The sequence below is a fragment of the Bacillus sp. ISL-45 genome (assembly GCF_018613195.1).
GTDB lineage: Bacteria > Bacillota > Bacilli > Bacillales > Cytobacillaceae > Mesobacillus.
This window is the reverse complement of sequence record NZ_JAGGQQ010000004.1, coordinates 149375-380060: the sequence shown is the minus strand read 5'-3', so window position 1 is coordinate 380060 and position 230686 is coordinate 149375. Positions and strand designations below refer to the sequence as shown.

Sequence of the window (230686 nt, the reverse complement as noted above, 5' to 3'; positions counted from 1 at the left end):
AAAGCCCGATAATATGGAACCTCATCCTTTTATCGATCACCAGTTTTTCAGCCTGAAACTTTTGATCGACTTCAAAAATAAGCATGGTCAATAAAAGTACAGCCGCAAAAGAGATCAGCGAAATTCCGAAGTGAAGTGCAAGGACAAAATCAGATTGTCCCCAAACCACAGCGGCTGCGCCGATCAATGCCTGAAGAACAAGGAAGAAAAAAGATAAAACTGCTAAAAACTTCGTTTCGCGAATGTGCCCAATAGCCTTCCATGTCCAAATGGACAAAATAAGCACCATAATGCCTACGCTGCCCGACACTAATCGGTGGGCAAGTTCAATTACCAATTCCGGGGTTATATCAGTAGGAACGAATTCCCCGTTACAAAGGGGCCAGGATTTGCCGCACCCCATACCTGATTCAGTTTTGGTAACCAAAGCTCCTCCGAGCAAAACAAAAAGCATCCCAATTGTGGTTAAAACAGCCAGCCACTTAAGGGAACGATTCATGATCATCACCTGCTTATTCATAGTTCGATAAGTTGTCAAATAATAAACTTGACATGTATAATAGAAGAAGCTTGTAGAAAAGAAAAAATTCTACCCCTATAATAACGAATTTTGACGAAAAAGGATAGAAAACAATACTTAAGATACTACACAATAATAGTCAATATTTCAATACTTACTATTATACATGGACAACAAACAGGTTTATCGGTAAAATGCACTTGGCAATAACGAGTTGCTATAAATTATGGGATTACATACCAGCAATTTTACAAACATGAAAATATTATCCAAGAATATGTATATTCGAATAAAAGAAGCTCTTTCAACAATCTATTAATATCAAGTTAAAATTCCTTGCAATAAAAATGAACTTTATGGATAATGGCGGTAAGACACAAATTAGTCAAATTTTGTTCAAAAAAAATTCACAAAAAAGTTGTGAAGTGTGATTTAATATACAACGTAGGCTTTATTTTTCTACACAAACATTTAACAGCCTTAACACGTTAAGAATAGTGAAAACTTTCCGGAATATAAAGTACAAATACTCTTCTTTTTTTTGTAAAAATTTCGTCTCTGGAATTTTGATGGAAAAGGGATGAAGGAGGATATGGATGTCTAATTCAAAAGCTTTAACAGAAGCTGTATTAGAGAACGGACAGCCTGCAGTCGTGGAGAAGACGATGATGAAAGACTTTCTTGCACTTATTAAAGTAGGAATTGTGAATTCCAATGCCATGACCACTTTTACTGGATTATGGCTCGCGCTTCATTTTAGCGGAGCACGGTTCCTGGACAATATTGATTTAATTCTTGCGACCTTGATCGGTTCTTCGCTGATCGTCGCTGGTTCATGCAGCCTGAATAACTACATCGACCGGGATATAGACCATTTAATGGAGCGGACGAAAGACAGGCCGACCGTCACAGGAAGAGTCCAGCCTGGAAAAGTTGCATTGATGAGCTTCCTTTTGATTGGGATTGGCACCGCGTTTTTGCTTACGACTACTGTCACGGCTGCTGTAATCGGTCTTTTCGGAGTTTTTAGTTATGTTGTTCTGTATACATTATGGTCAAAACGACAATATGTTTCCAATACAATTGTCGGCAGCATATCCGGAGCAGTTCCTCCGCTTATCGGCTGGGCTGCAGTGGATGCTAATCTGGATATAATGGCATGGATGCTTTTTGCCATTGTTTTTGTTTGGCAGCCGCCTCATTTTTACGCTCTTGCAATGAGAAGAGTAGAGGAATACCGTGCAGCTGGTATCCCGATGCTGCCTGTCGTAAAGGGTTTCAAAGCGACGAAAAAGTCGATCTATATGTGGATTGCAGCTTTGTTGCCGCTGCCTTTCTTCCTTCAGGAGCTTGGCCTATCATTCATGATTCTGGCAACAATCCTGAATATTGGATGGCTTGTTTTGGGAATCTACCTCGAAAAGCTTAAAGATGATATGAAATGGGCAAAACTGATGTTTGTATATTCTTTACAATACTTAACTGTCATGTTTGTCGCTATGGTAATTGTCACACTTATATAACCTTTGTTAGGAGATTCACTCTTTGTTTAGAGAGGATTTTTCCATATATTTTTTTACAACCAAATTTATAAGATTTTTTACGAAAGAGGGGTTTAATTAAGCTATGAAGATGCTTGCTAAATGGCGTCTGCTGTCACTGTTCACATTGATGGCATTAGTCTTGTCCGGCTGTGGTGAGCCATACCTGTCAACATTAAGACCTGCAGGTGAAGTTGCTCAATCCCAGTATGAACTTATGTTGTTGAGCACGGCGATTATGGTGGGAGTAATTGCTGTCGTCACAATCATTTTTATCTATGTCATTATGAAATTCCGCAGGAAGAATGACAAAGAAATTCCAAAGCAGGTCGAGGGAAGCCACAAGCTTGAGATCCTTTGGACTGTTATTCCGATCTTATTGCTTCTAATTCTTGCTGTTCCTACAGTTGCTGCAACATTTAAGTTGGCGGATGTTTCCCCAATGGAAAAGAAGAACGCTGAAGGAAAGACTGATGCGCTTGTAGTCAACGTGCGCGCGAATCTTTACTGGTGGGAATTTGAGTATCCAAATGAAGAGATCATCACCAGCCAGGATTTAGTAGTCCCTACTGATGAAAAGGTTTACTTTAATCTTAAGGCTTCTGATGTAAAGCACTCTTTCTGGATTCCATCTGTTGGTGGAAAGATGGATACGAATACAGACAACATCAACAAATTCTGGCTTGAGTTTGACAGTAAAGGAGCTGATGAAGCTGGCGGACTTTTCTTCGGAAAATGTGCTGAGCTTTGCGGACCTTCACACGCATTGATGGACTTCAAAGTAAAAGCTTTGCCACGCGCTGAATTCGATCAATGGGTAGCAGATATGCAAGGTGTTAAAGAACCTGTTAAGGCTGAAACTGCAACTGCACAGCAGGGACAGGAAATCTTCAACAACAGCTGTATTGGATGTCACGCCGTTACTCCGGCAAACACGGCTCCAGAAAAAGCTCGTGTTGGCCCTAACCTGACAAACTTCGGAGATCGTTCTCGTGTTGCTGGTGTCTTGGATATGTCAGAAGAAAATATCAAGAAATGGCTGGAAGACCCAGAAGCATACAAGCCAGCAAACAAAATGACTGGCAAGTATCCTGAGCTTTCTACAGAAGAACTTGATGCATTAACAGAATATCTGATGGGCTTGAAAGTCCAGAAATAAAAGGGGATTTGTTTGAAAGGGAGGTAAAACTGTGAGTACCTATGCTCAGAAAAAAGGATTCGGCGCAACTTTGTGGGACTACCTGACAACGGTTGACCATAAGAAAATCGCGATCCTTTATCTTATCGCTGGCGGATTTTTCTTCATCCTTGGCGGACTTGAAGCTCTATTCATCCGTATCCAGCTCGCTGTACCTAACAATGATTTTGTAAGCGCAGGTTTCTATAATGAAATCCTGACGATGCACGGAACAACCATGATTTTCCTTGCAGCGATGCCGCTAGTGTTCGCATTTATGAATGCTGTCATGCCACTCCAAATTGGTGCGCGTGACGTTGCGTTCCCATTCTTGAACTCTTTAGGATTTTGGTTATTCTTCTTTGGTGGAGTATTCCTTAACCTTTCATGGTTCCTTGGTGGAGCTCCTGATGCTGGTTGGACTTCTTACGCTTCACTTGCAATTGCGTCTGAAACACATGGTATCGACTTTTATGCTCTAGGATTGCAGATTTCAGGTGCGGGTACACTAATCGGGGGGATTAACTTCCTCGTAACAATCATTAACATGCGCGCCCCGGGAATGACTTATATGAGAATGCCGATGTTCACTTGGGCAACATTTGTAACATCAGCTCTTATCCTGTTTGCGTTCCCTCCACTGACTGTTGGTCTTTTCTTAATGATTTTTGACCGTATGTTTGGTTCTAATTTCTTTGATGTAACAAATGGTGGTAACACAATTATCTGGGAACACCTATTCTGGATCTTTGGTCACCCAGAAGTTTATATCTTAATTTTGCCGGCTTTCGGTATTTTCTCTGAGATTTTTGCTATTTTCTCTAGAAAGCGTCTATTCGGTTACTCATCCATGGTATTCGCAACTGTATTGATCGGTTTCCTTGGATTCATGGTATGGGCTCACCATATGTTCACAACTGGTCTTGGACCGATCGCAAACGCGATTTTCGCAGTAGCGACAATGGCAATCGCCGTTCCTACAGGTATCAAGATTTTTAACTGGATGTTCACGATGTGGGGTGGAAGCATCAAGTTCACAACTCCGATGCTTTGGGCAGTAGCCTTCATTCCTTCATTCGTTGCCGGTGGTGTAACTGGAGTCATGCTGGCATCAGCTGCAGCTGACTATCAGTACCATGACAGCTATTTCGTAGTAGCTCACTTCCATTACGTTATCGTTGGTGGTGTAGTATTCGCACTATTTGCAGGTGCACACCTTTACTGGCCAAAAATGTTCGGTACAATGCTGAATGAAACTCTAGGTAAGATCACGTTCTGGCTGTTCCTGTTTGGATTCCACCTGACGTTCTTCATCCAGCACTTCCTTGGATTGATGGGTATGCCACGCCGTATCTTCACTTTCCTGCCTGGACAGGGACTGGAAACTGGAAACTTGATCAGTTCAATTGGAGCCATCTTCATGGCTATTGCGACAATCGTTCTATTAATTAACGTAATCATGACACAAGTTAAAAATGAAAAAGTTGGGAATGACCCATGGGGTGACGGTCGCACACTAGAGTGGGCGATTGCATCTCCACCGCCATTCTACAACTTCAAGCAGCTTCCGCTTGTTCGCGGACTTGATGCTTACTGGCTTGAGAAAATGGAAGGCAAGAATGGCATGACGCCTGCAGAACCGCTCGGCGATATCCATATGCCAAACAACTCTTTCATTCCTTTCGTTATCTCACTTGGTCTTTTCATCGCAGCATTCGGTGCAATGTACCGTGCTGATACAAGCTGGGGACTAATAGTGCTGATCCTCGGCATGGCTGTAACACTAGGAGCCATGTTCGTGCGTTCAATTAAAGATGATCATGGATTCCATATTCATAAAGAAGACTTAATGGACGATGATAATGATAAGGGGGCAAAGGCATAATGCAAGCTGAAGAAAAATTCACTTATGAAACATGGCCTGCGGAGCCTGAAAAAGCAACCCTCGAAGCAAAGAACAAGTTTTTAGGCTTCTGGTTCTTCCTTGGTGGAGAGACAGTATTGTTTGCGACGCTGTTCGCAACTTATCTTGCCTTGAAGGATAAGGTTCCAAATGCTGACCATGCACTAGCCAAAGATATCTTTGAAATACCGCTGGCTTTTGCAGCGACAATGCTTCTATTAACAAGTTCTTTGACAAGTGTATATGCAATGTACCATATGAAGAACTTCAACTTTAAAAAGATGCAGCTGTGGCTTGGATTGACAGTAGCTCTGGGTGCGGCTTTCCTTGCACTTGAGATTTATGAGTTCAATCACTATGTACATGAATTCGGGCACACTTTCACTAGCAGTGCGTTTGGATCAGCTTTCTATACCTTAGTAGGATTCCATGGTGGTCACGTTGCATTCGGTCTTGCTTGGATCATTACCTTGATGGTCCGTAACTCCAAACGTGGTTTGAACCTTTACAACGCTCCTAAGTTTTATGTTGCCAGCCTTTACTGGCACTTCATCGACGTTGTATGGGTATTCATCTTCACGGTTGTATATCTAATGGGAATGGTGGGATAAACTGATGGCTAATCAACAACCAAGTTCAGGGAACCCAAGAGTAGACGTCGAATATCGTCGCAAAAAAAGCGCCGAAGAGATGAGATACCAAATCGTTTCCTTTGCATTGATGATTTTCTTGACACTTGTTGCCTTTGTTGCAGTTGGATATGAAGGATTCTCAGGCTGGTTTACAGTTCCATTCATCCTTCTGCTCGCTGTCATCCAGGTAATCTTCCAGCTCTACTATTTCATGCACATGAGCCATAAGGGACACGAAGCACCTGCTTTGTTCCTATATTCTGGTGTTGTTGTAGGAGCAGTAACAGTACTGGCTTTCACAACTATTATCTGGTGGTAATATGACTTAAAGAAAAAATCGGCTAAAAGCCGATTTTTTCTATGTATGGAAGTGTACTAACAATTAATGGAAGGGCCGTTTTATTGAAGTGACATACCTTTGGAAGTATAATGAAAGTAAAGTTCTTAAACAGGACGGGGTGAAAATACGATGCTTACACTAGATATATTTGGGTTCAGAGCACTATGGAGTCCGGTATATTTTCTGTTAATGGCAGCTATATTAGTTGCTTATTATCTGGTTGTCTTCAAGTACTATGACCGTTTCAAGGAAGGTGTACCTGCGACACGAAAACAGGCTGTTTACTTTACATCTGCTATCATCGTGCTATATATCATCAAAGGGTCGCCTGTCGATTTGATGGCACATATCACTTTTTACATGCACATGATCCAGATGGCAGTCCTATACCTTGTTGTTCCGCCTCTTTTGATTTTTGGCCTGCCTGACTGGCTTTGGAGATCGTTCTTGTCGCTGCCGGTAGTTGACCCGTTGTTCCGCTTTTTCACAAAGCCGCTTATTGCTTTGATTATGTTCAATGGAATTTTCTCTATTTACCATATCCCGCTGATTTTTGATATCGTAAAAACTGACATGTGGCTGCATGCAGGGTACACATCGGTGCTATTTATACTAGCGATGTTCATGTGGTGGCCGCTGATCAATAAATTGGAAGAATATCAGACATTATCGGGCGTTAAGAAAATGGGGTATATCTTTGCTGATGGTGTGCTAATCACACCAGCATGCGCTTTGATCATCTTTGCTGATACACCAATGTATGCAACTTTCTCAGACCCGAATGCATGGGGTGAGGCTTTGAAATTATGTGTACCGCCTACGATGCTCTCGACACTGGATCTTAGCGGTCCGGAAACCTTCAGTTCTATTTCGCTCCTGCATGACCAGCAGCTTGGCGGAGTAATCATGAAGGTTATTCAGGAAATTGTATATGGTATTTTCCTGGGTTATGCGTTCTTCCAATGGTTCCGTAATGAAGAAGATCACCAGGCTGAGCAGGATGCAATCAATCTTGCGAGCGCTCCACAGCCAGTAAAATAAATTGAGTTGTAAAAGCTTCCTTAAAGGGAGCTTTATTTTTTCTCATTTGTCTTTATTATCCCAGAGAAAATTTATCAGTTATATGCATTCAAATATTGAAAAAAAGTGACAGGTCACCTACAATTAACCTTATGGAGAAATAATGATTGAGAGGTAAACGTACATGTCTAACTTACCGATCCTGCCCACGATCAGCACAACATTTATTGTTTTAAGTGCGATTACTGTAGCAATTGGCTGGGCCCAAATAAAACAAAGAAAGATTGATCAGCATCGCAAGACCATGACGCTGGCTGGGATATTCGCGATCATATTCTTTGTCATTTATGCATCAAGGACAATCTTCATCGGAAATACTTCCTTTGGAGGACCTGATGATATCAAGATTTATTACACCGTGTTCCTAATTTTCCATATTACACTTGCTACAATTGGAGCGGTCCTTGGAATCATCTCACTTTACACAGGATATAAAAACAGATTAGAGCGTCATCGCAAACTTGGACCTGTTACAAGTGTTACCTGGTTCTTTACAGGTATCACGGGGGTTGCAGTATACCTGCTTCTTTATGTGTTCTATAAAGGCGGAGAAACAACATCAGTCATCAAGGCCATACTCGGAACATAGCAGACTCTAAAAACATTGCTTTTAGCAATGTTTTTTTATTTTAAGAAGGTATTCCCGCTTTAACAGGCGAATCTATTAGATTGTATAAGGGGGTTGTATTTGCTTGGATATTAAGGTTCTATCTGAAGAACATTATCTGGAGTCAATGAATTTATCAATGTATGCTTTTCAATATCAAGTACCGGAAAGTGATATTCCTAAACGTTTGGAAACCCTAAAGAAACATCACTTGCTTGGGATATTTGAAGGAGAAGAGCTTGCGTCCAAATTACATATTCTTTCTTTGAAAGTGAAGCTTGGTCATCTTGAATGGAAAATGGGGGGTATTGCGGGAGTTGCTACCTATCCAGAGCACAGGCGTAAAGGACATGTAAACGCACTTATGAAAAGGGCACTGATGGATATGAATCAAGACGGGAATATAGTTTCCTTTCTGCATCCTTTCCAGATTGATTTCTATAGAAGGTTTGGCTGGGAGATCATTTCTGACAAAAGAAAAATCACGATTGAAAAAATCGATCTAAAACCTGTAGAAAGACAGGAGGGAATAATTAAGCGGCATACAGAGAAAAGACACTCCAATGATATCGAGAGGGTGTATGATCGATATGCAGAAATGCACAGTGCGATGCTCGCAAGGGATTCGGAATGGTGGCGCACGAGCATATACGGCGAACAAACAGCTGCTGTTTATTATGACTCGAAAAAAGAAGCGGCAGGATATCTGATATACGAGATTAAAAATAATGTTATGAAGGTTGAGGAATACGTCTCTTTAACCCATGAAGCAAGAAAAGGCTTATGGAATTTCATTTGCCAGCATGATTCAATGGTAGAGCGAGCAGAGGTGCTGACATCAGTCCATGACCCATTCCCATTCTTTTTAAAGGAGCCTAAGCTCAAGACAGAAGTTTATCCATATTTCATGGGCAGGATTGTGAATGCTGAAAAAGCATTTTCTTCCTATCCTTTCATCACCAGCACGGATGGGAAGAATGTGTTCCTTCATCTCGATGATACTGATGCTCCATGGAATACAGGGACATATATAATAGGGCGGGAAGGGGTTAGGTTTCATCCTGTCAAAGAGGGAGGCACATGCGTAACAGCTCCTAAGCGCGGGATGCACATGAACATCAATACACTGACAGCCATGTTATTCGGTTATAAACGTCCTCTTGAATTATTTAAATTAGATCTTCTCAAGGGAGACATCAATGAAGTCGAGGAGCTGGAGCAGGCAATCCCAGCATTCAAGCCATTTTTCTATGATTTCTTTTAATTAGTAAGGCTCTTTTCTTGTTGCTATTGACTACAAAAAATAGGATTGAATGACCTATCTTTCTTCACAAAATTAAAGCCATATTATGAGAAAAGACTTTGCACACTTCATACCGACCTACAAAATAGCTTTTTATCACGTACAAATTATTTACGAAAACAGCCATTAGCAAACACAAAACCCGGGTGATTATTTCACCCGGGTTTCTTTTGGTTTAAATTTTGAATTTCAATTTAATGATTCCAGCTTCTTTGGCTGAATTGAACCCAATAAGGAGCAATGGTCCAATTACAAAGCCCATGAAGCCGAATAGCTTCAAGCCAAGATACATGGCAATCAGGGTGGATAATGGAGAAAGGCCAATATGGCTGCCCATCACTTTAGGTTCTACCGTTCGCCTGATGATCAACAAAATGACAGCCAGCACAGCCAGCTGGGTTCCAAGGGCGATATTGCCCGTGGCCAGGTGGAAGATTGACCATGGCGCCAATATAACGATTGAGCCAATTAGCGGGATGAAATCAATCAGCCAGATAATCGCCGACATGACAATTGCATATTCTGGCGTAATGAAAAGCAACCCGATGAGTGCAACGATAAAAATAATCACGCTCACTAGAAATTGTGCTTTCAAGAAACCAAATACAACGTAAGAAAGTCGTGAAGTCATGAAATGGACCTTATCTGCAGTTCTCTCTGTCAAATGGCTGTACACACTTTGCCTTAAAGACGGCAGCTCCAGCAAGAAAAGAAACAGCGCAATCAAATAGACCAGGAAGCTGATCAAGAAATTCGGAATGTAGGTCAGCAATGCCTTCAAATTATCTATATTGATAAATGCAATCATGTCGTTTTTGAGTTTATTGAGAAAGTCCTCAGCCCGGTTGCTGATTTCGGTTACCACTTCCCTTGGAAGGTCATTGGCAGCCTCAACAAAGCTATTTTCGGCCTTATACCAGGCATTTGTAATTTCATTTATATAAACTGGAGTATTATCTATCAGGTCAATTGCCTCGGTGACTGCCGTCGTAGTCAGGAAATAGCCTGAAACCATAATGAGCAATACGAACAGGAGGAAAATCGCCAAGACTGCCAGGCGCCGCCCTCTTTTGAATCTTTTCTGGAAGTAAACAACTGCAGGCTCGAGAAAAAGAGCGGTGATCAATGCAGCAATCAACGGGATGGATACCGGCAGGATAATGTAAAGAATGGCTGCAACTACGATGGTGATTAATGCAATAATGATCGTTCGTTTAGTGAAAATACCGGACAAGTGAAGCTCCTTTCTATACTCCTAAAGAGTATATACCTCTAAAAAGCAATGTATTAAGGGCACTTAAGCAAAAACCGCAAAAAATTCCTTAACAATTAAATTATAGTACGCATTTAATATAAGAAACAACAAAAATCAGCTTTTATCCATGTGTTTTTGTAAACTTTGTTGATTTTTAGCAAGTGAGCTCGCTTAGTTAAACGATAGAAAGGTATTCCATCTCTATCTCTCCCGATGTAAATCAAGTTCCGCAACCTTAACAGCGAGGGGTGAGGAAATGAAGGAGTCAATAAAAATCATGCCTCCGCAATATAGAGAGGTATGTCGTGCAGTCTGTGCGATTGTGCATGCCAATATAAATGAAAACCACTTTTTCCACCAGTCGAAGTTAAAAAACAGGATTTCCCGGATACGAAGAAATTCCTTTGCTGATAATGGAGTAATTGTTGAACTAGACGAGGGTAACGTGAAAATCAAAGTATACGTTGACACAGTGGTAGGGAATTACTCAATCCTTAATACTGCAAGGGAGCTTCAGAAGAATTTAGAAGAGGAGATTGTGCTGCTGATTTCTATCTTGCCGAAGAAAATTGATGTAATCATAACGGGACTTAAATAAATAAGTCTGTTAAAATCCTTAAGCCGATTTTAACGTGATAAAAGTCATTTTGTATGTAGGTACTTAGTTTGCAAGCTCTTTTCACATAATAAGCGTTAATCTTGTAAAGAAACTTAGGTATCCTATTTTGTAGTCAATAACAACAAAGTTTGAGAAAAGAGCCAATAAAAAAGACGCAATGATTGCGTCTTTTTTATGTTAAATTGCAAATTTTTCTACTTCTGTTTTCACATCGTTTAAAAGCTTTTCACACTGGCTGACAAGTGCTTTCGGGAATTGCTCACCTTCACCATATTCAACGCCATGCGGGTAGTAGTGTTTTCCCAGCAAAGGAGTCATCAACTGAATGATCGCTTTGTGTGCGCCGATATCACCTTCATGAGCATAGCCCTGTACACGCAAATAAAATGTTCCTTCTTTGACCACGATTTTTTTGTCATAGGTTACTCTTTCATAGTCCCATTGTCCTTCACGTACCAGACCGTGCTCTAACATAACCTCATCAAGACGGTTCAAATCCGCCTTCAGGTTCTCAATACCTGTATTTTCGAATTTCATCCTTTTCCCTCCTAAAAACACACTGCAGTAATATCGCCTAAAATAGATTATATCTCAAATTTAATAATAGTAAAAATATGCTTAAGTTGCAATGAATATAAAAGCGAAATTCTTTGCTCTCACCTTCTGCTTATCAAAGGAAGGATGGAGAAATAAGAATTATCTAACTGAGGGCATAATTAGCACCATACGGGCTACCCTAACAGTGAGCAGGCCAAGCTTTGATTCATAAGGAGGAAAAGAAAATGCGAAAAATCCGTGATATTATGACTAGCGATGTTGAAACCTGTACTTTGTTGGACAATGTATTCGAAGTGGCAGTCAAAATGAAGGAATGGAATGTTGGCTCCATTCCAATCGTAGACGAGGATAAACTTGTAGGCATGATTACCGACCGGGACATTGTCATTAGAGGGATAGCGGAAAAACATCCGCCGTCATCAAAGGTTGAAAGTGTCATGAGTGATCACCTCGTTACAGCAACGGCGGATATGTCCACTAAAGAAGCAACCCAACTGATGGCGGATCATCAAATAAGAAGGCTGCCTGTAGTTGAAGGCGAAAAACTAGTAGGAATCGTAGCGTTAGGAGACTTTGCTGTGAACGAACTGACAGATGAACAAGCCCAGCACGCCTTATCTGAAATCTCAGAGCCTGGAAACCATATGCAATAGACTAAGGCACTCATAATGGGTGCCTTTTACCATCATTTCTTCGGAAAGTGTCCACTCCTTTTCCGTATGGGGTTGTTTGATTTTACATCGGGCAAGCGATATGTTAAAAGTAGGTTAACCAGCGATATTGCAAGTAGTAGTGTCAATCGTGTTAAAGTTCAATAATTTTTCGAGTCCTATCGAACACTTCTATTAAAACGAACACTATAAATGATATAATAATTTCAAAAATCACTCATATAGTGATAGAGAGAGAGCATAGTGTCTTTTGACTCACATTAGTGTAGCTGGCAACAGTCAAAAAGGGGGGATCTACCTGAGAACTATTGCAAGGATATTAGTTTTTGCCGCAATTTTTTTACTTATTGGTTTATACATGGGATATAACAAGGAAGATAATGAGGAAATGGTTATCGAACAGAAGTCCACTCCTAAAGTAGATGAATCCCTCGAAAAGGACATCAGTGAACAAAGTATCAGCGAGGGTATTGATCAGCCCTCACAAGGTGTTGGTTCCTTGTTAGGGAAGGATATTGACTCTCTTAAGGCGACCTTAGGTGAACCATCAAGGGTTGACCTTTCAGCCTATGGCTTCCACTGGTGGATCTTTAACAATGACCCTGAAGAATATATCCAGGCTGGTGTCTTGAATGGCAAGGTCGTGACGGCTTACGGCATTGGTCCTTCTGTAAATGTGCAGCCATTTAAAATTGGCCAGCCGATTGAAGAAGTTTTCTCTATGAATGTCATTGAACCTGATGTAACATTTGAATATAATGGAAGCTCCTATAAGTTTGAGCTGTCCGAGCAGGATATGAACACACGTCCCATTATAAAAATGGGGGAGTATTTTGTTCAGCTCTATATTGATAAATTCACTAGTTCTGTTTCGAGCATCCGTTATATGGATAAGGAGACGCTCGTCAAACAGCGACCATATGAAATGGTCTACAGAGGAACGCTGATTGAACCGCCTGTATTATCGGAAGGGGATTGGATCAGGATTGAAGCCGGTCTCGAAAAACAAATCCTCGACATTACAAATGCGATCAGATTAAGGCATGAGCTTCAAACGCTTGAATGGGATGAAAAAACAGCAGAAGTTGCATATGCCCATAGCAAGGATATGGCCATTGAGGACTATTTTTCACATGAATCTGAAAAACACGGGGATTTATCGGAAAGGCTAAAAGCAGCAGAGATCTTGTATCAATTGGCTGGGGAAAACATTGCAGCTAACTATACAGATGGACCAGCGGTAGTTGAAGGCTGGCTGAATAGTGAAACCCACCGTGAGGCATTATTGAACGAAGAATTCACGCATCTTGGTGTAGGCGTGTATCAAAGGCATTATACCCAGAACTTCTTGAAAACGTGGGAAGAACCACAGTAATTGCTATTTTACATTCATTCTTTAACTGTAGCGAAGGAGCATGACCCATGAGGTCATGCTCCTTCGTTTTGCTTGATGGCCCTGTTGATTGAAAAGAAACCTTGTTTCCAGCTGCCGTAAAGATGTACCATATCCCCCTCATGGAATATAGGTGTAACAGCCCCTTTCCTCAATGGCGTCACTTTTTTTACGGTCAACTCCTTTATTCCTGTGTTGATTTTTAAAACTGTTATATGATTATACCGATGATAATAGAAACGTTCTTTATATGCAGTAACCTCGATGATTTTTCCGCTTACGATCGCTTCTTCAGGAATATTTTCAAGTTCGATCCATTCCTGGAAATTCGCCTGCATTTCTTTCTTCGTCAGCCAGAAAAAATAGGCCAGGACAATCGGAATTGCAATTGCTGTAACCATTATTGATCACCTTATTTATGCTGTTTTTCTACAACAAAAAAACTGCCTGATGAATGAGCGATTTTTTTGCCATCGGATCTGAAAACATCGGCTTCAAGGACGACGGTGCTTCTTCCTTTATGAATCAGCGTAGCTTTACAATGGAGATTGTCACCGATACCTGGCGCAAGGTAATGGATGTTAATTTGAGATGTGACAGCGGCGTAACCTTCTGGCAGCAGTTTGTTGGCAAGTGTGCCCATCGCTGTGTCGAGTATCGTGGCAGTAAAACCGCCATGGACTATGCCAAGGGTATTATCGAGCACATTTGTAATCGGAATATCAATTTCGCAAGTTTCATGATCGAGTCGCCTGTCCATATGCAGAAGGCCGTCGATATACGTACTGTTTTTTCCGCTAAGTTTATTTTTAACCCCGGCCAGTACCGTTCTGAGGGCTTCAAGTTCCTGCTCGCCCGATAACGAGATGCATTCGTCTAAAAGCTTTTGCAATTCTTTTTCCACTATATTATTACCTCTTTCTTTATGGCTCTGTTCCTTTAATATCGAATGAAAATCATTATTTTAAAAAAGCCATTTTCTAATCTGTTTTTTATTTTAACACTTAAAAAAAGTTTGATGAAGTTTTAAAGTTGTGGGCGACCATAAAATTGCCAGGAAAACACCGAATAACCAGAAGCTTTCTCTTAAAACAACAATTACTCATAAAGGTCCTTCACCAATACCGATGATTTTCATATGCTATTATAGGCATTTGTTACACTGTGAGGTGAAAGCTATGGCCAAAAAGAAACTGCATCCCTCTGTAGAAAAGTTCAAGGAATTTGTAAAAAAACACCCAGAGCTCGTGCAGGAGGTCAGAAAGGGAAATACAACCTGGCAGGAAATGTATGAAGATTGGTACCTGCTAGGTGATGATGATCCTAAATGGAACAAAAGCATGAATGAAAAGGATGAAAAAAGCGAAGAAAAGGAAAAGAAAACGGATTGGTTAGGGACGATAATGGGTGCTGTAAAAAATATGGATCCTGAGCAGGTGCAAGGGCAAATCCATAATATAAGCCAGGCGCTCGGTGCGATCCAGGGGGTGCTATCCCAGTTTCAGGGCAATAAAGGTGGACAACAGCCATCTAAAGGTTCGGGGCCTGCACATCCTTTTTCATTCAGAAAGGATTAGAATGGAGGCTAAAAATGCGTAAAGATGTCATGGAGCAATTACGATCGAATAAAGAATTGATCGAGTTTGTCCGATCCCAGCCACACTGGTACAGGAAGCTGAGCAGGGATCCAAGGGATATTTATTCTGCAGAGATCGCCGCGCTTCACCATTTTGAAAAAACGATCCCGCATAAGGTTCAAAAATTCTCCAACAATGTCCAGATGGCCTCAATGATGATGCATATGTTCTCGAGCATGAATTCCCCATCCTGACAAAGCTTTCTTCTGAATGAGGAAAGCTTTGATTATTTATGTAAGTGAATTAAGCTGGCATATGACGGCTTTCAGTCGCCCGGTCCGGAAAGTTTCGCTTTTCTGGCAGTTTCATGGTAAAATGAGGTTCGGAGGTGAGCCAGCATTGCTTGCTGTTACATCAGAAAGAGTATTATTGATGGAAGAAGCTGAACAGTTAGTCAGCATGATTTTACAATCTGATATTGCCGAGAATTATCGGGAATGTTTATATAATGTTAAAAACAATCCGGAGACACAGAAGAAGGTTCGTGAGTTTGTGGACATGAAGGAACGTTATGAAGAGGTTCAGCGTTTCGGAAAGTACCATCCTGACTATAAGGAAGTCATGGGCCAGATCAGGATTGTGAAAAGAGAGCTGGACATGGATGAGGTAATCGCCGAATTCAAGAGAGCGGAAAATGACCTGCAAAGCCTGCTTGATGAGGTTAGCGTGATCATCGGCAGATCCGTTTCGGAGAGCGTGAAAGTTCCTACCGGGAATCCATTTTTCGAAAGCTCTTGCGGAGGCGGCTGCGGCAGCGGAGGAAGCTGCGGGTGCTCTGCATAAATCGTTGCCAAAAGCATGGATTATCCATGCTTTTTTCTTTTAATTAGCTTTGTTTGACCGCAATAGATGGTTAAATAGGATTGATTATTGAAAAAACTGGTTTTTGTATGCTAGACTAGTACAAAGCAAACGTTTACCAAAGGGGAAAAGAATATGATAGGACAGAGGCAGGGAATCATCGTCTGGCTGTATTCATTAAAACAGGCCAAGATGCTCAGAAGATTTGGCAATGTTCATTTTGTCTCGAAAAAATTGAAATATGCAGTAATATATTGCAATCTGGATGAGGCAGAGTCGCTGATGGAAAAAATCAATTCATATTCGTTTGTTAAAAAGGTGGAACCTTCCTATAAACCATTCTTAAAGATGGAATTCGAAAACTCTTCCCCTGATAAAGCAAAAGAATATGATTATAAGATGGGAATATAGAACCGTACTTATATAGCAAAGGATTAGGAGTAAAAGGTGAGGGGGAACCCTCACCTTTTTATTTTTGTATCAGAAAGTATAGACTTTTACACTTTGATTAGTGTCTAGCTCCAGCGCCTAGCCCCTCGAGTCGCTTCAGTCCGCCCAATGAAGTCAAAGAACGACTTCACCGGTCGGCCTTCCAGCGCTTGTCGGGGCTGACCAAGGCGCTTGCGCTTTTTGTTCTTCTATTGCAGCGGCGGAATATAGTGGTTCAGCCGTAAAATGCCGATGAGGTGTTGATAGTACAATTCTTTTTCGGCGAACATCGTCGATGGCTTGGCATCAAATTCAATGATGGTTTTGCCAAGTTCAGCAGCCATTTCTGCAAACATGTCAAAGCGTTTGTTCTTAAGGACATGTGGGTTTGGAATGCCTTCCCTGCAGACATATAGTGCCTGGAATTTCCCAGGGGCGGTTGGCCTTAGCACAACGACAAGGGAGCTTACTTCTTTTTCGTTTATTTTTGTATGGATCGCCATCAAATGCATCAATCGATGCTGGTTTGCCCTGGCAGTTTCTATTAGTTCGTAAAGATCAGAATATCCTTCACCAAGCTCAATAAAACGCTGAATCAATCTGAATTACCCCTTCCAACTTATCATTCCATCATACTTTACCATTTGTGATCAGAAAATTGAAGCGTTTGTCAGACTTGATCCTTTTTAAAAAAATGAAAACTTTATCTTACGCTCATCCGTTGTTTTTGCTATTTTAATAGTAGTAGAGGAGTGGGGAGTAAACAATGAAAAAGATGTCTATCCTGATGACCTCAGGATTATTCATAGTTATTTGCGCAGCTGTTTTTTTGCAATGGAATGCTTTTTCAGAAGACAGCGGCAAACCAGCTGAACGAAAGGAAGAACCCTCTATCGTTGCTTCGGTGAAGGTGGAGTCGAACCAGCTTCTAGTAAAGCAGATTTTTTATGGTCTGGAGTCGAACCGGCAATACCAGGCAGTCATCCCGTCACAGGCTGTCGAGGTCAAATGTACCGATTCAGAAGAGAATCCTTGCGAGGATGGATCGTTGCCAAAAGGAGAAAAAATTCAGTTTGAGTACATTTTAAAAACTGGCCCCGGGCTTTCGCTTCTTTTAAATGAGTGGATGATTATACTGAAGGAAGCGGCGGTCAATAAGACGAGAATAGAGATAATAGACCAATATAACAGCAAAGGGACATGGGCTGCCGGGCTCCCCTTGAAGGGTTTTAAGAAAACGGAATTACTGAACTACTATGTGTTTGAAGGAGTAAATTCAACTCCTTCACTATATTGGCAGGAAAAGCCCCTTTTTAAACTAAATGAACAAAAGGGTATCGATTATTATATTAGTAAGAAGGACCAGATCATTTACGAATTCGACAGTCTTGGAACCTTTTCCGACAATCATTTATCTGTAGTCATCACAGAGGGTCAAAGGACTACCCATGGAACCGGTCTCCTGCTGGTTGGAAACAAGCTGACTAACAAGGAACTTGAGCGGCAATTGGCTATGGCCTTACTTGCATCCAAGTTTGGAACAGACAGGGGCACAGAAGGCTGGACTCTAGAGGCACTCACGTCACTGGTTACAAAACTGGAACCGGAAACTGCCAAAAGCAAAGCGATGGTCAGAGAGCTGGCGAATACTTTGACAGCGGAAGAAACCGCTGCTTTCATCACCTATTTTTCCAAAGAGAGACAACTTGATGTCAGATCGCTCGATGAGTACTTGTCATCAATCAAAGGGATGAACACCAAGTTCTTCTTGAAGAACAGCCAAAAAGGTCAAGCAGGATTTCCGATGTTTTTCACAGACACAAGAAGCATCATCGTGAATGGAAATGAAAAGGATGAACTGGAGGTAGTGATCAAAGGGGAGGAACACCTATTTCCATTAGTGCCGACTATGGCTGCTCTAGGGTATAAAGTAAAAACAGGAATTGATTTTACGGTAATGGAACTCTCATCAGACAGCAGCCAGTACTCCTTCAACCTAAAGAATAAAACATTCATTCTGGATGGCCAAAGCTTCGGGCTTCTTGAAAATCCATTCCAGTATCTGAATGGAGAATGGTACGTGGAAAAGCGCTGGCTTCATGCGATTTTTAAGGTGGAATTTTCGGAAACTGATGACCGGTTATTTCTTGAAACATAAATTTGTTTTTGTAGCCTTTTTTATGGCAAAAAAAAGCCCTGCAGTTTCTGCAGGGTCCTTCTATATCCTGTCAACAGGATAGAAGGCAAAGGGAGAGGAGAAACCGGAGGAAGAACTTATGGGGAAACGTAAGTCTTCTCCGCGGTTGGCAACAACATCCTCAAATTGATGTTGTTAATCATCATTATTTCCACAATAGGAAGGGATATACACTTATTTGGTTAATTTTTTATATGTGTGGTAGGATAAGGGAGTAATTTACATAAGCTCTTTTCGTAAACTTTGTTGCTTTTTCACCCATCTTCGCATATTCGTTTCTGAAGCATCATCGGAAAGAGCCTCAAAACGCTAAGAATGCGGATCTCTGTATGTGTTCAAAAGTAACGATCAAAGCGAAAATAGCGATAAGATAAAATGAAAATGCTTAAATGATTGAGGAGTAATAAAATATGAGAGTTGTATCAGGTGATTTGAAAGGCCGCGTTTTGAAAGCGGTACCCGGAACGTCCACAAGGCCTACTACTGATAAAGTGAAGGAATCGCTGTTCAATATGATTGGGCCTTATTTTACAGGAGGACTGGGCCTGGATTTATTCGCAGGAAGCGGCGGGCTTGGAATTGAAGCTCTAAGCAGAGGCCTGGATAAAGTTATTTTTGTCGACCGTGAAGGCAAGGCAATACATATCATCAATGAAAACCTTAGATCCTGCGGTTTGGAAGAAAAGGCAGAAGTATACCGAAATGATGCTGTCAGGGCTTTGAAGGCCATTCAAAAAAGAGACCTTATTTTCGATTTTATATTCTTGGATCCGCCATATAAAAAACAACAGCTGGTCAAGCTGTTGGAATTGATTGAGAAAGAAAGGCTTATTCAACATGATGGGTTGATCGTCTGTGAGCATGCTTCTGATATCACCTTGCCAGATAAGGTAGGGGCGCTTGTACAGTCAAGAAGCGAAAAATATGGAATAATCGGAATTACTCTTTATAAAGTTGATGCAGATGCTGAGGGGGAAATTTAAGTGGCAAGAGTGGCAGTATGTCCAGGCAGTTTCGATCCCATTACATTGGGGCATTTGGATATCATTACTAGAGCAGCAAAGGTATTCGATGAGCTGTATGTAGTTGTTTTGAATAATTCTTCAAAGAAACCTTTGTTTACTGTAGAGGAAAGAATCGAACTTATTGAACAGGTGACGAAGGGAATTGCAAATGTAAAAGTAGATTCATTCCAGGGCTTGCTAGTTGATTATGCAGAGAGCGTTAACGCCGATGCCATTATCAGGGGCTTGCGAGCTGTTTCGGATTTTGAGTATGAAATGCAAATCACATCTATGAATAGAGTGCTGAGTGATAAAATCGAGACTTTTTTCATTATGACAAACAATCAGTATTCGTTCTTGAGTTCTAGTATCGTTAAAGAGGTTGCGAAGTATGATGGAAAAATCTCCGAATTGGTTCCGCCTGAGGTCGAAGAGGCTTTGTTAAAAAAATTCAAGAATGAAGAGACGAAATAACGGGCAGAGATGCCCGTTATTTCTCTTTTAATATGCGGTTTCCAAGTAACCAAACATAAACGAGCAAACTGGCGATCGTAATCAGAGGGCCTGCCGTGGTGAGCATATTATGTGCATCTGCCAGGCGGCTGCCCTCCGAAGTAAGGTATTCCATAACCGGCAAAGCATTCGATGGCTGGCCATCTTCAAAGTAGCGCTCATAAACCGGCTTCCATAAAATGAAAGCATAGAATGCCGCAAAGAACCCATGAAGGATTCTTGCAAAAAAGAAAGGCTGAAATCGTATGTCTGTCTGGGCAAGAATACTGGCAACCTGAGCCTGGACACTAAACCCGCTGAATGCAAGAATGAAGCTAGTTATTACTGCCTGATGCATCAAAGTAGCTTCCTGGATCTGGCTGGTCATCTGGCTGCCGAGAGTGATTTCGAATAGGCCTGAAATGAATGGCAGGCTCAAGCTTTCTGTCATCCCAAGCATCACCAGCAATGTTTCAAGGAATTCAGCCAGGAATGCGGTGATGTGAAGATGGAATAATAGTTTATTAATAACCGAGAATAAGATAATGAATCCGCCAATCATCAACAACGTCTGAATCGAGGACATCACGGCGTCACCCAGCAGTTTTCCTATCGGGCGATTATCTTTTATCCTTGTCCTGTGCAAGGCGGCAAATGCATCCCTGATCGTAAGGTTTCGTTCCTTTTCCTTTGTGGCATTTTCTTCGCTCCTGCCGTAGAACCTCATTACCAACCCTACACTGATGTTTCCCAGGTAGTGGGCCAGTGCAAGAATAACACCAAGCTGGACATTATAAAAGAACCCAACTGATACTGCGCCAAAAATGAATAGCGGGTTAGATGAATTAGTAAAAGATACAAGTCTTTCTGCCTCGATTTTTGACAGCTGCCCTTCCTGACGCATTCTGGCCGTCAGCTTTGCACCGGCAGGAAAGCCGGAAGCCATGCCCATCGCCCAGACAAATCCGCCAACACCTGGTACCTTGAACAGAGGCCTCATCAGTGGTTCCAGCAAGACACCAATAAAACGAACGACACCAAATCCAATCAGCATTTCGGAAACAATGAAAAAAGGAAGGAGTGAGGGGAAGACAATTTCCCACCACATATTCAAGCCTCTAATCGATGCATCAAAGGATTGCTGGGGAAAAGAAATGAGTGAAGCAGCCAGTAAAGTGACGGAGGCTGCTAGGAAAAGTGTTTTCATTCTTGATTTTAGCACCTAAAATCCTCCTTCCTGCGGTCTTGCTGTGAAACTGTATTAATCAATGGTAAAATAGAGGAAACTCACCAGAGGGATCGTTTTCCATTAAAGATCCAAGTATATGTACTTACCGGACCGTATGCAAAAGGAGTTGAAACTTGTTGCTTCTTTTGATGCTGGCAGTGTTCGCGTTGACTTTTGCTTTTAGCATTCATATATGTATCGGGCTGTGTTTAAATGAGACCACTTCCTGGAGATCATTTAAAACTCATAATATATTTTGTTGTCTGAGTAAAATAGTTTGCGTAAAGAGCCAGAGAATACATAAATAATGATTAGTTGTCACTCTTGTCCTCATATAAATCAATATACTCGCTGAACTCCAAATTAGACCAAGTTTAGTCTGTATCGAAAAATTCATGGTTTTAAGGGAGGAAAAAGCTTTGGCAAGTCCAAAGATTGGTTTAGCTCTTGGATCCGGTGGGGCACGGGGATTTGCCCATCTGGGTGTCATAAAAGTATTAAGAGATGAAGGCATCCCAATCGATTTGATTGCCGGAAGCAGTATGGGGGCACTAGTGGCTTCATTTTACGGTGCTGGCCTTGACGTCGACCGGCTTTATAAACTATCGCGTGTGTTCAAACGGAAGTATTATCTCGATTTTACGGTCCCTAAGATGGGCTTTATCGCCGGCAAAAGGGTGAAGGAGCTCATCAGGATTTTTACCCATGGCAAAATGATCGAGGAGCTGGATATCCCGATTGGGATTGTTGCAACAGACCTGATGTCAGGGGAGAAGGTCGTCTTTAAAAAAGGACCTGTGGCGGAAGCTGTAAGGGCAAGCATCGCGATCCCGGGCATTTTTGTTCCGGAAAAGCTGGACGGAAGATTGTTCGTTGATGGCGGAGTTGTTGACCGGATCCCCGTTTCTGTCGCTAAGGAGATGGGAGCAGATATTGTGATCGCAGTGGATGTATCCAGCGTGAAGATGAACGAGGATGTTACCTCGATTTTCGATGTGATCATGCAGAGTATTGATATCATGCAAATGGAGCTGGTCGCAAATCGAGAGGTCGCTTCGGATGTAATGCTGAGGCCGCCAGTTGAAATGTTTAATTCAAAAGCATTTACTAATATTGAAGAAATCATCGCAATCGGTGAAGAAGAAGCTAAAAAGCATATCGATAAGATCAGAAAGTGCATTGAACAATGGAAGGAGCCACAAACAGAATGAGCAGAAAAAAGTCTTTAGGTCTGTCTATATTGGCAGCTATATTAATAATGGCTAGCGCTCTTTTTTACCTGCCTTACTATGTCACAAAACCGGGAATGGCAAAGGAGCTGGAGCCGATTATCGAGGTTGAAGACGGTTATGATGAGCAAGGAAGTTTCATGCTGACGACAGTCAGGATGGGAAGAGCGAATATATATGCCTATGTCATTGCCAAGCTGAGCAAATACCAGGAAATCTTTCCAGTAGAAGATATAAGGGCGGAGAATGAATCGGATGAAGAATATAATATTCGCCAGCTGCACATGATGGATAACTCGAAGACATCGGCAATAGAGGTCGCCTATAAAAAAGCGGGAAAACCAGTTGGCTACAACTATAAGGGAGTTTATGTTTTAAGGATAATGGATGGAATGCCTGCTGAAGGCAAGCTTATGCCTGGCGATCTGGTTTTCAAGGTTGATGGGAATGAGTTTGAATCATCTGATGAATTCATTGATTATGTAAGTTCCAAAAAGCCAGGAGATACGGTGGAGCTTTCATATAAACGGAATGGGAAAACAAATTCAGTGAAAATTCCACTAAAGGCACTGGATGATGGAAGCAATCGGCCGGTAGTAGGGATCCAGCTTGTGGATGACAAAGAAATTGACGTTGAGCCTGACGTAACAGTACAATCCGAGGAAATCGGCGGACCATCGGCTGGACTTATGTTTTCTTTGGAAATCTACAACCAATTGACCGAGGAAGATTTGACAAAAGGTTATGAAATAGCTGGTACAGGCACAATGAGTCCCGGCGGAACGGTAGGAAGAATCGGCGGAATTCAGCAGAAAGTCGTAGCTGCGGATAAGGCAGGTGCAGAAATCTTCTTTGCTCCGTTTGAAAAAGGTGCAAAGGGATCGAACTACGAAGAAGCACTTATAGCGGCTGAAGATATTGATACAAAAATGAAAATAGTTCCTGTGGATACTTTTGATGAAGCTGTATCGTATCTGGAAAATTTAAAAGAAAAATCAAGCTGAATCCAGCTTGATTTTTTTTATCTTAAAGATTTCCTGTAGATTCATTGACGGCTATTTTTCAACATGATTGGCGGCCGGCTGAATTCTTCCGCAAGCAGCTGTTCCTGGCCATGATCCTTCTGGCCAAGAGCATAAATCTTTGACGCTTTGATATCCAGTTCGATGTCAGGGTCAGAAAAAGCAGACAGCTTCGAAACGAGCGGCAGACTGAAATCCTTTTTTTTGGAATTCAGGTAGGAACGGCCTTTTTCCGTTGCACCTAATAACCTCAAATAATTCACTGTTTTTTGGCTCGTTTTCATGGTGTCTTTTCGTGTATTAGTTAAAATATGCAGGCATACTCTCTGCAGCCTTGTCCATGTATAACGCTTGGTTTTGATTGATTCCATGAATTGCTGAAAAGAGCCTGAGGAAGATGCAGCGGCAAGCAATCTATTCTCCAGTCCTTCTTCGACTTCATAGAACTCCCTTAATTCTGATGGATCGCTTTGGGTCAGTTTATATTTCAATAAAGGCCAGTAATTTTCCCATGAATGGAACCCGCCATATTGATCTCTGTAGTTTATTAGCTGAGCATATGTTGTTTCTGGTACGTATTGCTTGATCGTTTCAATCTCTCCTGCCGATCCAAATAACGCTTTACGTATACTTGTCGCGCTGGCTATTGTCGCTGATGCAAAATGCTCGTCATGGTACCCGGCATTCTTCCTGGTGATCGTTTCAGCTTTCATTGAGCTTTCTTGCCTGATGATTGCCTGTATGTAATGAAGTCCGAGAATGTTATTCGGCTTTGAAATATCGATGAAGCTTTCAGATGGAGCAAGCGAATGGAAGCTAAGAGCGATTGATTTAGGGTAACTATAGCCTTCCCCTGTATAAAATTTTATTTTTTCCTGGAATTCATCTTTGTTTTCCTCAAGAAAGGAAATCGTATTAGTGAATGATTCCAAATTACCGGATTCGCTGCCAAAACAAAGAGTGTCGCAGCCAGCACCAGAAAGAATCGAAACTGCCCCTTCTGCAAAAGTCTCCGCATGCTGTGTCGCAAAACGGTAAGGAAGCTCAAAGACGATGTCAACGCCTGCCTCGAGAGCCATCTTTGTCCTTGCCCATTTCGAGACAAGTGCAGGCTCCCCGCGCTGCAGGAAGTTCCCGCTCATCGCCGCAATCGACAGATCTGCATCAGTTTGTTCCTTCGCCTGTTGCAAGTGGAATAAGTGGCCATTATGGAAAGGATTATACTCTACAACAACTCCAACTGCTTTCATTCTTGCACTCCTTCATGTTAAGATGGATATTGCATTGTCTTGAAGTTTAATTTAAAGTATTTATGTAAATTATAGTGTAAAGAAAAAATATTGACAAATGATTACGCGAAGGTCTATAATTACCTTTGTTGCCTTGGGGTGATTCTATGAAATGGACAATAAGTCAGATACAAAAACATCGAAACAAGGACTTTCTGATTGACGAGTTTGTCCCAATGGACTCGATTAAGGAAACAGATCCGACAATCCGTAAGGTATCTCCCATCCATCTAACGGGAAGGGCAGATATCAGTGCCACAAGAGTGACATTCCATATCCGGGTTGATGGACATCTGATCCTGCCTTGTTCACGGACACTGGTTGATGTAAAATATCCAATTGATGTGGAAACAACTGAAACTTTCATGCTAAACAGCCACGACTATGAGGCTGAAGAGGAAGTTCATCAAGTAACAGGCGATGTCATTGATCTTGAACCCATCATCAGGGAAATCTTGCTAGTGGAAGTTCCCATGCAGGTATTCTGTGATGATAGCGCTGGTCAAGAAGGCGCACCCCAGTCAGGTAAGGATTGGGAAGTAATCGAGGAACAGGAGAAATCCGAAAAACTTGATCCCCGACTTGCCGGACTTGCAAAATTCTTTGAGGACTCTAAGGGTTCCTCTGACTAATCGATTAAAAAAGAGCGTGGAGGTCCAGAAAAGGACTGGCCTTCATAAACTTTCTTATTCCTTTTAAGGAGGTGGGAAGAATGGCTGTACCATTTAGAAGAACGTCTAAAACTGCGAAAAGAAAACGCCGTACTCATTTTAAATTACAAGTTCCGGGTATGGTAGCATGCCCTAACTGCGGTGAAATGAAACTTGCTCACCGTGTGTGCAAAGCTTGCGGAACATACAAAGGGAAAGAAGTTGTAAACGACTAATTTTCTCGTGAAAAAGCACAGAATGCAACTGCATCCCTGTGCTTTTTTTCATTTTAGCAGACTTGAAAAAGTCATCTGCCTTCAAGAAGTAGGACATTGGAGCACCACTTCTGCTTTAATCCGTATAAATGCTGCTGACAGTTTACCCCGATTACCGACATTTTAAGCTGCTTTAGATTCCTCTTATTGAGCCACTTTTTCTGACATGGCATATGAATTCATGTTCCAAACTCTCTTATTGAGACACTTTTTTTGATGTGGCATTTGAATTCGTGCTCCAATCCCTCTTATTGAGACATTTTTTCTGATGTGGCATATGAATTCATGTTCCAATCCCCCTTATTGAGCCACTTTTTTTGATGATGTGGCATTGGATTTCGTGCTCCAATCCCTCTTATTGAGCCACTTTTTTTGATGTGGCATTTGAATTCGTGCTCCAATCCCTCTTATTGAGACACTTTTTTTGATGTGGCATATGAATTCATGTTCCAATCCCTCTTACTGAGACACTTTTTTTGATGTGGCATTTGAATTCGTGCTCCAATCCCTCTTATTGAGACATTTTTTCTGATGTGGCATATGAATTCATGTTCCAATCCCCCTTATTGAGACACTTTTTTTGATGATGTGGCATTGGATTTCGTGCTCCAATCCCTCTTATTGAGCCACTTTTTTTGATGGGGCATATGAATTCATGTTCCAATCCCTCTTATTGAGCCACTTTTTTTGATGTGGCATTTGAATTCGTGCTCCAATCCCTCTTATTGAGACATTTTTTCTGATGTGGCATATGAATTCATGTTCCAATCCCCCTTATTGAGCCACTTTTGCCGATGGGGCATATGAATTCGTGTTCTAATAAATTTTTTTAATGCTTCAGACTACTTTTATTTTACTCAATTAACTGATGTTGAAATTTATCAACTAATCCTCATCGGAAAAATTTCTTCTCTATCCTTATCAGATTTAAATTTAATCACCTCCGAGACTCAAGCACTTTTTAAATGTACTTAATATTGATAAAATTTAGGGGACGAGAATCATAGGAGGAACACAATGAATCCATACATAATATCTAAAGAAAAAGATGGAGTACTGCTATTTACAATCAACAGGCCTGACAGGAGAAATGCCATTGATTATGATGTAATGGCCGGACTGGAAAAAGCAATCGAAATGGCTGCTGGAAACGATGTTAAAGTATTTGCTATTACGGGGGCAGGCGGCCAGGCATTTTGTTCCGGAGGCGATTTATCGGCCTTTCATCGTTTAAAAACAGAGTCGCAGGCGTATGGGATGCTTTCAAGGATGGCTAGTATTTTATACAAGCTCCTTGTCCTTCCAAAACCGACTATTGCCATTCTAAATGGTTCTGCTGTAGGAGGCGGTTGCGAAATTGCTTCAGCCTGCGACTTCCGGATTGGAAGAGAAGGGATGAAAGCGGGCTTTGTCCAGGGGAACCTCGCCATTACGACTGGCTGGGGAGGAGGCTCGGTCCTCTTGGAGAAACTTCCGCAGAATATCGCGATGAAAATGCTGCTTGATGCGAAAATATATACTGCAGAAGAACTCAAGGACATTGGATTCATCCACCATATTTATAAAGAACATCCGATAGATGCCTGTCTCTCATTTATGGAAGGCAGCTTGAAAAAAGAGACAACTGTTTTAGAAGCCTATAAAACTTTATTGAATAAAAAATGGGAGCACTTATCAATGAGAGAAAGGATGGAAGAGGAAGCTGCGAGATGTGCTGTACTGTGGGAGCATGAAGCCCATCATAATAAAGTGGACGAATTCATGATTAAAAAAAATAAAAATAATTAGCAGGGTATTAGGTGATATCAGTCTATCTTTCCTATTAGATGCATATGAATGAATAAAAAACAATAGGAGGGATTTATTGATGCCATTAACCCGTCAGGATGCCTGGTCACAGGATGAAGACTTATTGCTGGCTGAAGTAGTATTGCGCAATATCCGAGAAGGCGGCACCCAATTAAAAGCATTTGATGAAGTAGGAAAACAGCTTTCGAGGACTGCTGCAGCTTGCGGTTTCCGCTGGAATTCGTATGTGAGAAAGCAATATAAATCTGGTATTGAGCTGGCGAAAAAACAGCGAAAGGAAGCGAAAAAACAGGCGAAAACACAGGAGAGAGCAGAGGAGCCTGCGGCGCCAGTGAGCGAAGTGCCTACCAGTCCTACAGAACAAGAGGAAAAGCAATCCAGCCTTAGTATCGAAGCCGTAAAACAATACCTCGATGACCTCTATGAAAAAGCGGCAGCTGCAAACAGCCAGGATGTGCAAAAAGATCAAATCCGCGGGCTTGAAAAGCAAATCTATTACTTGTCTGCCGAAAACGAAAAATTGGAAACCCAACTGCGTTCTATGGAAGAAGACTATCGTGCCTTGATTGACATCATGGACCGAGCAAAAAAAAGAGTAGGCCCTAAAAGTGAGGACCAACAACAAAGAATAAACTTCCAGGTTGAGGGTAAAGGAAATCTGGAAAAAATAGAAAAATAGGCAATAAAAAGCGCCTGCCGATCATGGCAGGCGCTATTATTGTACGGTTATGGAAAAAAATATTTGCTCCTGCGCATATCGCAGTTGAACTGTAATTATTGAAGCTGTTCAGTTACACCAGCTGGATACCAGACAAGCGGATTCTCCCCACGGTCTCTCTCTACATCATAATGGACTGGCGTAAAGCCCATCTTTTCCCAGAAGTCCTGGGATTTTACCCGAGGGTTCGTTTTGATCGGCAGACCGAAACCCTTCGCGAATTCAACGAGTGCTTTGCCATAGCCCTTGCCCTGGTAATTTGGAAGCACCTCTAACTTCCAAAGCTCCAGGTAGTCCTGGGGTGGCTCAAAATAGCGGTCAAACTGCTTCTTGACCTGGTAAAGGCTCATACGGGCCACGAGCTTGTCGCCGAAGTAGATTCCGTAGAACGGAGAATCGCTATCATTTTCCACAATGTTTGCTTCCAAATCCTCAAGCATTGAAAGCTCCTGGTGGCCATACTCCTTGAACTTTTTGAATTCTTCTAAAGTCTTATAATTGATTTTCAGTTTTTCCACTTTATTCACCATAAAACAATCCCCCAATCAAGCCGCCAAAAAATTCATTGTATACTGCTCTCATTGAAAGCTTGCTCCTCCATAGCCGGATGATAAAATCTTTCAAGGCTGAGAAGAGATTTAAAGACATCATGCTTTCGAAATCGGCAATATATATATACCTGAAATTTGGTATATTTAAAGGCAGCTGAATATATTTGTTTTTTATAGCCTATTTTTATTATATTATAAAAACATGAAAAATTCTGCATTTGAAATTTAGAAAGCGGTTCCAATTTTTGCAGGAAATAAACAGAATATTGTAGAATTTTATAGAGTAAGCGAATTTTTTACGGGAAAGGGGAAAGAGCGTGCAAAAAATATTGATTGCAAACAGAGGAGAAATTGCGCTTCGCATTATCCGTACTTGCCGCGAACTGGGGGTCCAAACTGTGGCTGTCTATTCAGATGCGGATAAAGAGATGCCTTTTGTAAAAGAAGCTGACAGCGCTTACCGGATTGGTGAGCCGCCTGTTCAAAAATCATATCTCAATGCAGATGAAATCTTAAGAATCGCAAAGGAAGAAAATGTCGACGGAATCCACCCTGGTTATGGCTTTTTATCAGAAAACGCAGGATTTGCCCGTAAGGTAAAGGAAGCCGGCTTGACTTTTATCGGTCCAGCTCCGGATACGATTGAAAAAATGGGCGATAAAATCATTGCTAGATCGACGATGGAATCAGCCGGTGTACCAGTCGTGCCTGGAAGTGACCAAGGTTTGAAAACACTAGAGGATGCCATTAGGCTCGCAGATGAAATCGGCTACCCTGTCATGCTGAAGGCGAGCGGGGGCGGGGGCGGTATTGGCATGGTCCTCTGTGAAAATGAGCAAGCGCTCGCTAAGAATTATGATTCAACAAAGGGCAGGGCAAAGGCTTACTTTGGCTCCGATGAAGTATTCATTGAGAAATACATCAAAAATGCCCGGCATGTCGAGGTGCAAATTTTTGGCGATACCCATGGCAACCATGTACATATGTTTGAACGTGATTGCTCTGTACAGCGCCGCCACCAAAAGGTGATTGAGGAGGCACCGTCGCCATTCCTGAAGGATGAAGCAAGGCAAAAGATGTATGAAACGGCTGTTAAAGCTGCCAAGGCAGTGGATTATGTGAACGCAGGAACGGTGGAATTCATTGTCGACGAGGATGAGAACTTCTACTTCCTCGAAATGAACACCAGACTGCAGGTTGAACATCCAGTCACAGAAACCATTACAGGCCTGGATCTTGTTAAGTGGCAAATCCTTGTGGCACGCGGTGAAAAACTGCCGTTGCTCCAGGATGAAATCGTGAAGAAGGGATGGGCTATCGAATTCCGTTTGTATGCGGAAGATCCGGTAAGGTTCCTGCCTTCACCTGGTAAAATCAGCGATTTTTCATGGCTGGAGGCAGAAGGCGTCCGAGTTGATTCTGGATATGAGTCCGGTTCGACTGTAACCCCTTTTTATGACCCTATGGTTGCTAAGTGCATAGTAGGGGGCGATAGCCGCGAAGAAGCGATCCAGCTAGCTCAGGAATTTTTTGCGACCCTGAAACTGGAAGGAATTAAATCAAATGCTCCGTTGTTTGCGGAAATTTTGAGCGAAGAAGGCTTCAAATCAGGCAATTATACGACAGCCTATTTAACGGAAAGAAAAATGGCATCCAAATAAAGGAGGAAAAGAACATGAAGGAAATTACAGCAAATATGGCAGGGACAGTACTTAATGTAATGGTTGCAGCAGGAGATACGGTATCAGAAGGGCAGGAAGTCCTGATGCTTGAATCGATGAAGATGGAAATCCCAGTTGAAAGCCAGGGCGCTGGAAACGTTGCAGAAGTAAAAGTGAACATCGGGGACTTTGTGAACGAAGGCGATGTCCTGCTTGTACTAGAATAATAGATTTTAAGGAGGAGAAGGATGACTACCGCGAAAACTTTAACTGATTCATTACAGGAAAAAGTTCAACAAATCGAGGCTGGCGGACAACCTAAGTATCATGAAAAGCTGGCTGAACAAAATAAATTATTTGTGCGTGAGCGTTTGAATCTATTATTTGACGACGGTGTCTATGAGGAAGATGGCAAATTCGCTAATTTCCAGGCTGGTGACCTTCCGGCAGATGGTGTCGTAACGGCTATCGGCAAAATCGGCGGGCAAACAGTTTGTGTTATGGCGAACGATTCAACAATAAAAGCCGGCTCATGGGGCGCCAGGACTGTTGAGAAGATCATCAGAATCCAGGAAACAGCTGAAAAATTAAAGGTGCCTTTATTGTATCTGGTCGATTCGGCTGGCGCCCGAATTACCGATCAGCTTGATATGTTTCCGAACAGACGGGGAGCAGGAAAGATTTTTTATAATCAGGTGAAATTGTCTGGAGTAATCCCGCAAATCTGCCTTCTTTTCGGGCCTTCTGCAGCTGGCGGAGCATATATTCCTGCTTTCTGCGATATCGTGATCATGGTTGACCAGAATGCTTCGATGTATCTTGGATCACCAAGGATGGCGGAAAAGGTAATCGGCGAAAAGGTAACGCTTGAGGAAATGGGCGGCGCCCGGATGCATTGCTCTGTCAGTGGTGTAGGCGATATGCTCGTTTATAGCGAGGAAGAAGCCATTGAATCAGCGAAGCGCTATTTAAGTTATTTCCCTGCTAATTTCCAGTCGAAGACAGATTTGGTCGAAGGAGTGGCTCCCAAGGCTGGAAGAAGTCTTGAAGAGATTGTTCCAGTGAATCAGAACGCTCCATTTGATATGTATGAAGGCATTGATGCGCTGATCGACGAAGGAAGTTTCTTTGAAATCAAAAAGCTGTTCGCGCCTGAAATCATCACGGGGCTTGCCCGTATAGATGGAAGGGCAGTTGGAATCATTGCCAACCAGCCAAAGGTGAAGGGCGGAGTATTGTTCGTGGACTCTGCCGATAAGGCTGCTAAATTCATCACGCTCTGTGATGCCTTCCATATCCCATTGCTGTTCCTTGCTGACGTGCCAGGATTCATGATTGGTACGAAAGTGGAGAGAGCCGGCATTATCCGCCATGGTGCGAAGCTGATTGCTGCGATGAGTTCAGCTACTGTACCAAAAATATCTGTAGTTGTCCGTAAGGCATATGGAGCAGGCCTGTATGCGATGGCAGGACCAGCTTTTGAGCCAGATTGCTGCATCGCCCTGCCGACTGCCCAAATCGCGGTAATGGGTCCGGAAGCTGCTGTCAATGCAGTCTACTCCAATAAAATCAATCAAATTGAAGACCCTAAAGAAAAAATTGCATTTGTCCAGGAAAAACACCAGGAATATAAAGAAAGTATCGATATCTATAAGCTTGCTTCCGAATTGATCGTTGATGATATCGTCGCTGCCAACGACCTGAGGAATGCACTCATTGATCGATTTAAACTATACGAATCAAAAGATATGGAATTCAGTGTCAGGAAACATCCTGTATACCCCGTATAAAAGCAAAACGGAGATCCCTTCTGGATCTCCGTTTCATTTTTTAGTAACAAAAGCGAATACTCTATTAAATTTAATTGAAATAACATAATCCCTTCTTCCTAAGAAGCAATTGTTTCTGCTAAAATATGACTAAAGTCATTAAAATACTTAAATAACGGCTGTTTTTGCTCTCCAGTATCTACTTGAAAAAAGCAATCATTTAAGGAAAGATCATAAAATTATTATTTTTCAGGGATAGAAGCAAGAAATGCCCTAATCTAGTGTAAGGGCAAAATGAGGGATACTTATGAAAATAGGAATAATCGGCGGCGGGTCAATAGGTTTGTTATTCTCTTATTACCTAGGCTTGCACAATCAGGTCACCGTCTACACAAGGACAGAGGAACAAGCAGACTTAATTAACGAACACGGTCTGCGTCTTGTTCAAGGTGGAATAGAGCAGGATTCATGCCAGGTAACTGCTGCCCCAATCCATGCTTGGAGGGGAAACGAAGATTTAACAGTTGTTGCCGTAAAACAGTACCAGCTCTCTGGTTTACTATCTGATTTAAAAGATCAGGCCAAGGGAAGCATCCTTTTCCTTCAAAATGGCTATGCCCATATCAAATTACTTTCTGAGTTGGCAGCAGATGAAATTTATGTTGGTTCTGTTGAACACGGAGCTGTTAGAGTGAACGGATTTACAGTTCAACATAATGGGATGGGCGTGACCAGAACTGCGATATTTAGAGGAAATGCGGGGGTACTTAAAGAATTATCTACTATAGCTCCATCAGGTTTTCCGTTTATCCTGGAGCCAGACTACAAGGAGATGCTTATAAAAAAGCTGGTAGTCAATGCGGTGATCAATCCATTGACGGCGATCCTTAAAGTGAAAAATGGTGAACTGGTCCAGAATACATATTATTTTGAGATCTTTAAGCAAATGTTTGAAGAATGTGCTTATATACTTGAACTGCCTAATTGGGAACAGTACTTTAATAACCTTAAGGCAGTTTGTGAAAAAACAGCAAATAACCATTCATCCATGTATAAGGATATTGAAAATGGCAGACAAACAGAAATTGATGCCATCCTTGGATATTTGCTCGAATTAGCCAGAAGCAAAAATAAAAAAGCTCCATTAATACATAATTATTATCACTGCATCAAGGGGAAGGAGCACGAAAGGGAGGGAGCGTGATGCCGGGATTCTTCTCCGCACTTGTGGCCACATTGATCACAGTTCCAATGATTGGCTACCTCACTGTGTTCATCATCAGTAAGCAAATTACAGGCAACCATCGAAGGTCTGTAAATATGGCTCTAGACTTCAGCACCTTTTTGCTGGTGCTGTCTGTCCATTTTTTGATTGTCACCATCTGGGAAAAGTCGTTCCTATGGCTGATCTTAATCATCTTGTTTGCACTTGCGGCTATATTTGTATTGATTCACTGGAAATACAAAGAGGAGATATTGTTGCCGAAGGTATTTAAGGGCTTTTGGCGGTTCAATTTCCTGCTTTTCTTTTCTGCGTACATCGTCCTTGTGCTGTATGGTTTGTTTAAACGCCTGACATTCCTGTTTGCTTAATCTAGTGTTGGACCGTCTTAATAGAGGGTCCAGCATTTTTTTTAGCTTATCCTAAGCTTGATTAAAAAGAATCTTGATTTTATAAATTTCGGAAGGCAAAGTTTTTTTCTTTTCAATTCAAACAATGCTATACTCATAACAGTGAAAATTGCTTACGAGAAAGGAAGTACAAGTTAATGGAGATGTTAAATCTCTCTCTTCCGGCTGCGAACCGGTTTGCGACAGATTATCTAACTGGAAGCCCTGGGCTGCAGAGCTTCTTTCATTATAATTTTAACGATAAAAACGCTTATATTCACCGCCTGGATGAATTGAAAAATAGAAGCTTTATGAGGAATGAGCTTGCAGACCATATCCAGTCCTTTATGTCCCGTTATGCGAACTCTGAAAAAATCACTGATAATATCAATAAGCTGAGAAAAGAAAATAGCGTTGCTGTCATCGGAGGGCAGCAAGCCGGTATTCTGACTGGTCCGCTATATACAATTCATAAAGTGATTTCAATTATCAAGCTTGCTGAACAAAAAGAGGCTGAGCTTGGCGTTCCTGTCGTACCCGTATTCTGGATTGCCGGGGAAGACCATGACTACCAGGAAGTTAACCATGTGTACGTCATGAAGGACAATAAGCAGGAAAAGTGGGTTTATCCTGAGAAGAATCTAGAGAAGAAAATGATTTCAGAAGTGTGTATAAACAGGGACCTTTGCTATTCCTGGGTTGAAGAGATTATGGAAACTTACGGAGAGACCAAGCACACGAAAGAGGTATTGGCATTTGCCCTGGAATCGTTGAAGACTGCGGAATCCTTTGTTGATTTTTTCGCAAGGATCATCATGGAGCTATTCAAGGATTCAGGCTTGCTGATTGTTGATTCCGGAAATAAAGAGTTGCGCAGGCTGGAAAAGGAATGTTTTATCAAGCAAATCCAAAATCATCGTGAAATTACGTCCGCGGTTCTAGGGCAGCAAGAACGGACAGATGGTGCTGGGTTTGCGAATATGATCGATATTAGCGAGTATGCTGCCAATCTTTTCTTTTACGATGAAAAAGTAAATGAGCGGATTTTGCTCCAGTTTGACCCACAAAGTGGAGGGTTTTCAGGTAAAAATGGGGAAGTCAGCTTCACATATGAAGAGCTGGTGGAGATTGCGAACGAATATCCTGAAAAGCTGAGCAATAATGTCGTTACTCGTCCGTTAATGCAGGAGTGGCTGTTCCCGACGCTAGCGTTCATAGGCGGACCTGGAGAAATTGCCTATTGGGCTGAGCTGAAACTTGCTTTTGAACATTTTAGTCTAAAAATGCCGCCGCTTGTTCCAAGACTCAACATAACATTGCTCGAAGGGTCGATTGAGTCTGACCTTGACGAATTGAACCTTGATTTGAAAGAGGTTTTAATTTCTGGTACAAATGGGCATGAGCTGAAATTTATCGATTCTCTAAAGGATCGTGAAGTAGAAGAACTTTTCGAGAATGTAAAAACGATGCTGGCAGATCAATATAAAGTCATCCGTGAAAAATCCAACGGAATCGACCCCGTATTGATGCCTATGCTCCAGAAGAACGAATCCATCCTGCTTAAGCAGGTTGAATTCATGGAGGATAAAATAGTAGAGGCAATTTGCCGAAAGCATGATCATATCCTGCGCAAATTCACAAGAGTAGAAAACGCGTTAAGGCCAGGCGGTTCACCGCAGGAAAGAGTCTGGAACCCATTCTACTATTTAAATAAGTTCGGATTGGATTTAATACCAGATTTACTAAAGCTGGATTATGAATTCGATGGAACACACAAAGTTATTAAGCTGTAACTTCAGGCTTCACCCTATGTGGGTGGAGCTTTTTTATTTCAAAAATAAATGACGCACTATGAATTGCCCGAAATGCAGGGGGAAAAACAAATTGCGGGAAAAGCAACGGCTGCTTTGCCCGAAGTACAGGGAGAAGATATTTTTCAGTAAAAGCAAGCCCTCTGCATTGCCCGAAGTAAAGGGAGAAGATTTTTTGGTAAAAGCAAGCCCTCTGCATTGCCCCGCATGAAGGGAGAAAATATTATACGGTAAAAGCAGCAGCTTTCCATTGCTCAAAATGAAGGGGAAAAAGGATTTACGATAAAAGCAGCGCCTCTGCATTACCTGAAAAGAAGAGGAAAGGCAAAAAACAGTAAAAGCAACTTTTTTGTAATGAAAGAAATTCATGGAAATGAATATTTACAGAAGGATTTTAAAGGCGTGGGGAGAATAATTAAAATAAGGTGGTGAAAAGTGGGGGAATGTGGTACATTGTATTTAGAAAGTGGGGGTAGTGGCATGTTCATGGGTGAATACCATCATAATGTTGATAGCAAAGGCCGATTGATCATCCCTGCCAAGGTCCGTGAAAACCTGGGAGAAATGTTCATTCTTACCCGTGGACTTGACCAATGTTTATTTGGTTACCCTGTTTCTGAATGGTCAGTGATCGAAGAGAAGCTTAAAGGACTTCCGCTGACAAAAAAAGATGCACGTGCATTTACCCGTTTTTTCTTTTCGGGTGCTACCGAGAGTGAAATTGACAAACAGGGGAGAGTCAATATCCCTTCCCCGCTGATGCAATACGCCAAGCTTGAGAAAGAATGTGTGATTTTAGGTGTTTCCAATCGAATTGAAATTTGGAGCAAAGCCATCTGGGAAGAATATTTCGCAGAATCTGAGGAATCTTTTGCTGAAATTGCGGAAAATATGATTGGATTTGATATTTAAGGGTAACATTATTCTGATATAATATTACCTGCTCCTCGATTGGAAAGGTGGATCATGATGTTCAAACATACAACAGTTTTACTGGAAGAAACAGTAGATGGGCTAGATATCAAGCCTGACGGTACATATGTGGATTGCACTCTCGGTGGCGCAGGCCACAGTGAATTGATTTTGTCCAAGCTTTCGGAAAAAGGAAAGCTATACGCTTTTGACCAGGACGATATTGCAATTGCGAATGCAAAAGAGAAGCTTGCTGCTTATGGCGACAGGCTGACGATCATCAAGAGCAATTTCCTTTATTTACAGGAAGAGCTTGAAAAGTTGGGTGTAACAGAAGTGGATGGGATTCTGTATGATTTGGGAGTTTCCTCACCGCAGCTGGATACACCGGAACGCGGGTTCAGTTATCACCATGATGCTCCACTCGATATGCGGATGGACCAGGACGCGCCATTGTCCGCTTATGATGTAATTAATGAATGGCCATATGAAAAATTGGTCAAAATCTTTTTCCAGTACGGGGAAGAGAAGTTTTCAAAACAAATTGCCCGCAAGATTGAGGCTGCAAGGGAAAGTAAACCGATTGAAACCACTGGTGAACTTGTTGAGTTGATCAAGGATGCAATTCCTGCACCTGCAAGGAGAAAAGGCGGCCACCCGGCTAAACGGGTTTTTCAGGCAGTCAGGATCGCGGTTAATGATGAGCTTGGTGTATTTGAAAAATCACTGGAGGAGGCAATTAATCTCCTGTCCGTAGGAGGAAGGATCAGTGTCATCACCTTCCATTCACTGGAAGACAGGATTTGCAAGGTTACCTTGAAAAAAGCGAGTGAAACACCGCCGCTACCGCCAGGTTTGCCGATCATACCTGAGGAATACCAGCCAAAATTGAAGCTGATTACGAGGAAACCGATCCTTCCGTCAGAGGAAGAGCTGGAATTCAATAACCGGGCAAGATCCGCAAAGCTGCGTATCGCTGAAAAAGTAAAAAAATAAAATATAAAATATAATTTCAGGAGGGAAAATGATGAGCAATCTGGCTAGAAAATTGCAGCAAGAACAGCAGCAGCGCACTGTTCAGGCACCGGCAAAAGCGCCGGCAAGACGCAATTCGATAATGACGCCCGGCGAAAAAATCCTGATGTTTGTTTTTGGGGCAATGGTTTGCTTCGGCGCGACATTCATGGTTTCAAAACAGGCAGCCATTTACGAAGTAAACAAAGAAATCCAAATCATTGAAGGCAGCATTCAGGAGCAGCAAAAGATTAACAGTGACCTTGAAGTCCAGATTAGCGAATTAAGTACCTATGAAAGAATCAAAAAGGTAACAGAGAAGCTCGGTTTAACATTGAACGAAGACAATGTTAAAGGTGTTGAAAACTGATGATTAAGAAACAGCCAAATATGAATGCAGGAGCAGCGGTATTATTCGTAATATTCAGCCTGCTCTTTTTTATCTTGATTTTCAGGTTCGTAACCATCCAGGTTACGGGAGAAGTACACGGGCAAGCACTGGCTGCAAGGGCACAGCAAAAGTACACGAATGAAAAAGTAATCGAGGCTACAAGAGGAACGATCTTTGACCGCAAAGGTGAAGTGGTCGCGGAGGATACGACTGCCTACACACTTGTCGCAATCCTTAACGATTCAGTAACAACGAATAAGAAGAAGCCGAAGCATGTAAGCGACCCTGCGAAGACAGCGGCCGTGCTGGCTAAATATATCGATATGAGCGAATCGGAAATTTATAAACGACTTACCAAAGAAAAAGCATGGCAGGTTGAGTTTGGAAAAGCCGGCCGCGATATTTCTCATCAGACCAAGCGGAAAATCGAAGAGGAGAAGCTGCCAGGAATTACTTTTTTACGAGATTCAAAGAGGTTCTATCCAAACGGTGTATTTTCTTCCCATTTAATCGGATTTGTTGAGAAGGAAGAAACAAAAGATAAGAAAACAGTTACTTCCGGTCAGCTGGGGATTGAAAAAACGCTTAATGACGAATTGACTGGTGAAAATGGTTCTCTCTCATTTGAAAGTGATTTATGGGGCTTTCTCTTACCTGACGGAGAGAAAAAAGTTACGCCTGCCAAGGATGGCAGCAATGTATTTTTAACGATTGATAAAAAAATCCAAACATTCGTAGAGGATGCCGTCGATCGTGTTGTGGAGGAATATAAGCCAAAGAAGATCATTGCAGTCGTCGCTGATCCGAAGACTGGTGATATCCTTGCGATGGCCCAGCGTCCGAGCTTCCACCCGACGACAAGGGAGGGGCTGGATAATAGCTGGCACAATGAGGTGGTCGAGACACCGATCGAGCCAGGATCTACGATGAAGATTTTCACGCTTGCAGCAGCAATTGAGGAAAATAAATGGAATCCGAATGAACTTTATAAATCAGGTTCCTATAAAGTTACCGAAAACTCCAGGGCAATTCGCGACCACAACGGCAGTGGTTGGGGAACAATATCTTTTTTGGAAGGTATCCAGCGTTCCTCTAACGTAGCAGTTGCAAAGCTGGTAAATGAAAAAATAGGTACGGAAAAATTCCGTGAGTACTTGACTGATTTTGGCTTTGACCAGCCTACGGGCATTGACCTCCCTAACGAAACATCTGGAACAATTGTCTATAAATGGCCGATTGAAAAGATTACGACATCATATGGACAGGGAACCACTATAACGCCGATCCAGCTGATCCAGGCAGCGACAGCAGTGGCGAATGACGGAAATATGATGAAACCGCGAGTTATTGATAAGATAGTCGATCCAAACACTGGTGATGTGATCAAGCAAGAGGAACCAAAGTCTGTTGGCCAGCCTATTTCTGCTGAAACTGCCAAGGCAGTTAGGGATGTTTTAGGGACTGTTGTCACTGGTGAGCATGGTACAGGGAAATCGTACGCCATCGATGGGTACGAGGTTGCTGGGAAAACAGGTACTGCAAACATAACAGCGAACGGCAGTTATTTAGATGGTGCAAGCGATTATCTGTTCTCTTTCCTTGGGATGGCACCAAAAGATGATCCTAAATTAATCGTCTATGTCGCTGTCCAGCAGCCGGAAATTGACCATTATTATAAAGGTTCTATCCCAACCTCCATGATTTTTAAATCAGTGATGAAAAGCAGCCTGCAGTATTTAAATATTAAACCTGCCTCTATGGAAAAGGCTGATTCCAGCCTCGTTCCGGATGTAACCAGTATGAGTGCCGCAGAAGCGAAGAGCTTGCTTGAATCCAAAGGGTTTGAAACAGTTGTTATAGGGGACGGAAACCAGGTCGAGGAGCAGTTGCCTAAGGCTGATATAATGGCGCTCGAAGGAGAAAAGGTCTTTATCAGATCATCCGGAGTCATGACTTACCCAGACATGACAGACTGGTCACTCCGGGATGTCATGAAACTGGCGCAGATTGCAGAAATTAAGCTAAATAAAGCCGGCAGCGGTTACGTCACAAAACAAAGCCTTAAGCCTGGAGTACCAATCAATGAAGGGGAGAACCTGATTGTCGAGCTGGAAACCCCGCTTCAGCAATTTGAGAAATCCTTGAAGACTGAGGAAGATAATGAAGAAACAGAGGAAGTGGGCGGTTGAGCCCTTCCTCTGTTTTTTTTTTTTGTGGTGCCCGGTAGAAGCGTATGCAATAGCAGTTCCAGCTTCGGACAAAAACGCAGTAGGAGCCGCTTACTTTGTCTGAAGTAGCCTAAAGTTTGGACAAAAACAGAGTCAGAGCCCTTCATTTTGTCCGAAGTAGCCTCAGGTTCAGACAAAAACGCAGTCGGAGCTCCTCACTTTGTCTGAAGTAGCCTCAGGTTCGGACAAAAACGCAGTCAGAGTCCCTCATATTGTCCGAAGTAGCCTCAGGTTCGGACAAAACCAGAGTGGGAGCCCCTCATTTTGTCTGAAGTAGCCCCAGGTTCGGACAAAACCAGCGAGGGAGCCCCTCACTTTGTCCGAAGTAGCCTCTGGTTCGGACAAAATCAGCGAGGGATCCCCTCATTTTGTCCGAAGTTCCCCCAGGTTCAGACAAAAACGCAGTCGGAGCCGCTCGTTTTGTCTGAAGTAGTTCCAGGTCTAACCAGTGCACGAGATTTTCATCAAAAGTTGACCTAATCAGGCTCGGCCGCAGGTTCTAATAAACCTCAGCCTGTCTCTACTTCTTGTTATATTTGAATTCGTACAAGCATATATTTGAACGAGTGTCTGAGAGTATCTTAATCTACTATTGGAACGACTATGGGGGAGGTTTGTTTAATATATGCGTGTATCAAATGTGACGGTCAGAAAGAGGCTGGCGCTCGTTTTGGTAATCGGGATTTTGGTGTTTTTTATCATAGATGTCCGTCTTGGCTATGTGCAATTTATGCTAGGAGATTTCTTGACGGGAAAAGCAAAGGATTCATGGAGCAGGAATGTACCGTTTGAACCGCAGCGTGGAGAGATTACGGACAGGAACGGGATAGCGCTGGCAACGAATATTAGTGCGCCGACTGTTTACGTAGTGCCGCGCCAGGTAAAAGATCCTGAAGCGGCTGCTGAAATATTGGCGAAAGCACTAAATATGTCTAAGGAGAAGGCCTATCAACATATTACGAAAAAAGCAATGATTGAGAGAATTCCAGAGGGAAGGAAAATTTCCCATGAGAAAGCAAAGGAAATAAGGGCGCTGGATATCAAAGGCGTTTATATCGGCGAGGATTCAAAGCGCCATTATCCATACGGCAGCTATCTATCGCATGTCCTAGGTTTTGCGGGAGTCGATAATCAAGGATTGATGGGGCTTGAGCTCTATTATGATAAGGAATTGCAAGGGCAAAAGGGCTCGGTTCAATTTTATGCGGATGCGAAACAGCAGCGGATGAACAATATGGCGGATGATTATGAGCCGCCGGTGGACGGGTTGGATCTGAAGCTGACAATTGACAGCAGGGTACAGACCATCGTAGAGAGGGAGCTGGATATTGCCCAGGCCAAATACAATCCTGATGGCATCATTGCCATTGCCATGAATCCGAATAACGGTGAGATCCTGGCAATGTCGAGCAGGCCAGACTTCGACCCGGCTAACTTCCGTAATGTTGCTCCGGAAGTCTATAACCGCAACTTGCCGATTTGGAGCACATATGAGCCAGGTTCCACTTTTAAAATCGTAACCTTGGCAGCAGCCCTTCAGGAAGGTAAGGTTGATTTGGAAAAAGACCATTTTCACGATTCTGGTTCAGTAGAAGTAGCCGGGGCAAGGATACGGTGCTGGAAAAAGGGCGGACACGGAAGCCAATCCTTCCTTGAAGTAGTCGAGAATTCCTGCAACCCAGGGTTTGTCGAGCTCGGGGACAGACTTGGAAAAGAAAAACTGTTCAAATATGTGAAGGATTTCGGGTTTGGTGAGAAAACAGGCATTGACCTTCAAGGGGAAGGGAAAGGAATCCTTTTCAACCTGGACAGGGTCGGTCCAATCGAACAGGCAACAACGGCTTTTGGGCAGGGTGTTTCAGTCACACCGATCCAGCAGGTCGCTGCCGTTTCAGCAGCAGTAAATGGTGGAATCCTTTATACACCTTATATTGCTAAAGAGTTGATTGACCCTGTTACAGGGGAGGTTGTCATGAAGAAATCCCCGCAGGCCAAAAGAAGAGTAATCTCTGAAGAGACTTCAAAAGAGATAAGGCATGCGCTTGAAAGTGTCGTAGCTAAGGGTTCAGGTAAAAATGCTTATGTAGACTCTTACAGGGTTGGCGGCAAAACTGGTACAGCCCAAAAGGCGAAGGATGGGCGATATCTCGAAAATAACCATATCGTATCGTTCATAGGCTTTGCCCCTGCGGATGACCCGCAAATTGTTATCTATGTAGCCGTAGATAACCCAAAAGGTACAGTACAATTCGGTGGGGTGGTGGCAGCTCCTATCGTTGGCGATATGATGGAAGATAGCCTGCGCGCGATGGAGGTTCCTCCGCGGAAGGAACAGATTGAAAAAGAATTGACGTGGATGGATACACCAATGGTGGAGGTCCCTGACCTGATCGGCTTAACCAAACAAGAACTCAGGCAGCAATTGATCAATTTCAAATTAGATATTGCAGGCGATGGCGAGAAGGTTGTTAAACAGCTTCCTTCACCAGGAGTGAAAATCAAGGAAGGGTCAACGATCAGGGTTTATATGAACGATTAACGAAGATATGCTAGAAACAAAAGCTTAACGTGAGCAGGCGGCGGCAGGATAATCATCCGCCGCCTGTTTTAGGCTGCCGGCTATTTCTGCACTTACTCACGTAAAAAGGGCTTGTTCTTTTCATCTCCACAATGGCTAATTTCAGCCTAATCATGTAAAATAAGAGTCGCCATGTTGTTTGAGAGGATTTGATATTTATGAAATTACACGAATTGATTGGTTACTTGCGCCCGTTCGTGGATTACAAGGGAGAAAATCCCGAAATTACTTCAATTGAGAATGATAACCGCAGAGTGACTCCTGGAAGTTTATTCATATGCATAAAAGGTTATACAGTTGATGGTCATGATTTTGCTGGTTCAGCAGTGAAAAATGGAGCTGCAGCCGTTCTCGCTGAACGAGAATTACCTGTGAATGTCCCGGTAATTGTTGTCAAGGACACTGTCCGGGCAATGGCAGTGCTTGCTGATGCTTTTTACGGCCAGCCCAGCCAGAAGCTTCATATGGTAGGGATAACGGGTACCAATGGAAAGACAACGACCAGCCATATTATTGAACAGATTTTCAAGGATGCTGGCCAGAAGACCGGTCTGATTGGAACGATGTACACAAAAATCGGCGAGCAAATCTTTGAAGTCAAGAATACAACTCCTGAAAGCCTGACTTTGCAAAAGACATTCAAGAGGATGGTTGACGAACAGGTGAAGTCAGCAGTAATGGAGGTATCATCGCATGCGCTCGTTTATGGACGTGTCCATGGTACGGATTACAATGTTGCTGTTTTCACAAACCTGACGCAGGACCATTTGGACTACCACAAGACAATGGAAGAATACAGAAAAGCGAAGGGGCTTCTGTTTTCACAGCTCGGAAATGCCTTCAACCATGAGAAACCTAAATTTGCTGTCCTGAATGCAGATGATCCGGCAAGTGACGAATTCGCCATGCTGACAACTGCCCATATATTAACTTACGGCATTGATAACCATGCTGACCTGCAGGCGGTCAACATCGCAATGACAGCAAGCGGTACATCATTTGATTTGGTCAGTCCTATTGGCGTGAAAAAGGTAAACATCCAGTTGATCGGCAAGTTCAGCATCTATAATGTACTCGCCAGTATCGGAGCTGCCGTAGTTTCCGGCTTATCTTTAGATGATATCATCGCCTCTGTGGAAGGTGTCAAGGGAGTTTCGGGAAGATTTGAAGTAGTCGATGCGGGACAGGATTTCTCTGTGATTGTTGACTATGCCCATACACCGGATAGCCTTGAGAATGTACTGAAGACCATACAGCAATTTGCCCAGAAAAGGGTATTTTGTATAGTAGGCTGTGGTGGTGACCGTGATCGCACAAAGCGTCCGCTTATGGCGAAAATCGCCTGTGAATATTCTACAGATGCTATCTTCACATCGGATAATCCCCGAAGCGAGGATCCGGCAGAAATCATCAAGGATATGGAAGAAGGAGTAAAGGGTGAAGTTTATACTTCAATCATTGATCGGAAAGAAGCTATCCAGCATGCCGTGAAAAATGCGAAGTCAGGAGATGTCATCCTGATTGCTGGCAAGGGCCACGAAACGTATCAGCAAATTGGTGACAGAACATTTGATTTTGATGACCGGATTGTGGCACGCGAGGCGATAGAGGAGAGGTAATATGCTGACATACCAGGATGTTTCAAGTCTATTTTCAAGAACAACTGGAATAAAGGGTGAGAATATCCGCTTTCATACTGTAAGCAGTCTCGCTGAAGCCAAACAGCCTAAAGGGCTGTTTGTCCCTGTATCGAATGATTCAGGTACTCTGCAGGAAGCGATATCGAATGGCGCTGTGGCAGCTGTCTGGCCTGAAGGCGAGCAGGTGCCGGCTTATGCGCCTAATCACTTCCCGGTTTTTTACACAAAAGATAATTTGAAAGGCTTAGAGAAAATTATGAACTCATACTACGATTACTTATCACAACACGAAGAGATCAAGGAAAGAACTAAATTCATTTTCCTGAACAAAGCACTTCTTAATGAAGCTGATGAATCATATGATATAGCTGTGATGGCTGAAAACATCAATGGTCTTGGCAGCAATAAGAATAAGGCAGGTGAGGAATAGAATGCTGGAGCAAGTTATCTTTTTCACAATATTGATGGGATTCCTGATCACTGTTCTGCTTTCTCCAGTGTTTATTCCTTTTTTGAGAAGGCTTAAATTTGGCCAGAGCATCAGAGAAGAAGGGCCGAAATCGCATCAGAAAAAAACAGGTACACCAACAATGGGCGGCGTGATGATCTTAATCTCCATCACAATTACGACACTTGTGATGACAGGGAAGTTCTCTCAACCTTCAGTGGAAACGTATCTGTTGTTATTTGTTACTTTAGGATTTGGTCTGCTTGGCTTTATGGATGACTTCATCAAGGTAGTTATGAAGCGAAATCTTGGCTTGACTTCAAAACAAAAGCTGCTTGGTCAGATTATTATTTCCGTCATTTTTTATTTCATATTCATGCAGAGTGATTTTTCAACAGAAGTCAGCATCCCATTAACTGACATCTCTTTTGATCTTGGATGGGGATATGCCCTGTTCATTATTTTCTGGATGGTCGGGTTTTCCAATGCTGTTAACCTGACGGACGGGCTTGACGGGCTGGTTTCCGGTACTGCAGCCATTGCGTTTGGTGCATTCGCTGTACTTGCATGGAGCCAGTCTCAATACGAGCTGTCGATTTTTTCGGTAGCGGTCGTGGGCGCTGTTTTGGGTTTCCTGGTATTTAATGCGCATCCGGCGAAAGTGTTCATGGGAGATACGGGTTCGCTTGCTCTGGGTGGGGCGATCGCAACTGTCGCCATCCTTGCAAAGCTTGAGATAATACTAATCATCATTGGCGGTATTTTCGTGATTGAAACATTATCTGTTATCCTTCAGGTTATCTCATTTAAAACCACAGGGAAGAGAATTTTCAGGATGAGTCCGCTTCACCATCACTATGAGTTGATTGGCTGGTCAGAATGGCGTGTCGTTGTCACATTCTGGACTGTCGGCCTGCTTTTCGCGATTCTAGGAATTTATATTGAGGTGTGGATCTAAATGAAATATATCAAAACATACCAACATAAAAAAATACTTGTACTTGGCCTTGCCAAGAGTGGAGTCAGCGCAGCGGCTCTTCTACATAAATTAGGGGCTTTTGTAACGGTCAACGACAGCAAGCCCCTTGCTGAAAATCCAGAAGCGCAAGGGTTGCTTGAGCAGGGAATCAAGGTTGTTTGTGGAACCCACCCAATCGAATTGATGGACGAAGGTTTTGAACTGGTCGTCAAGAACCCTGGAATCCCATACTATAACCCTATGATTCAAAAAGCGATTGAAAAAGGAATTCCGGTTATTACAGAGGTTGAACTGGCTTACCAGATTTCTGATGCACCCCTGATTGGCATAACAGGCACGAACGGAAAGACGACTACTACCACGCTGATTTTCGAAATGCTTGAAGCGGGGGATAAGCATCCGTTGATTGCAGGCAATATCGGAACTGTTGCATCAGGTGTTGCCCAGGAAGCAACTTCTGAAAATACAATCGTAATCGAATTGTCATCATTTCAATTGATGGGGATCGATCAGTTTAAACCACGTATCGCCATTATTACAAATCTGTATGATGCTCACCTTGACTATCACGGCACGAGGAAAGAATATATGGGAGCCAAGGCTCGGATCACACAGAACCAGACTGAAGAAGACTTCCTGATTATCAATGCCGACCAGGAGGAATGCATGGAAATTGCCCGAAATTCAAGAGCGCACATTGTTCCTTTTTCAACAAGGAAGGTGCTTGAAAGTGGGGCTTATGTGAAGGATGGCTGGGTTTGCTTTAACGGGGAGCAGATTATTGAAACCAAGGATATCGTCCTGCCGGGCAAGCATAATCTGGAGAATATACTATCGGCCGTAGCGGCGACGCTGCTTTCAGGTGGAGATAAAGAAGCCATCAATAAGGTGCTTACTACCTTTGCAGGCGTTCGCCACAGGCTCCAGTATGTGGCTACTATCGATGAACGTAAATTTTATAATGACTCTAAAGCAACCAATATTTTAGCAACTGAAAATGCCCTGGCGGCGTTCGAAGCTCCGATTGTATTGCTGGCCGGCGGTCTTGACAGAGGCAATTCTTTTGATGAGCTTGTTCCTTCACTGAAAAATGTAAAGACCTTGATCACCTTTGGAGAAACAGCTGAAAAAGTTGGACAGGCTGGACATGATGCAGGAATAAAAACGATTCTGCGGGCCGATAATGTGGAAAAGGCCGTTCCCGTGGCATTTGAACATTCAGAACCAGGCGATGTTATCCTGCTGTCTCCTGCTTGCGCAAGCTGGGATCAGTACAAAACTTTTGAGGTCAGGGGAGACATGTTTATCGAGGCCGTGCATAAGCTTAAGTAAGGGCTTGTCTTGAACAACATGACTCACCGATACTTGGCCTCATTGCAGGCTGGATGGGAAGCGGCATATGAGCCCTAAATCATACAGCCGAGGTGTATTGCTTTGCCAACAAAAAAAACGACTCCAGACATATTCCTAATGATTGTAACATTTACGCTTTTGGCAGTAGGTTTAATCATGGTTTACAGTGCAAGTGCTGTCTGGGCGGACTATAAGTTCAATGATTCCTTCTTCTTTGCGAAACGGCAAATGCTGTTTGCAGGCGTCGGGATCGTCGCGATGTTCTTTATCATGAATATTGACTACTGGACATGGAGGACATGGGCAAAAGTCATATTGATCATCTGTTTCATTCTGCTGATCCTTGTGCTGATCCCTGGAATCGGCAATGTGCGGAATGGATCCAGGAGCTGGATAGGAGTAGGAGCCTTCTCAGTACAGCCATCCGAGTTCATGAAAATCGCGATGATTGCCTTCCTCGCGAAATTTCTGTCAGAGAACCAGAAGGCGATCACTTCATTTAAGCAGGGACTGTTTCCTTCATTAGGGCTTGTATTTTTGGCATTTGGGCTAATTATGCTGCAGCCGGATTTAGGTACAGGAACCGTCATGGTTGGCACTTCTGTGGTCATCATCTTTATTGCAGGTGCCAGGATCAGTCATTTTGTCGGCCTCGGACTATTAGGGATGGCCGGCTTTGTCGGATTGATCATTTCCGCTCCATACAGGATGAAACGGATTACATCCTTCCTCGACCCCTGGCAGGATCCGCTAGGAAGTGGCTTCCAAATGATTCAATCGCTGTACGCGATCGGACCAGGAGGATTATTCGGCCTTGGTCTTGGTCAGAGCAGGCAAAAATTCTTTTACCTGCCTGAACCGCAAACGGATTTTATCTTTGCGATTCTTGCTGAGGAGCTCGGGTTCATCGGCGGTTCCCTGATTCTTCTATTATTTTCATTACTGCTTTGGAGGGGGATAAGAATCGCGCTGGGAGCTCCCGATTTATTCGGAACCTTCCTCGCGACTGGGATCATCGCGATGATTGCGATCCAGGTAATGATCAATATCGGTGTTGTAACCGGGCTTATGCCTGTTACCGGTATCACGCTCCCATTCCTGAGTTACGGTGGTTCATCCCTGACATTGATGCTGATGGCTGTAGGGGTGCTGCTGAATATCAGCCGCCACTCGAGATATTAAACTGTTACAAAAACAAAAGACCCTGCCATCAGGGTCTTTTGTTTTTGAATACTTTTCCTCCTGTAAATTATGATTTAAAAAGGAGCCGGAAATTCGGACATCTTCTATGAATATGTTAGGAATATGGCTATGTTCATGCTATATTACATTTAAATAACAATATCTTTAAAAACTGTTCTGAAGTTTAGAATATAGTAGAATAGGGTAAAACCGGGGAGTGCCTTTTTAAAGAGGCTCCTTTTTCACAGTCATAATTCACATCACGCAATCCGGAAAAAAACTGGTGTGTAAATGCAAGCGTGATGGACGTGATTAAAAAAGGCTGTTCTCGTATTGATTGTTGCTTTTAGACGAGTACTCGTATTCGGGATAGTAAAGGTATCGGGCGCTTTTCGAGGAGGCTTAAGAACAAGCAATGCTTTATACTCGTAAAAGCACAGGTGCCGGTTTTTACTATTTGTTGAGAGAGTAACAAAGTTTGCGATAGAGTCTTAAAAAAGAGATAAGTTACTGAGGTGTGGAAAATGAAGATTGCAGTTAGCGGCGGCGGTACAGGAGGGCATATTTACCCTGCGCTCGCACTCATAAGGGAAATTCAAAAACAGGATGAAAATGTTGAGTTTCTTTACATAGGGACAGAGAAAGGTCTTGAAAGCAAGCTTGTGCCCAGGGAAAACATCCCGTTCAAATCCATACATATCACAGGGTTCAAACGAAAGATATCATTTGAAAACGTAAAGACGGTCCTAAGGTTTCTTAAAGGAGTTCGGGACAGTAAAAAAATGCTCAAGGAGTTCAAACCAGATGTGGTCATTGGTACCGGCGGCTATGTTTGCGGGCCTGTGGTCTATGCAGCTGCGAAAATGGGCATACCTACAATTGTCCATGAACAAAATAGCGTTCCTGGTTTGACAAATAAATTCCTGAGCCGTTATGTTGATAAAATCGCCATTTGCTTCGAGGAAGCAAGGGAATTCTTCCCTGAGCAAAAGGTTGTGCTGACTGGTAACCCGAGGGCGTCCGAGGTGTTGGGGCAGGATGGAATCAAAGGCAGGTTGTCTGCCGGCCTGAAGCTAAAAATCCCGACAGTTCTCATTTTTGGCGGGAGCAGGGGTGCAAGGCCCATTAATGAGGCAGTCGTAAAAAGCCTGACTGAATTAAGCGGCAAACCCTATCAGGTTTTATATGTAACGGGTGATGTTCATTTTGAAGATGTCCGGAAGGAAGTCGAGCTTGTAGGAAATCCGGAAAACGTCATCATCAAACCTTTCATACACAATATGCCAGAGGTGTTATCCGGGGTAGATTTAACAGTAGCAAGAGCAGGGGCGACTACGTTGGCTGAACTCACTTCATTGGGGATTCCCAGCATATTGATTCCAAGCCCTTATGTAACCGACAATCATCAAGAAAAAAACGCCCGGGCATTAAGTGAAAATGGAGCAGCCAGATTGCTGCTTGAAAAAGATCTCACAGGTCCTAAACTGGTAGAAAGCATTGACCATATTTTGGGCCGTGAAGAGAAACTGGCAGAAATGAAGAAGGCCGCGAAAAAACTAGGCATCCCTGACGCTGCCCAGAGACTGTACCGTCTCATGGAGGAATTGGCGAAAAAGTAGCCTATAGGCATGCAGCTGCATAAACTGTTCAAAAGCTGTATCGTGAAAGGAAGGGTATTATGAAGGATCTAGCTAGCAAACTTAGAGATTTGAGCATCGGTTCGATAAAGGAAAATGAACCGCTCGCAAACCACACATCGATGAAAATAGGCGGACCTGCGGACATACTTATTGAACCTTCATCAATAGAAAATCTAAGAAAAGCGGTTGAAGTCATTAAGGGTTCTGGTGTTAAATGGACCGTAATCGGGAGAGGATCGAATCTCCTCGTTTCAGATAAAGGAATCGAAGGTGTTGTCATTAAGCTGGGTTCCGGGCTTGATGATTTGGAGATTGATGGCACAAGAGTGACAGCTGGCGGAGGCCTTTCGCTGGTCAATTTTGCAATCACCATTAGCCGGAAAGGGCTTTCAGGACTGGAATTTGCAGGCGGTATTCCAGGGTCGATCGGCGGTGCGGTTTATATGAACGCCGGAGCCCACGGATCGGATATCTCACAAATCCTCGAGAAAGCCTATGTACTCTTTGAAGATGGCTCTCTTGAATGGCTCTCTAACAAAGAGATGAAATTCTCATATCGGACATCAGTCCTTCAGAAAGAAAGACCAGGGATTGTTGTAGGAGCCATTTTCCGGCTTAAGGAAGGAAATAAGGATGAAATTGTCGCTGAGCTGCAAAAAAACAAGGATTATCGAAAAGAAACACAGCCATATAATTTTCCAAGCTGCGGCAGTGTCTTCAGGAATCCCCTGCCAAACTATGCTGGTAATTTAATCGAAAAATCAGGCTTAAAAGGCCATCAAATCGGCGGAGCGCAAATCTCCGAGCTTCATGCGAATTTCATTGTAAACAAAGGAAATGCCAGGGCGGAGGATGTTCTCGGTCTGATACAGCATGTAAAGGACACAGTCCTCGATTTACATGGTGTGAAAATGGAGACAGAGGTAGAAATTATCGGCCGGAAATAGCAGGAAAGAGGTTCAGGCTGTCAATTTCTGTGATATAATAATTCATTAGATTAGGATGCTTACCTGATAGAAACGGCATGGCCAAATTTTCATGCCGTTGGTTCTTCTTTTCTTAGTGTGCTGCTGTACATACCTTAATTAATTTGAATTTATGGGGTGGCTCCTGATCTATAATTATTATATAAAGATGGCTATAACCTGCATGGGCAAGAAAAAGGAGTTTTCTTCAGAGAAGGGGTTCAGCCGATAAAGAGGGGATTGAAATGGACAAGAGGAAAATCGTCTCGATTGAAGACCGGATTCCAAAGTTAAAACATCAAAGGCGCAAGAAAGCCAATCGCAGGCTTATCATGCTGCTGGCTATGTTTTTTATATTAATAGCCGGTGTTATCTATTTTCAATCGCCGCTTAGCAAGGTGAAGGAGATTACTGTTTCAGGAAATGAATCCTATTCTTATGAACATATCGTTGGAAAAAGCGGAATCTCCCTCGACACGAATGTGTGGAAAATCAGCAAGGGTGAAATCGAAGGGGAACTGGAAAAAATCCAGGAAATCAAGCAAGCTAATGTGAACATAAAGCTTCCAAATACAGTCGACATCGTGCTTGAAGAATATAGCAGGCTAGCCTATATTTCAAAGGGGAAGAATTTTTACCCGGTCCTTGAAAATGGGAATATCCTTGGTGAAAAACAGATGGATGAAATACCTGTTAATGCACCCATTTTAATTGGATTTAAGGAAGGGAAAGTCCTGGATGAAATGATCGCTGCATTGGAGGAACTTCCAGAAGTAGTGATGAATTCAATTTCTGAAATCCACTCACAGCCAATCAAAACGGACCAATATCTCATTAAGCTGTATATGAATGACGGTTTTGAGGTGAATGCTTCGCTCAGGACTTTTTCTGATAAAATGGCCCATTACCCATCAATCGTCAGCCAGCTTGACCCTTCCAAGAAGGGTGTGATCGACCTTGAGGTTGGATCTTATTTTAAAGCATATGAAGCAGAGGAAGCTGAGGAAGTTGAAATTGAAAAAGAAAGTGAACAGTAACCGTGTAATTCTTTCGATCGTTTTCCTGGTCCTGGGCTTCATGGTCGCTTTTTCATTCCGTGTCACGCAGGATGAGGGAGAAAAAAGCCAGGGCCTTACGGACAGACAGTGGGAGAAGCACTTAAGTTTGAGGAATGATTTAATAGAGCAGGAGGAAAAAAACCGAGAGCTCCAGAAAGAGTTGAATGCCAAGCAGGAAAAGGTGAGGGAAATAGAAGCCAGTCTTTCCAAAGAGGCTCAAGTTTTCTTTAACATGGCTGAGGACGCTGAAAAATACCGTATGTATCTTGGAAAGGTAAAGGTCAGCGGAAAAGGTGTAAAAGTAACACTGGCTGATGGAGAGTACGACCCTGATGAGAAGAATATCAATAATTATCTTGTCCATGAGCATCATGTATTCAAGGTGATCAATGAACTGTACATTTCAGGTGCAGCAGCTATTGCTGTAAATGGTCAGCGGATCTCACACAATTCCTATATATTGTGTACAGGCCCTGTTATTACTGTTGATGGCTACCAGCATCCTGCCCCATTTGAAATCACTGCGATTGGCGACCCCGATGTTCTTTCCTCCGCTCTTAATATTACCGGTGGGGTAAAAGATCAGCTTGTGAATGATCAGATTGTTTTTTCCTTAGAAGAAAAGGAAGACATTCATATCGATCCAATTTTGGGCAAATGATCAATTTTTGACTTCCCAATTAGGAAAGCCATAAATATTTTGGCAAGGCATTTTTATTATGGATTAGACCATGTAAGAAAAGGCTTTATAGAAAGCAAGGTGAAAGCATTGGGCGGACCAAGGAATCTTAGCTTCAGCGTTATAGCTGCTATCATTGGATTAATGGTCGCCATTCAGTTTCAAACCGTGAAGGAACCGGAAGTCAGGGATACACGTGACACTTGGCAGCTTCGGGAAGATTTAATGAAGGAGAAGGAATTACAGTCCAAGCTGCTTCTCGAAATCAGGTCAAATGAAGAGAAAATTGCTAAGTATGAAACTGAGAGGCAGCAAAGCAAGGAAGAAGTGCTTCGGGAAACACTCTCTGAATTAAAGGAAGAGGCAGGATTGACAGAGGTCACCGGACCTGGCATCACGCTTTCGATAGAACCTGCTTTCAGTCTTATTGTCGAAGGTGGCAATCCACCCTCAGTTTCTCCGGACATGCTCAAAAGGCTGTTGAATGAATTGAACTTATATGGCGCAAAGCATGTCTCCGTAGATGGTGAAAGAGTAATTAATACAACGGTCATCCGGGATATAAACAGGGTGACAAAAATTAATGGCCATTCCTTGAATCGTTTCCCAATAGAAGTAAAAGTGATAACAGAAAATGGTGACGCAGCCGAAAAGCTATACAATCGTATGAAGGTTTCCGCGGTTGCCGAGGACTTCTTCATTGATAATTTGGAAGTCAAGGTGAACAGGCCTGTTGGCGATCTGGTTGTACCTGCGTATCAGGGCACAATCAGGATCAGATACATGGAATCTGCTAAAACAGAAAAAGAGGGAGGCAACGGGTAATGTGGCTTCCAATCATGGGATTGGTCATCGGTGTCATCATTGGGTTATTGACCGATATCCGAATTCCGGAAGAGTATTCCAATTATTTATCAATCGCGATCCTTGCTGCCCTCGATACTTTGTTTGGCGGGATTCGCGCCCAGCTGCAAAATATTTATGATGAAAAAGTTTTCGTATCAGGTTTCTTTTTTAATATAGTATTAGCAGCAAGTTTAGCTTTTCTAGGTGTCCATCTTGGTGTAGACTTGTATTTAGCAGCAGTTTTTGCCTTTGGGGTAAGGCTGTTCCAGAATATAGCCGTCATCAGGAGAATAATATTGACGAAATGGTCAACGACAAGTGAAAAGTAGAAAAAAAAATGATATTTTAAAAGGGAAATATTTAATTGTGACGAATAAAGTATTGTAATTAAAAAATAAAACGCAATTAGATAGTAGTTAGAAATTGTTGTTCGAACACTAGGAATTGATGAAGGAGGTGCCACAGAATGAACAGCAATGATATATACGTCAGTCTTGACATCGGTACATCCAGTGTGAAGGTAATCATTGGAGAAATGGTCAATGACACATTAAATATAATTGGTGTTGGCAATGTTAAGTCCGAAGGGTTAAGGAAGGGCTCCATTGTTGATATAGATGAAACCGTTCATTCTATTAAAAGGGCAATCGAACAAGCTGAAAGAATGATAGGTTTAAAGATTAACCAGGTGATTGTTGGTGTCACCGGCAATCATGTTTCCCTGTTGCCATGCCATGGCGTGGTTGCAGTTTCCAGCGACAATCGCGAGATCACGATCGAGGACGTTGCGAGAGTCATTGATGCTGCACAGGTGGTATCGATTCCGCCAGAGCGAGAGATAATAGACGTTATTCCTAAGCAATTTATCGTGGATGGTCTAGATGAGATCAATGATCCAAGGGGCATGATCGGTGTCAGGCTTGAAATGGAAGGAACGATTATTACTGGATCAAAGACTATCTTACATAATACTCTTCGTTGTGTTGAGCGGGCTGGACTTGAGATCGTGGATATTGGCCTGCAGCCGCTTGCCGCTGGAGCATTCGCGCTTTCAAAGGATGAAAAGAATATGGGTGTCGCAATGATTGATATCGGCGGCGGTTCATCAACGGTCGCTGTTTTTGAAAACGGGCACCTAAGAGGTACATCAGTCATTCCGGTTGGAGGAGACCATATCACTAAGGACTTATCAATCGGTTTGCGTACTACAACTGAAGAAGCGGATAATTTAAAATTGAAGCATGGACATGCCTTTTATGACCATGCATCGGAAGAGGAAGTATTCGAGGTTTCAATTATCGGCAGCGACCAGCAGCAGCAGTTCAACCAGCTGGAAGTGGCCGATATCATCGAGGCCAGAATGGAAGAAATTTTCTCCCTTGTCCAGGATGAATTGAAACATATGAACATAAGGGACCTGCCAGGCGGATTTGTCCTGACAGGTGGAACAGCCAATATGCAGGGTGTTCTGGAGCTTGCCCAGGATATTTTCCAAAGCAGGGTAAGAATCGCTATTCCGGATTATATTGGTGTAAGGGAACCCCAGTACACTACAGCAGTAGGCTTAATCCAATTTGCATATAAAAACGCAAAATTAAAAGGAAAGAAAATGGAAGCAGCTTTTAGTGAAATGGAACCAAAAGAAAAGAGAGTTCAAAAACAGCCGCATCCAAAATCGAAGCCTGAGAAACAGCCTGAAGAAAAAGTCACCACAAGAATGAAGAAATTTCTTGGCTACTTTTTTGAATAATCAGAGCTAACAGGAATTCGGCGAATTAGGAGGATTTGTCATGTTGGAATTTGATACGAATTTAGATTCACTTGCTACTATAAAAGTTATCGGTGTTGGCGGCGGCGGAAATAATGCGGTTAACCGAATGATCGAACACGGTGTCCAGGGTGTGGAATTCATCGCGGTCAATACAGACGCACAAGCACTTAACCTTTCCAAAGCTGAAATCAGAATGCAAATCGGCGCGAAATTGACGCGCGGACTTGGTGCAGGAGCAAATCCTGAGGTAGGCAAAAAAGCTGCCGAGGAAAGCAAAGAACAAATCGAAGAAGTGCTAAAAGGCGCAGATATGGTATTTGTTACTGCTGGTATGGGCGGAGGAACCGGTACTGGTGCAGCCCCGGTTATCGCTCAGATCGCTAAAGATCTTGGAGCGTTAACAGTGGGTGTTGTGACTCGTCCATTTACTTTTGAGGGACGCAAGCGTGCTGGACAAGCCGGCGGCGGTATCTCCTCGATGAAGGAAGCAGTAGATACATTGATCGTCATTCCTAACGATCGTTTGCTTGAGATTGTTGACAAGAGCACTCCGATGCTGGAAGCATTCCGCGAAGCGGATAATGTCCTGCGCCAGGGTGTCCAGGGTATTTCAGACCTGATCGCTACACCTGGTTTGATCAACCTTGACTTCGCTGACGTAAAAACAATCATGTCAAATAAAGGTTCAGCCTTGATGGGCATTGGGGTAGCATCAGGTGAAAACCGTGCTACAGAAGCAGCCAAAAAAGCTATTTCCTCTCCATTGCTTGAAACATCACTTGATGGAGCACAGGGTGTCCTTATGAACATTACTGGCGGAACGAATTTGAGCCTTTATGAAGTTCAGGAAGCTGCAGATATTGTTGCTTCTGCTTCAGATCAGGATGTGAACATGATCTTTGGTTCGGTTATCAATGATAACCTAAAAGATGAAATTATTGTTACGGTGATTGCAACTGGCTTCAATGAGGAAGTCGTCCAGCCTAAGCCGACAAGACCAGGTTTTGGCGGACAGCAAAAGCCAGGTATGGGCGCGATCAAGCGCGAACAGCCAAAACGTGAAGAAATCCAGCAGGAAGCACCAAGAAGCAACCAGTCACCACAGGGTGAGGATGCTCTTGATATCCCAACATTCCTGCGTAACCGCAACAGAAGACGCTAATATTATTGCAGAAGGGCATAGCCAAAATGGCTATGTCCTTTTTGGTGTTCCCAAAAATCTATCACATAAAATTCCTTAGGCAGTCCAAGAAAAGTATAGTGGTTTCCTATTAAATCCAGGATTCTTTTGCTCTCAGGGATAATAATCTGAAAATTGACAAAATCCGAAGGTAAAAGTGAAAATCTCTGTTGTTTTGTTGCCAGAATATGACACACTTCATAGGCCAATGACGATATACTTTTCCGTAACGGAATGATAGAGCAAAAGCAAACCGTTTAATAAGTGCTTGCCATGTGGCTGCTTACATTGCCCGACGCCAGCTTGGTTACAAACGAAATCGGAATTTAATAGGGTTAGCCAGTTTGAAAATGGTATGCTTGCACATTTTAGCAAGTGGAAGCTGGAGTTGGGCTCTGCACATAAGGGCAGAAAAGGCGCTTGCGGATTCTGTACCTGTATAAGCGTATAGAGTTTATACACTTAGATTAGTGTCTAGCTCCAGCGCATAGCCAGTTTTCATCCAGAGAGTGCTTCTTCGAGTACCTTGCGAGAAGCGTTAGCTTTGAGCAGCTCGAGACGTTTGTCTAGCTGCGGCTCCTAACTCCTCGAAACGCTTCGATCCTGCCAATGAAGTCAAAGAGCGACTTCACTGTCAGGCCCTCCAGCGCTTATCGGAGTTAGACAGTCGCCTACGCTTTTCGAATTGTCTAGTTTCGCCTCCTAGAAACTCCTAAACTTCAACTCCGCCGGCAGGGTCGGAGTCTCCAGTTTCTGTGTTTCTGGGCAGTCGGCTACACATTTAATTTTCGGGTCTGCCCAGTGCAGTCAAAGAACGACTACGACTTCACTGGTCGGCTCTCTGATGCACAGGACGTGCAGACCCGCCAGCCACACGATGTGGCGTTATAGGCGGGCAACGCTTGTCGGGGCTGGCTGACCAAGGCGCTTGCGCTTTTCTTAGGGGGATGAGAGGTGAAGGTATATCTGGATGTCATCTGGGCTCTGAATCTATTATTTGATACATTCCTTCTGTACCTGACTGCCATCATCCTGAAGAGACAGGTTAAGCTTTGGAGATTAGGTTTGGGAGGGGCTATCGGTTCATTGCTCATTATATTAGCAATTACTCCTTTTCATGCTGCAGCGGGGCACCCAGCAGGGAAATTGTTCTTTTCGATCATGATGGTCCTGGCAGCCTTTGGATATAAAAGATTCCGATTTTTCTTAAAGGCGCTCATGACTTTTTATGTAACGACCTTTCTGCTTGGAGGTACCCTGACAGGAGTACATTATTTTATCCAATTTGATATGAACCTGGCATCGAGTGTTGCTATGAATCATATCAAAGGGTTTGGTGATCCAATCAGCTGGCTGTTTGTATTGCTCGGGTTCCCGCTCGCATGGCATTTTTCGAGGCGGAATATTGAACAATTTGAAATGACAAAGATTCAATATGATTCACTGGCAGAAGTAAATGTGAAGTTCATGGAGATGGAGTTCAGCGTAAAAGGATTAATTGACAGCGGCAACCAGCTTTATGACCCTATTTCTAAAATGCCAGTCATGATTTTATCCATTGCAAATTATTTGGATAATATGCCAAGTGAACTTAAAAGGATTGCGGAAGATCCTGATTGTGTTTTGTCAGGAGATGGGAATTTTTCGATTCAGTTGGAAAATCGGATGAGAATCATTCCATGCAAGGTTGTCGGACAAGAGCATCAGTTAATTATTGCTTTTCATCCTGACAGCATTAAGATCACCACAAACGAAGGTACTTTTATTGCTGAAAAGGGTTTAATATCCTTTACTGTACAAGAATTATCGGCAGATGGCAGTTTTCAATGCATTATCCACCCTAAAATGCTGGCAGGGATGGCAAAGTCAGACCGGGCGGAGAAGGTAAGTTAATATTACTATACTCAGAAATACATAATTTAGAAGGAGGACAATCAATGAAAAATTTGCGGCTTCGGTTATCCTATTACTGGTATAAATTATTAATTAAACTAGGCTTGAAAACAGATGAAATATATTATATCGGCGGTAGCGAAGCGTTGCCACCTCCTTTAACGAAAGAAGAGGAAGAAGTGCTGTTGCATAAACTGCCAAAAGGGGATAAAGCAGCTCGGTCGATCCTGATTGAAAGGAATTTGAGACTCGTTGTCTACATCGCACGGAAATTCGAAAACACAGGCATCAATATAGAAGACTTAATCAGTATTGGAACAATCGGTTTAATCAAAGCGGTCAATACCTTTAATCCAGAGAAGAAAATCAAGCTGGCGACCTATGCATCCAGATGTATTGAAAATGAAATCCTCATGTATTTGCGCAGGAATAATAAACTTCGGTCAGAAGTTTCCTTTGATGAGCCGCTGAATATTGATTGGGATGGAAATGAACTGCTGCTGTCCGATGTTCTTGGTACAGATGATGATATTATCACGAAGGATCTCGAGTCCAATGTTGATAAAAAGTTGCTGGTTAAAGCGCTGCAGCAGCTTTCTGACCGCGAAAAGCAAATCATGGAATTGCGTTTCGGACTTGGAAGCGGTGAGGAAAAGACCCAAAAGGATGTCGCGGATATGCTGGGAATTTCACAGTCCTACATTTCACGTCTTGAAAAAAGAATCATCAAACGTTTGCGTAAAGAATTCAATAAAATGGTATAGCAGAAAAATTTTCAGCAAAATATTTTTAATGGTGATAACCGTGATAAAACAACGGTTTTACTGGACAATTCTTCCTGAAACCAGTCCAGGCTTCAGGTAAATAGTGCATATTTTTCCTTCTTGCGGAGATACTGATTTTTGACAGCAGCTCCTGTGAGGAGGGAAAAGATTGACACGAACCAAAGTTGAAATTTGCGGTGTTGATACATCAAAGCTTCCCGTTCTTAAAAACGAGGAAATGAGAAAACTTTTCAGAGAAATGCAAAGCGGTGACATCACAGCAAGAGAGAAACTTGTGAATGGGAACCTGAGGCTTGTTTTGAGTGTGATCCAGCGTTTTAACAACCGGGGCGAGTTTGTTGATGACCTGTTTCAGGTCGGATGTATAGGCCTTATGAAGTCCATTGATAATTTTGATCTCGGACAGAATGTTAAGTTTTCGACCTATGCTGTCCCCATGATCATCGGCGAAATCAGAAGGTATTTAAGAGATAATAATCCAATTAGAGTCTCCCGGTCGCTAAGGGATATAGCCTATAAGGCCCTGCAAGTGCGAGAAAAGCTGATGAGTGAGGCATCCAGGGAGCCGACTGCAGAGGAAATTGCCAAGGTGCTTGAAGTACCGCATGAAGAGATTGTTTTCGCCCTTGATGCCATCCAGGATCCAGTCTCCTTATTTGAGCCGATTTATAATGATGGCGGAGATCCAATCTATGTAATGGATCAGCTAAGTGATGAACGGAACAAGGATACAAACTGGATAGAGGAAATCGCCCTGAAAGAAGGCATGAGACGGCTGAATGAGAGGGAAAAATTAATTTTAAGGAAAAGATTCTTCCAGGGTAAGACACAAATGGAGGTAGCCGATGAAATCGGCATCTCACAAGCCCAGGTCTCCCGCCTTGAGAAAGCAGCCATTAAACAAATGAATAAAAATATACAAAGCTAAGCTGCCTTTGGGGCAGCTTTTTCATTTTCATAGGGTAAGGCTGAAACAAAAGAATGACTGGACATCCAATCTAATCAGTATTGACTGAACTAATTCATACATCTGTATTACCTTCATATAATTTAAAAAAGGGCTGACAAACGCCAAAGTGAAATCCGGAGGGATCTGTATGGTTAAGGTGACAGAATTTCAAGTTAAGGATGTCGTGAATGTTTCGGATGGCAAAAGGCTTGGTAATATAGAGGATTTTGAAATCAATTTAAATTCAGGTAAAATCGAAGCGGTTGTAATAGGGAGTTCTGGAAAGGTGCTTGGATTCTTCGGAAAGGAAGAAGAAGTTGTGATTCCCTGGAGAAACATCCTGAAAATAGGTGAGGATGTCATTTTAGTCCGGTATAAAGACAGCGGTGAATATCTGCAGCAAAATGACAGTGGTGAGTAAGGTCGTAATACTGTTGTATTGCGGCTTGTATGTGATAAACTAGACAAAAACGTGTGAGGTAAAGACAATGGAGCCATTCATCTTAAAAAGTGAAGAATATTTTGTCATAAAAGAGTGGATGGAACGTTATCCAGGACTTGAAGCAGGGTTCACGACAAAGAATGGTGGTGTGAGCAAGCAGGATGCTTTTACAGGACTGAACTTCGGTTTTCATGTTGGAGACGAGCAGAATGCGGTTTGCCAAAATCGTCTTCTGATGGCCGATAAGATTGCATTTCCTCTCTCCAGCTGGGTCGGAGCGGAACAAACCCATGATATCCAGATTGCAATGGTCGGACAATCTGCTCAAGGAAGAGGCTCTGTAACTTATGATTCTTCTTTTTCAGGGACGGATGGCTTTATGACAGATGAGCAGGGAATCCTTCTGACACTTTGTTTTGCAGATTGTGTGCCGGTATATTTTATAGAACCAGAGACGAGGTTGATTGGAGTCGCTCATGCTGGCTGGAAAGGAACTGTTCATGGCATTGCAGCCGAGATGATCAGCAAATTTCAGCAAAATGGCGCAAAAACGGAAAAAATTTCTGCCATAATTGGCCCATCAATATGCAAAAAATGTTATATTGTTGATGAGAGAGTCGTCAATTTAGTGAAAAATATACTAGATGGTGTCGATATATTACCATATAATCAAGTTAGTGAAGGCCAATATTCTCTCGATTTAAAGGAAGTGAACCGTCAGATTCTGTTAAAAGCAGGCGTGGAAGACGGGAATATACAGGTTACCGATTATTGCACAAGCTGCCACAGTGAGCATTTCTATTCGCATAGACGGGATAACGGCAGTGCTGGGCGAATGTTGGCTTATATCGGCTGGAAGGAGGATAGCCATCCATAATGAATGTCAGAGAAAATCTGGAGGTTATCCAGAGTCAAATAGCAGATGCCTGTAAAAAAGGCGGGCGCAATCCAGAAGAGGTCAAGATCATTGCGGTTACTAAATACGTTTCACCAGAAAGGGCCCAGGAAGCAATTGATGCAGGTGTCACCCATCTTGGTGAAAACCGGGATGAAGGACTGCTTCACAAAATTGGCCACTTAGAGGACAAGCCTGTATGGCATTTTATCGGAACACTGCAAACGAGAAAAGTGAAAAACATAATTGAACATGTTACATATATTCATTCATTGGACAGGCTTTCGCTTGCGAAGGAAATAAACAAGCGGTCCGATTCAAAAGTGAATTGTCTTATTCAGGTCAACGCATCCGGTGAAGAGAGCAAGCATGGGTTGGGACCGGATGAAGTCATTGGTTTTGTACAAGACCTGAAGCAGTTTGATAACATCCAGATCAGCGGATTGATGACGATGGCTCCCCTCACTGAGGACCAGCAAGTGATCAGGGATTGTTTCAGGACACTGAAGAGTCTCCAGGCTGAAATACAGTTGCTTCAACTGGAAAATGCACCATGTGATGAATTGTCAATGGGAATGTCAAATGATTTTCAAATAGCTGTTGAAGAGGGATCCACAATGGTGCGCATTGGCACTGCATTGGTAGGGAACGAATCGGAGGTGCAATAATATGAGCTTAAAATCAAAAATTAAGACATTTTTTTTCCTGGAAGATGAATATGACTATAATGATGAGGAAATGCTCGAGGAAGAAGCGGAGCCTTTCAAGCCCAATAAACAGCCTGTCCAGCAAAAGCAGAATGTGGTAAGCCTGCAAAGTGTGCAAAAATCCTCCAAGGTTATCCTCATGGAACCGAGGATGTACGCTGAAGCCCAGGAAATCGCTGACCATTTAAAAAATCGCCGGGCGGTCGTTGTGAACCTGCAGCGTATCGAACAGGATCAGGCAAGGCGCATAGTGGACTTCCTTAGCGGAACAGTTTATGCAATCAGCGGTGATATCCAGCGGATCGGCATGAATATATTTTTATGTACCCCGGATAATGTGGAAGTCACAGGAAATATTTCTGAGCTGATGCAGGAGCGGGATTACCAAGAGTCGAGGTGGTAGATTAAATGGATTTAGTAATAAGTATAATAGCTCAGTTAGTTAGTCTTTATCAGTGGGCCCTGATTATTTATATTTTCATGTCATGGTTCCCTAACGCAAGAGAAACGGCAATCGGACAATTTTTGGCGCGTATTTGCGAACCATTCCTGGAGCCTTTCCGCCGGATTGTTCCTTCAATTGGCATGATTGATATATCACCAATCGTCGCTTTCCTTGTATTGCGTTTTGCTGTCAGCGGCTTGTATCAGCTGGCTGCATGGTTTTAATAAGGATATTCTTGTCTTGCAGGGTCTGAATCAGGCCCTGCTTATTTTCTATCAAGGTAATAAAAGGAGTACATAAATGTCTATTTACCAGCATTTTCGTCCTGAGGAAAGGGAATTTATCGATCAGGTCATTAACTGGAAAGAATATGTTGAGCAAAATTATGCTCCGAAATTGACTGATTTTTTGGATCCAAGAGAGCAGCAGATACTTTCAACGGTCATAGGCAAGCATCCTGATGTAAAATGGGAGCTATTTGGCGGTGCTCCTGGGACTGAAAGAAAACGTGCATATCTATTTCCTGAGTACTTGGAAGCTAAAGAAGAAGATTTCCAGGTGAAGCTTTTCCGAATTGATTATGCAAAAAAGTTTGTGAATATCGAACACCGGCAAGTTTTGGGCAGCTTGATGTCCCTCGGCTTGAAGCGAGGGAAATTTGGAGATATCCTGATTGATGGAGATGACGTGCAATTTTTTGCAGCTGAGGAAATCGCCGATTACATCCGGCTGCAATTAGAATCGATTGGCAGGGCATCGATTGGGTTGTCAGAGCTTCCGCTTGAAAAGGCTGCGGCTATTGCTGAGGAATGGAATGAAATAAGCACGACTGTTTCATCATTGCGTCTGGACACCGTCATGTCGGCTTTATTCAATCTCTCTAGGCAGAAATCCCAGCTGCTTATCCAGCATGGACAAGCAAAGGTTAATTGGACAGGTATTGAAAATACAGCATTTGAATGCGGTGAGGGGGATGTTATATCCGCACGAGGATACGGGCGTGCGAAAATCATCACAATCGAAGGAAAAACAAAAAAAGATAAATATCGAGTTATTGCCGGAAGAAAAAAATAATTATATAGTTATAGAAGAAGGATTTTTAGTGTTTTTGTCGAATCATTGCTTTAAGTACATATAGGATCATAACTTAATGGGAGGTGGCGTAATGCCTTTAACGCCGTTAGATATACACAACAAAGAATTCAATAAGGGATTTCGCGGGTATGATGAAGATGAAGTGAATGAGTTCCTTGATCAAGTTATCAAGGACTACGAACTAATAATCCGAGAGAAAAAAGAGCTGGAAGAAAAATTGAATGAAATGAATTCAAGGCTTGGACACTTTACCAACATTGAAGAAACATTGAATAAATCAATCGTGATCGCCCAGGAAGCGGGAGAAGAAGTTCGCCGCAACGCACAAAAAGAAGCGAAGCTGATCATTAAGGAAGCTGAAAAGAATGCTGACAGAATCATCAACGAATCCTTATCCAAGGCACGTAAAATCGCTTTGGAAATCGAAGAGTTAAAAAAGCAGTCTAAAGTGTTCAGGACAAGATTCAAGATGCTGATCGAAGCGCAGCTTGATATGCTGAACACAGATGACTGGGATCACCTGCTCGAATATGAATTGGATTCAACAGAATTAAAGTCGACTGCGCGGGAAGAAGAAGATTCACTGGCTTGACGCGGGGGCGTTATTTCGCATATAATTTCATAACAAAGTGCAATTACATGACAGAAACGATGACAGGGACAGTATGGCGTTCCAGTTGCTTGCTTTTCAGCGAAATGGGGAAGGTGGGAGCCCATTGCAAGCGGATAGCCAGAAAATCACCCGATAGTTCCGAGCTGAACATCCTATTAGGACCAGTAAGCACAGGCGTGACATTCGCGTTAAGAATGCTAAGAGGACAGTATGATGAATACTTGTCTATTTAGGGTGGTACCGCGGGAATAAAACCTTCTCGTCCCTTTTCAGGGATGAGGGGTTTTTTTTATTTTCCAAAAATCGTTTTCTTTCATGATTGCAACGGAAAAATAGGAGGAACAATTAATGGAGTACAAAGATACTTTACTCATGCCGAAGACCGAGTTTCCAATGCGCGGAAACCTTCCGAACAGGGAACCAGAAATCCAGGCAAAATGGGAAGAAATGAATATCTATGAAAAGGTTCAAAAACACACCGAAGGGCGTCCGCTGTTTATCCTGCATGATGGACCTCCCTATGCCAATGGAGATATCCATATGGGGCACGCACTAAATAAGATCCTCAAGGATTTTATCGTCCGCTATAAATCAATGAGCGGTTTCAGCTCGCCTTATGTACCAGGCTGGGATACTCACGGCTTGCCAATCGAGCAGGCACTGACGAATAAGGGCGTAAAACGCAAGGAAATGACGGTTGCCGAGTTCAGGAAGCTGTGTGAAGAATATGCTTACCAGCAGATTGAAAATCAGCGTGAACAGTTCAAACGTCTGGGAGTGAGAGGCGACTGGGAAAACCCTTATATCACTTTGAAGCCTGAATATGAAGCACAGCAAATTAAAGTATTCGGAGAAATGGCAAAAAAAGGTTACATCTACAAAGGCAAAAAGCCTGTCTACTGGTCACCGTCAAGTGAATCTGCACTTGCAGAAGCCGAGATTGAATACCAGGATAAGCGTTCTGCATCCATCTATGTTGGCTTCCCGGTAAAAGACGGCAAAGGCGTACTGGACCAGGATGTCGAAATCATCATCTGGACAACAACCCCATGGACGATCCCTGCTAACCTTGGAATTTCCGTACATCCTGATTTGACATACGTTGTGGTAAAAGCTGACGGCAGGAAATTCCTTGTAGCTGAAGATCTTCTTGAAGCAGTAACGAATGAAATTGGTTGGGAAGATGCTGCAACAGTTAAGAAGGTTGCTGGAAAAGAGCTTGAAGGCGTTCTTGCACAGCATCCATTATACGGCCGAGATTCACTTGTCATGCTAGGCGAGCACGTTACAACCGATGCCGGTACTGGATGTGTCCACACTGCACCTGGACACGGGGAGGATGACTTCCATGTTGGCCAGAAGTACGGCCTTGAAGTTTTATGCCCTGTAGATGATAAGGGTGTAATGACAGCTGAAGCAGAAGGCTTTGAAGGTCTATTCTATGATCAGGCAAACAAGCCAATCACAGAAAAACTTGAAGAAGCTGGTGCTTTGCTGAAGCTAAGCTTTATCACACACTCATACCCGCATGACTGGAGAACGAAAAAACCTGTTATCTTCCGTGCTACGGCACAGTGGTTTGCGTCTATCAAAGACTTCCGTGGTGAATTGCTAAAAGCTGTAGAAGAAACAAAATGGGTTCCGGCATGGGGCGAGACAAGATTATTCAATATGGTCCGTGACCGCGGTGACTGGTGTATTTCCCGTCAGCGTGCATGGGGCGTACCAATTCCGGTATTCTATGCAGAAAACGGCCAGGAAATCATCACGGATGAAACGATCGAACATGTTTCAAACCTGTTCCGTAAGCATGGTTCTAATATCTGGTTTGAAAAAGAAGCGAAGGAATTGCTCCCTGAGGGATTCAGCCACCCTGGCAGCCCTAATGGCCAATTTACAAAAGAAACGGACATCATGGATGTTTGGTTCGATTCAGGTTCATCCCATCAGGCAGTTCTTGTAGAGCGTGATGATCTCCAGCGCCCGGCGGATCTTTATTTGGAAGGATCTGATCAATACCGAGGCTGGTTCAACTCATCATTATCAACAGCAGTTGCCGTAACAGGAAAAGCACCTTACAAGGGTGTCCTAAGCCACGGTTTCGCACTTGATGGTGAAGGCCGCAAGATGAGTAAATCTATTGGTAATGTAGTCGTTCCTGCGAAGGTTATGAACCAGTTGGGTGCCGATATCCTGCGTCTCTGGGTTGCATCCGTCGATTATCAATCCGACGTCCGTGTTTCTGACGCGATCCTGAAGCAGGTTGCTGAAGTGTACCGTAAAATCCGTAATACATTCAGATTCTTGCTTGGCAACCTTTCGGATTTCAACCCTGAAACAGATGCTGTGCCATTCGAGCAGCTGCGCGAGGTTGATCAGTTCATGCTCGTGAAGTTGAACAAATTGATCAAGTATGTGCGCAATGCATATGACAATTATGAATTTGCAGGCGTCTACCATGCGGTCAACAACTTCTGTACGCTTGATTTGAGTGCATTCTACCTTGATTTTGCCAAGGATGTTCTTTACATTGAAGCTTCAGGCAACGCTGAGCGCCGTGCAATCCAGACGGTATTGCACGAGAGTCTGATTGCATTGGTTAAGCTTACTGCACCGATTCTTTCCCACACAGCAGATGAGGTATGGGGATTCATCCCAACAGCGAAGGCAGACAGCGTCCAGCTGACAGATATGCCGGAAGCAAAGGAAATCGCAGATGCGGAAGCTCTTGAAAAAAAATGGAATGCATTTATGAAGCTTCGTGACAATGTTCTAAAGGCACTTGAAGAAGCAAGGAACTCAAAAGTGATCGGCAAATCGCTGACAGCAAAGGTTTCTTTATACGTAAACGACAGCACAAGAGAGCTTCTGGATTCAATCTCTGAAAACTTAAGCCAGCTGTTCATTGTTTCAGGATTCGAGGTAGCCGGAAGCTACGATCAGGCGCCTGACAATGCGATCAAGCTAGAAAATGCAGCGATTGTGGTTACAAAGGCTGAAGGTGAAACTTGCGAAAGATGCTGGGTTGTCACACCAGATGTCGGCAAAGTCGAAGAACATCCAACACTATGTGAACGATGTGCAACGGTTGTAAAAGAAAATTACTAATTGATTTGTGGACTCCGGATATTTATCCGGAGTTTTTTTTTGCCAAATATCTTCCTGCTTGGGAAATCCTGCAGTACATGTAAAAAGTTAAGTTGAGTCAGCATGACGCCTGTGGAAATAATAGCTGTAAACAGGAACGGGGGCAGATACATGGAAGGTAATCTCGATTACATTTACAAAGAGCTCCGCGAAACGAGAACAGAATTGTTAGCGTACCTGAATGACGGCCAGAAAGACGAAAGGATTTTGCATTATATAAATGATGAACTTCACGATATCGAAGCAGCGCTGGAAAAAATGGAAAATGGCGAATATGGGAAATGCGAAATATCTGGAGAATACCTGCCATACGAAGTTTTGCAGACCATTCCAACAGCTAAATCAGCTGTGGAGTTAGATCAAATTGAACAATACTACCGTAAGCCGATCTATTCGTGAGATTCATTCTTGATATGGCAGTAAAATGTGATTGAATTTTCGGAATGAGAAGAGTGGATTAACAAATTAGTTGTCCGCACTGGAAAAATCTTTAAAAAATTTCCAAGTCGCCAATAAAAATGAATTTTCGCCAATATAAATCGGAAATCGCCAATAAAAAGTTAAAATCGCCAATAAAACAATAGACCAGTACAATCACTGTAAAAATACTAGCCAAAATCACCAGTTTAAATTTAAATTTCTCGGTTAAAAGCTGATTTACCACTTTTTAAAAGTCAGGAACATAACTAAAACTTATAAAATCTGTCGTTTTTTAAAAAAAAGCATATTCAACAATTTGAGAACTGTCCAGCTCCAGCGCTTGTCGGGGGTGACCAGGCGCTTGCGCTTTTCTTAATATGTGCTAAAATGCAAAGGTAATGAATTGCTGTGAATGTGGAGGTTACCTTTGTGTTTTATTACATAATTGCACTGTTTATTATCTTGCTTGACCAGGTTTCTAAATGGTTTATTGTCAAAAACATGGAGCTTGGGGAAAGCATAAAGGTCATAGAGAATTTCTTGTACATCACTTCACACCGCAACCGTGGTGCTGCATGGGGAATCCTGCAGGGGCAAATGTGGTTCTTTTATGTCATTACCATCATTGTGGTGATTGGCCTTGTCGTCTATATTCAAAAAGCAGCTAAAGGCAAACTTCTGCTGGGTGTTTCGCTTGGTTTTATGCTGGGCGGGGCAATTGGGAACTTTATCGACAGGGTATACCGAAAGGAAGTTGTTGATTTCATCAACACCTATATTTTGGGATACGATTTCCCTATCTTCAATATTGCTGATTCTGCACTGGTGATCGGTGTAGGATTGTTGATGATTGACATGATCAGGGAAGAGAGAGAGGCGAAAAGAAAAGCTTATGGAGAAAATGGAACACATCATCAGTGAGGAACAGGCTGGTGACAGAATAGATAAAGTGGTATCTACACTTGATCCGGAATGGTCGAGGAGCCAGGTACAGCAATGGATCAAGGACGGGAACGTTCTTGTCAATGGAGCTCAAATCAAAACAAATTATAAATGCAGCTTGAATGATCAGCTGGAAATCAACATCCCGGAGCCTGAAGCGTTGGATGTAATCGCAGAGGAAATGGACCTTGAGATTTATTATGAGGATGCAGATGTCCTTGTTGTGAACAAGCCCAAAGGAATGGTCGTCCATCCAGCGCCTGGACATATGACTGGAACTCTTGTAAATGGGCTCATGGCGCACTGTAAGGATTTATCTGGTATCAATGGCGTGCTCCGACCGGGAATCGTCCACCGGATTGATAAGGATACCTCCGGACTTTTGATGGTGGCAAAAAATGATATGGCACACGAAAGCCTGGTGAACCAGCTGGTGGCCAAATCTGTTACTCGCAAATACAAGGCGCTCGTACATGGAACTATCCAGCATGATCATGGTACAATTGACGCTCCGCTTGGGCGCGATCAAAGGGACCGCCAGAGCATGACAGTTGTCGATAATGGCAAAAATGCGGTCACACATTTTAATGTTCTCGAACGCTTCAAGGACTTTACTTATGTGGAATGCCAGCTTGAAACAGGCAGGACGCACCAGATTCGTGTCCATATGAAATACATCGGTTATCCGCTGGCCGGAGACCCTAAATACGGACCGAAAAAGACGCTTGATATTGGCGGACAGGCTTTGCATGCTGGCCTGCTTGGATTTGACCACCCAAGGACAGGGGAGTATCTGGAGTTTGAAGCTCAGCTCCCTGAGTATTTCGTAAACCTCTTAAATGATTTAAGAGAAAATCGTTGACAAAGTTCAACATCTATTTTAAGATGACTATAGTTTAATAAGTCCTTTAAAGACAGTCCCGTGAGGCTGAGAAGGAAACGGATTTGCAATAGGCATATGATGTATGCTCTGCTGCATGCTAACACCACACGTTTACCCTCTTGCCGAAACAGGCAAGAGGGTTTTTTACTTGTCCGTTTTCAAACCATAGAAAGAGAAGGAGTGAAAACAAATGACTGAAAAAGCGGTTGTGCTCGACAACCAGGGAATCCGCAGGGCACTGACGAGGATTGCTCATGAAATCATCGAAAGAAACAAAGGAATCGAAGACAGCGTCATTGTCGGGATCCGTACCAGAGGAATTTATATCGCCAAAAGGCTGGCGGAAAGAATCCGTGAGATCGAAGGAGCAGATATCCCGGTGGGTGAGCTAGATATCACCCTGTATCGCGATGACTTGACGAAGAAGACGGATGATCAGGAGCCTGAGGTTAAAGGATCGGATATCCCAGTCGACATCTCGAATAAAAAAGTGATTCTGGTTGATGATGTTCTTTATACAGGCAGGACAGTCCGAGCGGCGATGGATGCATTGATTGACATTGGCCGGCCGGCGACCATCCAGCTTGCTGTGCTGGTCGACAGAGGACACAGGGAGCTGCCGATCAGGGCAGACTTTGTGGGCAAGAACATCCCGACCTCAAGTGCGGAAAGAATCGTCGTTGAGCTGCAGGAAGTAGATGAAGAAGAACGCGTAAGCATTTTTGAAAAATAAATAATGCCCTTTTAAATGCAGTCCAGAGAGGCTGAAAAGGGGGAACGCATTGCTGATGGCTTTGTGCGGGTTTTTTTAGACCCATACCCTCTTTGTATCTACTGGCAAAGAGGGTTTTTTTGTACAAAAGAGAGGAGATAAAAAAATGAATAAACCAATCTTAGACATTAAAGATGTACCATCACCATTCCAATGGTTCACACTTAGCCTTCAGCACTTATTCGCCATGTTTGGCGCGACAATTCTTGTACCTTACCTTGTCGGCTTAAGTCCGGCCATCGCCTTGATTTCAAGCGGCCTTGGAACGATCGCTTTCCTGATTATCACTAAATTCCAGGTTCCGGCTTACCTTGGATCATCCTTCGCGTTCATCGCTCCGGTCATCGCAGCCAAAGCAGGCGGAGGACCTGGTGCAGCGATGATTGGAACATTCCTTGCAGGTCTGGTATACGGAATCGTAGCCCTGATCATCAAGAAGGCAGGCTACCGCTGGATCATGCGTCTGCTGCCACCGGTCGTCGTGGGCCCAGTCATCATTGTCATTGGACTCTCACTGGCAGGAACAGCAGTCAGCATGGCAATGAATGTCCCTGGCACTACGGAGTACAGCTTGATTCATTTCTCTGCAGCTTTAGTAACTCTTGCAGCAACAATCGTCTTCTCAATTTACGGAAAGGGAATGCTCAGCATGGTCCCAATTCTTGCCGGAATCATAGTGGGGTATTTATACTCCATGGCAATAGGAATTGTGGATTTCAGCGGAGTTAAAGAAGCGGACTTTTTCGAGATGCCAGACTTTATCTTCCCATTCGTTCATTACAATGTAAGTATCAGCTGGGAGATCGTCATGCTGATGGTTCCAGTTGCAATCGTCACTTTGTCAGAGCATATCGGCCACCAGCTAGTACTGAGCAAGGTTGTCGGCAGAGACTATATCAAAGAACCAGGTCTTCACCGCTCCATTATGGGTGATGGTATGGCGACGATGATTTCCGGTTTGATCGGCGGACCGCCAAAGACGACTTACGGCGAAAACATCGGTGTCCTTGCGATTACTAGAGTGTACAGCGTATATGTCCTGCTTGGCGCAGCTATCATTGCGACAGTATTCGGATTCATCGGCAAAATTACGGCATTGATCAGCTCAATTCCAACACCGGTTATGGGCGGCGTCTCAATCCTGCTGTTCGGGATCATCGCTTCATCAGGTTTGAGAATGCTTGTGGACAGCAAAATAGACTTTGGCAACACAAGAAACCTGGTCGTCTCATCAGTCATCCTCGTAATCGGGATTGGCGGAGCATTCATTAAGCTGAATGAAAACTTCGAAATACATGGTATGGCTTTAGCGGCCCTGATTGGTGTCATCCTTAACCTGGTCCTGCCTGGACGCCCGGAACTAGAAGAAGATATGTTTGATATGGAAACTGAAAAAAAAACTGAGGAAAAGAACGATGTAGCATAGTTCCACCTTTTAAAGAAGTCCAGAGAGGCTTAGAAGGGTGTTATGAGCGAACCGGCTTATTCAAGATGCACGCAAACCCGAAAATTCGGGGTTTATGCCGGCAAGCTCATAGTCAAGCACCCTGTTGAACAGAAAACAGGGTGTTTTTTTCTTGCAAAAAAAGAAGGGGGGATCAGCGGTGAAAGGGGATTTACTGACGACATCACAGCTTAGTGAACAAGAAATACAGGAAATTATTCTGTCTGCGGGTGAATTTGCCAGCGGGAAGACATGGCAGCCAAAAGAAAAACTGTACATCAGCAATTTATTCTACGAGCCAAGCACAAGGACAAAGTCCAGCTTTGAAATGGCTGAACGCAAGCTTGGACTCGAGGTGATTCCGTTTGAGGTCCAGACATCCAGTGTACTAAAAGGCGAAACTTTGTATGACACCGTTAAAACTCTAGAAGCGATTGGCACCGACGTACTTGTAATCAGGCATAGTGCAGATAATTATTTTTCTGAACTCGAAAATGGGATATCGATTCCGATCATCAATGCCGGTGACGGAAAAGGGCATCATCCTACACAGTCATTGCTAGACCTAATGACCATCCAGCAAGAGTTCGGCAGTTTTAAGGACCTTACAGTTACAATCATCGGTGATATTCTCCATAGCCGTGTAGCGAGATCAAATGCAGACGCACTAGTCAGACTTGGAGCAAAAGTTATCTTTTCGGGTCCTGAAGATTGGGTGGATCAAAACTACCTTCCCGCAGGCAGCTGCTATATGTCAGTAGAAGAGGCCATTAAGTGGGCAGATGTGGTGATGCTCCTTCGTGTCCAGCATGAACGGCATGATGGCAAACTTCTGTTTGATAAGAATGAGTACCACCGAAACTATGGTTTAACGATTGAGAGAGAAAGGCTTATGAAAAAGGGAAGCATCATCCTCCATCCGGCACCAATCAATAGGGGCGTCGAAATCGCAGATGAATTGGTTGAAAGTCCAAAGTCACGGATTTTTAAGCAAATGGAAAATGGCGTGTACATCAGAATGGCAGTGTTAAAGAGAGCACTTGAGAATAGGAATGGGGGAATGAAAAATGACAATGTTGATCAAAAATGGCAGATTGCTTACTGAAACAGGAACTGAGTTAACAGATATTTTGATAGAGGACGGAAAAATTGCTGCAATCGGATCTGGAATCTCTACGGATGCTGAGCAAATTATTGATGCTAAAGGAAAGCTGGTTGCACCAGGATTTGTAGACCTGCATGTGCATCTGCGCGAACCGGGAGGGGAGAAAAAAGAAACGATTGCTACGGGTACACTGGCTGCTGCAAAAGGTGGATTTACCACTGTTGCTGCAATGCCGAACACCAGGCCGGTGCCCGATTCAAAAGAGCAGATGGAGTGGCTTCAGAAGAGAATCCAGGAAACAGCTTCCGTAAGAGTCTTGCCATATGCGTCCATTACTGTGCGCGAGCTTGGCCAGGAACTGACCGATTTTGAAGGTTTAAAAGAAGCAGGTGCATTCGCATTAACGGATGATGGCGTTGGTGTCCAGTCAGCAGGAATGATGCTTGAAGCAATGAGAAGAGCTGCAAAGCTTGATATGGCAATAGTCGCACATTGCGAAGACAATACTTTGATCAATAAGGGTTCTCTCCATGAGGGCAGGAAAGCCGCTGAGCTGGGAATCAACGGAATCCCGTCAGTATGTGAATCTGTACATATAGCAAGAGACATTCTGCTCGCGGAAGAGGCAGGATGCCATTACCATGTTTGCCACATCAGCACGAAAGAATCAGTCAGAGCAGTCCGGGACGCGAAGCGATATGGCATAAAGGTAACAGCAGAGGTAACGCCGCACCATTTGCTTTTGAATGAAGATGATATAACCGGAAATGATGCCAACTATAAAATGAATCCACCGCTAAGAAGCCAGGCAGACCACGAGGCATTGGTTGCAGGACTGCTTGACGGGACAATCGATTTTATCGCGACTGACCATGCACCGCATACAAGTGAGGAAAAAGCAGAGGGAATTGAAATGGCGCCATTTGGGATTGTCGGCCTTGAGACTGCATTCCCACTCTTATATACACATATGGTCAAAACAAACATTATTAGCTTAAAGCAGTTGATAGAGTTTTTGACTGTCAAACCTTCAAATACATTCGGACTGCCTTATGGAGAACTGAAGGCTGGTGCACCAGCAGATGTTGTATTGATTGATCTTGATGAAGAAAAAGAAATCAATCCAGAAGAATTTTTATCCAAAGGCATAAATACACCATTCGCAGGCTGGAAGTGCAAGGGATGGCCAGTACTGACGATTGCTGAAGGAAAAATTGTCTGGGAAAAGGGAGTTGTGAGGGTATGAAAAAGCAATTGATCTTGGAAGATGGCACGGTATTTGTTGGTGAAGGCTTTGGCAGTGAAACGGAGACGATGGGTGAGGTTGTTTTCAATACAGGTATGACCGGCTATCAGGAAATCCTGTCCGATCCATCATACTGCGGACAAATTGTGACGCTGACATACCCGCTAATCGGTAATTATGGAATCAATCGGGATGATTTCGAATCAATCAACCCAGCTGTCCAAGGTCTTGTCGTGAAGGAGAATGCTGAATTTCCTTCCAACTGGCGCTCTGAACTGTGTTTGGACGCTTATCTAAAAATGAAAAACATACCTGGCATAGCCGGAATCGATACAAGGAAGCTGACAAAAATCATTCGTCAGCATGGAACATTAAAAGGATCAATCTGCGGGATGGAAGAAAATCCGGATGAAGTCATTGCGGCATTAAAAGGCAGAATCCTGCCGAACGACCAGGTCAAGCAAGTTTCAACAAAAACACCTTATCCAAGCCCAGGACGCGGCCATAGAGTCGTGCTGGTTGACTTCGGCTTAAAGCACGGAATCCTACGGGAACTGAATGACCGAAACTGTGATGTAATCGTAGTACCTTACAATACAACTGCCGAAGAAATTCTCAGCTTGAGTCCGGATGGCATCATGCTTTCAAATGGACCTGGGGATCCAAAGGATGTTCCGGAGGCAATCGAAATGATTAAGGGTCTGCTAGGCAAGGTACCGCTATTTGGGATATGTCTTGGCCACCAGTTGTTTGCGCTTGCCTGCGGTGCAAATACGGAAAAAATGAAATTCGGTCATCGGGGGTCCAATCATCCTGTGAAGGATTTACGGACTGGGAAAGTAGCACTGACCTCGCAAAATCATGGATATACAGTTACTGAAGATTCTGTCACAGGGACAGAGCTTGAGGTTACACATATAGCATTAAATGATGGAACGGTTGAGGGTCTGGCCCATAGAAATGCCGCAGCATTCACTGTCCAATATCACCCTGAAGCTTCACCAGGACCGGAGGATGCGAACGGATTATTCAATCAATTCATCGAGTTAGTAGAAGCAGAAAAAAAGGAGGCAGTCACAAATGCCAAAGCGTAAAGATGTTAACAGTATATTAGTCATTGGGTCAGGCCCAATCATCATCGGCCAGGCAGCGGAATTCGATTATGCAGGCACACAGGCATGCATCGCACTCCGTGAAGAAGGCTATAAGGTCATCCTCGTCAATTCGAATCCTGCAACCATCATGACTGACACGGAAATTGCGGACGTCGTATACATAGAGCCGCTTACTCTTGAGTTTGTGGCAAGGATCATCCGAAAGGAGCGTCCGGATGCCATCCTGCCGACACTCGGGGGGCAGACAGGACTTAACCTCGCAGTTGAGCTGGCTAAATCAGGTGTTTTGGATGAATGTGGCGTGAAGATCCTCGGAACAAAGCTAGAAGCGATCAACCAGGCGGAGGACAGGGAGTTATTCAGGGACTTGATGAACGAGCTCGGACAACCGGTCCCTGACAGCGACATCATTCACAATCTAGAAGAGGCTTATACCTTTGTGGAGAGAGTCGGGTATCCAGTGATTGTCCGCCCTGCTTTTACAATGGGAGGTACAGGGGGCGGCATCTGCAGCAACGAAAAAGAATTGATTGAGATTGTGACGAGCGGCATAAAAAACAGTCCTGTAGGACAATGCTTGCTTGAAAAGAGCATAGCCGGGTTCAAGGAAATTGAATATGAAGTGATGCGTGACAGCAATGATAATGCCATAGTTGTCTGCAACATGGAAAACTTTGATCCTGTAGGAGTCCATACAGGGGATTCCATCGTCGTGGCGCCAAGCCAGACTTTGAGTGACCGTGAATACCAGCTGCTGAGGAATGCCAGCCTGAAAATCATCAGGGCCCTGAAGATCGAAGGCGGCTGCAATGTCCAGCTCGCACTTGACCCTGATAGCTTTAACTACTACGTAATCGAAGTGAATCCGCGAGTCAGCCGTTCCTCTGCCCTGGCATCAAAAGCGACGGGCTATCCAATTGCCAAGCTTGCAGCGAAAATCGCTGTTGGTTTGACACTCGATGAAATGCTGAATCCGGTTACGGGAAAAACATATGCCTGCTTTGAACCTGCGCTTGATTATGTTGTAACAAAAATCCCGCGCTGGCCATTCGATAAGTTCGACTCAGCGAACCGGACACTTGGAACCCAAATGAAAGCAACTGGTGAAGTTATGGCAATCGGCCGTACTTTCGAAGAGTCGCTGCTTAAAGCGATTCGTTCTCTTGAAGCTGATGTAATTCACCTTTCTTTGAATAATCAAAGCGAAATCAACGATGAATTGCTTGAGAAGAGAATTCGCAAGGCCGGTGACGAGAGATTATTTTACCTTGCAGAGGCTATCAGAAGAGGCATTTCAATTGAAACTTTACACAGCTGGAGCAAGATCGATTTATTCTTCCTTCATAAATTAGAGAGATTAATAGCTTTTGAGCAAGAGCTTGCAAAAAAGAAGTTTGACCCGGAAACAGCCAGATCAGCAAAACGCAAAGGCTTTTCAGATAAGGTAATTGCTGAACTGTGGAACGTGGAAGAACAGGAAGTATACCAGTGGCGGATTGAGAACAGCCTGACCCCTGTATTTAAAACGGTCGATACTTGTGCCGCTGAGTTCGAATCAGAAACTCCATACTTCTATAGCACATATGAGGAAGAAAATGAATCAGTGGTGACAGAAAGGGAAAGCGTCATTGTACTGGGGTCCGGGCCGATCAGGATCGGACAGGGAATCGAATTCGATTACGCGACTGTCCATTCCGTTAAGGCCATCAAAGAAGCTGGGTACGAGGCCATCATCGTCAATAACAATCCAGAAACGGTCTCTACGGATTTTAGCATCTCGGATAAATTGTACTTCGAACCTTTGACCATTGAGGATGTCATGAACATTATCAATCTTGAAAAACCAATTGGAGCAGTCGTCCAATTTGGCGGGCAAACTGCAATCAACCTGGCATCAAAGCTTGTAGACAGGGGAGTGAAGATTCTCGGAACAAGCCTTGAGGATCTGGATCGAGCTGAGGACCGTGACAAGTTTGAACAGGCACTATCCGGCATGCAAATCCCGCTTCCAAAGGGAAGTACAGCAAAATCAGTAAAAGAAGCAGCGTTGATTGCATCAGAAATCGGCTACCCAGTTCTTGTGCGTCCATCGTATGTACTCGGCGGCAGGGCAATGGAGATTGTCTATAAGGAAGAAGAACTTCTTCATTATATGAAAAACGCGGTAAAGATCAATCCGGAATATCCCGTGCTGATCGATCGTTATCTGATTGGGAAAGAAGTAGAGGTTGACGCGATTTCCGATGGAGAAAACGTATTGATACCAGGCATTATGGAACATATCGAAAGAGCCGGTGTCCATTCGGGAGATTCGATCGGTGTCTATCCGCCTCAAAGCCTTAGTGAGGATGTAAAACAAAAGCTGGTAAACTATACGATTGATCTTGCTAGAGGGTTGAACATTGTCGGTCTGCTGAATATTCAATATGTCATTGCTAATGAAGAAGTCTATGTGCTCGAAGTGAACCCTCGCTCCAGCCGTACAGTACCATTCCTGAGCAAAATCACGAATGTTCCAATGGCAAAAATCGCAACTAAGGTTATCCTTGGCCAGAGCCTGCGTGCGCAAGGATATGAAACCGGTCTTGTACCTGAGCAAGAAGGAGTTTTTGTTAAGGTACCGGTGTTCTCGTTTGAAAAATTGCGTAGGGTAGACATTACACTAGGGCCGGAAATGAAGTCTACCGGAGAAGTCATGGGCAAGGATACAACCCTGGAAAAAGCTTTGTATAAGGGCATGATTGCTGCCGGCATGAAAATCAAAGAGTTTGGTACAGTCCTGCTAACTGTGGCAGATAAGGATAAAGAAGAAACATTGGCACTGGCAAAAAGATTCTCGAGTATTGGCTATCAGTTGATGGCTACAGAGGGGACAGCCAAATATTTGGAGACTGCCGGCATTAAAGTGAAAACAGTCGGAAAAATCGGTGCTGAAGGACCGAACCTGATCGATGTGATCCGTAAGGGAGAAGCACAGATGGTCATCAACACGCTGACAAAAGGCAAGCAGCCAGAACGTGATGGATTCAGGATCCGCCGAGAATCTGTAGAAAATGGTGTGCCATGCCTGACTTCCCTTGATACAGCAAAAGCGATATTACGAGTCATTGAATCTATGACATTTTCAGCAGATGCACTAAAGCCGATGGAGCAAGCCAAAGAAGGTGCTTTTTCATGATCATGCAGGAAAACTGCAAAGTATTGAGCAACAGACAGATTGCTGAAAATATTTTTGAGCTCGTTCTAAGCGGTGAACTTTCTGCGGCTATGTCTCAGCCAGGCCAATTCGTCCATGTGAAAGTTGGGGAAGGTTTCGACCCGCTTTTGCGCCGGCCAATCAGCATTGCTTCGATCAGTGATGGCACATTCACGATTATCTACAGGAGGCAGGGAAGGGGAACCGCCCTGCTAGCCGAAAAAACCCCAGGGATGTCAGTCGATGTCCTGGGACCGCTGGGTAATGGCTTTCCGGCAGGAGAAGCCAAACAGGGGCAAACGGCAATCCTTGTTGGCGGTGGAGTTGGAGTCCCGCCTATGTATGAACTGGCTAAGCAGCTTGCCCGAAATGGAGTTAAAGTCATAAGCATAATCGGATTCCAAACAGCCAGTGCAGTTTTTTACGAAAAAGAGCTGTCCGACTTTGGTGAAGTGTATGTTACAACTGTTGATGGCACATATGGCAGAAAAGGTTTCGTTACTGATGTTCTTAGCGGTTTGGAAGCGGATATTATTTTTGCATGCGGTCCGACACCCATGCTGAGAGCCGTTGAAAATGGTAATTATGCATCTAAAACCTACCTTTCACTAGAAGAACGGATGGGGTGCGGAATCGGTGCATGCTTTGCATGTGTTTGCCATACGAAGGATGATCCACAGGGCTTCACGTATAAAAAGGTCTGCAGCGATGGACCAGTTTTTTTAGCAGGGGAGGTTGTCATATGAGTTCGCTATCAATCCAGCTGCCAGGGTTAAATCTGAAAAATCCAGTTATGCCTGCTTCAGGCTGCTTCGGCTTTGGCAGGGAGTTCAGCCAGCTGTACGACTTGAGTCTTCTAGGGGCAATCATGATAAAGGCTACGACACCAGAACCGCGCTTTGGAAACCCGACGCCGAGGGTTGCCGAGACGCCAGGCGGAATGCTCAATGCCATCGGCCTCCAGAACCCCGGGTTAGAGAAAGTGTTTAATGAAGAACTTCCATGGCTTGAGCAGTTCGATGTGCCAATCATTGCGAACATCGCTGGTTCAACGGAGGATGACTATGTAAAAGTAGCAGAACAATTGTCCAAGGCTCCGAATATCCATGCCCTTGAACTGAATATATCATGTCCAAATGTAAAAACAGGCGGGATCGCATTCGGCACGGATCCGGATATGGCTAAGGCCCTGACCCGGAAGGTAAAAGATGTGTCTGAAGTGCCTGTATATGTAAAGCTTTCTCCTAATGTATCTGACATTGTCAAGATCGCCAGGGCAGTTGAGGATGGAGGAGCGGATGGGATAACAATGATCAACACTTTGCTTGGCATGAGAATTGACCTGATGACAGGGCAGCCGATCCTTGCGAATAAAACCGGCGGCTTGTCCGGCCCTTCCGTTAAGCCGGTAGCGATCAGGATGATCTATGAAGTCAGTCAGCACGTATCCATCCCGATCATCGGAATGGGGGGGATCCAATCGGCTGAGGACGTGGTCGAGTTTTTCCTGGCCGGTGCAAGTGCGGCAGCGGTAGGAACCCAGAATTTCGTGGACCCTTTTGTATGCCCGAAAATCATCGAGGAATTGCCGGAATGGCTGGCTAAGCTTGGGGCAGACCATATTTCTGAATTAACGGGGAGGAGCTGGAAAAAGAATGAGAGACTCGCTTATTATCGCCCTTGATTTCCCGAACAAGGGACACGTGCTTGAGTTCCTTGAACCATTTGAAAATGAACAGCTTTTTGTAAAAGTTGGAATGGAGCTTTTTTATGCCGAAGGGCCGTCGATTATTGAGGAGTTGAAGAAGCGGAATCATAAAATCTTCCTTGACCTGAAGCTCCATGACATTCCTAATACAGTAAAGAGTGCGATGAAGGTGCTCGCTGGAATGGGGTGTGACCTTGTGAATGTCCATGCTGCTGGAGGTTCGGAAATGATGGCAGCAGCGATCGAAGGCCTTGATGCAGGCACTCCGGCGGGCCTTAAGCGTCCTGATTGCATTGCGGTCACACAATTGACAAGTACATCTGAAATCCAGGTCAATTCTGAACAGCTGATTGGGGTATCGTTACATGAGTCCGTACTAAATTATGCGGCACTGGCTCAAAAGTCAGGGCTTGATGGTGTGGTCTGTTCCCCTCATGAAGCCAGTTTCATTCATGGCCAATTGGGTCAGGAATTCTTGAGCGTAACACCGGGGATCCGCCCAGCTGAAAGTGCGCTTCAGGACCAGAAACGCACGGCTACTCCTGAATTTGCGAGGAAACAAGGTGTATCCGCAATCGTGGTCGGAAGGCCAATTACACGAGCAACTAATCCCCTGGAGAGCTATCTGGCAATTAATAATGAATGGAAGGGTGTATATCAATGAAAAGAGAAATAGCAGAAGCATTGCTTGAAATCGAAGCTGTCAGCTTGCAGCCTGACAATCCATTTACATGGTCTTCGGGACTGAAATCACCGATTTACTGCGATAACCGGCTGACTCTGTCTTTCCCTTCCATCCGCAGAAGAGTGGCTGAAGGATTGAAGAGTTTGATTGTTGAGTATTTTCCCGATGCTGAGATGATCTCGGGAACGGCCACGGCAGGAATTCCGCATGCCGCCTGGGTCAGTGAACTGCTTGAATTGCCGATGAGCTATGTTCGCTCGAAAGCAAAGGGACATGGAAAAGGGAATCAGATTGAGGGGAAGGTTTATAAGGGCCAGAAGGTCGTCGTTGTCGAGGATTTAATCTCCACAGGAGGAAGCGTTATTGAAGCAGTCGAGGCGTTGCGAGAAGCAGGCTGCGAAGTTCTAGGGGTTGTCTCGATTTTTACATATGAATTAGAAAAAGGTGCTCAGCAGCTTAAATCCGCGAATATTCAAGCGTACTCTCTGACTGACTTTTCAACTCTTGCGAAAGTAGCGGAGAAAAAAGGTTTGATCAGCAAAGAGAGCCTGGAAAGTCTGGCCGAATGGCGGAGGGACCCTGCAGAATGGGGGGCAGCTAAGAATAAATAAAGGACATGCAGCCAGCAAAAGGCTGCATGTTTTCATACAATCCTATTTAGTAGTCAATAGCAACAAAGTTTGAGAAAAGAGCCTAAATGATATACGGCTTGGCTTATTGTAATGATCGTTCAAATCCTATTTGCTATTGGATAACTCGTCTTTATCATCTGCCATCGGTGGTCTCTCAAGCCAGCCGTTTTTTATTAAAAGCTGGGCCCCATCTTCTGCATATAACCCGATTTCTGTAACAAGGCCTGTGTACTCCAAAGCAAGATCCCGCCTTTGTGATACTGACAAACCTGCGGAATAAAACCCAATAGCGGCAGAAATTAATGTTTCGATGTGGAATAGCATCAGTTTGTCTGAAAAGGGTGGTACAGTTGAATTAGTAACTTCTGATATCCATAAATTTGGAGAGGATAAATTGTCTTTAATCAAAAAGGACCTGAAAGTCTCGAAATGTTTCTTACAGATATCCCTTCCTTTGTTAAAATATTTCTGAAGTTCTTTAGATTTGCACACTTGTGCAAATCCAATTTCTAACACAATTTTCACTGCAGTCTTTTGCATATTGAAACTTAGTCCGCTGATTTCCATCGCATTTAATGGTCGCTTTTTTCCAAACCAGCCAGTTAAATAGCTTTTATCGTGTACGAAGTCTGCTTTTCCTGGACTATTGATATGTGGTGTTCTGCTGTATAAGCCTTTTTTAAGCATTAAGTGTACAGTTCTTTCGTATAATTCCATTGCTTCTTTATTGCATTCAATAAAATAGGTGATTTGGTCAGCGCGGACAGAAGTACCCACTGCTCCAGCATAACCTGTCATTCCATGCAATGTCATGATATGCATATATACCAACATAAAGGTATCTGAAAATAAAGGAGGAGCATTCAGGTTAATATCCTGATCTATTGTAAAACCTTTTGGACACGGGTAATTTTCTTGCTTTAGAAACTCTTTGACTTTTACAATGTGATGTTCAGCAAGGCTAAGGGCAAATTGAAGGATTTCCTTAATGTCTTCATCTTTAACCGTATTAATGGAATGGTTTAGTATGCAAATAGATAACGAATCATTCATATACTGATTCCAAAGATTCGCTAATTCTCCTGATGACAGGCTAACTTTATGGTTAATATCTTCCACGAAAAATACCTCCAACTTTAAATCCACAATCACTTGTTCGTATGTATTTTTATGATTACAAATTTGACGTCATTATATTATTCGGAGATAAATACCTTTTTATCCAATAATATTTTTCTGCTCGTAAAGAGAAACTGTAAATCGAATTTAAGAATTTCCTAGAATTCAAAAGTAACAATCAATGCGAAAACAGATTTTAATGTTCTGCAAATGAATATAAGCTGGCCTTCAGTTTGGCAATATGCCTTAAGAATATGTTTCAATAGTAATATAACCCAATAGTATTCACCGGGGATCTAGTAGAGGGGATGGACGAATGGATCAAATCCTTCAATTGATGAAAAATATTGATAGTAGTCTCCACTACTATATTGACGAGTATGGTGCAGCCATTTATATACTATTGTTTTTGATTGTTTATTTTAAAACGGCTTTTGTTATTCTGACCTTTTTGCCAGGGGATTCAATGGTTTTCGCGAGCGGTACTCTGGCGGCTACCGGAGATTTAGATGTAGAAAGCTTGTTTTTCCTCTTTGCAGCCGCAACTGTTTTGGGTGACAGCCAGAATTTTTTTATTGGAAAGCAGCTTGGGAAATTGAACTCCGAAAACCAATTTCTATACCGTCTAACATCAGATAAATCGATTGGAAAGGCCAAAAGCTTTTTAGCGAATTATGGGAGGGTTGCCATCACCTCCTCAAGGTTTGTCCCGCTTATGAGAACCTCTGTCCCATTTGTTTCAGGATACACAGGATATGAATTTAGAACCTTCTTAAGCTACAATTTAATTGGCGGGTTGACCTGGACTGCGTTCTGGTTATCCGCAGGATTTATACTAGGGAATATTGCCTGGGTAGAGAATAACTTATTCCTCACCCTGCTGATGGTATCTTCTACTGCCTTCATTCCTGCAATCATTGGTTTCATAAAACAATATAGAAAAAAGAAAGAAGCAGTAGCCTGATGGCCTGACATATATCAGTGCAGCGATCTGTAATAATCAAAACCCGCCTGTTGAAAACAAGGCGGGTTTCTTGATATTACTGTTTCAATTTTAGAATCATATCTTCATCTGGTGTGACGTAAACGGTCTGCTGCTGTTCATAAATCACGAACCCAGGCTTTGCGCCGGCTGGCTTCTTCACATGGCGCACTTTGGTGAAGTCGACAGGAACAGAGCTGGAATTCCGTGCTTTGCTGAAGTAGGCCGCAATTTGCGCTGCTTCGAGAATGGTTTCTTCAGCTGGCTCTTTGCTGCGGATGACCACGTGAGACCCCGGGATATCCTTTGTGTGAAGCCATATTTCATCCCTGGCTGCCACCTTATTCGTTAAGTAATCATTTTGCTTATTATTTTTTCCGACCAGTATTTCTGTATCATCTGAAGATCGGTATTTTTCAAGCTGCGGCTTGAGGTTTTGCTTATTTTTATTACCTTTTTTTTGCCGGGCCCTGATGTATCCGCCCTCTATCAATTCTTCCCTGATTTCCTCTATATCCTTTGGTGAAGCAGCTTCAACCTGCTGCAGGAGAGAATCGAAGTAGAAAACCTCTGCTTTTGCTATTTCTATTTGTTCTTTTACAATATTGACGGAGTTCTTGGCCTTTTGATACTTGGTGAAGTATCTCTGGGCGTTTTCAGAAGGTGTTTTTCGCGGCTCAAGCGGAATCGTGATGGAAGAGCCGTTCTCGTCATAATAATTAACAACGGTCATTTCCTTCATGCCTTTTTTGGCCATAAAGATGTTAGCTGTCAGCAGCTCTCCATATAATTGATATTGCTCAGCCTTTTTCGCATCTTCAAGAGTCATCTCCAGCTTTTTGATCTTCTTCTCATTTTTCTCCTTTTCATTTGCGATCAGCCGCTCAAGATCATTTCCCTGCTGTTTGACCCGGTCACGTTCCGCCTTGCCAAAATAAAAACGGTCGAGAAGGCTGCTCAGCGAATCAAATGTTTTTGCATCACCGTTCAAATGCTCCAGCGGCATCAGGTAAAAGGCTTCTTTAGTACTGCCAATCGTAATGGAAGGATTGTAATTATGTTTCCCTAGTTCACTCATCACAGAGATGAAGGCCTTAGGAATCGTGGTTCGGTTTGCAAGGCCTGCTTTAAAGACTATTTCCCTGGCCAGCACCGGTGACACACCCGCAAAATTGGAAACTAGCTGCTTATCGATTTTCCCAGCGTTAAAATCAATAAGCCTTAAGACATCTTCTTCCTGTGCCTCAAACGGGTTCATTTTTTTCTGCTGGGGAGGCATTACGTACTCTTGCCCGGGCATGATCGCCCTGTGTGTATTCACAGCGAATGAAACATGCTTGATGCTATCTAGAATCATGTTTCTTTGTTTATCGACGATGATGATATTGCTGTGGCGTCCCATGATTTCGACAATCAACTTTTTGTAGGAGATATCGCCGATTTCGTTTCTCCCTTTTACTTCAAAAATAATCATACGGTCCAGGCCGGCCTGTTTGATGTCTTCAATAATGGAGCCTTCAAGGTGTTTACGCAGAAGCATACAGAACATTGGCGGCTCATTAGGGTTATCATATTGCTCGTTTGTGATTTGGACTCTTGCGTAGCTTGGATGAGCAGACAAAAGGAGTTTATGGTTAATTCCGTTTGCCCTCACAGCCAGGATTATTTCATTTTTATAAGGCTGGTGAATTTTATTGATTCGTCCCCCTTTAAGAAGGGTAGAAAGTTCGTTTGTAATGGCTCTTGTAAACAATCCGTCAAATGACATGTGAAATACATCCTTTTCTATTTATCTGAAGCCTTGCCGGGGCTGACCAAGGCGCTTCCGCTTTTATATTGTCCAGCTGCGGCTCCTAACTCCTCGAGACGTTTCGGTCCTGCCAATGAAGTCAAAGAACGACTTCACTGTCAGGCCCTCCAACGCTTGTCGGAGTTGGGCAGTCGCCTTCGCTTTTCTATTCTATAAACATCTTATCATTTTTTTGGACAGGGCTGAATAAGCTTTCTTTAGAGTAGGACAAACAAGGAGGAAGTGTGATGGCCCCATGAAGTTCCATGAGATGAATGAAAATGAAATAGCTAGTGCCTTAAGAACAGATTTTACAGAAGGATTGGAAGAAAAGGAAGTAAAACGCAGACGTGATCAGCATGGATATAACGCATTGGCCGAGGGGGAGAAGCAATCGGCCCTGTTATTATTCTTCAGCCAGTTTAAGGATTTCATGGTACTGGTGCTCCTTGCAGCTACGTTGATATCAGGACTTCTCGGAGAAATGGTCGATGCGATCGCTATCATTGCCATTGTTCTTGTAAATGGTGTTTTAGGGTTTTTCCAGGAAAGAAAGGCGGAAAAATCACTTGATGCCTTGAAAGAGCTTTCCGCTCCGCAAGTCCATGCTTTGCGTGATGGCGAGTGGACCAAGATTCCGTCAAAGGAAGTCGTACCTGGAGATATCCTTAAATTTATAAGCGGGGACAGGATTGGGGCGGATATCCGCTTGATTGAATCCAGAAGTTTGGAAATTGAAGAATCAGCCCTGACGGGGGAGTCTGTCCCCGTACAGAAAAATACAAGTCCGCTGAGGATTCCTAATCCGGGACTGGGTGATATGGAAAATATGGCGTTCATGGGCACGATGGTCACAAGGGGAACTGGAACCGGTGTTGTCGTTGCTACAGGCATGAAAACTGCAATGGGCCAGATTGCTGACTTGCTGCAAACAGCTGAAGCACAGGAAACACCACTTCAGCGCAGGCTTGAACAACTAGGTAAAATCCTGATTACGGCAGCTCTTTTCTTAACCTTATTGGTAGTAGGAATTGGAGTGCTCCAGGGGCATGACCTATATACAATGTTCCTGGCAGGGGTCAGTTTGGCGGTTGCCGCCATCCCGGAAGGTCTGCCGGCAATTGTTACTGTTGCACTGTCACTGGGTGTCCAGAGAATGATCAGAAAGAATGCGATCGTCAGAAAGCTTCCGGCAGTGGAGACACTGGGCTGCGCATCCGTTATTTGTTCTGACAAAACGGGAACGATGACTCAAAACAAAATGACCGTTACTCATCTGTGGAGCGGCAATAAAACCTGGACTGTGGATGGAGTGGGATACTCACCAACAGGATTATTCTTTTATAAAGACAAAAGCGTGGATCCGCATAGTGAAAAGTCATTGCAGCAACTGCTGACATTTGGGATGCTTTGCAATCACGCTGAAATGATTGATAAAGATGGCGAGTACACAATTGATGGTGACCCTACTGAAGGTGCTCTGCTGGTAGCAGCAATGAAAGCGGGTTACAGAAGGGAAAGCCTGCTGGACCAGTTTGAAATTGTTAACGAGTTCCCTTTCGATTCCAAACGGAAAATGATGAGTATGATCGTGAAGGATAAAACTGGACGGAAATTTGCTGTTGTTAAAGGTGCACCGGATGTCCTGATTGGGTTAAGTGATTCAATTCTCTGGGATGAAAGGCAGCAGCGCCTGACAAAAGATTTGACTGCTAAAGTCCAGGGGGCGATTGACGAGCTGGCTGGAAACGCATTAAGAACAATTGCCATTGCCTTCAAACCTATTCCGCAAAACACTGTCGTCCTTCATGAAAATGAAGCCGAGAAAGACCTTGTTTTCATAGGATTGCAGGGTATGATCGACCCGCCGCGTCCTGAGGTGAAAACAGCTGTAAAAGAATGCAGCGACGCAGGTATTAAAACCGTAATGATTACTGGTGACCATGTCATTACAGCGAAGGCGATTGCTAGTCAGTTAGGGATATTAACCAAAGGCAGCAAAGTTTTGGATGGCAAGGCATTATCCGAGTTGTCTGTTACAGAGCTAGAGGATATCGTCGAAGATGTTTCGGTTTTTGCGAGAGTTTCGCCTGAACACAAACTTAAGATTGTAAAAGCTTTGCAAAATAGAGGACATATTGTTGCGATGACTGGTGATGGCGTAAATGATGCGCCAGCGATTAAAGCTGCGGATATAGGGGTGGCTATGGGGATAACAGGTACAGATGTAGCAAAAGAAGCATCTTCCCTCGTACTCCTGGATGATAACTTCGCCACAATTAAAGCAGCCATTAAGGAAGGCCGGAACATCTATGAAAATATCAGGAAGTTCATCAGATACCTCCTGGCTTCCAATGTTGGGGAGATTTTAGTCATGCTGTTCGCGATGATCCTTGGTTTGCCTCTTCCGCTCGTGCCGATCCAGATCCTCTGGGTGAATCTAGTGACAGATGGCCTCCCCGCGATGGCATTAGGACTTGACCAGCCTGAGGATAATGTGATGAAAAGGGAGCCGCGCCATCCTAAGGAAGGGGTATTTGCCCGGGGGTTAGGCTGGAAAGTAGTGTCAAGAGGTTTCCTGATTGGATTGATGACTCTGATTGCCTTCATGATAGTCTATAATAGAAATCCGGACGACTTGGTATATGCACAGACCATTGCGTTTACTACACTCGTGATGGCACAGTTGATTCACGTATTCGACTGCAGGAGCGAAAAATCAATCTTCGCCCGCAACCCTTTTGAGAACAAATATTTAGTTTGGGCCGTTATTTCTTCCTTGGTCATGGTCCTTGTAGTGATCTATTCGCCAGTGCTGCAGCCAATATTCCACACTGTTCCAATAATGGCGATGGATTGGTTATTGATCCTTGGTTTATCGGCAATTCCTACATTTTTGCTTGCGGGAACATTTTTTGCAAGAAAAACAAAGAGAAATATGATATAATCCGTTAGGTAATAGAGAAGGCTCTATTGCCTTTCTTTTTTTTACTAATACTTTCGTAATCTTTCCTGCATTTACAGCTAACAATCTTAAGCTTGGAAGTTCCTTTCGAGGGAAGGAGCGGAGTTGAAAAACATAAATTAGATTTTACATAAACGAATAAGCCTGTTCCACGGGGTCTACAGGAAACTCGACTTTTTAGAAAGAATGGATGTGTCTGAAATGGTCGTCAGTATGACTGGGTTTGGAAGGAGCAGGACTGAATCTGACAGGTTCAGTGTCACAGTCGAGGTCAAAACGGTCAATCACCGTTTTTGTGAGTTCCATATTCGCATGCCCCGGCAGCTCCTGAAAACGGAAGAAAAAATAAAAAAGAAACTCGGCGCACATATAAAAAGAGGGAGAGTCGAAGTATTTGTAACTTTGGAGGGCGAAGGCATAGTTAGCCGAAGTGTACATATTGACTGGGAAGCCCTTGACGAATTAGTTCATCACATAACTGAAATCAAGAACAGGTACAGCATTGCGGGGGATATTGAGCTCCGTGATATAGTCAGCAGGCAAGAAATCATCCATATTGAGGAAATAGAAGCTGAAAATGAAGAACTTGAACTTCTTCTCCTTTCAGCCGTTGAGGATGCAGGGGGCCAACTGGTCCAAATGCGTATGCTGGAAGGATCAGCACTTGAAAAGGATGTATTGCAGCATATCCAGCAGTTAAAAGAAAATATCACGAGTGTGAAAAAGCTGGCGCCGAGTGTTGTAGAGCAGTACCGTGAAAGGCTTCAGAAGAAAATGGCTGAATTGACGGATAGCCAGGCAGGTGAAGACAGAATCCTTACCGAGGTTGCCTTCTTTGCGGATAAAGCTGATATCAGTGAAGAAATTGCCAGGCTTGAAAGCCATGTAAGTCAATTCAAAGAAATATTGAAGGCGAATGAGCCTCTTGGCAGGAAACTCGATTTTCTGCTTCAGGAAATGAATCGCGAGGTCAACACGATCGGTTCCAAGGCGAATGATTCAAGAGTTGCCAGGGAAGTAGTCGAGATGAAAAGCCTCTTGGAAAAGGTTAAGGAACAAGTGCAAAATATAGAGTAGCGTTTAGAAAGGGTCTAAAAAGGCCAAAATAAATAACTGATGATTGGGGGACCATCATGGCAATAAAGCTTATAAATATAGGCTTCGGCAATATTGTTTCAGCTAACAGGATCATCTCGATCGTAAGTCCTGAATCAGCTCCAATAAAACGGATCATCCAGGACGCACGCGACCGTGGGTCATTAATAGACGCAACATATGGAAGAAGGACGAGGGCTGTTATAGTCATGGACAGCGACCATGTCATCCTCTCTGCGGTACAGCCGGAAACAGTAGCACACCGCCTGAATGACCGTGATGATATTATTGATGAAGGGTAGGACTATTTAATGCAGGAAAAAGGATTGTTGATTGTTCTTTCAGGGCCATCAGGTGTTGGCAAAGGAACGGTCCGGAAAGAATTATTTTCTCAGCACGATACAGCTTTTGAGTATTCCGTGTCCGCGACAACGAGGCTGCCGCGTGAAGGAGAGCAAAATGGAGTAGATTATTTCTTCAAAACCAGGGAAGAATTTGAAGAAATGATCAAACAGGACCAATTGCTAGAGTATGCAGAGTTTGTTGGCAATTATTATGGGACTCCAGTTGAGTACGTCCGCGAAACGCTCGATGCGGGAAGGGATGTTTTCCTTGAAATTGAAGTTCAGGGAGCAAGCCAGGTAAGGAGGAAATTCCCTGAGGGACTTTTCATTTTCCTAGCGCCGCCCAGCCTTTCAGAACTTGAAAACCGGATCGTGACAAGAGGCACAGAAACAGAAGATATCATCAAAGGCAGGATGAAAGCTGCTAGAGAAGAACTCGAAATGATGGAATTATACGATTATGTTGTTGAAAACGACCATGTTGAAAACGCGGCACAGCGAGTTAAATCAATCGTTGTTGCGGAACACTGCCGCAGGGAACGAGTTCAACATCGTTATAAAAAAATGCTGGAGGTAGAATAAATGCTTAACCCTTCTATTGACTCTTTAATGACAAAAATTGATTCAAAATACTCATTGGTATCGGTTGCGGCAAAACGCGCACGCAGCATGCAGGTCCATATGGATGCTAAGTTAGATAAGTATGTTTCCCACAAATTCGTCGGCAAGGCACTCGAAGAGATCAACGCAGAAAAGCTTCATTTCAAGACAGCAGGAAGCCATGAAGAGTTAAATATCAACGAATAACACCGCGATAACAACCTATTTATTGGGTTGTTATTTTTTTGTTTAGACGTTACTGGCAAATAGAATGGTTCTATAAGCCCGAAACGGGACTTTGCTTGAAAAAAGGTCCCATTGAAACAATATATAAACCCAATAAAAATGGGCATAGTCCAGGTAGGTCATAATGTAAGGCTCTGTACATGTCACAGCGATTATATTAAAGCAGCTGTCTTGCCTATTTCATGCTTAATCTGTGAAAAAATGTTATAGTTCAATCATAATGATAGTTTGTTGTAAAATGGGGGTTCTCTGACATGCTGAACGGTAAAAAAATTCTATTGTGCGTGACCGGTGGGATCGCTGTGTATAAGGGTGCTGCGCTGACGAGCAAGTTGACACAGGCCGGCGCTGAAGTGAAAGTGATCCTTAGTGATTCTGCAGCTAAATTCGTTACTCCGCTCACTTTTCAGGCATTGTCCAGAAGTGAAGTTTATACAGATACATTCGATGAGAAAAATCCGAAAAATATCGCCCATATCCATTTAGCTGATTGGGCTGATTTGATCATAATTGCCCCGGCGACTGCCAATATCATCGGCAAGCTTGCAAATGGGATTGCTGATAATATGATATCTACTACACTTCTCGCCGCGACAGCACCTGTGTGGGTGGCGCCAGCGATGAATGTTCATATGTACCAGCATCCTGCTGTCATGAAAAACATGGAAATTTTAAGAAGCTTCGGTTATGAATTTATCGAACCCGGAGAAGGGTATCTGGCATGTGGTTACACAGGCAAGGGCCGTCTTGAGGAACCTGAGACAATCGTGGACCTTGCTGGCCAGTTTTTTGCTAATAAGGGCGGCGATCTATCAGGTCAAACTGTCTTGGTTACTGCGGGCCCTACAAGAGAAAAAATCGATCCTGTCCGCTTTCTGACCAACCATTCAACTGGCAAGATGGGCTATGCAATCGCAGGGGAAGCTGTGAAAATGGGGGCAAGAGTGATCCTTGTTTCGGGGCCGGTCAACCTCGAACCTCCAACCGGAACCGAATTGATTAAAGTGGAAAGTGCAGAGGATATGTACCAGGCTGCCCTGGCGCATTTTGATAAAGCAGATGTCATGATTGGTACCGCAGCCGTCGCGGATTACCGGCCGAAATATATCTATGAAGAGAAAATGAAGAAAAAAGAAGGCGACCAGGCTCTTGAGCTTGAAAGGACGAAGGATATACTGTTTGAACTCGGACAAAGGAAAACGAGCCAGGTGATTGTAGGGTTCGCAGCAGAAACCAATGATGTCGAAAACCATGCGAAGGGCAAGCTTGCCAGAAAAAATGCAGACATGATTGTGGCGAATAACGTCAAACAGGAAGGCGCGGGCTTTGGTGCTGACACCAATATTGTCACCATTTACAAAAAGGATGGTACGTACGTCGAGCTGCCTTTGATGTCAAAATCAGATGTAGCCCGAAAGATCCTTGCCGAAGTCATTCACTGTTTTAAAAAGGATGAAAGCTTATGAATATAGCAAGCGTTATTGTCGATGTGCCTGCAAAGCAAACTGACAAAACCTTTGACTATAAAATACCTGAAAAATTCAAAGATGTAATCAAGCCTGGGACAAGGGTCATCGTACCGTTTGGTCCAAGAAAAATCCAGGGATTTGTCAGGGACCTTAAGAAAGAGTCCAGCTTCTCTAAGCTGCGCTCAATCATCGAACCACTTGATTTGACACCCGTACTGAATGTAGAACTTCTCGAACTGGGGGACTGGCTGACTGAACATACACTAAGCTATAAAATCTCCTCTTACCAGGCAATGCTTCCAGCAGCGTTGAAGGCAAAATACGAAAAGAAGATTGTGCTTGCAAAAGGGACAGATATAACTGATCTGCCTGGAAATTTAATAGAGTTGTTCAGGGAAAATAATGAAATTAGCTGGGAGGATGCCGTTACCAAGGGTCTTGTACAGCAGCTGCAAAAGGAGGCGTCGTCTGGCAGGGTAGAGGTAGTTTACCAGGTGAAGGACAGAGTGCGCAAAAAGCTGCTCAAACATGTTTCACCTGCAGTTGAGCCTGTTCAGCTCAGGGAGGCAAGGGACAAACTTTCACCACAGGCGTCAGGACAGCGATCTGTACTTGATTTCTTTCTGGAACATCCAGAACCTGTGGAACAGAGACTGTTGCTCTCCAGTCTTGGAATCTCCCAGGCATCAATACAGTCACTAGCTAAGAAAGGTATGCTGAAAGTAGAAGAGCTGGAGGTATACAGGGACCCATATTCAGAACGGGAATTTGAACGGAAAATGGCTCTCGAACTGACAGTTGAACAAGAAAAAGCGATTGGCCCCATCCTTTCTGCAATTGAAAAGGACTTGCATGAAGTCTTTCTTTTATATGGCGTGACAGGCAGCGGTAAGACTGAAATTTATTTGCAGTCCATACAGGAGGTATTGAGTAAAGGCAAGGAAGCGATTGTGCTTGTTCCGGAAATCTCATTGACGCCGCAAATGGTCACGCGCTTCAAGGAGCGATTTGGTGATCTGGTGGCTGTCATGCATAGCGGTCTGTCTGCGGGTGAGAAGTATGATGAATGGCGGAAAATCCAGCGCAAGGAAGTAAAAGTGGTGGTAGGAGCCAGGTCGGCGATTTTTGCCCCATTCGAGAATATCGGAATCATTATCATCGATGAAGAGCACGAAACGAGCTATAAGCAAGAAGAGAACCCAAGATACCATGCAAGGGACGTAGCGATCCAGAGGGCTAAGACAAATGCTTGTCCAGTCGTCCTCGGCAGTGCGACTCCCTCACTTGAATCATTTGCCCGTGCACAAAAAGGAAGGTATACTTTGCTCTCTCTCCCCAAGCGGATGAATAATCAGGCGCTGCCAACCGTTGAAATCGTCGATATGCGAGAGGAATTACGAACAGGAAACCGATCGATGTTTTCGGTAAAGCTTTTTGAAAAGATAAAAGACAGGCTTGAGAAAAAAGAGCAGACCGTCCTGTTTTTAAATAAACGCGGGCATTCGTCGTTTGTGATGTGCCGTGATTGCGGATATGTCATGAACTGTCCGCATTGCGATATCACACTGACATACCACCGATATAATGAGCAGATGAAATGCCATTATTGCGGTTACGAAGACAGGGTGCCGACCATTTGTCCTGAATGCAATAGTGAGCATATCCGCTATTTCGGGACCGGGACACAAAAGGTTGAGGAAGAACTGTTGAAATTGATCCCTGAGGCGAGGATCATCAGGATGGATGTCGATACAACTGGCAGGAAAGGTTCACATGAAAAGCTGCTCACGGCATTTCAAGAGGGTCAGGCGGATATTTTACTCGGTACGCAAATGATCGCGAAAGGGTTGGATTTTCCAAACATTACATTAGTAGGTGTCCTTTCAGCAGACACTATGTTGAACCTGCCCGATTTCCGGTCTTCGGAAAAGACCTTCCAGCTATTAACACAAGTAAGCGGGAGGGCTGGAAGACACAAGCTTCCCGGAGAGGTAGTAATCCAGACTTATACACCCGAGCATTACAGTGTTGAGCTTGCCGGGACACAGGACTATGACAGGTTTTACCAGCAAGAGATGCTGATGCGGAAGGTTCACCAGTACCCGCCGTTTTACTATCTTTCACTTGTTACAGTCAGCCATCAAGAATTGATGAAAGTAGTGTCAGTTACGGAAAAAATTGCGAAGTTCATCTCTTCCAGGCTGTCGAATGAAGCGGTTGTACTGGGGCCTGTAGCATCGCCAATACCACGGATCAACGATAGATATCGCTATCAATGTCTGATAAAATACAAAAAGGAACCAGAACTGAAGAACGCCCTAAAAACCATACTTGACCATTACCAGCAGGAAACAGGGACAGGGGGTTTGCAGATTTCTGTCGACCTAAACCCCTATATTTTGATGTAATGATTCCTTTTTAAGCAGTTTTTTCGAGTGAAAATCTTATTTATACAACAAGCCGGCCCGGACCCAGTTGTCGAGGAAACTACGTAATGTTAGGCCATATGAAGCAGCAAAGTTTACGAAACAAGTTTTCAGGAAAGTTTATGAAAAAAGTTGAATGAACAAGCTAATACTAATATTTAAATGGATTTATTGGAGGATTTATTTTGGCAGTAAGAAAAATAGTAACTTATCCAGCGGACATTTTGGAGCAGGAATGCGAAAAGGTCACAGTTTTCGATAAAAAACTGGCAAAGCTGCTGGATGACATGTATGATACAATGATTGAATTTGATGGCGTCGGCCTGGCCGCTCCTCAAATAGATATAAAGAAACAAATTGCGATTGTCGATATCGATGATGAGCACGGTACGATTGAATTGATCAACCCTGTTATCATGGAATCTCGCGGTGAGCAAACTGGACCTGAAGGGTGCTTGAGTTTCCCGGGATTATACGGGGAGGTCTCACGTCCGCATTATGTGAAGGTAAAGGCCCAGAATCGCAAAGGGAAAAGCTATGAACTAGTAGCAGAGGAGTTTTTAGCAAGAGCAATCCTCCATGAGATTGACCATTTACACGGAGTGCTATTCACCACCAAGGTGTCTAGATATATTGAAGAAGCTGAGTTAGAGGAGTTGAACCAGGAATGACAAGAATCGTATTTATGGGGACTCCGGATTTTTCTGTCCCGGTTTTGAGGAGATTGGTCGATGAAGGCTATGACGTAGTCGGAGTTGTTACCCAGCCTGACCGCCCAGTTGGAAGAAAACGGGTCATGACTCCGCCTCCGGTAAAAGCAGAAGCGCTGAAACATGGCATTACTGTTTATCAGCCGGAGAAAATACGCCAGGAGGAGGAACTCGATAAAATTCTGGCCCTTGAACCAGAATTAATTGTCACTGCTGCGTTTGGACAAATCTTGCCAAACAAACTCCTTGAGGCACCAAAGTTTGGCTGCATAAATGTCCATGCATCCCTTTTGCCAGAGCTGCGCGGCGGTGCTCCAATTCACTACGCCATCATCCGCGGCAAAGAAAAAACAGGTATAACGATTATGTATATGGTAGAAAAGCTGGACGCTGGCGATATCCTGACACAGGTTGAAGTACCAATTACCGATACAGATACAGTTGGATCTTTGCATGATAAAATGAGCTCAGCTGGTGCTGATCTCTTGTCAGAGACAATTCCCAAGCTGTTAAAAGGGGAGATCACTCCGATTCCCCAAAACGATGAAGATGCTACCTTCGCATGGAATATCAAGCGCGAACAGGAAAAAATTGATTGGAACCGAGCTGGCGCCGAAATTTATAACCATATCCGCGGCATGAATCCGTGGCCCGTTGCCTATACGACTATGGATGGATCGGTGATGAAGATATGGACCGCCGAAAAGGTAAGTTATACAGGAAACGACCAGCCTGGTACGATTGTCAAAGTTGAAGAGGATGGTTTTGTTGTTTCGACTGGTGATGAAACCGCAATAAAAATCACAGAACTTCAGCCAGCCGGCAAGAAAAAGATGGATGCGAAGCAATTCTTGCTGGGGGCAGGGGCAAACTTACAGCCAGGCGTTAAGTTAGGAGACATCCATGAGTAAAAAGAAAAATGTCAGGGATACAGCATTGCAGCTACTTGAAACAATAGAGAAGAACCAGGCCTACAGCAATCTGCTCTTGAACAATGCGATTGAAAAAAATGAAATCAGCCCGATTGACGTAGGCTTGCTGACAGAATTGGTATATGGCACGCTTCAGCGGAAAATGACCATCGATTTTTACCTTAAGCCATTTATCGAAAAAAATAAAAAGCTTCAAAGCTGGGTCATCAATCTGCTTCGTATGACACTGTACCAGATGGTCTACTTGGATAAAATTCCGGAAAGAGCGGCTATATATGAAGCAGTGGAAATTGCAAAACGCAGGGGACATAAAGGTATTGCCAGTCTAGTGAATGGTGTGTTGAGAAGCATCCAGAGAAATGGACTGCCTTCACTTGATGCCATCACAGATCCTGCTGAAAGAATTTCCATCGAGACCAGCCATCCATTGTGGCTCGTAAGAAGGTGGGTCAACCAATTCGGTGTCGAAAAGACACAGGAAATGTGTGAAGTGAATTTAACTGCTCCGCTCCAGACAGGCAGGGTCAACTTGACGAGAATCTCCCGGGATGAGTGTATTGACCTTCTTGAGGAAGAAGGATTTGATGTAGAACCAAGTCCGATTCTCCCAGAAGCAATCAAGTGTCTCCGGGGCAATTTGGCTTCATCCAAAGCGTTCAAGTATGGCTTGTTAACCATCCAGGATGAGAGCTCAATGCTGGTTGCCCATGCTCTGGGCATCAAAGAAGAAGAAGTGATTCTTGATGCATGTGCAGCACCGGGCGGGAAAACTACTCATATCGCCGAGAAGCTGGGAAATAGCGGGAAGGTCATTTCTCTTGACTTGCATGAGCACAAAGTGAAGCTAATCTCCGAGAATGCGGAGCGCTTGGGTCTCGAAAATATTGATGCTCAAAAAATGGACAGCCGCGAGGCCGCAGACCAATTTGAAAAAGAATCTATCGACCGGGTTTTGCTTGATGCACCATGCTCTGGGCTGGGAGTGATGAGACGAAAGCCGGATATGAAGTATACTAAGAAGGAACAGGATTTATCACAGCTGCAAACCATACAGCTAAGCCTACTCGAATCAGTTGGCCCTCTTTTAAAATCTGGAGGGACACTTGTATATAGTACATGCACGGTTGACCGTGAAGAAAACCAGGAAGTAATTGAAAAATTTTTAAGCGAGCATCCTGAATTCGAAGGAGATACAACATTTGCAGAAAGAATGCCTGAGACAATCAAACCAGTGATCAATGGCTTTGATGTGCAGATTCTTCCGCAGGACTTTGGCTCTGATGGGTTTTATATTGCTTGTTTAAGAAAGAAGGTGGAATAACATGGAACAAGAAAAAACAACAAGAAATGCAGCAACCGAGGATACAGCGAAAAAGTCCATTTATTCACTTCAGCTTGATGAACTGAAGGACTGGCTGAAGGAACAAGGAGAAAAACCATTTAGGGCAGAACAAATCTTTGACTGGCTCTACAAAAAAAGAGCCACCTCTTTTGAGGATATGTCCAATTTGGCAAAGCCTTTGCGGGACAAGCTAGACGAACATTTTGTCCTGACAACATTGAGTACAATCATCCAGCAGACATCATCTGACGGAACAATTAAATTTTTATTTGAACTGCAGGACGGTGTATCCATTGAAACAGTGCTCATGCGTCATGAGTATGGAAACTCTGTCTGTGTAACTACACAGGTTGGCTGCAGGATCGGCTGTACTTTTTGCGCATCTACCCTTGGCGGCTTAAAAAGGAATCTGGAAGCAGGAGAAATCGTGGCCCAGGTCGTAAAAGTACAACAGGCACTTGATGAGACGGATGAGAGAGTAAGTTCAATTGTCATCATGGGTATCGGAGAACCGTTTGATAACTATGACAATATGCTTTCATTCCTGAAAATTATGAACCATGAAAAGGGTATGAACATTGGTGCACGCCATATTACCGTATCTACAAGCGGGATCATCCCTAAGATCTATCAATTTGCGGATGAAAATATGCAAATAAATTTTGCGATTTCTCTGCACGCGCCAAACACTGAATTGCGCAGCAGGCTGATGCCAATCAACAGGGCTTACAAGCTTCCTGATCTGATGGACTCCGTTCGTTATTATGTGAACAAAACTGGCCGGAGAATCAGCTTTGAATATGGGCTGTTTGGGGGCGTAAATGATCAGGTTGAGCACGCTGAAGAGCTCGCAGAACTTGTTAAAGGTTTGAAGTGCCATATCAATTTAATTCCGGTCAACTATGTACCTGAGCGTGATTACGTAAGGACACCAAAGAGCCAGATCTTCAAATTCGAACGGACACTTCGCGACCGTGGAGTGAATGTGACAATCAGAAGAGAACAAGGGCATGACATTGAAGCAGCTTGCGGACAACTTCGGGCAAAAGAAAGAAAAGAAGAGACGAGGTGACAAAATGAAGGCTGTTTTCATGACAGACAGGGGAAAGGTCCGCCTGCATAATGAAGACAATGGCGGCATTTTTGTTAACTCTCACGGTCAGCGCCTTGCCATCGTAGCAGATGGCATGGGCGGCCACCGTGCGGGTGATGTTGCCAGTGAAATGACGATCAAGCATCTGAAGGATCTTTGGGAAAGTTCAACCGAGATACATACAGCAGAAGAAGCAGAAAAATGGATGGAAGAAGCGGTTTTACAGGCCAATAAAGATATTTTCGGGCATTCCATGAAAAATACAGAATGTGAAGGTATGGGAACAACGATCGTGGCGGCCATTTGTACGAACCTGTTCGCGACTATCGTTAACATAGGTGACAGCCGTTGTTACTTATTGAACGAGTCGGGATTCAAGCAATTGACGGAGGATCATTCTCTTGTCAACGAACTCGTTCGTTCGGGACAAATCTCTAAGGAAGACGCAGAACACCATCCGCGGAAAAATGTCCTTCTAAGGGCACTTGGGACTGAAGAGTCGGTCGATATGGATGTGAAAACGATCATCTTTGAAGAGGAAGATGCTCTGCTCCTTTGTTCCGACGGCCTTTCCAATAAAGTAAGCCAGGAAGAAATGGAAAGCATCGTTAGAAACAAAGAAATGTCCCTTGAAGATAAGGCGGCAGAATTTATCAAAAGGGCAAACGAGTACGGCGGCGAAGATAATATAACTCTTGCTATCGTCGAATACCAGGAATTCAACGAGGGCAGGTGAAGAATATGATTATCGGAAAAAGAATCAGCGGGCGTTATAAAATCAAGGGCATGATCGGCGGCGGAGGCATGGCGAATGTCTACCTTGCCCATGACATGATTCTTGACAGGGATGTAGCGGTCAAAATGCTTCGTCTCGATTTTGCCAATGATGATGAATTCATCCGCAGGTTCCATAGAGAAGCGCAATCCGCAACCAGTCTTGCCCACCCCAATATCGTCAGTATATATGATGTGGGTGAAGAGGACGGGCTATACTATATTGTGATGGAATATGTCGATGGCCAGACATTGAAGCAGTACATACAACAGCACGCGCCTGTTCCGGTAGAAGAAGCCCTGGACATTATGAAGCAGCTTACTTCCGCGATTTCACATGCCCATCATAATCATATTGTCCACCGGGATATCAAGCCGCACAACATCCTGATCGACAGCAGCGGTACAGTGAAAATTACCGATTTCGGAATAGCGATGGCTTTAAGCGCAACCAGTATCACGCAAACGAATTCAGTGCTGGGGTCTGTTCATTATCTTTCTCCTGAACAAGCAAGAGGAGGCATGGCGAACAAAAAATCGGATATTTATTCGATTGGGATTGTCATGTTTGAATTGCTTACAGGAAGACTGCCGTTCTCAGGTGAATCTGCTGTTTCCATAGCACTGAAACATTTACAGTCCGAGACACCATCCCTAAAAAGGTGGAATCCGCAAATCCCTCAGAGCGTAGAGAATGTCGTTCTCAAGGCGACTGCGAAGGATCCTTTCCATCGCTATGATACAGTCGATGAAATGGAAGAGGACCTGGGTACGGCACTTGATGCCAAACGTTTGAATGAAGGGAAGTTCGCCATACCAGAAGACGATGAAGCGACAAAAGCAATACCAATTATAACGAATGACCGGCCTTATCATAATCTTGACGAAACAATCGTACGGAAAGACGCTCCTGCTTCACAGGAACAAGCTCCGATGGCAAAGCCTGAAAAAAAGAAGAAAAAGAAATGGCCGATCATACTGACGGTTATGTTTTTATTGATCTTGACTGCGGGAATAGTAATGGTAACGATGGGACCTGACTTATTCGGGCCAAAGGAAAAAGAAGTGCCTGATGTAAGCGGCATGGAAGTTGAGGAAGCAGTCGCTAAACTCATGTCAGCTGGCTTTGTTACCGGGGATATAAATGAAATCAGTGATGAGGAAGTCGAAGAAGGAAATGTAATCCGAACTAATCCGAAAGCTGGAAAAATGATTAAAGAAGGAAATGAAATCGACTTGTATATCAGTACCGGCAAAGAAACAGTGGAATTATCGGATTATAGGGGCAGGAATTACGAGGATGTCGTCAGCCTGCTTGAGGAAAAAGGCTTCAAGGTCAACAAAACCGAAGAGCATGACGATAATGATCCGGGTACCATTCTTGATCAGAATCCATCTGGTGGTGAATCCGTCATCCCAGAAGAAACAACAGTAGAGTTTAAGGTAAGCAAGGGGCCTGAATTGGTAACTCTGCAGGATTTAACAGGATACAACCAAAGAAATCTGGAGGTTTATGCTGACACCAGCGGCCTCAACATTGATAGCACGGAAGAAGCGTATCATGATACGATAACCGGCGGATCGGTCATTTCCCAAAAACCTGAAGCAGGAACTGAGCTGCCACCAGGCAGTAAGGTAAGGGTTGTCATTTCAAAAGGACCTGAGCCAGTACCTAAAGAAAAAACACTTGAAATTACCGTACCATATCAGCCTAAAGAAGAAGGGCTACCGCAAGAACTCACAATATATATGAATGACGTAAACCATACAGACGGAACTCCATACGACATCATTGAAATTACAGAGGACACAATTGTAAGTCTCGAATTTTTAATTGCGCCTGGAAAAAAAGCTCATTATAGAATTATGCGGGATGGAGAAGTCTTTGCTAGTGGCAGCGTTGATTATCCAGAAGACTAACAGACAGGGAGTGTTGCTATGCCTGAGGGCAAAATTATTAAGGCGCTGAGCGGTTTTTATTATGTTGCGAATGGCGAGGGAGTTGTCCAGTGCCGCGGCCGCGGTGTTTTTCGCAAAAACAAGGTTACGCCGCTCGTAGGTGACGAGGTCGTTTTCCAGGCTGAGAATGATAAGGAAGGCTATATCCTGGAAGTCAAAAGCCGGAAGAATGAGTTGGTCCGCCCGCCAATCGCGAATGTAGACCAGGCCATCCTTGTATTTTCAGCTGTAGAACCTGACTTCAGTACTGCTTTGCTCGACAGGTTTTTGGTACTTGTTGAATATAACCAAATCGAGCCACTCATCTGCATTACGAAAATGGATCTAACCAATGAAGAACAAAAGTCCCGGCTCGAGGAATTCGCGGAGGACTATCGGAAAGCAGGCTATGAGGTTATTTTTACTTCATCCGAAACTTCAGAAGGCCTGGAAAAATTAAAACCTCATATTGAGGGCAAGATATCTGTTTTTGCTGGTCAATCCGGAGTTGGAAAATCTTCTCTGCTGAATGCAATCCGACCAGATCTGGAGTTGAAGACCGATGACATATCCTCCCATCTGGGCAGGGGTAAGCATACAACAAGGCATGTTGAGCTGATTACCATCAATAATGGTCTGGTTGCTGACACTCCTGGTTTCAGTTCGCTGGAATTTACAGAGATTGAGGCTGAAGAGTTGAACTCATGCTTCCCGGACATAGCTGAGATCAGTGAGGATTGCAAATTCCGCGGCTGCCTTCATATGGCTGAGCCCAAGTGTGCCGTCAAAGCGGCAGTCGAGTCAGAAGCTTTGCCTGAATACAGATACTCGCATTATAAGGACTTTTTGTTAGAAATCAAAGATAGAAAGCCGAGGTACTGAACATGGTGAAAATTGCACCTTCCATTTTATCAGCAGACTTTGCCCGCCTGGGGGAAGAAATCAAAGATGTCGAGCGGGGTGGCGCTGATTATATTCATGTGGATGTAATGGATGGACATTTTGTCCCTAATATTACAATTGGGCCATTGATTGTCGAAGCAATCAGGCCGGTAACGAATCTTCCGCTTGATGTTCACTTGATGATCGAAAATCCTGATCAATATATTGAAGCTTTCGCAAAGGCCGGAGCGGATTACATTACGGTCCATGTGGAAGCGAGCAGGCATCTTCACAGGACGATTCAGCTAATTAAATCTACCGGTGTAAAAGCAGGGGTTGTCCTGAATCCTGCAACTCCTGTGGACAGCCTGAAGCATATAATTGAGGATGTCGACATGGTGCTGCTTATGTCTGTCAATCCGGGCTTCGGCGGCCAGAAATTCATCTCCTCAGTACTGCCAAAGATTAGGGAGGTTAAAGAACTAGCCGATGCATTGAATCCCGAACTTGAAATCGAAGTCGATGGCGGAGTGAACGAAGAGACAGCCAGACTTTGTATTGAAGCAGGGGCTAACGTGCTTGTGGCCGGTTCAGCCGTCTTTAATAAGGAAGACAGAGGAGCAGCTATCTCAAGCCTGAGACCGTAAATAAAGCCAGCCGTTACATGCGGCTGGCTTTATTTAGCTAAATGTATTTTTACAAATCCATTCTTTAAACGTTCAAAAGGAGATAGTTTTTATGATAATAAATTTAGTAGCAGGAGGACCGTCCAACCTGATACCAGATTTCCATTTATATGATGATAGGAATGTTATCTGGATTGGGATTGATAGAGGTGTATTTTATTTATTGAAGGCTGGTATCAAGCCATCAGCAGCCTTCGGGGATTTTGACTCCGTTTCAGAAGCAGAGTTGGCAGAGATTGAAGAAGCTGTTTCCGACATGAATAAATTCAAGCCTGAAAAAGATGAGACAGATATGGAACTAGCTTTAAACTGGGCACTTGAGCAGGAACCAGAATCCATAAAAGTATTTGGCGCAACTGGTGGAAGGCTGGACCATCTAATGGCAAATATCCAGCTGCTGGTCAAGCCCCTTCAGGACGGATCTTCCATCCATATCGAAATAATTGATAAAAAAAATATCTTGTATATTAAAGGACCAGGCGCCTACACAGTCAGCAAGCTCGATGATTTTAAGTATGTTTCCTTCCTCCCTGTAACACCAGCAGTCTCTGGCATGACGCTAGAAAATTTTAAATACCCATTAAATGACTGTCATATTCCTATGGGGTCGACACTATGTATTAGTAATGAACTTATTAGAGGTCATGGTACTTTTTCATTTTCTGAAGGCATATTATTAGTTGTAAGAAGCAAGGATTGAAAAGTCTTCCCTGAAGCTCTATTCATGTAATTGAATTCAAGGATTCACATGAAAGGAGCAATTTTTGCATACCAGCGAATATACTGTACGGATGCAGAAAGAAGACTGGTTTTCGAGAGATGGTGAGGAGGGACGGTATGAGATTCTATACAATCAAACTGCCTAAATTTTTAGGGGGCCTCGTACGGGCGATGTTAGGTGCATTCAAAAAGGAATAGAACCAATAAAAGTGAAGTGAAGAGAGAGTATGGAAGCTCCATTGGCACCCTGGAAACGGGGTGCTATTATTTTGCCGTCAATTGGGAAGAATGATCTTGAGGATACTTTTGTAAGTCAAAGGTCAAAGAAAAATAAAAAAGGCACCCTCTTGGATGCCGTGCAGTTTCCTGCCGGCTGCTGGAGCCAGGCAGAATATCTGCGACTTTTTTAATTATACGCGTTCAACTTTACCTGATCTTAGAGCTCTTGCAGATACCCAAACACGCTTAGGCTTACCGTCTACAAGAATACGTACTTTTTGAAGGTTAGCACCCCATGTACGCTTGTTAGCGTTCATTGCGTGAGAGCGTGCGTTACCAGAACGAGTTGATTTACCAGTTACTACACATTTACGTGGCATATGATTTCCCTCCTAACTGACAAAAGCTGATACTATTTTTTGCTGCAATTATTTGCATATCGTCAGAACTGCGAATTAAACAGGATAACCTCTTCTCTGACATACTTTAATAATTTATCATAGAAATTTCGCATTTGCAATACTTCTGACGAAAGCTATAAAGAAAAAAACCTTGACATATAGTTGAGATTCTTGCTGAATAATAAAGGGTAGGGCAGAATAACTTTAAAAATTGCTTGGCTTATAGTAAAATAACTGTAGCATAATGCTATTTTTCCAAAGGGGGAACGAATCATGTCCATCGAGCTAAAAACGAAGTACGGACAAATTGATATATCAAATGACGTCATTGCAACGATTGCGGGCGGCGCAGCGGTCGATTGTTATGGTATTGTCGGGATGGCTTCAAAGAACCAGATCAAGGACGGATTGACAGATATTTTGCGCAGGGAGAATTTCACTCGCGGAGTAATCGTTCGCCAGGAAAACGAGGAAGTACATATTGATATGTATATTATTGTGAGCTATGGGACGAAAATTTCCGAGGTTGCCCACAATGTCCAGTCAAAGGTAAAATACACTCTTGATAAAACTGTAGGGCTGGCAGTTGACTCGGTGAATATTTACGTTCAGGGAGTTCGTGTAACGAACCCGTAAGAGGAGGAAAGATTTGTGTCTATTAATGTTCTAGACGGAAAACGTTTTGCGGAGATGGTGATTCAGGGTGCCAACCATTTGGCGGCGAATGCCAAGTATGTCGACGCACTGAACGTCTTCCCTGTTCCTGATGGTGATACGGGAACGAATATGAATTTATCCATGACTTCCGGTGCCAAGGAAGTTAAGAACAATGTACAGGAACATATCGGGAAGGTTGGTTCTGCGCTTGCCAAAGGCTTGCTTATGGGAGCGAGAGGTAACTCTGGGGTTATCCTTTCCCAGTTATTCCGCGGTTTTGCAAAAGCAATCGAAACTAAGCCAACTGTGAACTCTGTAGAGTTTGCCGCTGCGTTGAATGCAGGTGTTGAAACAGCTTATAAAGCTGTCATGAAACCTGTGGAAGGCACGATTTTAACAGTAGCAAAGGATGCTGCAAGGCATGCTGTAGCTGTTGCCAAGAACCATGAAAGCCTTATTGGCTTGATGGAAGAAGTGCTGAAAGAAGCGAAGGCATCATTAAACCGCACACCTGATTTACTTCCCGTCCTAAAGGAAGTAGGAGTAGTAGATAGTGGCGGACAGGGTCTTGTGTTCGTTTATGAAGGCTTCCTTGCAGAATTGAAAGGTGAAAAGCTTTCAGATTCCCCATCTGCAATGCCGAATATGAATGAGCTTGTCAGCGCTGAGCATCATAAGAGCGTCCAGAGCCACATGAACACTGAAGATATCGAATTCGGCTATTGTACTGAATTCATGGTTAGGCTTGAAGGAAAAGAAGCATTTTCTGAGGAAAACTTCCGCCAGGACTTGAGTAATTATGGAGATTCACTTCTGGTAATTTCCGATGACGAAGTTGTAAAGGTACATATCCACTCAGAACAGCCCGGCGAGGTATTGACGTATGGACAAAGATACGGAAACCTCATCAATATGAAAATTGAAAATATGCGCCAGCAGCACACTGATATTGTCGGCGAATCATCTACCCCACTTCGAACTCAGGCTGCTGAGTCAAAGAAGGAAAGACGGGAGTACGGAATCGTCGCAGTCTCAATGGGTTCCGGAATCGCTGAGCTTTTCCGCAGCATTGGTGCCAACGCGGTGATCGAAGGCGGCCAGACAATGAATCCGAGTACAGAGGATATCATTAAGGCGATCAAAGAAGTGAATGCGCGCAAGGTCATCATCCTGCCGAACAATAAAAACATCATCATGGCCGCTGAGCAGGCTGCAGAGGTAGCGGAGGAAGAGGTGGTCGTCATCCCTTCTAAAACTGTGCCTCAGGGTATGACAGCATTGCTTTCATTTAACCCATCAGCTGAACCTGGTGACAACAAAGAAGCAATGACTGAGGCAATGCAGCATGTGAAAACGGGCCAGCTGACATATGCTGTCCGTGATACGAGTATAGACGGCCTTGAAATTTCAACAGGAGATTTCATGGGCCTTGCCGATGGAAAGATCGTCCTGAAGGATCCGGACAAAGTCAAGGCAGCCAAGGAACTATTGGATCAGATGCTTGACGAAGACTCAGAAATCCTGACAATCTTAAAGGGCGAAGATGCTTCCGATGAAGATGTCGATTCAATCCTCGAGTTTGTTGAAAGCAATTACGGCGATGTAGAAGTAGAAGTCCACAATGGTGAACAGCCATTATACGCCTTCATCTTCGCGATTGAATAAATTCATCCAGGATTGGAGAATCTTCCGCTGGACAAATAAAATTGTAATATGGTACTAAGAAATAGAAGGGGACACCCCTTCTATTTCGTTTTGTATATAAAGAGGTTTAATCGTTGATTGCATTATTTTATGTGAAAAGATAAACGTAACAGCCGCTGCATTGCCTGAAAAGTAGCAGCGCAGTCGAAAACGGTAAAAGCAGAACTCCAGAAACAGCGTGAGGAGGGGGGAGCGGCAGCACCGATTGGCCGGGAGCTGGAGGTCAGAATTTTCGGTATACCGCTTGATAATCTTGAATGAACAATTAAAACAACCAGTAACAGCAGTTAAAGGAATCGGCAATGAAATGGCGGAGACTCTGGCAGATATGCAAATCAGGACTGTCGGTGACTTGCTTGAATACTTCCCGTACCGTTACGAGGATTATCGCTTGAAGGACTTGGCGGAAGTCAAGCATGACGAGAGAGTCACGGTGGAAGGGACAGTTCACAGTGAGCCTTCTGTTGTATACTATGGCCGCAAAAAGAACCGGCTGACAGTAAGGCTGCTTGTTGGCCGTTATTTAATCATCGCTACATTCTTTAACCAGCCATATCTTAAGCAAAAAATAACTGTCGGGGAAACCATCTCTGTTACCGGGAAATGGGATCAGCACAGGCAGACAATCACCGCAACTCAAATGTCGTTGGGCGAGCATGGAAAGAGCCAGGATTTTGAACCTGTTTATGCTGTAAAAGGAAAAATGACCGTGAAAACGATCAGAAGGCTGATCAAGCAGGCATTTTCTCAGTTCGGTCATGAAATCGGAGAAATTTTGCCAGCAGAACTTCTGCAGAAATACAAACTGCTTAATCGCAGGGATGCTCTGAGGGTCATGCATCTGCCGTCAGATTCAGAGGAGATGAAGCAGGCGAGAAGGAGATTTGTATACGAGGAATTTCTTTTGTTCCAGCTAAAGATGCAGTCATTGAGAAAACTTGAACGGGAACAGAGTCCTGGAATTGCGATTTCATATGAATTGGACAAGCTGAAGACTTTCATCGCGGGATTGCCTTTCCCGCTTACGGGAGCACAGAAACGAGTGGTGAACGAAATCCTTGGGGACATGAAGTCGCCTTACCGCATGAATCGTCTCCTTCAGGGGGATGTTGGCTCGGGTAAAACAGTTGTTGCGGCGATCGCCCTTTATTCGGCAAAGACCGCCGGTTATCAAGGAGCATTGATGGTGCCGACCGAAATACTGGCCGAACAGCACTCGCAATCATTGACACAGTTGCTTGAGCCATTCGGGATAACAGTGGCTCTGTTGACAAGCTCTGTCAAAGGGAAGCGCAGAAGAGAGATGCTTGAACAGCTTAAGCTTGGTGAAATTGACGTGCTGATTGGAACACATGCTTTGATCCAGGATGAAGTGGATTTTCACAACCTGGGACTGGTGATCACGGATGAACAGCACCGTTTTGGCGTGGAACAAAGACGGGTGCTTAGGGAAAAAGGGGAAAATCCTGATGTGCTGTTCATGACCGCGACTCCAATACCAAGAACTCTTGCCATTACTGTATTTGGTGAAATGGATGTCTCTGTCATTGATGAGATGCCAGCTGGTCGTAAAACGATCGAAACCTATTGGGCCAAACATGAAATGCTTGAGCGAGTGCTTGCCTTCATGGAGAAAGAGCTTTCGAAAGGAAGACAAGCCTATGTTATTTGTCCTCTTATCGAGGAGTCTGATAAGCTGGACGTCCAGAACGCCATCGATGTGCACAGCACATTAAGCTTCTATTTTAAAGACCGTTACAAGGTTGGACTTATGCATGGACGCCTCCATTCCGATGAGAAAGACCAGGTCATGAAAGCATTCAGTGAAAACGAGGTGCAAGTTCTCGTTTCGACCACTGTGGTAGAGGTTGGGGTCAATGTCCCGAATGCGACAGTCATGCTGATTTATGACGCTGAGCGATTTGGCCTGGCACAGCTTCACCAATTAAGAGGCAGGGTTGGCCGCGGCAGTGACCAATCGTACTGCATTTTGCTTGCAGACCCGAAAAGTGAAGTCGGCAAAGAGCGAATGAAAATAATGTCCGAAACGAATGACGGGTTTGTTCTCAGTGAAAAAGATTTAGAGTTGAGGGGCCCAGGTGACTTCTTTGGAAAAAAACAAAGCGGCCTGCCGGAATTCAAGGTAGCAGATATGGTCCATGATTATCGTGCGTTAGAAACGGCAAGAAATGACGCAGCCTTGCTAGTCCAATCAGAAACTTTCTGGCAAAGCGGGAAATATAGATTATTACGGCAGTATCTAGCGGAAACAGGTGCTCTTGCCAATGAGAAACTGGATTGACCTGATTGAATCTATTAACGATTAAAAGATTCATAGTATGGACGAAAGCAGATTCAGTTGTGAGTCTGCTTTTGTTATGCACTGGGTTACAGCCATGTAAGTCACAAGGTTTATCTATACCTTGACGCCGATACTTGGGGCTGATTCAGTCCCCGGCGCATTTCGATTTTTCTTCTTGCAATCTTTTTTTATTATATATATACTACTATTAGTACCTAGTCTTAATAGCTCGGGCGGTGTTTAGTAAATGAAACGCAACAAAAGAGAACGTCAGTCTATGTTGACTGAGACGATTAAAGAAAATCCTTTCATAACGGATGAGGAACTGGCCGAAAAATTTTCCGTCAGCATCCAGACAATAAGACTGGACAGACTGGAATTATCAATTCCTGAACTAAGGGAAAGAATTAAGAACGTGGCCGAAAAACGATTCGAAGATGAGGTCCGTTCCTTGCCGCTGGAAGAAGTAATTGGTGAAATCATTGATATTGAACTTGACCATAGTGCCATATCTATTCTGGATATAAAGAGAGAACATGTATTTAAACGAAATAAAATCGCCAGGGGGCACCATTTGTTTGCCCAGGCTAACTCACTGGCCGTTGCCGTTATAAATGATGAGCTTGCATTGACAGCTAAAGCAAATATCCATTTCACAAGATCGGTAAAAGAAGGTGAACGGGTTATCGCTAAAGCGAGAGTCAAAAAAATCGATAACGAAAATGGACGGACACTTGTAGAAGTGATCAGTTTTGTGAACAGTGAAAGTGTTTTTAAAGGCGAGTTTGAAATGTACAGGTCAAAAAATGAAAAGTAAGGGATGAAAAGCGATGAGGCTAGCAGTAGATGCGATGGGCGGAGACAATGCACCAAGAGAAATCGTCCTCGGAGCAATGAAAGCAATTCAAAAATATAGTGACATACATATCGTGCTAGTTGGCGACGAGAAAAGAATAAGGGAGCACCTCACAAATGAAGAGAGGATTGAAATCCTGCATACAGAAGAAGTGATCCTTAGTACAGATGAACCTGTCAGGGCAGTGCGCCGCAAAAAAACAGCTTCAATGGTTCTTGCAGCCCAGCAAGTTGCTGACGGAAATGCGGATGCCTGTATTTCTGCCGGCAATACAGGAGCTTTGATGGCTGCTGGATTGTTTGTGGTAGGAAGAATAGACGGTATTGAAAGGCCGGCCCTGGCGCCGACTCTCCCTACAATTGGCGGAGAAGGCTTCCTGCTTCTGGATGTCGGAGCCAATGCTGATGCAAAACCTGAACACCTTGTCCAATATGCCATCATGGGCTCGATATACAGCGAGAAGGCAAGAGGAATCACAAATCCCCGTGTGGGCTTGTTGAATATTGGGACAGAGGAGAAGAAAGGCAACGAGCTTGTAAGAAACACATATGAATTATTGAAGGAAGCAGATATCAACTTCATCGGCAACGTTGAATCAAGGGACTTGCTTGAGGGAGCCGCGGATGTTGTAGTCGCAGATGGTTTTACCGGAAATATGGTTCTGAAAACCATTGAAGGTACAGCAATGTCGGTTTTTAAAATGCTGAAAACTGCTTTGACTTCCAGCTTTAAAAGCAAGATGGCTGCAGCTGTTCTAAAGCCAGACCTCACCGTACTCAAAAATAAGATGGATTACACGGAATATGGCGGTGCCGGTCTCTTCGGCCTTAAAGCTCCAGTAATCAAAGCTCATGGTTCGTCTGACGCGAATGCTGTTTTTAATTCGATCCGCCAGGCGAGGGAAATGGTAGAGAAGGATGTTTCCGGTACTATCAAAACTGCCATAGTAAAGTGAACAACGAACAAAAAATAACGAGTTAAAGGGGAATCTTTCATGGGAAAAATCGCGTTTTTGTTCCCGGGACAGGGGTCGCAGACAGTAGGGATGGGACAGGCCCTCGCAAATTCAGAGCAATCAGTCTCAGAAACTTTCAAAAAAGCGGACGAGGTCCTGGGTGAAAGCTTAAGCACACTGATTTTTGAAGGACCGCAAGAGAGGCTTACGCTTACGACAAATGCCCAGCCTGCGCTTTTGACAACCAGTATTGCGATTTTGAATTATTTCAGCCAGTTCGGGATCAAGCCAGATTTTACTGCCGGCCATAGTCTGGGTGAATATTCTGCCTTGGTTGCTTCAGAAGCCATTTCGTTTGAAGACGCTGTGTATGCAGTCCGCAAACGTGGAGAGCTCATGGAAGAGGCTGTACCTAATGGAGAAGGAACAATGGCCGCAGTTCTCGGCATGGACCGTGAAAAGCTCATGGATGTGACTGAAACTGTATCAGCTGGCGGTAATCCTGTTCAGCTGGCCAACTTGAATTGTCCTGGACAAATCGTAATCTCTGGTTCTAGAGCTGGTGTGGAAGAAGCCTCTGTGAAAGCAAAGGAAGCTGGTGCCAAACGGGTTATTCCGCTCGATGTCAGCGGTCCGTTCCATTCCTCGCTGATGAAGCCGGCTGCTGGAAGATTTGAAGCCGTACTGGAGAACATCTCTATTAAGGATGCGGCAGTACCGGTGATTGGAAATGTAACTGCCGAACCGATGACAGAAGCTTCGGAATTCAAAAGAAGACTAGTTGAACAGCTGTATTCTCCAGTATTATGGGAGGATACGGTCTCAAAAATGCTGGAACTCGGTGTCGATACTTTTATAGAAATTGGACCGGGTAAGGTTTTGTCAGGACTCGTTAAGAAAGTGGACCGCTCAGCGAGGACGTTCGCCATTTATGATGCAGAAACTTGTGCAGCTGCTGTAGCTGCTCTGAAGGAGGAGAAGGAATGAGACTGGAAGGTAAGGTAGCGCTGGTAACTGGAGCCTCACGTGGGATTGGGCGAGAAATCGCTTTAGAACTTGCCAGGGAAGGTGCGTCAGTGGCTGTCAATTATGCAGGCAGCGAAGCAAAAGCGCTGGAAGTGGTTAATGAAATCAAGGCGATGGGACAGGGTGCTTTTGCCATCCAGGCAGATGTATCCAACTCCGAATCGGTAAATGATATGGCCAAAGAAACGATCGAGCGTTTCGGCAAGCTTGACATACTTGTTAACAATGCGGGAATAACGAAAGATAACCTGTTGATGAGGATGAAAGAATCTGAATGGGATGATGTAATCAACACCAACCTAAAAGGCGTTTTCCTGTGTACAAAAGCAGTTGCTCGACAAATGATGAAGCAGAGAAGCGGAAGAATCATCAATATTTCCTCTATTGTAGGCGTCAGCGGAAATCCTGGGCAGGCTAACTATGTTGCTGCAAAATCCGGAGTGATCGGGCTGACCAAAACAACGGCGAAGGAGCTATCATCCAGAGGCATCACAGTGAACGCTGTGGCACCGGGCTTTATCACGACAGACATGACGGATAAGCTGAACGAGGATGTGAAAACAGAAATGCTCAAGCAGATACCGCTGGCACGTTTCGGTGAGCCAAAAGATATTGCAAGAACCGTCGTCTTCCTCGCATCCGAAGACAGCGCCTATATGACAGGGCAAACCCTACACATAGACGGCGGTATGGTGATGTAGGATTAAGTTTTCAGGGAATTCCAATCCAATAGGATTCTACAATTTTGCCCTGAAAAACAGGCTCTGTTATAATCAAGTCCAATATAAGAGGGTCTAAGATTAAAAAATGATTACAGCCATTTATTAATTAATTAAAATCAACTATAATGGCTTGAGGGGAGGTGAACAAGCATGGCAGACGTTTTAGAACGCGTAACAAAAATTATTGTTGACCGTTTGGGAGTAGATGAATCTCAAGTAACTTTAGAAGCATCTTTTAAAGATGATCTTGGTGCTGATTCCCTTGATGTTGTTGAATTGGTAATGGAATTAGAAGATGAGTTCGACATGGAAATTTCTGATGATGATGCTGAAAAAATCGGTACAGTTGGTGACGCTGTTAACTACATAAATAGCCAAAAGTAATTGTTCGATTTACTGAGAAGCTCCGTTTTTATAAACGGGGCTTTCTTCTGTAAAAAAGGTCTTGTTCAATTTATACCGGTGTAAATTAGGCTCTTGAAAAGTTATTTAAGCTTTAGGATAGTAATCCTAAAAAGTAATCTGCTGGAATTGGCCAAGTTTTTTTGCTTTATTGGCGTTATTTTTTGTAAACTGTTAGTAGTCTGTATTGATTTGCAAACGGCACGAGCAATAATGCCTGCGAATCATTTAATAACAGCTTTAAATTATGAGCAAGGTGGAATAAATCATGCGCAACAATGGAAGAGAAAGAGACAAAAAGAATATCCGCGCAAAGGAGCAGAAATTCAAAGAATTCCAGGACAAAATTGGGATTCAATTTGATAGTGATAAACTGTTAAAACAGGCATTTACACATTCATCCTATGTGAATGAGCATCGCAGAAAGCCTCATGAAGATAATGAGAGGCTGGAGTTTCTTGGTGACGCTGTTTTGGAACTGACTGTATCCCAATTCTTATATAAGAAGTATCCGATGATGAGCGAGGGAGAGCTTACTAAGCTGCGCGCGGCTGTAGTTTGTGAGCCATCGCTTGTGGCCTTTGCGAATGAGCTATCCTTTGGTGAACTTGTTTTGCTTGGCAAGGGAGAAGAAATGACAGGCGGAAGAACAAGGCCTGCCCTTTTGGCAGATGTATTCGAGGCTTTCATCGGTGCCTTATATCTTGATAAAGGAATTGAAACAGTCACTACATTCCTAGAAGAAATTGTGTTTCCAAAAATCAATACCGGTGCTTTTTCTCATGTGATGGATTTTAAAAGCCAGCTTCAAGAACTCGTACAGCGGGACGGTGTCGGCTCGCTTGAATACCGGATTATGAAAGAGATTGGTCCTGCACACAGCCGGGAATTCGAGTCACGTGTCTACCTTAATGGGCAAGAATTAGGGACAGGAACAGGACGCTCGAAGAAGGAAGCAGAGCAGCATGCTGCCCAGATGGCACTGGAAAAATTGAAGTCCCATATGGAAGCCAATTTGGAAACGGACGATAAAAAGCAATAAGGTAAAGAGCAATATAAACAGTCATCTTAGAGAAATAGTTTAACTGGAAAGGGAGAGCCATATTGTTTTTAAAACGATTAGATGTGGTCGGATTTAAATCGTTTGCCGAGAGGATTTCAGTAGAATTCGTTCCAGGTGTGACTGCTGTGGTAGGGCCCAATGGAAGTGGGAAAAGCAATATAACTGATTCCATCCGCTGGGTTCTGGGGGAACAATCAGCCAAGTCGCTCCGCGGGGCAAAAATGGAAGATATCATCTTTGCCGGAAGTGATTCGCGGAAGCCGCTGAATTTTGCAGAAGTAACATTAACCCTCGATAACGAAGATCAATCCTTGCCGCTGGATTACAATGAAGTGAGCGTAACCCGTCGTGTCTACCGTTCAGGTGACAGTGAATATTTAATCAACAAACAGAATTGCCGACTTAAGGATATTGTTGATTTGTTCATGGATTCCGGCCTTGGCCGTGAAGCTTTCTCCATTATCAGCCAGGGCAGGGTTGAGGAAATCCTCAACAGCAAGCCTGAGGACCGCAGGACGATATTTGAGGAAGCTGCGGGTGTTCTTAAATATAAATCCCGCAAGAAGAAAGCGGAAAGCAAGCTTTTTGAAACGCAGGAGAATTTAAATCGGGTAACGGACATCATCCATGAACTAGAAGGTCAGGTAGAGCCGCTGAAAATCCAGGCTTCGATTGCAAAGGATTATCTACAGCAAAAAGAAGAGCTAGAACAGATAGAAGTAGCGCTGACTGCTTTTGAGATTGAAGATTTCCATGGCCGATGGGAGCAGCTGTCCAGGCAGCTTGAACAGCATAAAGAAGATGAAATCAAACAATCTGCCGTCCTTCAGAAAAAAGAAGCGGAAATAGAAAAAATGAGGGACCAGCTTGCCGCGCTGGATGAATCGGTCAGCGATTTGCAGAACGTGCTCCTGCATGCCAGCGAGGAGCTTGAAAAGCTGGAAGGCAGAAGAGAGGTTCTCAAGGAACGAAAAAAGAATGCATCGCAAAACAAAGGGCAGCTCGAAAAGAATATTGAGGAGCTGACCTCTTCTGTTGCACTGCTGGAAAACCAGAAGGCCGAGTATGAAGAATCTGTTTCTGTATTGGCGGCAGAAGCTTCTGCTCTCCAGAAAGAGCTTCAACAGAAGCAGGAGCAGTTAAAGCTTTACAGCGAAGATGTCGAGCATAAAATCGATTCAATAAAAAGTGACTACATCGAGGTGCTGAACGAACAGGCCGGCGCCAAAAATGAGAAGATTTATATTGAGCAACAGCTGCAGCAGCAAGCAGCCAAAGGTTCGAGGCTGGACAATGACAATGATCGCTTTGTCTCAATTCGAGATGAAATCAATGAGAGAAAAGCGGAAATAGAGAAAAAGGTTGCGTCTTCACAGCAGGAGTTGGAGGAGCAGGCTAGAATCTTTTTTGAAGAACAGAAGAAGCTTGAATCCTTAAGGAATAACTACGAGAAGCAAGAGAAAACACTGTATCAGGCATATCAGTACCTGCAGCAAGCTAAATCAAAAAAAGAAATGCTTGAAGAAATGGAAGAGGATTATTCGGGCTTTTTCCAAGGCGTAAAGGAAGTGCTGAAGGCCAGGGATACCCGTCTTCATGGTATAGAAGGTGCGATTGCTGAATTAATCCATGTTCCTAAACAATATGAAACGGCGATTGAAACAGCTCTTGGCGGGGCGATGCAGCATATTGTTGTCCAGAATGAAGAGAATGCGAGAGCTGCAATCCAGTTCCTGAAGCAAAAATCATTCGGCAGGGCTACATTCCTCCCGCTAAGCATCATCAAAGGGAAATATCTGGCTTCTTCACAGCTCGCACTTCTTGCGGATAACAGTGCATATATTGGCACTGCTGCCGATCTGATTCAATATGATCAAAAGTATGCTGAAGTCGTAAAAAGCTTGCTTGGCAATGTAGTGATTGCCAGGGATTTAAAAGGGGCAAATGAAATTGCCAAACTGCTTCAATACCGCAGCCGAATCGTCACACTTGATGGGGATGTGGTGAACACCGGTGGGTCGATGACTGGGGGAGCAGTAAAACAGAAATCGAGTTCATTGCTCAGCCGTAAGGGCGAATTAGAGGATTTAACAAATAAGCTAGCAGAAATGGAAGAAAAGACAAGCCTGCTTGAATCGAAAGTGAAATCATTGAAGGCTGAAACACAAAACAGTGAAATAAGGCTGGAGGCACTGCGGAAAGCAGGGGAAGAGCTTCGCTTTAAGCAGCAGAGCTTGAAGGGTGACCTGCGGGAAGTGGAGCTGGAGCAGAAAAATATCAATGAACGTTTATCGGTATACGATTCTGAAAAGACCCAGCTCGACTCAGACAAGGAAAAGCTAGAATCCAGATTAGTTGAACTCGATGGTTTATTGGCTAAGTTCCATCAGGATCTTGTTCAATTCGATAAAGAAATAGAACGCCTGACGAAGCTGAAGAACTCTAACTCTACTTCCAAGGATACGCTGATTTCTGAAATCAGTGATCTGAAAATCAACCTGGCATCCAAGAAAGAACAGCTCTCCCATGTAAAGGAAAAGCTGGGTTCTGCAGTTTTACAGTCAGATGAGCAATCCAGAAAATTGGATATCCTGAAAGAAGATCTATCTCTTCTTTCCTCCGAAATGACCGATAGTTCATCCGGGGAAACCCAACTGGAAGAAGCGGCAAAAAGAAAGCTGCAGGACAAAAATGAAACGCTTAAGCTGATTTCTTCACGCAGGAATGAGCGCCTTGAGCTTCAAAATAAGCTAGAGGACCAGGAGTTGGAGTCAAAGGAGCTAAGGAGACTTCTCAAGGGCATTAACGAAGTGCTTAAGGATGAGGAGGTAAAACTGAACAGGCTTGATGTCGAACTGGATAATAAGCTTGCTCATCTAAGAGAGGAATATCTGCTTTCATATGAAGCGGCGAAGGAACAATATCCGCTGACAATCCCGGCCGATGAGGCAAGGAGAAAAGTAAAGCTGATCAAAATGGCGATTGAGGAACTGGGAACGGTGAACCTTGGCGCAATTGAAGAATACGACCGTGTCTCAGAGCGTTATGAATTCCTTCTGGAGCAGAAGAATGATCTCCAGGAAGCAAAGGACACATTATTCCTTGTCATCGGGGAAATGGACCATGAAATGAAAAAGCGCTTTGAACAGACTTTCACTGCGATCCGCTCACACTTCGAGTCTGTGTTCCAGGCTTTATTCGGGGGCGGCCGAGCGGACCTGCGGCTGACACAGCCAGATGACCTGTTGAACACCGGGGTTGAAATAGTTGCCCAGCCACCTGGAAAGAAGCTGCAAAACCTTGGATTATTATCTGGCGGTGAGCGGGCGTTGACCGCGATTGCCCTGCTGTTCTCCATTTTGAAGGTTCGTCCAGTACCATTCTGTATTCTGGATGAGGTGGAAGCTGCATTGGATGAAGCCAATGTATACCGTTTCGCTCAATACCTGAAGAAATACCGTGAAGAAACTCAATTTATCGTCATTACTCACCGTAAAGGTACCATGGAGGAAGCGGATGTCCTTTATGGTGTAACCATGCAGGAGTCAGGAGTCTCCAAGCTGGTATCCGTAAGGCTTGAAGATTCGAAAGAACTAGTGAAAAGTTAAAAATTGCAAGCACCTTGTTCCGGGCTCGAGGAGATAGAGGCTGCATCTGGTAAATTCTCGTAGCGGAGCAGGGTTTTAATTGAAATAAAGCAGGAAGGCGATGGAACCATGAGTTTTTTTAAGAAATTAAAAGAAAAGTTCACGACACAGACTGAGACTGTCACAGAGAAATTTAAAGATGGCTTGACCAAAACAAGGGATAACTTCTCCAATAAAGTAAATGACCTTGTTTCGCGCTATCGTAAAGTAGATGAGGAATTTTTCGAAGAGCTTGAAGAAATTTTGATTCAGGCAGACGTTGGCTTTGAAACAGTAATGGAATTAATCGAGGAGCTGAAAAAAGAGGTCAAGCGCCGAAACATCCAGGACACAAAAGAAGTCCAGGGGGTTATCTCCGAGAAGCTCGTTGAGATCTATGAGAACGGGTCTGATGATGACTCTTTCCAGCTCAACATTCAGGAAGACGAGTTGACAGTCATTTTGTTCGTAGGTGTCAATGGTGTCGGCAAAACTACAACCATCGGCAAATTAGCCCATAAATTCAAGAATGAAGGGAAGAATGTCCTGCTTGCTGCAGGAGATACATTCCGTGCAGGTGCAATCGAGCAGCTTGAAGTCTGGGGTGAGCGCGTTGGTGTCGATGTCATCAAGCAGGCTGAAGGGTCTGATCCGGCAGCTGTCATGTATGATGCCGTCCAGTCTGCGAAGTCAAGAAAGGCTGATATCCTGATCTGTGATACAGCCGGCAGATTGCAAAACAAGGTAAACCTAATGAAAGAGCTTGAAAAGGTAAAGCGTGTCATAGAACGTGAGGTGCCGGGAGCTCCTCATGAAGTACTTCTAGTGCTTGATGCCACTACTGGACAGAACGCGTTGATCCAGGCTAAAACATTCAAAGAAGCAACTGACGTAAGCGGTATTGTCCTTACAAAACTTGATGGAACGGCTAAGGGCGGAATTGTACTTGCAATCCGCAATGAGCTGAACATTCCGGTAAAATTTGTAGGGCTGGGAGAAAAAATGGATGACCTTCAGGAATTTGACGCTGAAAGGTATGTTTATGGACTGTTTGCTGACCTGATCGAGGAAGAGGAAGCTGCGGAAGAATCTTGATATACCAGCAAATTGGTGTAAAGAACTTTTCTTGACAGGGAAGATGATCGTGTGTAAACTCTTAATGTAAAGGTATTTCACTTAACATGGGGGAATCGAAATGCTTGAGAAAACGAACCGCATGAATTATTTGTATGACTTTTATCAGGCATTGCTGACTCCAAAACAAAGCAGTTATATGGCTTTATACTATCTTGATGACTATTCCCTCGGGGAGATTGCTGAAGAGTATGATGTTAGCCGGCAGGCTGTATACGACAACATCAAACGTACGGAAGCGATGCTCGAGGAGTATGAAGAGAAGCTGTTGTTGTTCGATAAATTCCAGAGAAGAATCGAGCTGATTTCTAAAATGAAAGAGCTTGCGGGCAATGAAGAGAACAGCCGTACTTTAATTGAAATGATAGCCGAGCTTGAGAAATTAGACTAGGGAGGCACATGATATGGCATTTGAAGGATTGGCCGACCGACTGCAAAATACGATGCAAAAGATTCGCGGAAAAGGCAAGGTCTCCGAAGCGGATGTAAAAGAAATGATGCGAGAGGTCCGTCTGGCTCTTCTAGAGGCTGACGTTAACTTTAAAGTTGTTAAAGACTTTGTCAAAAAAGTCACTGAAAGGGCAATCGGCCAAGAAGTTGTTAAGAGTCTGACTCCAGGACAGCAGGTCATTAAGGTTGTTAAAGAAGAACTTACCGAGCTGATGGGCGGAGAGCAAAGCAAGATCGCTGCCTCCAATCGACCGCCGACAGTCATCATGATGGTCGGACTTCAAGGTGCAGGTAAGACAACTACTACTGGAAAGCTTGCCAATCTTCTGCGCAAAAAATATAACCGAAAGCCTTTGCTTGTAGCGGCGGATATCTATCGTCCTGCTGCCATCAAGCAGCTGGAAACGCTTGGCAAGCAATTGAGCATGCCGGTTTTCTCACTTGGAGACCAGGTCAGCCCAGTTGAAATTGCTAAGCAGGCAATTGCCAAGGCGAAGGAAGACCACAATGATTATGTCCTGATCGATACTGCGGGCCGTCTTCATGTGGACGAAAACTTGATGGATGAGCTTAAGCAGATCAAAGAGCTTTCAAAGCCTGATGAAATCTTCCTTGTCGTCGATGCGATGACAGGTCAGGATGCCGTCAATGTTGCCCAGAGCTTCAATGAACAGCTAGGCTTGACTGGTGTCGTCCTGACAAAGCTTGACGGTGATACACGAGGTGGTGCCGCGCTGTCAATCCGCGCTGTTACCAATACTCCTATCAAGTTTGTTGGTCTTGGTGAAAAGCTTGATGCTCTCGAAGCATTCCACCCAGAAAGGATGGCTTCAAGGATCCTGGGCATGGGTGACGTCCTGACGCTGATTGAAAAAGCTCAGGCAAACGTCGATGAAGAAAAAGCGAAAGAGCTCGAGAAAAAAATGCGCACAGCATCATTTACCCTTGATGACTTCCTGGACCAGCTTGGTCAGGTGAAGAAGATGGGGCCATTGGATGAAATCCTGAAAATGATGCCGGGTGCGAATAAGATCAAGGGCATGAACAATCTTCAAATCGATGAGAAGCAAATCTCGCATGTTGAGGCGATCATTCAGTCAATGACAGCCAACGAAAAGACTCATCCGGAAATCATCAACGCCAACAGGCGGAAACGGATCGCGAAGGGAAGCGGTACATCCATCCAGGAAGTTAACCGTCTGCTCAAGCAATTCGAAGACATGAAAAAGATGATGAAGCAGATGACGAACATGCAGCAAAAAGGCAAGAAAAAGGGCGGTTTCAAGATGCCGTTCAACCCTTTTTAACTTGTAATTTCAGGTATTTTCAGTCTGTAAAGAAAAAACCCTTTACAAGCTGTTTTCAATTTGGTATTATTCTATCTTGTGTGAAACTATTCGGAGGTGCTTATTTAAAATGGCAGTAAAAATTCGTTTAAAGCGTATGGGAGCTAAAAAGTCTCCTTTCTATCGTATCGTAGTAGCTGATTCACGTTCACCACGTGACGGCCGTTTCATCGAGTCTGTAGGAACTTACAACCCGGTTGCACAACCAGCAAAGGTTGAACTTAACGAAGAGTTGGTTCTTAAGTGGTTGAACGACGGTGCAAAACCATCTGATACAGTGCGTAACTTGTTCTCTAAGCAAGGTATCATGGAAAAATTCCACAACTCAAAGCTTAGCAAGTAATTGTGGACATGCCCATGAAAGAATTAATCGAGACGATCGTGAAGCCACTTGTTGATTTTCCTGAAGATGTCCATGTAAATGAACATGAAGAGGATCAGCGCGTGACCTATAAGCTTTCCGTTAACAAAAGTGATATGGGCAAAGTAATTGGTAAGCAGGGACGCGTTGCAAAGGCGATTCGAACAGTAGTCTATGCAGCAGGCTCATCACAGCAAAAGAAGATTTTCTTGGAAATCGTCGAATAACAATCATCTGCGCAAGCAGGGTATAGAAAATTCTATAGTTGATTGTACTAAAAAGGGAGGGGTAACCCTCCTTTTTTCTATTTCCAGAGAATTAAGGTATAATGAATTACCGTAGAGCACAGAGTTATATTGGTGTTCTGGCAGTTTTAGTTAACGACTTATTCATTAGAGTGAGTGATTCAATGAAAGAGAATACTAGGATAGAAAATGTGTCTCAATACGGGTTATTGGAACACAAAATCAAATGGCTGGTCGAAAAAAGTGTCCTTAATACAGGTAATTGGAACACGAAACTAGATGACCGTTTGAAAAAAGTGTCTCAATACGGGTTATTAGAACACAAAATCAAATGGCTGGTCGAAAAAAGTGTCTCAATACAGGTAATTGGAACACGAAACTAGATGTCCGTTTGAAAAAAGTGTCTTAATACGGGTTATTAGAACACGAAACCAAATGGCTGGTCGAAAAAAGTGTCTCAATAAAGCCTGTATGAACACGAAACCAAAATAACCGTTCTAAGAAGAACGAAATGACTGGTTGGAAAAATGGTGCCCCAATAATTTCATGTTTCTTAATAAACAGAGTGTCCGGAACAAGTCATAAGTATAAAAGCATTGGTGCAGCCATAAAGAATGTTTTGCCAGCTTTGCTTTAAGGAGGAAATGCTTTGAAGGTACTGCAAACAATCGTTGTCAAACAGGTACTGACAGAAGAGAGCAAGGAAAGAATCCACCAAAAATATCACTCCAGAAAGCTCCAGCTGCAGAAGGAATGCGATCAATTGAGATTTGAATTGAAGAAGCTCGAAAAATCCAGGAAGTTTCCGCCTGAAACATTGAAGAAGCATTTTGAGCAAGAAATTAAAGTCCATAAAGAAAAAATCAAGCTCCTGGATTTTCAAATAGAACAACTACATATTCTTCCGCTTGGGAGTGAAATTAAAGAAACGGAGCTGCAAGGGATTGTCGAGGTTGGTGTTGGCGACCAATGGGATGAGTTTCTTTCAGGAAAGACTATTATTGTGAAAGATGGTATCGTGGCCGAAATACGCGAGAGGTGATTGGAAAATGGAAAAGTATTTTAATGTCGGAAAGATTGTTAATACACATGGCATCCGCGGGGAAGTTAGAGTGATATCAAGGACTGACTTTCCAGAGGAACGGTATAAGATAGGGAATACTCTATTCTTATTCATGCCCGGTTCAAAGGAGCCGGAGGAATTGGTAGTGAAAAGCCATAGGACCCATAAGAATTTCAACCTGCTGACATTTGAAGGCTTCGACAATGTCAATCAGGTAGAGAAAATGAAGGGCGGCATCCTTAAGGTTCCAGAGACACAGCGCGGCATCCTTGCGGAAGGCGAATTTTATTTCCAGGATATTATTGGCTGCAACATGGTAACGACTGACGGTGAAGAACTTGGCAAGGTAATTGAAATCCTCACTCCGGGTGCAAATGATGTCTGGGTTGTTAAGGGAGCAAATGGCAAGGAACTCCTGATTCCATATATCGAGGACATCGTGAAAAAGGTAGACATCAAGGAAAAGATTATTGAAATTGAGCCAATGGAAGGGCTGCTTTCATGATGAACATCGATGTCCTGTCTATTTTTCCAGAAATGTTTGAGGGTGTGTTTGGCTCTTCAATCTTGAAAAAGGCTGCTGAAAAAGGAGCTGCCGGGTACAATGTCGTCAATTTCCGTGACTTTGCCGATAACAAGCACCAGACAGTGGATGACTATCCATATGGCGGCGGTGCTGGCATGGTGTTAAAGCCTCAGCCGATTTTCGATGCCGTATCCAATTTAAAGGAGCGCGCAAAAAGCACTTCTCCAAGGGTAATCCTTATGTGCCCTCAGGGTGAACGGTATACGCAGAGGAAAGCGGAAGAGCTGGCAAAGGAAGATCATTTGATTTTTATTTGCGGCCATTATGAGGGGTATGATGAGCGAATTCGGGAACATGTCATCACTGACGAGATTTCAATCGGAGATTATGTCCTGACCGGTGGGGAGCTTGGCGCGATGGTTGTCATCGACAGTGTCGTGCGCCTGCTTCCAGGTGTACTTGGCAGCGAAGAGTCCCATATCCAGGATTCTTTCAGCACTGGTCTGCTTGAGCACCCCCATTATACAAGACCGGCAGACTTCCGCGGATTGAAGGTGCCGGATGTTCTGGTCTCTGGCAACCATAAGTTGATCGATGAGTGGCGGACAAAGGAGAGCTTAAGAAGAACCCTGCAGCGCAGGCCAGATCTTTTTGATGAGGCAGAGCTGACAGAACAGCAAAAAAAATGGCTTGATGAACTGATAAAAATGAATGAATAATATTGCAGTCAGGCCCTGTTTATGTTAAGATACTTCTTGTGGCTAAAAGCAAACGTGCTGAATGCCACTTATAACAATGTTCCGCTGCAATGAAAGTGTGCAAGAGCATTCGTGGGAGGAGTTGAATACGATGCAACAATTAATCGAAGAAATCACAAAAGCACAACTTCGCACTGATCTTCCATCTTTCCGTCCTGGTGACACTGTACGTGTACACGTTAAGGTTGTTGAAGGAACTCGCGAACGTATCCAGTTGTTTGAAGGTGTAGTGATTAAGCGTCGTGGCGGTGGAATCAGCGAAACTTTTACAGTACGTAAAGTTTCTTACGGAGTAGGCGTAGAGCGTACTTTCCCTGTTCACACACCAAAAATTGCGAAGCTTGAAGTTATCCGCCGCGGTAAAGTCCGCCGTGCGAAACTTTACTACCTGCGTAACCTGCGTGGTAAGAAAGCTCGTATCAAAGAAATTCGATAAGAATGAATGTCAAAAAGGAGCTTGCCTAGCCAAGCTCCTTTTTCATTCAGTTTCTTTTCCTGGCGAAATGCTAATAAAATGAAACCGCATATGGGCTCTTTTCAAGGAGCGCTTAAATTAGTGTGGCATACATACTCGTAAAAACCAGGTGCCGGTTTTTACTTTGGTCGTACCTAGAACAAAGTTTTCGAAAAAGAGCTTTATTAAATTTATTTTAAAAAATTATCGCCCATCGTGTTTATCTTGTCTGACTTATGTAAAATAAAGTTATGTACTCAAACAACATTTATATCGGAATGGTGGGAAAAGAATGGCCGAGAAAAAGAAGAATGAACTATGGGAATGGACGAAGGCACTCCTGATTGCTGTCGTGCTGGCAGCAGTTATTCGATACTTTTTATTTGCTCCAATAGTGGTAGACGGATTATCCATGATGCCTACGCTCCATGACCAGGACCGGATGATCGTTAACAAGCTCAGCTATAAAATTGGGGAGCCAGAAAGATTCGATATCATCGTCTTTCATGCACCCGAGAACAAAGATTACATAAAAAGAGTAATCGGCCTTCCAGGCGATAAAGTAGAATATAAAAATGATACGCTGTATGTGAATGGGAAAGCATACGAAGAACCATACTTGGAAGAATATAAAGAACAAGTGATTGATGGACCGCTGACAGATCCATTCACACTGGAAGAGAAGATCGGCAGGGAGACTGTTCCTGAAGGCCATCTTTTCGTCATGGGCGATAATCGCCGTTTCAGCAAGGATAGCCGCCACATTGGCACTGTACCATTTGATGAGGTGCTGGGCAAGACTAGCATCATCTACTGGCCAATTGAGGATATACGTACGATAGACTAGGGAATAATAGCACTCCAAAAGGCATACGAAAGTTTACATAATAGATGGGAGGTGACTGCTTTGACGATCCAATGGTTTCCAGGCCATATGGCGAAGGCTCGCAGAGAGGTCACGGAAAAATTAAAGCTCGTGGATGTCATTTATGAATTGGTGGATGCGCGGATCCCGTATTCGTCCAGAAATCCTATGATTGATGAAATCATACAGCACAAACCAAGAATCGTTTTACTGAATAAAGCGGATATGGCCGATAAAGCTGTTACAGAACAATGGCTGCGGTATTACCGTAAAAAAGGTATCACGGCTCTTGCGATCAACTCTCAGGCCGGTACTGGGCTTAAGCAAATCGTCCAGGAGTCCAAGGTCCTCCTGAAGGACAAGTTTGACCGCCTGAAGTCAAAAGGGGTCAATCCGAGGGCAATTCGGGCGATGATTGTCGGAATCCCTAACGCTGGGAAATCGACGCTGATCAACAGGCTTGCCGGAAAAAATATTGCCCAGACCGGTAACAGGCCTGGCGTCACAAAATCACAGCAATGGATCAAAGTGGGCAAGGAGCTGGAACTGCTCGATACTCCGGGAATTCTTTGGCCGAAGTTTGAGGACCAGGAAGTAGGTGCAAAGCTTGCAGTAACAGGAGCAATCAAGGATACAATCCTTAATCTTCAGGATTTGGCCGTATATGCTTTAAGATTCCTGGAAAAGCATTATCCAGAACGCCTCCAGGAGAGATATAAGCTTTCCGAGCTCCCCGAGGAGATTGTGGAGCTCTTTGATCAGATTGGCGATTTCCGCGGCTGCAGGATGCCCGGGGGATACGTTGATTATGACAAAGTCGCAGAGCTTGTGATCAGGGAAATACGAACAGAAAAACTAGGTCCGCTATCCTTTGAACGACCTGAGGATTTAAACTCTGTGGATGAGATAGAAAGTTAAACCCCAAAAATAAAGGTCCTGAGCTCAGGGCCTTTATTTTTGGTTTAAACTGCCGATACATAATAAAGAAGTATTTTAGGAGAAAATTTTCATGGAGAAATATACAATTGGTGAAATTGAACATCAGCTATTCGGGGAAGAGGAAATAAACAAGGAATTCCTGAAAAGCTTAAAAAAAGACAGCCGCAAAGGCGTGCAAAAACTTGTCTTAAAATGGGAAAAACAGGAAGAGTTGAAGAAGCAAGTCCATGAGCAATTCATCAACATGACTTCCTTTGAAAGGAAATACCGATCCGAAGGTTTCCGGAATATTGCTGGAATCGATGAGGCCGGACGGGGACCGTTAGCCGGGCCAGTCGTTGCAGGTGCCGTCATCCTGCCGGAGAGTTTTTATCTTCCAGGTCTCAATGATTCTAAAAAACTGTCAGAATCAAAAAGGGATGAATATTTTGAGGTCATCATGGCTGAAGCTCTTGCTGTCGGAGTCGGAATAATCAGTGCCGGGGAGATAGATGAAATCAATATTCTCCAGGCCAGCAAAAAAGCGATGCTTACTGCTGTCAACCAATTAGGGGTCACTCCCGATTATTTATTGATAGATGCCGTAAAGCTGGACACACCTTATCCGTATGAAGCATTGATTAAAGGTGATTCCAGAAGCATATCCATCGCGGCAGCTTCCATTATTGCCAAAGTAACAAGGGACAGGCTGATGAAAGAACTAAGTTTGGATTATCCCCAATATGGATTCGGGGCAAATATGGGGTATGGAACCGCTGAACACTTGAATGCCCTCAGAGAGTATGGTGTGACGGAGCACCACAGGAAGACTTTCGCTCCTGTAAGAGAGTGCATTCAGTAAAACTTGCAAAGCAGGTGGACCATGGAAACTGGAGCGCTTCAAGGCCTATTTAACCAGAAAACAACACAACAAATAACAACAGCTGAATTCCGGCCCGGACAAATTATCAATGGAAAAATCCTGAAGCTGTACCCTGAGCAGGTAGCTGAAGTGCAGATCGGGAACCAAAAAATGATTGCCCAATTAGAAGCGCCATTGTCAGCAAATCAACGTTATTGGTTCCAGGTACAGCCTGGAGATGGGAAGGTCCATTTAAAGGTGATTGGTTCAGGTACTGAGGATAAGGGCCAGCCGGGAAGCCTGGCAAAGATCCTTGGAGAATTTTCAATCCAGCCGACAAAGGAAAACATTGAGCTGGTACGCTTTTTTATTAAGGAGCAGCTACCGGTAAACCGTGAACTTTTAAAGCAGGCATCAGAGTGGTTAAGTTCGGTGGATTCACGCAGTGCCGGCCAGGATGCCATGAAGTTGATCCTGACGAGGGGCATTCCAGTTACACAGGCGGCGTTTGAGGCCGTGTATACCACCACAAAAGAACAATCACTTGTCCTCTTGATGGACAAGCTTGAAAAGGCCTTAGATCCAGCGTTGAATTCAGATGCAGGTGCAAGTCTCAAAAAACTACTGAATGAAATGCTTCCGTCCAATAAAATACTGACTTCTGAAGCAGCCCTGAATAATTTAGCAGCAATCTGGCTTAAACAGGACGGCAAGGAGAGTCAAGGTGCTCTCGAACTGCTAAAACAGCTTGGGGCGATTAGTTCAAGAGGCAGTGAAAGCCTTGTTTTGCAACAGATGCTTGCGAAGCTTCAAAGCTATGGCACATCCGGAGATGAACTTCCAGAAGGGCTGAATTATGTTAAAAATATCATTACCCATATTAACAATGGAGAAAGGTCCTTAGCCATACAAATGATTTCAAGCTTGATTCCTGAAAAAAACCTTTCTGTCAATGAGCTTGTAGAATCACTTAAAATGCTATTCTACCGAGCGCCGGGAAAAGAATCAGAGTTTCAGCAAGGACTCCAGGCTTTCAAACAGATATTGTCGATGGTGAGTGATGGAGAATCTCTGTCCATCCTGCTGGGAGGAAAGGATGGGTGGAGACAAGCTGGAATGGACATGCTTAAGGCCGCGGGCCAGCCTCAATCTGGCAATTTAACAGGCTTGCATGCACAGCTGCTTTCAGAAGCAATCAGCAAGGCAGAACAGCCACCGCCACTGCAGGAAGCAGGCACGGCGCTGCTCGCTGATACGAAGATAAAAAAATTCCTGTCATCACTTGGCCTGTCTTACGAATACCAGCTTGGCGAAGTTTTAAAAGATGGAGAGACTGGCAGGGCACAAGTATCGGAGACACTTAAATCCCTGGTGCTTCGCCTATTGAACGAGAATCCCCCACCTGCTGTCAAAGAGGCTTCAGAGCTGCTTTTGAACAAACTAACAGGGTTCCAGCTGCTTTCGCAGGAAGCTGGACCGATCCAGCAGCTTGTCGTGCAAATCCCCTTTGTATTAGGTGAAAAAATGACAGAGCTTACAATGCAATGGAGCGGAAAAAAAACCAGCGATGGAAAAATAGACGCTGATTTTTGCCGTGTACTCTTTTACCTAAAGCTTGAAAATCTAAATGATCTAATTGTTGATATGCAAGTGCAGAATCGCGTCATGAGTGTCCAGATTTTCAACGAAAATGCAGCACTGAAAAAAATGTCAGAACAAATGATGCCGGTGTTGAAATCAAAATTAGCGGAAATTAATTATCATTTGTCCTCGGTTCATTTCCATGTCCCTGGAAAATCACAGTCAGGGAAAAACCAGCGCAGTCTGTCCGACTTTTACAGCCAAAAAGAATATAGCGGAGTGGATATTAAAATATGAAACCACCAAAGCATACAAGGAAATCAGCAGTTGCCCTGGGATATAATGCTGGAAGTATGGACGCACCCAAAGTGATGGCGAAGGGGAAAGGAATCCTGGCTGAACAAATCATAGAAAAGGCGAAGGACCATGATATTCCCATCCAGGAAGATCCATCACTAGTTGAAGTGTTGAGTCAGCTTGAATTAAATGAGCGGATACCAGAGGAGCTATATCAAGCAGTAGCCGAAGTATTTTCCTTTGTCTATCATTTGGATAAACAAGCAGGAAAACAAAAATAATAATATCACAAACCAGAATATCCAGTATAGTTTTTTTAGCGTGTTTTTTCATAGCAAAAGCCGGGAAATACAGTCTTTCCGGCTTTTTGTCTGGGCAGGTATTTGCCCGGATGTTTTTTTGCAATATTTATAACGGGGAAATATTTAAATCATAATGGTAGACAATCAATATTTCATTATATAAAATGAAAGCGCAGTCTATTTTTTAAAAATTTAAATGAATTATATTTTCTACTTAGGAAATTGTATTTTCAGGTTTCTGGAAATATTGAGTTTTCCTAATAGATAGGAGGATGGGAAATGAATGTCCATGAGTATCAAGGAAAAGAAATCCTCAGAAAATATGGGGTAAAAGTACCGAATGGAAAGGTTGCTTTTACAGTCGATGAAGCTGTTGAAGCAGCTAAAGAGCTTGGGTCATCAGTAGTTGTCGTAAAAGCCCAAATCCATGCTGGCGGAAGGGGTAAAGCCGGCGGTGTCAAGGTTGCAAAGAACCTTGATGAAGTACGTACATATGCATCTGAGATTCTGGGCAAGACGCTGGTTACTCACCAGACTGGTCCGGAAGGCAAGGAAGTAAAACGCCTGTTGATTGAGGAAGGCTGTGACATCAAGAAGGAGTACTATATAGGCCTTGTGCTTGACCGTGCTACTTCACGTGTTGTCCTGATGGCTTCTGAAGAAGGCGGAACGGAGATCGAAGAGGTTGCTGAAGCAACTCCTGAAAAAATCTTCAAAGAAGAAATCGATCCTGTATTAGGCCTTATGCCATACCAGGCTCGCCGTATCGCTTTCAACATCAACATCCCTAAAGAACTAGTCAGCCAGGCTGTAAAGTTCATGATGGGCTTATATAACGCTTATGTCGAAAAGGATTGCTCAATCGCTGAAATCAACCCATTGGTTGTGACTGGTGACGGACAGGTAATGGCACTTGACGCTAAGTTGAACTTTGATTCAAACGCGCTATACCGCCAGAAGGATGTCCTTGAGTACCGCGACCTTGAAGAAGAAGATCCAAAAGAAATCGAAGCATCGAAGTATGACCTGAGCTATATTTCTTTAGATGGAAACATTGGCTGCATGGTTAACGGTGCCGGTCTTGCGATGGCAACGATGGATATCGTGAAGCATTATGGCGGAGACCCTGCAAACTTCCTTGATGTTGGGGGCGGCGCTACTGCTGAGAAAGTAACGGAAGCATTCAAAATCATCCTTTCAGATCCTAACGTAAAAGGAATCTTTGTTAATATCTTCGGCGGCATCATGAAGTGTGATGTAATCGCTACTGGTGTCGTGGAAGCTGCCAAGCAGGTTGGACTTGAGGTTCCGCTTGTCGTTCGCCTTGAAGGTACGAACGTTGATCTTGGAAAACAGATTCTTAATGAGTCTGGCTTGAATATCATTGCTGCTGAATCAATGGCAGACGGCGCTGAAAAAATCGTTTCATTAGTTAAGTAGGATCGAAAGGAGAGAATTTGACGTGAGCGTATTCATTAATAAAGATACAAAGGTCATTGTTCAAGGGATTACGGGTTCTACTGCCCTTTTCCATACAAAACAAATGCTTGAATATGGTACAAAAATTGTTGGAGGAACATCTCCAGGCAAGGGCGGTACAGAAGTTGAAGGCGTGCCTGTATTCAATACTGTACAAGAAGCTGTTGATGCAACAGGTGCTAATGCGTCTGTAATCTATGTTCCGGCTCCATTTGCTGCGGATGCGATCGTTGAAGCTGTTGATGCCGAGCTTGATTTGGCAATCTGTATCACTGAGCATATTCCGGTATTGGATATGGTAAAGGTGAAGCGTTACATGGAAGGCAAGAAGACTCGCCTTGTAGGACCTAACTGCCCGGGTGTCATCACTCCTGATGAGTGCAAGATTGGAATCATGCCTGGATATATCCATACAAAAGGCCATGTCGGCGTTGTATCACGTTCTGGAACGTTGACTTACGAAGCAGTACACCAATTAACACAAGCTGGAATCGGACAGTCTACAGCTGTAGGTATCGGCGGAGACCCAGTTAACGGAACAAACTTCATCGATGTCCTGAAGGCATTCAATGAAGATCCGGACACATATGCGGTTATCATGATCGGTGAAATCGGCGGTACAGCTGAAGAAGAAGCAGCTGAATGGGTCAAGGCAAACATGACTAAGCCTGTTGTCGGCTTCATCGGCGGAAGAACTGCACCTCCTGGAAAGCGCATGGGCCATGCTGGTGCGATCATTTCAGGCGGAAAGGGTACAGCAGACGAAAAGATCCGTGTAATGAACGAGTGCGGCATCCAGGTTGCTGAAACGCCATCCGTAATGGGTGAAACTCTGATCAAGGTTTTGAAGGAACAAGACCTTTACGATCAGTGCAAAACACACTAGAATATAAAACCAGACAGTCCCTCCCTACAGAGGGGCTGTTTATTAATCCCAGGGGGAAGCAAATGGATGAATTGAAAATGAAACTAATCCGTCTTGTCCATAGCAGAAATGCGAGTTGGAAAACTATTTATTCTGCACTTAAAGCAAATACTGTACTAGCTGATTATAATACTTCAATGTATTCCTCTATCAATCCTCAAGCGCAACAAGTCAACAGAGACCATCAATTTATTTCCATCGATAAACTGCTCAATGACTACACCTCAAAGAAAATTCACCTGATCACTATTTTTGACCCCGAATATCCTATTAAGCTTAAGACAATCTATCAGCCACCCTGGATTCTCTTTGCCAGGGGAGATTTATCTTTGTTAAAGAACCCGATGAGCCTTGCTGTTGTTGGTTCAAGGAACGCCTCATCATATGGCATAGAAGCGATCGATTATTTATTTCCCTCATTAATAGAGAAGAACATACAGATTGTAAGTGGTCTTGCAAGGGGGATCGATGCCCATGCTCATAAAGCAGCCATAAAACTGGGCGGGAAAACAATAGGTGTCATAGCTGGAGGATTTAACAATCTTTATCCTAAGGAAAATGTTAAATTGGCAGAGTACATGATGGAAAAACAACTCGTACTGTCCGAATATCCACCAGCAACAATCCCGGCGAAATGGCAATTTCCGATGCGAAACAGGATTATCAGCGGTCTTTCAGGAGGGACACTTGTTATTGAAGCAAGAAAAAAGAGCGGCTCACTGATTACAGCGGATTTTGCATTGAATGAGGGCAGGGATGTTTTTGCTGTCCCTGGAAGTATTTTGACTCCTGATTCCGATGGAGTCCATTATTTAATCCAGCAAGGAGCTAAACTGGTCAAATGTTCTGAGGATATTTTAGAGGAACTTGGTATGTAATGGGGGATAATCGTATAAAATGCAAAAAAAGCCAATTTTAAATTTTTTAAGTATGAGGTTTATCAAAGAGAGAGACGGACAAAGAATGATATAGTGCTAGGCTGCAGCAATAATTGTAAAGGATGGATATGATAGAAAAAGTAAGAAAAAGTTTCGGAAATATACAATTTCAGCAAGTTATTTTTATATTTGAATGAAATTTTACATCAAAAAGGTTGAAATAATTTTCAATCTAGTATACATTTTGCATCAGGTATTTTAAAATTTCTAAAAGAGATGAAACCGTTTACTTACAATGGTTGATTTGACAACTTTAGGATAACTTGATAATAATTAATGTAATTTTATACCTCTAAGGAGGACAATTGGATGTCGGATTTTTTAGTCATCGTTGAATCGCCTGCAAAGGCAAAGACGATTGAGCGTTACCTGGGAAAAAAATATAAAGTGAAAGCCTCTATGGGGCATTTGATAGATTTGCCTAAGAGCCAGATGGGAATCGATACAGAAAATAATTATAATCCTAAGTACATTACGATCAGAGGCAAGGGGCCCGTACTGAAGGAATTGAAAACTGCCGCTAAAAAGGCAAAGAAAGTCTACCTCGCGGCTGACCCCGACAGAGAAGGGGAAGCGATTGCCTGGCATTTGGCCAACAGTCTCGACGTGGATGTCCATTCGGACTGCAGGGTTGTATTCAATGAAATTACAAAGGATGCCATCAAGGAATCTTTTAAACATCCACGGGCAATCAATATGGACCTCGTAGATGCCCAGCAGGCACGCCGAGCTCTGGACAGACTAGTAGGATATAATATCAGCCCGCTGCTTTGGAAGAAGGTCAAGAAGGGACTGAGTGCAGGGCGAGTGCAATCAGTTGCTTTAAGGATGATCATTGACCGTGAGAAGGAAATCGCTGCGTTTGTTCCAGAAGAATATTGGACAATCGGTGCTGAATTCCTGAAAGGCAAAAATTCATTTGAAGCTTCTTTTTATGGAATTGGCAAAGTAAAAGCTGAGTTGAAATCTGAAGAAGATGTCAAAAATATCCTTAAGCAAGTGAAGGGGAATAAATTCACTGTTGAGTCGGTGACGAAGAAAGAACGAAAGCGTAATCCTGCACCGCCTTTCATCACTTCTTCATTGCAGCAGGAGGCAGCCCGAAAGCTCAACTTCAGAGCCAAAAAGACAATGATGCTTGCCCAGCAGCTTTATGAAGGAATCGATCTCGGAAAAGAAGGAACAGTCGGTTTGATTACGTATATGAGAACGGACTCCACGCGAATTTCTGAAGTTGCACAAGGAGAAGCAAGGGAATATATCACAAGTGAGTATGGAGAAAATTTCATACAGACAGAGGCCAGGAAAGAGAAGAAGCAATCCAATGCTCAAGATGCTCACGAAGCAATCCGGCCAACCAGCACAATGAAGGTTCCTGAGAAGATAAAGGAATTCCTCTCAAGGGATCAGTACAGGCTTTATAAACTTATTTGGGAACGGTTCGTCGCAAGCCAGATGGCTCCTGCGATCATGGATACGATGAGCGTTGATTTGAAGAATGGAGAGGTTACTTTCCGCGCGACAGGCTCAAAGGTCAAATTCCCGGGGTTCATGAAGGTTTATGTAGAAGGTTCGGATGACCAGGTGGAAGAAAAGGATAAGTTCCTTCCTGACCTGAGGGAAGGTGACGAGGTCACGAAGAAAGAGATCGAACCGAAACAGCACTTTACACAGCCTCCTCCAAGATATACAGAAGCAAGGCTTGTCAGGACGCTTGAGGAAATGGGGATTGGCCGGCCATCAACATATGCGCCAACATTGGATACAATCCAGAAGAGAGGCTATGTATCACTTGATAATAAACGGTTCGTGCCGACTGAGCTTGGTGAAGTAATCCATGAGCTGATGCTGGAATTCTTCCCGGAAATCCTAGATCTCGAGTTCACCGCCAAAATGGAGCAGAACCTCGATAATATTGAAGATGGAAAAATCCATTGGGTCAACGTCATTGACGAATTTTACCGTGATTTTGAAAAGCATCTCCAAGTAGCAGAAAAGGAAATGCAGGAAATCGAAATTAAAGATGAACCCGCTGGAGAAGATTGTGATCAATGCGGTTCCGCTATGGTATTTAAAATGGGCCGGTACGGCAAGTTCATGGCCTGCAGTAATTTCCCGGAATGCAGGAATACGAAGGCGATCGTTAAGGAAATCGGGGTTAAATGCCCCAAATGTGAAGAAGGCAATATCATTGAGCGCAAGAGCAAAAAACGCCGGATTTTTTACGGCTGCGACCGTTTCCCGGAGTGCGATTTCCTATCATGGGATAAACCACTTGCAAGGAAATGCCCTAAATGCGAAAATATGCTAGTTGAAAAGAAGCTCAAAAAGGGTGTTCAGGTTCAGTGTACGGAATGCGACTATAAAGAGGAACCACAAAGCTAGAGTGAGCCAATGGCTCACTCTTTATCTTTGTAAAGGTGTTACCGGGGCTGACCAAGGCGCTTCCGCTTTTCTTTGTCCAGCTCCAGCGCCTAGCAGCTCGAGTCGCTTCGGTCCGCCCAATGAAGTCAAAGAACGACTTCACCGGTCGGTCCTCTGAGGCACACGAGGTGCTAGCCCCGCCAGCCACACGAAGTGGCGTTTTAGGCGGGCAGCGCTTGTCGGGGCTGGCCAAGGCGCTTCCGCTTTTCTTTGTCCAGCTCCAGCGCCTAGCCCCTCGAGTCGCTTCGGTCCGCCCGATGAAGTCAAAGAACGACTTCACCGGTCGGCCCTCTGAGGCACACGAGGTGCTAGACCCGCCAGCCACACGAAGTGGCGTTTTAGGCGGGCAGCGCTTGTCGGGGCTGACCAAGGCGCTTCCGCTTTTCTTTGTCCAGCTCCAGCGCCTAGCCCCTCGAGTCGCTTCGGTCCGCCCGATGAAGTCAAAGAACGACTTCACCGGTCGGCCCTCCAGCGCTTGTCGGGGCTGACCAAGGCGCTTCCGCTTTTCTTTGTCCAGCTCCAGCGCCTAGCCCCTCGAGTCGCTTCGGTCCGCCCGATGAAGTCAAAGAACGACTTCGCCGGTCGGCCCTCCAGCGCTTGTCGGGGCTGACCAAGGCGCTTCCGCTTTTCTTTTTTGAAACTTTTTTCTTTTCTTTTCGTAAATGTAAGTGCAAAATGATACAAGTATCAGGGTAAAGTAAGTAAGGTTGAGTATATAATAGAAGCTTTATGTCAAGGCAAGTGTTATAATAATTATTTTGAAAAGGCTGATGCTTTTACTTTGCCTGTTTAGATATGGATCAGACAAGGCAATTGGATTTTCAACAAACAATATTTCTAATAGCTACTGGAGGAAATTGAAATGACTGAAGCTACTGTAAATGTCGTTGGTGCCGGTTTGGCCGGAAGTGAAGCTGCATGGCAGCTTGCTGAAAGAGGCATCAAGGTGAACTTATACGAGATGAGACCGGTTAAACAGACCCCGGCACACCATACTGATAAATTCGCTGAGCTGGTTTGCAGCAACTCTTTGAGAGCTAATACTTTAACTAACGCTGTTGGTGTTCTAAAGGAAGAAATGAGGAACATGAATTCTGTCATCATCTCAGCAGCGGACGCATGTGCTGTTCCGGCAGGGGGAGCTTTGGCAGTAGACCGGCACGAGTTCGCTGCGCATGTAACCAGCCGCGTGAAGGAACATCCCAATGTTACAGTATTTAATGAAGAAATCACTGAAATTCCCCAAGGTCCAACCATTATTGCGACGGGGCCACTGACAAGCCAGGCGCTTTCCCAGCAGCTTAAGGAGTTGACAGGGGAAGAATATCTATATTTTTATGACGCGGCAGCCCCAATTATCGAGAAAGACAGCATCGACATGGACAAGGTCTATCTTAAATCCCGATATGACAAAGGCGAAGCAGCTTATCTAAATTGTCCGATGACAGAGGAGGAATTTGACCGTTTTTATGAAGCGTTGATTTCTGCTGAAACAGTTCCTCTTAAGGAATTTGAAAAAGAGATCTTTTTTGAGGGTTGTATGCCAATAGAGGTCATGGGTCAAAGAGGAAGAAAGACAATGCTTTTCGGACCGATGAAGCCGGTTGGGCTCGAGGACCCTAGAACTGGAAAACGCCCTTATGCAGTCGTACAGCTCCGCCAGGATGATGCAGCTGGAACACTTTATAATATTGTGGGCTTCCAGACTCATTTGAAATGGGGACCACAAAAGGAAGTAATTCAACTGATTCCAGGACTGGAAAACGCTGAAATCGTCCGTTATGGTGTCATGCATCGTAATACCTTTATCAACTCACCTAAGGTATTAAAAGCAACATATCAATTCAGGAATAGAGAAGACTTATTCTTTGCGGGACAAATGACAGGTGTTGAAGGTTATGTTGAATCAGCGGCAAGCGGACTGATTGCTGGAATTAATGCTGCCCGTCTTGTAAATGGTGATGAGCCAGTGGAATTCCCTCATGAAACAGCAATGGGCAGCATGGCCAGGTATATAACAACGACTAACGCGAAAAACTTCCAGCCTATGAATGCAAACTTCGGGCTTTTCCCTGATCTTCCCGAAAGAATCAAGGCTAAGCAGGAACGCAATGAGAAGCATGCTTCCAGAGCATTGGAAACAATTCAGAAATTTGTGAAAAATTTGTAATTTCTATTGCTAGGGCTATATAAATATGATACTATTTAGTAGCCCTTGTGAGGTGACAAGATGGAAGCAAATGTGAACAATTCTTTAAACTTATTTATTGAATATTTACAAATTGAAAAAAATTACTCACAATATACAATTGAACATTATCAACATGATATTAGGGAATTTTTTTTGTTCATGTCTGAACAAGGCCTGACCAGCCTGGATGAAGTTGAGTATGCTGATACAAGGATTTACCTGACAAAATTATTTGACCAGCAGCTTTCCAGGAAGTCAGTCGCCCGAAGGATTTCGTGTATGCGCAGCTTTTACAAGTTCTTGCTTCGTGAAAAAATAGCCGGGGATAACCCATTTTCCCTCGTATCCATCCCGAAACTGGAAAAACGGCTGCCAGACTTTTTTTATGAAGAGGAACTTTCCCAGCTATTTAAAGCTTGTGAAACCGAAACCGCGATTGGAAAGAGGAACAAAGCCCTTTTGGAACTGCTTTACGCTACAGGAATCCGTGTAGGTGAGTGCTGTAAAATCATTCTGAAGGATATAGATTTATCTCTTTCTACAGTTTTAATTCATGGAAAAAGGAAAAAGGATAGATATGTGCCTTTCGGAAGTTTTGCTCAGGATGCGATTGAAGACTACATAAAAAATGGAAGACCAGACCTTCTGAAGGATAAGGACGATCATGGCCATTTATTTGTAAATTTCCGTGGCGGCCCTCTTACGGACAGAGGAATCAGGGAAATTTTGAATAAACTTATTGAAAAGTCTGCCCTGACAGGGAAAATCCATCCCCATAAACTGCGCCATTCTTTCGCTACACATATGATGAGCAATGGAGCAGACATGAGGACAGTACAGGAACTAATGGGTCATGCATTCCTGTCTTCAACGCAAGTATATACCCATGTTACGAAAGAGCACTTGCGCAATATTTATATGTCACATCATCCGAGGGCGTAAGCCAAAAGGAGGACGAAGGAATGTCAGAGTTCCATGCCACAACGATATTTGCTGTTCAACATAAGGGCCAATGCGCAATGTCAGGCGATGGCCAGGTGACCTTTGGGAATGCTGTAGTGATGAAACACACAGCTAAGAAGGTTCGAAAGTTGTTTAATGGTAAAGTAATTGCAGGATTTGCCGGTTCAGTTGCAGATGCATTCACCCTGTTTGAAATGTTTGAAGGCAAGCTCGAGGAATACAACGGAAATCTCCAAAGAGCTGCAGTCGAACTAGCTAAGCAATGGAGAAGTGATAAAGTCCTCAGGACGCTTGAAGCAATGTTGATTGTATTGAATGAAACTGATATGCTTCTTATTTCCGGAACAGGGGAAGTCATTGAGCCTGATGATGGCATTCTTGCGATTGGTTCTGGAGGGAATTATGCTTTGTCTGCAGGCCGTGCATTAAAACAATATGCTGGGGAACATTTAACAGCGAAAGAAATCGCGAAGTCTTCATTGGAAATTGCTGCTGACATTTGTGTTTACACAAACCACAATATTATCGTGGAAGAACTGTAACGGAAAAGGAGTGTTGAGTGTGAAACAAACGACAAGTTTAACTCCAAGGCAGATCGTGGAAAAGCTGGATCAGTATATTATCGGCCAAAAGGATGCTAAAAAAGCTGTTGCAGTTGCTCTCAGAAATAGATATCGCCGCGGCTTGCTCGCTGAAAATATCCGTGATGAAATCATCCCGAAAAATATCCTGATGATTGGTCCGACTGGTGTAGGTAAAACAGAGATTGCCAGAAGAATGGCTAAGTTGGTAGGCGCTCCTTTCGTCAAGGTCGAAGCGACAAAGTTCACTGAAGTCGGCTATGTTGGCCGTGATGTCGAGTCAATGGTAAGAGATCTTGTTGAAACCTCAATCAGGCTAGTGAAAGAGGAAAAAATGGAGCGTGTAAAGGAACCGGCAGAAGAAAACGCAAATCGCCGTCTTGTTGAACTGCTGGTCCCTTCAGCGAAAAAATCCGTCAATTACAAAAATCCGCTAGAAATGTTATTCGGTGGCAGCCAGCAGCAGCCCGAACAAGAGTCTACTCAATCAGAAGACTTAGGGTTATTTGAAAAGCGTAAAATTATCAAGCAAAAGCTCGATCAAGGTGAGCTTGAGGATGAGCTGATAACGGTCGAAGTCGAGGAACAAGCACCTTCCATGTTTGACATGCTCCAGGGCTCGGGAATGGAACAGATGGGAATGAACATGCAGGATGCTTTAAGTGGCTTAGTACCGAAGAAGCTCAAGAAACGAAAGCTTCCTGTTCGTGAAGCGAGGAAGGTATTAATCAATGAAGAGGCCCAAAAGCTGATTGATATGGATGAGGTAACTCAGGAAGCTACATTTCGTGCAGAGCAGGCAGGCATTATATTCATTGATGAGATTGACAAGATTGCCAGCAAGAATTCTGGAGGATCCAGTGCTGATGTTTCGCGTGAAGGTGTTCAGAGGGACATACTGCCTGTTGTGGAAGGGTCGACTGTTAACACGAAATACGGTCCTGTAAAAACAGACCATATCTTATTCGTCGCTGCTGGTGCATTCCATATGGCAAAGCCTTCTGATCTGATACCTGAATTGCAGGGGCGTTTCCCAATCAGGGTAGAGCTGACTAAGCTGACAGTTGAAGACTTTTACAGGATTCTTGTTGAGCCTGATAACGCGCTTACAAAGCAATACGAAGCTTTATTGGAAACTGAAGGTATACAAATTGAATTTTCTGACGATGCTATTCGTAAGATAGCAGAAGTCGCTTATGATGTAAACCAGAATACGGATAATATCGGAGCCAGAAGGCTGCAGACGATCCTTGAGAAGCTGCTGGAAGACCTCAGCTTTGAAGCTCCAGACATCAATCTGGAGAAGGTAGCGATCACTCCGCAATATGTAGAAGAAAAACTAGGCGCTATCTCAAGAAACAAAGATTTAAGCCAGTTCATATTATAATGGTATCGTTTTAATGCATACTCAATAGGGTAGACAAATAAAGGCTGCCTATTGTGCTGAAGTATTGAAACTAGCCAGAAATTAAAATAAATGTAATATTGTTTGACGCAAATAGGAGGAAGAATCAATGGACTTACTATCAAAAACTAGAAAAATTAATGCCCTGCTCCAAAAAGCTGCCGGCAAACCGGTAAACTTTAAAGAAATGTCAGAGACGCTAAGCGAAGTCATCGAAGCGAATATCTTTGTTGTCAGCCGCAGAGGGAAACTTTTAGGCGTAGGAATCAATCAGCAGATTGAAAACGAGCGCATGGTAAAAATGCTTGAAGACCGCCAATTCCCTGAAGAATACACAAAGAATCTTTTCAATATCCAGGAGACATCACCTAACCTGGATGTGGACAGTGAATATACAGCATTCCCTGTTGAAAACAAAGAACTTTTCAAAAACGGGTTAACAACGATCGTGCCGATCATCGGCGGCGGTGAGCGCCTGGGTACACTGATACTTGCCCGTCTTGAGGAACAATTCCACGATGATGACCTTATTCTTGCAGAATATGGCGCAACCGTGGTAGGGATGGAAATCCTTCGTGAAAAGGCTGAAGAGATTGAAGATGAGGCTCGCAGCAAAGCTGTAGTACAAATGGCAATCAGTTCTCTATCCTATAGTGAACTTGAAGCGATTGAGCACATCTTCGAAGAACTGAACGGAAAAGAAGGCTTGCTTGTAGCTTCAAAAATCGCTGACAGAGTCGGCATCACTCGTTCTGTAATCGTCAACGCACTGCGCAAGCTGGAAAGCGCAGGCGTTATCGAGTCCCGTTCCCTTGGAATGAAAGGAACTTATATCAAGGTTTTAAATGACAAGTTCCTGTTTGAACTTGAAAAGCTTAAGAGCAACTAAATAAAGAATAAAAAAATCCGCTGATCTTCAGCGGATTTTTTTTATGTTAAAGACCATCTGGATACACGTAATAAACAACCAGAAGCAAAAGGAGTCAACAGCACAATGTTACAAAATTATTGCGATTCTTTTACTCCCCTCCTTTTAGCACACGAGAACTAATGATTTCGATAAAGAAAATAATGGAAAAAGGATAAAGAAATCTAGGTATTTTAACCCTTAAGCAATTTAGAAACCAACCAATTTTTACATCGTTATTCCCATCTTTTTTTTAAAACTTTACAAAAATCTGGTGTGAATTAATAAAAATATAAAAAATAGTAAACCGATAGGTCTTTTAGCCTATTTTGAAAAATGAGCATTATGCATGATAAAAATTAACCGAAAGTACATAGACAGATTATTTCAGATTCTTTACAATTAGGAATATAATGACGAAATTCAGCAAAGAATTACAAAATCCAGCAAAATAATCCAGTGTGGCAATTGCGAGGTGCAAAAATTGAAGTTGTTTTCAAATACAGTATCAACCCTCGAACATGCGTTGAACTATTCTTCGTCGAAGCAGAAAGTCATTTCGCAGAATATCGCGAATGTTGATACACCGAATTATAAAGCGAAGGATGTCTCCTTTAAGGCTGTGTTCCAGGATGTTATGGGGCAATCCTTTCAAGCAAATAGATCTGACGCCCGGCATTATGAATTCAGCAGCAGGGCGAGCCGTTTGCCTGGAGTCGTTAATAATCCGTATGTGAATTATAACGAAAATGGGAACAGTGTTGATTTGGATAAAGAAATGGCCGACCTGGCTACGAACCAAATTTACTATAATGCGCTGACTGAGAGGATTAATGGGAAATTCAACTCTCTTCAAACAGTCATTAGGGGAGGTAAGTAAGAATGAGCATGTTTCATAGCATGAACACAACATCTTCTGCGTTGACTGCCCAGCGCCTCAGGATGGATGTCATCTCTTCGAATATGGCGAACGTCGATTCGACAAGAGGGGTAAATGGAGAGCCATACCGGAGGAAAATGGTTGTCCTTGAACCTAAAGAAGGAAACTTTTCTTCATTCCTTAATAGAGCAATGGGGAAAACAGAAGGAGCCGGGGCAGGAAATGGGGTTAAAGTATCAAGAATTGTAGAGGACAGAGAAAATCCGCTTAAGATGGTATATGATCCTGAACACCCTGATGCTGATCAAGAAGGATACGTTGCTTACCCGAATGTAGATCCTTTAAGGGAAATGGTGGATTTGATAAGCGCTACTCGTTCTTATGAAGCCAATGTCACAGTTTTTAACGCTTCCAAGGGTATGATGATGAAAGCCCTTGAGATCGGTAAATAAGGAGATAACTAAATGAACTCAGCTGGGATTAATTCTGTCAGCCAAATGGTCCAACCATTTCAAACAAAAGTGTCTACTCCCACACCTACACCATACGAAGCACAAAAAAGTTTTTCGTCCGTACTTAAGAAGTCTGTTGAAAATTTAAATAACACACAGCTTCAGTCAGATGCGATGACAAATAAATTGGCTCGTGGGGAAAATGTTGACCTTCATCAGGTAATGATTGCAAGCCAAAAGGCGAGCATTACACTGCAGGCTACAATGGAAGTCAGGAATAAAGTGGTTGAAGCATATCAGGAAATGATGAGAATGCAAGTTTAATAATTAGCTAAAAACTAAGATTAGATCGGTTATTAGCTGTATAAAAAGAAGAGACTTAATAACCGGGGGATTGAAATGAAAGAAACCGTTCAAAAGTATATACATACAATGAAGGATTTCTGGCAAGGGCGCACCAGAAAGCAAAAAATCGGTCTTGGTGCGTCTATTTTCTTTGTTCTAATAGTTGCCGTCCTTACAGCTTATTTCACTACCAGGACATCTCTTGAGCCACTTTACAGCAATCTGTCACCTGCTGAGACAGGGAGCATCAAAGAGAGCCTTGATGCCAGAGGCATACCATCCGAGATTGCCGATGGCGGGAAAACGATCCTGGTACCGGCAGAGTCAGTTGACAGCTTAAAAGTCGAGCTTGCGGCTGAAGGGATTCCTAAGTCGGGCAGCATCGATTATACCTTTTTTAGCCAAAATGCTGGAATGGGTATGACAGACAATGAGTTCTTTGTTCTGAAGCTTGAAGCAATGCAGACTGAATTGGCGAATTTGATGAAGGGGATCGATGGAGTAAACGATGCTAAGGTAATGATTAACCTTCCTGAAAAAGGGATTTTTGTTAGCGATAATGAGCAGCCTGCATCGGCTTCCATCGTACTAAATACAAGCCCAGGCTATCAATTCAAGGAAGACCAAATAAGCGCACTGTATCACTTAGTGGCTAAAAGTGTACCGAACCTTCCTACAGATAATATCGTCATCATGAATCAGTTTTTTGAGTACTTTGATCTAAAAAATGAAAATAATTCCAGTGGGGCATCTTTTGCGTCCCAGCATCAGATTAAACAGCAGATTGAAAGAGATGTCCAAAGACAAGTGCAAAATATGCTGGGAACCCTTATGGGTCACGACAAGGTAGTCGTTTCAGTAACTGCCGATATAGACTTTACCCAGGAAAACAGAGAAGAAAACATCGTAGAGCCTGTTGATCAAGAAAATATGGAAGGAATCGCAATCAGCGCCCAGCGGATTACTGAAACTTTCACAGGGAACGCCGACCAGGCCGGTGGGATTCCTGAGGGAGGCAATCCCGGTGAAACGACCGGATCCCAATACTTGGAGGGTGCAAATGGTAATGGCGATTATGAAAGAGTCGAAGAAACAATAAATAATGAAGTCAGCCGGATCCGCAAGGAAATTACCGAAAGCCCATACAAGGTGAGAGACCTCGGCATCCAAGTCATGGTAGAACCGCCGACACCGGATGACGAAAGTTCACTGCCGCAGGAAAGAGTCGAAGATATTACAAGAATCCTTGGCACGATTGTCAGGACAACGATTGATAAGGATGCTCTTGGAACGGAGCTGACCGATGAGTTAATAGAAGACAAGGTCGTTGTATCTGTGCAGCCGTTCAATGGAAAGGTTACATTCGAGAATAACGTTGTAGAAAAACTGCCTTGGTGGATATATCTTGTAGGAGGTTTGTTGCTCGCCGCAATCGTAATCCTGCTGCTTCTATTCATGAGATCCAGGAAGAATGCAGTTGAAGAAGAAGAATATGTAATGGAAGAAAAGTATGAGCAAATCCGTGTTCCTGATGTGAACAAGGAATTTGAGACAGAGGGGACAATGAAGAAAAAGCAGCTGGAAAAAATGGCGAAAGAAAAGCCAGAGGATTTCGCGAAATTATTGCGAACATGGATTTCTGAGGATTAGGAGGAGGACCAATGGTGAGGAAAGACCAAAAAGAATTAACAGGAAAACAGAAGGCTGCAATCCTCCTGATCTCGCTAGGGCCAGATGTTTCGGCTTCAGTTTATAAGCATTTAAGTGAAGAAGAAATCGAGAAACTTACACTTGAAATCTCTGGTGTGAAGAAGGTTGACTCGATGGCAAAGGAAGAAATTCTGGAAGAGTTCCACAGTATCGCGCTGGCACAGGATTATATCACACAAGGTGGAATTGGCTACGCTAAAACGGTATTGGAAAAAGCACTGGGAACTGATCAGGCCGCAGTGATCATCAATAGATTGACCTCATCACTGCAAGTGAGGCCATTTGATTTTGCGCGAAAAGCGGATGCCGGACAAATTCTCAATTTCATTCAAAATGAGCATCCGCAAACAATTGCTCTTATACTTTCTTATTTAGACTCGGCACAAGCAGGCCAGATTTTATCTGAACTGCCACAGGATGTCCAGGCTGATATCGCCAGGCGCATAGCCGTGATGGACAGCACATCACCAGAAATCATCAATGAAGTGGAGCAGATTCTTGAAAGGAAGCTCTCTGCAACTGTTACTCAGGACTATACGCAAACTGGCGGTATTGAGGCTGTTGTTGATGTATTGAATGGAGTGGACCGTGCAACCGAGCGGACGATTCTTGATGCCCTGGAAATCCAGGATCCAGAGCTTGCAGAGGAAATCAAGAAGCGGATGTTCGTGTTCGAAGATATTGTCACACTTGATAACCGGGCAATCCAGCGTGTTATCAGAGACTGTGAAAATGAAGATCTCATGCTTGCTCTTAAAGTATCAAGTGATGAAGTGAAAGAAATTGTCTTTAAAAATATGTCTAAGCGGATGGTTGAAACCTTCCAGGATGAAATGGAATTCATGGGTCCTGTAAGACTGCGGGATGTCGAAGAAGCCCAGTCCAGGATTGTAGCAATTATTCGACGTCTGGAAGAAGCCGGTGAAATCGTCATTGCCCGTGGCGGGGGAGATGATATTATTGTCTAGGCTCATCAAATCTCAATACACCAGTACCTTGCCTGCAGAAAAAAAGGTCATTTCCATCCGGATGTTGGAAGCATCAAATCAACATGAGGATCCACAGGTATTCACTCATACAGAAGATGAAAGAAGGAGGATCCTGGATAATGCGGCAGCAGCAGCAGATAACATTGTGTCCAGGGCCATTGAAGAAGCAGAGCAGATCCGTCAGCAAATCTACCTGGAGAAGCAAGAATGGGAGCAGCAAAGTTCCCTCTTAGCCGAAGAATCCAGGCAGCTTGGTTTTGAGCAAGGCTATCAAGAAGGCAAAAACCAGGGTTATGCAGAATATCGTCAAACAATCCTGTTTGCTCAGGAAACAGTTGAAGCGGCGAAACGGGATTACCAGAATCATATTGAATCAGCAGAAAAGGTCATTCTTGATCTCGGAGTGAAAATTGCAGGGAAGATACTTGGTGAAAAACTAGCAGCAGCTGAAGGTTTCCTTACCCTGGTAAAAAGAGCATTAAAAAATTCCAGAGATTATAAGGATATTCAGTTGCATGTACATCCAAAACATTACCAGGACCTGCTTTCTCAAAAAGAAGAACTGATTGCCATCTTTCCAAAGGATATTGATTTTTATATCTACCCGGATGATGAGCTTGAGGAGACTTCGTGCATCATAGAATCAGAAAATGGCAGGATTGACGCAAGTGTAGACAGCCAATTGGAGGAAATCAAAATTAAGCTGTTTGAAATGCTGGAGAGTGAACAATGATGAAGGCCGAGGATTTATTGGAACATGTCGACTTTGTGGATAGTTTTAAACGTTACGGACGTGTAAAAAGAGTTATCGGCTTGATGATTGAATCCCAGGGTCCTGAAAGTTCAATAGGTGATGTGTGCTTTATCCATGTTGGCACTAAGAAAAAGCGGAAAATACAGGCTGAGGTTGTCGGCTTTCAAGATGAAAATGTCATTTTGATGCCGTATACATCCATTCATGATATATCACCTGGAAGTCTGGTTGAAACGACAATGAAACCGCTTGAAATCAAAGCTGGGCCTGGTTTGATCGGGAAAGTAGTGGATTCTCTGGGGGTTCCGCTCGACCAATCAAGCCTGCCAAAAGGATTGGCATCCGTTCCAACAGAACAAGATCCGCCCAACCCTTTGAGCAGGCCGCCAATCTCAGAACCAATCGAAGTTGGAGTCCGGATGATTGACAGCCTGCTCACAGTCGGCAGCGGCCAGCGTGTTGGGATCTTTGCCGGAAGTGGTGTCGGGAAGAGTACGTTGCTGGGAATGATTGCGAGAAATACTAACGCAGACCTGAATGTTATTGGACTTATTGGTGAGCGTGGACGGGAAGTCAGGGAATTCATAGAACGTGATTTGGGGCCGGAAGGGTTAAAACGTTCAATTGTGGTTGTCGCAACTTCTGACCAGCCTGCATTGATGCGGATTAAAGGTGCCTATACGGCAACAGCCATCGCAGAGTATTTTCGCGACAAAGGTTTGAATGTCATGCTGATGATGGATTCTGTTACACGGGTAGCGATGGCCCAGCGGGAAGTAGGACTGGCAGTTGGCGAACCACCTACCACGAAAGGCTATACTCCTTCCGTCTTCGCCATCCTTTCGAGGCTCCTCGAAAGGACAGGGACAAATGAATTTGGATCAATAACAGGCTTTTATACTGTGCTTGTAGATGGTGATGACATGAATGAGCCGATCGCCGACACGGTGCGGGGAATTCTTGATGGCCACTTTGTATTGGACAGGGACTTAGCCAATAAAGGCCAATACCCGGCAGTGAACGTGTTAAAAAGCATAAGCCGAATCATGAATAATATTGTCTCCGATGACCATGTCAAAGCAGCAGAAAGATTGAGGGAATTATTAAGTACCTATATCAATGCTGAGGATCTGATTAATATCGGCGCATATAAAAAAGGCACATCTGTGGAAATAGACGAAGCAATTATGAGATATCCACAAATCCTTAATTTCTTAAAACAAGGAACCAATGAAAAAGTTTCAATAAATGAGAGTGTCCAGGCTCTATTGCAACTGGTAAGGAAAGGTTGATGGTTCAATGAGATATCAATTCAAGTTTGATAAGATCCTTTCACTCAAAACGAGAGAAGTGGACGAAGCTCAAGTCGTTTACCAGGATTCAGTCAAAAAATTCGAAGAGGCTGCTGACCGACTCTATCATCTGCTGAAGAAAAAAGAGGACATTGAGTGTTTCCAATCAGACCGGCTGCTGGATGGTTTGCCAGTCCAGGAAATACGACACCATCAACAATTTATCGGAAATCTGGAAAAATCGATTGCTCACTATCAAAAAGTCGTGATGAACGCTAGAAATATCATGAACTATCAACAAGTGAAGCTGATGGAAAAAAATCAAGAAGTAAAAAAGTACGAAAAAATCAAAGAGAAAGACCATCTTCAATTTCTTGCAGCTGAAAAATATGCAGAGAGCAGGATGATGGACGAAGTCTCGATTCAGCAATACATGAACCGGGAAATTAGGTGATCGAATGGCGCAGAAAGTGGAGGAAAAGGAAAGTCAGGAAGAAAATAAGTTCCATTGGTTTTTGATGGTGGTTGCCATCCCAAGCATGTTTGCAGTTGTTATTGCTCTGGTTGCTCTTTCGATACTGGGGATCAATATTTTTGAAACTGCGAAGGACATTGGCGGAAAAGTACCATTCATTTCTCAGTATGTGAGTGAAGAGAACCAGCCGTCCACCGAGGAATTTGAAAAGAATATCATCAGCCTTGAAGCGGAAATTAAAGACCGGGAAGCAAAAATGGAACAACTGGAGTCGAAAATCGACAGCAAGGATACACAGCTGAAACGTATGGAACTGGAAAAAGCACAGCTACAGGCACAAATAGAGGAATTGACTGCGATCCAGGAAGAAAACAAGCGAGCATTCCGGGAAATCGTCAAAACGTATGAAACGATGTCAGCAAAGAGTGCGGCACCGATTATCTCCAATATGGACACGGACGAAGCAGTTAAGATTCTGACAAATATCAAGCCGGAATCACTAGCTGCCATTATGGAAAAACTCCCAGCCGAAGAAGCAGCTAAGTATACAGAATTACTGACGAATGAAACGAACGGAAATTAGTTAATTCCACGAAACTTGAGAGGAGGTGAAAAAAATGGAAATTGGAGGACTGGGATCCTTTAATGCCATCCCGTCGGGAAAGCAGAATGTGGCAGAAAAAAGAGAAACGGGAGGAACTTTTGCCGGGTTAATGTCAACAGTTTTATCAGGGAAAACTAATCCAGCCGCAGCAACTGGAGCAGATAAAGATGGAGAAAAGCTCGGGAAACTAAGTTCGCTGGCAGAACTAATTAACGTATCGGACCTTTTAGAGCGAGAAGATGGGATGAAGCTTCTGGATATGCTGAATTCAGATTCTGGAAGTCTATTAAACAAGGCGCTGTCACAACTTGGGATCAATAATGAAGAATTAAAACTTTTTATCCAAAAGTGGTCCGGTGCTGATGGAGAGAAATTGGCGAATGCCTCTGATGAAGAGCTGCTGGCTTCCATAGCGGTGTTATTAACAGGGATTGCCAATCAGCCTGCTGATGAACTATTGGTGAAGTTAGACCAAAGTGATGTACAAGCCTTAAAGGCACTGAAGCTATATGAATTAATGTCCAGATATGCTGATGGTCAAGGTTTTAAAAACTCTGATTCTATAAAGGAATCTTTGAAAAGTCTCGGTGAAGCATTAAAGAACCTTTTGGGAACAAATAACACCAATTCAACTACCGATTATTTACAAAAACGATTTACCCAGTTAGCTGGCGACCTAAACCTTGGTTCGAAAAAAATCTTTTCGGAGGGTAATAGTTTAGTTGACCATAGCTCAGTTTTAAAGACGGACGGTCCAACAGGAACACTTGGTTTCCTGCCGCAAATGACCAAGGCTGAACAGCTGGTGTTAACGATGAACAGCCCAGAAAGGCCAGTTTCAGCTGATCAATTAATGAAGCAGTTTGAATCGATCCTTTCAAAATCGCATTTTATGAATAGTGGTGGAACACAAAAATTATTCATTAAGTTATTCCCTGAGCACCTGGGCAGCATTCGGATTGAACTTTTCCAGAGGGACCAAACGATGATGGCAAGAATCATAACCACCTCTGGTACAGCAAAGGAAACGCTCGAATCGCAAATCAATGGATTGAAACAAGCTTTTGCTGCACAGAACCTTTCGGTTGACAGGATTGAAGTGACTCAGCAGCAGGCTCAGCAAGAACGATTCCTAAACAAGGATTCCGAGCAGCAGGAAAGACATTCAGACAGAGGGCAGCAAGAAAAGAAAGACGAAAAGGGGGATTTTAATCTCTCTTTTGAAGAGGCACTGCTAAATACTGAAGCTTAGGAGATAGACAATGGTGAATACAATCAATTCTACTTATCTACTGTCCAATCTTCAAAAGGACAGGAAAGCTGGTTCAGATATTCTCGGGAAAGATGATTTTTTGAAAATCCTGATGACCCAGCTGCAGAATCAGGATCCTTTGAATCCGATGCAGGATAAAGATTTCATAGCACAAATGGCAACATTTTCGACACTTGAGCAAATCACGAATATGGGAAAATCAATCGACCGTTTTGTGCAGGCTGAACAGCAAAACAAAATGATTTCCTATAGCCAGTTTGTGGGCAAGGATATTACCTGGCACAGGATTGAAAGTGCAAATGGTGAGGAAACCGTTAAACAAGGGAATGGAAAGGTTGCCTCGGTCCAGTTCAAGGAAGATACCGTTTCTTTTGTACTTGAGGACGGCACGACGCTGGAACCAGCGAATATTTCGCAGATCAATGAGTTATCAAGCGAAAATCATATGCTGCAGGCGAGCATGTTGATTGGAAAGACCATTACCTATCTTGATGAAAATAACCAAGAGAAATCTGCTAATGTCCTGTCTGTTTCATTTAAAAATGGAAAGACATCTTATTTGCTGGATGATGAGAAAAACACAAGCATCATTTCTTCACAGATTACAAAAATTCAATAACATAAGGAAGTGATGTAATGGATAAAACGCAATTCCGTCCAATTCATTCACTGCCTGTTAACAGGAATCACCAAAAACCAGCGAATGCTAACAAGTTAACACAAACACCTTTTTCCTTGCAATTGCAGAGTGCCATCGAATCAAAGAATGGACTGACCATAAGCAAGCATGCAACTGAACGTTTGGAGCAGCGAGGAATTAACATATCCCAGGAGCGCTGGAACAGGATTGAGGAAAAAGTTAGTCAGGCTAAAGCCAAAGGCGTGAGTGATTCACTTGTTCTGCTGAAAGACGCGGCGCTGATTGTCAGCGCGAAAAACAACACGGTCATTACAGCTATGGGCAGGCAGGAAGCAGCAGAACAAATATTCACCAATATAAATGGAACGATCGTCATGGAAAATTAAAATAAATAGGCTGGACCTTTACGGAGGCCTGGGCTGTGGACCGATTGAAGCAGCCCCCAAATCGAAAGGAGTTTTAAATAATGCTTCGTTCAATGTACTCAGGAATCAGTGGAATGAAAAACTTCCAAACAAAACTCGACGTAATCGGCAACAATATTGCCAATGTAAATACCTACGGTTTCAAAAAGGGCCGTGTTACTTTTAAGGACACAATGAATCAAACCATTTCCGGTGCTAGTGCTGCTACAGAGAATAAGGGCGGCAAAAATCCGATGCAGGTAGGTTTAGGTTCCACAATCGCCAGCATTGACTTGATCGATACACAATCAAGCCTGCAGACAACAGGACGCGCTCTTGACCTCGCCATTTCAGGAGATGGCTACTTCGTTGTAAAACAAGGGCAATCCCAAATGTATACCCGTGCCGGAAACTTCTATTTGGATGATAACGGGACACTCGTTACTGGTGAGGGATTGAAGGTGCAATCACTCAATAATGGAATTCTTGAGGACATTACTGTTAACGTTAATTCTCTATTGCCAGCAAAACAGACGAACCAATTAGTGATGAAAGGAAATCTTCCGAAAGATGCAAAGGGCTCTTCTGAATTGCTTCAGCAATTAAAAGTTGTAGATGGAAACGGGATAGAACATGTAATTGATATGACGATCAAGCCGAATGGTGCAACTGGAGCAGCAAATGGTAACTGGACTGTATCTTTTGTGGATAAATCCATCCCGGTAGCTGATCCCACCCAGCCAAATCCAAATATTACGACGGTCAACATCCAGATACCGACAAATACACCACAAAATATTACTTTGCAACTTAATAATGGGTCAGGTACACCGGTACCATTTAATGTTGCTTTACCAATTGAAGACTTAACTGCCGACGGAGGCAGCATGGACGCAAACGCCTACCCTGACGGTAATACCCAGGGCGCGCTCGAAAGCTTTAACATTGGCTCAACTGGTGAGATAAATGGTGTCTTTTCAAACGGATTAGTCCTTACGCTTGGCCAATTGGCACTCGCTAAATTCAGTAATCCATCAGGGCTTTCCAAGATAGGGAATAACACATTCCAGGAATCAGTCAACTCGGGTACACCCAATATCAATGTCCCTGGTGAAGGAAGAGGATCCATTGCGGCAGGTGCGCTTGAGATGTCCAATGTAGACCTTTCTGAGGAGTTTACCGAAATGATCACGGCTCAGCGTGGTTTCCAGGCAAATACTAGAATTATTACAACCTCGGATGAAATTCTTCAAGAATTGATTAACCTAAAACGATAGACTAGGAGAGGAGCAGGGCTGAAAGGGAGATCCTTTTAGCCCCTGTGAATTATTGTGATTAAAGTAACGAAATTAAACGGTAAATCATTTAGGATTAATTCATTATTTATCGAAGTAGTAGAAGCTTTTCCGGACACAACGATTACCTTAACCAATGGACGAAAGTATGTCGTAAGGGAAAGTGAAGACGAAGTGAGCAAATTGATCCAGGAATTTTATCAGAGTGTCGGCCTTCTTGGAGGGCGAATGTTGGAGGAACTGAATCATGAAGAATAATAAACTGGTAATGATTATGTCGGTCATGCTGGTAGCCATATTGCTTGTAGGGACGATCGCAGTTGTAGCGGTTATGAAGCTTACAGCTGAAGATGGTGAAAAAGAGCCAAGCATCGATGAGGTGCTGGAGGCTTCCGTAGACATTCCCGAGGTAACGACGAACCTTGCATCAAATGATTTTATAAAGATTTCTTTTAAAATTGAAACAGACGGCAAAAAGGCGAAGGAAGAGCTGGAAAAGAGAGATTTTCAGGTGAAAAACCTGATTATTTATGAACTATCCGAGAAAAAGGCAGAAGAGCTGCAAGGCAAGGAAGGCAAGATGAACCTTGAAGAAGTCCTGAAAACGAAGATAAATGACCTGATGCTTGACGGAAAGGTCAAAAAGGTCTACATAACAGGTTCTCTCCTCCAATAACAGATTGAATTAAATTACCGTAACTATATGGAGGTGAGGAGCATGTCGGGAGATGTATTGTCGCAAAGCGAAATTGATGCTTTGTTATCAGCATTATCAACAGGAGAAATGGATGCGGATGAATTAAAGAAAGAACAAGTAGAAAAAAGGGTTAAAGTTTATGATTTTAGAAGAGCTTTACGTTTCTCGAAAGATCAAATCCGCAGCCTTACCCGAATCCATGAAAACTTTGCCAGGTTATTGACTACTTTTTTCTCCGCCCAGTTAAGGACATATGTAAACATCAGTGTCGCGTCTGCTGACCAGATCCCCTATGAGGAATTCATCCGGTCCATTCCCAAGATGACGATATTGAATGTATTTGATGTAGAACCACTGGAGGGCAGGATCCTGATGGAGGTCAACCCTAACATTGCATACGCTATGATGGACAGGCTGCTTGGAGGAAAAGGGGCAAGCCATAATAAAGTCGATAGCTTGACAGAAATCGAAACCAGGATCATGTCCAATATGTTTGAGAAAGCATTTGAAAATTTCCAGGAAGCATGGGGTTCGATTTCCGATATCGATCCGCAGCTTTCGGAATTTGAAATCAATCCGCAATTTTTGCAGATAGTTTCGCCAAATGAAACCGTCGTGGTGATTTCTTTGAACACTACGATCGGAGAAGCAAGCGGAATGATTAATATATGCATACCGCATGTAGTACTGGAGCCGATTATTCCTAAATTGTCAGTGAAATATTGGATGCAGTCCGATAAGAAACAAAGCTTGCCAATCGAAAATTCAGTACTGCAGAGTGAAATCCAAAAGGCTGATGTTTCAATTACAGCGGAAATGGGCTCGTCTGAAATCTCGATCCAGGACTTCCTGATGCTTGATATCGGCGATGTAATTGAACTGAATCAGCAAATAGACCAGCCTTTACTGATAAAAGTCGGAGAGATCCCTAAATTTGTTGGACAGCCAGGGAAATTGAACAAAAAGTTAGCCATTCAAGTGTTTGATACATTCAAGGGGGGAGACGATGATGGTGAGCGATGACATGTTATCTCAAGATGAAATTGATGCGCTTCTAAGAGGAACCTCTGAGGAAGCAGAAGAAACAGAAAGTGCAATAAACGTGGATGACTATTTTTCTTTCATGGAAAGAGATGCGTTAGGAGAAATAGGCAATATATCATTCGGCAGTTCAGCCACTGCACTATCAACTTTATTGAACCAGAAGGTGGAAATTAATACTCCTACGGTTTCATTGGTGCATAAATCAAAATTGGAAGATGCATTTCCAGATCCTTATGTGGCCGTACAGGTTCATTACACAGAAGGTTTTACCGGCAGCAATATGCTTGTCATCCAGCAGAATGACGCGGCAATCATAGCAGATTTAATGCTGGGCGGTGATGGATTAAACCCAAGGGATTTACTGGACGAAATCCAGCTGAGTGCCGTACAAGAGGCAATGAACCAGATGATGGGATCTGCGGCTACCTCCATGTCGACAGTCTTTAGCAAAAGAGTGGATATTTCACCTCCCAATATCAATCTGTTGAATGTCATTGAAGGTGAAGGCACTGAATCGATTCCTGAGGATGATATTTTGGTGAAGGTATCTTTCTCGTTAAAAATCGGCAATTTAATAGATTCAAATATTATGCAGCTTTTGCCAGTCACATTCGCTAAAAGTCTGGTTGACGAACTCTTGAATCCAGGAGCAGCCCAGGAGGCAGTACCGGAAAAACCGGCACCAGCTATCCCGCAAAGTCATCCGGTTGAACAAAGCAAAGTTAATCCTATCCAGGAAAACCAAAATAATGCCCATTATCAGCCAGTGCAACAGCCGGAATATCAAGGACATCAGGAGCCGGCTTATTATCAGCAGCCAGCCTATCAAAACGTTCCGCAACAACAAGGCTATTCTCAGCCGATGCCTGCGGGACCACAGCACTTTGGCAATGTGATGACTGGCGCACAGCCTACGGTTCAGCCAGCAGTGTTTTCCAGCTTTGAATCATCACAGCCGCAGCCGGCGGAAACAAAGAACCTGGATATGCTGCTTGATATCCCGCTGCAGGTGACAGTTGAACTGGGCAGGACGAAGCGCTCAGTAAGAGACATCCTTGAGCTCGGATCAGGTTCAATTATCGAACTGGACAAGCTCGCTGGAGAACCAGTCGATATCCTGGTTAACAATCGATTGATTGCCCAGGGAGAAGTAGTAGTGATTGATGAGAATTTTGGTGTCCGTGTTACTGATATAATCAGCCAGAGCGATCGCATTAAAAAATTAAAATAATCTTCAGGGGGAATTTCAATGGCGAACAAGATTTTAGTCGTAGACGATGCGGCTTTCATGAGAATGATGATTAAGGACATTTTGACAAAAAACGGCTTTGAGGTTATCGCAGAAGCAGCAGACGGTGCACAGGCACTTGAAAAATATAAAGAATTCCAGCCTGACCTTGTCACAATGGATATTACCATGCCGGAAATGGATGGTATCACTTCATTAAAGGAAATCAAAAAAATCAATCCGAACGCAAAGGTCATCATGTGTTCAGCAATGGGCCAGCAAGCGATGGTCATTGATGCAATCCAGGCAGGAGCTAAAGATTTCATCGTAAAACCATTCCAGGCAGACCGTGTTATTGAAGCTATTTCCAAAACACTAAGCTAGTGAACTTTTATCATTTAGAGGGTGCGGCAAATTGTTAAGATTAATCCGAACTGCCTCGACAATTCTTTTCTTATTAGCTGCTCTGTTCAGTCCAATTGGCTTGGCGAGCGCAGAGCAGCTAAATAAAAGTGTGAAGGATTGTTTGAAAAATCCTGAGTCCTGTGATGATGGACAGGCAGATAATACAACAAACCAATCAGACGATGAAAAATCCCAGGTAGGGGTCAGTTTCCTGGATTTCGTCAGGATGATTCTTGCTACCGCCTTTGTGGCAGCATTAATCTACTTCCTCCTCAAATTCATCAATAAGAAAAGCATGACCTATAAAAGCTCGCAGCTTGTTGAGAATCTTGGAGGCACAAGCCTTGGTGCCAACAGGTCGGTACAGATCGTCAAAGCGGGTAATAAGCTGCTTATTGTTGGTGTGGGAGAAAATATACAGCTTTTAAAAGAAATTGACGACCCGGAGGAGTACAGCCAAGTCATCCAGGACTATAACAATAAAATGGAGCAGCTTGTACAGCCAAGCGATATTGTGACAAAGTTGCTTAAAAGAGCGAAAAGAGATGGCGGCAATCAGCGTTCCGAATTTTCCGCATTGCTGAAGGACCAGCTGAATGATATGGCAAGCGGAAGAAAGAAAATGCTTGAGGAGATACAGAAGAAAGGGTCAGAAAAAAATGAATGAGTTTATGGAGTTTTTCAACAGCAGTACTCCTGAGAGTGTATCAACATCCGTAAAGCTGATGCTCCTGCTGACTGTACTTTCGATTGCGCCAGGCATCTTGATTTTAATGACAAGTTTTACAAGGATCATCATCGTTCTTTCCTTTGTCAGAACGGCGCTTGCAACACAGCAAATGCCGCCTAACCAAGTGTTGGTCGGGCTTGCGATGTTCCTGTCATTCTTTATCATGGCACCTACTTTCCATGAAGTGAATGAACAAGCTCTGACGCCTTTATTTAATGAAGAAATCAATTTGGAGCAAGCCTATGAGCGGGCGTCAGTTCCCTTCAAGGAATTCATGAGCGCGCATACGAGGCAGAAGGATTTGGCGTTATTTCTGGAGTATTCAAAGGCTGAAACTCCTGAATCTATTCAGGATATCCCTTTGACTGCCCTCGTACCTGCATTTGCCATCAGTGAAATCAAAACAGCTTTCCAGATTGGATTTATGATTTTCATCCCTTTTCTGGTGATCGATATGGTAGTGGCTAGTGTCCTTATGTCCATGGGTATGATGATGCTTCCGCCCGTTATGATTTCCCTTCCATTTAAGATTTTACTTTTTGTCATGGTAGATGGATGGTATTTAGTCGTGAAATCATTATTACAAAGTTTTTAAGCAGGTGAATGAAAATGACATCAGAAGCGGTTATCTCGATAGCAGAACGAGGAATTTATACAGTTTTAATGATTTCAGGGCCACTGTTGATTTTAGCACTGGTAGTTGGTTTGATCGTCAGTATTTTCCAGGCAACTACGCAAATCCAGGAACAGACTCTGGCTTTCGTGCCAAAGATTGTGGCGGTGCTGGTCGGAGTCGTTTTCTTTGGTCCATGGATGCTAAGTTATATGCTGAGCTATGCGACGGAGATTTTTTCGAATCTTACTAGGTTTGTAGGCTGATGAAATGTTAGAGTTCATCCCAGCGTTTCCGGCATTCCTGCTGATTTTTGTAAGGGTGACATCCTTTTTCTTGATGATGCCTTTATTTTCATATCGGACGATTCCCGCGTCTCATAAAGTAGGGCTTGGATTCATGCTTTCTATCATAATGTTTACAGCAATAGGAGCCCCTGAAATCGCCATAGACAGCACGTACTTCCTGCTGGTCATCAAGGAGGCAATGGTTGGTTTATTCATAGGCTTCATTGCAGCATTGATGATGGCAGCCATCCAGATTGCCGGGGGATTTATTGATTTTCAGATGGGTTTTGCGATTGCGAATGTCATCGATCCCCAGACGGGGGCACAGAGTCCGCTGATGGGACAGTATTTATATACGATTGCTCTTTTGTTTTTACTGACAGTAAACGGCCATCACCTTTTGATGGATGGTATATTTTACAGTTATGATTTTATCCCCATCGATCAGGTGACCATACCGTTTGGGAATGAAAATATTGCGGAATTCATCATCCTCTCTTTCAATAAAATGTTCATAATCGCCTTCCAGATGTCCTTGCCGGTGGTCGGCAGCTTGTTCCTGGTTGATGTTGCCCTTGGGATTGTAGCAAGGACCGTCCCGCAATTGAATATTTTCGTTGTCGGGCTGCCAGTTAAAATCGGTGTCAGCTTCCTCGTACTTATTGCGGTTATGGGCGTGCTGATCATGGTTATAACAGATCTGTTTTCCACTACCCTTTTGACCATGAGGGGTTTGATGGAATTGATCGGAGGAGCTTAAATGGATTTTTTAAGGTTAGACCTGCAGTATTTTGCTGGTGAAAAAACAGAAAAAGCGACTCCCAAAAAGAGACAGGACGCGCGGAAAAAAGGACAGGTTGCCAAAAGCCAGGATGTCAATACTGCCATTGTCCTTCTTGCTGTGTTTTTGTTTTTGATGTTTTTTGGCAGTGTGATGATGGAGAGACTTATCGGGGTCCTTCGCCATTCCTTGCAAAACTATATGTTTATGGATTTGACTGCGAATAATATCGAATCTATTGTGATTGAAATATTGGCTGAATTGGTCTTCTTCCTGGGTCCTGTCATGATCGTTGCTTTGATCGCAGGGGTTGCTGCCAACTACATCCAAGTCGGTTATATGTTTTCTACTGAAGCAATCCAAATGAAACTTGAGAAAATCAATCCAATCAGCGGCTTCAAGAGGATTTTTTCAATGAGGGCAATCGTTGAATTGCTAAAATCGATCCTAAAAATCACCTTCGTAGGCGTGATCGCTTTCTCAGTCCTTTGGCTGCGATTGGACGAGGTACTTCTCCTCGCTAATAAGAGTGTTGGTGCTGCATTGGCAACCATTGCCGGGCTGACGCTGCAAATGGGCCTTTTTGCTTCCGGAGCATTGCTATTTTTATCATTATTGGATTATCTGTACCAAAAATATGATTATGAGAAAAGTATCCGCATGTCAAAACAAGACTTGAAAGATGAATATAAAAACATCGAAGGTGACCCTCTTATCAAGTCTAAGATTAAGCAGAAGCAAAGAGAGATGGCAATGCGGCGGATGATGCAAGAAGTTCCAAAAGCGGATGTGGTCATTACGAACCCGACACACTTCGCGATTGCATTAAAGTATGACGACCAGAAGGCTGATGCTCCGATCGTTGTGGCGAAGGGTGTCGACTTTGTCGCACAGAAGATTAAATTGATTGCCAAGGAAAATGAGATTATGTCTGTCGAGAACCGTCCGTTGGCGAGGGCGTTATACAGCCAGGCTGAGATCGGTGATGCCATCCCTGAGGAGTTTTTCAAAGCGGTGGCTGAAATCCTGGCCTATGTGTATCAAACAAAAAATAAAGTGCTGTAATTCTTCAGGTATGCAGTGTTTAGGAGAGAAGTAGTATGTCAGCAAGAGACCTGTCCGTCCTGCTTAGTGTCATCTTAATCGTAGCCATGTTGATCATTCCTTTTCCGCCATGGCTGTTAAGTGTCCTAATCATGGTAAACATCTCAATTGCACTTCTGGTGCTGTTGAACACAATGAATATGACTGAACCGCTCCAGTTTTCTGTTTTTCCTTCACTGCTGCTGTTGTTAACATTATTCAGGCTTGGTTTGAATGTTTCGACAACACGTTCCATCCTTTCAAAAGGTGAAGCTGGAGGGGTGGTTGAGACCTTCGGCACATTCGTTGTTGGGGGGAATGTTGTTGTCGGGATGGTAGTGTTCCTGATCTTGATCATCATCCAGTTCATAGTCATCACGAAAGGTTCCGAGCGTGTATCAGAGGTTGCAGCAAGGTTTACCCTTGACGCGATGCCTGGTAAGCAAATGAGTATTGATGCTGATTTGAATGCCGGGATGATTTCTGAACAGCAGGCACGTGAGCGACGTGAAAAGGTAAGCCGTGAAGCAGACTTTTACGGCGCAATGGACGGTGCGAGTAAATTCGTAAAAGGAGATGCGATAGCTGGAATCATCATCGTTCTGATCAACTTGATCTTCGGGATTGTCATCGGCATGACTCAATTAGGGTTAAGCGTTGGTGAATCAGCTGAAAAATTCTCACTATTGACAGTTGGAGATGGGATTGTCAGTCAAATCCCGGCACTTCTGATTTCGACAGCGACGGGTATCGTGGTCACTCGAGCTGCATCTGATGGGAACCTTGGAATTGACATTACTTCACAGCTGCTGGCTTATCCTAAAATGCTGTATGTCGGTGCAGGAACGATTTTCCTGCTTGGGCTGTTTACGCCCATCCACGATTTGCTGACAATTCCGATTGCGGCATTGATGGCATTCGGCGGCTACTCCTTCTCCCGTGTTCCTGAGCCAGATAAGCAGCAGCTGCAGGAAATGGAAGAAGACATACAGATGGACGAAATGAAGAGTCCTGAGAGTGTGGTTAATCTATTGAATGTTGATCCGATTGAGTTTGAGTTCGGATATGGTTTGATACCTCTGGCTGACGCTAACCAGGGAGGAGATCTCCTGGACCGGATTGTCATGATCAGAAGGCAGCTGGCCATTGAGCTGGGACTGGTCATTCCAGTAGTCAGAATCCGGGACAATATCCAGCTTCAGCCGAATGAATACAGACTGAAAATCAAAGGGAACGAAATGGCCAGGGGAGAATTGCTTCTCGATCATTATCTGGCAATGAGTCCAGGAATAGATGATGATTCTATTGAAGGCATCGATACAATCGAACCAAGTTTCGGGTTGCCTGCTAAATGGATCACGGAAGAAATGAAGGAGCAGGCAGAAATCTTTGGCTACACAGTAGTCGATCCGCCTTCAGTTGTTTCGACCCACATTACAGAAGTAATCAAGGCTAATGCACACGAGCTGCTGGGCAGACAGGAAACTAAACAGCTGATCGATCATCTTCGTGAAAGCTATCCGATCCTGGTTGAGGAAGCGACGCCGAATCCTTTATCAGTCGGGGAAATCCAAAAAGTGCTTGGCAAGCTTCTAAGAGAAAATGTATCAATCAGAAATTTGCCGATTATTTTCGAAACTCTTGCTGATTACGGTAAAGTGACGACAGATACGGATATCCTTGCTGAATATGTTCGCCAGGCGCTGGCAAGACAAATCACGAACCAGTATTCACGCAATGGGGAGACCCTGAAGGTGATTACTCTATCGGGAAGGGTAGAGAAGGTGATTGCGGAAGGTGTTCAGCAAACAGAGCACGGCAACTACCTGTCACTTGACCCGGCAGTTTCTCAGGGGATATTGGAATCGGTGGCAAACCAGGTAGAGCAATTGAGCATAATGGAACAAACACCGATTATACTTTGCTCACCTGCCGTAAGGATGTATGTGCGCCAGCTGACAGAAAGGTATTTCGCACAAATTCCCGTATTGTCGTATAACGAACTTGAAGCAAATGTTGAAGTCCAAAGTGTCGGGGTGGTGAATGTAGAATGAAAGTGAAAAAGTATACAGCTTCATCCATGCCTGAAGCAATGAAACTCGTCAGGGGGGAGCTGGGCAGTGAGGCAGTGATTCTTAATTCCCGTGTCGTCCAGACAGGAGGATTCATGGGCTTTTTTAAGAAAAATAGCATTGAGGTAATTGCTGCCATTGACCCAGACACTGACTTAAATTCAAAGGCAGCCAGTGTGGATCAACCAGGTAAATTTACTCGCCCTGTGATCATGAGAGAAGTACCTAAAAAGGATACACCAACTGTTCGAGTGAAACCTGTAACGGAAACACCGCAAAAAGCCGACAAGGATCTTTTGAAAGAAATTTCCCAGCTGAAGGAATTGCTAAAGGAATCAGGGAAAATCGAGGGAGTCTCTTTGCCCGAACCAATCAGCAGGCAAATCCAAATCCTGAGGGATATGGATATAAACCAAGAGATTATTGATGAATTGGCTGCAGTTCTTCTTGAAAAATGGTATCTCGGCGGAGCGGCTGCAAGTGAAGCAGAAATAACTGAATGGAGTGGGCTGGCAATTGAACAAAAGCTTTCTCCTCTTCCATTTGAAGGAATTTCTTTTAAAAGAAAATTTGTCAATGTCATTGGACCGACGGGCGTTGGAAAAACGACAACACTGGCGAAAATCGCTGCTGATTGTGTATTGAAGCACCAGAAGAAAGTTGCTTTTATCACCACAGACACCTATCGGATTGCTGCTATTGAGCAGTTGAAAACATATGCGAAAATTCTCAATGTCCCAATAGAAGTTTGCTACAACATGGATGATTTCAAGACTGCCACAGATAAATTCGCGGACTATGACCTTGTCTTCATCGATACAGCAGGACGTAATTTCAGGAATCAAAAGTATGTCAACGATTTAAAAGATGTCATCGATTTCGGAAGGGATATGGAGACTTATCTTGTCCTGGCATTGACGGCAAAACAAAAAGATATGGAAGAAATCCGGCAGCAATTTTCGCTGATCCATATTGATAAATTCATTTTCACAAAAATGGATGAAACTTCGGTATACGGTGCAATGCTCAATATGGCGTCAAAATTCTCAACTGGAATTGCCTATTTGACCAATGGACAAGATGTGCCAGATGACCTGATCGAGGCAAAGCCAAATATTATTGCAAATACTATTCTTGGAGTCAGCACCTATGAATGACCAGGCAGAAAAATTAAGAAACCGACTTAAAACGAACACTTTCGCCAAGGAAGCGAAAACACTCGCAGTGGTCAGCGGGAAAGGCGGAGTCGGGAAATCGAATTTCTCGCTCAACTTCTCGATTTCCCTCGCCAAAAAAGGCTATAAGGTCTTGCTGTTTGATCTGGATATCGGTATGGGGAATATCGAGATTTTGATGGGGAAAAGTTCTTCACTCTCCATTGCCGATTTTCTTTCAGGAAAATCATCGATGGAGGAGGTAATTTTTCAGGGACCATACGGTGTCGAGTATATCTCGGGCGGGACAGGCTTAAGCCAATTAGTCAGGATGGACCGTGCAGGCGTCGATTACTTCATCTCTAGTTTAAGTGAAGTTCTAAGAAAGTATGATTATCTTATTTTTGATATGGGAGCCGGCTTGAACGAGGAGACTTTATCAATCCTTCTGTCTGTTAACGAGATATTCGTAATCACTACGACAGAGCCTACCTCCCTGATGGATGCATACGCTACTATGAAATACATCCACCTTTCAGATTCAGAATTGCCTTTCTATTTGGTGGTCAACAGGGCTGGTTCTGTCAAAGAAGGGAATGATACGATGGCTAGACTGGACGATGTCCTTGGGAAATTTTTAGGAAGGACACCTATCAAGCTTGGAATGCTGCCGGATGATAAAACTGTCCAGGAAGCAGTAAAACGCCAGATTCCATTTACAATGTTCAATGAACGGTCACAAGCTTCTAAAGGAATGGCAGCGATAATCGAAAAATATATCAATAATGCGGGCTACAATGCCGAAAAGAGAGATAACAGGAGTTTTACAGCTAGATTGAAGCAATTCCTTTTCGAAAGGTAGTGGTCGAGTGGCAAAAACCAGAGTTCTCATCGTAGATGATTCAGCTTTCATGCGAAAGCTGATCAACGACTTTCTATCAGAACACCCGGAGATTGAGGTTATTGGCATGGCTCGTAATGGGGAGGATGCCATTAAGAAATGCCGGGAATTCCGACCTGATGTCATTACACTTGACGTCGAAATGCCGAAACTAAACGGTTTGGAAGTATTGAAGCTGATAATGAAGGAGCACCCTCTGCCGGTTGTTATGCTTTCTAGCACCACGAAAGAAGGCGCGGATACGACGCTGCAGGCGATTCAGGCGGGTGCTGTGGATTTTGTGGCCAAGCCGTCGGGATCCATTTCAATAGATTTACATAAAGTCAAAACAGAGTTAGTCCAAAAGGTGTTATCGGCAAGCAAAGCTAATATAGCAAAAATAAACTTCCTGGAAGATTCATATACTGTTGGAAAGAAATTGCAGAGTTCCATAGATTCAGAGATAAAGCCAGCGAGCAACGTAACAACCAGGGGATTTAACCAATCCAAAAAGATTGTCTGCATTGGAACTTCTACCGGGGGGCCAAGAGCATTACAACAAGTTATAACTTCATTGCCAATAGGCTTGGAGGTACCAATCCTTATCGTCCAGCACATGCCGCCCGGTTTTACCAAGTCCCTTGCCAATCGACTGGACTCCTTAAGCCAGATTAGAGTCAAGGAAGCGGAAGATGGCGAGCTTTTACAAAAAGGGACTGCATACATTGCTCCAGGCGGCTTTCACTTAAAGGTTAAGAGTTTAGGTTCATCGCTGGCAATCAGTCTTAGCCAATCACCGCCTCGAAATGGACATCGTCCTTCCGTTGATGTGATGTTCGAGTCTGTCAGTACCATCAAGAACTATTCTAAAATTGCTGTCATCATGACAGGAATGGGGGCAGATGGGTCCAAGGGACTGGTTGAAATGAAAAAGAACGGCATTGTAAAAGCGATCGCCGAATCCCAGGATACGTCAATTGTCTTCGGAATGCCAAAAGCAGCAATAGCAACGAATATGGTTGATGAGGTAGCGAATGTAGAAAACATCGCGCAATCGATCATGAATTATATATGAGGCCGGAGGTGCTGTGCACATGGAATTGAATCAATATCTTGAAGTCTTTATCGAAGAAAGTAAAGAACATTTACAGGCCTGTAATGAACAAGTATTGGAATTAGAGAAAAATCCCCAGGACTTATCAATCATTAATGAAATTTTCAGGTCAGCTCATACTCTTAAAGGGATGTCAGCGACAATGGGTTACGAGGATCTGGCAAGTCTTACACATCAAATGGAAAATGTACTTGATGCGATAAGGAATAACAGACTGACAACAACACCTGAAATAATTGATGTTATTTTCATGGCTGTTGATCACCTTGAGGACATGGTCCAGGCAATAGCGGCTGGAGGCGATGGTAAAAAGGACGTCACTGAAACAGTTGAAAAGTTGAAACTGATTGAAAAAGGGGAACCGCTGTCAGGTCCCGCTAATAAGGAAGTTGCCGCTGCAGCCGTTTTAGAAGCCAAGCAGCAATCTCACTATGATGAATTCGAACTGACTGTTTTAAAACAGTCCAAAGAACAAGGGTTCGGTGTTTATGAAATTGGGATCGCTTTACGGGAAGATTGCTTACTGAAAGCTGCACGAGTCTATATGGTTTTTGAGGTTTTGGAGAAAATTGGTGAAGTAATCAAAGCAAACCCTTCAGTAGAGCAGCTGGAGGAAGAACAATTTGACCATGAATTTTCGATTACTATTGTCTCCAAAGAGGATCCAGAGGATATAAAAGCCAAAATCATGAAGGTTTCTGAAGTTGTAAAAACCGATCTCAGATCATTAGACTTTGATGAAGATAGTAATGACTCAAAAGATGAAGTTTTGGCAATTGAAAATGTCCCTGAAGCAGCGGTTCCAACTTCTTCTGAGCAGACTCAATCCATTGGCTCTGAAGTGGTGCCGGCCAATGAGAAAAAGGGCAGTGCCAAACAGCCGGTGAGCAGCAGCAAAACCATAAGGGTGAATATTGAAAGACTTGATATCCTGATGAATTTATTTGAAGAGCTTGTAATCGACCGTGGCCGATTGGAGCAAATCTCCAAAGATCTGGATAATGGTGAACTTACTGAAACGGTCGAAAGGATGTCCAGGATATCCGGTGACTTGCAAAATATTATCCTTAATATGAGGATGGTTCAGGTAGAAACAGTATTCAACCGCTTCCCGAGAATGATTCGCCAGTTAGCGAGAGACTTAAATAAAAAGATCAACCTCGAAATCGTAGGTGCTGAAACAGAATTGGATCGCACAGTAATAGATGAAATTGGTGATCCGTTGGTGCATCTGTTGAGAAATTCAGTCGACCATGGAATTGAATCTCCTGAAGTACGCAGGGCAAAGGGCAAGAACGAAGAGGGTACGGTGGTGCTTCGCGCTTTCCACAGCGGCAATCATGTATTCATTGAAATTGAGGATGATGGTGCTGGAATCAACAGGGATAAAGTTTTACAGAAGGCAATCAGCAAGGGAATCATTACCGAACAATCTGCGGCTGGGTTTACTGATAAACAAGCATATGAACTAATCCTTTCATCGGGCTTCTCGACTGCTGAGAAGATTTCAGATATTTCAGGACGAGGCGTAGGGTTGGATGTGGTCAAAAATACGATAGAGTCTTTGGGAGGTTCAATCTCAATCGATTCTAAGGAAAATGAGGGAACAATTTTCTCCATCCAGCTTCCTTTGACATTATCAATCATATCTGTGATGTTAGTTGAAATCCAGAAAGAAAAATTCGCGATTCCTTTGTCATCAATCATTGAGACAGCCATAATCAAAGAAACTGATATTATGAATGCGCATAATCAAAAGGTGATTGATTTTAGAGGCAAGGTCGTACCATTACTGTTCTTAAAGGATATCTTCGAGGTACCGTCAGAACATAGTGAAGATCAATTCCACTCGGTCATCATCGTTCGAAAAGGAGATAAAATGGCTGGCTTGATTGTTGACTCATTCATTGGACAGCAAGAAGTAGTCCTTAAATCATTAGGAAATTATTTAACGAATGTTTTTGCGATCTCCGGAGCAACCATTCTTGGAGATGGACAGGTAGCATTGATTGTAGATTGCAATGCCTTAATTAAATAGATTCCTTGTTAATCGAATGACGATGATATTTTAGGAGTGATAAAAGTGGCTGAAAATTTGGTATCTGACTTAAAAGTAATCGTGTTCCAGCTGAATGATAAAGAATACGGTGTTCCTGTAAGCCAGGTAAAGTCGATTGAAAAGATTATGCATTTTACAAGGGTGCCTCATACGAATCCTTTTGTAAAAGGGGTAATGAACCTCCGGGGAGTAGTGACTCCGCTATTAGATTTGAGAGTCAGGTTTGGAATGGGAGAACAAGCATACACAGAAGGCACTCGTGTCATTATTGTTTCTATAGATGACAAAGAAGTTGGCTTGATTGTAGATGGAGCAAATGATGTCATAGATATCCCGACAAGCAAGATTGAACCTCCTCCTGAGGTCGTTGGTTTAGAGGCAGAAGGCTATATAGATGGAGTGGCCAACTTGGATAAGAGGTTATTGATTTTAATAGATTTGCACAAAATCCTTGAATCCCGTGAAGTATAAGCTTTGTAAGTGAAGGGAATAGAACTATGACTTTTCTAAAAAGCATTTCGGACGTCCACCTCGACATTTTAAAAGAGGTTGGAAATATTGGAGCAGGACATGCTGCAACGGCCTTATCAACATTATTGAATAAAAAAATTGATATGAAGGTACCCAGAGTCAGAGTCGTATCCTTTGATGAAGTGATGGAACTAGCCGGTGGTGCTGACAATGTCGTAGCGAGCGTATTTCTTCGAATAGAAGGCGATGCCCCGGGAAGCATGTTTTTTATCCTTCCGCTCCCACAGGCAGAGAAGTATATCGGCCAACTAATAAAAAAACAGTCATTTTCTTTTACAGAAGAACAGGATAATGAGCTGGCACTGTCTGCTCTCCAGGAACTAGGGAATATTTTATCAGGTTCATATCTTTCCTCACTATCAGATTTCACCAAGCTGAGCCTGTATCCATCAGTTCCGGCTTTAAGCATAGATATGGTAGGAGCAGTCATCAGCTTCGGACTATTGGAATTATCGCAGGTGAGCGATTATGCGATCGTGATCGATACAGCTTTGGATGAAGAAGATGCGCAGATGCCTGACAGTGTGAATGGACATTTCTTCCTGCTCCCGGACCCTGATTCATTCCATATCATCTTCTCTGCGCTAGGAGTAAGGCTTGATGCATAAAACAGCAGAAATCATCAAAGTTGGTATTGCTGATATGAACATTGTTAAAGTTCCCGATTTAATACGGACCACAGGCCTTGGCTCCTGTGTCGGCGTGGTTTTGTATGATCAGGCAAGAGAAGTTGCGGGCATGGCGCATATCATGCTGCCAGATTCGGCTTTGTCGCGGGCAGAGCCGCTGAATAAAGCAAAATTTGCTAATACTGCCATCAAGGAACTTTTAGATGGCCTGATGAGAGCAGGTGCCAGACCTCCGGGAATAAAGGCCAAGATTGCTGGAGGGGCACAAATGTTCCAGTTTTCTGGAAGCAGTGACATGATGAGAATTGGACCAAGAAATGTGGAAGCAGTTTTAAAGGAATTGAAGGAGCTCAGGGTTCCTGTTATAGCCCAGGATGTAGGCGGAAATAGCGGAAGGACAATCGAGTTTGATTCAAAAACCGGTTTGATGCAGATCAGGACTGTTAATAAAGGGAATAGTGAGATTTAATTCGTTGAATATGAATTATAAGCAGCTTCCAAGAATAATGCGTGATGCGCGTGAGGAGGATGACAATGGTACGAGGATCCACGTCGGAAGAACAGGTAACATGGGATAAATGGGTACAGTTCCGTGATCCGGATGCAGGTAATTTACTGATAAAAAAATATATGCCACTTGTTTCCTACCATGTGCAAAGAATCTCAGTGAGTCTTCCGAAAAGTGTGTCTAGAGATGATTTAAAAAGCCTTGGCATGATTGGTTTATATGATGCTCTGGAAAAATTCGATCCGAACAGGGATTTGAAATTTGATACATATTCTTCTTTCCGGATTCGCGGAGCAATATTGGATGGATTAAGAAAGGAAGACTGGCTGCCGAGAAGTACCAGGGAAAAAGCAAAAAAGATTGATGCAGCCATTGAGAGACTGGAGCAGCGATATATGCGCAATGCGACCATCGAAGAAATTGCCAGTGAACTGAACATGGATGAGACCGAGATTTACACCACAATAAATGAACATTTTTTTGCGAATGTTCTATCGATAGATGAGCATCCAATTGAAAATGATGAACGGGACAACCAATCATTCGTAATCAAGGATGAAAAAGCTGAAATCCCTGAAGATAAACTTTTAAAGTCTGAAATGCTGGAAGAGATAGCTGAAAAAGTCTCAAAATTAAATGACAAAGAACAACTCGTGTTGAGTTTGTTTTACAAAGAAGAATTAACGCTGACAGAGATTGGACAAGTCATGAATCTTTCAACCTCAAGGATCTCGCAGATTCATTCAAAAGCGATCTTTAAACTGAGAAAATGGCTAGAGACAGCTTAACAGAAGGCAGGAGATCAACTTGGCGACTGAGTATAAGGTAAGGTTATCCCAGGACAGGCTTACTGCTGAATTGATTCTGGATACCGAAAATAAAGAATTGGCTTTTTCCGTAGAGGAATTATTGGATATTTTAGAAGCTGAAAAGATCGTTTTTGGTGTCAAAAAGGATCTGTTAACGCAAATCTCAGAGAACCCTTATTCTTTTGACTATCCAGTCACCATTGCTGCTGGAGAGCCAAAAGTGGATGGTGCAGATGCGTATTTGCGTAACGAACTCCATTATAACAGTCGTCTTGACCATAAAGTTTTTAATTTTCGTTCCGTTATGCTTATTCCCTCAGTGAGAAAAGGTCAGTTGTTGGCTTCTGTGGTCCCGCCTATGAATGGAACCCAGGGGACAGATGTCACGGGGAGGATGATTCCGGCAAAGCCAGGACGTCCCATCCGGGTGAAGCCGGGAAATAATGTTATGTTTGAATCCGGGCAGTTCTTTGCAGTTTGCGATGGGCAAGTCAGCATTACTGATAAAGCAGTCTCAGTCAATCCAGTATTCGAGGTTAAGGGTGATCTGGATTTAAGGACAGGCAATATTGATTTTGTCGGAAATATCACCATTAGAGGGAATGTGCCAAGCGGGTATGAGTTGAAAGCCGGCGGAGATATTGTAGTGGAAGGTCTTGTTGAAGCAGCCAATCTCCAAGCGGAAGGCAATATCATAATTAAAGGCGGCGTGGCCGGTGCGATGAAGGGGAAGGTTAGAGCCGGAGGAAATCTACTGGCGAGTTATCTCAACCAGGCAAATGTTAAAGCGGGACAGGATATAATTGTAAGGTCATCCATACTGCACAGTAAACTGACTGCGTCAGGAAATGTAGATTGCCGTACAGGTACAATCATTGGGGGAACCATCTCTGCCGGTCGGAATATTTTCGTCAAGGAATTAGGTAATGAGCTTTTTACGAAAACAGAGTTAGCTGTAGGCTGGGATCCATTGCTTGAGCAAGCGGAAATTGAAACTCTTCAATTCATCGAAACAGCAAAAGAAAATATTAGAAAACTTACAGAAATCGAAGTGAAGCTGGCCGGAATTGGCAACCGGGCAGGTGGTCTTAAAGCAGAACAGCAGCAAATGATTTCGAAGCAGCGCAATACCAGGCAGAATGTTGAAACTGGTTTAGCGGAATTGGTGGCTGAACTTGAGTTTCTAAAAATGGAAAAGCAGGACAGATTGTACTCATCCTTGTTTGTATTAGAAAGAGTATTCCCAAATACGAAGGTGTTTTTCGGGAAGTATGCGATCCTGACAAACCAGCTTTATAAGAAAGTTAGCTTTCATCTGGAAAATAGCGAGATTTCGATTCACCCGATAGTAGAGAAAGAAAGTCCAATAGTCAGGAAGTGACATGATGAGCCTCAAAGCAATCGAAATGCAGATTGCACTTCCTAGGACACATGATGCCGGCAAGATTCAGGAACAACTTCAGCAGCGAGGACAGCATCTTCAGGAGCATGCGGCACAAAGTGTGACAAAGGAAGATGACTTAAAGCGTAAGACCGTAATTAAAAATAATCAAAAGCAAGAAGCCCGCCTGAATCAGGATGGCAGCCCATCAGGCAAGCAGCAGCATAATAGCCGGCGAGATCAAAAGAACAAGAATGATCAACCCGAACAGCCACACCACCCATATAAAGGGAAGGTGATTGATTACAGCGGATAGAGGGATGTTATGACCACTTTTCTACTACTCTTAAGCCTCATGTTAAACGGCGCAGCAATCTTCGCAATCATCCTATTATATTTACGGCAAAATCGGCTCGCAGAAGCAGAGAAAAAGCAGGGGAAAATCATCAAGGAGATTGAAGAGGTGTTTTCAGCTTACCTTTTTGAATTGAAAGAAGAAAATGATAAATTTCTTGAATTGATGACTGCAACAAACATTCAGAAGCAGTCTGGCGGTAAAAAGGCTGCCCCGATTGAAGCGACAGAAGAAAAGCCGGATACAGGTGCTGATGAAGCAAGCAAGGAAACGCACCAGCGTCTTGGCAAAGGAATTTCCTACCATGCTGCCAGGAAGGCATACCAGCAGAATCATGAACCAGTTCCAACTGTTTCAAATGATAAAATTTATATGGAATTTCCCGAAGATCATAGTGAATCCAAACAATTAAGCTTTGTTGATCAGGTTGTGAACATGAAAAAACAGGGATTGACGATTGAGGAAATTGCCAGGGATTTGGATAAAGGGAAAACCGAAATAGAACTTTTGCTTAAATTTCGGCAAAATACGCAAGAATAACTTGAATGTCCGTTTTATTTATGCTATATTATCTCATGGTGTTAATACACACGTTCATTGATTCGGTCAGATGGTGCTGTTTCGGCAGTTCCTGGCTGAAGATGATTTGGACGGAGGAAATCAAAACCATTAGGAGGAAACACAATGTCAGTAATTTCTATGAAGCAACTGCTTGAAGCTGGTGTACACTTCGGTCACCAGACTCGCCGTTGGAACCCTAAGATGAAGAAGTATATCTTCACTGAGCGTAACGGCATCTACATCATCGACCTTCAAAAGACTGTTAAGAAGGTTGAAGAAGCATACAACTACGTGAAGGAGCTTGCTGGTAACGGCGGTACTGTTCTTTTCGTAGGTACTAAGAAACAAGCTCAAGATTCTGTTAAAGAAGAAGCAGCTCGTTCTGGTATGTACTATGTTAACCAACGCTGGTTGGGTGGTACTCTAACTAACTTCGAAACAATCCAAAAGCGTATCTCACGTCTTAAGAACATCGAAAGAATGTCTGAAGACGGAACTTTTGAAGTGCTTCCTAAGAAAGAAGTAGTTCAATTGAAGAAAGAGCAAGAGCGTTTAGAAAAGTTCTTGGGCGGAATCAAGGATATGAAGGGCCTTCCAGATGCTCTTTTCATCATTGACCCACGCAAAGAGCGCATCGCTGTTGCTGAAGCACGCAAATTGAACATTCCTATCGTGGGAATTGTTGATACAAACTGTGATCCGGACGAAATCGACGTAGTTATTCCTGCGAACGATGACGCGATCCGCGCTGTTAAATTGCTGACTTCTAAAATGGCTGACGCTATTATCGAAGCTAAGCAAGGCGAAGAAACTACAGAAGCTGTAGAAGCTTAATTTAAAATAAGGTGATATAGGGAAGCACCCTTTATCACCTTTTTTTAAGACTTATATTCCATATAACTTCCATTGGGGTTTATATTGGCGAAATCAAGTTAAAATAAAGTATAGTTACATATAACCGAGATTTTAGGAGGAATTTCATTATGGCAATTACTGCACAAATGGTTAAAGAATTGCGCGAAAAAACTGGCGCAGGTATGATGGACTGCAAAAAAGCTCTTCAGGAAACAAATGGTGATATGGACCAGGCGATCGATTTCCTTCGTGAAAAAGGTATTGCTAAAGCTGCCAAGAAAGCTGACCGCATCGCTGCAGAAGGTACTACTTACATCCTTGCAGAAGGAAATGAAGCTGTTATTCTTGAAGTGAACTCTGAAACGGATTTCGTAGCAAAGAACGAAGGCTTCCAGGTTCTAGTTAAGGAAATCGCTGAGCACCTTCTTAAGAACAAGCCTGCTTCTGCTGAAGAAGCTAACGCTCAAACTATGGAAAATGGCGATACAGTTGAAACTCGCATCAACAATGCAATCGCTAAAATCGGTGAGAAGCTTTCACTTCGCCGCTTTGAAGTGAAAACTAAGACTGATAACGATGCATTCGGTGCATACCTTCACATGGGCGGACGCATTGGCGTACTATCCGTTCTTGAAGGAACTACAGACGAAGCAGCTGCTAAAGATGTTTCCATGCACATCGCTGCATTGAACCCTAAATATGTTTCTCGTGATGAAGTTTCCCAGGAAGAAGTTGAACACGAGCGCCAAATCCTTACACAACAAGCTCTTAACGAAGGCAAGCCAGAGAATATCGTTGCGAAAATGGTTGAAGGCCGCCTGAGCAAATATTTCGAAGATGTTTGTGTACTTGACCAGCCATTCGTTAAGAATCCTGACCAAAAAGTACGCCAGTTTGTTGAATCAAAAGGCGCAACACTTCGTGAGTTCACTCGTTATGAAGTAGGCGAAGGAATCGAAAAGCGTGAAGATAACTTTGCTGAAGAAGTAATGAACCAAGTAAACAAGAAATAATTTTTACTAGCCTATGTAATTGCAGGGAACACTCCAGTGTTCCCTGTTTTTGGACATAGCTTTAATTAGGCTTTTTCGTCAGCATCTTTGCTGCAGAAAGCCTGAAATTACATATGGAGGTACCCTATGACGAGCCCTAAATACAAAAGAGTTGTTTTAAAGTTAAGTGGAGAAGCATTAGCCGGAGAACAAGGATTCGGCATCAATCCGTCGGTAATTAAAAATGTTGCAGACCAGGTGAAGGAGATTGCGGAACTGGATGTTGAGGTCGCTGTTGTAGTAGGCGGAGGAAACATCTGGAGAGGCAAAATCGGTGAAGAAATGGGCATGGACAGAGCGACGGCAGACTATATGGGCATGCTCGCTACCGTCATGAATTCCCTGTCATTGCAAGACAGCCTGGAGCAAGCGGGAATAGAGACAAGGGTTCAAACTTCCATTGAAATGCGTCAGGTAGCAGAGCCGTACATAAGAAGAAGGGCAATAAGGCACCTGGAGAAAAAGCGCGTGGTCATTTTTGCAGCTGGAACAGGAAATCCGTACTTCTCAACGGATACTACAGCTGCATTGCGCGCTGCTGAGATCGAAGCAGATGTAATCCTTATGGCTAAGAATAACGTTGATGGCGTGTACTCAGCTGATCCGCGTATTGACAAAAATGCTACTAAGTATGAAGAGCTCTCATACCTGGATGTGCTTAAGGAAGGTCTTGCTGTCATGGATTCAACGGCTTCATCCTTGTGTATGGACAATGATATCCCGTTAATTGTATTCTCTATTATGGAAAAAGGTAATATTAAACGAGCAGTAATGGGTGAAACAATCGGAACAACCGTGAGGGGGAAAAACTAATGCCAAAACAAGCAATTGCCAATTTGAAAGAAAGAATGTCTAAAGCGATCCAAGCTTATTCTCGCGAACTTGCCAGCATTCGTGCAGGGAGAGCAAGTGCCTCTCTTCTAGACAGAGTACAGGTGGAATACTATGGGGCTCCAACTCCAGTCAATCAACTTGCTGGCATTTCTGTACCGGAAGCTCGTCTTTTGGTCATCCAGCCTTATGATAAGTCAATCCTTGGTGAGATTGAAAAAGCAATCCTGAAGTCTGATCTTGGCCTGAATCCTGCAAATGATGGATCAATCATCAGGATCGCGATTCCTCAACTGACTGAGGAACGACGCAAGGAACTTGCAAAACAAGTTAAAAAGGAAGCAGAAGAAGCGAAAATCGCTATCCGCAATATCCGTCGTGATGGAAATGAAGATCTGAAAAAGCTTGAGAAAAACGGCGAAATCACAGAGGATGACCTTCGTGGATATTCTGACGATATTCAAAAGCTGACAGACGAACACATTGCAAAAATCGATCAGATTACAAAAGACAAAGAAAAAGAAATTATGGAAGTGTAATCACTGCTTTCGTAGTCAACATCGAAAACCCTCTGTTTTCCAGGGGGTTTTTTCTCTATACATATACCGCTTGAAGGAAAAGATTCTTTTCTCAAACTTTGTTGCAATTGACGACAAAATAGGATTGAATGACCTGTGTTTCTTCACAAAATTAAAGTTTATTATGAGAAAAGAGCTTGCACACTAAATACCGATTTAAAAATGGCTTTTTATCACGTTAAAATTGGCTTTAGGATTTCAACAATCTTTACGAAAACAGCCAAGATTTAAAAACAATGAGTTTACGAAAACAGCCTGGATGATAGAATATAATAATATTGGCTGCTGTATTCTGTTTTTCTTCATAAGAACATATTCTGTATATAAGGCTCCTTTTGTATAAGGGCAGGCTGGATTTAAAGAATATTAATGTGAGACCATCCGTTTATAGAGATATCTTTTTTCTTTTTTGGTATGATAGTGGCATATGGAATTGAAGAAGAGAGAAAAAAGAATTACTCTATCGCTTTTAATGAGCAGTCCAGCTTCAGCACCAAATCGATCCCTGGTATAGTCTTAGGGATGAAAGACTCATTGGAGCTAAAGATAATCTTTTGGGGGAGCTGTCACAATGTTAAATAAAATGAATCCGTGGAAGAAGGATCAAAATCCTGCCGGTTTCCGAGATCGTGTACTTCATATTAAAGAACATGAAGTCCCCTCTCATGTTGCCATCATTATGGATGGTAACGGACGCTGGGCTAAAAAGCGTGCTTTGCCCCGGGTTGCTGGCCATCATGAAGGCATGAAGGTTGTCCGTAAAATAACCAAGCTGGCCAATGAGCTTGGTGTCAAGACGCTAACTGTTTATGCTTTCTCTACTGAAAACTGGAAAAGACCGAAAATGGAAGTGGATTTCCTGATGAAGTTGCCCGAAGAGTTTCTTGGCACCTTCCTTCCAGAATTAATTGAAGAAAATGTTCGTGTAGAAATGATTGGTTATATGGATAAGCTTCCTGAGCATACCAAAAGGGCTGTAGGGAAAGCGATGGAAGACACGAAGGATAACACCGGTCTTGTCTTGAACTTTGCCCTCAACTATGGAAGCCGTGGAGAAATCATTGACAGTGTCAAAAGAGTCATAGATGATGTGAAAAATGGTAAAATGGCTGAAAGTGAGTTGACGGAAGAAGTCTTTTCATCTTACTTGATGACTAAGGATTTGGATGATCCCGACTTGTTAATCAGGACTAGTGGAGAAATCCGCTTGAGCAATTTTATGCTTTGGCAGCTTGCATACACGGAGTTCTGGTTTACTGATGTTCTGTGGCCGGACTTTGATGAAGAACACTTTGTCGAAGCAATTGAAGCATTCCAGGGCCGGCAGCGGCGTTTTGGAGGAGTATAAAAAAGGTGTGAATAAATAGATGAAGCAAAGAATCATTACAGCAGTCATAGCAGCAGCTGTTTTTCTTCCAATCGTAATTTTTGGAGGCTGGCCATTTATTGCAATGGTTTACCTAATAGCATCCATTGCATTATATGAAGCATTGAAGATGAAGAATTTAAAGCTTTTCTCGGTTCCGGGCATTTTATCATTGTTGTTATTGTGGATTTTCCTGATACCTGAACAATATAGCGTTCTTCTTGATAAATTAGATTATACAAAACTGGAGCTTTTCTTTCTTGGAGTGCTTTTATATCTTACTTATACTGTCATAACTAAAAATCGCTTCACTTTTGAAGATGTTGCTTTTTCAATCATGTCAATACTCTATGTCGGGATCGGCTTTTATTTCTTCATTGAAACTAGAGAAGAAAGCCTGATCTATGTGTTTTATTCACTATTCATTATCTGGGCTACCGATTCAGGAGCCTATTTTATCGGACGGGCAATTGGCAAACATAAACTGTGGCCCGAAATCAGCCCGAACAAGACCACAGAAGGCTTTTTTGGCGGTGTAGTATCTGCACTCGCAGTTGCTGCCTTGTTCAGTATGTTCGGGGATATGAAAGTTCCGACTGTCATCCTGCTTATGGCGACAGCATTTTTGTCAGTGTTCGGCCAAATTGGAGACCTTGTTGAGTCAGCACTGAAGAGACATTACAATGTTAAGGACTCAGGCAACATACTTCCAGGACATGGAGGCATGCTTGACCGCTTCGACAGCTTGTTGTTTGTCTGGCCGTTAATCAACCTGTTCCATTTGTTATAATGTCTTGATTTCATCGCAAAAAAAGAGAAGAAATGAATGAATTCGATAATACCGGGTGTGTACCGTTTCCCGTTGGAGATATTAGGAGTGAAATTAGTGAAAAGAATCAGCTTGTTGGGAGCAACAGGATCGATTGGAATCCAGACGCTCGATGTAATCAGGGAGCATCCCGAAGAGTTCAAGCTAGTATCGATGTCTGCTGGAAGAAACATAGAGCTTACCAGGAAAATCATAATTGAGTTCCTGCCAGAACTTGTTTCTGTTCAGGAGAAAGACGATGCTGAACGGTTAAAATCAGAATTCCCGCAGGTGAGGGTTATATTTGGACAAGAAGGCCTAGTGGAAGCTGCTGTTTTTCAAAAGGCGGATATACTTGTCAATGCTGTACTTGGAAGTGTTGGTTTAGGGCCGACATTGGAGGCGATCAGATCAGGCAAGACGATCGCAATCGCGAATAAGGAAACGCTTGTGACTGCTGGACATATCGTGATGGATGCGGCAAGGCGGCATAATGTATCCATCCTCCCTGTAGACAGTGAGCATTCTGCCATTTTTCAGGCATTACAAGGTGAAAGAGAAAGGAATATTGAGAGACTGATCCTTACAGCATCGGGAGGCAGCTTCAGAGATCGGAAGAGGGAAGAGCTGCTAGGTGTAACAAAAGCAGATGCCTTGAACCATCCAAACTGGTCGATGGGAGCAAAAATCACGATTGACTCCGCCACGATGATGAATAAGGGTCTGGAAGTCATCGAAGCTCATTGGCTTTTCTCTCTTCCGTATGACGATATATCGGTACTCCTCCATCGAGAGAGCATCATCCATTCGATGGTCGAGTTCCATGACACAAGTATTATGGCCCAGCTCGGCACACCTGATATGAAAGTGCCCATTCAATACGCTCTTACATATCCAGACAGACTGCCACTGGTTACAGGGAAAAGGCTGAACCTTGCGGAAATTGGCCAGCTCCACTTTTCGGAAATGGACTTTGACCGGTTCCGCTGCCTGAAGTTTGCTTATGATGCCGGACGGGCGGGAGGCACTTTGCCTGCAGTTATGAATGCTGCTAATGAAGCAGCAGTAGCTGCCTTTTTGGACGACAGAATCACATTCCTTCAAATTGAAGACTTGATAGAGAGAGCAATGGAAAACCATAACATCATAGAAAAACCGGACCTTGAATCAATTCAAGAGGTTGACAAAGAGACTAGAAGGTATGTAAAGTCACTACTATAAATTTTAGTCTCAATAGTGGATTCTTATCCTATTAAAAGGTGGTTAGAAAATTTGAATACAGTTATTGCCTTTATCGTCATTTTTGGCGCCCTCGTGTTCTTCCATGAACTTGGGCACTTGATTTTCGCCAAACGTGCAGGGATCCTCTGCCGTGAATTTGCAATTGGATTCGGTCCTAAGGTCTTTTCTTTTAAGAAAAATGAAACGACTTATACGATCCGCCTTCTTCCTATCGGAGGGTTTGTCAGAATGGCTGGCGAAGATCCGGAAATGATTGAGATCAAGCCAGGGCATAGAGTAGGTTTACTCTTTAACAAGAGTGAAGAAGTTCAGAAAATCATTCTAAATAACAAGGAAAAGTATCCCGACGCACGAATTATCGAAGTGGAAAAAGCCGATATCGAACGCGAGCTTTTCATTAAAGGGTATGAAGAAGGAGAGGATGACAGCCAGCTGACATCTTTCCCAATAAGTAAAACAGCCGTTCTTGTCGAGAATGGAGTGGAAACGCAAATTGCTCCATTTGACAGGCAGTTCGGTTCGAAAACGCTTGGACAGAGAACAATGGCTATCTTCGCTGGACCTATGATGAATTTTATCCTGGCGATGGTTATTTTCATCATCCTTGCCATTTTTCAGGGAATCCCGTCAAATGAACCTGTTTTAGGCAAGCTGACCCCGGATGGAAGTGCCCTTAAGGCAGGGCTGCAGGAAGGGGACGTCGTAAACAGTATTGAGGGTTCTGAAGTATCAAGCTGGCAGGATGTTGTTGAAATTATCCGCAAGAATCCAGGGAATGAACTCGATTTCTCGGTCGTTCGTGAAGGACAGAGTATCGAGCTGCCTGTAACACCAGAAGTAAAGGATATTGAGGGTGAAAAAATTGGATTGATTGGCGTCTACAGCCCGGTAGAAAAATCGCCATTGAAATCGATATCCTATGGTGTGAAGGAAACATACTTCTGGACAAAAGAGATTTTTTCCATGCTTGGAAAACTGCTGACTGGCCAATTTTCGATTGACGCCTTATCCGGACCTGTGGGCATTTATGTCTCTACTGATACGGTTGCAAAGTCCGGAATCTTCTATCTAATGAAATGGGCTGCAATCCTAAGCATCAACCTGGGAATCATGAACCTTCTCCCATTCCCGGCACTCGACGGGGGCAGGCTGACCTTCTTTGCGGTTGAAGCGCTGAGAGGAAAACCAATCGACAAGCAAAAAGAGGGTATGGTCCACTTCATCGGCTTCGCATTGTTGATGCTGCTGATGCTGGTGGTCACCTGGAATGATATTCAAAGGTTCTTCCTGTAAGTCAATACATTTTACTTCCTGCCTAGGCCGCACCGGGCAGGAACATTTTTTCAAAAACATGAACTAATCCTAATGAGGTGTTAATAATGAAGCAAAGTATGTCGCTTATTCCTACTTTAAGAGAAGTACCATCAGATGCAGAAGTCAAAAGTCATCAGCTATTGCTCAGGGCTGGATTCATCCGTCAAAACGCAAGCGGTGTTTATACATACATGCCTCTAGGGCGCAAGGTCCTTCAAAAAGTCGAGGCAATCATCAGGGAAGAGATGAATAATGCTGGTGCAGCTGAATTATTCATGCCAGCTCTGCAGCAGGCTGAACTATGGCAGGAATCAGGCCGCTGGTATTCCTATGGCCCAGAACTGATGAGGCTTAGGGATCGGCATGACCGCGAGTTCGCTCTTGGCGCGACACATGAAGAAGTCATCACAAGCGTTGTCCGTGACGAAGTAAAATCTTATAAACGCCTTCCACTGACACTTTACCAAATCCAGACAAAATACCGTGACGAAAAACGTCCAAGATTCGGCCTTCTGCGCGGCCGTGAATTTATCATGAAGGATGCCTATTCCTTCCATGCTACACAAGAGAGCCTTGATGAGGTTTATGAGCGTATCTTCCAGGCGTATTCGAATGTATTCAGACGCTGTGGCTTGAACTTCCGTGCTGTTATTGCTGATTCAGGAGCAATGGGAGGAAAGGATACACATGAATTCATGGTCCTTTCTGATATCGGGGAAGATACAATTGCCTATTCCGATACATCTGAATATGCGGCTAATATCGAAATGGCGCCAGTAACGGCCGTTTATGAGAAGAGCAGTGAACCTGCTGGGGAATTAGAAAAAGTGCACACAGAAAACAAGAAGACAATTGATGAAGTTTCTTCCTTCCTTGATGTTGAAGAACAAGATTGCATCAAGTCTTTGCTTTTCAAAGTGGACGATCGCTATGTGCTTGTTTTAGTCCGTGGTGACCATGATGTGAACGATATTAAGTTGAAAAATTACTTTGAAGCTTCAAATGTCGAACTGGCCGATGCAGCAACAACCAAAGAGGTTCTTGGTTGCTCGGTTGGCTCACTTGGACCGGTAGGAATAGACAGTGTAGAGGTAATTGCCGATAATGCCGTGCAGGCGATCGTCAATGGAGTCTGCGGAGCAAATGAAGAAGATTATCATTTTACAAATGTCAATCCTGAACGTGATTTCAAGGTTGCAGCCTTTACCGACCTGCGCTTCATCAAAGAAGGGGATCCTTCTCCAGATGGACAGGGAACAATCGTCTTCGCAAAAGGCATTGAAGTCGGACATGTATTCAAGCTTGGCACCAGATACAGTGAAGCAATGAATGCTGAGATCCTTGATGAGAATGGAAGAACAAAGCCAATGATCATGGGGTGTTACGGAATCGGCGTTTCCCGTACGATGGCCGCAGTCGCAGAACAATTCAATGATGAAAACGGCCTGGTTTGGCCAACCAATATTTCACCATTCGATGTCCATCTCATTGCAGTGAACATGAAGGACAGCGCCCAGGCAGAATTGGCTCAAGAGCTATACTCAAGCCTGCAGGCAGCAGGAATGGAGGTACTCCTTGATGATCGCCAGGAAAGGCCTGGAGTGAAATTCGCAGACTCTGATTTGATTGGGTTGCCAGTAAGAGTTACAGTCGGCAAGAAAGCCGGCGAAGGAATCGTCGAAGTGAAAATCCGTAAAAACGGCGAAATGCAGGAAGTGCAAAAAGATGATTTGGCAGGTGTCTTGAAAAATATTTTGCAAGAACTATAATCTGTTTGGCGGATCCTACTTCAGGGTCCGCTTTTTTTTATTTGCTCCTCGATTTAGATATATACAAAGTGAATATTTTTCCAGAAATCGGAAGACGGCACGATTATTGTCTCGTTTGGATTGATTATGACTGTTTTTTAGGAGATTAATGCAGACTTTCAGGCAAATCCAGGGTTGTTTCGGGAGATTATCAACCACTATTAAGAGAATAATTTTTCCAGTCCGTATAGTGCGCCTGATTATAACGAATTTTCCAGCAAACGCACCCTTATAGAGTACATTTAGGGTCAAACCACACCCTTATGCAGACTCGTCATCCGACTTAAGGGTATTTTTAGGGCTAAACTGATCCCTATGCACCCTCTTCACTCCATGTAAGTGTACTTTTAGGGTCAAATCACACCCTCATGCAGAGATACCTCTTCCTAATAGGGTACATTTAAGGTCTAATACTCACCTTTAAGCCACAACTTCACTTCCCATAACGGTACACATCGGCACAATCTGTATTTTGATATAACTGAGTTTGTGTACGGTATGGAAAAATTATATTTTTATTGAAGCATTGAAATGGTAATATCAAACACAGGTAACGGTACAGGCATTTTATGTTATAATAACCTTTGCTATTAAACAGGAATTCATGCAACCAGAGTTGTTTTTCAAACGGGCAATTCCGCCCGATAGATAGAATTTAAGCTTTTCAGATGGGAGAGAAATAACCATGGGTGATCTTTCTTCGGGAAAAAAAGAAAGGTTTCAGCTCCTGCTGCAGCAGCTGCAGCTAACAGAAGATGCAATTGTCACTCATTTTCAAAACGCTGAAATTGACAGGGTAGTGATTGAGAAACAGGCAAGGAAATGGCATTTCTTTTTCCAGTTTGAAAGAATCGTTCCTTGTCAGCTGTATAACACATTCATTGGCAAGCTGGAACAGACTTTCTCACATATTGCGAAAATATCATACTCGGTAAAAGTGCTTGAACAGGCAATCAGTGACAAGGAAATCCTGGATTACTGGAAGTCATGCATTAAAGAAATAGATGGCATCGCGCCTCCATTGTTAAAGCTCCTGAATGAGCAAGTTCCGCAAATCCAGGGAACAAAACTCATTTTAACAGCCAGGAATGAAGCCGAAGGACTTGCACTTAAGCGTAAATATGGGGGCACTATAGCCGAGATTTACCAGAGTTTTGGTTTTCCTTTACTTACGATTGATACGGTTGTAAGTAAAGATAGTTCTTCAGACGAATATGAAAAATTCATGAAGGCTAAAGAGAAAGAAGACCAGGAACGCGGTCTGATGGCGATGATCGAGATGCAGAAGAAGGAAGCTGAACAAGCCAAGGGAGATGGTGCGCCGCAGGAAGGCCCGGTTACCATTGGACTTACGATCAAGGATGATGCTGACTTCCGCAAGCTTGAAGACATCGTTGATGAAGAGCGCCGCGTAGCCGTCGAAGGCTATGTATTCTTTGCCGAAACAAAAGAGCTTCGCAGCGGCAGGACGCTTTTGACATTCAAAATTACGGACTATACAAGCTCCATCATGGTAAAAATGTTCTCACGCGATAAGGAAGACGCCGCCATTTACCAGCGCATTTCAAAAGGAATGTGGCTAAAGGTAAGGGGCAGCATCCAGAACGACACCTTTGTCCGCGATCTTGTTATGATTGGAAATGACGTGAATGAAATCAAACCTAAAGGAAGAATTGATTCTGCGCCAGAAGGCGAAAAAAGAGTCGAGCTTCATCTGCATACACCAATGAGCCAGATGGACGCGGTGTCATCTGTGAGTGCACTGGTTTCCCAGGCAGCAAAGTGGGGGCATAAAGCAGTGGCAATCACTGACCATGCAGTTGTGCAATCCTACCCGGAAGCTTTCGGGGCAGGAAAGAAAAATGATATCAAGATCCTGTACGGTGTGGAAATAAACCTTGTTGATGATGGTGTGCCAATCGCCTATAATGACGCACACAGATTGCTGGCAGACGATACGTATGTCGTTTTTGACGTCGAAACAACAGGTCTGTCAGCTGTATACGATACAATCATTGAACTTGCAGCTGTCAAAATCCGCGACGGAGAAATCATTGACCGGTTCGAATCATTCGCTAATCCTCATCACCGTTTATCGGCAACGACCATCAACTTGACAGGCATTACCGATGATATGGTCCGCAATGCGCCGGAAGTGAGTGAAGTACTGGAAAAGTTTAAGGAATGGACAGGTGACTGTGTTCTGGTTGCCCACAATGCTTCTTTCGATATGGGTTTCCTGAATGTCGGCTATAAAAAGATCGGCATGGGCAAAGCGCCGAATCCTGTTATCGATACACTGGAGCTTGGCCGCTTCCTGTATCCAGACATGAAAAATCATCGATTGAATACATTAGCGAAGAAATTCGATATTGAACTAACACAGCACCACCGTGCTATCTATGATGCAGAAGCGACAGGGTACCTGTTGGTGAAAATGTTAAAGGATGCAGCGGAAAAAGGACTGGAATACCACGATCAGCTGAATGACAATATGGGCCAGGGTAAAGCATTCCAGAGAGCGCGTCCTTATCATGCTACCTTGCTGGCTAAAAACGAAGTCGGTATGAAAAACATCTTCAAGCTTGTGTCTATTTCCCATATTGAATACTTTTACAGGGTGCCGCGAATCCCACGATCACTTTTAAATAAACATCGTGAAGGAATCCTGATTGGTTCTGGATGCGATAAGGGTGAAGTTTTTGAAGGCATGATGCAAAAAGGTCCGGAAGAGGTCGAAGAGGCAGCACAGTTCTATGACTATCTGGAAGTTCATCCAAAGGCTGTTTATGCTCACTTGCTTGAGCTGGAATTAGTACGGGACCAGAAGGCACTCGAGGATATCATTAACAATATCGTCAAGCTTGGCGAGAAGCTGGACTTGCCGGTAGTTGCTACAGGTAATGTCCACTACTTGAACGAGAATGATAAAATTTACCGCAAAATCCTGGTCAACTCCCAGGGAGGAGCAAACCCTCTTAATCGTCATGAGCTTCCTGATGTGCATTTCAGGACAACGAATGAAATGCTCGATGCCTTTAAGTTTCTGGGAGAAGAAAAGGCGAAAGAAATTGTTGTAGAAAACTCTAACAAGGTTGCTGACATGATTGATGTCATCAAGCCAATCAAAGATGATCTCTATACGCCGAAAATCGAAGGCGCAGATGAAGAAATGCGCAGTATGAGTTACGGAATGGCCCGCGACATCTATGGGGATGACCTTCCTGAAATCGTTGAGGCTCGCCTTGAAAAAGAATTGAAAAGTATCATAGACAATGGTTTTGCCGTTATCTATTTGATTTCTCATAAACTTGTTAAAAAGTCACTGGATGATGGCTATCTAGTAGGTTCACGTGGATCGGTAGGGTCTTCTTTCGTAGCGACGATGACGGAAATCACTGAGGTTAATCCGCTGCCGCCGCACTATGTATGTCCAAAGTGCAAAAAATCGGAGTTCTTCAATGATGGATCAGTCGGTTCAGGTTTTGACCTACCGGACAAGGACTGCCCGGATTGCGGCATTAAATATAAAAAAGACGGACATGACATACCGTTTGAAACCTTCCTTGGTTTCAAAGGGGACAAGGTACCCGATATCGATTTGAACTTTTCGGGTGAATACCAGCCGCGTGCCCATAATTACACAAAAGTGCTGTTTGGTGAGGATTATGTTTACCGCGCGGGAACAATCGGAACTGTAGCGGATAAGACGGCCTATGGTTATGTAAAAGGATACCAGGGCGACAATAATCTCCAGCTGCGCGGTGCGGAAATTGACCGTCTTGCATCCGGCTGTACTGGTGTAAAGCGGACGACTGGCCAGCACCCGGGCGGAATCATCGTAGTTCCTGATTACATGGATATTTTTGATTTTTCGCCAATCCAATTCCCTGCAGACAGCAGCACGTCCGAATGGAAAACAACCCACTTTGATTTCCATTCGATTCACGATAACTTGTTGAAGCTGGATATTCTGGGGCACGATGACCCGACAGTGATCAGGATGCTTCAGGACTTAAGTGGAATCGACCCTAAGACAATTCCGACCGATGACCCTGAAGTCATGAAGATTTTCAGCGGAACAGAATCGCTGGGTGTGACTGAGGAACAAATAATGTCCAAGACCGGCTCACTCGGGATTCCGGAATTCGGAACCAGATTTGTTCGCCAGATGCTTGAGGACACAAAGCCGACGACATTCTCTGAACTCGTACAGATTTCAGGTCTTTCCCACGGTACAGATGTATGGCTTGGAAATGCCCAGGAATTGATCCATAACAATATTTGTAACCTCAGCGAAGTAATCGGCTGCCGTGATGATATCATGGTTTACCTGATTTACCAGGGACTGGAGCCGGCATTTGCGTTTAAGATCATGGAATCTGTTCGTAAAGGTAAAGGCTTGACGGATGAAATGGAAGAAGAAATGCGCAAGAATAAAGTTCCTGAATGGTACATCGATTCGTGCAAAAAGATCAAGTATATGTTCCCAAAAGCTCACGCCGCTGCTTACGTTTTGATGGCCGTAAGGATCGCGTACTTCAAAGTTCACCATCCGCTCATGTATTATGCAGCATACTTCACAGTCAGGGCAGATGACTTTGATGTCGATGCAATGGTCCGCGGTTCCGAGAGCATCCGGGCGGTGATTGAAGAAATCAGCGCCAAGGGGCTTGACGCTTCGACAAAAGAGAAAAATTTGATGACCGTAATGGAACTCGCGCTTGAGATGTGTGAGCGTGGATTTGGATTTGCAAAGGTTGATCTGTACAAATCGAGTGCGTCAGAGTTCATTATCGAAGGCGATAGGCTTATACCGCCATTCAATGCGATACCTGGACTCGGAACGAATGCAGCGATTAATATCGTCAAAGCACGTGAAGAAGGAGAATTCCTCTCCAAGGAAGACCTGCAGCAGCGAGGGAAAATCTCCAAGACGATTCTGGAATACCTCGACAATCATGGCTGTCTTGAGGGCATGCCTGACCAAAACCAATTGTCGTTATTCTAATTGTTATCATCTTAGCCTTCTGGAGAGGAATGCTATAACTGCCGTTTGTTTGCAATAAATATCTGGTTATGTTATATTTTTATTGGAAATACTAAGGATATCTCTGGCAGATGAGAGTGGGGAAACCCGCTCTTTCTTGTTTGTTAGGCACTTTTACGGGGATAAAAACCAAATAGTGATTAAGTAATGAGGTTGCGTCAAAGGAGGGATTTTATGAGCAAGGTTACCGAAGTTGTGGAAGAGCTAGTAACTCCCATCTTAAATGAAAACGAACTAGAATTGGTAGACATCGAATATGTCAAAGAAGGAAAGAACTGGTTCCTGCGCGTATACATTGATAAGGACAATGGAATTGATATCGAAGAATGCGGCATCGTCAGTGAGCGCCTTAGCGAAAAGCTCGATGCCATTGATCCAATCCCGCATAACTACTTTTTGGAAGTCTCCTCACCAGGTGCAGAACGTCCGCTTAAAAAGGAAAAGGATTATCAGAAAGCAATCGGCAAGAATGTCTTCATTAAAACCTATGAACCAATTGATGGGGAAAAGGCTTTTGAAGGAGTGTTGACTGATTTCAATGGGGAAACCATCACTGTTGAAGTGAAGATCAAAACTCGCACGAAGACACTCGTCATCCCATTCGATAAGATTGCCAGCGCGAGACTCGCTGTCACTTTTTCATAATCTGTCCAGAAATTATCTTAAGTTAATTAATTAAAGGATCGTTTCGAACCTATTGTTTTTTAGGCAAAAGTTCATAATGCTTAAACGTGTGCATCCTGTACAGGAAGATGATAACGTTTTTGAGGTGTGAACTGGCGGGCAAAGGGCGGAGTTTCGAAAAGAGCCTTACTAAGCAGGGTAGTAAAAAAGGGGGATTTATATCTCATGAGCAGCGAATTGTTGGATGCTCTTACGATTCTTGAAAAAGAAAAAGGAATTTCCAGGGACATCTTAATTGATGCGATCGAGGCAGCGCTTATTTCTGCATACCGCCGCAACTTTAACCAGGCACAAAACGTACGTATTGATTTGAACCTTGGCAATGGTTCAATGCGTGTTTTTGCAAGGAAGGAAGTTGTCGATGAAGTGTTCGATCCACGTCTGGAGATCTCATTGGAAGATGCACAAAAAATCAATCCGAATTACGTGGTTGAAGATGTCGTTGAACTTGAAGTAACACCAAAGGATTTCGGAAGGATTGCTGCGCAGACTGCCAAGCAAGTAGTTACTCAGCGTGTCCGTGAAGCAGAAAGAGGAATCATCTATTCTGAGTTCATCGATCGTGAAGAAGATATCATGACAGGTATTGTCCAGCGCCAGGATCCTAAGTTCATCTATGTAAGTCTTGGGAAAATCGAGGCCATCCTGCCAGCGAATGAACAGATGCCGAACGAACACTATAAGCCTCACGACCGCATCAAAGTATTTATCACCAAGGTTGAAAAAACCACTAAAGGTCCACAAATCTTCGTTTCCAGAACCCACCCGGGGCTGTTAAAGAGACTATTCGAGATTGAAGTTCCTGAAATCTATGATGGAACAGTTGAAATTAAGTCAGTTGCGCGTGAAGCAGGCGACCGTTCAAAGATTTCTGTTCACTCAGACAATCAAGAAGTGGATCCAGTTGGTTCATGTGTCGGACCTCGTGGAACTCGTGTCCAGGCTGTCGTCAATGAGCTTAAGGGTGAAAAAATCGATATTGTTAAATGGTCTGAAGACCCAGTCGTATTTGTGGCCAATGCATTGAGCCCATCAAAGGTTCTTGATGTCATTGTCAACGAAGAAGAAAAAGCGACTACCGTTATCGTTCCTGATTATCAGTTGTCACTTGCAATCGGAAAGCGCGGGCAAAATGCGCGTCTTGCTGCTAAATTGACTGGTTGGAAAATTGACATCAAAGCAGAAACCGATGCTAGGGAGTCCGGGATTTATCCTCGTGACAATGAGCCGCTGTTGACTGCTGATAACGACTTTGAAGATGAAGACATCGATTAATGAGAGGTGAATGATTGTGAACAGCCGTAAAAAGGTTCCTATGCGAAAGTGTGTCGCAACCGGTGAAATGAGACCGAAAAAAGAACTAGTTCGCATCGTTCGCTCAAAGGAAGGCGAAGTATCCATCGATCTGACTGGCAAGAAATCAGGCCGTGGTGCCTATCTTTCTAAAGAAAAAGAAGCAGTGCAATTAGCAAAGAAAAGGAATATATTGTCCAAACAGCTTGAAACTCAAGTGGACGATGCAATATACGATGAGCTGAATGATCTCATCGAAAAGGAGAGCAGACTATCCTGATGAACTCAAATCAATGGATGTCATTGCTTGGCTTAGCCAATCGAGCACGGAAAATTATTTCAGGGGAAGAGCTTTCCGTCAAAGAAATCAGAAGCGGGAAGGCGAAGCTCATTTTGCTTTCTGCGGATGCATCCGCAAATACTACAAAAAAGATTACCGACAAGTGCAAATCCTATAATGTGCCTTACAAATTGGTCCCGGACCGGTTCCTGCTTGGCCAGGCGATCGGCAAGGAAGCACGTGTTGTAGTAGCCCTGTTGGACGAGGGTTTTGCAAAAAAACTGTTGACGTTGCTCGATTAATTCTAGCGGGGGTGAAGATATGAGTAAAACACGCGTTTATGAATATGCAAAGAAGCATAATTTATCGAGTAAAGACGTGATTATAAAATTAAAAGAAATGAACATCGAGGTTTCTAACCATATGACTGCAATGGAAGATGAAACTGTGAAGAAGCTTGACGCTGTCTATAATAAAAGAGAAGAGAAGCCACAAGCACAGTCAAAGCCGCAGCAGCAAAGCCAGCAGAAGGCTTCACAAGGACAGAAACAAGCCCAGAACCGCAATCAAGGCCAAAAGCCTAATCAGGGTCAGAATCGCAATCAATCCCAAAACCAGCAAAAAAACAACCAGGGACAGCCAAAAGCCCAGCTGAAGACAACAGCCAGTGCTTTTTCAGACGATGAGCGCCGCGCAACAACTCCGGAAAAGGTGAAAAGTTCAGCTGCTGCTAAAAAGCCTGGTAACACGCAGCCTTTCAATAAAAATAACAAAAACAAACCAAACAATAAGAACAGAAACCAGCAGAACCAGAATAAAGGCCGACAGAACCAGCAGCAAGCTCCACAACAGCCGAAGAAGGTTAAAGAGCTTCCGTCAAAAATCACTTTCAGTGAGTCCCTAACAGTAGCTGAACTAGCCAAGAAGCTTAACCGTGAGCCATCAGAGCTTATCAAGAAGCTATTTATGCTTGGTGTCATGGCAACTATTAACCAGGACCTTGATAAGGATGCAATTGAACTGATTGCTACAGATTACGGTGTTGAAGTGGAAGAGGAAATCAAGATTGATGCAACTGACCTTGAAGTCTACTTCACAGAAGATGAGGAAGCATCATTGGTTGAAAGACCGTCCGTTGTTACAATCATGGGTCACGTTGACCATGGTAAAACAACCTTGCTTGATTCCATCCGCAACACGAAAGTGACTGCAGGGGAAGCCGGCGGCATCACTCAGCATATCGGTGCTTACCAGGTTGAAGAAAACGGCAAAAAAATCACATTCCTTGATACACCTGGTCACGCAGCGTTCACGACAATGCGTGCTCGTGGTGCAAAGATTACCGATATCACTATCCTTGTTGTAGCTGCTGATGATGGTGTCAAGCCGCAGACTGTTGAAGCCTTGAACCATGCAAAAGCTGCTGAGGTACCGATCATTGTTGCGGTAAACAAAATGGATAAACCGACTGCCAACCCTGATCGCGTTATGCAGGAATTGACAGAGTATGGACTAGTACCGGAAGCATGGGGCGGCGACACAATCTTTGTTCCGATTTCCGCACTTACTGGCGAGGGCATCGACAGCTTGCTTGAAATGATTCTTCTTGTTGGTGAAGTGGAAGAATACAAAGCAAACCCAAACAGAAACGCAATCGGTACTGTTATCGAGGCACAGCTTGATAAAGGACGAGGATCTGTTGCCACATTGCTTGTACAAAACGGTACACTGAAAATTGGTGACCCGATCGTCGTCGGAAACACATTCGGCCGTGTCCGTGCGATGGTAAATGATTTGGGACGCCGCGTAAAAGAAGCTGGCCCATCAGCACCGGTTGAAATTACTGGTCTTAACGATGTCCCTCAAGCAGGCGATCGTTTTGTAGTATTCGAAGATGAAAAGACTGCCCGCCAGGTTGGAGAAATCCGTTCGCAGCAGGCTGTACAGGCACAAAGAAGCGAAAAAGCGCGCGTGAGCCTCGATACATTGTTTGAACATATGAAACAAGGGGAAATGAAAGACCTAAATCTAATTATTAAAGCCGACGTCCAAGGTTCAGTTGAAGCACTTGCAGCAGCATTGCAGAAACTGGATGTGGAAGGTGTTAATGTAAGAATCATTCACACTGGTGTTGGTGCGATCAATGAGTCTGACATCACACTTGCAGCAGCATCAAACGGTATCGTCATCGGTTTCAACGTACGTCCTGACAATAATGCGAAACGCGCTGCGGAATCAGAGAGCGTCGATATCCGACTGCACCGCATTATTTACAAAGTGATTGAAGAAATCGAATCAGCGATGAAGGGCATGCTGGATCCGGTTTATGCCGAAAAGGTAATCGGCCAGGCTGAAGTCCGCCAGACCTTCAAGGTATCAAAAATCGGCACGATTGCCGGTTCATATGTAACTGATGGTAAAATCACTCGTGACAGCGGTGTTCGTTTGATCCGTGACGGAGTCGTCATCTTTGAAGGCGAAGTCGATGCACTGAAGCGCTTCAAAGACGATGCGAAGGAAGTTGCACAAGGCTATGAGTGCGGTATTACCATTAAAAACTTCAAGGACGTAAAAGAAGGCGATGTTATTGAAGCATATATCATGGAAGAAGTGGAACGTTAATGGTAGTAGGCTTAGCAGCCTGTGAATGCATCATCTATGATGCTCATTCTCTTAAGGAAAAGAGGGCTGTCCTCCAGCGGATCATCACAAGGCTGAAGCAAAAGTTCAATGTATCTGTATCTGAAGTGGACCATCACGATGTTTGGCAGCGGACAACAATTGCAGTTGCAGCCGTATCAGCATCGAAGGTTTCAACTGAAAGAGAGCTGCAGAATGCCTTGAAAATGATTGATTCTTTTCCAGAGATCGAACGTACCATCACCGAAATAGAATGGCTTTGATAGAACGAGGTGATTGAAAATGGGTCATAGAGTAAATCGTGTTGGCGAACAAATGAAAAAAGAACTGGGCGATATTATCAGCCGTAAAATCAAGGATCCGCGAGTTGGTTTCGTGACAGTAACGGATGTCCAGGTTACAGGGGATCTTCAGCAGGCAAAAGTGTATATTTCTGTTTTGGGTGATGAACAACAACGAGAAGATACACTTAAAGGGTTAGCTAAGGCAAAAGGTTTTATCAGGACTGAAATTGGCCAGCGAATCCGCCTGAGAAAGACACCTGAACTGATCTTTGAATTTGATGAAACGATGGCTTATGGTAATCGCATCAATTCACTGATCCATGAGCTGCAGAGGGAAGAGCAGCCAGAAGAAGATGGGCAAGAAAAGGATAATGATTAAACGGTTCGCCGTAGATCTTGATATGAAAAATGGATAGACACTTTTGTCTATCCATTTTTTTCGATAAGTGTCATAAAACTAATAATACATGGCTGTTTTAGTAAGGCTGTTTTCGTAAAGATTGTCGTTAAAATTCTGAAGCCGATTTTAATGTAATATAAGCTATTTTGCAGGTTGGTATTAATTTTGCATGCTCTTTTCTCACAAAAGAGTCAACTTTTCGAAAAAAATAGGTCATTCAATCCTATTTTGTAGCCAATAGCAACAAAGTGTGAGAAAAAAGCCTAATACATAAAAGAATCGAGGAAAAAGAAAATGGAAGGGATTCTGCCTCTTTTTAAACCAGCGGGTATGACTTCGCATGATTGTGTGTTTAAACTCAGGAAATTGTTAAGAACGAAGAAGGTCGGGCATACGGGCACTCTTGATCCTGATGTAACTGGAGTACTGCCTATATGTGTTGGCAAGGCGACAAAAATTGCCGAATACATTACTGACGCCGGAAAAGCCTATGAGGGGGAAGTCACCCTGGGCTTCACGACAACTACAGAAGATGCATCAGGTGAGAAGGTGGAGGAAAAAGCAGTGGACAGGACAATTACAAGGACAGAGATCGAAGAAGTCCTCCAATCACTGACAGGCGAAATTGCACAGACTCCCCCTATGTATTCAGCGGTAAAAGTTAATGGAAAAAAACTATATGAATACGCGAGACAAGGAATTGAAGTTGAAAGGCCAACCAGGAAGGTCACCATTTATGGGATAGAGCTGCTTGATGGCAGAGATTCATTTGAAGGTGAACAGATTAGTTTCAAATTCCGAGTTTCCTGCAGTAAGGGGACATACATTCGGACATTGGCAGTGACCATTGGTGAAAAACTAGGATATCCTGCCCATATGTCTTCCCTTGTAAGAATTCAATCCGCTGACTTCACTATTGAGGACTGTTATACGTTTGAACAGCTCGAGGAATTGGCTGAAGAAGGCAATCTGGCGGCTTCCCTGCACCCATTGGAAGCTGGTATTTCTTATTTGCCGAAATATCGCATTAATGATAAAGTAGCAGAGAAAGTGAAAAATGGAGCACTGCTTCCTATCCCGGAGGAATATGCAGGGGATAGCGGTCCCATTATAGTAGAAACAGAAGACGGAAAAGCGCTCGCCATCTATAGAGCACATCCAACAAAAATAGGGATGATGAAACCTGATAAAGTTTTGAGAAATGATCAATAGATCATCACTGTATAATTTGTTTATTTTACAAATTAGCGATGTGAACTCTAAAGTCTTGATTAAAGAGCAGCTGGGTCAGAAAAGGTGAGTAATATCGTGGAAATGATTAAACTAAACCATCCTCATGAATATAATAAAGAAGATTTTCCTCCAATGGCCATGGCCCTCGGCTATTTCGACGGAGTTCATCTAGGCCACCAGCAGGTTATCGAGGAAGCAAAAAAAGAGGCAGAAGCGAAAGGGCTGAAAAGTGCGGTCATGACATTTGACCCTCACCCCTCTGTTGTTCTTGGCAAAAGTGTTCAGCACATGGAATATATCACCCCATTAAATGATAAAGCTCGAACTATCGAAGCAATGGGAGTGGACTACTTATTTGTTGTTCATTTCACAACCGAATTCTCAAGTCTTTTGCCCCAGGAATTTATCGATCAATATATCATTGGTTTGAATGTACACCATGTCGTTGCAGGATTCGACTATTCATACGGAAAAATGGGAAAAGGAAATATGGAGACGATCCAGTTCCATTCAAGAGGCAAGTTCGATTTCACTGTGGTATCCAAGCTGTCTACAAGAGAACAAGAAAAGGTCAGTTCTACCTTGATCCGGACGTTTTTACGTGACGGCAAGGTGGATAAGATGCCGGGCTTGCTAGGGAGATTTTATACCACAGGGGGTACAGTTATCCATGGAGATCGCCGAGGGCGTACGATCGGTTTCCCGACAGCAAATGTAAGCATAGATGAGCAGTACATTCTCCCTCCTACTGGAGTATACGCTGTTAAGATTCATGTAGAGGGAGAATGGCATGAAGGTGTCTGCAATGTTGGTTATAAACCAACATTCCACATGGAAAAAAAGGACAAACCTACTGTCGAAGTCCATATTTTCAATTTCAATAAAGAGATTTACGGGGAATCCGCAGCGATAGAGTGGCATCTGCGCCTCAGAAGTGAACGGAAATTCGAGGGAATCCAGCAGCTTATTGCCCAAATCGAAAAAGATAAGCAAGAAGCCATTCTATACTTTGAAAAAAACAAGGGTTAGACTTGCTTTTTGTCGTAAAAAGATGTATTCTTATTAACGTATCAAAAAAGAACCTTTGCTTGGCAAGTCGAGTCACCGACGCTTGCTAGGTAACAGGGGATTATTAAATGGAGGTGAAACGGATGGCAATCACAAAAGAACGTAAAAACGAACTGATCAACGAATTCAAGACTCACGAAAGTGATACTGGATCTCCAGAAGTTCAAATCGCTGTCCTTACTGCAGAAATCAATACATTGAACGATCACTTGCGCGTTCACAAGAAGGACCACCACTCACGTCGCGGTCTTTTGAAAATGGTAGGTAAGCGTCGTAATCTTTTGACTTACCTTCGTAACAAGGACGTTGCTCGCTACCGCGAGTTAATCAACAAGCTTGGTCTACGTAGATAGTCTGTAAAAGCGGGATTATTCCCGCTTTTTTATTAGGCAAATTTTTTGCAGGTACATAACGATTGATTGATATGAAGCGCTCCTTTTTGGAGCATAATATAACATAAAAGATTTCTAAAAATGACAGCCATTCAACATGCTTTGTTGTACAAGCCTTTGTAAATCAGGCTGGATTGGCTGGTTCATGGTTTTATCATTCATTATAAAGGTATATTTGTTATAAGACATGCGTTTGTGGTGTTTTAAAATAAATGCCCAGGCAAGGCCTGGGTGTATTTAGTGGTAGAGAGGGGCTAAAAAGCATGGAACAAGAAAAACAAAGTTTTTCCTTCGACTGGGCAGGGCGCAAGCTTACAGTTGAAATTGGACAGCTTGCAAAGCAAGCGAGTGGTGCAGTCCTTGTCCGTTACGGTGATACGGCTGTATTAAGTACAGCGACAGCATCAAAAGAACCGAAGAATTTAGATTTCTTCCCTTTGACAGTCAATTATGAGGAAAGACTATATGCTGTCGGAAAAATTCCAGGCGGCTTCATTAAACGTGAAGGACGTCCAAGTGAAAAGGCGATCCTTGCGAGCCGATTAATTGACCGTCCGATCCGTCCATTATTCCCGGATGGATTCCGCAACGATGTCCAGGTAATCAGCATTGTCATGAGTGTTGACCAGGACTGTTCATCAGAAATGGCTGCTATGTTTGGATCATCTTTAGCACTTTCCGTTTCCGATATCCCATTTGGAGGACCAATCGCTGGTGTCACTGTGGGAAGAATTGAAGGGAAGTTTGTAATCAATCCATCTGTTGAAGAAACAGAAAAGAGTGATATGCATCTGGTTGTTGCAGGTACAATGGATGCAATCAACATGGTTGAAGCAGGTGCGGAAGAGGTTCCTGAAGAGGTCATGCTTGAAGCAATCATGTTTGGACATGATGAAATCAAGCGTTTGATAGCCTTCCAACAGGAAATCGTCGCACAGGTTGGAAAAGAAAAAAGAGAAATTAAACTTTTTGAATTAGATAAAGAACTTGAAGCTGAAGTTCGCGGAATTTGTGAGCAGGATATGGTTTCGGCAATCCAGGTACAGGAAAAGCATGCTCGTGAAGATGCGATCAAAGAAGTGAAAAATGCCGTCATCGCCCGCTATGAAGAGCAGGAAGCGGATGAAGACAAACTTAAGCAAGTGAAACAAATCCTTGATAAAATCGTCAAAGGTGAAGTTCGCCGCTTGATTACGGAAGAAAAAGTCCGTCCAGACGGCCGTGGAGTCGATGAAATCCGACCGCTTTCTTCTGAGGTAGGCTTGCTTCCTAGAACACATGGTTCTGGATTGTTCACAAGGGGACAAACACAGGCACTAAGCATTTGTACACTTGGCGCAATGGGTGATGTGCAGATTCTTGACGGTCTTGGAATCGAAGAAGAAAAACGATTCATGCACCATTATAATTTCCCATTATTCTCTGTTGGTGAAACAGGTCCGATTCGTGGGCCGGGTCGACGTGAAATTGGTCACGGTGCACTTGGTGAAAGAGCCCTTGAACCTGTGATCCCGAATGAGAAAGACTTCCCATACACTGTCCGGCTTGTATCCGAGGTGCTTGAATCAAATGGTTCTACTTCTCAGGCGAGTATTTGTGCTAGTACATTGGCTCTTATGGATGCAGGGGTGCCAATTAAAGCACCGGTTGCTGGTATTGCAATGGGTCTGATCAAATCAGGAGAACACTATTCTATTCTTTCTGATATCCAGGGTATGGAAGACCACCTTGGTGACATGGACTTCAAAGTAGCTGGAACTGCAAAAGGTGTTACAGCCCTGCAGATGGATATCAAGATCGAAGGATTATCCCGTGAGATTCTTGAAGAAGCTTTACAACAGGCGAAAAAAGGGCGTATGCATATTCTTGATTCCATGCTGGCGACCATTAAAGAACCACGTGAACAGCTTTCAAAATATGCACCAAAAATCATCACGATGTGGATCAAACCTGATAAAATCCGTGACGTCATTGGGCCAAGCGGAAAACAAATCAATAAAATCATTGAAGAAACTGGCGTAAAAATCGATATCGAACAAGATGGTACGGTATTTATTGGCTCAGTAGATGAAGAGATGATCCAAAGAGCAAAGAAAATTATCGAAGACATTGTCCGTGAAGTCGAAGTTGGAGAAATGTACCTCGGAAAAGTCCGCCGCATTGAAAAATTTGGTGCGTTCGTTGAAATCTTCCCTGGTAAAGATGGCTTGGTCCATATCTCCGAGCTTGCTGAAGAGCGAGTAGGTAAGGTAGAAGATGTCCTGAAGCTGGGAGATGAACTACTGGTCAAGGTAACTGAAATCGACAAACAAGGCAGAGTCAATCTTTCACGCAAGGCAGTATTGAAAGAACAGCGTGAAAAAGCAGAAAAACAATCATAAAAAAGAAATGCGGAAGCGTCTCGAGGGGCTAGGCGCTGGAGCTGGACACTGATCACAGTACAAGATTTCTTATAAATCATTCAAAGGCCGGGGTGCATTCCCGGCCTTTTTAATGTTTTTTCACTGTGCCACCATCTTAACACCCACAAAGACCATCCCCAGCAGGTTTCACACAAGATAATAGCCAAGATCCTTTCTTTTCTTGTTCGTTCACTGTTGTCTTTCGTTCTACCTTGTCCTTCTGTTTCATAAAGTAAAATAAGGCCCAATTTGTATAGTATCAAACATATTTTCGAGGGCCTTAACAGTAGAGGAGGCAAATTAAATGCGAAAGTTTGTATTAATTTCTGTTTTATTGATTGCTGCGTGGATCACGGTGAATAATCCATTCTCCCATACATATGTTTCAGGACTTAAAACCGGGGCACTTGAAGTGGCTGGCAATAAGAATTCGTTAATGTCAGAAATTGAATCGAAAGCAAAAGAATATGAAGTCGAACCATCCGATGCCAGAAAAGATCCTGTCTGGAAGGTAGTTCCTGGCTACAATGGGCTTAAAGTAGATATCAAAAAGTCTTTTGCCAAGATGGAGAAGGAAGGCGAATTCGATCCGGAAAAGCTAGTCTTCAAGCAGGTTCGGCCTCAAGTCCATCTAAATGATTTGCCGCCGACGGCCATCTATAAAGGGCATCCTGAAAAGCCGATGGTAAGCTTTATTATTAATGTAGCATGGGGAAATGAGTACTTAACAGGGATGCTTGCGACATTAAAGAAGCATAATGTGACTGCAAGTTTTTTTCTTGAAGGCAGATGGGTAAAGAATAATCCAGGCATTGCGAAAATGATTGCTGATGCAGGTCATGAGATAGGAAATCATTCATTTACACACCCAAACATGAAGCAGCTTTCTGCAGCGAAAATCAATGAAGAGATCCGCAGGACAAATGAGGTTATTGAAGCAGTAACTGGTGTGAAAAGTAAGTGGTTTGCTCCTCCAAGTGGGTACTACAAGGATGAAGTGGTTGAAATTGCTGCCGCACATAATTTAAGGACCGTCATGTGGAGCGTAGATACGATCGATTGGCAGAAGCCCTCTCCAGATAAATTGATCAACAGGGTAATGGGGAAGGTTCATAATGGCGCAATGATTCTAATGCATCCAACAGAGTCGACGGCTGCTTCGCTCGATCAATTGATCACTCAAATAAAAGCCAAAGATTTACAAATTGGGACAGTTTCCAGTTTATTAAGTGAAAACCGGATAGTAACCACAAAAAAAATGAAAGAATAGCATTGTATTTGGAAAAAGTAAGTTAAATGGACTATACTAAGTAAATGCAATAGTTTTAGCAGCTGGTTCCAGAGGAGGAATATAATGATAAAGAAATATACATGCCAAAATGGTGTAAGAATTGTACTAGAACAAATCCCAACTGTCCGTTCGGTGGCAATCGGAGTATGGATCGGAACAGGCTCCCGTAATGAAAACCCAGAGAACAATGGAATTTCCCATTTTCTTGAGCATATGTTCTTCAAAGGCACTAAAACAAGGACTGCAAGAGAAATCGCAGAGTCCTTTGACAGCATTGGCGGCCAGGTGAATGCATTCACTTCCAAGGAATATACATGCTATTACGCGAAGGTATTAGATAATCATGCTCCATACGCACTAGAAGTTTTAGCTGATATGTTCTTTAATTCTACTTTTGATTCCGAGGAATTGAATAAAGAGAAGAATGTTGTGAACGAAGAAATCAAGATGTACGAAGATACACCTGATGATATCGTCCACGATTTGCTTAGCCAGGCAGTTTACGGAGATCATCCGCTTGCGTATCCAATCCTTGGAACGGAGGAAACGCTTCAAAGTTTTACCGGAGAAAAGCTGGAGCAGTATATGCATGATACTTACAGACCGGAAAATGTAGTCATATCCATTGCCGGGAACGTTCCGGAATCTTTCATTAAAAACGCAGAAGATTTCTTTGGCTCATATGAAGCAAGCAAGGAAAAGGTGGATAATGAGAAACCTGAATTCCATGCAACACATGCTTCCAGGAAAAAGGAAACTGAACAAGCACACCTTTGCCTGGGTTTTGAAGGCTTGCAGATCGGCCACTCTGACGTCTATAGCCTGATCGTCTTGAACAATGTACTGGGGGGCAGCATGAGCAGCAGGCTGTTCCAGGAAGTACGTGAACAGCGCGGCCTAGCTTACTCTGTGTTTTCCTATCATTCGGCGTACCAGGATAGCGGTATGGTGACAATTTATGGCGGGACGGGAGCAAATCAGCTGAACGTTTTATATGAAACAATCCAGGACACTCTTGCGAAGCTGCGTGCAGAAGGAATTACGGAAAAAGAACTCAACAACAGCAAAGAACAGCTCAAAGGCAGCCTGATGTTGAGTCTTGAAAGCACAAACAGCCGTATGAGCAGGAATGGAAAAAATGAACTTCTGCTTGGAAGACATCGCTCCCTTGATGAAATAGTCGAACAAATCGATCAAGTGACCAAGGATAGTGTCGATGGAATGGCCAATAGGATCTTCACGGATAAATATTCTGTTTCCTTGATCAGTCCAAATGGCGAACTGCCAAATTTATAATATCTTCCCAAAAACAGCAGTTTCCATGTGAAACTGCTGTTTTTATTTAAAGATACATTTAGCCATTCCAGTTACAGCGGGAAGGCAGAAAGAGGAGCATGTTCGTGACAGGTTTAGTCTCTGCACAAGAAAAGCTGTCAAGAAAACGAAGGAATCATGACAGGTTTGAGTCATTCATCTGAAAGCTGTCAAAATAACCAGCGATTCTGATAACAATTCCCCCTTTTTTCAAGGATATGTATTCTAAAAAACCTCCTGGATTGATACATATAGAGTAAGGACAAAGTGACAGGGGGTGCCAGACATGAAATTAAGTGAACTTGGCGGGAAAGAAATCGTCGATGCGAAAAGGGCAGAAAGATTGGGCGTGCTCGGACAGACTGATCTGGAAATTAATGAACGTTCTGGACAAATAGAAGCATTGATCATTCCATCTTTAAAATGGTTCGGTCTCCGCAAACAATCCGGAGAGGTTCGGGTTCCATGGAAGCATATAAAGAAAATAGGTACCGACATGATTATCATTGACATTCCTGATGACGAAGAGTAAAAGCGGGCGTAAAGCCGGCTTTATTTTTTATGACTGTGTAATTTTAAAACAAAGATAATCTTAGACAAAGATTTCTGCGCTGGCCATAGGGCCGGCGCTTTTCTTTTATGGAAAGCTCACCTATTGCAAGTTTGATACATATGATGTTGAAGTAGTTCAATTTGAATGAAATATATATTCCAGGATTAATGGAAAAGAAGGTGATTGTTCTCATGCTGACAGGAATGCAAATCGCAGTTATCGGCGGTGATGCGAGACAGCTGGAGATTATTCGCAAGCTGACAGAGCTTGATGCAAAGCTTTCTTTAATAGGCTTCGAGCAGTTGGACCATGCTTTTACAGGTGCCTCAAAAGAAAAGATAGATGAAGTTGATTTTTCCGTCCAGGACGCTTTAATCCTGCCTGTGCCAGGAACAAGTCTGGAGGGTCAGGTCGAAACGATTTTCTCGAATGAAAAAGTAGTCCTCAACAAAGAAATGCTTGAAAAGACACCAGAACATTGCACAGTTTATTCAGGCATCAGCAACACATATTTGACTGGTATCACAAAGCAGGCTAACAGGAAACTTATACAGCTGTTCGCTCGTGATGATGTAGCAATATACAACTCGATCCCGACTGTCGAAGGAACGATCATGATGGCGATCCAACATACAGATTTCACCATCCACGGCTCGGAGGTAGCCGTTCTTGGGTTGGGCAGAGTTGGTATGAGTGTGGCGAGGACCTTCCATGCCCTTGGTGCTAAGGTGAAGGTCGGAGCGAGGAAAAGTGAGCACATAGCAAGGATTACGGAAATGGGATTAGAACCATTCCTTTTATCTGAAATAGGCAAGGAAGTTACAGATATCGATATTTGCATCAATACGGTTCCTCATCAAATCGTTACAGCCTCTGTTATTTCAAGGATGCCAGCTCATACTCTGATCATTGACCTTGCATCCAAACCAGGTGGAACGGATTTTCGCTATGCGGAAAAGCGCGGAATCAAAGCACTTCTTGCACCGGGATTGCCGGGAATCGTTGCCCCGAAAACTGCAGGACAAATATTGGCGAACGTTCTTTCTCAGCTGCTTATGGAAGACTTTAATAACCGAAAGGAGAAAGAAGCATGAGTTTAAAAGGGAAAAAGATCGGATTTGGATTAACAGGCTCGCATTGTACGTATGATGCTGTGTTTCCTGAAATTGAAAAGTTGGTGAATGCAGGAGCTGAAGTTTTACCGGTTGTCACATTCACTGTTAAAAATACAGAAACACGTTTTGGCAAGGGAGAAGATTGGGTACAGCGGATTGAGGAACTTACCGGGAATAATGTGATAGACTCAATTGTGAAGGCCGAACCTCTTGGTCCCAAGATACCGCTTGATTGCATGGTCATTGCCCCGCTGACAGGCAACTCAATGAGCAAGTTTGCGAATGCAATGACAGATTCACCAGTCTTGATGGCTGCTAAAGCGACTTTGAGGAACCAGAAGCCCGTTGTCCTTGGCATATCCACGAACGATGCTTTGGGGTTAAATGGCGTTAACCTTATGAGACTAATGGCAACGAAGAACATTTATATGATTCCTTTTGGCCAGGATGATCCGGTCAAAAAGCCAAATTCGATGGTAGCGAGAATGGAGATGCTTTCCGAGACAATCATGGAGGCGATGAATGGCAAGCAGCTCCAGCCAGTGCTGGTCGAGCGTTATAAGGATAATTAATTCTGTAAGTTAGCCCCGAAGATAACGGGCAAAATTTTGCTCTAAATGCTCTAATTTCAACTGGAAACGCTTTTCTCCGGCAGTGAAGCAAAATGTTTCTTTTCTTAATGATTGATTATGATAAAATATAGGATAATATACTAGGCGGTTATTTCTATTGGACCGCCGTTTTACTTATGGTTCAAACAACCTCAGCAAACATGCGGGGATATAAAAACGATAATGGTAGTGGAAGGGGAAACAGCAATGTCAGAGAGAAAAGGTTACCGTATAGCAGTAGTGGGAGCAACAGGAGCAGTAGGTCAGCAGATGATCCAAACGCTCGAAAGTAGGGACTTCCCTGTATCAGAGCTTTTATTGCTTTCATCATCAAGGTCAGCTGGTATAAAGGTTCAATATAAAGGAAAAGAGATAACAGTACAGGAAGCGAAGCCAGAAAGCTTCGAAGGTGTGGATATCGCTCTGTTCAGCGCTGGAGGAAGTGTTTCAAAGGAGCTGGCACCGGAAGCAGTTAAACGCGGCGCAATCGTTGTTGATAACACAAGTGCATTCCGTATGGATGAGAATACTCCGCTTGTCGTGCCCGAAGTTAATGAGGAAGATTTGCATTCTCACAATGGTATTATCGCTAATCCGAACTGCTCTACGATCCAGATGGTTGTAGCATTAGAGCCATTACGTAAGAAATTCGGCCTGGATAAGATTATCGTATCGACGTACCAGGCGGTATCAGGTGCAGGGGCAGCAGCAGTTGAGGAACTAGAGGAACAGACTCAGGCAATCTTGAACGGTGAAGAATATGAACCAAAGATTCTCCCGGTTAAGTCAGCGGAAAAGCACTACCAGATTGCGTTCAATGCTATTCCGCAAATCGATACATTCGTAGATAACGGATTCACATATGAAGAAATGAAAATGATCAATGAAACTAAAAAGATCATGCATATGCCTGGGCTGCAGGTTGCTGCAACATGCGTGCGGCTCCCGGTTGGAACTGGTCATTCAGAGTCAGTATATATTGAAATTGGCCAGGATGGCGTTTCCGCAGCTGAAGTAAAGGAACTTTTGGCAGATGCACCAGGAGTTGTCCTTCAGGATGATCCTGATCAGCAGCTGTATCCAATGCCTGCATTCTGTGTTGGCAAAAATGATGTTTTTGTGGGCAGAATCAGGAAGGACCTGGACAATGAAAAGGGCTTCCATATGTGGGTCGTTTCTGACAATCTGTTAAAAGGTGCTGCATGGAACTCAGTCCAGATTGCTGAAAGTCTTGTGAAGCTTGGATTGGTAAAGTAGAAGATAATTGTATTAAATGACAGAACTACTGAGGTGTTACGATGAAAATAATCGTTCAAAAATTTGGCGGTACATCTGTCCGGGACGAACAAAGCCGCAGCCAGGCGATGGGCCATGTTAAAAAGGCGATCGCTGATGGGTATAAAGCGGTTGTGGTAGTCTCTGCGATGGGAAGGAAGGGAGACCCGTACGCAACTGATACCCTCCTCAGTCTGCTAGGAGGAAGTGACAGCAAAATCAGCAAGCGTGAGCATGATCTCCTGCTGTCATGCGGAGAAACGATTTCCAGTATCGTTTTTACCAATATGCTGCTTGAGAACGGCATAAGTGCGACGGCCCTTACAGGTGCACAGGCAGGATTCAGGACAAATAGCGAGCATACGAACGCGAGAATCCTTGATATGAAATGCGACCGATTGTTGAGGGAACTTGATCAGTTCGACGTTGTCGTCGTGGCTGGCTTCCAGGGTGCAGCAAAAAATGGAGACGTGACAACAATCGGCAGGGGCGGCAGTGATACATCTGCTGCAGCGCTTGGTGCAGCGTTAAACGCTGAATGGATTGACATATTTACCGATGTCGAGGGAATCATGACTGCTGACCCAAGGATTGCAGAAAACGCAAGGCCTCTTTCCGTGGTCACTTATACTGAAGTTTGCAATATGGCTTACCAGGGAGCAAAGGTAATCCACCCTCGTGCAGTAGAAATTGCCATGCAGGCAAAAGTTCCGATTCGAATCAGGTCCACCTATTCGGAAGGTCTCGGTACGCTGGTTACTGCGCTTAATCGTGAGAATAAAGGGACAGACATCAAGGAACGGCCTGTGACAGGAATTGCGCATGTTTCAAATGTAAGCCAAATCAAGGTATTTGCTAAAAAAGACCAATACAATTTGCAATCTGAAGTTTTCAAGGCGATGGCAAATGAAAACATAAGCGTTGATTTTATCAATATTTCTCCAAATGGAGTGGTTTACACAGTCTTGGATGAGATGACGGACCGGGCGGTAAAGGTATTGGAGGGGCTGGGGCACACCCCGCAAATTGAGAGACATTGCGCAAAGGTCTCCGTAGTCGGAGCTGGAATGGCAGGAGTCCCAGGGGTAACTTCGAAAATCGTTACAGCTTTATCAGAAAAGGGCATTCGCATCCTTCAGTCCGCTGACAGCCATACAACCATTTGGGTATTAGTTAAACAAGAGGATTTAGGAAAGGCAGTAAATGCATTGCATGATGCCTTTCAGCTCGAAGAGGAAACAGCAGATTTCGAGCGTCATGATATATAAAAAGATTTTGCTTCCCAGTCTCGGCTGCCGGAAGCCTTTCAGAAGAGGAGTGAACAGGAATGGTTCAATTCGGAAGAGTATCCACAGCAATGGTGACCCCATTTGATCATAAAGGTCACATTGATTTCGCTAAAACGACCCAGCTAGTAAACCATTTGATTGATAACGGAACAGATTCGCTTGTTGTTGCAGGAACAACTGGTGAATCCCCGACTCTATCTAAAGAAGAGAAAATCGCATTATTCCGGCATGTCGTGAAGGTTGCAGACAAGAGGGTTCCAGTAATTGCAGGAACAGGCAGCAATAACACATATGCGACCATCGAACTGACAAAAAAAGCGGAAGAGATTGGTGTAGACGCGATTATGATCGTAGCACCTTACTACAATAAGCCGAACCAGGAAGGATTATACCAGCACTTTAAAGCTGCAGCAGCAGCTACATCCCTCCCTGTAATGGTTTATAATATTCCAGGCAGGTCAGTAGTCAACATCCTGCCTGAAACGGTGATCAAATTGGCTGAAATCCCGAACATTGTAGCAGTAAAGGAAGCGAGCGGCGACCTCAATGCTATGACTAAAATCATCGCAAATACACCAGAGGATTTCCTTTTATATAGCGGGGATGACGGATTGACTCTCCCTGTCCTTGCCATCGGAGGTACTGGAATTGTATCTGTAGCTTCACATGTGATTGGAAATGAGATGCAAGCAATGGTCGATGCTTTCTTCAGCGGAAGAAATGCGGACGCAGCAAAATTGCACCAGCGCCTGCTCCCAATCATGCAAGGACTCTTCGCCGCACCAAGTCCGGCACCTGTTAAAACGGCATTGCAGCTGAAAGGGCTAGATGTCGGTTCCGTTCGTTTGCCAATGGTACCATTGACAGAACAAGAAAGAACAGCAGTAGCGAAATTATTTGAATAGAAGAAAAGGCCAGCCTCATGTAATGAAGGTTGGCCTTATTTTATATGAAAGTAAAAACAGAGTCGTTGTAATACCCGAAAACTAAATTCAAAATCCAATCGGTAAAAGCTGGAACCTTGAACATAGAGAAAGGTCAGCATCATCCTTTTGACACGAATGAATATTGTTGTAAAGGATTTCTGCCATCAAGTATAATGATTTTAACTGATTGCGTTCGGGAGCTAACAACATAGGAGGAGCGGGAGATTGATTACGAAAAACGAAAGTATTAAAATCATTCCACTTGGCGGAGTTGGGGAAATCGGCAAGAATATGTACATCACCGAAGTAGACGGTGATATTTTCGTGGTTGACGCAGGATTAATGTTTCCTGAGGATGAGATGCTTGGGATTGATATAGTCATACCCGATTTAACATATTTGATATCGAATAGCCACAGGGTTAAAGCGATTTTCCTGACGCACGGACATGAAGATCACATTGGGGCATTAACATATGTTTTACGAAAAATAAATGTCCCCGTTTACGGAACGAAATTAACTATTGCCCTTTCCAAAGAGAAGATGAAGGAGCAGGAATTTACTGGATCTGCTGATTTTCATGAAATTCATGCGGACTCAGTATTGGATTTTGACAATGTTTCTGTTTCCTTTTTCAAAACCAATCATAGTATCCCTGATTCAGTAGGCGTCAGCATTCATACTTCAGAAGGCGCAATCGTACATACAGGGGACTTTAAATTCGACCAGGCTGCTGGACCACTGTACAAACCAGAAGTCGGCAAGATGGCAGCAATAGGTGAAAAAGGTGTTCTTTGCTTGCTTTCAGACAGTACAGAGGCTGAAAGACCAGGGTATACACCATCAGAATCAACCGTCGTTGCTGAACTGTCCAATGTTTTTTATAATGCACAGGGCAGGATCATTGCTGCTTGCTTTGCTTCTGACCTAAACAGGATCCAGCACCTCTTTAATAGTGCATCGGCAAATGGCCGCAAAGTAGCGGTGGCAGGCAATAGCTTAAAGCGTGTGTATGATATTGCATTGCAACTCGGCTATTTACAGGTGGAAGAAGACTTAATTATATCGGTAAATGATTTAAAGGATTACGAAGATGATCAGGTTGTTATTTTAACCACGGGAAGCCAGGGCGAGCCGATTGAAGCTTTGCAGAAGATGGCTAAACAAGTTCATCCACAGGTGAATATCCGGGAAGGGGACACAGTCCTATTTGCTGCGTCTCCACTGCGGGGAAGTGAAGTATTTATATATAAGACGATGGATATGCTTTACCGTGCCGGTGCGAATGTTATGTCTGGCAAAAAAAGTGTCCAGGTTTCAAGCCATGGAAGTCAGGAAGAATTGAAATTTATGATTAATCTGATGAACCCGAAATTCTTCATTCCTGTTCATGGCGAATACAAAATGTTAAAGGCTCACAAAAAGCTGGCACAATCATGCGGGATTTCAGAGGAGAATATTTTCATTCCTGACCGTGGTGACGTAATAGAAATTTCTGGCGGGAAACTTAAGTCCACTGAGAAGGTTCCGGCAGGGAATACATTGATTGACGGAATCGGGGTTGGAGATGTAGGCAATATTGTTCTCCGGGACCGAAGACTGCTTTCGCAGGACGGCGTTTTAATTGTAGTCGTTACACTGAATAAAGCAGACAGAAGGATTGCAGCCGGACCTGAAATTATCTCGCGCGGTTTCGTCTATGTCCGTGAATCAGAAAAGCTGATGGCGGAATCTTCTGCGCTTGTAAAAGAAATCGTAGAGAAAAATGCAGAAAAAGCGTTATTTGATTGGAATAGTCTTAAACAGGACATCCGTGATTCATTGAATCAATATTTATATGAAAAAACAAAACGCCGCCCAATGATCATGCCGATCATAATGGAGGTTAAATAATCACAAAAGGTACTGGCTTGATGCCAGTGCTTTTTGTTTTACCATCTCATGTCACTTCTCTGGTCTGGAATGAAAATGCTTATGATGTTCATACTAAAATTATCATGCCTGAAGGGAGCATAAAAAGATGGATATTGATATGAATAAATTCAGTTCAGAAAACCAGGAAGGACAGCAAGGGGATAAGGAGAACAAACCGTCTGGCCTTCTTGAGAAAATACAGCAGCTTGGACAAACGAATGTACCCCAGCTGTCTCAGGATTCGAAGATCCATTGTTTGACGATTGTTGGCCAAATCGAAGGGCATATGCAGCTTCCGCCTCATAATAAAACGACGAAATATGAACATTTAATTCCACAAATTGTCGCAATTGAACAAAACCAGAATATTGAAGGCTTGCTTGTTATCTTGAATACAGTTGGCGGGGATGTAGAAGCAGGGCTGGCGATATCGGAAATGCTGGCTTCACTTTCGAAGCCGACAGTATCTATCGTACTGGGTGGCGGCCATTCAATAGGTGTGCCTATTGCGGTTTCCTGTGATTATTCTTTCATTGCGGAGACAGCAACAATGACTATTCATCCGATCAGGTTGACTGGACTCGTCATTGGTGTTCCGCAAACTTTTGAATATCTAGATAAAATGCAGGAAAGAGTCGTGAATTTTGTTACAAAGCATTCCAATATTGCTGAAGAAACATTCAAGGAGCTGATGTTTGCCAAAGGGAACCTGACGAGAGACATTGGAACGAACGTGGTCGGCCATGATGCGGTGCAAACCGGTCTTATCCACGAAGTCGGCGGCATAGGACAGGCAATGAGGAAGTTAAACGAATTAATTGATATGAATAAACAAAAGTCAGAAGTGATTGTACAATGATCCTTTATACGATGATGCCACAGGAACAGGTCTTCCCTCCAAATGAAGAGGGAGCTGTAAACCAGATAATGATAAATTATAATGGAATTCCTATCATGGCTGAATGGACAGAGAATCACGAGTACCGGGTAATCAGGGTTATGAGTACCGATCCAAATCACTATATGGAACCTTCATGTTTACCGGGTTCAACTATTTCACTATCGTAGTTAAAACTTCTCGGAAAATTTTTACTTGCACGGAATAGAAAATCCGTCAGGCAGTTGCGGAATAAGTTTAGATACCTTTTGAAATAGCATAGCTAAGAAAACGATTGTCCCGTTTCACCTCGCAAATATGATATAATATGGATACACTCAGCATTGGCAGCCGATAGGGCTGCTTTTCTTCCTTCATAAGAAAGTATAAGCTTTTAACTAAGATTCCTGTCTAGCTCCAGCGCCTAGCACCTCGAGACGCTTGTCTAGTGTTGCCTCCTAGAAACTTCGAAACTTCAACCCCGCCGGAAGAAGCAAAGTGCTTCTTTGTCGGAGTCTCCAGTTTCTGCGTTTCTGGGCAGTCGGCTATACATTTCGATTTCGGTCCGCCCAATGAAGTCAAAGAGCGACTTCACTGGTCGACCCTCCGTGGCACACGATGTGCTAGACCCGCCAGCCACAGGACGTGGCGCCTTAAATCGGACAGCGCTTGTCGGGGCTGGACAAGGCGCTTGCGCTTTTCTTATAAGTTTGAAGAATGGACTCATTGTTTATGCTGATAGTGAAGCTATAAATATTCAGGTGATAAAATGGCCAAAAAGAAAAGACGGCAATCAAGAAAGAAGAGTGCATTGAAAGCAACAGTTCAATATGAACTTGCCGGGTTAGCATTGCTCGCATTGGCCATCATAGCGATGGCGGATTTGGGTGCGGTTGGAAGGGCGGTCGTGATGTTTTTCCGCTTTTTCTTCGGAGAATGGTATATGCTCAGCCTGGTCGGGCTGGTCGTGTTCAGTATTTATATTATGTGGAAACGAAGCCTGCCCTTCATTTTCAATACCAAGTTGATTGGTACATATCTGATTGTCAGTGCAATCTTGTTATTAAGCCACGTGACGTTATTCGAACTATTATCCAATGGAGGAAAGTTTGAGGATCCAAGTGTCATTAAAAATACATTTGATTTATATGTCATGGAGGCAAAAGGAGAGACAAGCACAACAGACCTTGGTGGCGGGATGATCGGGGCTGTGATGTTTGCGCTGTTTTATTTTTTGTTTGATGCAGCTGGCTCCCAGTTGATTGCGTTTCTGTTGATCATTATAGGCGCGATTCTCGTTACAGGGAAAACCTTTAGTGAAGTTGCCGGAAAAATACTTACACCAATCGGCAGTTTTATCAGTGACCAATGGATTTCATTCATTGAAGATGTGAAGCAATGGAAAGAAAATCACCAGCATAAAAAGACGGAAAAACTGCAGGGAAAGCAAGCTAAAAAAGAGAGCAGCCAGGCAGTTTCACAGGAAGCGCCAGTTGAAAAAACAATCGAACTTACTGATGAGCCGGCTCCGGAGCCAATCATATCCAGCTTTGCTGAGCGAGCCTATGCAAACACTGCTGAAGCACAGCCACAGGAGGCGGAGAAGAAGGCTAAAACCGGAACGGACAATGGTGATGCTGGTGAAGACTTGACACAATCTATTACATTTACTGAGGTAGAGAATACCTCATATGAGCTTCCGCCGATTGATCTATTGAAGCTGCCCAATAAAACCGACCAGAGCGGCGAATATGAAATGATTCATGCCAATGCAGCCAAGCTTGAACGGACCTTCCACAGCTTTGGTGTAAAGGCGAGGGTTACCCAGGTTCACCTTGGACCGGCTGTTACAAAATATGAAGTCCACCCAGATGTCGGTGTCAAGGTCAGCAGAATTGTAAGTTTGAACGATGATTTGGCATTGGCTCTGGCTGCGAAGGATATCAGGATCGAAGCCCCTATACCCGGAAAGTCAGCCATTGGAATCGAAGTACCTAATTCCGAGGTGGCCATGGTTTCTTTACGGGAAGTTATTGATTCCAAACAGCACAACAAACCTGGATCAAAACTTCAAATTGGATTGGGGCGCGATATTACCGGAGAAGCAGTACTGGCAGAATTAAACAAAATGCCTCACCTTCTTGTTGCCGGTGCCACCGGTAGCGGAAAAAGTGTATGTATTAACGGGATTATTACCAGTATTCTGATGAAAGCAAAGCCTCATGAAGTCAAATTGATGATGATCGATCCAAAAATGGTAGAGTTGAATGTTTATAATGGGGTACCACATTTGCTGGCTCCTGTTGTGACTGATGCGAAGAAAGCATCCCAGGCACTCAAAAAAGTGGTCAGTGAAATGGAAAGGCGCTATGAGCTTTTCTCGCACACTGGAACAAGGAACATAGAAGGCTACAATGAATATATTAAGAGGTACAATAGCGAGGAAGAAGCGAACCAGCCTTTGCTCCCATTCATTGTCGTAATCGTGGACGAGCTTGCTGACTTGATGATGGTAGCATCATCTGACGTCGAAGATTCGATTACACGTCTTGCACAAATGGCCCGTGCTGCGGGAATCCATCTGATCATAGCTACGCAGAGGCCGTCTGTTGATGTCATTACAGGGGTAATCAAAGCGAATATTCCTTCAAGAATTGCATTTGCAGTATCTTCGATGACAGATTCAAGGACGATTCTTGATATGGGCGGTGCTGAGAAGCTGCTCGGTAGAGGTGATATGCTATTCCTGCCTGTAGGGGCGTCCAAGCCAGTCAGGGTGCAGGGAGCTTTCCTCTCGGATGAAGAGGTTGAAGAGATTGTCAACTATGTGATTGGTCAACAGAAGGCGCAATATCAGGAAGAAATGATTCCTGAAGATATACCTGAGAATACGTCAGAGGTTGAGGATGATTTGTACGGTGATGCCGTAGACCTTGTGGTGGAAATGCAGACAGCTTCTGTATCCATGCTGCAAAGAAGATTCAGGATTGGGTACTCCCGTGCAGCAAGACTGATTGATGAAATGGAGCTGAGAGGTGTCGTTGGGCCCTATGAAGGAAGCAAGCCGCGTACCGTCCTGGTGGCTAAGTCTGAAGAGGCATAACCTCTTACGTTTATAAAAGACAAAAGTCGGGTGAATACACCCGGCTTTTGTCTTTCTTTAGGAAATAACTCCTATCGAAAAAATAATAGTGTCATACTATTAAAACCGCTTACAAAAAAGTATTATACCAAAAAAATAGGTTTTTCGTCCCGGAAAAAGTGACAATTTTGGTTATTCTAGCTTTTTTCGACAAAATGATGAAACTCTATTTATTTATCTTAAAAAAAGTGTTATAGTATTTTCGATTAGTAGGAATGCTATACATCAGATGTCTGATGTCTTGAGCAAAAAGGTTGGAGGAACGCCTCATGTCGATCAAGTCAGATAACCGGCACCTGTATTTACAAGTAATCGATCACCTTAAGCAAGATATTCAAAAAGGTATATATAAAGAAAGAGAGAAATTGCCTTCTGAATTTGATCTTGCCAAACAGCTTGGAGTTAGCAGGGCAACTCTCCGCGAAGCATTGCGAATTCTTGAAGAAGAAAACGTCATTGTTCGCAGGCATGGTGTAGGAACCTTTGTCAACGCCAAACCCTTGTTTGAGTCAGGTATCGAACAGCTTAACAGCGTGACTGGCATGATTGAGCAGGCAGGGATGAAGCCTGGTACAATCTTTTTAAACTCAACGACTACTGGGCCAACCGAAGAAGATATTCGTCGTTTCTCATGTTCGCTTGATGATGAAATCACACTCGTTGAAAGGGTCAGAACTGCAAACGGGGAACCAGTTGTCTATTGTCTAGACAAGATTCCTTCAAGTATCCTGCCGGAAGATTCTTCTTTTGAAGATGAATCATTGCTTCATCTTCTTGAGATTAAATCGAACCGGAAGGTGACATATGCAGTAGCTCAGATCGAGCCAATTGGCTATCATGAGAAGATTTCACCCATCCTTGAATGCGCGCCCGAAACAGCATTGCTTGTTTTAAAACAGATGCATTTCGACGAGAACGATGTTCCAATTCTTTATTCGGTCAATTACTTTAAAGCCGACAAGTTCAGTTTTCATGTCCTTAGAAGAAGAATTTAATTTTTTTAATGAAATGAAAACGCTAACTGATTGGTTTTTCAGAACATTCCTGCGAAATCACAAACATTCTCTGGGGGGTACAAACCTTGAAAAAGCGTAAATTTGGTTTGGTAATGTCATTGCTTTTAGCGGCAGGTACAATGTTGGCAGGTTGCGGAAGCGACGAAGGCGGCAGTTCTAATGGCAAGGAGTCAGACTTAAGAGTAGGTATGGTTACTGACGCAGGTACGATTGATGATAAATCTTTCAACCAGGGTACTTGGGAAGGAATCCTGAAAGCTGAGGAAGAACTTGGCGTAAAGACAAAGTACCTTAAGCCAGCTGGAACAACTGAAGCTGAATACTTAAAAGAAATCGGCAACTTATATGATGCAGAATATAAGTTTATTATTACACCGGGCTTTAAATTCGAAACAGCAGTATTCCAAGCCCAAGATAAATATGAAGATGCTAAATTCGTCATCATTGACGGAAACCCACACAATGGAGATTTTAATCCAGTCGTAAAAGACAACACTGTTGCTGTATTCTTTGCTGAGCATGAGTCTGGATTCCTTGCTGGTGTAGCAGCAGCGGTTGAATTGAAAGAAGGCGAAGCAGGCTTTATCGGTGGTATGGAAATTCCGGCAGTACAAAAGTTCAACTGGGGCTTCCAGCAGGGACTTAAGTATGCAAACGAAAATCTTGACACAAATGTAACAATGAAAGCTGAGAACGTTGTATATCAAGGTTCATTTGATAACGCTGCTGCTGGTGGACAAATCGCGGCTCAATTCTATGATCGCGGCGTAGATGTCATCTTCACTGCTGCTGGTGGTGTTGGTGTTGGTGCGATCAACGAAGCGAAGAACCGTGCTAAGGCCGGAGAAAATGTCTGGATCGTTGGTGTTGACGTTGACCAGTTCGAAGATGGTAAGTACGATGGCGACAAGTCCGTTATCCTTACTTCAGCAATGAAGAAGCTAGACCAGGTTGCTTTCGACATGGTCCAAGCTGAAATAGATGGCAAATTCCCAGGTGGAGAAACATTAACATTTGATGCAAAGAACGATGGTATTGGTCTTCCTGAGAAAAACCCTAACCTAAGCGAAGAAACTATGGGCAAGGTTAAGGAAGCTTACGACAAGATTAAATCAGAAGAAATCAAGGTCTCTGCTGAACAAGGAGATTTATTTAAGTAAAAAAGTGCAAAAGAGACGGTTCCTTCCGTCTCTTTTGTCTATCAAACCCGGTACGGAAAAAATTGCTAATTTTAAAATGTAAGTTCGATTGATTTTTCGTATTGATAAAGAAATGTACAGCTCCAGAGCCTGGCTTACACAAAATCGGCCTGCCAGAACAACACGGCCAAATCTTGTGAAGCTGACCAAGGCGCTTACGCTATTCTTAATAGGTATAGAGTCTAATACAAAGGTGAGTGCTACTATGAGTTATGTAGTTGAGATGTTGAATATCCGGAAAGAGTTTCCGGGTATCGTAGCCAACGATAATGTTACCCTTACCCTAAAAAAAGGGGAAATACATGCACTATTAGGTGAAAACGGTGCAGGGAAGTCAACCTTGATGGGTGTCCTGTTCGGCATGTACCAGCCAGAACGAGGCATTGTAAAAGTAAATGGCCAAGAAGTAAAGATTACCAATCCTAACGTTGCCAACCGTTTGGGAATCGGGATGGTCCATCAGCACTTTAAGTTAGTCGAGAATTTTACTGTTACCGAAAACATCATTTTGGGCAGTGAGCCACTTAAGGGCATGGTGCTTGATATTGATAAAGCAGCAAAAAGAATTGAAGAATTATCAAAGCATTACGGTTTGAATGTTGACCCGCATGCGAAAATCGAAGATATCTCAGTAGGTATGCAGCAAAGAGTCGAGATTTTGAAGATGCTTTATCGTGAAGCAGATGTTCTGATTTTGGATGAGCCAACAGCTGTTTTAACACCAGCAGAAATTGATGAATTAATGAAAATCATGCGCAATCTTATTAAAGAAGGCAAGTCTATTATTATTATCACTCATAAACTGAAAGAAATTAAAGCGGTTGCTGACCGTTGTACGGTAATCCGCCGTGGTAAAGGCATTGGCACTGTCAATGTGTCAGAAGCAAGTGAGGCTAGTCTTGCAGAAATGATGGTCGGACGTCAGGTCTCTTTTAAAGTGAATAAGAAAGAAAGTACTCCTGCTGAGGTAGTACTTAAAATAGATTCTTTGTCTGTCAAAAATAATAGAAAAGTAATGGGATTAAAGGACTTTTCACTGGAAGTTCGAGAGGGAGAAATTGTTGGTATTGCCGGCGTTGAAGGTAATGGCCAGACAGAGCTTGTGGAAGCAATCACTGGTCTAAGGAAAGCAGAGTCCGGGTCAATCCTTATTTATGGTGATGAAATCACTAATCTTCCAATCCGTCAGAGAAATGAAAAAGGCATCAGCCACATTCCCGAAGACAGGCAAAAGCGCGGTCTTGTACTGGATTACTCGCTTGTCTCAAACATGGTGCTCCAAATCTATAATAAGAAGCCTTTCTCTAAGAATGGATTATTAAATGTGTCCGCTATGAAAGCGTATGCTCAAAATATACTGACGAACTTTGATGTGCGTTCAGGTGAAGGTGCTGCATCGATTGCCAGAACACTATCTGGTGGTAACCAGCAAAAAGCCATTATCGGAAGAGAGCTGGAACTTGATCCAAAGCTATTGATTGCGGTTCAGCCAACACGCGGTCTTGATGTTGGGTCAATTGAATACATCCATAAAAGGATTATTGAACACCGTGATAAAGGCAACGCAGTTTTGCTGATTTCATTGGAACTTGATGAGGTTTTACAGTTATCAGATCGTATCGCGGTTGTAAACAATGGTGAACTGGTAGGAATCGTAAATGCAGCTGAAACTGACGAAAATGAAGTTGGTCTAATGATGGCAGGCGTGTCTAAGGAGAGAAGCATATGAGAAATACCATCGTATCTTTAATATCCATTATTCTAGGTTTGGTAGCCGGAGGCATTTTGATGCTGTTCATCGGCAGCAATCCGATCGAAGGCTATTCCTACTTGCTTCTAGGAGCACTGAAGAATCTAGAGCGGATCGGTAATACTTTGGCAACAGCAACTCCGCTTGTATTCACTGGTTTGTCTGTCGCTTTTGCATTCCGTACTGGTCTTTTTAACATTGGCGCTTCTGGCCAGATGCTGGCAGGGGGACTTGCTGCAACAGCTGTCGCCTTAACTTTCGATCTATCCGGACCCATGAACCTTTTGGCTATGGTACTGGCAGGTTTGATTGCAGGTGCTTTATGGGCATTCATTCCTGGTTTGCTAAAAGCAAAATTCAATGTTCACGAGGTTGTTTCCACAATTATGATGAACTGGATTGCCTACTGGACGATTTACTATATTGTCCCGGGGTATTTCAAGGGTGAATTCCTTGAGACAGAATCTAAGAAACTCGCAGAATCAGATACTTTGAGGACGCCATTCTTAACTGAAATGTTTGATGGTTCTTATATCAACCTGGGTCTGTTCCTTGCAGTCATTGCCGTTATTATCATTGCCTTTATCATTGATAAGACGACATTGGGCTTCGAGTTGAAAGCGGTTGGTTTTAACCGATTTGCTGCAGAATATGCAGGTATGAAAGTTAACCGTAACATTATCCTATCCATGTTAATTTCAGGTGCACTTGCGGGTGTTGGCGGGGTAGCGTTGTATACAGGGAACGCTTCTAGTATTCAAATAGGTATTCTGCCTTCACAAGGTTATGACGGCATCGCGGTAGCCCTCCTTGGTGCCAACCATCCTGTAGGGGTATTCTTCGCGGCGGTACTGTTCGGGATTTTATACTCTGGTACAGGATTCATGAACGCAATGACGGAAATTCCACCTGAATTGGCAAACACCATTATCGCGATCATTATTTATTTTGCTGCAACAAGTGTTATGATTGAGCGTCTTTTGAACAAATTCAAGGCGAAAAAATCGAACAAAGAAGATAAAAGTGGTCCTGTAGTCGAGAAGGGAGATTCATAAGATGTGGTCAATAATAGAACAAATTTTTCCTTACGCGATTATCTTTACAATTCCTCTTCTAATTACGGCGCTTGGCGGACTTTTTAGTGAACGAAGTGGTATTGTTAATATTGCCCTTGAGGGATTGATGGTCATTGGTGCCTTTTCTGGCGCACTGTCCATCCATTACCTGAGCGGTGTATTGGACAACCACACATTGGTACTCTGGCTTGGATTGCTGGCTGCTGTACTTGCTGGTGTGCTTTTCTCCATCTTGCATGCTTTTGCCAGTATTAATCTTAATGCCAATCAAATTATCAGTGGTACGGCAATTAACCTGATTGCCACTGCACTGACAGTGTTCCTTGCAAGGAATATTACTGGTAGTGGAAACATTCGGATCTCAAGCGGTTTTTCACCATGGGATGTTCCTTTCCTTTCTGATATACCTGTAATAGGAGATTTATTTTTCACAAAGACATATCCAACAACATGGTTGGTATTGATTATTCTTTTCGCAAGTTCATTCATTTTATATAAAACAAAGTTTGGACTGCGTTTGCGCTCCTGTGGCGAATTCCCGCAGGCTGCAGAAGCAGCAGGGATCAATGTCAGGAGAATCCGTTACAGCGGGGTACTGATTTCTGGAGCTTTCGCCGGTCTTGGCGGAGCCTTGATTATCGTCACACAGTCAGGTGAATTCACAGGAACCGTTGCAGGTCTTGGCTTCCTGGCACTTGCTTCCTTGATTTTCGGTCAGTGGAAGCCGCTAGGTGTGCTTGCAGCGACACTCTTCTTTGGATTTGCCAGTACGATTGCAAACGTGTCTCAAGTAATTCCTGAGCTTGCTGTTATTCCACCAATCTTATTGAAGATTTTCCCTTATGTAGTGACGCTGATCGCACTCGTAATCTTCTCCAAATCATCACAAGCTCCAAAGGCTGTTGGAGAAACTTTTGATAGTGGGAAACGTTAATACTGTTTACTGTGAAAAGAGGTACCTCAAAAGGGTGCCTCTTTTAATATTTGTTAATGCCCAATATTGTGTTAAGTCCCTGTTGATTGTAGTGGAAGAGACTTAAAGAATCAGTTGATAATATCTTAAAAATTTGAACATTCTTTTTAGAATTCATCTTCCATATGTGTTAATATAAAGGAAAAGTTTGCTAAAAATAAAATCGTCAAGAGGGCATGCTCATGAAGCTATCATTATATATGGACGATCGAGAAACGGAAAAAATCTTTTCTTATTTACGCTGGATATTCTTGCTGGTAGGGATTCTATTATTCTACTTTCCCCCATTGGCGGACAGGCTGAATTTTACGAAAGAAACATTTCCTTTATTGCTGTCACTAGGATTTGTCTACATGACCGTAGCCCAGGTTGCTTTACTAAAAATGTCAGCGGGAAACGAGTATTTCAATTTACTTACAAAGGCCGGCATCGTTTTCGATTATATTGCGTTAATGTGGCTGCTTGCATTGACAAATGGAGTCATGTCCCCGCTTTTTCCGATTGCTTATTTGGTCGTTATGCATGCGACCATTTATTGGCGGACGAAAGGGGCAATTTTATCTTCGATTTCGTTAACAATAGGATACATAACTATTTTTGCCGTACAGGCTCAATTTGACTTTAATACAACATTTGTCTTTATTTTAAATCTTGTTTTCATATGGATCATTGGTGTGTTTGGATCATTGATCGTCATACGTGAAAGGAAGCATTTAAAACAGAAAGAGATTTTTCATGAACTGATGTTCACTGACTATTTAACAGGCTTATATAATCATCGCCATTTCCAGGAACAATTAAGGGTTTTGGCAAGTGCACGGCAAGACTTCCTGCTGGTAATGGGAGATATTGATCACTTTAAGCAAATTAATGACCAGTTCGGACATTTAGCGGGTGATGAAATCTTGAAGAAAATTGGAAGCATCTTTCAAGAACTGGCCGCTGAATATGATGCGCAAGCTTTCCGTTATGGCGGAGAGGAATTTGCCTTTCTATTGCCTGCTATCGAGGAACCAGAACAAATCCGCTTTTTTGATGACCTCTACGAAAGATTATCTGCTGAAAAATTCAGTGAAGAATGCAAGAGTGTCACAATGAGCTTTGGTATAGCTTCTTTAAAAGGGTCCGTCTTGCCGGATAAACTTCTTGGTTACACTGACCAGCTTCTATACAGCGCAAAAGCAAACGGAAAAAATCAGGCTAACTTTGAATCTGGTTATACATATTTTTATTCACGGGCAAAAGATGAAATCGCTGCTTCTAGACAATAAAAGCTTCCCAATGGGGAAGCTTTTGCCATATTGACTGCCAATTCCTTGAATAAGACTTAATGTGAAAGGTATAGTTAGAGTATATTTATAGGAATATTAAATATAGACTTCACAACGTATACATAAAAAGAAGAATGTTTTATTTTCATCAATAATGTGAAGAAGAAAGATTGTAAGCAAGTCCTGTTGTATAAATAAAGGAGGATTTCAATGGCTGTCATTTCAGAAAGCATCAAGGATATGAAGGGCTACAAGCTCCATATCGTCAAAACCGAAAAATTCAAGACAAATACAATCGTTTGGAAAATGAAGGCGCCGCTTACGAGTGAGGATGTAACAAAACGGGCGCTGCTTCCGTATGTTCTGCAAAGCAGTTCCAAGGCTTACCCAACGACTTCGAAGTTTCGATCTTATCTTGATGAGCTTTATGGAGCTAATTTATATGTAGATGTTTCAAAAAAGGGAGAATATCAAGTCCTCAGTTTTTCTCTTGAAATTGCCAATGAAAAGTTCCTGAGCGACCCTGACCCTTTGCTGAAAAAAGGATTGCAATTGATGGCGGAGATACTTGTGAATCCGCTGGCTGAAAATGAAACTTTTGACAAAGAGACAGTTGATAAGGAGAAACGTACATTAAAACAGAGAATCCAGGCTGTCTATGATGATAAGATGCGATACTCTAATTTCAGGCTCGTCCAGGAAATGTGCAAAGATGAACCATATGCACTCCATGTCAATGGCGAGATTGATGATATTCCGCAAATAGACGAGAAAAATCTCTACGAATATTACCAAAAAGCATTTGCGGAAGATGAGCTTGACCTGTTTATTATCGGGGATGTTGATGAGGCGGAAGTCCAGTCGTTTGCCCAGGAACTCCTGCAATTTGACGAGCGCACACCCAAGCTTGTTGAGACTTCGAAGGGTGCTGACGTTGAAGAAAAAACCGTCAAGGACCATGAGGATGTTAAGCAAGGTAAGCTGAATATCGGCTACAGGACAAATGTCCTTTATGGAGATAAGGATTATTATGCACTCCAGGTGTTCAATGGAATTTTCGGAGGCTTTTCACATTCAAAACTATTCTTGAATGTGCGGGAAAAAAATAGCCTGGCTTACTATGTCGCCAGCCGACTTGAAAGCCATAAAGGTTTGATGATGGTCATGTCGGGCATTGAATTTGAAAATTTTGAACTGGCCGTAAAAATAATCCGTGAACAAATGGAAGCCATGCAAGCTGGCGATTTTAGCGACCAGGAAATCGAACAGACAAAAGCTGTAATCGAAAACCAGATGCTTGAAACAATGGATACGGCAAGAGGGATGGTAGAGGTCCTGTATCATAATGTTGTATCACGTCAAAATGTCAGCCTCGATGACTGGCTTCAGGGCATGAGTAAAACCACAAAAGAAGAAATCGTTGATGTAGCCAAAAAGGTGCAGCTTGATACGGTTTACTTCTTAACTGGATTGGAGGCGGACAAATAATGGAGAAGATTACCTTTGAACAGCTCCAGGAAGAAATGTACTATGAAAAGCTGAATAACGGACTGGATGTGTATATACTTCCGAAAAAAGGCTTCAATAAAACATATGCTACATTTACAACGAAATACGGTTCGATCGATAATCACTTCCTTCCTCCAGGAAAGAATGATTTCGTGAAGGTGCCTGATGGAATTGCCCATTTCCTTGAGCATAAATTGTTTGAAAAGGAAGATGGAGACGTATTCCAGCAATTCAGCAAGCAAGGTGCTTCGGCGAACGCATTCACATCATTCACGAGGACTGCGTATTTGTTTTCCAGTACATCCAATGTAGAAAAAAACTTGGAAACGCTGATCGACTTTGTTCAAGAACCTTATTTTACCGAGAAGACAGTTGAAAAGGAAAAGGGGATCATCGGGCAGGAGATCACAATGTATGATGACAACCCTGATTGGAGACTGTATTTTGGCCTTATACAAAATATGTATAAAAACCATCCGGTCAGCATCGATATTGCTGGTACAATCGAGTCTATTTCCCATATAACAAAAGATATGCTGTATGAGTGCTATGAGACTTTTTACCATCCAAGCAATATGCTGTTGTTCGTGGTGGGTCCTGTTAAGCCTGATGAGATCATGGGCTTGATAAAAGAGAACCAGGGCAAGAAGGTATACAAAAACCAGCCTGAAATCAAGCGGAGTTTTGATGAGGAGCAGGCAGGGGTGGCTGAGAAGAAACAGGTTCTTAAAATGAATGTCCAGACGTCCAAGTGCCTGGTTGGAATCAAGGCTGCAGACCCAACTGAATCGGGCAGGGAGATGCTCAAAAAAGAGCTTTCCATCAATGTGATGCTTGATATCCTCTTTGGCAAGAGCTCAGAAAACTATACTCAATTGTATGGCTCAGGCTTGATTGATGATACTTTTTCGTACGATTATACAGAGGAGCAGGGCTTTGGCTTTGCGATGGTTGGCGGCGATACAAACGAGCCTGATGTCCTCGCAAGCAAGCTTGAAGCCATGCTTTTGGATGCAAAGGACGGGCGAGGATTGACAGATGACAACCTTGAAAGAACAAAAAAGAAAAAAATTGGAGCTTTCCTCAGGGCGGTCAATTCACCTGAGTATATTGCTAACCAGTTCACACGCTATGCATTCAATGAAATGGACCTGTTTGATGTTGTGCCGGTGCTTGAAAGCCTTACACTGGACGATCTTAGGCAGGCTGCCAGCAAGCTGATTGCTGAAGAACGATTCACAGTCTGCCAGGTAGTCCCAAAGGATAAGCAATAAAACAGCATTTCATTTATGCGCCGGTCCTTGCCGGCGCATTATTTCATGAGAGTATTTGGAGAGGGGAAACATGAAAAAATTCGCACTCGTTACAGGAGCAAGTGGGGCGATCGGAAAGGCGATTTCCACGAAGCTTGCAGCTGAAGGTTATTCGCTTTATTTGCATTTTAACAAGAACGAAAAAGGGATGGAGGAACTTGTCTGCGAGATTCAACACTTTGGCGGAGAATATATACCGATCAGGGCAGATCTTGCCTCAAAAACAGGCTATTTGGATTTAGCGGCAAACATTTTCTCCATTGATGCGATTGTACATAATGCAGGTAATGCCCTTTATGGACTTCTTGAAGATTTGGAGGAGGCGGAAGCAGAGGAACTTATCCAGATTCATTTAACATCGCCTTTGATGCTGACCAAAGAGCTTATTCCTAAATTGCGGCAAAAAGAAAGAGGGAGTATCGTCGTAGTATCATCAATATGGGGGCAGACAGGCGCATCGTATGAAGTGGCTTACTCGGCAGTGAAAGGAGCCCAAATAGCTTTTGCCAAAGCGTTGAGCAAAGAACTGGCAAGCTCAGGGATAAGGGTGAACGCCGTAGCTCCAGGAGCGATTCAGACTCCTATGGTTGAAGACCTTTCACAGGAAGAGATCAAGGCCATCACCGATGATATTCCATCAGGCCGTTTGGGAAAAGCTGACGAAGTGGCAGATAGTGTTGAATTCCTCCTGTCTGATAAATCCACTTATATTAACGGGCAGGTCCTGGCAGTTAACGGTGGCTGGCTGACATGATGCATATGTGACAATTTTTCAAAACATGAACCGTTATGAATAATTATGGGAGTACGTATGCAAAATAACCTTGTACTATTTCAGACAAGGAGGTTGTCAATATGTCCGTACTGGATAACTGGAATCAATGGAAGGATTTCTTGGGAGATCGCCTTCATCAGGGGCAGGAACAGGGTCTGAACAAAGAAGTCGTGGGAGACCTTGCCTACCAAATTGGGGACTATCTTGCCAAGAATGTCGACCCTAAAAATGAGCAGGAAAGAGTACTTGCAGACCTGTGGTCAGTTGCAAGTCCTGACGAACAGCATGCCATCGCAACAGTGATGGTTAAATTGGTTCAGAATAACGGTTCTAAATAATAAGTGGAATTTGAGAGGGGACATACAGCTTCCTCTCTTTTTTTTACGCTCTTAACGTAAAATTTGTTGCTTTCTTAACCAAAAGTAAAAACTGGCACCTTGGTGTTTACGTGTAATATTCGCTCATGATTCAGAAGTCTCCTCGTAAAGAGCTTTATTTATCGACGCAAAGAGGTGTGCATTTCCATCGAAAAGGCATCTGGCACAAGGCTTTATTTTACTTTTAACTTCTGGCTTGTTTTTCCTTTCATCTTCTTTGAAAATCATATAATATAGTAGCTAGATATTCGATGTCAAAATGTGTCGCAATCAAGTGACCCTATAGCAGAGGAGGAGAACGATGGAAAAGAAAGAATGGTACTTGGAATATGAGATTATGATTAACCGTCCAGGACTGCTAGGTGATATTTCTTCCTTGCTTGGTATGCTGTCAATAAATATTGTTACGATCAATGGAGTGGATGAAGGAAGACGCGGCCTGTTGATCCTAGCAAAAGATGATGATCAAATTGAACGATTAGAGTCAATTTTAAATACAATGGATACAATAAAGGTAATTAAAATCCGTGAACCAAAGCTTCGTGACCGGATGGCGGTCAGACATGGCAGGTACATACAGCGTGATGCAGATGATAAAAAAACATTCCGGTTTGTTAGGGATGAACTTGGACTACTTGTAGATTTTATGGCAGAATTGTTTAAGATGGAAGGACACAAACTGATTGGGATCCGCGGGATGCCGCGAGTTGGCAAGACGGAGTCCGTCGTGGCTTCAAGTGTCTGTGCGAACAAGCGGTGGCTGTTTGTATCTTCAACATTGCTGAAACAGACAATCCGCAACCAATTGATTGAAGATGAGTATAACGCTGATAATTTATTTATCATTGACGGAATCGTCTCCACTAGGAGGGCAAATGAGAAGCACTGGCAGCTTGTCAGGGAAATCATGCGCCTGCCTGCGGTAAAGGTTGTTGAACATCCGGATATTTTTGTCCAGAATACGGAATATACAATGGATGACTTTGATTATATTATTGAACTTCGCAATAACCCTGATGAAGAAATCGTGTATGACATGGTTCAGAAGAATCACATGTTTACCGATTCTGATTTTGGCGGATTTGATTTTTAACAGTATTGGAAGGTGTTATCGTGACTGAGTTAGGAAATATATTAAAGGAAGCACGTGAAGCTAAGGGCCTCAGCCTGGACGAACTGCAGTCCATCACGAAAATACAGAAGCGCTACCTTCTTGGTATTGAAGAGGGCAATTACTCTATGATGCCAGGAAAGTTTTATGTCCGTGCATTCATTAAACAATATGCAGAGGCTGTGGGGCTTGATCCAGAACAGCTTTTTGAGCAGCATAAAAATGAAATCCCATCTACATACAACGAAGAGCTGCCCGAGCAGCTTTCCCGTGTCCAGTCGAGGAAAAGTATTTCTCCGGAGACTTCCAAAATCCTCGATGTTCTTCCGAAAATTTTGTTTGGAATCTTTATCATAGGCGCTATCGCACTGGTTTGGTATCTGATCGTCGAGTATGCGGGTGATGAAACAAAGGATCCTGTGACGACAGGTAAGCAGACAAGGGTGGAAGAACCTGCAGAGATAACAGATGAAGATGATCAAACAGATGATAGCGGAAGTGAAGGCACTGGCGAGGATGAGGGTGCTTCCGAGGAGGAACCGGCTGAAGAAGAAACAGAGCCTGAAACTCCGCAACAGGAACTTACCGTCGCCTCAAACAGCGGCAGCAACACTGTTTATGAATTGAAGAATACAGACAAGTTCGTCGTGAAGGTTGTTTCTTTAGGCAGGACATGGGTCAGTGTTAAAAACGGGGCAGGCAAGACTTATTTCGGTGAAGAGTTGAATAAAGATGCCAAAGTCAGCGAGACTGCTGACCTGACAAATGATACTCAGGCTTTGATCAAAGTTGGCTTTGCTCCAGATACCGAAATTTATGTAAATGATCAGAAGCTGGAATATGCAATTTCCCCTTCAAATGCTACGACACAGAATATAACCATTAATTTTGTAAAGTAAGGTTTAATTCTATTGCCCGTATGAACTTTAGTTTATACGGGCTAAAATTATAAAAGGCATATTTAATGATGTTTTTTACATATTGGATATAATGAAAGAAGTCAAACTAATGGCTTTGCAATTTTTCATCTGGAGGAAATAGTATATGAATTTGCCAAATAAGATTACGGTTTCACGAATTTTATTGATTCCGTTATTCATGATCATCATGCTTGTCCCATTTTCATGGGGGGATATCTCCCTGCTTGGTACAACCATGCCCGTCACTCATTTTGTAGGAGCGCTAATCTACATCTTTGCGTCTGTTACAGACTGGGTTGACGGTTATCTGGCACGAAAGCACAACTTAGTTACAAACCTTGGGAAATTCCTTGATCCCCTTGCAGATAAACTGCTTGTCTCTTCTGCACTGATTGTGTTGGTTGAACTGGGGTATGCCCCTGCGTGGATTGTCATTATTATCATCAGCCGGGAGTTTGCTGTAACCGGATTGCGTTTACTGCTTGCTGGCGGTGGCGAAGTTGTTGCAGCTAAAATGCCCGGTAAGATTAAAATGTGGGCCCAGACAGTGGCCATTTCCGCCCTCTTGCTGCACAATATCATTTTTGAAGCATTCTCCATTCCGTTTGCAGACATCGCATTATGGGTGGCGATGTTCTTTACCATTTGGTCTGGATGGGATTACTTCGCTAAAAACAAGCAAGTATTCAGTAATTCCAAATAATCGATTTTGTCAGGGGGACAAGAAATGAATGCCGAAATCATTGCTGTGGGATCTGAATTGCTCCTTGGGCAAATTGTCAACACGAACGCCAGGTTCCTTTCCAGGCAGCTTGCCGACCTGGGAATCAATGTTTACTTTCATACTGTTGTCGGAGATAATCCTGATAGATTGAAGAATGCAATGGAAATTGCCAGGGAACGTGCAGAGCTGATTATCTTTACTGGCGGATTGGGTCCGACGAAGGATGACCTGACAAAAGATACTATTGCTGGGCAGCTTGGAAAGCAGCTTGTTCTTGATGAAGAAGCGATGAAGTCCATCGAATTGTATTTTGAAAAAACGAACAGGGTAATGACTGAGAATAACAGGAAGCAGGCACTCGTCATCGAAGGGTCCACTGTCCTGAAAAATGATCATGGCATGGCTCCGGGGATGTTCCTGCCAACTGAGGACAACAAGTACATGCTTCTGCCGGGGCCTCCCTCTGAAATGGAGCCTATGTTCTTGAAATACGGTCAGGCTGCTATTGAAGGCTTGTCTGGCAATCAAGCTAAAATTGAATCGAGAGTCCTCCGGTTCTTTGGAATTGGCGAGGCGGCTCTTGAATCAGAAATTGAAGATTTGATTGACCAGCAAAGCAATCCGACCATTGCACCACTGGCTGGAGACGGTGAAGTTACACTGAGGCTTACCGCGAGGGACGACGTGCGCGGGTCTGCCCAGGCATTGATTGACCGAATAGAAGCTGAAATCATGGACAGAGTCGGTGAGCATTTTTATGGTTACGACGAAACTTCCTTAGTCATAGAGCTTTCAAAAATATTGAAAAGCAGAAACCTGACATTATCAGCTGCTGAAAGTTTAACAGGCGGCATGTTCCAGCAGGATTTGACTTCAGTTCCAGGTGCAAGCAGCCTTTTTAAGGGCGGTATCGTCTGTTACTCCAATGAGGCCAAAATTGGTCTTGTGAAGGTTGATTCGAAAACAATCGAGAAATTTGGAGCTGTAAGCAGTGAATGTGCGGAAGAACTCGCAGTAAATGCTGCAGCGCTTACCAACTCTGATATCGGCATCAGCTTTACCGGAGCAGCTGGTCCAGACAGCCTGGAGGGGCATCCGGCTGGAACGGTTTTCATCGGGGTGCATATAAAGGGGCAGCCAGTCCATGTGGAAAAACTGACCCTCAGCGGTTCCCGGGATGCCATCAGGAAAAGGTCAGTAAAGTTTGGCTGTCAGATTATAATTAATAGATTATCAGGAACACGGAAGTGATGAACTCCCGTGTTCTTTTTATGCCCCTGAATATACTGAAAGGAAATAGTCATCCCCGTATTTAGAATAGGCAGATTCTTTGCTGAAAACTAATTTTAATGGGTATATATCAAAGTAAAACTGCTGAAAAAAGCATCGAAAAATCAATTTTGACGCTTTTTGCTCTTCTAAAAAAAACGAATAAATGTTCGATTTTTTGTTGGACAAACCTCTTGGAAAAAGGTATAGTAATAGTAGGCTTTAAATAAGAGATTTGCGGCCAGACAGTATGCTGGTTCGTTTTTATATAAAAGGAGGAAATTTGTGTGAGTGATCGTCAAGCTGCCTTAGATATGGCGTTAAAACAAATTGAAAAGCAATTTGGTAAAGGATCAGTTATGAAATTAGGGGAGAAAACAGACACTAAAATTTCTACTTCTCCAAGTGGGTCCCTTGCACTGGATGCTGCCCTGGGAATAGGCGGATATCCTCGCGGACGTGTTGTTGAAATCTACGGACCTGAAAGTTCAGGTAAGACAACTGTTGCGCTTCATGCAATTGCAGAGGTACAGGCAAATGGCGGCCAGGCGGCATTCATTGACGCTGAACACGCACTGGATCCTGTATATGCACAGAAACTTGGTGTAAATATCGATGAGCTTCTTCTTTCGCAGCCTGACACTGGAGAACAGGCTTTGGAAATCGCAGAAGCACTTGTGCGAAGTGGAGCAATTGATATTATTGTTGTTGACTCCGTTGCAGCTCTTGTTCCAAAGGCTGAAATTGAAGGTGAGATGGGCGATGCCCACGTTGGTCTTCAGGCCCGTTTGATGTCCCAGGCATTGCGTAAGCTTTCCGGTGCAATCAACAAGTCAAAGACTATCGCAATCTTCATTAACCAGATTCGTGAAAAAGTCGGCGTTATGTTCGGGAACCCTGAAACAACTCCTGGAGGACGCGCTCTTAAATTCTATTCAAGCGTACGTCTTGAAGTCCGCCGTGCTGAAACTTTGAAGCAGGGCAATGATATGGTCGGTAACAAAACGAGGATCAAAGTCGTCAAGAACAAGGTCGCTCCTCCATTCCGTACAGCTGAAGTGGATATCATGTACGGTGAGGGGATTTCCCAAGAGGGTGAAATCATCGACATGGGTTCAGACCTTGATATCGTCGATAAGAGTGGTTCTTGGTATTCCTACAATGGTGAGCGTCTTGGACAGGGAAGAGAGAATGCGAAAATGTTCCTTAAGGAAAACCCATCCATCCGTCTTGAAATCAAGCAGAAAATCCGTAATCACTACGGCCTTGATGGCGAGTTCAAAGTGACTGAAACTGATGAAGACCAGGAAGAACTTCCATTAGATTAATAGTCTATCTCTGCTATCACCAAGGTCTCCTGAAATCCAGGAGGCCTTGTTTGTACTTTTCTTACTTTAATGTTAGGTGAATATTGATTTTCAGCCTTTATACTCCTTTCGGAGAATGCGTAGAAAATCAACAGTCACATCGAAGAAATAAGAATTGATTGAATAATTAATCAAACCAACAGAATACACATGGGACAAACCCTTGACAATAAAATATGGCAGCTTTACAATTAAAAATGTATATTTTACATTTTCATCGTATTAAAAACGTTTAAAAGCATTTGAGCTGTATATTGATGCTTGTAACAATGTACATGCCGACACTTTAAAAAACGTAACACAAGTTCATAGCAAGAGGAGGTGAAAATGATGGATCTAATTATTTCAATCATCTCCATTTTGCTTGGCCTATTCGTCGGTGCAGTTGTTGGCTATTTTTATCGTAAATCCGTTGCGGAAGCAAAAATTGCAGGTGCCAAAAACGCCGCAGAACAAATTGTTGAAGATGCGAAGCGTGAAGCAGAGGCTATGAAAAAAGAAGCCCTGCTGGAGGCTAAGGATGAAAATCACAAGCTGCGTACTGAAGCAGAGCGTGAAATTCGTGAACGAAGAAATGAACTGCAAAAACAAGAAAATCGTTTATTGCAAAAAGAGGAGAATCTTGATCGCAAAGATGAGTCGTTGAACAAACGCGAGAATCTTTTAGAGAAAAAAGATGACGCTCTTTCCAAAAGACAACAGCATATTGAAGAGATGGAAAGCAAAGTGGACGAGATGGTACGAAATCAGCAGACTGAACTAGAACGCATCTCGGGCTTAACGCGTGATGAGGCTAAATCCATCATTTTGGAGCGTACTGAGCAAGAACTTGCTCACGACATTGCACTAATGATTAAGGAAAACGAAAACAGGGCGAAAGAAGAATCCGATAAGAAAGCGAAAGAAGTACTTTCACTGGCCATTCAAAGGTGTGCAGCAGATCATGTTGCTGAAACGACTGTATCAGTCGTAAATCTTCCGAATGATGAAATGAAAGGGCGTATTATCGGTCGTGAGGGACGGAATATCCGCACCCTGGAAACGTTGACTGGAATTGATCTCATTATTGATGACACTCCGGAAGCCGTTATCCTTTCTGGATTTGACCCAATCAGACGTGAAACAGCCCGTCTAGCTCTAGACAAGCTTGTCCAGGATGGACGTATTCATCCGGCTCGAATTGAGGAAATGGTTGAGAAAGCGCGCCGTGAAGTTGATGAACATATTCGTGAGGTTGGGGAACAGACTACCTTCGAAGTGGGAGTTCACGGACTGCATCCAGATCTTATTAAAATTCTTGGCCGTTTGAAATACCGTACAAGCTACGGACAGAATGTACTTAAACATTCAATGGAAGTAGCCCAATTGTCCGGATTGCTTGCCGCAGAACTAGGTGAAGATGAAACGTTAGCTCGCCGTGCAGGACTTCTGCATGACATCGGAAAGGCCATTGACCATGAAGTGGAAGGAAGCCATGTTGAAATTGGCGTGGAGCTCGCTACAAAGTATAAGGAGCATCCAGTTGTAATTAACAGTATTGCTTCTCACCATGGTGATACAGAGCCGACTTCGATCATTGCAGTACTTGTTGCAGCTGCTGACGCATTATCAGCTGCAAGGCCTGGTGCCCGTAGCGAAGCGCTTGAAAACTATATCCGCCGTCTCGAAAGGCTGGAAGAGATTTCAGAATCCTATGAAGGAGTCGAAAAATCATTCGCTATTCAGGCTGGCAGAGAAATCAGGATCATGGTTAAGCCTGATCAAATCGATGACTTGCAGGCCCACCGCCTCGCACGAGATATTCGCAAGAAAATCGAGGATGAACTCGATTATCCTGGACATATCAAGGTTACAGTCATCCGTGAGACACGGGCAGTTGAATATGCAAAATAAAGCGGTGCTTCGGCGCCGCTTTTTATATTGATGGAAACTTTGCTGGTTTTCCTCTAATCTCGATGTTATGGTACAATTTTTACATAAAAACTAACTTAAAGGCAGGAATGAGGATATATGAGGATTTTATTTGTAGGGGATGTTGTAGGTTCGCCTGGACGGGATATGGTTACGGAATACCTGCCAAAGCTAAAGGGGAAATTTCGTCCGACTGTTACCATCATAAATGGTGAGAATGCAGCGAGCGGAAAAGGGATTACCGAAAAGATTTACCGGCAATTTCTCGAACAGGGCGCACAGGCTGTAACTTTAGGCAACCATGCATGGGATAATCGAGATATTTTCGAATTCATCGATAATGCTAAATATCTGGTCAGGCCCGCTAATTTCCCTGAAGAAGTACCCGGAAAAGGAATTGTTTATTTAAAGGTCAACCAGGAAGAACTGGCAATAATCAACTTACAGGGCCGTACCTTCTTGACACCAATAGATTGCCCATTTAAAAAAGCAGATGAATTGATTGAGGAAGCTAGCAAACGCACTTCCCTCATCTTCGTCGATTTCCATGCTGAGGCAACTAGCGAAAAGCAGGCGATGGGCTGGTATCTTGATGGGAGAGTTTCCGCTGTGGTCGGTACGCATACTCATGTCCAGACAGCAGATGACAGGATCTTGCCCTCTGGTACAGCTTTTCTTACCGATGTAGGCATGACCGGGCCATATGATGGTATATTGGGAGTAGAAAAAGAAGCGGTCCTAAGAAGGTTCATGACAAGTTTGCCAACACGTTTCGAAGTAGCCAAGGATGGAAGGAACCAGCTGTCTGCAGTATTGATAGATTTGGATAAAAAGACTGGCAAAGCAGTGAAAATCCAAAAAATCCTTATTAACGAAGATCACCCTTTTTATGATTAAAAGTATGATATCTGGTTAACAATCTTTCAGGCTGCAGACGGACTCATTTGAGTTTATCTGCAGTCTATTAATTTGCGTTAAATTGGTTATTTGGATGTGTATGAAATACCGAATGCCTCTTATTAAGAAGCATCCGGAGGAAAGATATCCTTATGAAGAGGGGGAAGGCCGCATAAGAGTACGATTCGCGCATAAAGGTACCCTTATAGAAAGGTAGAAGGCCGCATAAGGGTACGATTCGCGCATAAAGATACCCTTATAGAAAGGTAGAAGGCCGCATAAGGGTACGATTCGCGCATAAAGATACCCTTATGAAGAGGTAAAAGGCCGGATAAGGGTACGATTCGCGCATAAAGATACCCTTATGAAGAGGTAGAAGGCCGCATAAGGGTACGATTCGCACCGAAAGATATCCTTATGAAGAGGGGGGAGGGCCGCATAAGGGTACGATTCGCACCGAAAGCTACCCTTATAGAAAGGTAGAAGCTCGCATAAGGGTAAGATTCGCGCATAAAGATACCC

223 protein-coding genes and 1 other annotated feature (1 of these 224 only partly in view) are annotated in these 230686 nt (G+C 43.4%); of the genes, 209 read left to right on the top strand and 14 right to left on the bottom strand.

The genetic code is table 11. The features are described from left to right. Positions 1 to 499, bottom strand: the 5' portion of a protein-coding gene (locus tag J7E35_RS04715; RefSeq protein WP_214777732.1) for a COX15/CtaA family protein. 458 nt of this gene lie to the left of the window's left edge; only the first 499 of its 957 coding nucleotides appear in the window; the start codon lies at positions 497 to 499; the stop codon falls past the left edge of the window. Between the two features lie 617 nt (positions 500 to 1116). On the opposite strand from J7E35_RS04715, the gene cyoE reads away from it, so the two are divergent. The 8 genes from cyoE to J7E35_RS04675 all read left to right on the top strand — a co-directional run bounded on the left by cyoE (position 1117) and on the right by J7E35_RS04675 (position 9064). Next, a complete protein-coding gene (cyoE, locus tag J7E35_RS04710; RefSeq protein ID WP_214777415.1) occupies positions 1117 to 2043 on the top strand; it encodes a heme o synthase in 927 nt (308 codons plus the stop codon). Between the two features lie 103 nt (positions 2044 to 2146). Continuing rightward, positions 2147 to 3220: a cytochrome c oxidase subunit II gene (coxB, locus tag J7E35_RS04705; protein ID WP_214777413.1), complete on the top strand. Its 1074-nt coding sequence runs from the start codon at positions 2147 to 2149 to the stop codon at positions 3218 to 3220. Positions 3221 to 3251: 31 nt separating this feature from the next. Next, complete coding sequence (gene ctaD / locus J7E35_RS04700; protein ID WP_214777411.1) at positions 3252 to 5123, top strand: cytochrome c oxidase subunit I; 1872 nt, start codon at positions 3252 to 3254, stop codon at positions 5121 to 5123. Continuing rightward, positions 5123 to 5752, top strand: coding sequence for a cytochrome (ubi)quinol oxidase subunit III (locus tag J7E35_RS04695; RefSeq protein ID WP_214777409.1), 630 nt, complete (start codon positions 5123 to 5125; stop codon positions 5750 to 5752). The genes ctaD and J7E35_RS04695 overlap by 1 nt, the downstream gene beginning before the upstream one ends. Positions 5753 to 5756: 4 nt before the next feature. Next, the gene (ctaF, locus tag J7E35_RS04690) at positions 5757 to 6092 is read left to right on the top strand and encodes a cytochrome c oxidase subunit IVB (RefSeq protein WP_102262072.1); all 336 of its coding nucleotides are present in this window, start codon (positions 5757 to 5759) and stop codon (positions 6090 to 6092) included. Between the two features lie 150 nt (positions 6093 to 6242). Then, complete coding sequence (ctaG, locus tag J7E35_RS04685; RefSeq protein WP_214777407.1) at positions 6243 to 7154, top strand: cytochrome c oxidase assembly factor CtaG; 912 nt, start codon at positions 6243 to 6245, stop codon at positions 7152 to 7154. Between the two features lie 163 nt (positions 7155 to 7317). After that, entirely contained in the window at positions 7318 to 7782 is a 465-nt protein-coding gene (locus J7E35_RS04680) for a DUF420 domain-containing protein (protein ID WP_214777405.1), read from the top strand. Between the two features lie 103 nt (positions 7783 to 7885). Continuing rightward, on the top strand, positions 7886 to 9064 hold the full coding sequence (locus J7E35_RS04675; RefSeq protein ID WP_214777403.1) for a GNAT family N-acetyltransferase: 1179 nt from the start codon (positions 7886 to 7888) through the stop codon (positions 9062 to 9064). Between the two features lie 214 nt (positions 9065 to 9278). On the opposite strand, the gene ytvI is transcribed toward J7E35_RS04675, so the two are convergent. Then, positions 9279 to 10337, bottom strand: a complete 1059-nt coding sequence (ytvI, locus tag J7E35_RS04670) for a sporulation integral membrane protein YtvI (protein WP_214777401.1) — start codon at positions 10335 to 10337, stop codon at positions 9279 to 9281. Between the two features lie 277 nt (positions 10338 to 10614). Here ytvI and J7E35_RS04665 point away from each other — a divergent pair, with 277 nt between their 5' ends. Next, positions 10615 to 10956, top strand: a complete 342-nt coding sequence (locus J7E35_RS04665) for an Asp23/Gls24 family envelope stress response protein (RefSeq protein ID WP_214777399.1) — start codon at positions 10615 to 10617, stop codon at positions 10954 to 10956. A gap of 198 nt (positions 10957 to 11154) precedes the next feature. Here the strand turns inward: J7E35_RS04665 and J7E35_RS04660 are convergent, their stop codons facing one another. Next, a complete protein-coding gene (locus J7E35_RS04660) occupies positions 11155 to 11514 on the bottom strand; it encodes a YugN family protein (RefSeq protein WP_214777397.1) in 360 nt (119 codons plus the stop codon). Between the two features lie 245 nt (positions 11515 to 11759). On the opposite strand from J7E35_RS04660, the gene J7E35_RS04655 reads away from it, so the two are divergent. Together J7E35_RS04655 and J7E35_RS04650 are read left to right on the top strand one after the other, a co-directional pair. Continuing rightward, positions 11760 to 12188, top strand: a complete 429-nt coding sequence (locus J7E35_RS04655; RefSeq protein ID WP_214777395.1) for a CBS domain-containing protein — start codon at positions 11760 to 11762, stop codon at positions 12186 to 12188. A gap of 316 nt (positions 12189 to 12504) precedes the next feature. Then, on the top strand, positions 12505 to 13581 hold the full coding sequence (locus J7E35_RS04650) for a CAP domain-containing protein (RefSeq protein WP_483297199.1): 1077 nt from the start codon (positions 12505 to 12507) through the stop codon (positions 13579 to 13581). 53 nt (positions 13582 to 13634) lie between these two features. Here J7E35_RS04650 and J7E35_RS04645 read toward each other — a convergent pair whose 3' ends face one another. Together J7E35_RS04645 and J7E35_RS04640 are read right to left on the bottom strand one after the other, a co-directional pair. Beyond that, positions 13635 to 14000 carry a hypothetical protein gene (locus J7E35_RS04645; protein ID WP_214777393.1) on the bottom strand — a complete coding sequence of 122 codons (366 nt, stop codon included), beginning with the start codon at positions 13998 to 14000 and terminating at the stop codon, positions 13635 to 13637. Between the two features lie 11 nt (positions 14001 to 14011). Next, a complete protein-coding gene (locus tag J7E35_RS04640; protein ID WP_214777390.1) occupies positions 14012 to 14503 on the bottom strand; it encodes a PaaI family thioesterase in 492 nt (163 codons plus the stop codon). A 274-nt stretch (positions 14504 to 14777) separates the two neighbouring features. Here J7E35_RS04640 and ylbD point away from each other — a divergent pair, with 274 nt between their 5' ends. The 4 genes from ylbD (at position 14778) to J7E35_RS04620 (ending at position 16448) form a co-directional block, all read left to right on the top strand. Continuing rightward, positions 14778 to 15176 (top strand): YlbD family protein, encoded by a 399-nt coding sequence (gene ylbD, locus J7E35_RS04635; protein ID WP_214777388.1) that lies wholly within the window; start codon positions 14778 to 14780, stop codon positions 15174 to 15176. A 14-nt stretch (positions 15177 to 15190) separates the two neighbouring features. Continuing rightward, a complete protein-coding gene (locus J7E35_RS04630) occupies positions 15191 to 15430 on the top strand; it encodes a YlbE-like family protein (RefSeq protein ID WP_214777386.1) in 240 nt (79 codons plus the stop codon). Between the two features lie 121 nt (positions 15431 to 15551). Further along, a complete protein-coding gene (locus J7E35_RS04625; protein WP_285290288.1) occupies positions 15552 to 16019 on the top strand; it encodes a YlbF/YmcA family competence regulator in 468 nt (155 codons plus the stop codon). A gap of 153 nt (positions 16020 to 16172) precedes the next feature. Continuing rightward, positions 16173 to 16448: a YlbG family protein gene (locus J7E35_RS04620; protein ID WP_167831850.1), complete on the top strand. Its 276-nt coding sequence runs from the start codon at positions 16173 to 16175 to the stop codon at positions 16446 to 16448. 227 nt (positions 16449 to 16675) lie between these two features. Here J7E35_RS04620 and J7E35_RS04615 read toward each other — a convergent pair whose 3' ends face one another. After that, positions 16676 to 17065 (bottom strand): DUF7147 family protein, encoded by a 390-nt coding sequence (locus J7E35_RS04615; protein WP_214777384.1) that lies wholly within the window; start codon positions 17063 to 17065, stop codon positions 16676 to 16678. A 167-nt stretch (positions 17066 to 17232) separates the two neighbouring features. On the opposite strand from J7E35_RS04615, the gene J7E35_RS04610 reads away from it, so the two are divergent. From J7E35_RS04610 to coaD, 3 genes are all read left to right on the top strand, one after another. Beyond that, on the top strand, positions 17233 to 18624 hold the full coding sequence (locus J7E35_RS04610) for a stalk domain-containing protein (protein ID WP_214777382.1): 1392 nt from the start codon (positions 17233 to 17235) through the stop codon (positions 18622 to 18624). Positions 18625 to 19073: 449 nt separating this feature from the next. Then, positions 19074 to 19646, top strand: coding sequence for a 16S rRNA (guanine(966)-N(2))-methyltransferase RsmD (rsmD, locus tag J7E35_RS04605; RefSeq protein WP_214777380.1), 573 nt, complete (start codon positions 19074 to 19076; stop codon positions 19644 to 19646). After that, a complete protein-coding gene (coaD, locus tag J7E35_RS04600; RefSeq protein WP_214777378.1) occupies positions 19647 to 20141 on the top strand; it encodes a pantetheine-phosphate adenylyltransferase in 495 nt (164 codons plus the stop codon). It abuts the gene before it with no gap. Positions 20142 to 20157: 16 nt separating this feature from the next. On the opposite strand, the gene ylbJ is transcribed toward coaD, so the two are convergent. Then, entirely contained in the window at positions 20158 to 21381 is a 1224-nt protein-coding gene (ylbJ, locus tag J7E35_RS04595) for a sporulation integral membrane protein YlbJ (protein WP_214777376.1), read from the bottom strand. 401 nt (positions 21382 to 21782) lie between these two features. On the opposite strand from ylbJ, the gene J7E35_RS04590 reads away from it, so the two are divergent. Together J7E35_RS04590 and J7E35_RS04585 are read left to right on the top strand one after the other, a co-directional pair. Further along, positions 21783 to 22598, top strand: coding sequence for a patatin-like phospholipase family protein (locus J7E35_RS04590; RefSeq protein ID WP_214777374.1), 816 nt, complete (start codon positions 21783 to 21785; stop codon positions 22596 to 22598). Further along, a complete protein-coding gene (locus tag J7E35_RS04585; protein WP_214777372.1) occupies positions 22595 to 23620 on the top strand; it encodes a SepM family pheromone-processing serine protease in 1026 nt (341 codons plus the stop codon). The genes J7E35_RS04590 and J7E35_RS04585 overlap by 4 nt, the downstream gene beginning before the upstream one ends. A 41-nt stretch (positions 23621 to 23661) precedes the next feature. Here the strand turns inward: J7E35_RS04585 and J7E35_RS04580 are convergent, their stop codons facing one another. Then, on the bottom strand, positions 23662 to 24888 hold the full coding sequence (locus J7E35_RS04580) for a nucleotidyltransferase (RefSeq protein ID WP_214777370.1): 1227 nt from the start codon (positions 24886 to 24888) through the stop codon (positions 23662 to 23664). Between the two features lie 146 nt (positions 24889 to 25034). Between J7E35_RS04580 and J7E35_RS04575 the strand changes: the two genes are divergently transcribed. From J7E35_RS04575 to J7E35_RS04560, 4 genes are all read left to right on the top strand, one after another. Next, on the top strand, positions 25035 to 25559 hold the full coding sequence (locus J7E35_RS04575; RefSeq protein ID WP_214777368.1) for a YceD family protein: 525 nt from the start codon (positions 25035 to 25037) through the stop codon (positions 25557 to 25559). Between the two features lie 80 nt (positions 25560 to 25639). Continuing rightward, positions 25640 to 25813 carry a 50S ribosomal protein L32 gene (rpmF, locus tag J7E35_RS04570; protein ID WP_023615018.1) on the top strand — a complete coding sequence of 58 codons (174 nt, stop codon included), beginning with the start codon at positions 25640 to 25642 and terminating at the stop codon, positions 25811 to 25813. 1056 nt (positions 25814 to 26869) lie between these two features. Then, complete coding sequence (locus J7E35_RS04565) at positions 26870 to 27640, top strand: enoyl-CoA hydratase/isomerase family protein (RefSeq protein ID WP_214777366.1); 771 nt, start codon at positions 26870 to 26872, stop codon at positions 27638 to 27640. A 79-nt stretch (positions 27641 to 27719) separates the two neighbouring features. Further along, the gene (locus J7E35_RS04560) at positions 27720 to 28340 is read left to right on the top strand and encodes an RsfA family transcriptional regulator (RefSeq protein ID WP_214777364.1); all 621 of its coding nucleotides are present in this window, start codon (positions 27720 to 27722) and stop codon (positions 28338 to 28340) included. Between the two features lie 95 nt (positions 28341 to 28435). On the opposite strand, the gene J7E35_RS04555 is transcribed toward J7E35_RS04560, so the two are convergent. Both J7E35_RS04555 and J7E35_RS23445 read right to left on the bottom strand, forming a co-directional pair. Continuing rightward, positions 28436 to 28909 carry an N-acetyltransferase gene (locus tag J7E35_RS04555; protein ID WP_214777362.1) on the bottom strand — a complete coding sequence of 158 codons (474 nt, stop codon included), beginning with the start codon at positions 28907 to 28909 and terminating at the stop codon, positions 28436 to 28438. Continuing rightward, positions 28899 to 29030, bottom strand: a complete 132-nt coding sequence (locus J7E35_RS23445; protein WP_285290759.1) for a hypothetical protein — start codon at positions 29028 to 29030, stop codon at positions 28899 to 28901. The genes J7E35_RS04555 and J7E35_RS23445 overlap by 11 nt, the downstream gene beginning before the upstream one ends. 217 nt (positions 29031 to 29247) lie before the next feature. Between J7E35_RS23445 and J7E35_RS04550 the strand changes: the two genes are divergently transcribed. The 6 genes from J7E35_RS04550 (at position 29248) to bshC (ending at position 35764) form a co-directional block, all read left to right on the top strand. Further along, on the top strand, positions 29248 to 30591 hold the full coding sequence (locus J7E35_RS04550) for an acetyl-CoA carboxylase biotin carboxylase subunit (protein WP_214777359.1): 1344 nt from the start codon (positions 29248 to 29250) through the stop codon (positions 30589 to 30591). Between the two features lie 14 nt (positions 30592 to 30605). Continuing rightward, a complete protein-coding gene (locus J7E35_RS04545) occupies positions 30606 to 30818 on the top strand; it encodes an acetyl-CoA carboxylase biotin carboxyl carrier protein subunit (RefSeq protein ID WP_041965515.1) in 213 nt (70 codons plus the stop codon). A gap of 21 nt (positions 30819 to 30839) precedes the next feature. Beyond that, positions 30840 to 32381: an acyl-CoA carboxylase subunit beta gene (locus J7E35_RS04540; protein ID WP_214777357.1), complete on the top strand. Its 1542-nt coding sequence runs from the start codon at positions 30840 to 30842 to the stop codon at positions 32379 to 32381. 286 nt (positions 32382 to 32667) lie between these two features. Beyond that, positions 32668 to 33564 (top strand): 2-dehydropantoate 2-reductase, encoded by an 897-nt coding sequence (locus tag J7E35_RS04535; RefSeq protein WP_214777354.1) that lies wholly within the window; start codon positions 32668 to 32670, stop codon positions 33562 to 33564. Next, positions 33564 to 33953 carry a DUF3397 domain-containing protein gene (locus J7E35_RS04530; RefSeq protein ID WP_214777352.1) on the top strand — a complete coding sequence of 130 codons (390 nt, stop codon included), beginning with the start codon at positions 33564 to 33566 and terminating at the stop codon, positions 33951 to 33953. Before J7E35_RS04535 ends, J7E35_RS04530 begins: the two co-directional genes overlap by 1 nt. A 176-nt stretch (positions 33954 to 34129) precedes the next feature. Further along, positions 34130 to 35764, top strand: coding sequence for a bacillithiol biosynthesis cysteine-adding enzyme BshC (bshC, locus tag J7E35_RS04525; RefSeq protein ID WP_214777350.1), 1635 nt, complete (start codon positions 34130 to 34132; stop codon positions 35762 to 35764). Positions 35765 to 35797: 33 nt separating this feature from the next. On the opposite strand, the gene J7E35_RS04520 is transcribed toward bshC, so the two are convergent. Continuing rightward, entirely contained in the window at positions 35798 to 36040 is a 243-nt protein-coding gene (locus J7E35_RS04520) for a hypothetical protein (protein ID WP_214777348.1), read from the bottom strand. Positions 36041 to 36262: 222 nt separating this feature from the next. On the opposite strand from J7E35_RS04520, the gene mraZ reads away from it, so the two are divergent. From mraZ to pyrE, 42 genes are all read left to right on the top strand, one after another. Beyond that, entirely contained in the window at positions 36263 to 36694 is a 432-nt protein-coding gene (gene mraZ / locus J7E35_RS04515; RefSeq protein WP_102262102.1) for a division/cell wall cluster transcriptional repressor MraZ, read from the top strand. A gap of 57 nt (positions 36695 to 36751) precedes the next feature. Beyond that, the gene (gene rsmH, locus J7E35_RS04510; protein ID WP_214777346.1) at positions 36752 to 37690 is read left to right on the top strand and encodes a 16S rRNA (cytosine(1402)-N(4))-methyltransferase RsmH; all 939 of its coding nucleotides are present in this window, start codon (positions 36752 to 36754) and stop codon (positions 37688 to 37690) included. 31 nt (positions 37691 to 37721) lie between these two features. Further along, complete coding sequence (ftsL, locus tag J7E35_RS04505) at positions 37722 to 38078, top strand: cell division protein FtsL (protein ID WP_214777344.1); 357 nt, start codon at positions 37722 to 37724, stop codon at positions 38076 to 38078. Then, positions 38078 to 40288 carry a penicillin-binding protein gene (locus J7E35_RS04500; protein WP_214777342.1) on the top strand — a complete coding sequence of 737 codons (2211 nt, stop codon included), beginning with the start codon at positions 38078 to 38080 and terminating at the stop codon, positions 40286 to 40288. The genes ftsL and J7E35_RS04500 overlap by 1 nt, the downstream gene beginning before the upstream one ends. A gap of 664 nt (positions 40289 to 40952) precedes the next feature. After that, positions 40953 to 42866 carry a stage V sporulation protein D gene (locus J7E35_RS04495; protein WP_214777340.1) on the top strand — a complete coding sequence of 638 codons (1914 nt, stop codon included), beginning with the start codon at positions 40953 to 40955 and terminating at the stop codon, positions 42864 to 42866. Between the two features lie 197 nt (positions 42867 to 43063). After that, on the top strand, positions 43064 to 44524 hold the full coding sequence (locus J7E35_RS04490; RefSeq protein WP_214777338.1) for a UDP-N-acetylmuramoyl-L-alanyl-D-glutamate--2,6-diaminopimelate ligase: 1461 nt from the start codon (positions 43064 to 43066) through the stop codon (positions 44522 to 44524). 1 nt (position 44525) lies between these two features. Continuing rightward, on the top strand, positions 44526 to 44975 hold the full coding sequence (locus J7E35_RS04485; protein ID WP_214777336.1) for a hypothetical protein: 450 nt from the start codon (positions 44526 to 44528) through the stop codon (positions 44973 to 44975). A 1-nt stretch (position 44976) separates the two neighbouring features. Then, positions 44977 to 45951, top strand: coding sequence for a phospho-N-acetylmuramoyl-pentapeptide-transferase (mraY, locus tag J7E35_RS04480; RefSeq protein ID WP_214777334.1), 975 nt, complete (start codon positions 44977 to 44979; stop codon positions 45949 to 45951). Next, positions 45952 to 47304, top strand: coding sequence for a UDP-N-acetylmuramoyl-L-alanine--D-glutamate ligase (gene murD / locus J7E35_RS04475; RefSeq protein ID WP_214777332.1), 1353 nt, complete (start codon positions 45952 to 45954; stop codon positions 47302 to 47304). A 102-nt stretch (positions 47305 to 47406) separates the two neighbouring features. Then, on the top strand, positions 47407 to 48507 hold the full coding sequence (gene spoVE, locus J7E35_RS04470; protein WP_214777330.1) for a stage V sporulation protein E: 1101 nt from the start codon (positions 47407 to 47409) through the stop codon (positions 48505 to 48507). Between the two features lie 524 nt (positions 48508 to 49031). Beyond that, on the top strand, positions 49032 to 50126 hold the full coding sequence (murG, locus tag J7E35_RS04465) for an undecaprenyldiphospho-muramoylpentapeptide beta-N-acetylglucosaminyltransferase (protein WP_214777328.1): 1095 nt from the start codon (positions 49032 to 49034) through the stop codon (positions 50124 to 50126). 59 nt (positions 50127 to 50185) lie between these two features. Then, a complete protein-coding gene (murB, locus tag J7E35_RS04460; RefSeq protein WP_214777326.1) occupies positions 50186 to 51094 on the top strand; it encodes a UDP-N-acetylmuramate dehydrogenase in 909 nt (302 codons plus the stop codon). A gap of 263 nt (positions 51095 to 51357) precedes the next feature. Then, entirely contained in the window at positions 51358 to 52149 is a 792-nt protein-coding gene (locus J7E35_RS04455) for a cell division protein FtsQ/DivIB (protein ID WP_214777324.1), read from the top strand. Continuing rightward, positions 52097 to 52831 carry a DUF881 domain-containing protein gene (locus tag J7E35_RS04450; protein WP_214777322.1) on the top strand — a complete coding sequence of 245 codons (735 nt, stop codon included), beginning with the start codon at positions 52097 to 52099 and terminating at the stop codon, positions 52829 to 52831. Before J7E35_RS04455 ends, J7E35_RS04450 begins: the two co-directional genes overlap by 53 nt. 162 nt (positions 52832 to 52993) lie before the next feature. Continuing rightward, positions 52994 to 53674, top strand: coding sequence for a DUF881 domain-containing protein (locus J7E35_RS04445; protein ID WP_214777726.1), 681 nt, complete (start codon positions 52994 to 52996; stop codon positions 53672 to 53674). Continuing rightward, entirely contained in the window at positions 53674 to 54024 is a 351-nt protein-coding gene (locus J7E35_RS04440; protein WP_023614986.1) for a small basic family protein, read from the top strand. The genes J7E35_RS04445 and J7E35_RS04440 overlap by 1 nt, the downstream gene beginning before the upstream one ends. Positions 54025 to 54161: 137 nt before the next feature. Then, a complete protein-coding gene (ftsA, locus tag J7E35_RS04435; protein WP_214777320.1) occupies positions 54162 to 55445 on the top strand; it encodes a cell division protein FtsA in 1284 nt (427 codons plus the stop codon). Between the two features lie 40 nt (positions 55446 to 55485). Continuing rightward, a complete protein-coding gene (ftsZ, locus tag J7E35_RS04430) occupies positions 55486 to 56628 on the top strand; it encodes a cell division protein FtsZ (RefSeq protein WP_214777318.1) in 1143 nt (380 codons plus the stop codon). A 972-nt stretch (positions 56629 to 57600) separates the two neighbouring features. Then, entirely contained in the window at positions 57601 to 58539 is a 939-nt protein-coding gene (spoIIGA, locus tag J7E35_RS04425) for a sigma-E processing peptidase SpoIIGA (protein ID WP_214777316.1), read from the top strand. Between the two features lie 44 nt (positions 58540 to 58583). After that, on the top strand, positions 58584 to 59303 hold the full coding sequence (gene sigE, locus J7E35_RS04420) for an RNA polymerase sporulation sigma factor SigE (protein ID WP_214777313.1): 720 nt from the start codon (positions 58584 to 58586) through the stop codon (positions 59301 to 59303). Between the two features lie 169 nt (positions 59304 to 59472). Then, complete coding sequence (gene sigG / locus J7E35_RS04415) at positions 59473 to 60252, top strand: RNA polymerase sporulation sigma factor SigG (protein WP_214777311.1); 780 nt, start codon at positions 59473 to 59475, stop codon at positions 60250 to 60252. Positions 60253 to 60421: 169 nt separating this feature from the next. Beyond that, on the top strand, positions 60422 to 60694 hold the full coding sequence (locus tag J7E35_RS04410) for a YlmC/YmxH family sporulation protein (protein WP_214777308.1): 273 nt from the start codon (positions 60422 to 60424) through the stop codon (positions 60692 to 60694). A gap of 67 nt (positions 60695 to 60761) precedes the next feature. Further along, on the top strand, positions 60762 to 61592 hold the full coding sequence (gene pgeF / locus J7E35_RS04405) for a peptidoglycan editing factor PgeF (protein WP_214777305.1): 831 nt from the start codon (positions 60762 to 60764) through the stop codon (positions 61590 to 61592). Beyond that, entirely contained in the window at positions 61592 to 62278 is a 687-nt protein-coding gene (locus J7E35_RS04400; RefSeq protein ID WP_214777303.1) for a YggS family pyridoxal phosphate-dependent enzyme, read from the top strand. The genes pgeF and J7E35_RS04400 overlap by 1 nt, the downstream gene beginning before the upstream one ends. Position 62279: 1 nt before the next feature. Next, complete coding sequence (locus tag J7E35_RS04395; RefSeq protein WP_102262124.1) at positions 62280 to 62720, top strand: cell division protein SepF; 441 nt, start codon at positions 62280 to 62282, stop codon at positions 62718 to 62720. A 5-nt stretch (positions 62721 to 62725) separates the two neighbouring features. Then, positions 62726 to 62986, top strand: a complete 261-nt coding sequence (locus tag J7E35_RS04390; RefSeq protein WP_214777302.1) for a YggT family protein — start codon at positions 62726 to 62728, stop codon at positions 62984 to 62986. Positions 62987 to 63062: 76 nt separating this feature from the next. Then, a complete protein-coding gene (locus J7E35_RS04385; protein ID WP_214777300.1) occupies positions 63063 to 63836 on the top strand; it encodes a YlmH family RNA-binding protein in 774 nt (257 codons plus the stop codon). 91 nt (positions 63837 to 63927) lie between these two features. Continuing rightward, a complete protein-coding gene (locus tag J7E35_RS04380; protein ID WP_214777298.1) occupies positions 63928 to 64449 on the top strand; it encodes a DivIVA domain-containing protein in 522 nt (173 codons plus the stop codon). Positions 64450 to 64499: 50 nt separating this feature from the next. Further along, positions 64500 to 64740 (top strand) — a binding site (T-box leader). Between the two features lie 78 nt (positions 64741 to 64818). Next, on the top strand, positions 64819 to 67578 hold the full coding sequence (gene ileS, locus J7E35_RS04375) for an isoleucine--tRNA ligase (RefSeq protein WP_214777296.1): 2760 nt from the start codon (positions 64819 to 64821) through the stop codon (positions 67576 to 67578). Between the two features lie 150 nt (positions 67579 to 67728). Continuing rightward, a complete protein-coding gene (locus J7E35_RS04370; RefSeq protein WP_214777293.1) occupies positions 67729 to 68016 on the top strand; it encodes a TraR/DksA C4-type zinc finger protein in 288 nt (95 codons plus the stop codon). A 450-nt stretch (positions 68017 to 68466) separates the two neighbouring features. After that, positions 68467 to 68958 carry a signal peptidase II gene (gene lspA / locus J7E35_RS04365; RefSeq protein WP_214777291.1) on the top strand — a complete coding sequence of 164 codons (492 nt, stop codon included), beginning with the start codon at positions 68467 to 68469 and terminating at the stop codon, positions 68956 to 68958. After that, positions 68930 to 69841, top strand: coding sequence for an RluA family pseudouridine synthase (locus J7E35_RS04360; RefSeq protein ID WP_214777289.1), 912 nt, complete (start codon positions 68930 to 68932; stop codon positions 69839 to 69841). Before lspA ends, J7E35_RS04360 begins: the two co-directional genes overlap by 29 nt. A gap of 211 nt (positions 69842 to 70052) precedes the next feature. Continuing rightward, positions 70053 to 70595, top strand: coding sequence for a bifunctional pyr operon transcriptional regulator/uracil phosphoribosyltransferase PyrR (gene pyrR / locus J7E35_RS04355; protein WP_214777287.1), 543 nt, complete (start codon positions 70053 to 70055; stop codon positions 70593 to 70595). A gap of 145 nt (positions 70596 to 70740) precedes the next feature. Continuing rightward, positions 70741 to 72060 carry a solute carrier family 23 protein gene (locus J7E35_RS04350; protein WP_214777285.1) on the top strand — a complete coding sequence of 440 codons (1320 nt, stop codon included), beginning with the start codon at positions 70741 to 70743 and terminating at the stop codon, positions 72058 to 72060. Positions 72061 to 72238: 178 nt separating this feature from the next. After that, entirely contained in the window at positions 72239 to 73183 is a 945-nt protein-coding gene (locus J7E35_RS04345) for an aspartate carbamoyltransferase catalytic subunit (protein WP_214777283.1), read from the top strand. Beyond that, positions 73146 to 74429: a dihydroorotase gene (locus J7E35_RS04340; protein WP_214777281.1), complete on the top strand. Its 1284-nt coding sequence runs from the start codon at positions 73146 to 73148 to the stop codon at positions 74427 to 74429. Before J7E35_RS04345 ends, J7E35_RS04340 begins: the two co-directional genes overlap by 38 nt. After that, the gene (locus J7E35_RS04335; RefSeq protein WP_214777279.1) at positions 74426 to 75523 is read left to right on the top strand and encodes a carbamoyl phosphate synthase small subunit; all 1098 of its coding nucleotides are present in this window, start codon (positions 74426 to 74428) and stop codon (positions 75521 to 75523) included. The genes J7E35_RS04340 and J7E35_RS04335 overlap by 4 nt, the downstream gene beginning before the upstream one ends. Beyond that, the gene (carB, locus tag J7E35_RS04330) at positions 75510 to 78722 is read left to right on the top strand and encodes a carbamoyl-phosphate synthase large subunit (RefSeq protein WP_214777277.1); all 3213 of its coding nucleotides are present in this window, start codon (positions 75510 to 75512) and stop codon (positions 78720 to 78722) included. The genes J7E35_RS04335 and carB overlap by 14 nt, the downstream gene beginning before the upstream one ends. Then, positions 78722 to 79486 (top strand): dihydroorotate dehydrogenase electron transfer subunit, encoded by a 765-nt coding sequence (locus J7E35_RS04325; RefSeq protein ID WP_353050334.1) that lies wholly within the window; start codon positions 78722 to 78724, stop codon positions 79484 to 79486. The genes carB and J7E35_RS04325 overlap by 1 nt, the downstream gene beginning before the upstream one ends. After that, complete coding sequence (locus J7E35_RS04320; protein WP_214777273.1) at positions 79483 to 80424, top strand: dihydroorotate dehydrogenase; 942 nt, start codon at positions 79483 to 79485, stop codon at positions 80422 to 80424. Before J7E35_RS04325 ends, J7E35_RS04320 begins: the two co-directional genes overlap by 4 nt. Beyond that, on the top strand, positions 80396 to 81112 hold the full coding sequence (pyrF, locus tag J7E35_RS04315; protein ID WP_214777263.1) for an orotidine-5'-phosphate decarboxylase: 717 nt from the start codon (positions 80396 to 80398) through the stop codon (positions 81110 to 81112). The genes J7E35_RS04320 and pyrF overlap by 29 nt, the downstream gene beginning before the upstream one ends. After that, the gene (gene pyrE, locus J7E35_RS04310) at positions 81109 to 81744 is read left to right on the top strand and encodes an orotate phosphoribosyltransferase (RefSeq protein WP_214777261.1); all 636 of its coding nucleotides are present in this window, start codon (positions 81109 to 81111) and stop codon (positions 81742 to 81744) included. The genes pyrF and pyrE overlap by 4 nt, the downstream gene beginning before the upstream one ends. Before the next feature lie 126 nt (positions 81745 to 81870). Here the strand turns inward: pyrE and J7E35_RS04305 are convergent, their stop codons facing one another. Continuing rightward, positions 81871 to 82884, bottom strand: coding sequence for a DUF3231 family protein (locus J7E35_RS04305; RefSeq protein WP_214777259.1), 1014 nt, complete (start codon positions 82882 to 82884; stop codon positions 81871 to 81873). Between the two features lie 316 nt (positions 82885 to 83200). On the opposite strand from J7E35_RS04305, the gene J7E35_RS04300 reads away from it, so the two are divergent. After that, positions 83201 to 83848: a VTT domain-containing protein gene (locus J7E35_RS04300; RefSeq protein ID WP_214777257.1), complete on the top strand. Its 648-nt coding sequence runs from the start codon at positions 83201 to 83203 to the stop codon at positions 83846 to 83848. 76 nt (positions 83849 to 83924) lie between these two features. Here the strand turns inward: J7E35_RS04300 and J7E35_RS04295 are convergent, their stop codons facing one another. Further along, complete coding sequence (locus J7E35_RS04295; RefSeq protein WP_214777255.1) at positions 83925 to 85634, bottom strand: Rqc2 family fibronectin-binding protein; 1710 nt, start codon at positions 85632 to 85634, stop codon at positions 83925 to 83927. Between the two features lie 277 nt (positions 85635 to 85911). On the opposite strand from J7E35_RS04295, the gene J7E35_RS04290 reads away from it, so the two are divergent. The 17 genes from J7E35_RS04290 to spoVM all read left to right on the top strand — a co-directional run bounded on the left by J7E35_RS04290 (position 85912) and on the right by spoVM (position 104075). Further along, positions 85912 to 88602: a calcium-translocating P-type ATPase, SERCA-type gene (locus tag J7E35_RS04290; RefSeq protein WP_214777252.1), complete on the top strand. Its 2691-nt coding sequence runs from the start codon at positions 85912 to 85914 to the stop codon at positions 88600 to 88602. Between the two features lie 219 nt (positions 88603 to 88821). Beyond that, positions 88822 to 89697 carry a YicC/YloC family endoribonuclease gene (locus J7E35_RS04285; protein WP_214777724.1) on the top strand — a complete coding sequence of 292 codons (876 nt, stop codon included), beginning with the start codon at positions 88822 to 88824 and terminating at the stop codon, positions 89695 to 89697. A gap of 56 nt (positions 89698 to 89753) precedes the next feature. Beyond that, the gene (gene remA, locus J7E35_RS04280) at positions 89754 to 90017 is read left to right on the top strand and encodes an extracellular matrix/biofilm regulator RemA (RefSeq protein WP_023614949.1); all 264 of its coding nucleotides are present in this window, start codon (positions 89754 to 89756) and stop codon (positions 90015 to 90017) included. A gap of 9 nt (positions 90018 to 90026) precedes the next feature. Continuing rightward, complete coding sequence (gene gmk, locus J7E35_RS04275; protein WP_192470294.1) at positions 90027 to 90641, top strand: guanylate kinase; 615 nt, start codon at positions 90027 to 90029, stop codon at positions 90639 to 90641. After that, complete coding sequence (gene rpoZ, locus J7E35_RS04270; RefSeq protein ID WP_041965989.1) at positions 90642 to 90866, top strand: DNA-directed RNA polymerase subunit omega; 225 nt, start codon at positions 90642 to 90644, stop codon at positions 90864 to 90866. It begins immediately after the preceding gene. Positions 90867 to 91159: 293 nt separating this feature from the next. Continuing rightward, positions 91160 to 92371 (top strand): bifunctional phosphopantothenoylcysteine decarboxylase/phosphopantothenate--cysteine ligase CoaBC, encoded by a 1212-nt coding sequence (coaBC, locus tag J7E35_RS04265; RefSeq protein WP_214777250.1) that lies wholly within the window; start codon positions 91160 to 91162, stop codon positions 92369 to 92371. Beyond that, complete coding sequence (priA, locus tag J7E35_RS04260; RefSeq protein WP_214777248.1) at positions 92368 to 94782, top strand: primosomal protein N'; 2415 nt, start codon at positions 92368 to 92370, stop codon at positions 94780 to 94782. Before coaBC ends, priA begins: the two co-directional genes overlap by 4 nt. A gap of 203 nt (positions 94783 to 94985) precedes the next feature. Then, complete coding sequence (gene def / locus J7E35_RS04255; protein ID WP_214777246.1) at positions 94986 to 95471, top strand: peptide deformylase; 486 nt, start codon at positions 94986 to 94988, stop codon at positions 95469 to 95471. Beyond that, positions 95468 to 96421, top strand: coding sequence for a methionyl-tRNA formyltransferase (gene fmt / locus J7E35_RS04250; RefSeq protein ID WP_214777244.1), 954 nt, complete (start codon positions 95468 to 95470; stop codon positions 96419 to 96421). Before def ends, fmt begins: the two co-directional genes overlap by 4 nt. Further along, positions 96414 to 97763 carry a 16S rRNA (cytosine(967)-C(5))-methyltransferase RsmB gene (rsmB, locus tag J7E35_RS04245; RefSeq protein ID WP_214777242.1) on the top strand — a complete coding sequence of 450 codons (1350 nt, stop codon included), beginning with the start codon at positions 96414 to 96416 and terminating at the stop codon, positions 97761 to 97763. The genes fmt and rsmB overlap by 8 nt, the downstream gene beginning before the upstream one ends. 1 nt (position 97764) lies before the next feature. Beyond that, entirely contained in the window at positions 97765 to 98856 is a 1092-nt protein-coding gene (gene rlmN, locus J7E35_RS04240) for a dual-specificity RNA methyltransferase RlmN (RefSeq protein ID WP_214777240.1), read from the top strand. Between the two features lie 4 nt (positions 98857 to 98860). Continuing rightward, positions 98861 to 99613 (top strand): Stp1/IreP family PP2C-type Ser/Thr phosphatase, encoded by a 753-nt coding sequence (locus tag J7E35_RS04235; RefSeq protein WP_214777723.1) that lies wholly within the window; start codon positions 98861 to 98863, stop codon positions 99611 to 99613. Between the two features lie 5 nt (positions 99614 to 99618). Next, positions 99619 to 101571 (top strand): Stk1 family PASTA domain-containing Ser/Thr kinase, encoded by a 1953-nt coding sequence (gene pknB, locus J7E35_RS04230; protein WP_214777238.1) that lies wholly within the window; start codon positions 99619 to 99621, stop codon positions 101569 to 101571. Between the two features lie 18 nt (positions 101572 to 101589). Beyond that, on the top strand, positions 101590 to 102471 hold the full coding sequence (gene rsgA, locus J7E35_RS04225) for a ribosome small subunit-dependent GTPase A (RefSeq protein ID WP_214777236.1): 882 nt from the start codon (positions 101590 to 101592) through the stop codon (positions 102469 to 102471). 2 nt (positions 102472 to 102473) lie between these two features. Further along, complete coding sequence (gene rpe / locus J7E35_RS04220) at positions 102474 to 103118, top strand: ribulose-phosphate 3-epimerase (RefSeq protein ID WP_214777234.1); 645 nt, start codon at positions 102474 to 102476, stop codon at positions 103116 to 103118. A gap of 91 nt (positions 103119 to 103209) precedes the next feature. Further along, a complete protein-coding gene (locus J7E35_RS04215) occupies positions 103210 to 103857 on the top strand; it encodes a thiamine diphosphokinase (RefSeq protein ID WP_214777231.1) in 648 nt (215 codons plus the stop codon). Positions 103858 to 103994: 137 nt separating this feature from the next. Then, a complete protein-coding gene (gene spoVM, locus J7E35_RS04210; protein WP_167831967.1) occupies positions 103995 to 104075 on the top strand; it encodes a stage V sporulation protein SpoVM in 81 nt (26 codons plus the stop codon). A gap of 212 nt (positions 104076 to 104287) precedes the next feature. Here spoVM and rpmB read toward each other — a convergent pair whose 3' ends face one another. Next, the gene (gene rpmB, locus J7E35_RS04205) at positions 104288 to 104476 is read right to left on the bottom strand and encodes a 50S ribosomal protein L28 (RefSeq protein WP_023614934.1); all 189 of its coding nucleotides are present in this window, start codon (positions 104474 to 104476) and stop codon (positions 104288 to 104290) included. A 294-nt stretch (positions 104477 to 104770) separates the two neighbouring features. Between rpmB and J7E35_RS04200 the strand changes: the two genes are divergently transcribed. From J7E35_RS04200 to J7E35_RS03610, 119 genes are all read left to right on the top strand, one after another. Next, positions 104771 to 105133: an Asp23/Gls24 family envelope stress response protein gene (locus tag J7E35_RS04200; RefSeq protein ID WP_041965977.1), complete on the top strand. Its 363-nt coding sequence runs from the start codon at positions 104771 to 104773 to the stop codon at positions 105131 to 105133. A 15-nt stretch (positions 105134 to 105148) separates the two neighbouring features. Continuing rightward, on the top strand, positions 105149 to 106819 hold the full coding sequence (locus J7E35_RS04195) for a DAK2 domain-containing protein (RefSeq protein ID WP_214777229.1): 1671 nt from the start codon (positions 105149 to 105151) through the stop codon (positions 106817 to 106819). A 292-nt stretch (positions 106820 to 107111) separates the two neighbouring features. Further along, complete coding sequence (recG, locus tag J7E35_RS04190; RefSeq protein ID WP_214777227.1) at positions 107112 to 109160, top strand: ATP-dependent DNA helicase RecG; 2049 nt, start codon at positions 107112 to 107114, stop codon at positions 109158 to 109160. A gap of 247 nt (positions 109161 to 109407) precedes the next feature. Next, positions 109408 to 109977 (top strand): transcription factor FapR, encoded by a 570-nt coding sequence (fapR, locus tag J7E35_RS04185; protein ID WP_214777225.1) that lies wholly within the window; start codon positions 109408 to 109410, stop codon positions 109975 to 109977. 13 nt (positions 109978 to 109990) lie between these two features. Beyond that, positions 109991 to 110971 (top strand): phosphate acyltransferase PlsX, encoded by a 981-nt coding sequence (plsX, locus tag J7E35_RS04180; RefSeq protein WP_214777222.1) that lies wholly within the window; start codon positions 109991 to 109993, stop codon positions 110969 to 110971. 39 nt (positions 110972 to 111010) lie between these two features. Continuing rightward, positions 111011 to 111958: an ACP S-malonyltransferase gene (gene fabD / locus J7E35_RS04175; protein WP_214777220.1), complete on the top strand. Its 948-nt coding sequence runs from the start codon at positions 111011 to 111013 to the stop codon at positions 111956 to 111958. Continuing rightward, complete coding sequence (gene fabG / locus J7E35_RS04170; RefSeq protein WP_214777218.1) at positions 111955 to 112698, top strand: 3-oxoacyl-[acyl-carrier-protein] reductase; 744 nt, start codon at positions 111955 to 111957, stop codon at positions 112696 to 112698. The genes fabD and fabG overlap by 4 nt, the downstream gene beginning before the upstream one ends. A gap of 171 nt (positions 112699 to 112869) precedes the next feature. Continuing rightward, positions 112870 to 113103, top strand: coding sequence for an acyl carrier protein (locus J7E35_RS04165; RefSeq protein ID WP_167831778.1), 234 nt, complete (start codon positions 112870 to 112872; stop codon positions 113101 to 113103). A gap of 286 nt (positions 113104 to 113389) precedes the next feature. Next, on the top strand, positions 113390 to 114163 hold the full coding sequence (gene rnc, locus J7E35_RS04160; RefSeq protein ID WP_214777215.1) for a ribonuclease III: 774 nt from the start codon (positions 113390 to 113392) through the stop codon (positions 114161 to 114163). 62 nt (positions 114164 to 114225) lie between these two features. After that, positions 114226 to 117792, top strand: a complete 3567-nt coding sequence (gene smc, locus J7E35_RS04155) for a chromosome segregation protein SMC (RefSeq protein WP_214777213.1) — start codon at positions 114226 to 114228, stop codon at positions 117790 to 117792. 108 nt (positions 117793 to 117900) lie between these two features. Then, positions 117901 to 118905 carry a signal recognition particle-docking protein FtsY gene (gene ftsY, locus J7E35_RS04150; RefSeq protein WP_214777212.1) on the top strand — a complete coding sequence of 335 codons (1005 nt, stop codon included), beginning with the start codon at positions 117901 to 117903 and terminating at the stop codon, positions 118903 to 118905. A gap of 100 nt (positions 118906 to 119005) precedes the next feature. Then, the gene (locus J7E35_RS04145; protein WP_214777210.1) at positions 119006 to 119335 is read left to right on the top strand and encodes a putative DNA-binding protein; all 330 of its coding nucleotides are present in this window, start codon (positions 119006 to 119008) and stop codon (positions 119333 to 119335) included. A 13-nt stretch (positions 119336 to 119348) separates the two neighbouring features. Next, positions 119349 to 120701 carry a signal recognition particle protein gene (ffh, locus tag J7E35_RS04140; RefSeq protein ID WP_214777208.1) on the top strand — a complete coding sequence of 451 codons (1353 nt, stop codon included), beginning with the start codon at positions 119349 to 119351 and terminating at the stop codon, positions 120699 to 120701. Between the two features lie 109 nt (positions 120702 to 120810). Continuing rightward, entirely contained in the window at positions 120811 to 121083 is a 273-nt protein-coding gene (rpsP, locus tag J7E35_RS04135; protein ID WP_167831772.1) for a 30S ribosomal protein S16, read from the top strand. Between the two features lie 14 nt (positions 121084 to 121097). After that, on the top strand, positions 121098 to 121328 hold the full coding sequence (locus tag J7E35_RS04130; RefSeq protein ID WP_023614919.1) for a KH domain-containing protein: 231 nt from the start codon (positions 121098 to 121100) through the stop codon (positions 121326 to 121328). A 182-nt stretch (positions 121329 to 121510) separates the two neighbouring features. Then, the gene (locus J7E35_RS04125) at positions 121511 to 121729 is read left to right on the top strand and encodes a hypothetical protein (protein WP_214777206.1); all 219 of its coding nucleotides are present in this window, start codon (positions 121511 to 121513) and stop codon (positions 121727 to 121729) included. A gap of 266 nt (positions 121730 to 121995) precedes the next feature. Continuing rightward, positions 121996 to 122388 carry a YlqD family protein gene (locus J7E35_RS04120; protein ID WP_214777205.1) on the top strand — a complete coding sequence of 131 codons (393 nt, stop codon included), beginning with the start codon at positions 121996 to 121998 and terminating at the stop codon, positions 122386 to 122388. A gap of 7 nt (positions 122389 to 122395) precedes the next feature. Further along, the gene (rimM, locus tag J7E35_RS04115; protein WP_214777203.1) at positions 122396 to 122914 is read left to right on the top strand and encodes a ribosome maturation factor RimM; all 519 of its coding nucleotides are present in this window, start codon (positions 122396 to 122398) and stop codon (positions 122912 to 122914) included. Next, on the top strand, positions 122914 to 123654 hold the full coding sequence (trmD, locus tag J7E35_RS04110; RefSeq protein WP_214777720.1) for a tRNA (guanosine(37)-N1)-methyltransferase TrmD: 741 nt from the start codon (positions 122914 to 122916) through the stop codon (positions 123652 to 123654). Before rimM ends, trmD begins: the two co-directional genes overlap by 1 nt. 130 nt (positions 123655 to 123784) lie before the next feature. After that, on the top strand, positions 123785 to 124129 hold the full coding sequence (rplS, locus tag J7E35_RS04105) for a 50S ribosomal protein L19 (protein ID WP_079508409.1): 345 nt from the start codon (positions 123785 to 123787) through the stop codon (positions 124127 to 124129). Between the two features lie 310 nt (positions 124130 to 124439). Next, positions 124440 to 124994, top strand: a complete 555-nt coding sequence (lepB, locus tag J7E35_RS04100) for a signal peptidase I (RefSeq protein ID WP_214777201.1) — start codon at positions 124440 to 124442, stop codon at positions 124992 to 124994. A gap of 60 nt (positions 124995 to 125054) precedes the next feature. Then, positions 125055 to 125930, top strand: a complete 876-nt coding sequence (gene ylqF, locus J7E35_RS04095; RefSeq protein WP_214777199.1) for a ribosome biogenesis GTPase YlqF — start codon at positions 125055 to 125057, stop codon at positions 125928 to 125930. 91 nt (positions 125931 to 126021) lie between these two features. Next, positions 126022 to 126792 carry a ribonuclease HII gene (locus tag J7E35_RS04090; RefSeq protein ID WP_214777197.1) on the top strand — a complete coding sequence of 257 codons (771 nt, stop codon included), beginning with the start codon at positions 126022 to 126024 and terminating at the stop codon, positions 126790 to 126792. Between the two features lie 21 nt (positions 126793 to 126813). Then, positions 126814 to 128670, top strand: coding sequence for a hypothetical protein (locus J7E35_RS04085; RefSeq protein WP_214777194.1), 1857 nt, complete (start codon positions 126814 to 126816; stop codon positions 128668 to 128670). Then, positions 128667 to 128951, top strand: a complete 285-nt coding sequence (locus J7E35_RS04080; RefSeq protein ID WP_214777192.1) for an EscU/YscU/HrcU family type III secretion system export apparatus switch protein — start codon at positions 128667 to 128669, stop codon at positions 128949 to 128951. Before J7E35_RS04085 ends, J7E35_RS04080 begins: the two co-directional genes overlap by 4 nt. 300 nt (positions 128952 to 129251) lie before the next feature. Then, positions 129252 to 130412 (top strand): ADP-forming succinate--CoA ligase subunit beta, encoded by a 1161-nt coding sequence (sucC, locus tag J7E35_RS04075; protein WP_214777190.1) that lies wholly within the window; start codon positions 129252 to 129254, stop codon positions 130410 to 130412. Between the two features lie 22 nt (positions 130413 to 130434). After that, positions 130435 to 131337 carry a succinate--CoA ligase subunit alpha gene (gene sucD / locus J7E35_RS04070; RefSeq protein WP_214777189.1) on the top strand — a complete coding sequence of 301 codons (903 nt, stop codon included), beginning with the start codon at positions 130435 to 130437 and terminating at the stop codon, positions 131335 to 131337. Positions 131338 to 131399: 62 nt separating this feature from the next. Then, on the top strand, positions 131400 to 132254 hold the full coding sequence (gene dprA / locus J7E35_RS04065; protein WP_214777188.1) for a DNA-processing protein DprA: 855 nt from the start codon (positions 131400 to 131402) through the stop codon (positions 132252 to 132254). Positions 132255 to 132623: 369 nt separating this feature from the next. Then, entirely contained in the window at positions 132624 to 134699 is a 2076-nt protein-coding gene (topA, locus tag J7E35_RS04060) for a type I DNA topoisomerase (RefSeq protein WP_214777187.1), read from the top strand. 901 nt (positions 134700 to 135600) lie between these two features. After that, positions 135601 to 136908, top strand: a complete 1308-nt coding sequence (gene trmFO / locus J7E35_RS04055) for an FADH(2)-oxidizing methylenetetrahydrofolate--tRNA-(uracil(54)-C(5))-methyltransferase TrmFO (protein ID WP_214777186.1) — start codon at positions 135601 to 135603, stop codon at positions 136906 to 136908. Between the two features lie 60 nt (positions 136909 to 136968). Then, entirely contained in the window at positions 136969 to 137871 is a 903-nt protein-coding gene (gene xerC, locus J7E35_RS04050; RefSeq protein ID WP_214777184.1) for a tyrosine recombinase XerC, read from the top strand. A 20-nt stretch (positions 137872 to 137891) separates the two neighbouring features. Beyond that, positions 137892 to 138434, top strand: a complete 543-nt coding sequence (gene hslV, locus J7E35_RS04045; protein ID WP_214777182.1) for an ATP-dependent protease subunit HslV — start codon at positions 137892 to 137894, stop codon at positions 138432 to 138434. 19 nt (positions 138435 to 138453) lie between these two features. Further along, positions 138454 to 139860 carry an ATP-dependent protease ATPase subunit HslU gene (gene hslU, locus J7E35_RS04040; RefSeq protein WP_214777180.1) on the top strand — a complete coding sequence of 469 codons (1407 nt, stop codon included), beginning with the start codon at positions 138454 to 138456 and terminating at the stop codon, positions 139858 to 139860. 127 nt (positions 139861 to 139987) lie between these two features. Then, positions 139988 to 140767, top strand: a complete 780-nt coding sequence (codY, locus tag J7E35_RS04035) for a GTP-sensing pleiotropic transcriptional regulator CodY (protein WP_167831756.1) — start codon at positions 139988 to 139990, stop codon at positions 140765 to 140767. Positions 140768 to 141269: 502 nt separating this feature from the next. Continuing rightward, a complete protein-coding gene (gene flgB, locus J7E35_RS04030; RefSeq protein WP_214777178.1) occupies positions 141270 to 141665 on the top strand; it encodes a flagellar basal body rod protein FlgB in 396 nt (131 codons plus the stop codon). A gap of 2 nt (positions 141666 to 141667) precedes the next feature. After that, positions 141668 to 142117, top strand: a complete 450-nt coding sequence (flgC, locus tag J7E35_RS04025) for a flagellar basal body rod protein FlgC (protein WP_214777176.1) — start codon at positions 141668 to 141670, stop codon at positions 142115 to 142117. Positions 142118 to 142162: 45 nt separating this feature from the next. Continuing rightward, positions 142163 to 142441, top strand: a complete 279-nt coding sequence (gene fliE, locus J7E35_RS04020; protein ID WP_251040772.1) for a flagellar hook-basal body complex protein FliE — start codon at positions 142163 to 142165, stop codon at positions 142439 to 142441. Between the two features lie 75 nt (positions 142442 to 142516). Next, on the top strand, positions 142517 to 144112 hold the full coding sequence (gene fliF / locus J7E35_RS04015; RefSeq protein WP_214777172.1) for a flagellar basal-body MS-ring/collar protein FliF: 1596 nt from the start codon (positions 142517 to 142519) through the stop codon (positions 144110 to 144112). A gap of 11 nt (positions 144113 to 144123) precedes the next feature. Further along, entirely contained in the window at positions 144124 to 145140 is a 1017-nt protein-coding gene (gene fliG / locus J7E35_RS04010; protein ID WP_192470394.1) for a flagellar motor switch protein FliG, read from the top strand. Further along, complete coding sequence (fliH, locus tag J7E35_RS04005; RefSeq protein WP_214777170.1) at positions 145124 to 145894, top strand: flagellar assembly protein FliH; 771 nt, start codon at positions 145124 to 145126, stop codon at positions 145892 to 145894. The genes fliG and fliH overlap by 17 nt, the downstream gene beginning before the upstream one ends. After that, a complete protein-coding gene (gene fliI / locus J7E35_RS04000) occupies positions 145894 to 147207 on the top strand; it encodes a flagellar protein export ATPase FliI (RefSeq protein ID WP_214777718.1) in 1314 nt (437 codons plus the stop codon). The genes fliH and fliI overlap by 1 nt, the downstream gene beginning before the upstream one ends. Before the next feature lie 7 nt (positions 147208 to 147214). Then, positions 147215 to 147661, top strand: coding sequence for a flagellar export protein FliJ (gene fliJ / locus J7E35_RS03995; RefSeq protein WP_214738175.1), 447 nt, complete (start codon positions 147215 to 147217; stop codon positions 147659 to 147661). Between the two features lie 4 nt (positions 147662 to 147665). Next, positions 147666 to 148265, top strand: a complete 600-nt coding sequence (locus J7E35_RS03990; protein WP_214777168.1) for a MotE family protein — start codon at positions 147666 to 147668, stop codon at positions 148263 to 148265. Between the two features lie 34 nt (positions 148266 to 148299). Beyond that, positions 148300 to 149538, top strand: coding sequence for a flagellar hook-length control protein FliK (locus J7E35_RS03985; protein ID WP_214777166.1), 1239 nt, complete (start codon positions 148300 to 148302; stop codon positions 149536 to 149538). Positions 149539 to 149548: 10 nt separating this feature from the next. Further along, positions 149549 to 150178 carry a flagellar hook assembly protein FlgD gene (gene flgD, locus J7E35_RS03980; RefSeq protein WP_214777164.1) on the top strand — a complete coding sequence of 210 codons (630 nt, stop codon included), beginning with the start codon at positions 149549 to 149551 and terminating at the stop codon, positions 150176 to 150178. A gap of 17 nt (positions 150179 to 150195) precedes the next feature. Next, positions 150196 to 150585 (top strand): TIGR02530 family flagellar biosynthesis protein, encoded by a 390-nt coding sequence (locus J7E35_RS03975; RefSeq protein WP_214777162.1) that lies wholly within the window; start codon positions 150196 to 150198, stop codon positions 150583 to 150585. An 80-nt stretch (positions 150586 to 150665) separates the two neighbouring features. Then, positions 150666 to 151880, top strand: a complete 1215-nt coding sequence (locus tag J7E35_RS03970; protein ID WP_214777160.1) for a flagellar hook protein FlgE — start codon at positions 150666 to 150668, stop codon at positions 151878 to 151880. 54 nt (positions 151881 to 151934) lie between these two features. After that, positions 151935 to 152156: a flagellar FlbD family protein gene (locus J7E35_RS03965; RefSeq protein WP_167831742.1), complete on the top strand. Its 222-nt coding sequence runs from the start codon at positions 151935 to 151937 to the stop codon at positions 152154 to 152156. Then, positions 152146 to 152574, top strand: a complete 429-nt coding sequence (gene fliL / locus J7E35_RS03960; RefSeq protein ID WP_214777158.1) for a flagellar basal body-associated protein FliL — start codon at positions 152146 to 152148, stop codon at positions 152572 to 152574. Before J7E35_RS03965 ends, fliL begins: the two co-directional genes overlap by 11 nt. A 42-nt stretch (positions 152575 to 152616) precedes the next feature. Beyond that, positions 152617 to 153618, top strand: coding sequence for a flagellar motor switch protein FliM (fliM, locus tag J7E35_RS03955; RefSeq protein WP_214777156.1), 1002 nt, complete (start codon positions 152617 to 152619; stop codon positions 153616 to 153618). Beyond that, the gene (gene fliY / locus J7E35_RS03950) at positions 153605 to 154870 is read left to right on the top strand and encodes a flagellar motor switch phosphatase FliY (protein ID WP_214777716.1); all 1266 of its coding nucleotides are present in this window, start codon (positions 153605 to 153607) and stop codon (positions 154868 to 154870) included. Before fliM ends, fliY begins: the two co-directional genes overlap by 14 nt. 18 nt (positions 154871 to 154888) lie before the next feature. Next, positions 154889 to 155251 carry a response regulator gene (locus J7E35_RS03945; protein ID WP_214777154.1) on the top strand — a complete coding sequence of 121 codons (363 nt, stop codon included), beginning with the start codon at positions 154889 to 154891 and terminating at the stop codon, positions 155249 to 155251. Between the two features lie 31 nt (positions 155252 to 155282). Further along, positions 155283 to 155939 carry a flagellar biosynthetic protein FliO gene (locus J7E35_RS03940; RefSeq protein WP_251040741.1) on the top strand — a complete coding sequence of 219 codons (657 nt, stop codon included), beginning with the start codon at positions 155283 to 155285 and terminating at the stop codon, positions 155937 to 155939. Next, a complete protein-coding gene (gene fliP / locus J7E35_RS03935) occupies positions 155932 to 156597 on the top strand; it encodes a flagellar type III secretion system pore protein FliP (protein WP_214777152.1) in 666 nt (221 codons plus the stop codon). Before J7E35_RS03940 ends, fliP begins: the two co-directional genes overlap by 8 nt. A 14-nt stretch (positions 156598 to 156611) precedes the next feature. Beyond that, positions 156612 to 156881 (top strand): flagellar biosynthesis protein FliQ, encoded by a 270-nt coding sequence (gene fliQ / locus J7E35_RS03930; protein WP_214777712.1) that lies wholly within the window; start codon positions 156612 to 156614, stop codon positions 156879 to 156881. Between the two features lie 4 nt (positions 156882 to 156885). After that, a complete protein-coding gene (gene fliR / locus J7E35_RS03925) occupies positions 156886 to 157662 on the top strand; it encodes a flagellar biosynthetic protein FliR (protein WP_214777149.1) in 777 nt (258 codons plus the stop codon). Further along, entirely contained in the window at positions 157663 to 158748 is a 1086-nt protein-coding gene (flhB, locus tag J7E35_RS03920) for a flagellar biosynthesis protein FlhB (RefSeq protein WP_214777147.1), read from the top strand. It begins immediately after the preceding gene. Positions 158749 to 158783: 35 nt separating this feature from the next. Beyond that, positions 158784 to 160820 carry a flagellar biosynthesis protein FlhA gene (gene flhA, locus J7E35_RS03915; protein ID WP_214777145.1) on the top strand — a complete coding sequence of 679 codons (2037 nt, stop codon included), beginning with the start codon at positions 158784 to 158786 and terminating at the stop codon, positions 160818 to 160820. Next, on the top strand, positions 160817 to 161995 hold the full coding sequence (gene flhF, locus J7E35_RS03910) for a flagellar biosynthesis GTPase FlhF (protein WP_214777143.1): 1179 nt from the start codon (positions 160817 to 160819) through the stop codon (positions 161993 to 161995). The genes flhA and flhF overlap by 4 nt, the downstream gene beginning before the upstream one ends. Further along, complete coding sequence (locus J7E35_RS03905) at positions 161988 to 162854, top strand: MinD/ParA family protein (protein ID WP_214777141.1); 867 nt, start codon at positions 161988 to 161990, stop codon at positions 162852 to 162854. Before flhF ends, J7E35_RS03905 begins: the two co-directional genes overlap by 8 nt. A 7-nt stretch (positions 162855 to 162861) precedes the next feature. After that, on the top strand, positions 162862 to 163947 hold the full coding sequence (locus tag J7E35_RS03900; protein WP_214777139.1) for a protein-glutamate methylesterase/protein-glutamine glutaminase: 1086 nt from the start codon (positions 162862 to 162864) through the stop codon (positions 163945 to 163947). A 19-nt stretch (positions 163948 to 163966) separates the two neighbouring features. Further along, a complete protein-coding gene (locus tag J7E35_RS03895) occupies positions 163967 to 166024 on the top strand; it encodes a chemotaxis protein CheA (RefSeq protein ID WP_214777137.1) in 2058 nt (685 codons plus the stop codon). A gap of 45 nt (positions 166025 to 166069) precedes the next feature. Beyond that, entirely contained in the window at positions 166070 to 166516 is a 447-nt protein-coding gene (locus J7E35_RS03890) for a chemotaxis protein CheW (RefSeq protein WP_483297648.1), read from the top strand. Positions 166517 to 166542: 26 nt separating this feature from the next. Next, positions 166543 to 167184 (top strand): chemotaxis protein CheC, encoded by a 642-nt coding sequence (locus tag J7E35_RS03885; RefSeq protein WP_214777135.1) that lies wholly within the window; start codon positions 166543 to 166545, stop codon positions 167182 to 167184. Next, positions 167177 to 167674 carry a chemotaxis protein CheD gene (locus tag J7E35_RS03880; RefSeq protein WP_214777134.1) on the top strand — a complete coding sequence of 166 codons (498 nt, stop codon included), beginning with the start codon at positions 167177 to 167179 and terminating at the stop codon, positions 167672 to 167674. Before J7E35_RS03885 ends, J7E35_RS03880 begins: the two co-directional genes overlap by 8 nt. A 65-nt stretch (positions 167675 to 167739) precedes the next feature. Then, positions 167740 to 168501 carry a FliA/WhiG family RNA polymerase sigma factor gene (locus J7E35_RS03875; protein ID WP_214777132.1) on the top strand — a complete coding sequence of 254 codons (762 nt, stop codon included), beginning with the start codon at positions 167740 to 167742 and terminating at the stop codon, positions 168499 to 168501. A gap of 19 nt (positions 168502 to 168520) precedes the next feature. Further along, on the top strand, positions 168521 to 169903 hold the full coding sequence (locus tag J7E35_RS03870; RefSeq protein ID WP_214777130.1) for a flagellar assembly protein A: 1383 nt from the start codon (positions 168521 to 168523) through the stop codon (positions 169901 to 169903). A gap of 4 nt (positions 169904 to 169907) precedes the next feature. Then, entirely contained in the window at positions 169908 to 170219 is a 312-nt protein-coding gene (locus tag J7E35_RS03865; RefSeq protein WP_214777128.1) for a hypothetical protein, read from the top strand. Positions 170220 to 170258: 39 nt separating this feature from the next. Then, the gene (locus tag J7E35_RS03860; RefSeq protein WP_214777126.1) at positions 170259 to 170798 is read left to right on the top strand and encodes a hypothetical protein; all 540 of its coding nucleotides are present in this window, start codon (positions 170259 to 170261) and stop codon (positions 170796 to 170798) included. Positions 170799 to 170942: 144 nt separating this feature from the next. Next, positions 170943 to 171653 carry a 30S ribosomal protein S2 gene (rpsB, locus tag J7E35_RS03855; protein ID WP_041967225.1) on the top strand — a complete coding sequence of 237 codons (711 nt, stop codon included), beginning with the start codon at positions 170943 to 170945 and terminating at the stop codon, positions 171651 to 171653. 149 nt (positions 171654 to 171802) lie between these two features. After that, positions 171803 to 172687 (top strand): translation elongation factor Ts, encoded by an 885-nt coding sequence (gene tsf / locus J7E35_RS03850; protein WP_214777124.1) that lies wholly within the window; start codon positions 171803 to 171805, stop codon positions 172685 to 172687. A 126-nt stretch (positions 172688 to 172813) separates the two neighbouring features. Beyond that, on the top strand, positions 172814 to 173539 hold the full coding sequence (pyrH, locus tag J7E35_RS03845) for a UMP kinase (protein ID WP_214777123.1): 726 nt from the start codon (positions 172814 to 172816) through the stop codon (positions 173537 to 173539). Then, positions 173539 to 174096: a ribosome recycling factor gene (frr, locus tag J7E35_RS03840; protein WP_214777120.1), complete on the top strand. Its 558-nt coding sequence runs from the start codon at positions 173539 to 173541 to the stop codon at positions 174094 to 174096. Before pyrH ends, frr begins: the two co-directional genes overlap by 1 nt. A gap of 610 nt (positions 174097 to 174706) precedes the next feature. Beyond that, a complete protein-coding gene (locus tag J7E35_RS03835; RefSeq protein ID WP_214777118.1) occupies positions 174707 to 175483 on the top strand; it encodes an undecaprenyl pyrophosphate synthase in 777 nt (258 codons plus the stop codon). A 19-nt stretch (positions 175484 to 175502) separates the two neighbouring features. Further along, positions 175503 to 176291 (top strand): phosphatidate cytidylyltransferase, encoded by a 789-nt coding sequence (locus tag J7E35_RS03830; protein ID WP_214777115.1) that lies wholly within the window; start codon positions 175503 to 175505, stop codon positions 176289 to 176291. A gap of 96 nt (positions 176292 to 176387) precedes the next feature. Then, positions 176388 to 177530, top strand: coding sequence for a 1-deoxy-D-xylulose-5-phosphate reductoisomerase (gene dxr / locus J7E35_RS03825; protein ID WP_214777702.1), 1143 nt, complete (start codon positions 176388 to 176390; stop codon positions 177528 to 177530). Between the two features lie 51 nt (positions 177531 to 177581). Then, positions 177582 to 178844: an RIP metalloprotease RseP gene (gene rseP / locus J7E35_RS03820; protein ID WP_214777106.1), complete on the top strand. Its 1263-nt coding sequence runs from the start codon at positions 177582 to 177584 to the stop codon at positions 178842 to 178844. Positions 178845 to 178930: 86 nt separating this feature from the next. Beyond that, complete coding sequence (locus tag J7E35_RS03815; RefSeq protein ID WP_214777104.1) at positions 178931 to 180634, top strand: proline--tRNA ligase; 1704 nt, start codon at positions 178931 to 178933, stop codon at positions 180632 to 180634. 724 nt (positions 180635 to 181358) lie between these two features. Further along, positions 181359 to 185684: a PolC-type DNA polymerase III gene (locus J7E35_RS03810; RefSeq protein ID WP_214777102.1), complete on the top strand. Its 4326-nt coding sequence runs from the start codon at positions 181359 to 181361 to the stop codon at positions 185682 to 185684. Positions 185685 to 185897: 213 nt separating this feature from the next. After that, positions 185898 to 186368 (top strand): ribosome maturation factor RimP, encoded by a 471-nt coding sequence (gene rimP / locus J7E35_RS03805; protein WP_214777100.1) that lies wholly within the window; start codon positions 185898 to 185900, stop codon positions 186366 to 186368. Between the two features lie 204 nt (positions 186369 to 186572). Continuing rightward, positions 186573 to 187682, top strand: a complete 1110-nt coding sequence (gene nusA, locus J7E35_RS03800) for a transcription termination factor NusA (protein ID WP_214777098.1) — start codon at positions 186573 to 186575, stop codon at positions 187680 to 187682. Between the two features lie 16 nt (positions 187683 to 187698). Continuing rightward, on the top strand, positions 187699 to 187980 hold the full coding sequence (gene rnpM, locus J7E35_RS03795) for an RNase P modulator RnpM (protein ID WP_041967254.1): 282 nt from the start codon (positions 187699 to 187701) through the stop codon (positions 187978 to 187980). After that, positions 187980 to 188282, top strand: a complete 303-nt coding sequence (locus J7E35_RS03790; protein ID WP_214777096.1) for a YlxQ family RNA-binding protein — start codon at positions 187980 to 187982, stop codon at positions 188280 to 188282. The genes rnpM and J7E35_RS03790 overlap by 1 nt, the downstream gene beginning before the upstream one ends. A 19-nt stretch (positions 188283 to 188301) precedes the next feature. Then, positions 188302 to 190602: a translation initiation factor IF-2 gene (gene infB, locus J7E35_RS03785; RefSeq protein WP_214777094.1), complete on the top strand. Its 2301-nt coding sequence runs from the start codon at positions 188302 to 188304 to the stop codon at positions 190600 to 190602. Continuing rightward, positions 190602 to 190883, top strand: coding sequence for a DUF503 domain-containing protein (locus J7E35_RS03780; protein ID WP_192470372.1), 282 nt, complete (start codon positions 190602 to 190604; stop codon positions 190881 to 190883). The genes infB and J7E35_RS03780 overlap by 1 nt, the downstream gene beginning before the upstream one ends. Positions 190884 to 190902: 19 nt before the next feature. Beyond that, positions 190903 to 191283 (top strand): 30S ribosome-binding factor RbfA, encoded by a 381-nt coding sequence (gene rbfA / locus J7E35_RS03775; RefSeq protein WP_214777092.1) that lies wholly within the window; start codon positions 190903 to 190905, stop codon positions 191281 to 191283. 315 nt (positions 191284 to 191598) lie between these two features. Continuing rightward, complete coding sequence (gene truB, locus J7E35_RS03770; RefSeq protein WP_214777090.1) at positions 191599 to 192516, top strand: tRNA pseudouridine(55) synthase TruB; 918 nt, start codon at positions 191599 to 191601, stop codon at positions 192514 to 192516. 96 nt (positions 192517 to 192612) lie between these two features. Further along, entirely contained in the window at positions 192613 to 193566 is a 954-nt protein-coding gene (ribF, locus tag J7E35_RS03765; protein WP_214777088.1) for a bifunctional riboflavin kinase/FAD synthetase, read from the top strand. Between the two features lie 122 nt (positions 193567 to 193688). Beyond that, a complete protein-coding gene (gene rpsO / locus J7E35_RS03760; protein ID WP_023614845.1) occupies positions 193689 to 193958 on the top strand; it encodes a 30S ribosomal protein S15 in 270 nt (89 codons plus the stop codon). 302 nt (positions 193959 to 194260) lie between these two features. Beyond that, the gene (pnp, locus tag J7E35_RS03755) at positions 194261 to 196378 is read left to right on the top strand and encodes a polyribonucleotide nucleotidyltransferase (protein ID WP_214777086.1); all 2118 of its coding nucleotides are present in this window, start codon (positions 194261 to 194263) and stop codon (positions 196376 to 196378) included. A gap of 325 nt (positions 196379 to 196703) precedes the next feature. Then, positions 196704 to 197669, top strand: coding sequence for a polysaccharide deacetylase family protein (locus tag J7E35_RS03750; RefSeq protein WP_214777084.1), 966 nt, complete (start codon positions 196704 to 196706; stop codon positions 197667 to 197669). 84 nt (positions 197670 to 197753) lie between these two features. Continuing rightward, on the top strand, positions 197754 to 198986 hold the full coding sequence (locus J7E35_RS03745; RefSeq protein WP_214777082.1) for a M16 family metallopeptidase: 1233 nt from the start codon (positions 197754 to 197756) through the stop codon (positions 198984 to 198986). 304 nt (positions 198987 to 199290) lie between these two features. Next, positions 199291 to 199536 carry a YlmC/YmxH family sporulation protein gene (locus J7E35_RS03740; protein WP_167832858.1) on the top strand — a complete coding sequence of 82 codons (246 nt, stop codon included), beginning with the start codon at positions 199291 to 199293 and terminating at the stop codon, positions 199534 to 199536. A gap of 212 nt (positions 199537 to 199748) precedes the next feature. After that, the gene (gene dpaA, locus J7E35_RS03735) at positions 199749 to 200651 is read left to right on the top strand and encodes a dipicolinic acid synthetase subunit A (RefSeq protein WP_214777700.1); all 903 of its coding nucleotides are present in this window, start codon (positions 199749 to 199751) and stop codon (positions 200649 to 200651) included. Further along, positions 200648 to 201244: a dipicolinate synthase subunit B gene (locus J7E35_RS03730; RefSeq protein ID WP_214777080.1), complete on the top strand. Its 597-nt coding sequence runs from the start codon at positions 200648 to 200650 to the stop codon at positions 201242 to 201244. Before dpaA ends, J7E35_RS03730 begins: the two co-directional genes overlap by 4 nt. A 246-nt stretch (positions 201245 to 201490) precedes the next feature. Next, positions 201491 to 202540 carry an aspartate-semialdehyde dehydrogenase gene (asd, locus tag J7E35_RS03725; RefSeq protein WP_214777078.1) on the top strand — a complete coding sequence of 350 codons (1050 nt, stop codon included), beginning with the start codon at positions 201491 to 201493 and terminating at the stop codon, positions 202538 to 202540. A 41-nt stretch (positions 202541 to 202581) separates the two neighbouring features. Continuing rightward, on the top strand, positions 202582 to 203826 hold the full coding sequence (gene dapG, locus J7E35_RS03720; RefSeq protein WP_214777076.1) for an aspartate kinase: 1245 nt from the start codon (positions 202582 to 202584) through the stop codon (positions 203824 to 203826). 59 nt (positions 203827 to 203885) lie between these two features. Further along, positions 203886 to 204752: a 4-hydroxy-tetrahydrodipicolinate synthase gene (dapA, locus tag J7E35_RS03715; protein ID WP_214777074.1), complete on the top strand. Its 867-nt coding sequence runs from the start codon at positions 203886 to 203888 to the stop codon at positions 204750 to 204752. A gap of 246 nt (positions 204753 to 204998) precedes the next feature. Beyond that, on the top strand, positions 204999 to 206666 hold the full coding sequence (locus tag J7E35_RS03710; protein ID WP_214777072.1) for a ribonuclease J: 1668 nt from the start codon (positions 204999 to 205001) through the stop codon (positions 206664 to 206666). Between the two features lie 127 nt (positions 206667 to 206793). Further along, entirely contained in the window at positions 206794 to 207546 is a 753-nt protein-coding gene (locus J7E35_RS03705) for a ClpP family protease (RefSeq protein ID WP_251009431.1), read from the top strand. Further along, on the top strand, positions 207543 to 207755 hold the full coding sequence (locus J7E35_RS03700) for a YlzJ-like family protein (protein ID WP_214777070.1): 213 nt from the start codon (positions 207543 to 207545) through the stop codon (positions 207753 to 207755). The genes J7E35_RS03705 and J7E35_RS03700 overlap by 4 nt, the downstream gene beginning before the upstream one ends. 578 nt (positions 207756 to 208333) lie before the next feature. After that, the gene (locus J7E35_RS03695; protein WP_214777068.1) at positions 208334 to 210667 is read left to right on the top strand and encodes a DNA translocase FtsK; all 2334 of its coding nucleotides are present in this window, start codon (positions 208334 to 208336) and stop codon (positions 210665 to 210667) included. Positions 210668 to 210975: 308 nt separating this feature from the next. Beyond that, entirely contained in the window at positions 210976 to 211701 is a 726-nt protein-coding gene (locus tag J7E35_RS03690) for a GntR family transcriptional regulator (protein ID WP_192473241.1), read from the top strand. Between the two features lie 86 nt (positions 211702 to 211787). Then, positions 211788 to 212882, top strand: coding sequence for a BMP family lipoprotein (locus J7E35_RS03685; RefSeq protein ID WP_251009430.1), 1095 nt, complete (start codon positions 211788 to 211790; stop codon positions 212880 to 212882). Between the two features lie 244 nt (positions 212883 to 213126). After that, positions 213127 to 214650, top strand: a complete 1524-nt coding sequence (locus tag J7E35_RS03680) for an ABC transporter ATP-binding protein (RefSeq protein WP_214777066.1) — start codon at positions 213127 to 213129, stop codon at positions 214648 to 214650. Then, complete coding sequence (locus J7E35_RS03675; RefSeq protein WP_214777064.1) at positions 214647 to 215726, top strand: ABC transporter permease; 1080 nt, start codon at positions 214647 to 214649, stop codon at positions 215724 to 215726. The genes J7E35_RS03680 and J7E35_RS03675 overlap by 4 nt, the downstream gene beginning before the upstream one ends. A 1-nt stretch (position 215727) precedes the next feature. Continuing rightward, positions 215728 to 216681, top strand: a complete 954-nt coding sequence (locus tag J7E35_RS03670) for an ABC transporter permease (RefSeq protein ID WP_192473244.1) — start codon at positions 215728 to 215730, stop codon at positions 216679 to 216681. A gap of 221 nt (positions 216682 to 216902) precedes the next feature. Then, positions 216903 to 217991, top strand: a complete 1089-nt coding sequence (locus J7E35_RS03665) for a GGDEF domain-containing protein (protein WP_214777062.1) — start codon at positions 216903 to 216905, stop codon at positions 217989 to 217991. Between the two features lie 210 nt (positions 217992 to 218201). Then, on the top strand, positions 218202 to 219479 hold the full coding sequence (yfmF, locus tag J7E35_RS03660) for an EF-P 5-aminopentanol modification-associated protein YfmF (protein WP_214777061.1): 1278 nt from the start codon (positions 218202 to 218204) through the stop codon (positions 219477 to 219479). Further along, positions 219479 to 220774 (top strand): EF-P 5-aminopentanol modification-associated protein YfmH, encoded by a 1296-nt coding sequence (yfmH, locus tag J7E35_RS03655; RefSeq protein WP_214777060.1) that lies wholly within the window; start codon positions 219479 to 219481, stop codon positions 220772 to 220774. The genes yfmF and yfmH overlap by 1 nt, the downstream gene beginning before the upstream one ends. Positions 220775 to 220844: 70 nt before the next feature. Next, the gene (gene ymfI / locus J7E35_RS03650) at positions 220845 to 221567 is read left to right on the top strand and encodes an elongation factor P 5-aminopentanone reductase (RefSeq protein ID WP_214777059.1); all 723 of its coding nucleotides are present in this window, start codon (positions 220845 to 220847) and stop codon (positions 221565 to 221567) included. A 101-nt stretch (positions 221568 to 221668) separates the two neighbouring features. Continuing rightward, positions 221669 to 221926 carry a DUF3243 domain-containing protein gene (locus J7E35_RS03645; protein ID WP_214777057.1) on the top strand — a complete coding sequence of 86 codons (258 nt, stop codon included), beginning with the start codon at positions 221669 to 221671 and terminating at the stop codon, positions 221924 to 221926. Positions 221927 to 222266: 340 nt separating this feature from the next. Then, positions 222267 to 223058 carry a DUF3388 domain-containing protein gene (locus tag J7E35_RS03640; RefSeq protein ID WP_214777055.1) on the top strand — a complete coding sequence of 264 codons (792 nt, stop codon included), beginning with the start codon at positions 222267 to 222269 and terminating at the stop codon, positions 223056 to 223058. Positions 223059 to 223078: 20 nt separating this feature from the next. Further along, positions 223079 to 223975 (top strand): helix-turn-helix domain-containing protein, encoded by an 897-nt coding sequence (locus tag J7E35_RS03635; RefSeq protein ID WP_214777053.1) that lies wholly within the window; start codon positions 223079 to 223081, stop codon positions 223973 to 223975. Between the two features lie 145 nt (positions 223976 to 224120). Then, positions 224121 to 224699 carry a CDP-diacylglycerol--glycerol-3-phosphate 3-phosphatidyltransferase gene (gene pgsA, locus J7E35_RS03630; RefSeq protein WP_214777051.1) on the top strand — a complete coding sequence of 193 codons (579 nt, stop codon included), beginning with the start codon at positions 224121 to 224123 and terminating at the stop codon, positions 224697 to 224699. A 24-nt stretch (positions 224700 to 224723) separates the two neighbouring features. Continuing rightward, on the top strand, positions 224724 to 225971 hold the full coding sequence (locus tag J7E35_RS03625) for a competence/damage-inducible protein A (RefSeq protein ID WP_214777049.1): 1248 nt from the start codon (positions 224724 to 224726) through the stop codon (positions 225969 to 225971). 305 nt (positions 225972 to 226276) lie between these two features. Next, on the top strand, positions 226277 to 227317 hold the full coding sequence (gene recA / locus J7E35_RS03620) for a recombinase RecA (RefSeq protein ID WP_214777047.1): 1041 nt from the start codon (positions 226277 to 226279) through the stop codon (positions 227315 to 227317). A 369-nt stretch (positions 227318 to 227686) separates the two neighbouring features. Then, positions 227687 to 229249 carry a ribonuclease Y gene (gene rny / locus J7E35_RS03615; RefSeq protein ID WP_483297195.1) on the top strand — a complete coding sequence of 521 codons (1563 nt, stop codon included), beginning with the start codon at positions 227687 to 227689 and terminating at the stop codon, positions 229247 to 229249. 117 nt (positions 229250 to 229366) lie between these two features. Then, positions 229367 to 230164, top strand: coding sequence for a TIGR00282 family metallophosphoesterase (locus J7E35_RS03610; RefSeq protein ID WP_214777043.1), 798 nt, complete (start codon positions 229367 to 229369; stop codon positions 230162 to 230164). Positions 230165 to 230686 lie beyond the last annotated feature (522 nt).

Excerpts from the sequence above, each read along its gene's own strand:
- pknB (WP_214777238.1), top strand. The coding sequence starts at position 99,619 with ATGATTATCGGAAAAAGAATCAGCGGGCGTTATAAAATCAAGGGCATG.
- J7E35_RS03875 (WP_214777132.1), top strand. The coding sequence starts at position 167,740 with ATGGTACGAGGATCCACGTCGGAAGAACAGGTAACATGGGATAAATGG.
- ffh (WP_214777208.1), top strand. The coding sequence starts at position 119,349 with ATGGCATTTGAAGGATTGGCCGACCGACTGCAAAATACGATGCAAAAG.
- trmD (WP_214777720.1), top strand. The coding sequence starts at position 122,914 with ATGAACATCGATGTCCTGTCTATTTTTCCAGAAATGTTTGAGGGTGTG.
- rny (WP_483297195.1), top strand. The coding sequence starts at position 227,687 with ATGGATCTAATTATTTCAATCATCTCCATTTTGCTTGGCCTATTCGTC.
- J7E35_RS04400 (WP_214777303.1), top strand. The coding sequence starts at position 61,592 with ATGAATGTCAGAGAAAATCTGGAGGTTATCCAGAGTCAAATAGCAGAT.
- flhB (WP_214777147.1), top strand. The coding sequence starts at position 157,663 with ATGGATTTTTTAAGGTTAGACCTGCAGTATTTTGCTGGTGAAAAAACA.
- J7E35_RS04585 (WP_214777372.1), top strand. The coding sequence starts at position 22,595 with ATGAGCAGAAAAAAGTCTTTAGGTCTGTCTATATTGGCAGCTATATTA.
- J7E35_RS04575 (WP_214777368.1), top strand. The coding sequence starts at position 25,035 with ATGAAATGGACAATAAGTCAGATACAAAAACATCGAAACAAGGACTTT.
- J7E35_RS04085 (WP_214777194.1), top strand. The coding sequence starts at position 126,814 with ATGGAAACTGGAGCGCTTCAAGGCCTATTTAACCAGAAAACAACACAA.
- J7E35_RS04450 (WP_214777322.1), top strand. The coding sequence starts at position 52,097 with ATGAAGCAGAGGAAGCTGAGGAAGTTGAAATTGAAAAAGAAAGTGAAC.
- J7E35_RS04390 (WP_214777302.1), top strand. The coding sequence starts at position 62,726 with ATGGATTTAGTAATAAGTATAATAGCTCAGTTAGTTAGTCTTTATCAG.
- J7E35_RS04370 (WP_214777293.1), top strand. The coding sequence starts at position 67,729 with ATGGAAGGTAATCTCGATTACATTTACAAAGAGCTCCGCGAAACGAGA.
- tsf (WP_214777124.1), top strand. The coding sequence starts at position 171,803 with ATGGCAATTACTGCACAAATGGTTAAAGAATTGCGCGAAAAAACTGGC.
- flgD (WP_214777164.1), top strand. The coding sequence starts at position 149,549 with ATGGTGAATACAATCAATTCTACTTATCTACTGTCCAATCTTCAAAAG.
- fliL (WP_214777158.1), top strand. The coding sequence starts at position 152,146 with ATGAAGAATAATAAACTGGTAATGATTATGTCGGTCATGCTGGTAGCC.
- pnp (WP_214777086.1), top strand. The coding sequence starts at position 194,261 with ATGGAACAAGAAAAACAAAGTTTTTCCTTCGACTGGGCAGGGCGCAAG.
- ctaG (WP_214777407.1), top strand. The coding sequence starts at position 6,243 with ATGCTTACACTAGATATATTTGGGTTCAGAGCACTATGGAGTCCGGTA.
- spoVM (WP_167831967.1), top strand. The coding sequence starts at position 103,995 with ATGAGATTCTATACAATCAAACTGCCTAAATTTTTAGGGGGCCTCGTA.
- fliY (WP_214777716.1), top strand. The coding sequence starts at position 153,605 with ATGGTGAGCGATGACATGTTATCTCAAGATGAAATTGATGCGCTTCTA.
- J7E35_RS03970 (WP_214777160.1), top strand. The coding sequence starts at position 150,666 with ATGCTTCGTTCAATGTACTCAGGAATCAGTGGAATGAAAAACTTCCAA.
- sigE (WP_214777313.1), top strand. The coding sequence starts at position 58,584 with ATGAAAAATTTGCGGCTTCGGTTATCCTATTACTGGTATAAATTATTA.
- fliH (WP_214777170.1), top strand. The coding sequence starts at position 145,124 with ATGATATTATTGTCTAGGCTCATCAAATCTCAATACACCAGTACCTTG.
- truB (WP_214777090.1), top strand. The coding sequence starts at position 191,599 with ATGGAAGGGATTCTGCCTCTTTTTAAACCAGCGGGTATGACTTCGCAT.
- J7E35_RS04665 (WP_214777399.1), top strand. The coding sequence starts at position 10,615 with ATGAAGGAGTCAATAAAAATCATGCCTCCGCAATATAGAGAGGTATGT.
- J7E35_RS04530 (WP_214777352.1), top strand. The coding sequence starts at position 33,564 with ATGCCGGGATTCTTCTCCGCACTTGTGGCCACATTGATCACAGTTCCA.
- J7E35_RS04695 (WP_214777409.1), top strand. The coding sequence starts at position 5,123 with ATGCAAGCTGAAGAAAAATTCACTTATGAAACATGGCCTGCGGAGCCT.
- J7E35_RS04490 (WP_214777338.1), top strand. The coding sequence starts at position 43,064 with ATGAAATTACACGAATTGATTGGTTACTTGCGCCCGTTCGTGGATTAC.
- J7E35_RS04630 (WP_214777386.1), top strand. The coding sequence starts at position 15,191 with ATGCGTAAAGATGTCATGGAGCAATTACGATCGAATAAAGAATTGATC.
- topA (WP_214777187.1), top strand. The coding sequence starts at position 132,624 with ATGTCGGATTTTTTAGTCATCGTTGAATCGCCTGCAAAGGCAAAGACG.
- fapR (WP_214777225.1), top strand. The coding sequence starts at position 109,408 with ATGAAACGCAACAAAAGAGAACGTCAGTCTATGTTGACTGAGACGATT.
- rnc (WP_214777215.1), top strand. The coding sequence starts at position 113,390 with ATGCGCAACAATGGAAGAGAAAGAGACAAAAAGAATATCCGCGCAAAG.
- fliQ (WP_214777712.1), top strand. The coding sequence starts at position 156,612 with ATGACATCAGAAGCGGTTATCTCGATAGCAGAACGAGGAATTTATACA.
- J7E35_RS03675 (WP_214777064.1), top strand. The coding sequence starts at position 214,647 with ATGAGAAATACCATCGTATCTTTAATATCCATTATTCTAGGTTTGGTA.
- yfmH (WP_214777060.1), top strand. The coding sequence starts at position 219,479 with ATGGAGAAGATTACCTTTGAACAGCTCCAGGAAGAAATGTACTATGAA.
- J7E35_RS03860 (WP_214777126.1), top strand. The coding sequence starts at position 170,259 with ATGTTAAACGGCGCAGCAATCTTCGCAATCATCCTATTATATTTACGG.
- rpsP (WP_167831772.1), top strand. The coding sequence starts at position 120,811 with ATGGCAGTAAAAATTCGTTTAAAGCGTATGGGAGCTAAAAAGTCTCCT.
- murD (WP_214777332.1), top strand. The coding sequence starts at position 45,952 with ATGAAATATATCAAAACATACCAACATAAAAAAATACTTGTACTTGGC.
- ctaF (WP_102262072.1), top strand. The coding sequence starts at position 5,757 with ATGGCTAATCAACAACCAAGTTCAGGGAACCCAAGAGTAGACGTCGAA.
- J7E35_RS04145 (WP_214777210.1), top strand. The coding sequence starts at position 119,006 with ATGCTTGAGAAAACGAACCGCATGAATTATTTGTATGACTTTTATCAG.
- dapG (WP_214777076.1), top strand. The coding sequence starts at position 202,582 with ATGAAAATAATCGTTCAAAAATTTGGCGGTACATCTGTCCGGGACGAA.
- J7E35_RS04680 (WP_214777405.1), top strand. The coding sequence starts at position 7,318 with ATGTCTAACTTACCGATCCTGCCCACGATCAGCACAACATTTATTGTT.
- fmt (WP_214777244.1), top strand. The coding sequence starts at position 95,468 with ATGACAAGAATCGTATTTATGGGGACTCCGGATTTTTCTGTCCCGGTT.
- flhF (WP_214777143.1), top strand. The coding sequence starts at position 160,817 with ATGAAAGTGAAAAAGTATACAGCTTCATCCATGCCTGAAGCAATGAAA.
- J7E35_RS04500 (WP_214777342.1), top strand. The coding sequence starts at position 38,078 with ATGATTAAGAAACAGCCAAATATGAATGCAGGAGCAGCGGTATTATTC.
- J7E35_RS04625 (WP_285290288.1), top strand. The coding sequence starts at position 15,552 with ATGAGGTTCGGAGGTGAGCCAGCATTGCTTGCTGTTACATCAGAAAGA.
- pyrE (WP_214777261.1), top strand. The coding sequence starts at position 81,109 with ATGAAAAGAGAAATAGCAGAAGCATTGCTTGAAATCGAAGCTGTCAGC.
- coaBC (WP_214777250.1), top strand. The coding sequence starts at position 91,160 with ATGCTGAACGGTAAAAAAATTCTATTGTGCGTGACCGGTGGGATCGCT.
- murG (WP_214777328.1), top strand. The coding sequence starts at position 49,032 with ATGAAGATTGCAGTTAGCGGCGGCGGTACAGGAGGGCATATTTACCCT.
- J7E35_RS04290 (WP_214777252.1), top strand. The coding sequence starts at position 85,912 with ATGAAGTTCCATGAGATGAATGAAAATGAAATAGCTAGTGCCTTAAGA.
- bshC (WP_214777350.1), top strand. The coding sequence starts at position 34,130 with ATGGAGATGTTAAATCTCTCTCTTCCGGCTGCGAACCGGTTTGCGACA.
- J7E35_RS03665 (WP_214777062.1), top strand. The coding sequence starts at position 216,903 with ATGAAGCTATCATTATATATGGACGATCGAGAAACGGAAAAAATCTTT.
- ylbD (WP_214777388.1), top strand. The coding sequence starts at position 14,778 with ATGGCCAAAAAGAAACTGCATCCCTCTGTAGAAAAGTTCAAGGAATTT.
- asd (WP_214777078.1), top strand. The coding sequence starts at position 201,491 with ATGTCAGAGAGAAAAGGTTACCGTATAGCAGTAGTGGGAGCAACAGGA.
- fliP (WP_214777152.1), top strand. The coding sequence starts at position 155,932 with ATGAATGAGTTTATGGAGTTTTTCAACAGCAGTACTCCTGAGAGTGTA.
- J7E35_RS03905 (WP_214777141.1), top strand. The coding sequence starts at position 161,988 with ATGAATGACCAGGCAGAAAAATTAAGAAACCGACTTAAAACGAACACT.
- rpmF (WP_023615018.1), top strand. The coding sequence starts at position 25,640 with ATGGCTGTACCATTTAGAAGAACGTCTAAAACTGCGAAAAGAAAACGC.
- fliR (WP_214777149.1), top strand. The coding sequence starts at position 156,886 with ATGTTAGAGTTCATCCCAGCGTTTCCGGCATTCCTGCTGATTTTTGTA.
- J7E35_RS04215 (WP_214777231.1), top strand. The coding sequence starts at position 103,210 with ATGATAATAAATTTAGTAGCAGGAGGACCGTCCAACCTGATACCAGAT.
- rsmD (WP_214777380.1), top strand. The coding sequence starts at position 19,074 with ATGAGAGTTGTATCAGGTGATTTGAAAGGCCGCGTTTTGAAAGCGGTA.
- priA (WP_214777248.1), top strand. The coding sequence starts at position 92,368 with ATGAATATAGCAAGCGTTATTGTCGATGTGCCTGCAAAGCAAACTGAC.
- fabD (WP_214777220.1), top strand. The coding sequence starts at position 111,011 with ATGGGAAAAATCGCGTTTTTGTTCCCGGGACAGGGGTCGCAGACAGTA.
- ftsL (WP_214777344.1), top strand. The coding sequence starts at position 37,722 with ATGAGCAATCTGGCTAGAAAATTGCAGCAAGAACAGCAGCAGCGCACT.
- J7E35_RS04300 (WP_214777257.1), top strand. The coding sequence starts at position 83,201 with ATGGATCAAATCCTTCAATTGATGAAAAATATTGATAGTAGTCTCCAC.
- J7E35_RS04555 (WP_214777362.1), bottom strand. The coding sequence starts at position 28,909 with ATGGTGAATAAAGTGGAAAAACTGAAAATCAATTATAAGACTTTAGAA.
- J7E35_RS04440 (WP_023614986.1), top strand. The coding sequence starts at position 53,674 with ATGTGGCTTCCAATCATGGGATTGGTCATCGGTGTCATCATTGGGTTA.
- J7E35_RS03990 (WP_214777168.1), top strand. The coding sequence starts at position 147,666 with ATGGCGCAGAAAGTGGAGGAAAAGGAAAGTCAGGAAGAAAATAAGTTC.
- cyoE (WP_214777415.1), top strand. The coding sequence starts at position 1,117 with ATGTCTAATTCAAAAGCTTTAACAGAAGCTGTATTAGAGAACGGACAG.
- J7E35_RS04130 (WP_023614919.1), top strand. The coding sequence starts at position 121,098 with ATGAAAGAATTAATCGAGACGATCGTGAAGCCACTTGTTGATTTTCCT.
- J7E35_RS04495 (WP_214777340.1), top strand. The coding sequence starts at position 40,953 with ATGCGTGTATCAAATGTGACGGTCAGAAAGAGGCTGGCGCTCGTTTTG.
- rsmH (WP_214777346.1), top strand. The coding sequence starts at position 36,752 with ATGTTCAAACATACAACAGTTTTACTGGAAGAAACAGTAGATGGGCTA.
- ymfI (WP_214777059.1), top strand. The coding sequence starts at position 220,845 with ATGAAAAAATTCGCACTCGTTACAGGAGCAAGTGGGGCGATCGGAAAG.
- J7E35_RS03815 (WP_214777104.1), top strand. The coding sequence starts at position 178,931 with ATGAAGCAAAGTATGTCGCTTATTCCTACTTTAAGAGAAGTACCATCA.
- infB (WP_214777094.1), top strand. The coding sequence starts at position 188,302 with ATGAGTAAAACACGCGTTTATGAATATGCAAAGAAGCATAATTTATCG.
- J7E35_RS04165 (WP_167831778.1), top strand. The coding sequence starts at position 112,870 with ATGGCAGACGTTTTAGAACGCGTAACAAAAATTATTGTTGACCGTTTG.
- J7E35_RS03730 (WP_214777080.1), top strand. The coding sequence starts at position 200,648 with ATGAGTTTAAAAGGGAAAAAGATCGGATTTGGATTAACAGGCTCGCAT.
- pgsA (WP_214777051.1), top strand. The coding sequence starts at position 224,121 with ATGAATTTGCCAAATAAGATTACGGTTTCACGAATTTTATTGATTCCG.
- J7E35_RS04655 (WP_214777395.1), top strand. The coding sequence starts at position 11,760 with ATGCGAAAAATCCGTGATATTATGACTAGCGATGTTGAAACCTGTACT.
- J7E35_RS04545 (WP_041965515.1), top strand. The coding sequence starts at position 30,606 with ATGAAGGAAATTACAGCAAATATGGCAGGGACAGTACTTAATGTAATG.
- J7E35_RS03745 (WP_214777082.1), top strand. The coding sequence starts at position 197,754 with ATGATAAAGAAATATACATGCCAAAATGGTGTAAGAATTGTACTAGAA.
- J7E35_RS04295 (WP_214777255.1), bottom strand. The coding sequence starts at position 85,634 with ATGTCATTTGACGGATTGTTTACAAGAGCCATTACAAACGAACTTTCT.
- rpsB (WP_041967225.1), top strand. The coding sequence starts at position 170,943 with ATGTCAGTAATTTCTATGAAGCAACTGCTTGAAGCTGGTGTACACTTC.
- J7E35_RS04335 (WP_214777279.1), top strand. The coding sequence starts at position 74,426 with ATGAAAAAGCAATTGATCTTGGAAGATGGCACGGTATTTGTTGGTGAA.
- J7E35_RS04320 (WP_214777273.1), top strand. The coding sequence starts at position 79,483 with ATGAGTTCGCTATCAATCCAGCTGCCAGGGTTAAATCTGAAAAATCCA.
- hslV (WP_214777182.1), top strand. The coding sequence starts at position 137,892 with ATGTCAGAGTTCCATGCCACAACGATATTTGCTGTTCAACATAAGGGC.
- J7E35_RS03790 (WP_214777096.1), top strand. The coding sequence starts at position 187,980 with ATGAACTCAAATCAATGGATGTCATTGCTTGGCTTAGCCAATCGAGCA.
- rimP (WP_214777100.1), top strand. The coding sequence starts at position 185,898 with ATGAGCAAGGTTACCGAAGTTGTGGAAGAGCTAGTAACTCCCATCTTA.
- J7E35_RS04620 (WP_167831850.1), top strand. The coding sequence starts at position 16,173 with ATGATAGGACAGAGGCAGGGAATCATCGTCTGGCTGTATTCATTAAAA.
- J7E35_RS04645 (WP_214777393.1), bottom strand. The coding sequence starts at position 14,000 with ATGGTTACAGCAATTGCAATTCCGATTGTCCTGGCCTATTTTTTCTGG.
- J7E35_RS03645 (WP_214777057.1), top strand. The coding sequence starts at position 221,669 with ATGTCCGTACTGGATAACTGGAATCAATGGAAGGATTTCTTGGGAGAT.
- rbfA (WP_214777092.1), top strand. The coding sequence starts at position 190,903 with ATGGGTCATAGAGTAAATCGTGTTGGCGAACAAATGAAAAAAGAACTG.
- J7E35_RS04385 (WP_214777300.1), top strand. The coding sequence starts at position 63,063 with ATGTCTATTTACCAGCATTTTCGTCCTGAGGAAAGGGAATTTATCGAT.
- J7E35_RS03640 (WP_214777055.1), top strand. The coding sequence starts at position 222,267 with ATGGAAAAGAAAGAATGGTACTTGGAATATGAGATTATGATTAACCGT.
- murB (WP_214777326.1), top strand. The coding sequence starts at position 50,186 with ATGAAGGATCTAGCTAGCAAACTTAGAGATTTGAGCATCGGTTCGATA.
- J7E35_RS04610 (WP_214777382.1), top strand. The coding sequence starts at position 17,233 with ATGAAAAAGATGTCTATCCTGATGACCTCAGGATTATTCATAGTTATT.
- fliF (WP_214777172.1), top strand. The coding sequence starts at position 142,517 with ATGAAAGAAACCGTTCAAAAGTATATACATACAATGAAGGATTTCTGG.
- ftsA (WP_214777320.1), top strand. The coding sequence starts at position 54,162 with ATGAACAGCAATGATATATACGTCAGTCTTGACATCGGTACATCCAGT.
- J7E35_RS04660 (WP_214777397.1), bottom strand. The coding sequence starts at position 11,514 with ATGAAATTCGAAAATACAGGTATTGAGAACCTGAAGGCGGATTTGAAC.
- trmFO (WP_214777186.1), top strand. The coding sequence starts at position 135,601 with ATGACTGAAGCTACTGTAAATGTCGTTGGTGCCGGTTTGGCCGGAAGT.
- mraZ (WP_102262102.1), top strand. The coding sequence starts at position 36,263 with ATGTTCATGGGTGAATACCATCATAATGTTGATAGCAAAGGCCGATTG.
- J7E35_RS03700 (WP_214777070.1), top strand. The coding sequence starts at position 207,543 with ATGATCCTTTATACGATGATGCCACAGGAACAGGTCTTCCCTCCAAAT.
- J7E35_RS03690 (WP_192473241.1), top strand. The coding sequence starts at position 210,976 with ATGTCGATCAAGTCAGATAACCGGCACCTGTATTTACAAGTAATCGAT.
- rplS (WP_079508409.1), top strand. The coding sequence starts at position 123,785 with ATGCAACAATTAATCGAAGAAATCACAAAAGCACAACTTCGCACTGAT.
- flhA (WP_214777145.1), top strand. The coding sequence starts at position 158,784 with ATGTCAGCAAGAGACCTGTCCGTCCTGCTTAGTGTCATCTTAATCGTA.
- J7E35_RS04200 (WP_041965977.1), top strand. The coding sequence starts at position 104,771 with ATGTCCATCGAGCTAAAAACGAAGTACGGACAAATTGATATATCAAAT.
- dprA (WP_214777188.1), top strand. The coding sequence starts at position 131,400 with ATGGATGAATTGAAAATGAAACTAATCCGTCTTGTCCATAGCAGAAAT.
- J7E35_RS04395 (WP_102262124.1), top strand. The coding sequence starts at position 62,280 with ATGAGCTTAAAATCAAAAATTAAGACATTTTTTTTCCTGGAAGATGAA.
- J7E35_RS03945 (WP_214777154.1), top strand. The coding sequence starts at position 154,889 with ATGGCGAACAAGATTTTAGTCGTAGACGATGCGGCTTTCATGAGAATG.
- J7E35_RS04565 (WP_214777366.1), top strand. The coding sequence starts at position 26,870 with ATGAATCCATACATAATATCTAAAGAAAAAGATGGAGTACTGCTATTT.
- J7E35_RS04535 (WP_214777354.1), top strand. The coding sequence starts at position 32,668 with ATGAAAATAGGAATAATCGGCGGCGGGTCAATAGGTTTGTTATTCTCT.
- J7E35_RS03975 (WP_214777162.1), top strand. The coding sequence starts at position 150,196 with ATGGATAAAACGCAATTCCGTCCAATTCATTCACTGCCTGTTAACAGG.
- J7E35_RS04360 (WP_214777289.1), top strand. The coding sequence starts at position 68,930 with ATGGAGAAAATGGAACACATCATCAGTGAGGAACAGGCTGGTGACAGA.
- lepB (WP_214777201.1), top strand. The coding sequence starts at position 124,440 with ATGGCCGAGAAAAAGAAGAATGAACTATGGGAATGGACGAAGGCACTC.
- remA (WP_023614949.1), top strand. The coding sequence starts at position 89,754 with ATGGCAATAAAGCTTATAAATATAGGCTTCGGCAATATTGTTTCAGCT.
- J7E35_RS04235 (WP_214777723.1), top strand. The coding sequence starts at position 98,861 with ATGAAGGCTGTTTTCATGACAGACAGGGGAAAGGTCCGCCTGCATAAT.
- flgC (WP_214777176.1), top strand. The coding sequence starts at position 141,668 with ATGAGCATGTTTCATAGCATGAACACAACATCTTCTGCGTTGACTGCC.
- ftsY (WP_214777212.1), top strand. The coding sequence starts at position 117,901 with ATGAGTTTTTTTAAGAAATTAAAAGAAAAGTTCACGACACAGACTGAG.
- J7E35_RS03680 (WP_214777066.1), top strand. The coding sequence starts at position 213,127 with ATGAGTTATGTAGTTGAGATGTTGAATATCCGGAAAGAGTTTCCGGGT.
- carB (WP_214777277.1), top strand. The coding sequence starts at position 75,510 with ATGCCAAAGCGTAAAGATGTTAACAGTATATTAGTCATTGGGTCAGGC.
- J7E35_RS03985 (WP_214777166.1), top strand. The coding sequence starts at position 148,300 with ATGGAAATTGGAGGACTGGGATCCTTTAATGCCATCCCGTCGGGAAAG.
- dpaA (WP_214777700.1), top strand. The coding sequence starts at position 199,749 with ATGCTGACAGGAATGCAAATCGCAGTTATCGGCGGTGATGCGAGACAG.
- rpmB (WP_023614934.1), bottom strand. The coding sequence starts at position 104,476 with ATGCCACGTAAATGTGTAGTAACTGGTAAATCAACTCGTTCTGGTAAC.
- J7E35_RS03830 (WP_214777115.1), top strand. The coding sequence starts at position 175,503 with ATGAAGCAAAGAATCATTACAGCAGTCATAGCAGCAGCTGTTTTTCTT.
- J7E35_RS04445 (WP_214777726.1), top strand. The coding sequence starts at position 52,994 with ATGGTCGCCATTCAGTTTCAAACCGTGAAGGAACCGGAAGTCAGGGAT.
- gmk (WP_192470294.1), top strand. The coding sequence starts at position 90,027 with ATGCAGGAAAAAGGATTGTTGATTGTTCTTTCAGGGCCATCAGGTGTT.
- fabG (WP_214777218.1), top strand. The coding sequence starts at position 111,955 with ATGAGACTGGAAGGTAAGGTAGCGCTGGTAACTGGAGCCTCACGTGGG.
- J7E35_RS03705 (WP_251009431.1), top strand. The coding sequence starts at position 206,794 with ATGGATATTGATATGAATAAATTCAGTTCAGAAAACCAGGAAGGACAG.
- J7E35_RS04540 (WP_214777357.1), top strand. The coding sequence starts at position 30,840 with ATGACTACCGCGAAAACTTTAACTGATTCATTACAGGAAAAAGTTCAA.
- rsgA (WP_214777236.1), top strand. The coding sequence starts at position 101,590 with ATGCCTGAGGGCAAAATTATTAAGGCGCTGAGCGGTTTTTATTATGTT.
- J7E35_RS03865 (WP_214777128.1), top strand. The coding sequence starts at position 169,908 with ATGAGCCTCAAAGCAATCGAAATGCAGATTGCACTTCCTAGGACACAT.
- J7E35_RS04485 (WP_214777336.1), top strand. The coding sequence starts at position 44,526 with ATGCTGACATACCAGGATGTTTCAAGTCTATTTTCAAGAACAACTGGA.
- yfmF (WP_214777061.1), top strand. The coding sequence starts at position 218,202 with ATGGCTGTCATTTCAGAAAGCATCAAGGATATGAAGGGCTACAAGCTC.
- ileS (WP_214777296.1), top strand. The coding sequence starts at position 64,819 with ATGGAGTACAAAGATACTTTACTCATGCCGAAGACCGAGTTTCCAATG.
- frr (WP_214777120.1), top strand. The coding sequence starts at position 173,539 with ATGCCAAAACAAGCAATTGCCAATTTGAAAGAAAGAATGTCTAAAGCG.
- xerC (WP_214777184.1), top strand. The coding sequence starts at position 136,969 with ATGGAAGCAAATGTGAACAATTCTTTAAACTTATTTATTGAATATTTA.
- J7E35_RS03885 (WP_214777135.1), top strand. The coding sequence starts at position 166,543 with ATGACTTTTCTAAAAAGCATTTCGGACGTCCACCTCGACATTTTAAAA.
- pgeF (WP_214777305.1), top strand. The coding sequence starts at position 60,762 with ATGGAGCCATTCATCTTAAAAAGTGAAGAATATTTTGTCATAAAAGAG.
- nusA (WP_214777098.1), top strand. The coding sequence starts at position 186,573 with ATGAGCAGCGAATTGTTGGATGCTCTTACGATTCTTGAAAAAGAAAAA.
- fliE (WP_251040772.1), top strand. The coding sequence starts at position 142,163 with ATGGTCCAACCATTTCAAACAAAAGTGTCTACTCCCACACCTACACCA.
- J7E35_RS03670 (WP_192473244.1), top strand. The coding sequence starts at position 215,728 with ATGTGGTCAATAATAGAACAAATTTTTCCTTACGCGATTATCTTTACA.
- rsmB (WP_214777242.1), top strand. The coding sequence starts at position 96,414 with ATGAGTAAAAAGAAAAATGTCAGGGATACAGCATTGCAGCTACTTGAA.
- J7E35_RS04380 (WP_214777298.1), top strand. The coding sequence starts at position 63,928 with ATGCCTTTAACGCCGTTAGATATACACAACAAAGAATTCAATAAGGGA.
- J7E35_RS04410 (WP_214777308.1), top strand. The coding sequence starts at position 60,422 with ATGGTTAAGGTGACAGAATTTCAAGTTAAGGATGTCGTGAATGTTTCG.
- J7E35_RS04580 (WP_214777370.1), bottom strand. The coding sequence starts at position 24,888 with ATGAAAGCAGTTGGAGTTGTTGTAGAGTATAATCCTTTCCATAATGGC.
- J7E35_RS04285 (WP_214777724.1), top strand. The coding sequence starts at position 88,822 with ATGGTCGTCAGTATGACTGGGTTTGGAAGGAGCAGGACTGAATCTGAC.
- rpoZ (WP_041965989.1), top strand. The coding sequence starts at position 90,642 with ATGCTTAACCCTTCTATTGACTCTTTAATGACAAAAATTGATTCAAAA.
- codY (WP_167831756.1), top strand. The coding sequence starts at position 139,988 with ATGGACTTACTATCAAAAACTAGAAAAATTAATGCCCTGCTCCAAAAA.
- plsX (WP_214777222.1), top strand. The coding sequence starts at position 109,991 with ATGAGGCTAGCAGTAGATGCGATGGGCGGAGACAATGCACCAAGAGAA.
- mraY (WP_214777334.1), top strand. The coding sequence starts at position 44,977 with ATGCTGGAGCAAGTTATCTTTTTCACAATATTGATGGGATTCCTGATC.
- J7E35_RS03740 (WP_167832858.1), top strand. The coding sequence starts at position 199,291 with ATGAAATTAAGTGAACTTGGCGGGAAAGAAATCGTCGATGCGAAAAGG.
- rimM (WP_214777203.1), top strand. The coding sequence starts at position 122,396 with ATGGAAAAGTATTTTAATGTCGGAAAGATTGTTAATACACATGGCATC.
- rpsO (WP_023614845.1), top strand. The coding sequence starts at position 193,689 with ATGGCAATCACAAAAGAACGTAAAAACGAACTGATCAACGAATTCAAG.
- J7E35_RS04340 (WP_214777281.1), top strand. The coding sequence starts at position 73,146 with ATGACAATGTTGATCAAAAATGGCAGATTGCTTACTGAAACAGGAACT.
- J7E35_RS04350 (WP_214777285.1), top strand. The coding sequence starts at position 70,741 with ATGAATAAACCAATCTTAGACATTAAAGATGTACCATCACCATTCCAA.
- J7E35_RS03625 (WP_214777049.1), top strand. The coding sequence starts at position 224,724 with ATGAATGCCGAAATCATTGCTGTGGGATCTGAATTGCTCCTTGGGCAA.
- J7E35_RS03810 (WP_214777102.1), top strand. The coding sequence starts at position 181,359 with ATGGGTGATCTTTCTTCGGGAAAAAAAGAAAGGTTTCAGCTCCTGCTG.
- J7E35_RS23445 (WP_285290759.1), bottom strand. The coding sequence starts at position 29,030 with ATGATGTCTTTAAATCTCTTCTCAGCCTTGAAAGATTTTATCATCCGG.
- J7E35_RS04090 (WP_214777197.1), top strand. The coding sequence starts at position 126,022 with ATGGAGAAATATACAATTGGTGAAATTGAACATCAGCTATTCGGGGAA.
- J7E35_RS04590 (WP_214777374.1), top strand. The coding sequence starts at position 21,783 with ATGGTTTTAAGGGAGGAAAAAGCTTTGGCAAGTCCAAAGATTGGTTTA.
- J7E35_RS03880 (WP_214777134.1), top strand. The coding sequence starts at position 167,177 with ATGCATAAAACAGCAGAAATCATCAAAGTTGGTATTGCTGATATGAAC.
- J7E35_RS03750 (WP_214777084.1), top strand. The coding sequence starts at position 196,704 with ATGCGAAAGTTTGTATTAATTTCTGTTTTATTGATTGCTGCGTGGATC.
- J7E35_RS04560 (WP_214777364.1), top strand. The coding sequence starts at position 27,720 with ATGCCATTAACCCGTCAGGATGCCTGGTCACAGGATGAAGACTTATTG.
- ftsZ (WP_214777318.1), top strand. The coding sequence starts at position 55,486 with ATGTTGGAATTTGATACGAATTTAGATTCACTTGCTACTATAAAAGTT.
- pyrF (WP_214777263.1), top strand. The coding sequence starts at position 80,396 with ATGAGAGACTCGCTTATTATCGCCCTTGATTTCCCGAACAAGGGACAC.
- J7E35_RS03610 (WP_214777043.1), top strand. The coding sequence starts at position 229,367 with ATGAGGATTTTATTTGTAGGGGATGTTGTAGGTTCGCCTGGACGGGAT.
- pyrR (WP_214777287.1), top strand. The coding sequence starts at position 70,053 with ATGACTGAAAAAGCGGTTGTGCTCGACAACCAGGGAATCCGCAGGGCA.
- J7E35_RS03780 (WP_192470372.1), top strand. The coding sequence starts at position 190,602 with ATGGTAGTAGGCTTAGCAGCCTGTGAATGCATCATCTATGATGCTCAT.
- pyrH (WP_214777123.1), top strand. The coding sequence starts at position 172,814 with ATGACGAGCCCTAAATACAAAAGAGTTGTTTTAAAGTTAAGTGGAGAA.
- rlmN (WP_214777240.1), top strand. The coding sequence starts at position 97,765 with ATGGAACAAGAAAAAACAACAAGAAATGCAGCAACCGAGGATACAGCG.
- J7E35_RS04455 (WP_214777324.1), top strand. The coding sequence starts at position 51,358 with ATGGACAAGAGGAAAATCGTCTCGATTGAAGACCGGATTCCAAAGTTA.
- J7E35_RS03835 (WP_214777118.1), top strand. The coding sequence starts at position 174,707 with ATGTTAAATAAAATGAATCCGTGGAAGAAGGATCAAAATCCTGCCGGT.
- fliJ (WP_214738175.1), top strand. The coding sequence starts at position 147,215 with ATGAGATATCAATTCAAGTTTGATAAGATCCTTTCACTCAAAACGAGA.
- coxB (WP_214777413.1), top strand. The coding sequence starts at position 2,147 with ATGAAGATGCTTGCTAAATGGCGTCTGCTGTCACTGTTCACATTGATG.
- dapA (WP_214777074.1), top strand. The coding sequence starts at position 203,886 with ATGGTTCAATTCGGAAGAGTATCCACAGCAATGGTGACCCCATTTGAT.
- sucC (WP_214777190.1), top strand. The coding sequence starts at position 129,252 with ATGAATGTCCATGAGTATCAAGGAAAAGAAATCCTCAGAAAATATGGG.
- J7E35_RS04125 (WP_214777206.1), top strand. The coding sequence starts at position 121,511 with ATGAAAGAGAATACTAGGATAGAAAATGTGTCTCAATACGGGTTATTG.
- J7E35_RS03895 (WP_214777137.1), top strand. The coding sequence starts at position 163,967 with ATGGAATTGAATCAATATCTTGAAGTCTTTATCGAAGAAAGTAAAGAA.
- fliI (WP_214777718.1), top strand. The coding sequence starts at position 145,894 with ATGAAGGCCGAGGATTTATTGGAACATGTCGACTTTGTGGATAGTTTT.
- J7E35_RS03695 (WP_214777068.1), top strand. The coding sequence starts at position 208,334 with ATGGCCAAAAAGAAAAGACGGCAATCAAGAAAGAAGAGTGCATTGAAA.
- rpe (WP_214777234.1), top strand. The coding sequence starts at position 102,474 with ATGGTGAAAATTGCACCTTCCATTTTATCAGCAGACTTTGCCCGCCTG.
- fliM (WP_214777156.1), top strand. The coding sequence starts at position 152,617 with ATGTCGGGAGATGTATTGTCGCAAAGCGAAATTGATGCTTTGTTATCA.
- fliG (WP_192470394.1), top strand. The coding sequence starts at position 144,124 with ATGGTGAGGAAAGACCAAAAAGAATTAACAGGAAAACAGAAGGCTGCA.
- J7E35_RS04080 (WP_214777192.1), top strand. The coding sequence starts at position 128,667 with ATGAAACCACCAAAGCATACAAGGAAATCAGCAGTTGCCCTGGGATAT.